The 230,686-nt window shown below is 43.2% G+C and carries 238 protein-coding genes, 1 tRNA gene and 4 pseudogenes (2 of these 243 running past the window's edge); 95 read left to right on the top strand and 148 right to left on the bottom strand.

From position 1 onward, the window contains the following. Nucleotides 1-980 carry the 5' portion of a GMC family oxidoreductase gene (locus CL55_RS01860; RefSeq protein WP_046329618.1) on the bottom strand. The gene continues 664 nt to the left of window position 1, outside the view, so only the first 980 of its 1,644 coding nucleotides appear in the window; the start codon lies at nt 978-980; the stop codon falls past the left edge of the window. Between the two features lie 113 nt (nt 981-1,093). On the opposite strand from CL55_RS01860, the gene yjgA reads away from it, so the two are divergent. Then, the gene (gene yjgA / locus CL55_RS01855; protein ID WP_046329617.1) at nt 1,094-1,621 is read left to right on the top strand and encodes a ribosome biogenesis factor YjgA; all 528 of its coding nucleotides are present in this window, start codon (nt 1,094-1,096) and stop codon (nt 1,619-1,621) included. A gap of 9 nt (nt 1,622-1,630) precedes the next feature. Here the strand turns inward: yjgA and CL55_RS01850 are convergent, their stop codons facing one another. From CL55_RS01850 to pcaD, 3 genes are read right to left on the bottom strand one after another with little or no spacing between them, the layout of a single operon-like run. Continuing rightward, nucleotides 1,631-2,707 carry an acyltransferase family protein gene (locus tag CL55_RS01850; RefSeq protein WP_046329616.1) on the bottom strand — a complete coding sequence of 359 codons (1,077 nt, stop codon included), beginning with the start codon at nt 2,705-2,707 and terminating at the stop codon, nt 1,631-1,633. 12 nt (nt 2,708-2,719) lie between these two features. Beyond that, nucleotides 2,720-2,893, bottom strand: a complete 174-nt coding sequence (locus CL55_RS10595) for a hypothetical protein (RefSeq protein ID WP_156156250.1) — start codon at nt 2,891-2,893, stop codon at nt 2,720-2,722. 31 nt (nt 2,894-2,924) lie between these two features. Continuing rightward, complete coding sequence (gene pcaD, locus CL55_RS01845; RefSeq protein WP_046329615.1) at nt 2,925-3,740, bottom strand: 3-oxoadipate enol-lactonase; 816 nt, start codon at nt 3,738-3,740, stop codon at nt 2,925-2,927. A 114-nt stretch (nt 3,741-3,854) separates the two neighbouring features. On the opposite strand from pcaD, the gene CL55_RS01840 reads away from it, so the two are divergent. From CL55_RS01840 to cobA, 7 genes are all read left to right on the top strand, one after another. Continuing rightward, nucleotides 3,855-4,865: a Bug family tripartite tricarboxylate transporter substrate binding protein gene (locus tag CL55_RS01840; RefSeq protein ID WP_082091871.1), complete on the top strand. Its 1,011-nt coding sequence runs from the start codon at nt 3,855-3,857 to the stop codon at nt 4,863-4,865. Between the two features lie 14 nt (nt 4,866-4,879). Next, the gene (locus tag CL55_RS01835) at nt 4,880-5,788 is read left to right on the top strand and encodes an amidohydrolase family protein (protein WP_052728702.1); all 909 of its coding nucleotides are present in this window, start codon (nt 4,880-4,882) and stop codon (nt 5,786-5,788) included. A gap of 38 nt (nt 5,789-5,826) precedes the next feature. Beyond that, complete coding sequence (locus CL55_RS01830; RefSeq protein WP_046329614.1) at nt 5,827-6,054, top strand: hypothetical protein; 228 nt, start codon at nt 5,827-5,829, stop codon at nt 6,052-6,054. 27 nt (nt 6,055-6,081) lie between these two features. Then, nucleotides 6,082-6,453, top strand: a complete 372-nt coding sequence (locus tag CL55_RS01825) for a hypothetical protein (RefSeq protein ID WP_046329613.1) — start codon at nt 6,082-6,084, stop codon at nt 6,451-6,453. 132 nt (nt 6,454-6,585) lie between these two features. Beyond that, complete coding sequence (locus tag CL55_RS01820) at nt 6,586-8,313, top strand: nitrite/sulfite reductase (protein WP_046329612.1); 1,728 nt, start codon at nt 6,586-6,588, stop codon at nt 8,311-8,313. A 13-nt stretch (nt 8,314-8,326) separates the two neighbouring features. Then, nucleotides 8,327-8,875: a DUF934 domain-containing protein gene (locus CL55_RS01815; RefSeq protein ID WP_052728701.1), complete on the top strand. Its 549-nt coding sequence runs from the start codon at nt 8,327-8,329 to the stop codon at nt 8,873-8,875. Further along, nucleotides 8,844-9,746: a uroporphyrinogen-III C-methyltransferase gene (cobA, locus tag CL55_RS01810; RefSeq protein ID WP_237150523.1), complete on the top strand. Its 903-nt coding sequence runs from the start codon at nt 8,844-8,846 to the stop codon at nt 9,744-9,746. Before CL55_RS01815 ends, cobA begins: the two co-directional genes overlap by 32 nt. Here cobA and CL55_RS01805 read toward each other — a convergent pair. Next, nucleotides 9,669-10,031, bottom strand: coding sequence for a sirohydrochlorin chelatase (locus CL55_RS01805; RefSeq protein ID WP_046329611.1), 363 nt, complete (start codon nt 10,029-10,031; stop codon nt 9,669-9,671). The two genes, cobA and CL55_RS01805, sit on opposite strands and share 78 nt — an antisense overlap. Before the next feature lie 133 nt (nt 10,032-10,164). On the opposite strand from CL55_RS01805, the gene CL55_RS01800 reads away from it, so the two are divergent. Next, entirely contained in the window at nt 10,165-11,193 is a 1,029-nt protein-coding gene (locus CL55_RS01800; protein WP_052728700.1) for a calcium:cation antiporter, read from the top strand. A gap of 90 nt (nt 11,194-11,283) precedes the next feature. On the opposite strand, the gene CL55_RS01795 is transcribed toward CL55_RS01800, so the two are convergent. The 11 genes from CL55_RS01795 to CL55_RS01745 all read right to left on the bottom strand — a co-directional run bounded on the left by CL55_RS01795 (nt 11,284) and on the right by CL55_RS01745 (nt 21,646). Next, nucleotides 11,284-12,051: a PIG-L deacetylase family protein gene (locus CL55_RS01795; RefSeq protein WP_046329609.1), complete on the bottom strand. Its 768-nt coding sequence runs from the start codon at nt 12,049-12,051 to the stop codon at nt 11,284-11,286. Between the two features lie 32 nt (nt 12,052-12,083). Continuing rightward, nucleotides 12,084-13,163: a hypothetical protein gene (locus tag CL55_RS01790; protein WP_046329608.1), complete on the bottom strand. Its 1,080-nt coding sequence runs from the start codon at nt 13,161-13,163 to the stop codon at nt 12,084-12,086. 19 nt (nt 13,164-13,182) lie between these two features. Then, nucleotides 13,183-14,547: an ANL family adenylate-forming protein gene (locus tag CL55_RS01785; protein ID WP_156156249.1), complete on the bottom strand. Its 1,365-nt coding sequence runs from the start codon at nt 14,545-14,547 to the stop codon at nt 13,183-13,185. Between the two features lie 22 nt (nt 14,548-14,569). Continuing rightward, nucleotides 14,570-14,812, bottom strand: a complete 243-nt coding sequence (locus CL55_RS01780; RefSeq protein WP_046329606.1) for an acyl carrier protein — start codon at nt 14,810-14,812, stop codon at nt 14,570-14,572. Nucleotides 14,813-14,820: 8 nt separating this feature from the next. After that, nucleotides 14,821-16,653 (bottom strand): HAD-IIIC family phosphatase, encoded by a 1,833-nt coding sequence (locus CL55_RS01775; RefSeq protein WP_046329605.1) that lies wholly within the window; start codon nt 16,651-16,653, stop codon nt 14,821-14,823. A gap of 7 nt (nt 16,654-16,660) precedes the next feature. Further along, entirely contained in the window at nt 16,661-17,941 is a 1,281-nt protein-coding gene (locus tag CL55_RS10525) for an SDR family oxidoreductase (protein WP_170216982.1), read from the bottom strand. Continuing rightward, nucleotides 17,938-18,939: a 3-oxoacyl-ACP synthase III family protein gene (locus CL55_RS01765; protein WP_170216981.1), complete on the bottom strand. Its 1,002-nt coding sequence runs from the start codon at nt 18,937-18,939 to the stop codon at nt 17,938-17,940. Before CL55_RS01765 ends, CL55_RS10525 begins: the two co-directional genes overlap by 4 nt. Next, the gene (locus CL55_RS01760) at nt 18,932-19,636 is read right to left on the bottom strand and encodes an MBL fold metallo-hydrolase (protein ID WP_046329603.1); all 705 of its coding nucleotides are present in this window, start codon (nt 19,634-19,636) and stop codon (nt 18,932-18,934) included. The genes CL55_RS01765 and CL55_RS01760 overlap by 8 nt, the downstream gene beginning before the upstream one ends. 6 nt (nt 19,637-19,642) lie before the next feature. Then, a complete protein-coding gene (locus tag CL55_RS01755; RefSeq protein WP_046329602.1) occupies nt 19,643-20,365 on the bottom strand; it encodes an SDR family oxidoreductase in 723 nt (240 codons plus the stop codon). Continuing rightward, entirely contained in the window at nt 20,358-20,591 is a 234-nt protein-coding gene (locus CL55_RS01750) for a hypothetical protein (RefSeq protein WP_156156248.1), read from the bottom strand. Before CL55_RS01750 ends, CL55_RS01755 begins: the two co-directional genes overlap by 8 nt. A 95-nt stretch (nt 20,592-20,686) precedes the next feature. Then, complete coding sequence (locus CL55_RS01745; protein ID WP_046329600.1) at nt 20,687-21,646, bottom strand: glycosyltransferase family 2 protein; 960 nt, start codon at nt 21,644-21,646, stop codon at nt 20,687-20,689. A gap of 28 nt (nt 21,647-21,674) precedes the next feature. Between CL55_RS01745 and CL55_RS01740 the strand changes: the two genes are divergently transcribed. Next, the gene (locus CL55_RS01740) at nt 21,675-22,025 is read left to right on the top strand and encodes an EamA family transporter (RefSeq protein ID WP_082091869.1); all 351 of its coding nucleotides are present in this window, start codon (nt 21,675-21,677) and stop codon (nt 22,023-22,025) included. A 41-nt stretch (nt 22,026-22,066) separates the two neighbouring features. Here the strand turns inward: CL55_RS01740 and CL55_RS01735 are convergent, their stop codons facing one another. Together CL55_RS01735 and CL55_RS01730 are read right to left on the bottom strand one after the other, a co-directional pair. Next, nucleotides 22,067-23,668 (bottom strand): hypothetical protein, encoded by a 1,602-nt coding sequence (locus CL55_RS01735; protein WP_170216979.1) that lies wholly within the window; start codon nt 23,666-23,668, stop codon nt 22,067-22,069. Nucleotides 23,669-23,815: 147 nt separating this feature from the next. Next, nucleotides 23,816-24,856, bottom strand: coding sequence for a glycosyltransferase family 2 protein (locus tag CL55_RS01730; RefSeq protein WP_046329597.1), 1,041 nt, complete (start codon nt 24,854-24,856; stop codon nt 23,816-23,818). A 68-nt stretch (nt 24,857-24,924) separates the two neighbouring features. On the opposite strand from CL55_RS01730, the gene CL55_RS01725 reads away from it, so the two are divergent. From CL55_RS01725 to CL55_RS01705, 5 genes are read left to right on the top strand one after another with little or no spacing between them, the layout of a single operon-like run. Next, entirely contained in the window at nt 24,925-26,175 is a 1,251-nt protein-coding gene (locus tag CL55_RS01725; protein WP_046329596.1) for a glycosyltransferase family 4 protein, read from the top strand. Nucleotides 26,176-26,178: 3 nt separating this feature from the next. Further along, nucleotides 26,179-27,045, top strand: a complete 867-nt coding sequence (locus tag CL55_RS01720; protein ID WP_082091868.1) for a sugar nucleotide-binding protein — start codon at nt 26,179-26,181, stop codon at nt 27,043-27,045. Continuing rightward, nucleotides 27,038-28,168: a non-hydrolyzing UDP-N-acetylglucosamine 2-epimerase gene (gene wecB, locus CL55_RS01715; protein ID WP_046329595.1), complete on the top strand. Its 1,131-nt coding sequence runs from the start codon at nt 27,038-27,040 to the stop codon at nt 28,166-28,168. Before CL55_RS01720 ends, wecB begins: the two co-directional genes overlap by 8 nt. Next, on the top strand, nt 28,165-29,103 hold the full coding sequence (locus tag CL55_RS01710) for an NAD-dependent epimerase/dehydratase family protein (RefSeq protein WP_052728696.1): 939 nt from the start codon (nt 28,165-28,167) through the stop codon (nt 29,101-29,103). The genes wecB and CL55_RS01710 overlap by 4 nt, the downstream gene beginning before the upstream one ends. Nucleotide 29,104: 1 nt before the next feature. Continuing rightward, the gene (locus tag CL55_RS01705; RefSeq protein ID WP_046329594.1) at nt 29,105-29,662 is read left to right on the top strand and encodes a sugar transferase; all 558 of its coding nucleotides are present in this window, start codon (nt 29,105-29,107) and stop codon (nt 29,660-29,662) included. 86 nt (nt 29,663-29,748) lie between these two features. On the opposite strand, the gene CL55_RS01700 is transcribed toward CL55_RS01705, so the two are convergent. The 17 genes from CL55_RS01700 to CL55_RS01625 all read right to left on the bottom strand — a co-directional run bounded on the left by CL55_RS01700 (nt 29,749) and on the right by CL55_RS01625 (nt 47,856). After that, entirely contained in the window at nt 29,749-30,879 is a 1,131-nt protein-coding gene (locus tag CL55_RS01700) for a glycosyltransferase (protein WP_046329593.1), read from the bottom strand. Continuing rightward, entirely contained in the window at nt 30,872-32,308 is a 1,437-nt protein-coding gene (locus CL55_RS01695) for a hypothetical protein (protein WP_046329592.1), read from the bottom strand. The genes CL55_RS01700 and CL55_RS01695 overlap by 8 nt, the downstream gene beginning before the upstream one ends. Next, nucleotides 32,292-34,100, bottom strand: a complete 1,809-nt coding sequence (locus tag CL55_RS01690; protein ID WP_082091867.1) for a polysaccharide biosynthesis protein — start codon at nt 34,098-34,100, stop codon at nt 32,292-32,294. Before CL55_RS01690 ends, CL55_RS01695 begins: the two co-directional genes overlap by 17 nt. Continuing rightward, nucleotides 34,078-34,794 (bottom strand): NAD-dependent epimerase/dehydratase family protein, encoded by a 717-nt coding sequence (locus CL55_RS01685; protein WP_046329591.1) that lies wholly within the window; start codon nt 34,792-34,794, stop codon nt 34,078-34,080. Before CL55_RS01685 ends, CL55_RS01690 begins: the two co-directional genes overlap by 23 nt. Continuing rightward, nucleotides 34,791-35,795, bottom strand: coding sequence for an SDR family NAD(P)-dependent oxidoreductase (locus tag CL55_RS01680; RefSeq protein ID WP_046329590.1), 1,005 nt, complete (start codon nt 35,793-35,795; stop codon nt 34,791-34,793). The genes CL55_RS01685 and CL55_RS01680 overlap by 4 nt, the downstream gene beginning before the upstream one ends. Then, complete coding sequence (locus CL55_RS01675) at nt 35,795-37,492, bottom strand: ATP-binding cassette domain-containing protein (protein WP_046329589.1); 1,698 nt, start codon at nt 37,490-37,492, stop codon at nt 35,795-35,797. Before CL55_RS01675 ends, CL55_RS01680 begins: the two co-directional genes overlap by 1 nt. Beyond that, nucleotides 37,483-38,436 (bottom strand): glycosyltransferase family 2 protein, encoded by a 954-nt coding sequence (locus CL55_RS01670; RefSeq protein WP_046329588.1) that lies wholly within the window; start codon nt 38,434-38,436, stop codon nt 37,483-37,485. Before CL55_RS01670 ends, CL55_RS01675 begins: the two co-directional genes overlap by 10 nt. Beyond that, entirely contained in the window at nt 38,433-39,170 is a 738-nt protein-coding gene (locus CL55_RS01665; protein WP_156156247.1) for a hypothetical protein, read from the bottom strand. The genes CL55_RS01670 and CL55_RS01665 overlap by 4 nt, the downstream gene beginning before the upstream one ends. Further along, nucleotides 39,142-40,233: a glycosyltransferase family protein gene (locus tag CL55_RS01660; RefSeq protein WP_046329586.1), complete on the bottom strand. Its 1,092-nt coding sequence runs from the start codon at nt 40,231-40,233 to the stop codon at nt 39,142-39,144. Before CL55_RS01660 ends, CL55_RS01665 begins: the two co-directional genes overlap by 29 nt. Then, nucleotides 40,203-41,165: a glycosyltransferase family 9 protein gene (locus CL55_RS01655; RefSeq protein WP_156156246.1), complete on the bottom strand. Its 963-nt coding sequence runs from the start codon at nt 41,163-41,165 to the stop codon at nt 40,203-40,205. The genes CL55_RS01660 and CL55_RS01655 overlap by 31 nt, the downstream gene beginning before the upstream one ends. Nucleotides 41,166-41,172: 7 nt before the next feature. Continuing rightward, complete coding sequence (locus CL55_RS01650) at nt 41,173-42,180, bottom strand: glycosyltransferase family 2 protein (RefSeq protein WP_046329584.1); 1,008 nt, start codon at nt 42,178-42,180, stop codon at nt 41,173-41,175. A 97-nt stretch (nt 42,181-42,277) separates the two neighbouring features. Next, nucleotides 42,278-43,213 carry a GDP-L-fucose synthase family protein gene (locus CL55_RS01645; RefSeq protein WP_335337480.1) on the bottom strand — a complete coding sequence of 312 codons (936 nt, stop codon included), beginning with the start codon at nt 43,211-43,213 and terminating at the stop codon, nt 42,278-42,280. A gap of 60 nt (nt 43,214-43,273) precedes the next feature. Next, a complete protein-coding gene (locus tag CL55_RS01640) occupies nt 43,274-44,380 on the bottom strand; it encodes a hypothetical protein (RefSeq protein ID WP_046329582.1) in 1,107 nt (368 codons plus the stop codon). A 67-nt stretch (nt 44,381-44,447) separates the two neighbouring features. Next, a complete protein-coding gene (locus CL55_RS01635) occupies nt 44,448-46,286 on the bottom strand; it encodes a carbamoyltransferase family protein (RefSeq protein ID WP_046329581.1) in 1,839 nt (612 codons plus the stop codon). Further along, entirely contained in the window at nt 46,287-46,436 is a 150-nt protein-coding gene (locus CL55_RS10755; RefSeq protein ID WP_237150522.1) for a DUF5989 family protein, read from the bottom strand. A 7-nt stretch (nt 46,437-46,443) separates the two neighbouring features. Next, a complete protein-coding gene (locus CL55_RS01630; RefSeq protein ID WP_046329580.1) occupies nt 46,444-46,848 on the bottom strand; it encodes an SxtJ family membrane protein in 405 nt (134 codons plus the stop codon). Between the two features lie 87 nt (nt 46,849-46,935). After that, nucleotides 46,936-47,856 carry an FkbM family methyltransferase gene (locus CL55_RS01625; RefSeq protein ID WP_046329579.1) on the bottom strand — a complete coding sequence of 307 codons (921 nt, stop codon included), beginning with the start codon at nt 47,854-47,856 and terminating at the stop codon, nt 46,936-46,938. 44 nt (nt 47,857-47,900) lie between these two features. Here CL55_RS01625 and CL55_RS01620 point away from each other — a divergent pair, with 44 nt between their 5' ends. Beyond that, nucleotides 47,901-49,076, top strand: a complete 1,176-nt coding sequence (locus CL55_RS01620; protein WP_046329578.1) for a hypothetical protein — start codon at nt 47,901-47,903, stop codon at nt 49,074-49,076. A gap of 130 nt (nt 49,077-49,206) precedes the next feature. Here CL55_RS01620 and CL55_RS01615 read toward each other — a convergent pair whose 3' ends face one another. The 3 genes from CL55_RS01615 to CL55_RS01605 all read right to left on the bottom strand — a co-directional run bounded on the left by CL55_RS01615 (nt 49,207) and on the right by CL55_RS01605 (nt 52,833). Continuing rightward, nucleotides 49,207-50,028 carry an FkbM family methyltransferase gene (locus tag CL55_RS01615; RefSeq protein ID WP_170216977.1) on the bottom strand — a complete coding sequence of 274 codons (822 nt, stop codon included), beginning with the start codon at nt 50,026-50,028 and terminating at the stop codon, nt 49,207-49,209. A 148-nt stretch (nt 50,029-50,176) separates the two neighbouring features. Beyond that, on the bottom strand, nt 50,177-51,349 hold the full coding sequence (gmd, locus tag CL55_RS01610) for a GDP-mannose 4,6-dehydratase (protein ID WP_237150521.1): 1,173 nt from the start codon (nt 51,347-51,349) through the stop codon (nt 50,177-50,179). 8 nt (nt 51,350-51,357) lie between these two features. Beyond that, nucleotides 51,358-52,833, bottom strand: coding sequence for a mannose-1-phosphate guanylyltransferase/mannose-6-phosphate isomerase (locus tag CL55_RS01605; RefSeq protein ID WP_046329576.1), 1,476 nt, complete (start codon nt 52,831-52,833; stop codon nt 51,358-51,360). Between the two features lie 510 nt (nt 52,834-53,343). Between CL55_RS01605 and CL55_RS01600 the strand changes: the two genes are divergently transcribed. Then, the gene (locus CL55_RS01600) at nt 53,344-54,354 is read left to right on the top strand and encodes a GDP-mannose 4,6-dehydratase (RefSeq protein ID WP_046329575.1); all 1,011 of its coding nucleotides are present in this window, start codon (nt 53,344-53,346) and stop codon (nt 54,352-54,354) included. Next, nucleotides 54,351-55,613, top strand: coding sequence for a class I SAM-dependent methyltransferase (locus tag CL55_RS01595; protein ID WP_046331063.1), 1,263 nt, complete (start codon nt 54,351-54,353; stop codon nt 55,611-55,613). The genes CL55_RS01600 and CL55_RS01595 overlap by 4 nt, the downstream gene beginning before the upstream one ends. Before the next feature lie 231 nt (nt 55,614-55,844). Here the strand turns inward: CL55_RS01595 and CL55_RS01590 are convergent. The 7 genes and pseudogenes from CL55_RS01590 to CL55_RS01560 all read right to left on the bottom strand — a co-directional run bounded on the left by CL55_RS01590 (nt 55,845) and on the right by CL55_RS01560 (nt 59,856). After that, nucleotides 55,845-56,125, bottom strand: a pseudogene (locus CL55_RS01590) (high-potential iron-sulfur protein). A 170-nt stretch (nt 56,126-56,295) separates the two neighbouring features. Continuing rightward, nucleotides 56,296-56,553 (bottom strand): hypothetical protein, encoded by a 258-nt coding sequence (locus CL55_RS01585; RefSeq protein ID WP_046331062.1) that lies wholly within the window; start codon nt 56,551-56,553, stop codon nt 56,296-56,298. A 12-nt stretch (nt 56,554-56,565) separates the two neighbouring features. Further along, nucleotides 56,566-57,345, bottom strand: a complete 780-nt coding sequence (gene folE / locus CL55_RS01580; RefSeq protein ID WP_046329574.1) for a GTP cyclohydrolase I — start codon at nt 57,343-57,345, stop codon at nt 56,566-56,568. Nucleotides 57,346-57,392: 47 nt separating this feature from the next. After that, complete coding sequence (locus tag CL55_RS01575) at nt 57,393-57,764, bottom strand: MAPEG family protein (protein WP_046329573.1); 372 nt, start codon at nt 57,762-57,764, stop codon at nt 57,393-57,395. Next, entirely contained in the window at nt 57,761-58,396 is a 636-nt protein-coding gene (gene plsY, locus CL55_RS01570; protein ID WP_046329572.1) for a glycerol-3-phosphate 1-O-acyltransferase PlsY, read from the bottom strand. Before plsY ends, CL55_RS01575 begins: the two co-directional genes overlap by 4 nt. Before the next feature lie 55 nt (nt 58,397-58,451). Next, entirely contained in the window at nt 58,452-59,378 is a 927-nt protein-coding gene (gene xerD / locus CL55_RS01565) for a site-specific tyrosine recombinase XerD (RefSeq protein WP_046329571.1), read from the bottom strand. Next, the gene (locus CL55_RS01560; protein ID WP_046329570.1) at nt 59,371-59,856 is read right to left on the bottom strand and encodes a YajQ family cyclic di-GMP-binding protein; all 486 of its coding nucleotides are present in this window, start codon (nt 59,854-59,856) and stop codon (nt 59,371-59,373) included. The genes xerD and CL55_RS01560 overlap by 8 nt, the downstream gene beginning before the upstream one ends. 117 nt (nt 59,857-59,973) lie before the next feature. On the opposite strand from CL55_RS01560, the gene murB reads away from it, so the two are divergent. Next, nucleotides 59,974-61,014, top strand: a complete 1,041-nt coding sequence (murB, locus tag CL55_RS01555; protein WP_046329569.1) for a UDP-N-acetylmuramate dehydrogenase — start codon at nt 59,974-59,976, stop codon at nt 61,012-61,014. Nucleotides 61,015-61,016: 2 nt separating this feature from the next. Here the strand turns inward: murB and xseA are convergent, their stop codons facing one another. Then, a complete protein-coding gene (xseA, locus tag CL55_RS01550; RefSeq protein WP_046329568.1) occupies nt 61,017-62,231 on the bottom strand; it encodes an exodeoxyribonuclease VII large subunit in 1,215 nt (404 codons plus the stop codon). Nucleotides 62,232-62,545: 314 nt separating this feature from the next. Here xseA and CL55_RS01545 point away from each other — a divergent pair, with 314 nt between their 5' ends. From CL55_RS01545 to CL55_RS01515, 7 genes are all read left to right on the top strand, one after another. Beyond that, on the top strand, nt 62,546-63,172 hold the full coding sequence (locus tag CL55_RS01545) for a MotA/TolQ/ExbB proton channel family protein (protein WP_046329567.1): 627 nt from the start codon (nt 62,546-62,548) through the stop codon (nt 63,170-63,172). Beyond that, on the top strand, nt 63,169-63,615 hold the full coding sequence (locus CL55_RS01540; RefSeq protein WP_082091866.1) for an ExbD/TolR family protein: 447 nt from the start codon (nt 63,169-63,171) through the stop codon (nt 63,613-63,615). The genes CL55_RS01545 and CL55_RS01540 overlap by 4 nt, the downstream gene beginning before the upstream one ends. Before the next feature lie 41 nt (nt 63,616-63,656). Beyond that, nucleotides 63,657-64,748 (top strand): tetraacyldisaccharide 4'-kinase, encoded by a 1,092-nt coding sequence (gene lpxK, locus CL55_RS01535; protein WP_046329566.1) that lies wholly within the window; start codon nt 63,657-63,659, stop codon nt 64,746-64,748. A gap of 19 nt (nt 64,749-64,767) precedes the next feature. Next, a complete protein-coding gene (locus CL55_RS01530) occupies nt 64,768-64,947 on the top strand; it encodes a Trm112 family protein (protein WP_046329565.1) in 180 nt (59 codons plus the stop codon). Nucleotides 64,948-64,978: 31 nt separating this feature from the next. After that, nucleotides 64,979-65,728: a 3-deoxy-manno-octulosonate cytidylyltransferase gene (gene kdsB, locus CL55_RS01525; protein ID WP_418054932.1), complete on the top strand. Its 750-nt coding sequence runs from the start codon at nt 64,979-64,981 to the stop codon at nt 65,726-65,728. A 103-nt stretch (nt 65,729-65,831) separates the two neighbouring features. After that, nucleotides 65,832-66,497 (top strand): adenylate kinase, encoded by a 666-nt coding sequence (gene adk / locus CL55_RS01520; protein WP_046329563.1) that lies wholly within the window; start codon nt 65,832-65,834, stop codon nt 66,495-66,497. Nucleotides 66,498-66,501: 4 nt separating this feature from the next. Then, the gene (locus tag CL55_RS01515; RefSeq protein ID WP_046329562.1) at nt 66,502-67,470 is read left to right on the top strand and encodes a GDP-mannose 4,6-dehydratase; all 969 of its coding nucleotides are present in this window, start codon (nt 66,502-66,504) and stop codon (nt 67,468-67,470) included. 3 nt (nt 67,471-67,473) lie between these two features. Here the strand turns inward: CL55_RS01515 and nrdR are convergent, their stop codons facing one another. Continuing rightward, entirely contained in the window at nt 67,474-67,920 is a 447-nt protein-coding gene (gene nrdR / locus CL55_RS01510; RefSeq protein ID WP_046329561.1) for a transcriptional regulator NrdR, read from the bottom strand. 11 nt (nt 67,921-67,931) lie between these two features. Continuing rightward, entirely contained in the window at nt 67,932-69,176 is a 1,245-nt protein-coding gene (gene glyA / locus CL55_RS01505; RefSeq protein WP_046329560.1) for a serine hydroxymethyltransferase, read from the bottom strand. Between the two features lie 77 nt (nt 69,177-69,253). Between glyA and tolQ the strand changes: the two genes are divergently transcribed. From tolQ to queC, 7 genes are all read left to right on the top strand, one after another. Further along, nucleotides 69,254-69,910: a protein TolQ gene (gene tolQ / locus CL55_RS01500; RefSeq protein ID WP_046329559.1), complete on the top strand. Its 657-nt coding sequence runs from the start codon at nt 69,254-69,256 to the stop codon at nt 69,908-69,910. Between the two features lie 2 nt (nt 69,911-69,912). Further along, nucleotides 69,913-70,332 carry a protein TolR gene (tolR, locus tag CL55_RS01495; protein WP_046329558.1) on the top strand — a complete coding sequence of 140 codons (420 nt, stop codon included), beginning with the start codon at nt 69,913-69,915 and terminating at the stop codon, nt 70,330-70,332. Nucleotides 70,333-70,351: 19 nt separating this feature from the next. Beyond that, entirely contained in the window at nt 70,352-71,167 is an 816-nt protein-coding gene (tolA, locus tag CL55_RS01490) for a cell envelope integrity protein TolA (protein ID WP_046329557.1), read from the top strand. 3 nt (nt 71,168-71,170) lie between these two features. Next, nucleotides 71,171-72,478: a Tol-Pal system beta propeller repeat protein TolB gene (gene tolB / locus CL55_RS01485; protein ID WP_046329556.1), complete on the top strand. Its 1,308-nt coding sequence runs from the start codon at nt 71,171-71,173 to the stop codon at nt 72,476-72,478. Nucleotides 72,479-72,602: 124 nt separating this feature from the next. Next, complete coding sequence (gene pal / locus CL55_RS01480; protein ID WP_046329555.1) at nt 72,603-73,106, top strand: peptidoglycan-associated lipoprotein Pal; 504 nt, start codon at nt 72,603-72,605, stop codon at nt 73,104-73,106. After that, a complete protein-coding gene (gene ybgF / locus CL55_RS01475; RefSeq protein ID WP_046329554.1) occupies nt 73,106-73,837 on the top strand; it encodes a tol-pal system protein YbgF in 732 nt (243 codons plus the stop codon). The genes pal and ybgF overlap by 1 nt, the downstream gene beginning before the upstream one ends. A 26-nt stretch (nt 73,838-73,863) precedes the next feature. Further along, nucleotides 73,864-74,604, top strand: coding sequence for a 7-cyano-7-deazaguanine synthase QueC (gene queC, locus CL55_RS01470; protein WP_046329553.1), 741 nt, complete (start codon nt 73,864-73,866; stop codon nt 74,602-74,604). A gap of 20 nt (nt 74,605-74,624) precedes the next feature. On the opposite strand, the gene CL55_RS01465 is transcribed toward queC, so the two are convergent. From CL55_RS01465 to CL55_RS01445, 5 genes are read right to left on the bottom strand one after another with little or no spacing between them, the layout of a single operon-like run. After that, nucleotides 74,625-75,242, bottom strand: coding sequence for a riboflavin synthase (locus CL55_RS01465; RefSeq protein ID WP_046329552.1), 618 nt, complete (start codon nt 75,240-75,242; stop codon nt 74,625-74,627). A gap of 41 nt (nt 75,243-75,283) precedes the next feature. Further along, on the bottom strand, nt 75,284-76,399 hold the full coding sequence (gene ribD, locus CL55_RS01460) for a bifunctional diaminohydroxyphosphoribosylaminopyrimidine deaminase/5-amino-6-(5-phosphoribosylamino)uracil reductase RibD (RefSeq protein WP_046329551.1): 1,116 nt from the start codon (nt 76,397-76,399) through the stop codon (nt 75,284-75,286). Nucleotides 76,400-76,446: 47 nt separating this feature from the next. Continuing rightward, the gene (locus tag CL55_RS01455; protein ID WP_046329550.1) at nt 76,447-77,040 is read right to left on the bottom strand and encodes a GspH/FimT family pseudopilin; all 594 of its coding nucleotides are present in this window, start codon (nt 77,038-77,040) and stop codon (nt 76,447-76,449) included. Continuing rightward, complete coding sequence (locus CL55_RS01450; protein ID WP_205621283.1) at nt 76,988-77,359, bottom strand: hypothetical protein; 372 nt, start codon at nt 77,357-77,359, stop codon at nt 76,988-76,990. Before CL55_RS01450 ends, CL55_RS01455 begins: the two co-directional genes overlap by 53 nt. After that, complete coding sequence (locus CL55_RS01445) at nt 77,325-77,951, bottom strand: hypothetical protein (RefSeq protein WP_046329548.1); 627 nt, start codon at nt 77,949-77,951, stop codon at nt 77,325-77,327. The genes CL55_RS01450 and CL55_RS01445 overlap by 35 nt, the downstream gene beginning before the upstream one ends. Nucleotides 77,952-78,361: 410 nt before the next feature. Here CL55_RS01445 and ribBA point away from each other — a divergent pair, with 410 nt between their 5' ends. The 5 genes from ribBA (at nt 78,362) to CL55_RS01420 (ending at nt 83,416) form a co-directional block, all read left to right on the top strand. Beyond that, the gene (gene ribBA / locus CL55_RS01440) at nt 78,362-79,501 is read left to right on the top strand and encodes a bifunctional 3,4-dihydroxy-2-butanone-4-phosphate synthase/GTP cyclohydrolase II (RefSeq protein WP_046329547.1); all 1,140 of its coding nucleotides are present in this window, start codon (nt 78,362-78,364) and stop codon (nt 79,499-79,501) included. An 18-nt stretch (nt 79,502-79,519) separates the two neighbouring features. Next, a complete protein-coding gene (ribH, locus tag CL55_RS01435) occupies nt 79,520-80,035 on the top strand; it encodes a 6,7-dimethyl-8-ribityllumazine synthase (RefSeq protein ID WP_082091865.1) in 516 nt (171 codons plus the stop codon). A gap of 8 nt (nt 80,036-80,043) precedes the next feature. Continuing rightward, nucleotides 80,044-80,544 (top strand): transcription antitermination factor NusB, encoded by a 501-nt coding sequence (gene nusB, locus CL55_RS01430; RefSeq protein WP_046329545.1) that lies wholly within the window; start codon nt 80,044-80,046, stop codon nt 80,542-80,544. Between the two features lie 137 nt (nt 80,545-80,681). Next, nucleotides 80,682-82,160: an NAD-dependent succinate-semialdehyde dehydrogenase gene (locus tag CL55_RS01425; RefSeq protein WP_046329544.1), complete on the top strand. Its 1,479-nt coding sequence runs from the start codon at nt 80,682-80,684 to the stop codon at nt 82,158-82,160. A gap of 56 nt (nt 82,161-82,216) precedes the next feature. Further along, on the top strand, nt 82,217-83,416 hold the full coding sequence (locus tag CL55_RS01420) for a glycosyltransferase family 9 protein (protein ID WP_046329543.1): 1,200 nt from the start codon (nt 82,217-82,219) through the stop codon (nt 83,414-83,416). 6 nt (nt 83,417-83,422) lie between these two features. On the opposite strand, the gene CL55_RS01415 is transcribed toward CL55_RS01420, so the two are convergent. The 4 genes from CL55_RS01415 to CL55_RS01400 all read right to left on the bottom strand — a co-directional run bounded on the left by CL55_RS01415 (nt 83,423) and on the right by CL55_RS01400 (nt 86,406). Continuing rightward, on the bottom strand, nt 83,423-84,166 hold the full coding sequence (locus tag CL55_RS01415) for a methyltransferase domain-containing protein (RefSeq protein WP_156156245.1): 744 nt from the start codon (nt 84,164-84,166) through the stop codon (nt 83,423-83,425). Between the two features lie 100 nt (nt 84,167-84,266). After that, a complete protein-coding gene (gene trmB / locus CL55_RS01410; RefSeq protein ID WP_237150520.1) occupies nt 84,267-85,049 on the bottom strand; it encodes a tRNA (guanosine(46)-N7)-methyltransferase TrmB in 783 nt (260 codons plus the stop codon). A gap of 13 nt (nt 85,050-85,062) precedes the next feature. Continuing rightward, nucleotides 85,063-85,521 (bottom strand): DUF2721 domain-containing protein, encoded by a 459-nt coding sequence (locus CL55_RS01405; protein ID WP_046329540.1) that lies wholly within the window; start codon nt 85,519-85,521, stop codon nt 85,063-85,065. A gap of 39 nt (nt 85,522-85,560) precedes the next feature. Then, nucleotides 85,561-86,406 carry an undecaprenyl-diphosphate phosphatase gene (locus CL55_RS01400; RefSeq protein WP_046329539.1) on the bottom strand — a complete coding sequence of 282 codons (846 nt, stop codon included), beginning with the start codon at nt 86,404-86,406 and terminating at the stop codon, nt 85,561-85,563. Nucleotides 86,407-86,511: 105 nt separating this feature from the next. On the opposite strand from CL55_RS01400, the gene CL55_RS01395 reads away from it, so the two are divergent. Beyond that, the gene (locus tag CL55_RS01395) at nt 86,512-88,140 is read left to right on the top strand and encodes a TolC family protein (RefSeq protein ID WP_237150519.1); all 1,629 of its coding nucleotides are present in this window, start codon (nt 86,512-86,514) and stop codon (nt 88,138-88,140) included. Between the two features lie 10 nt (nt 88,141-88,150). Here CL55_RS01395 and waaC read toward each other — a convergent pair whose 3' ends face one another. The 5 genes from waaC to rfbB are packed head-to-tail and all read right to left on the bottom strand — an operon-like array spanning nt 88,151 to nt 92,789. Beyond that, nucleotides 88,151-89,182: a lipopolysaccharide heptosyltransferase I gene (gene waaC / locus CL55_RS01390; protein WP_046329538.1), complete on the bottom strand. Its 1,032-nt coding sequence runs from the start codon at nt 89,180-89,182 to the stop codon at nt 88,151-88,153. Nucleotides 89,183-89,221: 39 nt separating this feature from the next. Next, nucleotides 89,222-89,791: a dTDP-4-dehydrorhamnose 3,5-epimerase gene (gene rfbC / locus CL55_RS01385; RefSeq protein WP_156156244.1), complete on the bottom strand. Its 570-nt coding sequence runs from the start codon at nt 89,789-89,791 to the stop codon at nt 89,222-89,224. Then, nucleotides 89,788-90,711: a glucose-1-phosphate thymidylyltransferase RfbA gene (gene rfbA, locus CL55_RS01380; protein WP_046331058.1), complete on the bottom strand. Its 924-nt coding sequence runs from the start codon at nt 90,709-90,711 to the stop codon at nt 89,788-89,790. Before rfbA ends, rfbC begins: the two co-directional genes overlap by 4 nt. Before the next feature lie 25 nt (nt 90,712-90,736). Next, a complete protein-coding gene (gene rfbD, locus CL55_RS01375; protein WP_046329537.1) occupies nt 90,737-91,714 on the bottom strand; it encodes a dTDP-4-dehydrorhamnose reductase in 978 nt (325 codons plus the stop codon). Nucleotides 91,715-91,730: 16 nt separating this feature from the next. Beyond that, on the bottom strand, nt 91,731-92,789 hold the full coding sequence (gene rfbB, locus CL55_RS01370; RefSeq protein WP_046329536.1) for a dTDP-glucose 4,6-dehydratase: 1,059 nt from the start codon (nt 92,787-92,789) through the stop codon (nt 91,731-91,733). A 138-nt stretch (nt 92,790-92,927) separates the two neighbouring features. On the opposite strand from rfbB, the gene CL55_RS01365 reads away from it, so the two are divergent. Further along, nucleotides 92,928-93,752, top strand: coding sequence for a glycosyltransferase family 2 protein (locus CL55_RS01365; protein ID WP_082091864.1), 825 nt, complete (start codon nt 92,928-92,930; stop codon nt 93,750-93,752). On the opposite strand, the gene CL55_RS01360 is transcribed toward CL55_RS01365, so the two are convergent. Genes CL55_RS01360 through CL55_RS01350 form a run of 3 tightly spaced genes read right to left on the bottom strand, consistent with a single transcriptional unit; the run spans nt 93,753 to nt 96,188 of the window. Next, entirely contained in the window at nt 93,753-94,856 is a 1,104-nt protein-coding gene (locus CL55_RS01360) for a glycosyltransferase family 4 protein (RefSeq protein WP_046329535.1), read from the bottom strand. Between the two features lie 17 nt (nt 94,857-94,873). Further along, nucleotides 94,874-95,449, bottom strand: coding sequence for an O-antigen ligase family protein (locus CL55_RS01355; protein ID WP_046329534.1), 576 nt, complete (start codon nt 95,447-95,449; stop codon nt 94,874-94,876). Then, the gene (locus tag CL55_RS01350) at nt 95,409-96,188 is read right to left on the bottom strand and encodes a hypothetical protein (protein ID WP_205621282.1); all 780 of its coding nucleotides are present in this window, start codon (nt 96,186-96,188) and stop codon (nt 95,409-95,411) included. The genes CL55_RS01355 and CL55_RS01350 overlap by 41 nt, the downstream gene beginning before the upstream one ends. Nucleotides 96,189-96,345: 157 nt before the next feature. Here CL55_RS01350 and galE point away from each other — a divergent pair, with 157 nt between their 5' ends. From galE to CL55_RS10400, 3 genes are all read left to right on the top strand, one after another. Next, the gene (gene galE / locus CL55_RS01345) at nt 96,346-97,359 is read left to right on the top strand and encodes a UDP-glucose 4-epimerase GalE (RefSeq protein WP_046329532.1); all 1,014 of its coding nucleotides are present in this window, start codon (nt 96,346-96,348) and stop codon (nt 97,357-97,359) included. 31 nt (nt 97,360-97,390) lie between these two features. After that, nucleotides 97,391-97,933 (top strand): hypothetical protein, encoded by a 543-nt coding sequence (locus tag CL55_RS01340; protein WP_046329531.1) that lies wholly within the window; start codon nt 97,391-97,393, stop codon nt 97,931-97,933. 167 nt (nt 97,934-98,100) lie between these two features. Then, nucleotides 98,101-98,367, top strand: a complete 267-nt coding sequence (locus CL55_RS10400; protein WP_052728694.1) for a hypothetical protein — start codon at nt 98,101-98,103, stop codon at nt 98,365-98,367. 6 nt (nt 98,368-98,373) lie between these two features. On the opposite strand, the gene CL55_RS01330 is transcribed toward CL55_RS10400, so the two are convergent. Continuing rightward, a complete protein-coding gene (locus CL55_RS01330) occupies nt 98,374-99,369 on the bottom strand; it encodes a hypothetical protein (protein ID WP_046329530.1) in 996 nt (331 codons plus the stop codon). A gap of 5 nt (nt 99,370-99,374) precedes the next feature. Then, entirely contained in the window at nt 99,375-99,923 is a 549-nt protein-coding gene (locus CL55_RS01325) for a methyltransferase domain-containing protein (protein WP_082091863.1), read from the bottom strand. 167 nt (nt 99,924-100,090) lie between these two features. Here CL55_RS01325 and CL55_RS01320 point away from each other — a divergent pair, with 167 nt between their 5' ends. Next, nucleotides 100,091-101,143, top strand: coding sequence for a glycosyltransferase family protein (locus tag CL55_RS01320; protein ID WP_082091862.1), 1,053 nt, complete (start codon nt 100,091-100,093; stop codon nt 101,141-101,143). 43 nt (nt 101,144-101,186) lie between these two features. On the opposite strand, the gene CL55_RS01315 is transcribed toward CL55_RS01320, so the two are convergent. From CL55_RS01315 to CL55_RS01295, 5 genes are all read right to left on the bottom strand, one after another. Beyond that, complete coding sequence (locus CL55_RS01315) at nt 101,187-102,167, bottom strand: aspartate carbamoyltransferase catalytic subunit (RefSeq protein WP_046329528.1); 981 nt, start codon at nt 102,165-102,167, stop codon at nt 101,187-101,189. Beyond that, the gene (gene pyrR / locus CL55_RS01310) at nt 102,164-102,670 is read right to left on the bottom strand and encodes a bifunctional pyr operon transcriptional regulator/uracil phosphoribosyltransferase PyrR (RefSeq protein ID WP_046329527.1); all 507 of its coding nucleotides are present in this window, start codon (nt 102,668-102,670) and stop codon (nt 102,164-102,166) included. The genes CL55_RS01315 and pyrR overlap by 4 nt, the downstream gene beginning before the upstream one ends. 1 nt (nt 102,671) lies before the next feature. Next, the gene (gene ruvX, locus CL55_RS01305; protein ID WP_205621281.1) at nt 102,672-103,085 is read right to left on the bottom strand and encodes a Holliday junction resolvase RuvX; all 414 of its coding nucleotides are present in this window, start codon (nt 103,083-103,085) and stop codon (nt 102,672-102,674) included. Nucleotides 103,086-103,089: 4 nt separating this feature from the next. Continuing rightward, nucleotides 103,090-103,629: a YqgE/AlgH family protein gene (locus tag CL55_RS01300; RefSeq protein ID WP_046331054.1), complete on the bottom strand. Its 540-nt coding sequence runs from the start codon at nt 103,627-103,629 to the stop codon at nt 103,090-103,092. Nucleotides 103,630-103,786: 157 nt separating this feature from the next. Further along, nucleotides 103,787-104,371, bottom strand: coding sequence for a YdcF family protein (locus CL55_RS01295; protein WP_237150517.1), 585 nt, complete (start codon nt 104,369-104,371; stop codon nt 103,787-103,789). Between the two features lie 294 nt (nt 104,372-104,665). On the opposite strand from CL55_RS01295, the gene CL55_RS01290 reads away from it, so the two are divergent. Both CL55_RS01290 and CL55_RS01285 read left to right on the top strand, forming a co-directional pair. Next, on the top strand, nt 104,666-106,156 hold the full coding sequence (locus CL55_RS01290) for a cryptochrome/photolyase family protein (RefSeq protein WP_046329524.1): 1,491 nt from the start codon (nt 104,666-104,668) through the stop codon (nt 106,154-106,156). Nucleotides 106,157-106,196: 40 nt separating this feature from the next. Beyond that, nucleotides 106,197-107,036, top strand: a complete 840-nt coding sequence (locus tag CL55_RS01285) for a symmetrical bis(5'-nucleosyl)-tetraphosphatase (RefSeq protein WP_046329523.1) — start codon at nt 106,197-106,199, stop codon at nt 107,034-107,036. A 15-nt stretch (nt 107,037-107,051) separates the two neighbouring features. Here CL55_RS01285 and hemL read toward each other — a convergent pair whose 3' ends face one another. From hemL to CL55_RS01235, 10 genes are all read right to left on the bottom strand, one after another. After that, nucleotides 107,052-108,344, bottom strand: coding sequence for a glutamate-1-semialdehyde 2,1-aminomutase (gene hemL / locus CL55_RS01280; RefSeq protein WP_046329522.1), 1,293 nt, complete (start codon nt 108,342-108,344; stop codon nt 107,052-107,054). A gap of 56 nt (nt 108,345-108,400) precedes the next feature. Then, nucleotides 108,401-108,571 carry a rubredoxin gene (locus tag CL55_RS01275; RefSeq protein WP_011902084.1) on the bottom strand — a complete coding sequence of 57 codons (171 nt, stop codon included), beginning with the start codon at nt 108,569-108,571 and terminating at the stop codon, nt 108,401-108,403. Nucleotides 108,572-108,594: 23 nt separating this feature from the next. Further along, the gene (locus CL55_RS01270; protein WP_046329521.1) at nt 108,595-110,061 is read right to left on the bottom strand and encodes a THUMP domain-containing class I SAM-dependent RNA methyltransferase; all 1,467 of its coding nucleotides are present in this window, start codon (nt 110,059-110,061) and stop codon (nt 108,595-108,597) included. A gap of 35 nt (nt 110,062-110,096) precedes the next feature. Further along, nucleotides 110,097-110,522: a CopD family protein gene (locus CL55_RS01265; RefSeq protein ID WP_046331053.1), complete on the bottom strand. Its 426-nt coding sequence runs from the start codon at nt 110,520-110,522 to the stop codon at nt 110,097-110,099. 33 nt (nt 110,523-110,555) lie between these two features. Next, on the bottom strand, nt 110,556-111,842 hold the full coding sequence (locus CL55_RS01260) for a glutamate-5-semialdehyde dehydrogenase (protein ID WP_046329520.1): 1,287 nt from the start codon (nt 111,840-111,842) through the stop codon (nt 110,556-110,558). A 33-nt stretch (nt 111,843-111,875) separates the two neighbouring features. Further along, nucleotides 111,876-112,937, bottom strand: a complete 1,062-nt coding sequence (holA, locus tag CL55_RS01255; protein ID WP_046329519.1) for a DNA polymerase III subunit delta — start codon at nt 112,935-112,937, stop codon at nt 111,876-111,878. A 19-nt stretch (nt 112,938-112,956) separates the two neighbouring features. Continuing rightward, entirely contained in the window at nt 112,957-113,484 is a 528-nt protein-coding gene (locus tag CL55_RS01250; protein WP_046329518.1) for an LPS-assembly lipoprotein LptE, read from the bottom strand. 36 nt (nt 113,485-113,520) lie between these two features. After that, the gene (leuS, locus tag CL55_RS01245; protein ID WP_046329517.1) at nt 113,521-116,193 is read right to left on the bottom strand and encodes a leucine--tRNA ligase; all 2,673 of its coding nucleotides are present in this window, start codon (nt 116,191-116,193) and stop codon (nt 113,521-113,523) included. 40 nt (nt 116,194-116,233) lie between these two features. Beyond that, the gene (gene dapB / locus CL55_RS01240) at nt 116,234-117,034 is read right to left on the bottom strand and encodes a 4-hydroxy-tetrahydrodipicolinate reductase (protein WP_046329516.1); all 801 of its coding nucleotides are present in this window, start codon (nt 117,032-117,034) and stop codon (nt 116,234-116,236) included. Between the two features lie 68 nt (nt 117,035-117,102). Then, nucleotides 117,103-117,822 carry an outer membrane protein assembly factor BamE gene (locus tag CL55_RS01235; RefSeq protein ID WP_046329515.1) on the bottom strand — a complete coding sequence of 240 codons (720 nt, stop codon included), beginning with the start codon at nt 117,820-117,822 and terminating at the stop codon, nt 117,103-117,105. 43 nt (nt 117,823-117,865) lie between these two features. On the opposite strand from CL55_RS01235, the gene fur reads away from it, so the two are divergent. Then, a complete protein-coding gene (gene fur, locus CL55_RS01230; protein WP_082091945.1) occupies nt 117,866-118,324 on the top strand; it encodes a ferric iron uptake transcriptional regulator in 459 nt (152 codons plus the stop codon). 105 nt (nt 118,325-118,429) lie between these two features. On the opposite strand, the gene gap is transcribed toward fur, so the two are convergent. Both gap and tkt read right to left on the bottom strand, forming a co-directional pair. Further along, nucleotides 118,430-119,458, bottom strand: a complete 1,029-nt coding sequence (gene gap, locus CL55_RS01225; protein ID WP_046331051.1) for a type I glyceraldehyde-3-phosphate dehydrogenase — start codon at nt 119,456-119,458, stop codon at nt 118,430-118,432. 56 nt (nt 119,459-119,514) lie between these two features. Further along, nucleotides 119,515-121,509 carry a transketolase gene (tkt, locus tag CL55_RS01220; RefSeq protein WP_237150516.1) on the bottom strand — a complete coding sequence of 665 codons (1,995 nt, stop codon included), beginning with the start codon at nt 121,507-121,509 and terminating at the stop codon, nt 119,515-119,517. Nucleotides 121,510-121,552: 43 nt separating this feature from the next. Here tkt and CL55_RS01215 point away from each other — a divergent pair, with 43 nt between their 5' ends. Further along, entirely contained in the window at nt 121,553-122,314 is a 762-nt protein-coding gene (locus CL55_RS01215; RefSeq protein WP_046329514.1) for a 16S rRNA (uracil(1498)-N(3))-methyltransferase, read from the top strand. A gap of 53 nt (nt 122,315-122,367) precedes the next feature. Here the strand turns inward: CL55_RS01215 and CL55_RS01210 are convergent, their stop codons facing one another. Together CL55_RS01210 and CL55_RS01205 are read right to left on the bottom strand one after the other, a co-directional pair. Then, a complete protein-coding gene (locus CL55_RS01210) occupies nt 122,368-122,988 on the bottom strand; it encodes a barstar family protein (RefSeq protein ID WP_015420405.1) in 621 nt (206 codons plus the stop codon). A 138-nt stretch (nt 122,989-123,126) separates the two neighbouring features. After that, complete coding sequence (locus CL55_RS01205; RefSeq protein WP_046329513.1) at nt 123,127-125,466, bottom strand: NADP-dependent malic enzyme; 2,340 nt, start codon at nt 125,464-125,466, stop codon at nt 123,127-123,129. Nucleotides 125,467-125,538: 72 nt separating this feature from the next. On the opposite strand from CL55_RS01205, the gene thiL reads away from it, so the two are divergent. From thiL to CL55_RS01190, 3 genes are read left to right on the top strand one after another with little or no spacing between them, the layout of a single operon-like run. Continuing rightward, nucleotides 125,539-126,561 carry a thiamine-phosphate kinase gene (gene thiL / locus CL55_RS01200; RefSeq protein ID WP_046329512.1) on the top strand — a complete coding sequence of 341 codons (1,023 nt, stop codon included), beginning with the start codon at nt 125,539-125,541 and terminating at the stop codon, nt 126,559-126,561. After that, nucleotides 126,558-127,139, top strand: coding sequence for a phosphatidylglycerophosphatase A family protein (locus tag CL55_RS01195; protein WP_046329511.1), 582 nt, complete (start codon nt 126,558-126,560; stop codon nt 127,137-127,139). Before thiL ends, CL55_RS01195 begins: the two co-directional genes overlap by 4 nt. Then, on the top strand, nt 127,136-127,660 hold the full coding sequence (locus CL55_RS01190; RefSeq protein ID WP_046329510.1) for a CinA family protein: 525 nt from the start codon (nt 127,136-127,138) through the stop codon (nt 127,658-127,660). The genes CL55_RS01195 and CL55_RS01190 overlap by 4 nt, the downstream gene beginning before the upstream one ends. A gap of 4 nt (nt 127,661-127,664) precedes the next feature. Here the strand turns inward: CL55_RS01190 and corA are convergent, their stop codons facing one another. Next, the gene (gene corA, locus CL55_RS01185; protein WP_046329509.1) at nt 127,665-128,636 is read right to left on the bottom strand and encodes a magnesium/cobalt transporter CorA; all 972 of its coding nucleotides are present in this window, start codon (nt 128,634-128,636) and stop codon (nt 127,665-127,667) included. 74 nt (nt 128,637-128,710) lie between these two features. On the opposite strand from corA, the gene pyrF reads away from it, so the two are divergent. Continuing rightward, on the top strand, nt 128,711-129,556 hold the full coding sequence (pyrF, locus tag CL55_RS01180; RefSeq protein ID WP_046329508.1) for an orotidine-5'-phosphate decarboxylase: 846 nt from the start codon (nt 128,711-128,713) through the stop codon (nt 129,554-129,556). A gap of 2 nt (nt 129,557-129,558) precedes the next feature. Here the strand turns inward: pyrF and mtgA are convergent, their stop codons facing one another. Genes mtgA through mpl form a run of 6 tightly spaced genes read right to left on the bottom strand, consistent with a single transcriptional unit; the run spans nt 129,559 to nt 136,245 of the window. Next, nucleotides 129,559-130,302 carry a monofunctional biosynthetic peptidoglycan transglycosylase gene (mtgA, locus tag CL55_RS01175; RefSeq protein WP_046329507.1) on the bottom strand — a complete coding sequence of 248 codons (744 nt, stop codon included), beginning with the start codon at nt 130,300-130,302 and terminating at the stop codon, nt 129,559-129,561. A gap of 17 nt (nt 130,303-130,319) precedes the next feature. Continuing rightward, nucleotides 130,320-131,228, bottom strand: coding sequence for a shikimate dehydrogenase (aroE, locus tag CL55_RS01170; protein WP_082091860.1), 909 nt, complete (start codon nt 131,226-131,228; stop codon nt 130,320-130,322). 41 nt (nt 131,229-131,269) lie between these two features. Further along, a complete protein-coding gene (locus tag CL55_RS01165) occupies nt 131,270-132,130 on the bottom strand; it encodes an energy transducer TonB family protein (RefSeq protein WP_052728693.1) in 861 nt (286 codons plus the stop codon). Then, nucleotides 132,114-134,102: a ribonuclease catalytic domain-containing protein gene (locus tag CL55_RS01160; protein ID WP_046329506.1), complete on the bottom strand. Its 1,989-nt coding sequence runs from the start codon at nt 134,100-134,102 to the stop codon at nt 132,114-132,116. Before CL55_RS01160 ends, CL55_RS01165 begins: the two co-directional genes overlap by 17 nt. Nucleotides 134,103-134,104: 2 nt before the next feature. Further along, nucleotides 134,105-134,833 carry a 3-oxoacyl-ACP reductase FabG gene (gene fabG / locus CL55_RS01155; protein ID WP_046329505.1) on the bottom strand — a complete coding sequence of 243 codons (729 nt, stop codon included), beginning with the start codon at nt 134,831-134,833 and terminating at the stop codon, nt 134,105-134,107. A 5-nt stretch (nt 134,834-134,838) separates the two neighbouring features. Then, on the bottom strand, nt 134,839-136,245 hold the full coding sequence (gene mpl / locus CL55_RS01150) for a UDP-N-acetylmuramate:L-alanyl-gamma-D-glutamyl-meso-diaminopimelate ligase (RefSeq protein WP_046329504.1): 1,407 nt from the start codon (nt 136,243-136,245) through the stop codon (nt 134,839-134,841). A 26-nt stretch (nt 136,246-136,271) separates the two neighbouring features. Here mpl and CL55_RS01145 point away from each other — a divergent pair, with 26 nt between their 5' ends. The 7 genes and pseudogenes from CL55_RS01145 to CL55_RS01120 all read left to right on the top strand — a co-directional run bounded on the left by CL55_RS01145 (nt 136,272) and on the right by CL55_RS01120 (nt 142,010). Continuing rightward, nucleotides 136,272-136,799, top strand: coding sequence for a TlpA family protein disulfide reductase (locus CL55_RS01145; RefSeq protein WP_046329503.1), 528 nt, complete (start codon nt 136,272-136,274; stop codon nt 136,797-136,799). 248 nt (nt 136,800-137,047) lie between these two features. Then, nucleotides 137,048-137,503, top strand: coding sequence for a type II 3-dehydroquinate dehydratase (gene aroQ / locus CL55_RS01140; RefSeq protein ID WP_046329502.1), 456 nt, complete (start codon nt 137,048-137,050; stop codon nt 137,501-137,503). A 29-nt stretch (nt 137,504-137,532) separates the two neighbouring features. Beyond that, nucleotides 137,533-137,994, top strand: a complete 462-nt coding sequence (gene accB / locus CL55_RS01135; RefSeq protein ID WP_046329501.1) for an acetyl-CoA carboxylase biotin carboxyl carrier protein — start codon at nt 137,533-137,535, stop codon at nt 137,992-137,994. 52 nt (nt 137,995-138,046) lie between these two features. Next, nucleotides 138,047-139,411, top strand: a complete 1,365-nt coding sequence (gene accC / locus CL55_RS01130) for an acetyl-CoA carboxylase biotin carboxylase subunit (protein ID WP_046329500.1) — start codon at nt 138,047-138,049, stop codon at nt 139,409-139,411. Nucleotides 139,412-139,445: 34 nt separating this feature from the next. After that, a pseudogene (gene prmA / locus CL55_RS10750) lies at nt 139,446-140,363 on the top strand (50S ribosomal protein L11 methyltransferase); the annotation flags it as partial. A gap of 21 nt (nt 140,364-140,384) precedes the next feature. After that, nucleotides 140,385-140,993: a DUF3426 domain-containing protein gene (locus CL55_RS10825; RefSeq protein WP_257719927.1), complete on the top strand. Its 609-nt coding sequence runs from the start codon at nt 140,385-140,387 to the stop codon at nt 140,991-140,993. A 57-nt stretch (nt 140,994-141,050) separates the two neighbouring features. After that, the gene (locus tag CL55_RS01120) at nt 141,051-142,010 is read left to right on the top strand and encodes a carbohydrate kinase family protein (RefSeq protein ID WP_046329498.1); all 960 of its coding nucleotides are present in this window, start codon (nt 141,051-141,053) and stop codon (nt 142,008-142,010) included. A 203-nt stretch (nt 142,011-142,213) separates the two neighbouring features. Here CL55_RS01120 and CL55_RS01115 read toward each other — a convergent pair whose 3' ends face one another. The 5 genes from CL55_RS01115 to CL55_RS01090 all read right to left on the bottom strand — a co-directional run bounded on the left by CL55_RS01115 (nt 142,214) and on the right by CL55_RS01090 (nt 148,960). After that, nucleotides 142,214-142,486: a hypothetical protein gene (locus CL55_RS01115; protein ID WP_046329497.1), complete on the bottom strand. Its 273-nt coding sequence runs from the start codon at nt 142,484-142,486 to the stop codon at nt 142,214-142,216. 333 nt (nt 142,487-142,819) lie between these two features. Continuing rightward, a complete protein-coding gene (locus CL55_RS01105; protein ID WP_046329495.1) occupies nt 142,820-144,007 on the bottom strand; it encodes a ribonucleotide-diphosphate reductase subunit beta in 1,188 nt (395 codons plus the stop codon). 45 nt (nt 144,008-144,052) lie between these two features. Next, entirely contained in the window at nt 144,053-146,944 is a 2,892-nt protein-coding gene (locus CL55_RS01100; RefSeq protein WP_418054931.1) for a ribonucleoside-diphosphate reductase subunit alpha, read from the bottom strand. 347 nt (nt 146,945-147,291) lie between these two features. Next, nucleotides 147,292-148,107, bottom strand: a complete 816-nt coding sequence (gene ampD, locus CL55_RS01095; protein WP_257719924.1) for a 1,6-anhydro-N-acetylmuramyl-L-alanine amidase AmpD — start codon at nt 148,105-148,107, stop codon at nt 147,292-147,294. A gap of 4 nt (nt 148,108-148,111) precedes the next feature. Further along, nucleotides 148,112-148,960, bottom strand: a complete 849-nt coding sequence (locus CL55_RS01090) for a cytochrome C assembly family protein (RefSeq protein ID WP_046329493.1) — start codon at nt 148,958-148,960, stop codon at nt 148,112-148,114. Nucleotides 148,961-148,980: 20 nt separating this feature from the next. Here CL55_RS01090 and ffh point away from each other — a divergent pair, with 20 nt between their 5' ends. Next, nucleotides 148,981-150,363, top strand: coding sequence for a signal recognition particle protein (gene ffh, locus CL55_RS01085; protein WP_046329492.1), 1,383 nt, complete (start codon nt 148,981-148,983; stop codon nt 150,361-150,363). Between the two features lie 19 nt (nt 150,364-150,382). Here ffh and CL55_RS01080 read toward each other — a convergent pair whose 3' ends face one another. Beyond that, a complete protein-coding gene (locus CL55_RS01080) occupies nt 150,383-152,125 on the bottom strand; it encodes a proline--tRNA ligase (RefSeq protein WP_046329491.1) in 1,743 nt (580 codons plus the stop codon). Nucleotides 152,126-152,175: 50 nt separating this feature from the next. Here CL55_RS01080 and CL55_RS01075 point away from each other — a divergent pair, with 50 nt between their 5' ends. Next, on the top strand, nt 152,176-152,772 hold the full coding sequence (locus CL55_RS01075; protein ID WP_046331046.1) for an RNA pyrophosphohydrolase: 597 nt from the start codon (nt 152,176-152,178) through the stop codon (nt 152,770-152,772). Further along, the gene (locus CL55_RS01070) at nt 152,769-153,338 is read left to right on the top strand and encodes a CNP1-like family protein (protein WP_046329490.1); all 570 of its coding nucleotides are present in this window, start codon (nt 152,769-152,771) and stop codon (nt 153,336-153,338) included. The genes CL55_RS01075 and CL55_RS01070 overlap by 4 nt, the downstream gene beginning before the upstream one ends. 32 nt (nt 153,339-153,370) lie before the next feature. On the opposite strand, the pseudogene proB reads toward CL55_RS01070, so the two are convergent. From proB to rplU, 4 genes and pseudogenes are all read right to left on the bottom strand, one after another. After that, a pseudogene (gene proB, locus CL55_RS01065) lies at nt 153,371-154,165 on the bottom strand (glutamate 5-kinase); the annotation flags it as partial. Between the two features lie 11 nt (nt 154,166-154,176). After that, complete coding sequence (obgE, locus tag CL55_RS01060) at nt 154,177-155,271, bottom strand: GTPase ObgE (RefSeq protein WP_046329488.1); 1,095 nt, start codon at nt 155,269-155,271, stop codon at nt 154,177-154,179. Between the two features lie 87 nt (nt 155,272-155,358). After that, a complete protein-coding gene (gene rpmA, locus CL55_RS01055) occupies nt 155,359-155,619 on the bottom strand; it encodes a 50S ribosomal protein L27 (RefSeq protein WP_015420374.1) in 261 nt (86 codons plus the stop codon). 34 nt (nt 155,620-155,653) lie between these two features. Further along, on the bottom strand, nt 155,654-155,965 hold the full coding sequence (rplU, locus tag CL55_RS01050) for a 50S ribosomal protein L21 (RefSeq protein ID WP_041484800.1): 312 nt from the start codon (nt 155,963-155,965) through the stop codon (nt 155,654-155,656). 75 nt (nt 155,966-156,040) lie between these two features. Here rplU and CL55_RS01045 point away from each other — a divergent pair, with 75 nt between their 5' ends. Further along, the gene (locus tag CL55_RS01045; RefSeq protein WP_046329487.1) at nt 156,041-157,045 is read left to right on the top strand and encodes a polyprenyl synthetase family protein; all 1,005 of its coding nucleotides are present in this window, start codon (nt 156,041-156,043) and stop codon (nt 157,043-157,045) included. On the opposite strand, the gene CL55_RS01040 is transcribed toward CL55_RS01045, so the two are convergent. Next, complete coding sequence (locus CL55_RS01040) at nt 157,042-157,977, bottom strand: glycine reductase (RefSeq protein WP_046329486.1); 936 nt, start codon at nt 157,975-157,977, stop codon at nt 157,042-157,044. The genes CL55_RS01045 and CL55_RS01040 overlap by 4 nt on opposite strands. Nucleotides 157,978-158,032: 55 nt before the next feature. On the opposite strand from CL55_RS01040, the gene CL55_RS01035 reads away from it, so the two are divergent. Beyond that, entirely contained in the window at nt 158,033-158,800 is a 768-nt protein-coding gene (locus CL55_RS01035; protein ID WP_046329485.1) for a fumarylacetoacetate hydrolase family protein, read from the top strand. Nucleotides 158,801-158,921: 121 nt separating this feature from the next. On the opposite strand, the gene CL55_RS01030 is transcribed toward CL55_RS01035, so the two are convergent. Both CL55_RS01030 and CL55_RS01025 read right to left on the bottom strand, forming a co-directional pair. Further along, entirely contained in the window at nt 158,922-159,941 is a 1,020-nt protein-coding gene (locus CL55_RS01030) for a 2-dehydropantoate 2-reductase (protein ID WP_046329484.1), read from the bottom strand. 82 nt (nt 159,942-160,023) lie between these two features. Further along, nucleotides 160,024-161,457, bottom strand: coding sequence for a high affinity choline transporter 1 (locus CL55_RS01025; RefSeq protein WP_046329483.1), 1,434 nt, complete (start codon nt 161,455-161,457; stop codon nt 160,024-160,026). A gap of 108 nt (nt 161,458-161,565) precedes the next feature. Here CL55_RS01025 and CL55_RS01020 point away from each other — a divergent pair, with 108 nt between their 5' ends. After that, nucleotides 161,566-162,555 carry a squalene/phytoene synthase family protein gene (locus CL55_RS01020; protein ID WP_205621279.1) on the top strand — a complete coding sequence of 330 codons (990 nt, stop codon included), beginning with the start codon at nt 161,566-161,568 and terminating at the stop codon, nt 162,553-162,555. Here CL55_RS01020 and CL55_RS01015 read toward each other — a convergent pair. Further along, nucleotides 162,552-162,956: a methylated-DNA--[protein]-cysteine S-methyltransferase gene (locus tag CL55_RS01015; protein WP_237150515.1), complete on the bottom strand. Its 405-nt coding sequence runs from the start codon at nt 162,954-162,956 to the stop codon at nt 162,552-162,554. The two genes, CL55_RS01020 and CL55_RS01015, sit on opposite strands and share 4 nt — an antisense overlap. 207 nt (nt 162,957-163,163) lie before the next feature. Between CL55_RS01015 and CL55_RS01010 the strand changes: the two genes are divergently transcribed. Genes CL55_RS01010 through zapD form a run of 6 tightly spaced genes read left to right on the top strand, consistent with a single transcriptional unit; the run spans nt 163,164 to nt 168,489 of the window. Further along, nucleotides 163,164-164,453, top strand: a complete 1,290-nt coding sequence (locus CL55_RS01010) for an HlyC/CorC family transporter (protein ID WP_046329481.1) — start codon at nt 163,164-163,166, stop codon at nt 164,451-164,453. Continuing rightward, entirely contained in the window at nt 164,450-165,520 is a 1,071-nt protein-coding gene (locus tag CL55_RS01005; RefSeq protein WP_046329480.1) for a GspE/PulE family protein, read from the top strand. The genes CL55_RS01010 and CL55_RS01005 overlap by 4 nt, the downstream gene beginning before the upstream one ends. A gap of 5 nt (nt 165,521-165,525) precedes the next feature. Next, nucleotides 165,526-166,584: a type II secretion system F family protein gene (locus CL55_RS01000; RefSeq protein ID WP_046329479.1), complete on the top strand. Its 1,059-nt coding sequence runs from the start codon at nt 165,526-165,528 to the stop codon at nt 166,582-166,584. Further along, on the top strand, nt 166,584-167,084 hold the full coding sequence (locus CL55_RS00995; RefSeq protein ID WP_046329478.1) for a prepilin peptidase: 501 nt from the start codon (nt 166,584-166,586) through the stop codon (nt 167,082-167,084). The genes CL55_RS01000 and CL55_RS00995 overlap by 1 nt, the downstream gene beginning before the upstream one ends. Then, nucleotides 167,039-167,725, top strand: coding sequence for a dephospho-CoA kinase (coaE, locus tag CL55_RS00990; protein ID WP_082091859.1), 687 nt, complete (start codon nt 167,039-167,041; stop codon nt 167,723-167,725). Before CL55_RS00995 ends, coaE begins: the two co-directional genes overlap by 46 nt. Before the next feature lie 11 nt (nt 167,726-167,736). Continuing rightward, a complete protein-coding gene (zapD, locus tag CL55_RS00985) occupies nt 167,737-168,489 on the top strand; it encodes a cell division protein ZapD (RefSeq protein ID WP_046329477.1) in 753 nt (250 codons plus the stop codon). Here the strand turns inward: zapD and CL55_RS00980 are convergent. The 9 genes from CL55_RS00980 to secA form a co-directional block, all read right to left on the bottom strand. Next, on the bottom strand, nt 168,486-168,902 hold the full coding sequence (locus CL55_RS00980; RefSeq protein WP_046329476.1) for an NUDIX domain-containing protein: 417 nt from the start codon (nt 168,900-168,902) through the stop codon (nt 168,486-168,488). The genes zapD and CL55_RS00980 overlap by 4 nt on opposite strands. Before the next feature lie 13 nt (nt 168,903-168,915). Next, nucleotides 168,916-169,776: an ATP-binding protein gene (locus CL55_RS00975; RefSeq protein ID WP_046329475.1), complete on the bottom strand. Its 861-nt coding sequence runs from the start codon at nt 169,774-169,776 to the stop codon at nt 168,916-168,918. A gap of 11 nt (nt 169,777-169,787) precedes the next feature. Beyond that, the gene (argJ, locus tag CL55_RS00970; RefSeq protein WP_046329474.1) at nt 169,788-171,023 is read right to left on the bottom strand and encodes a bifunctional glutamate N-acetyltransferase/amino-acid acetyltransferase ArgJ; all 1,236 of its coding nucleotides are present in this window, start codon (nt 171,021-171,023) and stop codon (nt 169,788-169,790) included. A gap of 38 nt (nt 171,024-171,061) precedes the next feature. After that, nucleotides 171,062-171,373 (bottom strand): hypothetical protein, encoded by a 312-nt coding sequence (locus CL55_RS00965; RefSeq protein ID WP_046329473.1) that lies wholly within the window; start codon nt 171,371-171,373, stop codon nt 171,062-171,064. 4 nt (nt 171,374-171,377) lie between these two features. Further along, entirely contained in the window at nt 171,378-171,632 is a 255-nt protein-coding gene (locus CL55_RS00960) for a MoaD/ThiS family protein (RefSeq protein ID WP_046329472.1), read from the bottom strand. A 9-nt stretch (nt 171,633-171,641) separates the two neighbouring features. Continuing rightward, nucleotides 171,642-172,898: an NAD(P)/FAD-dependent oxidoreductase gene (locus CL55_RS00955; protein ID WP_046329471.1), complete on the bottom strand. Its 1,257-nt coding sequence runs from the start codon at nt 172,896-172,898 to the stop codon at nt 171,642-171,644. Nucleotides 172,899-172,908: 10 nt separating this feature from the next. Beyond that, nucleotides 172,909-174,756: an aldehyde ferredoxin oxidoreductase family protein gene (locus CL55_RS00950; RefSeq protein ID WP_046329470.1), complete on the bottom strand. Its 1,848-nt coding sequence runs from the start codon at nt 174,754-174,756 to the stop codon at nt 172,909-172,911. A 20-nt stretch (nt 174,757-174,776) separates the two neighbouring features. Further along, a complete protein-coding gene (locus tag CL55_RS00945; RefSeq protein ID WP_046329469.1) occupies nt 174,777-175,253 on the bottom strand; it encodes a 4Fe-4S dicluster domain-containing protein in 477 nt (158 codons plus the stop codon). 161 nt (nt 175,254-175,414) lie between these two features. Beyond that, a complete protein-coding gene (gene secA, locus CL55_RS00940; protein WP_046329468.1) occupies nt 175,415-178,180 on the bottom strand; it encodes a preprotein translocase subunit SecA in 2,766 nt (921 codons plus the stop codon). Between the two features lie 24 nt (nt 178,181-178,204). Between secA and CL55_RS00935 the strand changes: the two genes are divergently transcribed. After that, on the top strand, nt 178,205-178,738 hold the full coding sequence (locus tag CL55_RS00935) for a hypothetical protein (protein ID WP_237150514.1): 534 nt from the start codon (nt 178,205-178,207) through the stop codon (nt 178,736-178,738). 2 nt (nt 178,739-178,740) lie between these two features. On the opposite strand, the gene lpxC is transcribed toward CL55_RS00935, so the two are convergent. The 19 genes from lpxC to bioB form a co-directional block, all read right to left on the bottom strand. Then, entirely contained in the window at nt 178,741-179,655 is a 915-nt protein-coding gene (gene lpxC / locus CL55_RS00930) for a UDP-3-O-acyl-N-acetylglucosamine deacetylase (RefSeq protein WP_046329466.1), read from the bottom strand. A gap of 27 nt (nt 179,656-179,682) precedes the next feature. Further along, nucleotides 179,683-180,183, bottom strand: a complete 501-nt coding sequence (locus tag CL55_RS00925; RefSeq protein ID WP_046329465.1) for a peroxiredoxin — start codon at nt 180,181-180,183, stop codon at nt 179,683-179,685. Between the two features lie 111 nt (nt 180,184-180,294). Continuing rightward, entirely contained in the window at nt 180,295-181,635 is a 1,341-nt protein-coding gene (gene ftsZ / locus CL55_RS00920; RefSeq protein WP_046329464.1) for a cell division protein FtsZ, read from the bottom strand. Nucleotides 181,636-181,680: 45 nt separating this feature from the next. Continuing rightward, nucleotides 181,681-182,910, bottom strand: coding sequence for a cell division protein FtsA (ftsA, locus tag CL55_RS00915; RefSeq protein WP_046329463.1), 1,230 nt, complete (start codon nt 182,908-182,910; stop codon nt 181,681-181,683). Nucleotides 182,911-182,919: 9 nt separating this feature from the next. After that, complete coding sequence (locus CL55_RS00910; protein ID WP_052728691.1) at nt 182,920-183,786, bottom strand: cell division protein FtsQ/DivIB; 867 nt, start codon at nt 183,784-183,786, stop codon at nt 182,920-182,922. Beyond that, complete coding sequence (locus CL55_RS00905; protein ID WP_046331042.1) at nt 183,783-184,775, bottom strand: D-alanine--D-alanine ligase; 993 nt, start codon at nt 184,773-184,775, stop codon at nt 183,783-183,785. The genes CL55_RS00910 and CL55_RS00905 overlap by 4 nt, the downstream gene beginning before the upstream one ends. Before the next feature lie 13 nt (nt 184,776-184,788). Then, a complete protein-coding gene (gene murC / locus CL55_RS00900) occupies nt 184,789-186,225 on the bottom strand; it encodes a UDP-N-acetylmuramate--L-alanine ligase (RefSeq protein ID WP_046329462.1) in 1,437 nt (478 codons plus the stop codon). Continuing rightward, a complete protein-coding gene (gene murG / locus CL55_RS00895; protein WP_046329461.1) occupies nt 186,222-187,295 on the bottom strand; it encodes an undecaprenyldiphospho-muramoylpentapeptide beta-N-acetylglucosaminyltransferase in 1,074 nt (357 codons plus the stop codon). Before murG ends, murC begins: the two co-directional genes overlap by 4 nt. Further along, a complete protein-coding gene (gene ftsW / locus CL55_RS00890; RefSeq protein ID WP_046329460.1) occupies nt 187,292-188,563 on the bottom strand; it encodes a putative lipid II flippase FtsW in 1,272 nt (423 codons plus the stop codon). Before ftsW ends, murG begins: the two co-directional genes overlap by 4 nt. Next, entirely contained in the window at nt 188,560-190,179 is a 1,620-nt protein-coding gene (gene murD / locus CL55_RS00885; protein WP_082091857.1) for a UDP-N-acetylmuramoyl-L-alanine--D-glutamate ligase, read from the bottom strand. The genes ftsW and murD overlap by 4 nt, the downstream gene beginning before the upstream one ends. A 10-nt stretch (nt 190,180-190,189) precedes the next feature. After that, nucleotides 190,190-191,359: a phospho-N-acetylmuramoyl-pentapeptide-transferase gene (gene mraY, locus CL55_RS00880; RefSeq protein WP_046329459.1), complete on the bottom strand. Its 1,170-nt coding sequence runs from the start codon at nt 191,357-191,359 to the stop codon at nt 190,190-190,192. Further along, a complete protein-coding gene (locus CL55_RS00875) occupies nt 191,350-192,798 on the bottom strand; it encodes a UDP-N-acetylmuramoyl-tripeptide--D-alanyl-D-alanine ligase (protein ID WP_237150513.1) in 1,449 nt (482 codons plus the stop codon). Before CL55_RS00875 ends, mraY begins: the two co-directional genes overlap by 10 nt. Beyond that, entirely contained in the window at nt 192,795-194,348 is a 1,554-nt protein-coding gene (locus CL55_RS00870) for a UDP-N-acetylmuramoyl-L-alanyl-D-glutamate--2,6-diaminopimelate ligase (RefSeq protein WP_046329458.1), read from the bottom strand. The genes CL55_RS00875 and CL55_RS00870 overlap by 4 nt, the downstream gene beginning before the upstream one ends. Further along, on the bottom strand, nt 194,345-196,117 hold the full coding sequence (locus CL55_RS00865; protein WP_046329457.1) for a peptidoglycan D,D-transpeptidase FtsI family protein: 1,773 nt from the start codon (nt 196,115-196,117) through the stop codon (nt 194,345-194,347). The genes CL55_RS00870 and CL55_RS00865 overlap by 4 nt, the downstream gene beginning before the upstream one ends. Next, nucleotides 196,114-196,380 carry a cell division protein FtsL gene (gene ftsL, locus CL55_RS00860; protein WP_046329456.1) on the bottom strand — a complete coding sequence of 89 codons (267 nt, stop codon included), beginning with the start codon at nt 196,378-196,380 and terminating at the stop codon, nt 196,114-196,116. Before ftsL ends, CL55_RS00865 begins: the two co-directional genes overlap by 4 nt. Beyond that, on the bottom strand, nt 196,377-197,327 hold the full coding sequence (rsmH, locus tag CL55_RS00855) for a 16S rRNA (cytosine(1402)-N(4))-methyltransferase RsmH (protein ID WP_046329455.1): 951 nt from the start codon (nt 197,325-197,327) through the stop codon (nt 196,377-196,379). The genes ftsL and rsmH overlap by 4 nt, the downstream gene beginning before the upstream one ends. A 12-nt stretch (nt 197,328-197,339) precedes the next feature. After that, complete coding sequence (mraZ, locus tag CL55_RS00850) at nt 197,340-197,768, bottom strand: division/cell wall cluster transcriptional repressor MraZ (protein ID WP_046331039.1); 429 nt, start codon at nt 197,766-197,768, stop codon at nt 197,340-197,342. 272 nt (nt 197,769-198,040) lie between these two features. Next, complete coding sequence (coq7, locus tag CL55_RS00845) at nt 198,041-198,670, bottom strand: 2-polyprenyl-3-methyl-6-methoxy-1,4-benzoquinone monooxygenase (RefSeq protein WP_046329454.1); 630 nt, start codon at nt 198,668-198,670, stop codon at nt 198,041-198,043. Nucleotides 198,671-198,682: 12 nt separating this feature from the next. After that, nucleotides 198,683-199,720 (bottom strand): biotin synthase BioB, encoded by a 1,038-nt coding sequence (gene bioB / locus CL55_RS00840; RefSeq protein ID WP_082091856.1) that lies wholly within the window; start codon nt 199,718-199,720, stop codon nt 198,683-198,685. An 89-nt stretch (nt 199,721-199,809) separates the two neighbouring features. Between bioB and bioA the strand changes: the two genes are divergently transcribed. The 4 genes from bioA to CL55_RS00820 are packed head-to-tail and all read left to right on the top strand — an operon-like array spanning nt 199,810 to nt 204,314. Next, complete coding sequence (bioA, locus tag CL55_RS00835; protein WP_046329453.1) at nt 199,810-201,156, top strand: adenosylmethionine--8-amino-7-oxononanoate transaminase; 1,347 nt, start codon at nt 199,810-199,812, stop codon at nt 201,154-201,156. After that, nucleotides 201,153-202,382: an aminotransferase class I/II-fold pyridoxal phosphate-dependent enzyme gene (locus CL55_RS00830; protein WP_046329452.1), complete on the top strand. Its 1,230-nt coding sequence runs from the start codon at nt 201,153-201,155 to the stop codon at nt 202,380-202,382. The genes bioA and CL55_RS00830 overlap by 4 nt, the downstream gene beginning before the upstream one ends. After that, nucleotides 202,379-203,101 (top strand): dethiobiotin synthase, encoded by a 723-nt coding sequence (gene bioD, locus CL55_RS00825; protein ID WP_046329451.1) that lies wholly within the window; start codon nt 202,379-202,381, stop codon nt 203,099-203,101. Before CL55_RS00830 ends, bioD begins: the two co-directional genes overlap by 4 nt. A gap of 19 nt (nt 203,102-203,120) precedes the next feature. Then, entirely contained in the window at nt 203,121-204,314 is a 1,194-nt protein-coding gene (locus tag CL55_RS00820; RefSeq protein ID WP_046329450.1) for a M20 aminoacylase family protein, read from the top strand. A gap of 22 nt (nt 204,315-204,336) precedes the next feature. Here the strand turns inward: CL55_RS00820 and CL55_RS00815 are convergent, their stop codons facing one another. From CL55_RS00815 to apaG, 3 genes are all read right to left on the bottom strand, one after another. Next, nucleotides 204,337-205,113: an enoyl-CoA hydratase gene (locus CL55_RS00815; protein ID WP_046329449.1), complete on the bottom strand. Its 777-nt coding sequence runs from the start codon at nt 205,111-205,113 to the stop codon at nt 204,337-204,339. Nucleotides 205,114-205,136: 23 nt separating this feature from the next. After that, nucleotides 205,137-206,291 carry a murein transglycosylase A gene (mltA, locus tag CL55_RS00810; protein ID WP_046329448.1) on the bottom strand — a complete coding sequence of 385 codons (1,155 nt, stop codon included), beginning with the start codon at nt 206,289-206,291 and terminating at the stop codon, nt 205,137-205,139. 125 nt (nt 206,292-206,416) lie between these two features. Further along, nucleotides 206,417-206,791 (bottom strand): Co2+/Mg2+ efflux protein ApaG, encoded by a 375-nt coding sequence (apaG, locus tag CL55_RS00800; protein WP_046331036.1) that lies wholly within the window; start codon nt 206,789-206,791, stop codon nt 206,417-206,419. Nucleotides 206,792-206,840: 49 nt separating this feature from the next. On the opposite strand from apaG, the gene rpe reads away from it, so the two are divergent. The 5 genes from rpe to trpC are packed head-to-tail and all read left to right on the top strand — an operon-like array spanning nt 206,841 to nt 211,481. Next, complete coding sequence (rpe, locus tag CL55_RS00795) at nt 206,841-207,566, top strand: ribulose-phosphate 3-epimerase (protein WP_046329447.1); 726 nt, start codon at nt 206,841-206,843, stop codon at nt 207,564-207,566. Then, nucleotides 207,566-209,071, top strand: a complete 1,506-nt coding sequence (gene trpE / locus CL55_RS00790; RefSeq protein ID WP_046329446.1) for an anthranilate synthase component I — start codon at nt 207,566-207,568, stop codon at nt 209,069-209,071. Before rpe ends, trpE begins: the two co-directional genes overlap by 1 nt. Further along, the gene (locus CL55_RS00785) at nt 209,055-209,621 is read left to right on the top strand and encodes an aminodeoxychorismate/anthranilate synthase component II (RefSeq protein ID WP_046329445.1); all 567 of its coding nucleotides are present in this window, start codon (nt 209,055-209,057) and stop codon (nt 209,619-209,621) included. The genes trpE and CL55_RS00785 overlap by 17 nt, the downstream gene beginning before the upstream one ends. A 22-nt stretch (nt 209,622-209,643) precedes the next feature. Then, nucleotides 209,644-210,666 carry an anthranilate phosphoribosyltransferase gene (trpD, locus tag CL55_RS00780; RefSeq protein WP_046329444.1) on the top strand — a complete coding sequence of 341 codons (1,023 nt, stop codon included), beginning with the start codon at nt 209,644-209,646 and terminating at the stop codon, nt 210,664-210,666. An 11-nt stretch (nt 210,667-210,677) separates the two neighbouring features. Next, nucleotides 210,678-211,481 carry an indole-3-glycerol phosphate synthase TrpC gene (gene trpC / locus CL55_RS00775; protein WP_046329443.1) on the top strand — a complete coding sequence of 268 codons (804 nt, stop codon included), beginning with the start codon at nt 210,678-210,680 and terminating at the stop codon, nt 211,479-211,481. On the opposite strand, the gene CL55_RS00770 is transcribed toward trpC, so the two are convergent. Then, nucleotides 211,478-212,032: a hypothetical protein gene (locus CL55_RS00770; protein WP_046331035.1), complete on the bottom strand. Its 555-nt coding sequence runs from the start codon at nt 212,030-212,032 to the stop codon at nt 211,478-211,480. The genes trpC and CL55_RS00770 overlap by 4 nt on opposite strands. Before the next feature lie 116 nt (nt 212,033-212,148). Between CL55_RS00770 and CL55_RS00765 the strand changes: the two genes are divergently transcribed. Further along, nucleotides 212,149-212,499, top strand: coding sequence for a hypothetical protein (locus CL55_RS00765; protein WP_046329442.1), 351 nt, complete (start codon nt 212,149-212,151; stop codon nt 212,497-212,499). 64 nt (nt 212,500-212,563) lie between these two features. On the opposite strand, the gene ychF is transcribed toward CL55_RS00765, so the two are convergent. Next, nucleotides 212,564-213,658 (bottom strand): redox-regulated ATPase YchF, encoded by a 1,095-nt coding sequence (gene ychF / locus CL55_RS00760; RefSeq protein WP_046329441.1) that lies wholly within the window; start codon nt 213,656-213,658, stop codon nt 212,564-212,566. A gap of 39 nt (nt 213,659-213,697) precedes the next feature. Here ychF and CL55_RS00755 point away from each other — a divergent pair, with 39 nt between their 5' ends. The 6 genes from CL55_RS00755 to CL55_RS00730 all read left to right on the top strand — a co-directional run bounded on the left by CL55_RS00755 (nt 213,698) and on the right by CL55_RS00730 (nt 218,858). Beyond that, nucleotides 213,698-214,972, top strand: coding sequence for an FAD-dependent monooxygenase (locus tag CL55_RS00755; RefSeq protein ID WP_052728690.1), 1,275 nt, complete (start codon nt 213,698-213,700; stop codon nt 214,970-214,972). After that, a complete protein-coding gene (locus CL55_RS00750) occupies nt 214,938-215,681 on the top strand; it encodes a DsbC family protein (RefSeq protein ID WP_237150512.1) in 744 nt (247 codons plus the stop codon). Before CL55_RS00755 ends, CL55_RS00750 begins: the two co-directional genes overlap by 35 nt. 12 nt (nt 215,682-215,693) lie before the next feature. Continuing rightward, nucleotides 215,694-217,478, top strand: a complete 1,785-nt coding sequence (locus CL55_RS00745; protein WP_046329440.1) for a M61 family metallopeptidase — start codon at nt 215,694-215,696, stop codon at nt 217,476-217,478. Beyond that, nucleotides 217,478-218,248 carry a uracil-DNA glycosylase gene (locus tag CL55_RS00740; RefSeq protein ID WP_046329439.1) on the top strand — a complete coding sequence of 257 codons (771 nt, stop codon included), beginning with the start codon at nt 217,478-217,480 and terminating at the stop codon, nt 218,246-218,248. Before CL55_RS00745 ends, CL55_RS00740 begins: the two co-directional genes overlap by 1 nt. A 71-nt stretch (nt 218,249-218,319) precedes the next feature. Next, nucleotides 218,320-218,535 (top strand): antitoxin MazE family protein, encoded by a 216-nt coding sequence (locus CL55_RS00735; RefSeq protein ID WP_046329438.1) that lies wholly within the window; start codon nt 218,320-218,322, stop codon nt 218,533-218,535. Further along, on the top strand, nt 218,532-218,858 hold the full coding sequence (locus CL55_RS00730) for a type II toxin-antitoxin system PemK/MazF family toxin (protein WP_046329437.1): 327 nt from the start codon (nt 218,532-218,534) through the stop codon (nt 218,856-218,858). The genes CL55_RS00735 and CL55_RS00730 overlap by 4 nt, the downstream gene beginning before the upstream one ends. Here CL55_RS00730 and CL55_RS00725 read toward each other — a convergent pair. After that, nucleotides 218,855-219,163, bottom strand: coding sequence for a hypothetical protein (locus CL55_RS00725; protein ID WP_237150511.1), 309 nt, complete (start codon nt 219,161-219,163; stop codon nt 218,855-218,857). The two genes, CL55_RS00730 and CL55_RS00725, sit on opposite strands and share 4 nt — an antisense overlap. Nucleotide 219,164: 1 nt before the next feature. On the opposite strand from CL55_RS00725, the gene hemA reads away from it, so the two are divergent. The 6 genes from hemA to CL55_RS00695 all read left to right on the top strand — a co-directional run bounded on the left by hemA (nt 219,165) and on the right by CL55_RS00695 (nt 225,459). Further along, complete coding sequence (hemA, locus tag CL55_RS00720) at nt 219,165-220,481, top strand: glutamyl-tRNA reductase (protein WP_046329436.1); 1,317 nt, start codon at nt 219,165-219,167, stop codon at nt 220,479-220,481. Then, nucleotides 220,482-221,561, top strand: a complete 1,080-nt coding sequence (gene prfA / locus CL55_RS00715) for a peptide chain release factor 1 (RefSeq protein WP_046329435.1) — start codon at nt 220,482-220,484, stop codon at nt 221,559-221,561. A gap of 12 nt (nt 221,562-221,573) precedes the next feature. Beyond that, nucleotides 221,574-222,422, top strand: a complete 849-nt coding sequence (gene prmC / locus CL55_RS00710; protein WP_046329434.1) for a peptide chain release factor N(5)-glutamine methyltransferase — start codon at nt 221,574-221,576, stop codon at nt 222,420-222,422. 102 nt (nt 222,423-222,524) lie between these two features. Further along, nucleotides 222,525-222,833, top strand: a complete 309-nt coding sequence (gene grxD, locus CL55_RS00705) for a Grx4 family monothiol glutaredoxin (protein ID WP_046329433.1) — start codon at nt 222,525-222,527, stop codon at nt 222,831-222,833. Between the two features lie 28 nt (nt 222,834-222,861). After that, nucleotides 222,862-224,136: a DNA recombination protein RmuC gene (locus CL55_RS00700; protein ID WP_052728689.1), complete on the top strand. Its 1,275-nt coding sequence runs from the start codon at nt 222,862-222,864 to the stop codon at nt 224,134-224,136. A gap of 3 nt (nt 224,137-224,139) precedes the next feature. Next, entirely contained in the window at nt 224,140-225,459 is a 1,320-nt protein-coding gene (locus tag CL55_RS00695) for an MFS transporter (RefSeq protein WP_046329432.1), read from the top strand. Between the two features lie 12 nt (nt 225,460-225,471). Here CL55_RS00695 and CL55_RS10395 read toward each other — a convergent pair whose 3' ends face one another. The 7 genes and pseudogenes from CL55_RS10395 to petA form a co-directional block, all read right to left on the bottom strand. Continuing rightward, a complete protein-coding gene (locus CL55_RS10395; RefSeq protein WP_052728688.1) occupies nt 225,472-226,143 on the bottom strand; it encodes a DUF5672 family protein in 672 nt (223 codons plus the stop codon). Nucleotides 226,144-226,151: 8 nt separating this feature from the next. Beyond that, nucleotides 226,152-226,227: transfer RNA gene (locus CL55_RS00685), tRNA-Thr, on the bottom strand. Nucleotides 226,228-226,245: 18 nt separating this feature from the next. Next, nucleotides 226,246-226,647, bottom strand: coding sequence for a ClpXP protease specificity-enhancing factor (locus tag CL55_RS00680; RefSeq protein ID WP_046329431.1), 402 nt, complete (start codon nt 226,645-226,647; stop codon nt 226,246-226,248). A 31-nt stretch (nt 226,648-226,678) separates the two neighbouring features. Then, a complete protein-coding gene (locus CL55_RS00675) occupies nt 226,679-227,290 on the bottom strand; it encodes a glutathione S-transferase N-terminal domain-containing protein (RefSeq protein WP_015420301.1) in 612 nt (203 codons plus the stop codon). 78 nt (nt 227,291-227,368) lie between these two features. Then, on the bottom strand, nt 227,369-228,142 hold the full coding sequence (locus CL55_RS00670; protein ID WP_046329430.1) for a cytochrome c1: 774 nt from the start codon (nt 228,140-228,142) through the stop codon (nt 227,369-227,371). Between the two features lie 29 nt (nt 228,143-228,171). Next, nucleotides 228,172-229,573 (bottom strand): annotated as a pseudogene (locus CL55_RS00665) (cytochrome b). A 10-nt stretch (nt 229,574-229,583) separates the two neighbouring features. After that, on the bottom strand, nt 229,584-230,186 hold the full coding sequence (petA, locus tag CL55_RS00660) for a ubiquinol-cytochrome c reductase iron-sulfur subunit (protein WP_046329429.1): 603 nt from the start codon (nt 230,184-230,186) through the stop codon (nt 229,584-229,586). A 136-nt stretch (nt 230,187-230,322) separates the two neighbouring features. On the opposite strand from petA, the gene mscL reads away from it, so the two are divergent. Continuing rightward, on the top strand, nt 230,323-230,686 hold the 5' portion of the coding sequence (mscL, locus tag CL55_RS00655) for a large conductance mechanosensitive channel protein MscL (RefSeq protein WP_046329428.1). 59 nt of this gene lie beyond the right edge of the window; the window shows 364 of its 423 coding nt (coding positions 1-364); its start codon is at nt 230,323-230,325; its stop codon lies beyond the right edge, outside the window.

Raw genomic sequence — 230,686 nt, 5'->3', positions numbered from 1 at the left:
TTGGTATTGAGAGTCTTAATGCCATTGACCTTATAGATCATGCGTAATTGCAAATGGTCTTGTAAGTTTTCTCCCACGCCTGGTAAGTCAGCAATGACAGGGGTGCCCAATTTATTCAGATGCGCAGCTGATCCAACACCCGAGCGCTCTAGAACCTGCACACTGCCAATGGCACCTGCACTTAGAATCACTTCGCCTTGATTAGCAGCGCCCGAAGCAGTGCAATGCACATCGATGGTTTTACCATCTTGAATATATTGAACGCCGTAGCAATTTTTAGAGCTTGGATCAATCAATAATTTATTGACAATCGCTTCAGTAACTACAGTGAGGTTGGATCGCTTGGCAGCGTCACGCAAAAATGCTTTGGATGTATTCAGGCGCCAACCTTTACGCTGACTCACATCAAAGTAACCCACACCAAAGTTATCGCCTTGGTTAAAGTCATCTGATGCTGGGATACCCGCTTGCACTGCAGCCTCTCTAAAAACATCCATGATGGGCCAACGCAAACGCTGCTTAGAGACTGTCCATTCTCCGCCTTTGCCATGCCACTGATTAGCAGTACCGTGGTAATCCTCAAATGATTTGTATCGACGCAATGCATTTTGCCAAGACCAAGAGTCATCACCAGTTGAACTAACCCAAGATGCGTAGTCACCCTCTTGGCCGCGCATATAGATCATGCCGTTAATTGAAGAGCAGCCGCCCAAAATCCGACCACGTGGATATAGCAGTGAGCGTCCGTTAAGGCCTTTTTCAGTAGCAGTCTTAAAACGCCAATCTGCTCTTGGGTTATCGATGCAATACAAATAACCAACTGGCACATGGATCCAGATGTAGTTATCGTTCTTGCCGGCCTCAATCAAAAGAACCCGTTTAGCTGGATTCTCAGTCAAACGCTTGGCAAGCATGCAGCCCGCGCTGCCCGCGCCGATGATGATGAAGTCGTAGGTGTTTTGATGACTTGTTGTACTCATGTCTCTACTTTTATCGATACCTATTTTTAAACTCTATTATTTACTAATTCTCCCAATACGAAGAAATTAGGTGATTCAGCTAGAAACGGCAAATACCCGTCTAAAATACGCCCATGCATGTCAATGAAAAGAACCGCACCCCCAAGAAGGAAGATCTTGATGAGGGCCCAAGCAAATCTGAGCTAAAGCGCTTGATGACCGAGCGTCAAAAGCTGGCTGAAGTTCTAGCAGCGCTTAGTAGCGATGCCTTGAAGACCATACCAATGGATGAAGCCATTAAAGCTTCCATTGCAGAAACCAACAAGATTAAGAGTTTTGAGGCAATCCGTCGACATAAACAATATCTTGGCAAGCTCATGCGCTTTTTGGATGAAGAGGAGTTAAATGCTATTCAAAAGCGTTTAGATGCTATCCAAGGCATCAGCAAAGCAGAGACCGCAAAGCTGCATCATCTAGAGTCTTATCGCGATCGCCTAATCGCAAATGATGAAACCTTTACCAAGATGATTGAGCAATATCCGGACATGGATATTCAGAATATGCGCACCCTCATCCGTAATGCGCGCAAGGAAAAAGAATCCAATAAACCCCCTAAGGCTTATCGAGAGATCTTCCGTGTTCTTAAGGATATGGGGATTTAAATTGTTGCTTTAGATCTTCAGCTTGGCTGAGGGAATTTCTACCCAGCGATACATATAGTTGGCAGCAATAGCGCTACACACCACAACCCCCAGCATTAAGCCCATTGCAATCAGCCCACTCTCGTGAGTGTGAATTCCAGAAGCAATATAAAGCGTGTTCGCAAGCAAGATAAATGCAAAGTGAATTAAGAAAGCGCAATAAGATCGCGGGCTCGCCCAAGCAATCGCTCGCAATAGCGATACTCTTAATCCGTGAGTCACAGAACCTGCACTAGGATAAGCAGTATTGCCCCATACCAGTAACGCAATAGCCACAAACCAAGCCAAGAAATTTCGTAACCACACTTGATGCCATGAAGAGATCACGATAATCACTCCGATTGCAATCAGCACAAACTTGACTAAGCCTTGGATCTTCTTATCCGCAAAGTTCTTCCCAAGATAAGCCAATACACCAAGGCTATATGAGCCAATAAAGTAAATGAAGTAGGCCTCATACTGATTCGAGCGATTGAAGTACAGCAAAGAAGCAGTCGCAATGATGCTGATGAACCAAATCAAAGCCTGATAAGAAGAAAAACTAATCAGTAGGACCGCTAGTACTGAATACAACTGCCAATCAATCGCTACATACCAAACGCCAGCAGAGATCGAATCTAAGCCTAAGATACCTTGCAAGAAGAATAAGTGCGCCAGGAACTGACCGAGCGTTTCTTGCTCGCCAACGAACTCATCATTAACCCAAAAGCGTGCAATCCAGGCACAGAGAATCGTAAAAACTAAGGCGACTATATAGGGAGCAAACAAACGCAAATAACGATTGATAATGACTCGCAATAAATTTTGGCTACTCAATTTTGCATTCGCAAATCGTGTCAGAGATTGGGTTGCGAGATAACCTGCCATGACTAAGAAAATTTGTACGGCATAGCGACCATACTCAAATAAGAAGTTCATCACACCTGGCAAGAATGCTCGGGCATCTTCTGCAATCTGACCATAGCTAGATAGGTGATGCAGGATGATAACTAGAGCAGCAAAGACCTTCAGCAGATCTATCAGAAAGAATGGGGGGTCTTGCTTCAAGAATCGTGAGCGCTATTTGGATTTAGTCTTGCCCATTAAAGAGGCCAGCATAGGATTACTACTAGCAAGCTCTTTCTTGGTTTTTGCAATACCTTCTGCCGTACCTGGCTTTGGTGTCTTTGCAGCATTTTTCATGCGCTGAGCAGTGGTCAGGGCAAGGTTTTTATAGAGGTCTGTTTTTTTCATTGACATAGCGCTTTAATGTTTAAATACATTCCTACAAAGTGTTATCGACTGAATCAATAAAGTCACGAATGCTGCGATTAAATGCTTCTGGCTGCTCAATATTAGACAAATGTGCGGCATCTTCCAATATGACAAACTTGGATCCATCAATCATACGGTTCAGCACAATAGCTTGATCCACAGTGCAGGCAGGATCCTGACGACCAGTCAAGATGAGTGTTGGGGCCTTAATTTTTAAGAGCATGGTGGTTTGTGCCATATCTCTTACCGCACTTGCACATCCCAGATAACCCTCAACTCCGGTACCTAAAATCATCTCGCGCACCTTGGCAATATCTTGAGGTGCCCGCGCAATGAATGGGGCGGTAAACCAGCGCTTAATAGTGCCATCCACCAAACCAGCAGTTCCTTCTTTTCGAGCAATCTCAAAACGCTCTTCCCACAAACTGCGTGGTGGCATTTCACTAGCTGTGTCACAAAGGGATAGAGAATAAACACGCTCCGGAAAACGGGCACCAAGTTGCTGACCAATCATGCCGCCCATTGAGAGTCCAATAAAATGCACTTTATCAATTTTCAGTGCATCTAATAAGCCAATTGCATCATCAGCCAATTGAGGGATGCTATAGGGCGCCGGGGTTGTTTCTGAGTCCCCGTGCCCACGTTTATCAAAGCGCAGTACTCGATAACGATCACTTAATGCAGGCACATTCCAATCCCACATACTGCAGTCAGACATTAAGCTGTTAGCCATTATCACCACATGACCATCGCTAGGACCATCAAAACGATAGGCAATATCAATTCCATTCACCTTAATGATCTGTTTTTCTAGTTTTTGGCTCATTTGTCTCTACTTTCTAACCGGCTCGGCAATTTTTAAATATCCCGTCTTAATCATGGAGATCTTGAAAGGAGCATGGTAGATTATCCAACGAAACAATAAAAATACTAAGGAGACATGATGCAAAAGATATTGCAATCCCCCCGTTTGCTGAAGCGTAACTTATTGGTCAGCTTACTCATTGGCTTGGGCTTGAGCCTGAACCTCGTTTCAATGACTGCCAATGCGCAAAGCTACCCCAATAGAACAGTCAAGATGATTGTGCCCCTGACCGCTGGGTCTGGCGCAGATATCGCGGGCAGAATCGTTGCCAAGAGCCTTTCTGAAACTTGGAAACAATCCGTCATCATTGAAAATCGTCCTGGTGCTGGTGGCTTAATCGGTACTGGTGCAGTAGTCGGTGCCGAGCCTGATGGATACACTCTTCTGGTGCAATCTGCCTCATACGCAGCTAATCCTGCAATCTATAAAAAACTGCCTTACGATCCATTGAAGAGTCTCGTTGATGTCGATATCCTTGGACAAACTCCTTACGTCTTAATCACGTCTGCAGAGGGTCCATACCAATCCATCAGAGATCTGGTGATCGCGGCAAAATCCAAGCCTGGTGAAATTACTTTTGCATCGGCAGGCGTTGGTAGCTCAACCCACCTTGCAGCCGAGTACTTTAATCAAATGATGGGCATTAAGCTCATTCACGTTCCTTACAAAGGGTCACCAGAAGCTATTTCAGACACGATGGCTGGGCGTACTGCTTTTTACATGGCTCCACTCGATACTGCTATCGGGCAGCTCAAAGGCGGCAAAGTAAGGGCGCTTGGGGTTACTAGCAAAGCACGTAATGCCGCCGTTCCAGATATCCCAAGCATTGCTGAGTTGGGTTACTCCAACTTTGAAATTGGTCTTTGGTTTGGTGTATGGGCACCTGCTGGTGTGCCATCAGCGATTGTGAAAAAGATTAATCAAGATATCAATTTGGCAATGCAATCCCCCGAAGTGAAAGCCGCTTATGAAGCCAAAGGAATTAAAGCAACACCAATGAGCCCACAAGAATTTGCTAAGTTTGTGCGCGAAGAAATGGCGAAGTATCAGAAGATTGCCAAAGATGCCAATATTGAACCTCAGTAAGTGGCTAAGGTAAATTGAACTCAATACACGCTGCACCACTCTGCCAGGCCCCAGATCCGGAAATTCGATCACCCAAGATTCAATTTCCTGCTGGGGCGGTAGATTGCCATGCTCATGTATGTGGGCCAGCCTTGGAGTTTCCTTATGCTGATGAGCGCATCTACACCCCACCCGATGCCACACTGACTAAATACGAGTCTCTATTGAATATGTTGGGGGTTGATCGCGCCGTCTTAGTTCAGCCCAGCGTATATGGCACTGATAATCGAGCCATGCTGGCTGCACTCTCTGCGAACCCCAACAGATTTCGTGGGGTTGCAGTCATAGACAGTGATATCAGTGATGCTGAACTTGAGAAGCTTCATCAAGCTGGCGTGCGAGGTATTCGTTGCAATGTTGTCGATGTTGCCGATAAATCGAAAGGCTTACCAATCGATGAATTAACTGTAATCGCTAGGCACATCGAACCCTTTGGTTGGCATTTGGAATTGCTCGCCCATGTCAATGAATATCCTGATCTCGCTAAAACATTTGCAAACTTTCCGGTGGACTTGGTGTTTGGTCACTTTGGCTACTCCCATACAAAGTATGGCATCAATGACAAAGGCTTTCAGGGTCTGCTAGAGCTTCTGAGAAATAACAAAGCCTGGGTCAAGATGACTGGCCCCTATCGCATTTGTGATGGGGACTTTCCCTACGCAGATATGCGAGTGTTTAATGATGCAGTGATTAAAGCCAATAGCAAAAGGCTAATTTGGGGTAGCGATTGGCCTCATGTCATGGTCAAAAAGCAAATGCCACATGATGCCGATCTCTGCGATCTGCTTGGATCTTGGGTATCCGATCCAGAGCTTAGAAAAGCCATTCTGTCCAATAATCCCTGTATGCTATATGACTTCCCTGTCTTTACTGGCAACTACTAGATACATATAAGCAATTCGCAAGAAAGAATACAAACCTCATGGACAACACGTTTACTATTATTTTCGGCATTGTTGCCATGCTACTTCCACTGGTAGTGGGTCGCCTGGTATGGAAACGCTTTGATCAATACTTTGGTCGTAATGATGAAGCTTATATGGATACCTTGGAGTATTTCCTCAAGAAGATTGGCTTCACCATTTTGGTCGCCTTCATCCTATTGTGGATTGGTATCAGCCTTGTATTTAGCGGTAGCGCCAATCCCTAAATATCTCACCAATAAAGAGTGCTTGCCGTGAATGTTCAACTTAAAACGATTTTCAATAAAGCAAAGCTGAACTTTGCAGTGCTTGCCAGCATATTGATGTTGGCAGTCCTGGGAAAGATGACCAACCCTGAGCTCACCAATCAAATTTTTCAGACTGCAGATCAATTAGTTTCAGATCTGATTTTGTTATTTGTAGCTATTACGCTTGGCGCTTTTATTCCCAACTTCAAACTAGTAGTCTTCGGAGCTATTGCAGCTTTTATTGCGGCGGCAGTAGCCATTCAGACCGGCATGTTTACATACCTCACATTGGATTACTTATTTGCTGTTCTGATTGTTGTTTTGGGATTTGCATCAATTGCCAACCTCTATAGACATTACAGAGAATTTAGCTTCTAAACACTATAGATAGAGTCCCTTTAGTAATAAACAGCAATTAACTATTAACGATCCTTATATATCAATATAGATATATAGATTCAATATTTAAGTATTTGTAGTTATGCAGATAGCCCCAGACAATACGGGTCTATGTACAAATATGATCATATTGACCAAACCCTTGTAGATCAACGGGTTATCCAATTCCGAGACCAGGTTGAAAGACGCCTCAACGGCACCTTAGCCGAAGAAGAATTCCGTCCCCTTCGTTTACAGAATGGCCTTTACCACCAGCGCCATGCTTACATGTTGCGTGTTGCGATCCCTTATGGCTTATTGAGCGCTAAACAACTTCGCACGCTAGCCTTCATAGCTGATAAATACGATCGCGGTTACGGGCACTTCACAACCCGTCAAAACATTCAGTTCAACTGGGTAGAGCTAGAACAGACTCCGGACATCTTGGCTGAATTAGCTAAAGTGGAGATGCATGCTATCCAAACTTCAGGGAACTGTATCAGAAATATCACAAGCGATGCCTTTGCTGGTGTTGCGGCCGATGAATACGTTGACCCAAGACCAGTCTGCGAGTTACTCCGCCAATGGTCAACATTGCACCCAGAATTTGCACACCTGCCACGCAAATTCAAATTTGCCATCAATGGCGCAAAAGAAGATCGTACTGTCTTACTTTGCCATGACGTAGGTATTGAGCTCAAGAAAAATCCAAACATAAACAATGGTGAGTTAACAGCAAATATCTATGCTGGTGGTGGCATGGGGCGTACTCCAATTTTTGGGTCATTAATTAAACAAGATTTGCCTTGGCAAGTTCTGCCGAGTTACTTAACTGCACTATTACGTGTATATAACCGATTTGGTAGAAGAGATAATCTATACAAGGCCCGCATCAAGATTTTAGTGAAAGCGTTGGGTCCAGAAGAGTTCGCCCGCCAAGTTGAAGGTGAATGGGTACAACTTCATAATGAAGAAATACAGAGTAAAGATAATTTCACACAGGCTGAGTGGGGGCGAGTTGCCAAGCACTTCACCAAACCTGCGTATCAGAAATTAACAGTGGTCAGTAATGAAGCTATCCTAGCAACCACACCAGAGGCCGAGAGAGCTGCTTTTGCTCGCTGGCTAGAGCGCAACGTTAAGCCCCATCAAGTACCAGGCTATGCTAGCGTGATTCTGTCACTCAAGCCGCATGGTAAGGTTGCCCCTGGTGATGCCACTAGCGCACAGATGAATGCCATTGCGGATTTAGCCGATCAATACAGCTTTGGCGAATTACGTGTTACGCATGAACAAAACTTAGTGCTGGCTGACGTAGAGCAATCCAAATTGCAAGAACTTTGGCAGGCTGCCAAGCAACAACATGTGGCAATCCCTAATATTGGATTACTCACCGACATCATTGCTTGCCCTGGTGGTGACTTCTGCTCATTGGCTAACGCCAAATCATTACCAATTGCAAAAGCGATTCAAGAACGTTTTGATGATTTGGATTACTTGTTTGATTTAGGTGATATCAGTCTAAATATCTCAGGGTGCATTAATTCTTGCGGCCATCATCATGTTGGCAATATTGGCGTCCTGGGTGTCGATAAGGATGGTGAAGAGTGGTATCAAATCACTTTGGGTGGAGACCAAGGCAACGATGCCTCTATTGGCAAAGTTATTGGACCCTCTTTCTATGCCAATGAGATTCCAGATGTGATGACTAGCATTATCAATACCTTCGTTCAGCACCGCGCAGCAGATGAACCCTTTATTGATGCTTACCGTCGTTTAGGAGTAGCCCCCTTTAAAGAGGCCGCCTACAAGAACAATGGCAAGCACTCCAAAGAATCAGGCAAGGGCGCCATAGTTTAATCATGAAAAAAGAATGAACCAGCAGATTATTTACTTCCCAAAAGATGGCAAACCCACAGTTGTGGCTAATGAATGGCAAATCTGGGATGGCGAGCATGATGAAGGCGGCATCCCTGATCTTGAGCATGGCTTTCATAAAGTCTTGGTACCGTTTCATTGGTGGATTACCCACCATAAGAATCCAGATGTACTAGACAGGGTAAGCAAAGGCGAGATTGGCATTTGGTTTGCTGCGGATGATGACATTCTGAAACATGAAGACCTCATTGAGACCGGAAAAACACTTTGGCCAGTGATTGGTGCGCACTTCCCTATCTTTAGAGATGGTAGAAGTTTTAGTACTGCGGCCCTACTCAGAGATCGCTTTGAGTGGCAAGGCGAAGTCCGTGCAATTGGTGATGTTTTGATTGATCAACTCTTGCAAGGTGCACGTGTAGGCTTTGATGCTTTTGAACTGCGCCCCGATCAAAATCTTAATGTTGCACTCAAGCAATTTGATCTTTTTAGCGTAACTACTCAAAATAGTTGGCGTGTTCAACGTAGCACTCAAGAAGTCAACTAAGGCAGATTTAGCACAAATCATGAGCAATGTAAGAAAACTCGGTAAAGTGTATTTAGTTGGTGCTGGCCCTGGCGCAACTGATCTCATTACTGTGCGCGGTGCCAATCTACTGTCAAAGGCGGATATCGTTTTTCACGATGCATTGGTAGATCCAGCGATGCTGGAGCTCTGCCCTCAAGCAATTAAAGAGCCTGTCGGCAAACGCTGCGGCAAGCTTTCTTCTGCACAACACTTTATCAATAAGCGCTTGATTGACGCGACCCAAAAATATCAAATCATCGTTCGCCTTAAGGGTGGAGACCCCATGATGTTCGGCCGTGCCGATGAGGAAATCAATGCACTTAAGAATCATCATATTGAAGTAGAAGTGGTGCCCGGCATTACAGCGGCATTAGCGGGTGCTGCCGCAATTCAACAATCGCTTACTCTGCGTGGAGTCTCTCGTAGCGTTGCTTTTATCACCTTGGCGCAAGGCACTGAAAATCTTGGCGATAACGGCGGTCAAAAATATCCAATTCAAAATCCACAAGCTGATACCTTGGTGTATTACATGGGTCGCAAAGACGCTACAAGGATTGCCAAGCAACTAATTGAAAGCAGTTCAAACCATATCGGCGAAACTCCTGTTCATATTCTGGAAGCAGTCAGCACTAAGAATGAGCGTCACTGGTCTAGCACTCTAGGGAGACTAGCCGATGGCAGAGCGAATAATTGGTTTGATAGCACTTTGCCAGCGCTAATCATGGTTGGCGAAGCCTTAAGAGAAAAACCAATAATGAAGCAAACGGAAGAATTACAGAGTTCTAGCGCTAAATTCGATGATGGCTTGCAAGACAGCCTCATCCTCACCGACTGCAGGCGTAGCGCTTAGTTGAATTTCAGGGAATTGATCTTGGCAAGCAGAAAGCAGGACTGGGAAGTCATTACGCAAATGGCCACCTTGGCCAAAAAACACCGGAACTACAACCACTTCAGTTGCTCCGATAGCTACTTGTAAAGAAATCGCCTCTTCTAAGCTAGGCTCCATTAGCTCTAAGAATGCAAGCTCCACTCGTGTATTTGGATGTTGCGCTCTCCATAAGACAGCCAAACGATCAAATGGCTCACGCCAACGGGTATCTCGAGCACCATGGCCAAAGAAAATGAGGGCTTTCATATTGATCCTTATGGGATTAAAGTTAAGGCGCTTAGAGAAATGTAATTAAATGACTTTAAAATTGGCAGATACTATTTATCGCACTCTATATTAACGAGTAATAGCATTTCTTACCAAAAAGATCCCATTATTTATGCACTCTTTAGCTCCATTACTTAATCAAACTTGGTTCATTGCTTTAATGGGTTTTACCTTGATTGGAGCGGTCCTGTCGGCAGTGCACCACGCTGAAGTCATTGCCCATAAAACTGGTGAACCTTATGGAACACTTGTACTCTCAATTAGCGTCACGATTATCGAAGTATCACTCATTATCACGATGATGTTAGCCGGTCATGAAGGCTCTGAATTTATTGCTCGAGATGCAGTTTTTGCCACAGTCATGATTGTGGTCAATGGCGTAATTGGTTTATGCATCTTCATGGGTGGCTTTAAACATCATGAGATGTCTTTTCGCAATGAAGGAACTAATTCAGCTCTAGCAGTGCTTACCGCCCTGGCGACTTTCATTTTAGTCATGCCAATAGCAACCATGAGCACTCCTGGCCCTGACTTTACTCAGAGCCAATTGGCCTTTGCTGGCATTGCTTCATTTGCCCTCTACGGTGCATTTATTTTCTTCCAAACAGTTAGCCATCGTGACTACTACCTCCCAAAAGCAGAAGATAAAAAGACTGATAGTGATATACATGCGGATAAACCCAGCAATTTAAAAACTACTGTCAGCGTCTTTCTTCTATTGTTATCACTGATGATTGTGGTCGGCTTGGCAGAGGCGCTTAACCCTGCTATTGAGGCTGGAGTAAAGTCAGCTGGCGCACCCAAAACAGTCGTTGGCATCGCTATCGCCCTTCTGGTACTACTGCCCGAAGCTTATGCAGCAGTTAGAGCAGCAAGAGCAAATCGCTTACAAAGCAGTTTGAATCTAGCTTTAGGCTCAGCCTTGGCGAGTATTGGTTTAACAATACCTACTGTAGCTGCATTTGCAATCTTCTTTGATTTACCAATCAGTCTGGGGATCAGTTCACTCAATATGACGCTTATGTATCTGAGCTTTTTTATTGGGGCGCTCACCCTTGCCATTGGCAGAACCACCCTGTTACAGGGTGTGGTTCACTTGATTATTTTCTTTGAATTCTTATTTTTGAGTTTAGTACCTTAGATAAGATAAAACATAAAGCGATAAGGAGTATTAGCACTCCTGCCCCTCTACTCACCTATTAAAATCACCTTATTCTTAAACACTTTTACCTTATAAAAATAGGTAATTTTTTTCAAAAAAAATTAATTCCGAAGAGATTTTTTCCCAAGAGGAAAATTTTCTTCTTTCGTAGTATAAAGATCCAGCATGAGGCTTCTGTCTCAGGCGATCAAGAGAAACTTTTTGAAGATCCTGAGTGCCCCAAAAAAAATAATGCAGTAAAAAAAAAGGGAATAAACCAATCCAAGTTTTAACCTGACTGGGGTACCTAAGACATAGCCCCAAGAATCTAAGTCGATTGAAAATGTGTATGTTGGTAGTGCGAACATCTCCATTCTGAATCAGCGGAAGCAGAGTTCTGAAGAATGGACCAAAACAGTGATATCCATTGTATAAGGGGTACTGAAACGTGGTGTCAATAAAGTTTGCATTATTAGCTGCCCTAACTCCAACAGCATGCAAAACATCATGGTCAGGATGTCCACCCTCCCATGCAGGTAAATATATATTTATTACATTTCCATTTGATTTCAGAAATGAAAGAATCCATTCATATGCAAAATTAACATTGGCAACTAAATTACCATCAGGTATAGACTGCAGGCCGCCGATAAAGTGCATATTTTTAGGGTCAATACCCAGACTTGCGAGCACCTTCTGCGACTCAAGATCACGGCGACTTGAATCTAAGCCGCTAGGGGTGCCACTAGTAAAGTAGCAGCAATGTACCGTACTTCCTGAGTTCAATTCAGAATCTATGGCTTGAAAAACCCCACACTCATCATCCTGATGAGCAAATAGAAAAAGTGCTGTGGCCATTAAAGTTTGTAGTTTGTATTTCTATTGATCAATCAAACATAATCATGATCAAACCAATTGATATGAAAATCAGAAAAATTAAATTCTGAGAATTTTGTATCTCCACTCTTGGGAAAATGTCCAACAATTATAAATTTTTCACGTGATTTAAAAAAACCAGCCCAGCGAAAAGAATTAGCTAACTCATCATGATCTGTAAACGCAGAAGCAACAAGATCTGCATTGCTTTGACGAGCAAAGCAAATACATCTTTTTATCAGGGCATTAAATACTTTTTTTTCATCGTTGAAAACAACAAGATCAATAATAGCAACTGATAAAAATTGTTTCATCGGCATTAATCTCACAACCAAGTAGCCGGCTGGAAGTGAATTTACATACGGAATAAAAATACGATAATTCCTATCTTTAAAAGCAGAAAATCTCCAATTTAAGGCTTCGATTGATCTTACAGCGCAAATTTTCTTTTTTTTCATCCAACAATTCAAAGGGGAAGACATTGAATCGGCAAAAGATGTCTCCTCTAAAACTTGGATATTATGATGTCTTAAATAAAAGATAGCGTCCCAAAGCTTTTGTATTAGTTGTAGTGGAAATTTAGCCAACAATGAAATTACGGGATAGTTCACCAACTTTCCAAAAATGGAAGCAAGGGAAATGGGTCTAACGTAGACATCCAAGGAGCCTAAGGACTTCCACCCCATCCTAAGGTGAGGGTTTAAAACTCCCTCTCTAGTTATAGCCCCATAAGCAAAGCTATATCCTTTTTCTTGGTATCTTTTAATGAACTCTTTCTGTAACGAAAAAAAAGGAGAGTACTTGCGAAAATTCCTATCAACTACTAGATTGGATGCCAGAGTTGCAGAGATAGCTTTCTCATGCCACTTCATCTTAAATGGGACACCGCCATAATGAGCGATAACCCCTGTGGGAATTTGAGCTAGTATTTGTATCTTTTTACCCATTTCAGATTTTGAATATAACCACCTCAACATTACAGAAAATATAGATGGTGTCAGCCCTTCCAAAAGAAGTTCATTTTCCGATGCTAAATTTGCGATAGCATTAAGATCGTCATCCACAACATCACGAATTTCATAAAGATTACTCATAGACTATATTTACATTCGCTTAGGACTTATCAAGCCCTGTCCGAATCTTTTTAAAACGTTCGTTACGTTGACTCTCGCCGTGAACAACATTAAATTTTACTGGAATCTTATATTTTGCTAGCTTTAAGATACACGACTTTCTTAGTCGTATTGTGAGATTTTCAGAGGATTCCTCCTCAAGTAGGGCTATATTGGCATGAACCACATGCCCCATCAATGGATTTTTAACCCCATAAACAGTAGCCTCTTTTACATTCTCATCTTCGAGCAAAATGGTTTCAATTTCCGCAGGGAAAACCTTTTGGCCTCCTACATTAATCATTTCAGATTTACGGCCAATAATACGCATGTAGTCGCCATTAACCTCAACTTGATCGCCCGTGCACATCCACCCTCCCTCATCAAAGGGTGATGGAGCATTGAGGTAGCCGACCATATTAGACTCAGATTTTATCCATAAAATATTGTTCTCAATTCTTACCTCAAAACCATCTCCACCAATCTTTACCCAAAGCGATGCATCATTCTCAGACTTCGAGCGCAGTACACCCACCTCAGATAGGCCATATGTTTGCTTTAATGAAGCATTTGGAAAAATTGTTTTCAATTTATTCAATGTTGCCTCTGGCATTACTTCAGTACCATATGTTATGAGCTCTATTGACGATAAATCGAATGACATAAAAGCCCGAGATGCGATCAATAAATTAATGAAGGTGGGTGTTGTTGGGAGAAGAGTTGCACGAGATGATTGAATCGCCTCGCAAATGGCGCTTGGATCGCGGTCATGTACGCAAACTGCAACACCACCATAGGCAAAAGCCGCAATAAACGTATTGAATCCGCCAAAATGATCCATCAATAAAAATAAAATTGATTTCCATCCCTTGCGTTGACTAATGAATTTACGAATTACACATTCAAAATCGTGCAAAATTCCCTTTGGCTCACCCGTTGAACCAGAAGAAAAAACTACTAATCCAGATGAATTTTTTGTGGATCGAAATTCTTTTATTAAGAAATTATCTGGATAGGAATCTTCAACTTTAGAATTGAAAGAATCATCATCAGCAAATTCAATTGATATTTGGACGCCGGCAATCCGCTTAAACTGCTCACTTTCATTGACTATTGATTTCGTAAGCGGGACAACAATTGATCCAGCCTTCATTAATGCAAAAAAAAGTGCGCAACATTTAGGAGAAAAGTCCCCTAGTACACTACAAACCGTTCCTCGAGTAACTCCGAGATTGGGAAGCTTTAACTCCCAATCATTTATCAGATCAACAAATTCAATGTAATTTAGTTGGTTATTTTTCCAAATAATTGCAGGAAGAGAGCCAAATCCCTCCATCCTCTTTAAGAGGGTATCTATTTCATTCAACTTAGCCTCTAGTAATGGAGTTTTAAAAATTAATGTTGTGCTCAGATAAAACTAACTTGATTAGTGGAAAACTTAACATCTCAAGAGATTGCTCCTCTGTCATTGAAATTCCAAATACTTCCTCGATTGCAAGCACAAGATTAAGATGCTTTACCGAATCCCATTCATGCAAGTTATCCATTGATGAGTCATCATTGATATCATCTAGATTTACGCCCAACACTTTGGCAACAGTATTTTTTAAAAGTATTTCATTATTAATCATATTTCCACCTAACTTTCATTAATTTTGATCCATGCTGGATATGATATTTCTTCGGTACGGAGATCTAGCTCCCAATTAGTGTCTTCTCCCTGCTGACTTACTTTTTCGAATCCATTTTCCTCATAAAAGTTTCTTACGAGCGATTCATTCTTTGCTGTGTGTAAGTACTTAGCAGAAAGGGAATGTGAACCGCGCTTACTCTTGGATTGGTTTGCAATATATGCGAGTAATGCGGTTTCTGCGCCTCGGCCAATTGCCCTACAACTCATCATAAAGGCTTCAATTTGAGCCTCAAGTTCACGATACCTAACTACAGCGACCCCAACTAAACCCAAGTCAGCCACCTTATCCTTCACACGCAAGTAAAATACGTCAGAGTCTTTGTCAGATATCAACTCAGCAATCTGCCCTTCACTATAACGACAAGTAGTTAAGTTGAATTGATTAGTTTTTTGCGTCAACTGCGAACATCGAGCAATATCAGAAATAGTAGGAATTCCTAAAGCAGCCTCTAGTCCAAGATTTTCAAGATATTCTTCGATCGAGCTTGATTCAGATTCCAGCTTATTGCGAATATGTGCTTCGCCATACATTTCATTTTTTCTTCTATCCTCTGCAGTAAATGTAAGGGAATCAAAATATCCAAAACTTGATAGCAGGCTTCTATAGCCGGAAGTATTACCCGTTAAATGTATCGTAGCAACTTCGGGCAACTGCTCCCTAATAAGATTAATTTCAAATTCGTTATCATCAACAAAAACAAAACTGTCTAGGCCAATATTTAATTCTTTTGCTAGTCTTCGTAAATTTGTAGCCTTGTCATCCCAATTTATCTGCCAAGTTGAGACATGCTTTTCCTTAATTAACATTTCAGGATGATTATTTAATACCTCAAGTACATCTGATTCGTTATTTTTGCTGCAGAGGGCCAAAATTACTCCTCGCTCTCTTAAGTTCAAAACCTCCTCTTGCAATGCTTTGTAACAAGAGCCGGGGAATGTGGTCCCTAGCTTGATACCCCCCATTCCATCTTCGCCTATAACACCTCCCCAAAGAGTGTTGTCACAATCAAGCACTAAACACTTCTTTGATTTTCCACGCAAAGCCTTAAACAATCTTCCAAGCTCATTACAAATAGTTAAAATAGCACGCTGAGTGAATGGGGCTCTCGCCATTTGCCAATGTCTTGAATCGAATGCGTTTAGATAACCTTCCGCTGCAAATATTTTGGCGATATCAAGAATATAGACATCAGCAAAACTTTTAGCATCAAGTAAAATTTGAAGGTTTAAATTCTGGATTGTGTGAAATTGATAGTCAGAATCCTGGCTGTCAAGGATTCCTAGGGTTGAGTCCACTGGCAGGTTAAAATTAGTAATGGCAATGGGCACAGAAAAACTCTTGCGTAGACTACCCTCAATATCTCTATAAACCTGACGCACCCTCACAACTTCTTCGTCAATCTCACCTTTCGATTTTAAGATAAATTGCGTGGTTAAGGCCGGGCTAATTGTATCCAGCCAATTAAAAATCAATATAAAATCTGGTTCAAACTCCTCCAATCCAGACGTAATTGACATTGCTTCGAACGCAATATTATCGAAGTCACCAACCCATATATTTGGTATGAATCCTGCAAGATAAATTTCTGCCTCTAGTACGGGCAATAGTGGCTCAACTGTAAAATTTCTTAGTACTGCAATTTTAAGACTTGGGAAATCTTTAGAAAATTCATTATTTTTCTTAATATCCGATAACAATTCTATGTAATCTGAATACTTACGCTCTCTAGGATTGGTGCGGCTAATTTTTTCGCCAGGTAAATCAGTGGGCTTTTTCATTCTTTCCTCACATTGTGATTCCACCACATACGCGAATGGTTTCGCCGGTAATGTGACCGCTATTATCCCCGACTAAAAATTCTACGGCATTTGCAATATCTTCAGGAGTAGCAATTTTCCTTAGGGGAGTATTCATTTTTGCTAATAATTTTGTTTTGTCAGGCACTCCAGAAATCATATCTGTTTGCGTCATCCCTGGCGCAACAATATTAGAACGAATACCCCTATTCCCATACTCGGCCGCTATAGAGCGTCCAAAGGCAGATAAGGCAGCTTTAGTTGATACATAGTGAGCCTGGAGGCCAGGAGGAGTTCCTTCAGCAAAGATAGAGCTTAAATAAGTAAACGTTCCCTTTTTTAATTCAAGCATGGAGGGCAAAAATACTTTGGTGCAATTAAAGGCACCTTTCAATTGCACGTCTATTTGTAACTGAAAATCTGACCACGAAAGTAGCTCGAATGCCGTTGGGATTGGAAGCGGGGAGGCACAGTGCACAACATCCGTAATTGAGCCAATACTCTTCTGGATGCGTATTTTTAAGTTCTCCAGGTCCTCAATCTTTGAAACATCAGCCTTACCATCTACAGCCACATATCCCATTGAGCATATTTTTTTAATAAGGTCTGATGCGCCATCGGCATCACTACTGTAATTAACTACAACCTTATACCCCCGTTCGGCAAGCTTGGACGCAATGGCCGCACCAATTCCACGACTTGCTCCAGTTATTAAGACAATTCGTCCATTGTCAGTAGATGAGGAATTTTGTATATGCGACTGCTTTAATCCAATAGGTTGACCCTGAACCCCATCACCTGAGCCGACTGTTGCATGCTCACCCTCAGATTCAAGAACCTTAACTAATGATCTGCCTGATACCAGTATTTGATTGTGCTGATTAGCTACTTTTGTATCCAATATAAGTGATCGAGTAGCAACAGATTTTTGAATAACAGTGGATTGAACTATAAGAGTATCGTCAACAAATGCTGGCCTTAAAAACTCGAGGTTTTGCGATGACCACAGCGCACCTTCCCCTGGCAAACATGTGCCGATTAGTGGAGATATAAAGGATGCAGATAGCATCCCATGAACTACTGGCTTATGAAATCGTGTAGTTTTTGCATATTCTTTATTTACATGCAGAGGATTAAAGTCACCAGTTAATGATGCAAATAAATTAACGTCATCCTGCGTGATCTTATGAGTGATCTCTGCAGTATCCCCAATTTTTATTAGATCAAAATTAAGTTTTTTAACTTTTACATCATCGATCAAGTAACTCATGGAGCCCACCATCTCATCACAGATGCACCATAGGTAAACCCAGCGCCTACTCCTGAAATAACTACAACATCCCCGCTTTTAATTTTATTCTCCTGAACGGCTTCGCACAGAGCTATAGCCATAGAAGCCTCTGCAGTATTACCTATCTCAGCAACATTAGTATGAGTTTTATCTATAGACATCTTCATTTTGCCCATTAAATAGCTTATGAGATTCATATTTGCTTGGTGAAAAATAAAAAAATCCACATCATCAATACTTAAACCCGCTTTAGCGAGTGCGCTTTTAATGATCTTAGGTTGATATTGCACAACTTGCTTCCACACTTCCATGCCGTTAATTTCATAGTAATTCAAATTACTACTTATATTTTCAGGTCGCATTGGAAAACTAGATCCGCCACCGCGTATCCTCACTGATTCGTAAACTGAAGAATTAGTTAAGGTATCGTGGGATAAAAATCCATAGCCCTCTGGTACCTCACCTAAAACTGCAGCTCCGAAACCATCACCAAAATACATACAAGAACTAGAATCGCTCCAGTTGACAAACCTTGATTGCAAGGCTGCTCCAACAACCAAACCATAAGACTGACTAACATCTGATGTTAGACGATCAGACATAAGATTGAGGCCTACCTGAAATCCAGTGCAATTGGCCATTACGTCAAATGCAGAAGCATTTTTTGCACCCAGCAACTGATGCACTTTGCATGCCAATGCTGGCATTACATAGTCTGCAGTAAAAGTGCAAGCAATTATTGAATTGACTTGCTCCGAACAAATCTTGGCTGAATTAAGGGCTGCCTCGCAAGCTATCGCAGACAATCCAGAGGCAGTTTCTGATTCGCTGGCTATATATCTTTTTTTAACGCCTGTTTTTGCCTCTATTGTCCCAATAGGAAGTCCAGCTTTTTTCTCAACCTCTTCATTTGTTAAAAGTGTTTCTGGAATACACTTTCCCACACCTAGAATTCCGATTGACCTCTTATTAGCCACCTTTATCATCTCCGAATAAATGAAATTGTGGAGGATTATTAGAAATCCCGTTCCACCATACTGTCGCATCCCCCGCCAGCCAAGACCTACCATGCCCAGGAAAAATAATGCAATCAGGTGGCAAATTAGCTAGAAGACTCTCTACTGAATTTATTAAATCATGGTAATTACTAGTAGGGTAATTTGTTGGTCCAACATAACCCCTAAATAAAGTATCACCTGTAAACACTATTTCAGATTCAAAACCATAACTTACGCAACCCGCTGTATGACCCGGGCAAGGAATTGTGGTTATGACCCCTCCAGGCCAGTATAAATCTTGGCATTCGTCAAAATATGTAACATTAACAGGTGGAATTAATCTCTCCTTATTGAATCGATAGGCATAAATCCCAGCCTGCCTTATCAATGCCTTTTCAATCTGGTGGGCATGTACTAGAACCCCATAATAATTAGCTAAATTCTCAACAGCCCCAATATGATCAAAGTGGCCGTGGGTCAGCAAAATCATGTTGATATTAACGCCCAAAGAGTCAATTTCAGTCTTTAAATAATCCTCCTCACCGCCAGGATCTATAATTACGGCATCTTCTCCATTACCGCCAACGACAACGTAACAATTTTCCTTAAAAGGCCCAGTTTGTAGGGTGTGAACACTATATCTATAAGACCCCAATTGAGGAAAACGTAGTCCCATACGAATTTAATTCACAAAACAAGTATGCAGAATTTGACCTGTCACGATAGAACTCAAGGGGGATGCAAAGAAATCTATCAAGTGGCATAACTCAGACGCTTCAATTGGGCGTTTAATTGTTTGCATGTCGAGCATAGCCTTTTCCCACTTACTCCCAAAAACTAGATTTGAGTCAGTCCTCACCATTGAAGGAGAAACAATGTTGCATGTGACGCCATAATCAGCCAATTCACGCGCAAGCACTTTTGTAAATTCAACAACGGCCAATTTTGTAGGCGCGTAAGCACAGGTCCCTGGAGCGTGCATCTCCGACATGATGGATCCAATATTAATAATTCGACCATACCTCTGAAGCATCATAACTTTAGAAAATTCACGGCAAACTAAAAAAGTGCTTACTAAATTTGAATCTAAGAACGATTTAAAGCTCTCTAAACTTGTAGCACCAGTCACGGCACCGAGCTGCACAAGGCCAACGTTACAAATCAAAATATTGATTTTTCTATATTCATTTTTTACGGTTCTTACCCATTTTTTTACTTCAAGTTCATTGCAAGCATCCACTATGTAATGTTTATAACTTGGGTGTTGAATTGTTTGCGCTCCTCTGCTGCATCCAACCACAACGAATCCTTTTTGCAAAAAACAATTTGCAATCTCGAACCCAATCCCCCGACTTGTTCCAGTCACTACCATCACTTGGGCGCCATCATTCGCCGCATTAATCATTACCAAGGCTTACCAAATAATTGGCTAACATCCCAGCTGTTAGCACGGGTGAATCAGGGTAAAGCTCCTCTATATCGGAAAGTACAACAAAGACATCCTTACCAGTTGATCTACATAAACCGTCCTCGACATCTGTTATTAAGGCCACGAAGCACATAGAATCTATATTTGATTGCCCACCAAAAAGGGGCGTGTTATCAGATATTTGAATTTTTGATTCAATCATGGATGCGCTATACAGCCCATCTAAGGAATCCTGAATAAGGGAAATTATATTGTCAAAAGTAAGCATTAAGACCTTGAAATTTGTTTTGATAGAAATTAGTAATCTAGCTTTGAAATAGGCTTTGTAGGGACGTATCCTATGTCGTAGTTAATAAATGCAAGCAGAAACTGTATGCCCGTTAAGATTGTGACCGAGGAGAGCATTATGGTTCCAACCGGTGTACTTGAACCGCTTAAGGAGCTATGCCACCAGCCAGCCAAACCATAAATAAGGCCAAAGCCGAATAAACATATTCCCAGAGGCAATTCAATGGAAGCGACAGACATATCGCGTAAATAATAATTATAAAAAATTCTTTTTAGGTAATTTCTAAAGTTTTTATATAGAAATTCAAAAAATATTTTTTTAATGCGTAAGTTGCTAACCTCATTCGAATATATTGAGGTCATTGGAATATCAACTGCAACTGCCCTTAAAAGATTTAACCTAAATAAAATATCAGTTTCAAAAAAATATCTTTTACTAATTTTTTCATAAGGAATCCGTGATGCAACCTCTCTGCTGATTGCTGTATAGCCATTAGTTGGATCAAATAAATTCCAATAGCCTGTTGAAAATTTAGCAATAAAAGATAGACCAGCATTACCCAGCAATCTTACTTTTGGCATAGAATTGAGACCCTCAAGATCATAAAATCTATTGCCCTTGCAATAATCAGCAACACCGGAAATGATTGGTGAAGCAAATCTCATAAGCAATGACGGATCCATTTGTCCATCACCATCAATTTTTACAATTACGTCAGCACCATCTTTTAACGCCCTTTTATACCCAACCATTACTGAGCCACCGACGCCTAAATTAAAATTATTTCTTAAAACAATCACTCGCCTATCTACGCAATTTATCCCTACATGATCGCCAGAAAATTCTGGGCAAAAATCATCAATTACATAAATAGTAGAAACTTCCTGACCTATTCCCTCAATAACAGCTAGAATATGATTTTTAACACGATAGCAGGGAATTACAACGGAAATTTTTTTTAAATTCATTTACCTGAAAACTCCTACTAATAAACTAATGACTCTAAAACATTTTTTAACGCTTGTTATGGTCGCAACTCTAACCTCTCTTGGTCAGATCTCCCTTAAATATGGAGCAGAAAGCCTTGCGGAAGGTTTTAATCAATTTATACCAGCAGCCCTTCAAAATATCTGGATTATTACCGGATTAGGTCTATATGCAATCGCAATGATTTTTTGGATACAGACAATTAGGGTAGTACCCTTAAATGTTGCCATACCTATATCAGGGCTAACGTTTGTGATGATACCTTTTCTTTCAAGTCTAATTTTAGGCGAAGAGGTTTCAAAATCAAACTTTATTGGATCAGGATTCATAATTATGGGCATATATCTGTCATACGCATAAGAATAACAGATGACTAAATTTTCATAGATGGTTGATTATTACTAATTATAATTTTTACCAGACGCATACCTGTATTTAAAATCACCCGAACATTTTTTAATCTCTATAACAGAAAAATTATTAGAAAAATTACTGTAATATGAAAGAGCTAAATAATCATACTGAGTGGGATTGCATACTTCAATAATGACAATATCGTCAGCTGAATTTTTAGAAACTATAGCGAATTGTTGCAAGAATAATCCGTTCTCTACAAGATATTTTGGCGGATAAAACTTGTGCCCCATAATAATAGTGGATGCGATAAAGAAAATTGGAAGAAAGTAATTAATTAAAAATAATTTATTTTGTAGAACAGTCCTCAATAAATAAGCAATAAAAATTACAGGAATCATTAATAATAAATAATTTGGTACGAAATAGCATGTATTAAAATATAATAATATGATCAATATCCACGTATAATTTTTAATTTTTTCATTAGTAAAAATATAATGCATAAAATAAAACATTATATATATATAATAACTTAAGAAATACCGGTCAAAAGATGCAAATCTTTCATTGGATGAATCTAATACTACAAAATTATATGTGATTGCCAGGTATAATAAATATATAGATAGGCTAGATAATACATATATTACATTTCTTTTATCACTATTTACAAAATAGCACCAGCAAATAAAGATTATTGAGATTAAATTAACAGATGACTTGCTTGGCTTCAATGAAAAAATAGGCCCCAAAAGTTCAACCCTAAAAAATTCAAAGAAATTATTTATAACGCTGTTTATAATATGAGTAATATTACCATTGGGAATGCCGGTTGAACCAGTATTTAAATAAGGTATATAAATTAATAAAAATAAAATATAAGGGATTAATATTGAAAAAAACATAAGCATTACTTTAAACCATTTATATTTAAATTTATTTTCAATAAGAATTAAATTAGTAAATGCAATAAACACCAAAACAATAGCTGTTGGAGGTTTTATCATAATTGCATAAGCAAAAAGTGAACCTGAAAATAAGAAATTTATATTAAGATTACTGTTTTTTATTTGACTGAGCCCCAATACGATTAAGGCGGGAATAACAATATCAGACAATAAATTATGATTTAAAGGTGTTGAACCAGAAAATAATAATAATGAAATTAGTAGAAATAATACTACTTTATTGCCTGGAACTCTAAGATAAATATATAAATCAAATATAATAATATATAAAAAAAATATTTGCAAAAAATATACATTAAAAGTATCAAAATAAGGGTATGGAAATAATATAGATGCAACATACGAATTTATTGCAGGATAATGCTGTATTATATTATTTGGAAAAGAGTTGTAAGTTAATACAAGCTCAGATACTTTTAAATGATTTAAACCATAAATAGAATATATTTTATATACTCTTAACCAATGTGAATAATCATCCCAATTATAAATTTTATTATATAAATTTTTATCAAAAATAATATACGATAAAAATATTAAAATATATATTAAAAATAAAAACTTAGAGTATACAGTAATAAGCTTAATTTTTTTTATACTATATGTTAATAATATAATTAATATTATACAAGATATATATATAAATGAATTAATACTATTTAAAAAATTATTTAACACAAATAATATTAGAAAATATAATGCCCAGACTGAAGTCAGTCCGTAATATTCGGACTGATTTCGCCCGAAATACTTCCCCCCTTGGTTTTGATATACATAAATAAGGGAAATACTAAGGATAACTGAAAATATGATCACAATACTTCCTCAAATGCCGACCGAACCACCCATCTTCCTCTTTGCAATTTTGTGCAAAAAGGGTAATATGTAATCAAATATCCTCTTTGGAATGCAAATGCTTGCAATAATACTTAAATAGTAGATAGTCCTTAGCAAGTGATATTGAAATTTATTGCCGATCATTCCGTATTTTAATTGTAGATTCTTTGGATCAAGTGATGCGCAAAATTTGAGCCAAATTTTTTTATCCACACTTCCTCTGTATCTGTAAATCCAATATGGGTATATGTAAAGATAAAGCTGTATTATTACTGACCTAAGTTCACGGTTGATTTCACCACTCTTAAGGCCAATTCCATAGGCAATTGTGTTCGGAATTTTAGACATTGGCAGCGGAAGTTGATTTTCGGCTAGATTTAATAAACCATCACCCGGATCCTTCCTTACGCTAACTAAAGATGATAATTTGCAATAAACATCATTAGATAAGAATTTGGCTGCCAAATACATTTGATACATTTCTGAGCCATCCACTTCATTACTTGAGTATTTTTTTGCAAAGGAAGCATTAAAAACAAGACCGCTCACAAAAGACAGTGACCGGAATATTTCAGAAACCTTAAATATGTTCTTATTATTCAAGGTTTCTCCAACTCGATAGTATGTGCTGCCGCTTTCTAAATCTTGAAAATTTGTTATTAAGAAACCAAAATTTGAATAGTCCAAACAATTTAAAATCTTATACAAATCTTGAAGACTATTTTCATCTTTTAATAAATCATCATTTCCCATTAGTATAAGAAATTTTCCTTTAGAAATTGCAATCGAGTTTCTAATATTTTCATCATACCGTCTTTGTTTATTTGCTCTTGATATGCTATGGTTTATATTGTGTGTAGTTAAGTAGTTTTCCGAAAGTTCCAATGAGTTATCGGTTGACTTACCATCGCTAATACATACTTCATATGATTTATAATTTTGTATTTTTATAGACTCAAGTAAGCGTAAGAGTTTTTGAGCCCTGTTGTACTGTGGTATGCAAATAGAAAAGAATGGTTCTGTTGTCATATGAAATTTTTAGTTTATTTGTTCCCATTTATATTACTCCTTTACTGAAATTTATAAGTATTTAATTGATGAAAATTTTAATAGTTACTCAATATTTTTTTCCAGAAAATTTTCGTATAAACATTGTTTCTACTTACTTAAGTCGTCAAGGACATGAAATTACTATTTTGACTGGCTTACCCAATTATCCGAATGGGAAATTTTATAAGGGTTTTGATATATGGAGCTTTAAGTTTAGGTCTACCATTAATGATATTAAAGTAATACGCGTGCCCATTATACCTAGGTTTAAATCAACCTCTACAGCACTTTTCGTTAACTATATTTCGTTTATATTTAGCGCCTGTTTCTTTGCTCCCTTTTTTCTAAGGAAGGAAAAATACGATGCAATCTTTACTTATGCCCCCTCCCCAATACTACAATCTTTAGTGGGCATCTTTTTAAAGGCCATTGGATACTCAAATACATTGGTAACATGGATACAAGATCTATGGCCAGAGGCTTTATTTCTTACCTCTCACATTAAAAATCAGTTAATAATAACAATTGCTGGAAAAGTTGTTAATTTTATTTATTCCAAGAATGATTTTTTACTAATTTCATCGCAAGATTTTCGTAGGCCTGTTCAAGATAGATGTAAGGATAAATCTATTTTTTATCTTCCAAATCCAGGTTTATTTGATCCGCATCAACCTGGATCACCGGAAGTTTCTAAGATCCCCCCTGAATTACTACAACTACTTGAGAAAGTCTGTTTCAAAGTAGTTTACACAGGGAATATTGGTGCAGCTCAATCTCTTGAAACTGTATTAGAAGCGGCTAAAATTTTAATTAATAATGAGAATATTAAATTCATCATAATAGGTGATGGAAGCAAAAAAGATGAATTGAGGAAGTTAAATGCTAAATTTAACTTAAATAATTTTTTTATCTTTGATTCACTTCCTGAGACTGACATGGAATTTATTAATAAGATGTCAAGTGCACTTTTAGTTACCCTCAATGACAACCAACTACTTAATCAAACTGTCCCAGCTAAACTTCAAGGATACCTCTCATCAAAGCGACCTATAATAGGGGCGGTCGGGGGTGTTGCATCATCAATAATTACTATGGCTAAATGTGGATTTGTGTCATCTCCTGGAGATCCAACTTTACTAGCTCATAATATTGAGAAACTTTCCAAGCTAACTCAGCTTGAACTTGATGAGTTTGGTTCTAATGGATATAAATACTATGTTGAAAATTTTAATCCAAATTTAATTGCAAAACAATTAAGTGACATATTAAAAAATAATTCCATACTTATTGGTGATTAAAAAATGAGGGTTCTTATACTTGGCACTACTGGTCTAATCGGAAGAATGCTCTTCACGTATTTATCTTTATATTCAAATAATTCTATATACGGTATTAGCCGTACTAAATATTTTCATCCCAATGAAAGTATCAACTTATCCATAACCCCCTTTGATTTTTTTACTGATACTAAAAAAATTTCTAACTTGTTAGACAGCATTAACCCTCAAGTTATTATTAACTGTGCCGGCATTACCAAACACTTATCGGAGATAAATGACACTAAAAGAGTTGAATATATGAATCGAATTCTTCCTCAAAATTTATCTCTTATTTGTAAGCAACGTAATGTTCGACTAATTCAGGTAAGTACAGACTGCGTCTTTTCGGGAGTAAAAGGTGGTTATACAGAATTAGATAAACCTGATGGGGAAGGTATTTACAGCACTTCAAAGTTTGCTGGCGAAATTGATGAACCACATTTAACAGTGCGTATTTCTACTGTAGGGCCTGAGCTGAACACTAAATATGGTTTACTGGCCTGGTTTATGTCTTGCGAAGATAAATGTTATGGATTTAGAAATGCTTTTTTTAATGGGATTACATCACTTGAATTTTCAAAAATTATGAACGATATAATATTGCCTAGTCCTCACCTTCAAGGTCTTTTCCATATATCGTCTAATAGAATATCTAAATATAACTTACTAAGATTATTTTCGATAGTTTTAGGCAAGAAAATTTTTATAGAAGCAAATAAAACATTTATTGTTGATAGGACGCTTTCAAGCACTAAATTTAGCCTTGAGACTAATTACATACCAAAGAAATTTTCTAAGCAATTAATTGAATTAAAACAATTTCTAAAGGAACATACACTTTATGACTAAAATTATGACCATTTTAGGTACTCGCCCAGAAATAATAAAGATGTCTCGAGTAATTTCCCTGATGGATGAGAGCATAAATCATGTTTTGGTCCATACTGGCCAAAATTACGATTACGAGTTGAATGAGGTTTTCTTTAAAGACTTGAGTATTAGAAAGCCTGACTATTTCTTGTCTGCGTCTGGAGAAACAGCTGCATCAACTATTGGCCAGGTAATTATTAAATCCGATGAAGTCCTCAGGAAAGAAATGCCTGATGCTGTCCTTCTATATGGAGATACAAATTCTTGTCTATCTGTTATTTCTGCGAAAAGACTGAAGATACCGGTTTTTCACATGGAAGCAGGAAATAGATCTTTTGATCAAAGAGTGCCGGAGGAATTAAATCGCAAAGTATTAGATCACCTGAGTGATATTAATCTTACACTTACTGAACACGCTCGAAGATATCTCATTAGGGAAGGGATTGCCCCAGATAGAATTTTCAAAACCGGCTCCCACATGAAAGAAGTTTTTAACCATTACATGCCTAAAATCTTAAGTTCAAACATTCTAAGTGAACTCAAGATTGAAAAAAAAGGATACTTCTTGGTAAGTTTACATAGAGAAGATAATGTTGATGATGAAAAAAACCTTTTACAAATTTTACAATCACTAAATCTAATTGCTAAAGAATATAATTTACCAATTATTATTTCGACTCACCCAAGGACACGAAAAAGAATTGAACTTCTTTCTTCGTATGTTAAGAGTGACTTAATTATCCTATCGAAGCCATTTGGGTTCTTTGATTACAATAAATTACAAATTGAATCTCTCTGTGTTATCTCAGATAGTGGGACGATTACTGAAGAGGCTTCAATACTAGGATTGTGCGCCATTACAATAAGAAAGTCGCATGAGCGCCCCGAAGGGATGGATTTTGGCACTTTAATTATGTCAAGTTTTGATCATCGCAGCTTGTTTGAAAATATTCGAATTTCCATTAATAGATGGGAAAGTTGTAAGAATTCATTCTTGAAGGTCGATGACTATGAAGCTCCCAATGTATCCCATAAGATTTTAAATATTGTACTCAGCTATATAAATCAAATTAATGACCTTGTTTGGCATAAAAATATATGATCCTCATTACAGGAGCTACGGGATTTATCGGCAGTCACCTAATGAATTCGCTCCCAAACTCATATAAAAAAAGAATTTTGACTAGAGACGCATCATTACTGCGTTCTCATTGCACAAATACAGAGATAATTTCCTATACACCCGGACTACCCTTGTCGAATGCTATTTTTAAAGATATTCATACAGTTGTCCATTGCGCTGGGATGGCTCATGCACCGATAAATAACTCAAAATCATTTCAAGATAGAGTTTTTGAAGCAAACTCAACATTAACAAAGTTACTAGCAGAAGGCGCCTTAAAAAATGGTGTAAAAAGATTCATTTACATTAGTACCTCAAAGGTACATGGCGAGATTTCTGTTGAGAAAATAAAGTTTGACGAAACAAGAGAACTGAACCCCCAAAATATATATGCTGAGTCAAAGTTTTATGGGGAGAAGCATTTAATAAATTTATGCTTAGACAAAGAAATGCAGTATTTTGTACTTAGACCACCTTTAGTTTATGGTCGTGGAGTCAAAGCTAATTTTAAACTTTTAAATTTAATAGCTAAAATTGGAATACCTCTCCCTATTGGTGATATTGACAACGCCAGAAGTTTTATAGCAATTGATAATTTAATTAGTGCAATAATGCTCTGTATTGAAACTAATTTTCAGAAAAGTAGTATTTATCTAGTATCAGATGATGACGACATTTCAATTTCAGAACTTTTTAGAAGGATTTGCACATCAATGAATAAAAAAGCTTATCTTTTTAATATAAATCAAAAAAAGCTGGAATTAATTTTTAAATTATTAAAGCAGGAAGTTTTTTTTCAAAAGGTATCTTCAAACTTCTCTCTTAATATAGAAAAAATTAAAAATGATTTAGGTTGGACACCTGTTGTAAGGATGAATCAAGTGCTATCTGAGATGAATAAAACTGAGAATTAAAATGCAGTTACTTTCACGCCTGAGTGCGCTATTAATGCTAATAACACTCTCCCCAATTTTTTTACTAATATGCATAGCTATTTTATTATCATCTGGCCGGCCAATTTTTTATATATCTCCAAGAATTGGAAGGCACTGTAAAGAATTTCGAATGTTCAAATTCAGAACAATGCATATAAAAACGCCTGAAATTGCGACTCATCTCATAATTAATCCTGATAATTACATAACTAATTTAGGTTTTTTCTTAAGAAAATCAAGCCTCGATGAAATCCCACAATTAATAAATATTTTAATTGGTGATATGTGTTTCGTTGGGCCTAGACCTGCACTTTTTAATCAATACGATTTAATTACTTATCGACAAAAATACAACGTAGATAAACTCAAACCTGGCATAACTGGCTTAGCCCAAATAAATGGTCGCGATAAAATTTCCATACGAAGAAAGGTTGCCTATGACCTCTTGTACTATAAATCACAATCAATAATCCTTGATTTACAAATAATCTTAATAACTGCCAAGAAACTTATTAATTCAACTGACATTTCACACTAGCATTATTTGATAGTATTCTTTTGTTTTATCAGCTAAGAGTAAATTTGTAACAACAATGTTAAAAACCTCAGAACTGCTAGTAAAAATTAAACATTTATAAATTTTTCAATTTCAAAATTATTATGGATACTAGCTAGATATTGATTTGAATTATTTACAAGGTCATTGTAGCGATCTTCATCCATTTCATAAAATAATTTAATTATTTCTACCCATCTCAAAGGGAAGTCTAGAGATAAAACATTTACTAAATTATTGCCATCAGAAATCCAGGGTGTCCTATCAGAGATTAAGACTGGGGTTTTAGCCAGAAGAGATTCGCTTATAACATGGCCAAAGTTTTCACCAATAGTTGGTAATATCATTAGATCATAATTTGCAAATGTTTCAATAACATTAGGCGCAAGAACTTCACCCATATACTCTATAGAGATATTTGAATGTAAGGACACTTCCTTAGCCAGTTGCATGCAAGAATTGAAGTACGCCCTTTCTTCTATAGGTCCGTAAATATGCAAAGAAATATTTCCAGTTACTTTTTCAAGCAGTTCAATTAGATATCTTAGATTTTTCTTTTTAAGAATTCTAGATAAGTAAACAATCTTAAGAACACCAGCTTTCTTATTATGTAATCTTGCGTTATTTGATTGGGAGATATTTATCCCATCAGGAATAATGATAATTTCATTGAAAGGAAATATGAGCCTAATGACATTAGCCTCAATGTCATTAGATGCAATGAAAGTAACTTTTGAATAAACATTCAGAAATTTAACGATGTTGATATAAAAATTCTTTTTTTTACCTTTGAGATCTAAAACTTCAGAGAATAATTCTCCTCTTGGGGCTAAAAAAAACTTTGATTGAGACTTTGTAACCTTGGCTATAAGCAATGGTAATAGCGTGAAATATAATGAAAAAAAACTATTCAAAATTACTTTATTAAATTTATTTTGGGAAAAAATGTGAAAAATATTTAATAAGAAAAATAAATAATTATTCACATATGTACATTCGAAATTACAGTCACACAAAAACTTTAATTTATCTTTACTGGAATATGATACGCCACCGATATCCCAATTCCATGTAAATACTTTAATACGCGCTCTATCACCAATTTTATCAATAAAATTAATTATAGATTTTGCAGGGCCAACCCCCCTTACTCCAGGATAAAAATAATCAACTAATATAAGAATATTTTTTTTAGTCATCAATTAATAGCTTTAAGGCGCTAATTGACATTGAAAAAACTAAAGGAACAAGAATTGCAACGTGTAAAGCTGCAGTTATGTTTGCATAAAGAAATATGATTATTATAAAACCAAAGATTGTCAATAAGTAATATGTCATTTTATTAATATACAACTTATACAATAAAATTAATATCGGAAATATAATAATAAAAATTAATAATAGCCCGATTATTAACCCGTATTGATTAATAATGTCTATAAAAACATTATGAGAGCCAGAGCCTGATCTATATACCCCTACTTCGGTATGTTGATCAACCCTATGTACAAAATCACCGTATGATTCGTTGCTGCCTTTAAGAAGCGGGGTATACAAATTATAGCTAAGTTCATTTGAGTTTTTCTGAGGAATATTATTTTCGAAGCGCTCAAGTGATTGATCGTATAGACTTAGTCGGACCATTACTCCTTTTGTTAGCAAAGCGCTAAAATGTTGAGTTAAAAATACATTTGGATTACAAATTTTTAAAGGTGTAATTATAAAGTATAGAGTGGTCAGTACAATTGGTATATATAGCATTGGTCTCCAGCGTCTTAAATAGATTAGCCCAATGAAAACGCATAATATATAACCTAAGAGACCACCTTTACCTCCGGTTACTAACAAAGTGATTATAAAAATGGAAAATATAAATGCAAGCAATACATTGTTCCTCAACTTCATAATCAATAATGCTGATATTCCGTAGAGTGATAATGAAAGCTTAAATGCATAGTCAGCTCTATTAATGTAAAGATTTTGTACTCCTTCACCGCCCGTACCACTACATAACAAATAAATGCCATTAAAAATATTAGCATCTAATGAAAAAAGTAATCCAATTCCTGATATGGTAATACCCATAATTAATTGGTCAAGTTGCTCAAATTCTTTGATAATAAGCGCTGTCACTACTACTATAGCGGACCAACGTATTATCATTACATAATAAAATGCATTTGTATTATCTGATAATTTTGATGTCACCGAGCTTATGAGATATTCGTAAAGCAAATAAATATCTTTAAATTGAATTTTTATCATTAGCAAAAATAAAAATGTAAATAAAGTTAAATTAAGAAATATCTTAAATTTATTTATATTTAACTGCTCTTTTTTTTGATATATACTATTTATGTAATAGATAATTCCTATAACTGTAATAATTAAGAAACATTTTGTTTGTAAATACTGTCCACTTATAATGCCAATTTTCTCAATTAAAACTGATGAGATAATTAGCCATCCAAGGCTAAATGCCGGTGAAATAATTGCCATGATTGAAAATAACAATAGAGAAGCATATCCGACATAGTGCGTATGCATCTGCAGATAATCTAAGTTTGCAATTAATCCAATAAATAATGTAAGAATTAATAATGCACCATATTTATATTGGGTATTCATAATTAGGAACAATTTTTTGAAGTATTTCATAACATTTATTTTGATCTGAATTACTATTTAACAATTGATTTTTTAAATTGTCCAAATGACAGTTAATATCCTTTACAGCATACAACTCGTCTTGTGCAATTCTAATTTTTTCATGGTTACTAGCTATAAGCCTTTGAGAAATTGATAGCTCCTCATGCAACTTCTCCCCCTTCTTAAGTCCTGTAATTTGTATCTCTATCTCATCTAGGGTATTTTTTTCTATCAATGCCCTTGCAATCTCAAGGATTTTAATAGGTTTTCCCATATCCAAAATAAAAATCCCATTATGATTCGGAATGGAACAGGACTGTATTACTAATTGAGCAGCTTCAGGTATGCTCATGAAATATCTCGTTACATCTGGATGGGTAACTGTAACGGGCCCCCCATTAGCAATCTGCTTTTTAAAAATTTCAACTGCAGAACCAGAAGAGCCTATTACATTCCCAAACCTAACAATATCGATTTTTATAGAGTCTTTAACCTGAAGTCTCTTATTATGAAGTATTAACTCTGATATTCTCTTAGTCAAACCCATTATATTTGATGGGTTAACGGCTTTATCTGTACTTATCAAGGTGAAATTCAATATGCCATATTTAATAGATAAATCAATTAGATTTGCTATACCAATCACATTGTTATATATAGAATATTTAGGATTACATTCAACTAATCCAACATGTTTATATGCCGCAGCATGAAATATAGTATCAATTTTATTTTCTTTAAATATGCGCTCTAAATCATTAGAGCAAACCGATTCAAGCACTGGTATTACTTCTACATTTAGTGTTAATGAAGTGATCTCTTGATAAATTTTAAACAATGCGTATTCTGAATTATCAAGTAATAATAATTTTGAAGGTTCCAACCTAATTACCTGCCTACAAATTTCAGATCCAATTGAACCGCCTGCGCCAGTAATTAATATACTTTTTCCTGCTACGCTTTTGTTCATTAAATGAACTTGCGGCTCTACCCAGTCTCTTTCAAGTATCTTGGAGATTAGATTCAAGTGATCTATATTATCTGAGTATATTGCATCATTTATTACTTTAATTGAAATATTGTTAGATTTGAGTGTTTTAAAAAAAATAGTATTAGAATTATTGTTTAAATCATGATCTTTAACTAATAATGTGTTTATATTAATTTTGTTATTTTCTAATAATTTAAAAATGCTTTTTTTAGATAAAATTTTAATATTGGAGACATTCAAATTTTGTTTATCTAGATCATCATCAATAAATGCAATTACCTTATACTTTGCCTTGTCTAGTCTATAATATAAATTTATACCCGCTGGATCTGCTCCATAAATTAGAATCCCACTTGGTGATTTTCCATATTTTAATTTATTAAAATGCTCATTTAATTTTATATATACTTTTCTAGATAAAATCAAAAATAAGAATAGTGTTATGCTTTGTATAAATCCAACTGACCTTGGAAGAGACAATATACCAAAAGTGATTAAAGCTGACAATATTACAGAATTTAATGAGCAAGATTTTATCCACTGCCATAATATAGAACTGTTTAAATATCTATTAATTACATTATAGTTTCCGAACAAAATCGAGCAAAATATATATGTTATTACGAAGTAAAGGACTATTACTGGATCATGTATATTTATTTCTCCAACTCGAAAATATAGGCTTAAGTAAAAAGAAATGACTGTTAATAAACAGTCATTAAGAATTAACAATCCTCTTTTTAAGTTCCTTGATAGTTTAAGATTCTCTATATATTTCATTTAATTTTTTTATTAGGCTATTTTCATTATTGTATTCTTTAGTATTTAAATTTATAATTATATTTTTAAGAGTACTTACTTTTATATAATGATATTTTTTAAAACTTATATAGTTAATGTTTCTATTATTTTTTGATTTTATTAATTTATTTATTCTAATTAAAACCTTATCAATATGAATTAATTTAATTTCTCTATCTTCAATTATATTTAATTTCTCACGATTCTTAGCGTTATGCAAAAAAGTAGCGACTACTGAATTATAGTTTGGCCTACAGCCCAACCCAAATATATTTGGCAATCTCAAAATATCCAATCTACATTTAATTTTTTTAGCTAGATTTACTAGCTCATTTTCAGCCATTTTTTTAGAAAGGCTATATACATCTTTTTTTTCCTCACTTGCTTCTATTTGTATTGAGGACAAGAAAATTATTTGCAGCTTATTATTTTTATCTTGCAGATACGAACATATTTTTTTGGTGTATTCATAGTTTCCATCCCAAAAATCTTGTATTACATCGCTTCTATTTACACCAGCACAATGTATTAAAATTTTGCAATTTTTCAGCTTCTCTCTTATGGTTTCATCATCTGAATTATGATGTAGGGAATCTACGTCACAACCACCATTAAGGAGGTCAGATAATATACTTGAGCCTATAAATCCACTTGAACCAGTAATAACGATCACGTTATTGTTAACTCCTGTTTGAAAAGGTCCACTAAATCCTGTAAATCCATTCTCTCAGCATTATTGGAATTATAGCTTTCATTTATCTCTGCTAGTCCAGCAATACCTTCTTCCATATACTGCTCATAATTCAAGCCCCTTGAGTCAATTGGCACTCTATAAAATTTTTCTAAGTCAACGGCTCTTAATAACTCTTCCTCCCCAAGCAGTGCCTCGTACTTTTTTTCACCATGACGAATTCCAATTTTTTCTACAGAATAGTCAGGAATATTTAAAGCAATTTTAAATGCATCGATGAATATTTTCATGGAAACAGACTTAGATTTTTGCACCAAAGTGTCGCCATTTATTCCACTTTCAAATGCATACAATACAAGATTTACCGCCTCTTCGAGTGTCATAATAAATCGAGTCATTTCATCATCCGTAACAGTTAGGGGCAAGCCACCCCTGACCTTTTCCAGGAAAACAGGGAATACAGACCCCCTTGATGCTAAGACATTTCCATAACGCGTAATACAGATCTGGGTCCCTTTTGAAGTTCTAGACTTAGCTAACGCTACTTTTTCCATCAATGCTTTTGACTGACCCATCGCATTAATGGGATATACAGCTTTATCCGTACTCAAACAAATAACTTTCTTGACTTTATTTGCTATGGCAACATCAAGAACATTACTCGTTCCAATTACGTTAGTTTTCATTGCCTCTAGAGGGAAAAACTCGCAAGATGGAACCTGCTTTAAAGCTGCTGCATGAAAAACATAATCCACATTATTCATCGCATCATTAATAGACTCTTTATCCCTTACATCTCCTATATAAAAAGAGATTTTTGAGTTGGAATATTTTTTCCTAAGTTCATCTTGTTTTTTTTCATCCCTACTAAAAATCCTCACCTCGTTGACACCTTGGGATAATAAAATATTGGTTACTGCTTCACCAAAGGACCCGGTACCGCCTGTAATTAAGACGGTTGATTTATTTAGATTAAATAGCATTACAGATCCATATTTATTAACTTATTACATCCACTCAACAAAGAATGATCGTGTGAAATTATTATAATTGTAGCTGACTTAGGCAAAAGGTAGATTAAATCAAAAATACTTACAGCAGTATTTTTATCTAGTGCACTTGTTGCTTCATCAAATATAAATATGTCCCCACCCCTATAAATAGCTCTAGCGATACCAATTCTTTGCTTTTGGCCTCCAGATAACGTTCCACCATTATCATGAAGATAATGATTAACACCATCTGATAAAGTTTTAATTAAAGCATCAAGGGAAGCAAGGCGAATAGATTCATTTAATTTATTGTAGTCAATTGGACCATCAAGATCTAATAATATATTATCAATAATTGTTCCATTAATTATATGAATATCCTGAGAAACAATAGAAATTCTCTTTTGCCATGAAGCCATATTAGATTTATCTAATAAAACATCATCGATTAATATCGATCCCTTGGTAGGATTTAACAACCCAATTATAATATCCACTAGGGTTGACTTACCAGAGCCAGATTTTCCAATTATTGCAACTCTATCACCCTTTGAGATAATATAATTACAATTTTTTAGTACTAATTTATTACCATTATTATATGAATATGAAACATCATTAATCTTTATATCATTAAAAAAATTAATAATAGAATTAATTGTATTACTTGGTTTCTGTATATATGAGTTTAAAATATTAGCGATTTCAGATGCAGCCGGTTCTGAAGATTTAATAACAGAATAATTAAGGTAGCATAATTGAAAACATGGCAACATTTTTTGAGCTGAAAGAGCTAGAATCGCTAGAAATGGGAGGGAGGATATTATGTTTACTTCAGCTCCACCCATATACAAGGTAATAATTCCAACTAAACATAGCCCAACAGTCTCAATAATAAATTTAGGAGATTGACTGATCATCACTATTTTAGCTTGAGATCTTTTTATTCTTCGATCAACATCAAGCAGTTCACCAATATATTTGTGATGTGTATGGGATATCATAATCTCCCTAATATTACCAATGCTATTTTGTATCACGCTAATAATATTTTTTGATTCAATATTAAGAGTTTTTCCATTAATAGAGCTAGATTTATTCGTTAATATGCTAACAACTATATAAGTTAAACTTAGGCATAAGAAAGTTATAATCGTTGCATTCGTATTTATAATTAACAGTAATGTAGTTAGTGCTATAATTGTAAAAATACTATTAATTAAAGTAAATATAGATAATACAAAATTATTAATTACTCCATTAATCTTGGTAGTAAAAATATCTACATAGTTTTCTTTACTCTTAAGTATAAATTTTTCATAATCAGAGTGTAGAAATTCAGTTAATAATATTCTATTAATGTTTGATCCAATTTCAAATGAAACATTGCAACTTTTTTTCAATACTAAAATTTTTAATAGACCAGCTAAGATGTTCGAGCCTATGAAAAAACCTCCTACAACATAAATCATTTGGAATGAATTAATTATTGGAAAATAATCCAAAATAAAACTAATCTTAGAATCATTAGTTATATATGCAATGAACGGTACTAATGATCCCACAGCAATAAACTCTGCACCAGATGAAGCTAGTGAAATAATTCCAAAATATAATATTTGTTTTTTATTATTAAGATCTAATCTTCTTAAAAGATTTTTCAAAGTTTTTAAGAAGCTTATTTGCATTTGTATGAGTTACTATAAATTGTATAAATTATCCGCATTAGAGAATTTGGAATTAAAAAAGTAAATAAAATTGGATAGGTAATTTTTTTCATCCAAAATCTTTTAATTGTTACTAATATTTTATTTCCCCTAGAGGCATAGCCGCCTTTATACCCCTTACCTCTTTCAGATAAGACAGCCTTTACAGATGCAATATATTTAATATGAATAAGTGACTCAATTAAATTTTTATTAAATTGCAGACTATAAAACTCCAGTACATTTGCGTAGTTAATGCAATGGACTAAATAAGAATCATACCATCTCACCTCACCAGGTGGTTTATAGTTCGACTTAAAAAAATATCGCTCATCAAATAGGACTGCACTGGAAGTATTAAGGACTCCTAATGATAAAAATAATGTTACCCAACACGTCCCAATAAATTTTTCTGCGTCAGGCATGCATGGCCTCAAAAGTGACGATCTCATAACTAACGCAGAGCAAAAACCCATCTGATCTTTTATTAAACCTAAGAAATAGTTTTTGTCACTACCAAAATACTTATTCGAAGAAATAGATGGTTCCATATTCTGAATGCAAAAGGAATTCAAATATATTAAATCCGGATTAAATTTATTAATATTAGTGAAAACATTTTTAATGCTATTTTTTTCAAAAATATCATCACCAAACCACCAAATATAATCACCACAAGCATTGTTAATTAACCAAATAAAAGCCTGATCAATTCCACATTTCTTCATCTTTTTATATTTAATTGAAAGTGATTGAAATTTCTTAACTACCTCTTCGCTTTCTAAATTGTCCGAATCATCTCTTATCAATATCTCTACTTGATTAAGCTCCTGATCAACTAAAGATTTGAGCGTAAGGAGTAAATCATTTGGCTGATTACATGTAGGTATACATATAGATATTAGGACCCGACTATCTTCACTCATTTTGCTGCTAGGATTCCTATAACCAAGCCATTTGCATTTATGAACGGAGAATCAAATTTTGTATTCATGCAATCTTCAAGATTAGTCTCAACCCAGACATTGTCTATACTTATTCGTTTCATAAAAAATAACTTTTTAAATAGATTTTTATTTTTTAATATATAGTTATCCAAGAAAGGGTTATAACCAACTGGAAATGTATATATAAAATATCCACCCTGAATAATAACGTTATTCATAATGTTATTAAAGGCTTGCCCAACTTTATCATAGCCTCTTTCACCTTCATCCCAACCTACATGCTCCAATGTTGATATTGAAATCATATTGGCAATTTTTTTGCTTGGCTTATATGTAGCAATATCCTCCTTTAAGACTGATGAACTAAGATCATATTTATCAATTACCATATGGCCTCTTATTCCATAATTCCAAACGACGTTCCCAAGCTCGCAATACTCAATTAAATTATATTTATTAATTAAATGAGAAATAATTGGTATCTCTATGATCCTTTCATTCTCATATGTTTTATTGTAGAGATGATAGAAATACTCAAGCCTTACGCCATCGAATGTAAAGTGCTTTTCTCTTACGAATTTATAATAATAATTTTTAAAAATGATTAAGGATTCTCTTATTATAAATTTGTTCAATTTAACAAATGTATTCTTAACACCATTATCTCGCAATGATATGAAAAATTTATTTAGATATTTTATTACGATCATCATTTATTTCTTTCAGTATGTTACTTACAATTGCTTCAATTGAGTATTTTTCATTGGTAAATTTCGCCTCTCCAGCCAATCTGATTTGCTCTCTCACCGCATGATTTATTAGATAAAAATTTATCTTCCTCAACAAATCGCTGTTATCCGCAAATAAAACTGCCTCTATTTCTGCTTCTGTTTTTGAAATAAGGGCCAAGTGCTCCTCTGTTTTTTCAGCCAACATAAACCCGCCAGATGAGGGTATTTCTATACTTCTACTTGTAATTTGATCATTATTTTTTTTTCTTAAAAAATTTAAATTGATTTTAGATGTTCTTATGACTTCTATTAGCTTTTCTTCTCTTAAATGTTTATTGTGAATTATTAGATTTTTATGTGCATTATTGAGGGCACTCCATCCGTTACCCCAAACATTCACCACTATTTCATTTTGAGCCAAGAAAATTAAAGATTCTGAGCGCTCTAATTCATAGGCACCAACAAAAGATACATCGTATAAATAGGAATGCTTTGTAAATATATGTGGTAATAATTTTTGTGCTTTATTTAAAAGATAGCGAGAATATGTGTCTGCAACCAGAATGACTCTCTTATATCTCTGGGAAAGACTAGCTAAATTCCTTTTTTTGGTTGTAACAATATAATCATACGTTTTAAGATTTTTTAAAAATCCAATTTTACTATTGTGCTTTTTTAGAAAATCATCCTCACTAAAGTACAAAATTTTTAGATTTATATTCGATTTTTTTACTTTTGCAATTGTGGCGCCACTTATATTCAATGTACTATCTACCCAAATTAGATCAAAGCTTTTTAAATTTAAGCTCAGAATCTCTCTATCTAATCCCATATTGTCATATTTAATTCTCAGTTTTGTAAATATTTTTTCTAAAAATGATAGCTTATAGATACTTCCATTTTTCTGGACTGCTGTATGGCTAATTAGCCGCAAGGTCTTGACGCAACTTTTTAGCGCCATAGCTCTCCATGCGCTTCGGGTATAGGCATTCAAGTCGCCAATAAAGATTACTCTCAGGCCATTATTTGCAATAATTTGCTCCATACACGCTCTAACTCTATTGAATTTACATTTTGACCGTCTGCAACTCTAATCACATTGTCTTCTTGGCCAAATGGATACCATTTACCTACTACAGCATGATCAGAAAAGATTGAGATTATCCTACACTTCGATGAAACTGCTAGATGCATTGGTCCACTGTCATACCCCAAGAACCTATTTACTTTTGAAAGTATCGAATAAGACTCCGAAATTGTTGTTTTGCCACATAGGTTTTTTGCATCAATATTTGATTTTTTAATTATTAACTCCGTAGAACTCCAATCTCCAGCCGATCCAATAAAGACTATCTTCACCCCGGTAGATAAATAAAGTCTACTGAGAAGTTGTACCCACTTTTCTTGATCCCATTGAGCCCAAGACTTCGTGGTTCCAACTGAAACTACCAATTTATATTCTTCATTCAATCCAAATTTTCTATAAGCCTGCTCTATTTTTGATAATGGTATATCAAGACGAAAATCTTCAAGTCGAACCTCTTGGTTTAAGTTGTTTATTGCTAATAGCCTCTGCCACTCAGGTTGACCTTCTTTTGTATATGCATTTAAACCAACAATTTTTCTCACCCCTGCAGTGTAAAAAAATAACTTATCCCTCGTTCTCTGATAGACAGTTCTTTCTGGCATTAGGTTATATACGATACCAATTGATCTATCTTTTAAAATTTTTCTTAAAAAAAACCATTTTTTAAAAAAAATTAAATCAACTTTATATTCAAAAACCTCATTTACTAATTTCAAAAGAATATATACGCCTTTACCACTTGGCACATTATTTTTAGAGGGCGAATTAGTCAGTACATAAACTAATTTATCTGGGTGTAAACTCCGAATACTCCTCATTGCCGGCACCCTGCTGAGTGAATCACCCAAAGATCCTGCAGTAAAAATTAAAATATTAGACTTCTCTTTCAATTCAAACCTAACCTAGATAATTAGTTTTTAGCACAACATATTTCATTTTTTTATAGGCACCGTAAAGTCTGTCCACTAGGCCTCTTGGTAAGCTCAGAAGTAAAATAGCTATAAACACCTCAGGAAACATCCAGTAATTTCTTAACATTTCAATCCGCTTGCCCTTGGGGGTATCAAATTCTCCGCAGTACCCCACCACCATACCCATCCATGTCTGCCGAAAATTTTTTTTCAAATAAGCACGCACTGCCCTTTTACTGAATCCATCAGAAAACATATTTAAAACCATTTTTAGGTATATTCCATACACATAAAATCCGTCATTTTTTATGATCCCATTCTTATTTGTTAACTGCTTTATTTCATCATTTAAAGTTGGATTATTTATTATTAATGGGGTTGCTATTAGGTATAAATTTTTACTAGATCTCACCACACCAAACACTGGAATTAAAATTGCAAAAGCAAATCCATAAATATTTTGCTTTGCAAGGCTCAAAAATGGGATTGCAGCACTTTTCCTTATTAAAATTGTTGTAAGCAATCCTATTGATCTACCAGTAATTTCGAGAACCTCATTATTGTCATTAAAAAATCTATCGCTTTCGACTGGAATTGCTGTCTTAGTCTCATCGTAGCGAAAATTTATCCATGCATAATCAATATTTCTTGATCCCAATGTATTTAAAATGTGAGCGATGGAGTCTGTTCTCATTTCATCATCATCAGAAAAAAACCACACATGCTCCCCTTTTGCCATCTCAAGCATAAAGAGCATAGCCTCATCTAACCCCTTTTTTTCACCCCTTATGTAATTAACAGCTCCACTACCACCCGGCTTAAAAAATTTATCTACTATTTTTTTTGTGAATTCATTAGTACTATCGTCTCTAATTACTAGCTCCACATCTTCAATGATTTGAGGCGCCAGAACCTTTATAAGTCTTTCGAATTCTTCGGGCCTGTTGTAAGTTGGAATACATATACTTAACTTATATAATTTTTCAATATTCATATATTTTTTTACTAATTAATTAACTACCTTCAGCAATTTAAGAAGTGCCTTTAACTTTACCTATACATATTTTGTTAAAGTATTTATCTCTAATAATTTAATTAGTCATTGATGCTAAAAAGTTTTCATATGTAAGTTTTAGACCTTCCTTTAGATCTACAGTCGGTCTCCAACCAAGATTATGTAACAAGGATGAATCTAGTAATTTTCTTGGTGTGCCATCAGGCTTTTTTGGATCAAATCTAATCGATCCTTTGTATCCAACCACATCTGATATTAAAGTGGCTAAGTCACTAATGGATATTTCAAATCCAGAGCCAATATTTACTCTATGTAGATCACTAAATTTTTTCAAGCGATCAACATTTGTATTCATAACAAATATACATGCTCTTGCTAAATCATCTACATACATAAACTCTCTGAAAGGTTTACCGGTTCCCCATACTGTCACTTCACTATCACCGCGATTCTTTGCCTCATAAATTTTCCTCATCAAGCCTGGTATTACGTGGCTATTATCAAGATCATAATGATCTCCAGGTCCAAATAAATTAGTGGGCATTACTGATCTGTAATCAATGGCTTCATTTTTATATTGCGTGTTGTAGGCTTGGCACATTTTTATCCCAGCAATTTTAGCTATTGCATATGCTTCATTCGTTAACTCTAAGGGCCCAGTTAACAGTTGATTCTCGCTCATTGGTTGGGGGGCCATTCTAGGATAAATACAACTAGAACCTAAAAAAAGTAGTTTTTTTACGCCTGTGCGATATGCCGAATCTATTAGATTTGTTTGAATAGCCAGATTTTCATATATAAAGCTTGCAGGAAAAGTGCTGTTTGCATAAATTCCCCCTACTCGAGCTGCAGCCATATATATTTGATCCGGCTTTTCTTCGGAAAGAAACTGCATGACAGCAGCTTTATCCAATAAGTCCAATTCTCTTCTAGTGCGAGTTAAGACAATATGTCCACTTTTAGAAAGTTCGCGAACAATACTCGAGCCGACCATTCCGGTATGTCCGGCCACATAAATTTTAAACCTACCTATATCCATAATCTAGAACCAATCCTAATATTCTGGCTAATCTCACTTTACTTCACCCCATTTCCTTTTAATTAACTTACCAACACAAGCTGAAATTTTTTGATATCCAATTTCATTGGGATGTGGATCATTCATAAAATAGTCTTCAATAGATAAACTGCACTCTTTAAAACCATCAAATAATGTTGAGCCTGCTTTAAGTATTTCATTTCGCGCTTCAATGCCAAGATTACTAATTCGGCGATTTGAAATCTCCTCCTTTTGCGGAAGATGGATATAAATGATATTTTCGCCATACGTATTTGAAAGTTTTAAGATTGCATCCCTATTATGTCTTAGGCTTTCATGGCTTTCCACATCTAAAATCATATTTTCAATATATCTTAATACTGAAAGTGTAGCCGGGAGATATTTTTCAATTGCATCAACGAACTTAAATGTTGATTTTTTCATCATTTCAATCCTAGAATCATTTAATTTACCCAGGAATTTTTTTAGATCGTTTTCATTTTTAGGCATTCCATAAAAATACTCATCTCCCTCACATTTCAAGTAATTATTAATACATTCCAAAATCTTAGGCGACATATTCCAAGTTGTTCGCTTATAGTCATCTGAAATAAAAATGACCACTAAATACTTAACTAGTATCTTATTTTTTATAAGATGCTCATGTAACAATTCCCATTGTTGAAATCCCGTACCCATTATTCCCCCATTTATATATTGAGGAATATTTGGTAGTCTTTCACTTGCAAGATTCTCAAACCATGCGAGCGCACCCTGCCCCTCAGTAAATGAATCCCCCAGCGTCAAAAGACTGGGAATCCCTGGATAAATATTTTTATTCTGAACAAGGCCAAAGTTATTTGTAAGAATTGTGTAGTCATACTCTTTAACAAAATCATTAGTTAATATGTATGCGCTACTTTTTATTTTTGCATTTTTTTCATATACAAAAAAACTGTGTATATTTCGAAATACATTGTTTTTATCTGATGAATACAGAGAAAATTTCCGAGTCTCAATATTATTTTGATTTTTAGATAGGAGTTGCCAAAAAAACTCTGTCATTAAGACACCGGCCATCACAGCCATCACCGGCAAAATTAGTACAATTAAAGTCTGGTAAAGCTTATTTTTCTTCATTTAATTAATTTAGTCGCCACAAGTAACTTTATGAAGAGAGATTTAATAAATTACAAATTTCCTACACTCAATCTAGTGAATATTTATTTTGATAGTCTTCTGCCAAATATTTCTTTTGTTTTTCTTTTTTAAGAATGCAATTTCCTACAGCCAATATATCAAGCTCTGTTCCCATTAGACATCTAAATGCATCTTCAGGCGACTCTACAATTGGCTCACCTCTAACATTAAAAGATGTGTTAACTAAAACTGAGCATCCAGTAATCTCTTTAAATTTCGAGAGTAAATCATGATAGCGAGGGTTTGTTTTTTTATAAACCGTTTGCACTCTAGCTGAATAATCAACATGAGTCACTGCTGGTATGCTCGATCTTTTGACATTTAATTTATCGATGCCAAATAATGCTTCTTGCTCAGGTGTCATTGCAATTTTTTGATTTTGATTTATGTTGGCCACTAGAAGCATATAAGGGCTATCAACGTCAATATCAAACCATTTCGAGACATCCTCCCTTAGAACGCTAGGCGCAAATGGCCTAAATGACTCTCTATACTTTACCTTCAGGTTAAGCTGTTTCTGAACCAAGGTGGACCTTGGATCGGCCAAAATAGAGCGGCAGCCAAGTGCTCTTGGCCCAAACTCCATTCTACCTTGATGCCAACCTACTGCACTTCCATGCGCTAAAGCCTGCGCGACCTCTTCAATGAGTTGATCATCATTTACCACCTCAAAAACTGCCCCTACAGAAGTAAGTCGAGCCTCAATTTCAGATTGCGAATACTGCGGCCCCAAATAGGAACCTTGCATTGCATCTAATTCTGCGTTTATGATGCGACGCTTTTTAGCGTGGAGGTAGTATGCCCCTAACGCAGCACCTATAGCCCCCCCTGCATCTCCTGCGGCAGGCTGTATCCAAATATTGTCAAATAATTTCTCTTGAATAAGCTTTCCATTGGCAACGCAATTTAAGGCCACACCACCAGCCAGGCATAAATTTTTCTGGCCGGTAGTTTTTGCAATGCTCTTTGCAAGCTTAATCACCACCTCTTCAGTAACCAACTGAATTGATGCCGCCAGGTCCATTTCCTTTTGGGTAAGCTCTGATTCTGGTTTCCTGGGCGCCCCACCAAAAAGCTTATCAAACTTTGCATTGGTCATAGTTAGACCGATGCAATAGTTAAAGTAAGACATATCTAAATGAAAGGTGCCGTCTTCCTTAATATCGATTAAATGATCCTTTATAAGCTTGGCATACTTTGGAGAGCCATATGGAGCTAGGCCCATGATCTTATACTCACCAGAATTTACCTTAAAACCAGCATAATAGGTGATTGCAGAATACAACAAACCCAGTGAGTGCGGAAAGTGAATTTCTTTGATTACCTCCAACTGGTTACCGCTACCAATTGCCAAGGAAGTGGTTGTCCATTCTCCAACTCCATCCATCGTTAAAATGGCAGCGTTATTAAATGGTGATGGAAAGAAAGCAGATGCGGCATGACTTAAATGATGCTCAGAGAAAAGCAATCTCTCACCCCAATCAATATTCCTACCCCATATACTTCTTAATGCTTTTACGATAACTGTTTTTTGGAAAAGTTTATCTTTGAGCCAAACAGGTGCTGATTTAGCAAAAGACCAAAATCCCCTCGGTGCAAATGCTAAATACGTCTCCAAAAGCCTTTCGAATTTTAAAAAAGGTTTGTCATAAAAAACAATGAAATCAATATCGGCGGGAGAAACTTTAGCCTCTCTTAAGCAATAGGCAATTGCCTGATTTGGAAAATCTGAATCATGTTTTATTCGGGTGAAGCGTTCCTCTTGAGCTGCGGCAATAATACCTCCGTCCACAACTAGACAAGCCGCAGCATCGTGATAATAGGCTGAAATACCTAATATTTTCATTTAGAACAATGTATAAATAAACGGGGCAAATACAGAGCCTTGCGCTAAGATTAGCAGGCTACCCATTAATACCATTACCAAAATGATAGGTAGTAACCAAAGTTTTTTATTTAGGCGCAAAAATAACCACAACTCTTTTAAAAAAGACATAAACATCCTAAAATTGATTTTTAAATTTATCTCGAGGTAAGATCTCAGGCTCACGCTCAATCCAATAAGATACTTTACTCAAATTACGCTTAAGACGAAGTTCATCTCTACCCAAAAGCTTGGTGATTAATGCAATGGGCGTTAATAGCCCATAAAAAATAAGTGCCAAAATAATAGGGCTTACTATTTTTCCTAAAATTTCACCCAATAAATACCAAGCCCTCGAAAGTGGAGTTAGCGATTGAGGCCATAACACCGCAGCGAGAGCAAAAGTGGTAGCGAAAAAAAAGGCGAGCAGGCATAAAAAATAGGCATTCTTTTGGTAAAAAAATACAAAGAATGCAAATGAAATCAAACCGAAAAGATAACCAAAATCTCTATTTTTTTTAAAATTGTTTTGGGTTTCTAACATTGTGCCAATTGTAAGCTCTATTGATAAACACTTCAATGATGTACTAACTAAAATTATACCTGGCGTTAAAAAATTTGTAACAGCTGCTTACATCCTAATTGCATAGATATCGCCCACAGTAAATTTTTTGAGGTGTTCGTCTACAATGTCCGTAGAATAACTAACATGAGGTTTTGTAATAATTACTCTGAATCCCGCGTACTCCAAATAAGCTTTTAGTTTATTGAAGCCGTAATGATATTCAATTACAATATATTTAAATACTCTCAGCACTTTATGATCAGTATTAAGAATAATTTGATACTCATATCCCTCAATATCCATTTTCAGGATTGCATCTTGCAAAGGGTATAGTTTAATCAGGTCTTCCAATGTGAATCTAGGGACTACAACAGCACTACTATCCACCAGATTAATTGCATTTGACAAATTAAACATACTCTCCGCCTGAGAGAAGACATGACCGCTACCGGATGAAGAGTCAACAATTCCATTTAAGAAACATGCTTTGCTACTATAGCCATTCAGGTCTGTATTCACATTCGCCAAATTAACCCAGCCGGGATTGGCCTCTACGCCATAAACATATTTCGCCCCTTCAATCAAAAAACTTAATGCTGTATCCCCAAATGCAGACCCAATGTCTAAAATTATGGCATCTTTAACATGTGCTATCTGGAAAAATTTCCGGTAAATATCACCAGCAAAGATTTCCAGCAAAGTGCTCATTGCCGTACCATCTCCAATATCAAATAGAACTCTTTTGCCTCGATAAGTAAACATGGCAATATTGTTAACTATTGATCCATCAGGAAAATAATACTTAAAATAAAGTAAATCTAAAAAATTATTCCAATTTTCCCTGTATAGATGGTAATTAAGGTCTCCTCCTAAATTAATTACAGCAGAAGACTTAATACCAAGCTTTACCATTAAGGCAGACGGCCAATTGGAAGCGGTTTTTATTAATATACTTATCCTTTCAATATATACATGTATTGAAATCATTTTATCCTTTATAAGAATTTTTTCTTTTAAATTTTTTATAAACTATGGCAAAATATATATGTATAAATATATCTAATAAATCATTATCTATGCGCCCCAATAATACCTCTTTAAAAATTCTTCTTTTCTTTTTCAGCAATGGAATTCTTTTTATTAGCTTTTACTTCTTTGCAAGCTTCTGGATTGAAAGATCAAAAAAATACTATCTGATTCCTGAATCATTTGCAAATCAAATACAAATTTACCAATCGGAAGATGCATCAAATTTTCGAAAAAAATTCAATACACAACTAGACCACATTAGATCCTATTATGTTCTGGGAGAAAATATACCGATAACTGAAATGTTATTTACAGTTATTAATCCATTTTCAAGTAAAAAACTAAACATCCTTCTTCAGGGAGACTCATGGGGGGAGCAAGCTACATCTAGCAATGAGATTAAACAAATTTTAAACTCTTTTGCCACAAAGAATAAAGTTGGATTTGTAAGTGCTGGAATAGGTAGCTACGCCCCCACCCCTGAAACTCTGCAACTTCGAGCCCTCAGAGATAACTTTAATATACACCCTAATATAGTCATTCTCATCATTGATCAAACAGATATTGGAGACGAGCTTTATCGATATAGGCACCCTGTCACAGATACATCTGGGAAAAAATTGCTAAGCACCAGAAGCGACAGTTATGCAGAGCCCCACCAAGACGCACTTCTCAGCATAGATAAATCGAACATACTAAAATCAGAAGTCAATATTTTTATGAAATTTTACCGATACAGCACTGTTGCGATAAAGGGTCTGATTGACAAAGAGGCTGGCGCAAACGTACTCGCTCCATTAGAAAAAGGGGTTAGCCCGACGGATAAAGACTTATTTATTTCAAGGGTGAGGGGTTATATTAATGAATTCTTTGTTGAAAAAAGTGGAAAGAAACTTTATATCGTTACACACCCCCATCGCAATCATCTATTACCTGCTGATGCAAAAAACGCCTACAAAGTAAACGTTGCCGATTTAGTTCAAGTGGCGATTGATGGATCAAGTCATCATGAATCAATTACTCATTTGAATATTAACAAGGTATTTAAATCTGTTTACGAAGATTTTGATGGAGATAATATTTTTGAGCCTGGAGATCCAGCCTCACATTTATCAAGAGCTGCATATCGCAATAATTTTTTACCTTACATCTTAAATCAAATTGTCCTAAAACAATAAATACTGAACTTGGTTACGAAAATTTAAACCAACTGAAAAAATGGATACGTTTTGAGAAGACTATGCAACTGTATGAGCAGCAATTTTCACAACATACCTACTTTGATTCCTCCGCTCAGTTAAAAAATAGTTATATCGGGATTGCCAAATACATATTCAGTGTGCCGCGGATTCTTTTCGTTGGCACAAGATACCCATCTAAAACTAAAAACAATTGGTAGCCCATTTCAGCCAGTTTAGTAAAACAAATTTCGTATTTATCATCAAGAAATTCTGCATTTATCAAATCTTCTTTTGAGCCCTTCCATCCCCCATTATCTTCAAAGTAAATTACAGGTCTTAACCTGCTTAACTCAATAAGTCCCGATAAAATGATGTCTGCATCAGATCCATCGGCATCTATCTTCAAAAAATCCAACCTGTTAAATCCTGCTAAAAACTTTTCAAGGGTTATGGCTTGGACCTCAATTTTCTCCTCAAGCGCAGGGTTTGAATCAGTCAAACTAGCTGATTTATTCATCATATGCTGGGGGGGCGAATACAGAATCCGCGCACCCTCTGCAGAGGATATGGCCAAGGGATGTACTTCAACATTTTTTAAATTATTTAATCGGATATTTCGATCTAAGCGCTTGCGAAAATCAGGATGCGGCTCAACAGAATGTACTTTGCTAGCAACTTCTGCCAGCATTAGTGTAAAAGATCCTATATTCGCACCGATATCAACAGCAACGCTATCAGGCGTGTGTAAAAAGCGCTTTATGATCCATGATGTCTCAGACTCGTACTTCTGATCCCAAAATATCACCCCTCCCTGATGCTCGCTTACATTAATGCCAATTAAATATTGATTGGCATATGGGACAATGCATTCCCCCAAATTTGGGTATAGCCATTTTGCCAACCTATGCTTACCCTTAAAACTATGATCTCTCAAAAATTTCATTAACATTTCTCGCCCCATCATTCTTAAATTATTCCAATAATACTAATTCAATAGTATTTCTTACCAGTGGAATTGGCTTGCCAAACTACTTTATCTTTAATAAATGGATAAGTTCACGATTATAAAAATTGCCGTCAATATAAATTTCAAATATTTAATATTCGCCGCTAACAGAAACTAAATAACCATGCTTGGTAAGCAACGCATGTTGCCTTGCTTTTTGTAAATCACTTTCAACCATCTCGGAAATCATCTCATCGAAAGAAATTTCAGGAAACCACCCGAGTCTTTCCTTAGCCTTGGCAGGATCTCCTAAAAGAGTTTCCACTTCTGCAGGCCGATAATAACGTGGATCTATTTTCACAATCACATCCCCAACCTTTACAGCAGGGACTTTTTCACCCTCAATTGCAATCACAATTGCTTTCTCATCAGCTAAGTGCCCCTCAAATTGCAAAGTTAACCCCAATTGCCTAGCACTTCGAATAATGAATTCTCGAACGGTAAATTGAACTCCTGTTGCGATTACATAATCCTCTGGCTTGTCTTGTTGCATCATTAACCACTGCATTCGCACGTAGTCTTTGGCATGCCCCCAATCTCTTAAGGCATCAATATTTCCCATATACAAGCACTTTTGTAACCCTTGGGCAATATTTGCCAATCCCCGCGTTACTTTTCGAGTAACGAAAGTTTCGCCGCGACGTTCTGACTCGTGATTAAAAAGAATGCCATTGCAAGCGTAAATACCGTATGCTTCTCGATAGTTGACAGTTATCCAATAGGCATACATTTTTGCAACAGCATATGGACTACGCGGATAAAACGGGGTAGTTTCTCTCTGAGGGGTTTCTTGAACTAGTCCATAAAGTTCTGATGTTGACGCTTGATAAAAGCGCGTCTTCTTCTCTAAACCCAATATTCTTATGGCCTCCAGAATGCGTAGGGGGCCGATTGCGTCAACATCAGCCGTATACTCAGGCGACTCAAACGACACTGCAACATGGGATTGCGCACCCAAATTATAAATTTCATCCGGCTGAGATTGTTGAATTATGCGAACTAAATTGCTAGTATCAGTTAAATCTCCATAATGCAAAATTAAATCTGGGTGATCTACATGCGGATCTTGATATAGGTGATCAATGCGCCCCGTATTAAAAGATGAGGCTCGCCGCTTAATTCCATGGACTGTGTAGCCCTTGTTCAATAAAAATTCAGCAAGATATGACCCATCTTGTCCAGTTATTCCGGTAATTAGGGCAATTTTTTTTACACCTGTCTTATCTGTCTTCATAATATTCATTATCGTTTTAAAAGATTGCATTTAGATGTCTAGCTACGGCCATAAGTATCCTTAAAACGTACGATGTCATCTTCGCCCAAATATTCTCCAGACTGAACCTCAATAATTTCTAGCAACGTATCTCCAGGGTTTGCTAGCCTGTGTTTTTGACCTCGCGGAATATATATACTTTGATTTTCCTTAAGAAAAATTACCTCTTCTCCATTGGTAACTTCTGCCGAACCCCGAACCACTATCCAGTGCTCAGCTCGGTAATGATGCATTTGCAGCGAAAGACTTGCAGCTGGCTTCACCTGAATTCGCTTCACTTTAAAACACCCATCTTCATCTATGCTGTCGTACCAACCCCAGGGGCGAACCACTTTTCGATGGAGATTCTTTTCATCCCGCTTTTGATTTGCAAGCTCATTAACAATGTGCTTAACATTTTGACTTTTTAATCTGTCTACTACCAATATAGCATCGGCAGTTTCAATGATGATAAGGTTTTCGACCCCAACAGTGCCAACCAAGCGGTGATCCGCGTAGACTAAATTATTTTTCGAATTGAGTAACAATGTATCGCCACTAGTGACATTCCCTAACTCATCTTTTTGCCCCGTCTGCCAGACCGCATCCCAAGAGCCTAGATCGTTCCAACCAGCATCTAGCTCAACCATTTGAATAACAAAGTTAGACCCTGGGCATTTTTCAATTACAGCACAGTCAATTGATTCGCAGGGAATTAGATTAAAAGCCTCTCTGTCAGGACGCATAAACTTTGCATCACCAACATTATCCTCAGCCTTACCTTCCCAGGCCTTTTTAACTGAAGATAAAATATCTGGCCGAAACTCCTTCAAAGCAGCAAGCCATACGCTAGCCCTTAGGACAAATATTCCGCTATTCCAAAAATAATTACCTTCATCTATAAATTTTTGGGCCGTGAATTTATCCGGTTTTTCAACAAAATGATCTACCCGAAGGCCAAACTTAGAATCATGGGGGGCCATTGCCTTGATGTATCCATAACCCGTTTCGGGGGACGCAGGAGGAATACCCAGAATAGCAATTGAATCCTCTTGCGCAATGCAGATACACTTTTGCAATGCTCGTATGAAGGCATCATCGTCAGATACCACCTGATCAGCTGGCAAGACTATCAAAATAGGGTCGCTCTTCGAATTTACCTCTCGTCCAATCGCAAATAACGCGGCCATCGTTAATGCAGGAGCAGTATTTCGCCCCGACGGCTCCAAAAAAAGAGTTGATTGATTATTTTTCAAATCACGCAATTGGTCTAATGCTAAAAAGCGATGCTCTTCGTTTGTAACTACCAATGGAGGTTCCACCCTAAAGCACACATTAGAAATACTTCGAACTCTTAATACCGCTTGCTGGAAGAGACTTGTTTTTTCATCGCCTCCTGGAATTACCAAAAACTGCTTAGGAAAGCCCGATCTAGATAGGGGCCATAGACGCGTTCCCGAACCTCCACAAAGAATCACCGGCAGAATCTGATCCATCAATTAAAACCCATCCTTACTTATTGGTTTACTTGCTAGTACATATTTTATGCGATTGCACTTTCTAAAGCATTATTAAAAAAACTTAAAATGCGATTCACATGGGCATTATGACCATAGAGTCTACTTGTATGGCCAAATCAAACTAAAAGGCAAAAAACGCAATTAAGCCATTTTGCCCTCTTATTCAAAAAGCTAGTGGAAGTATTAAATCTATGCTTGCTAAAAAATATCTCAACCCAGATTATTGAAATTTAAATATAGTTGCGGTTATTTTATCGATTAGCAATTAATTCATCTTAGGATTTTAATTTCAGGCCTCAGGCTAAATCTCGATTGGCAAATATGATTATGGCCAGTGTATTCCAAAGCTTACCATTTCAATATCACATGAGAATTATATAAATGCCCAGCATTCGATATTAGTTATAAAATTCTCAAAAAATTTTATTCAGAGTAAAATATTCTGATTACTCTATCGCTTAGTACAATCCTATACTAATAATTCAAATGAATACGGCAATTATTACAGGCATTTCCGGGCAAGACGGCCTTTATATGGCTGAATTATTGCTAGAAAAAGGATACCGAGTTGTTGGTACGACACGATCACCTTCTTCTGCTAAGCAACTTATCCCGAAGGCAATATCTGAGAGAATTAAATTGGTAAATTGGGATGTTGATAATTATTCACAATTATGTGAAATTATTGAAAAAAATTGCCCAAATGAAATTTATAACTTTGCCGCCCTAAGCTCAGGCGAAAAAATGTACTTAAATCCTGCGCTTATTGGTCTTATAAATGGCTTGGCAGTTACAAAAATATTGTCCGCCATAAATGATATAAACCCTGAAATTCGTTTCTGCCAAGCATCTAGCTCAGAAATGTTTGGAAAAATTTCAAAAGCCCCGCAAACAGAAGTAACCCCGTTCAATCCTCAGAGCCCTTATGCTGCCGCAAAACTATATGGTCACCAAATGGTTAACATATACAGAGAACATCATGGAATCTTTGCAGCTTCTGCTATTCTTTTCAATCATGAAAGCCCCCGCAGGGGAATAAGTTTCGTAACCCGCAAGATTACTCATGCTGCCGCACGGATTAAGCTGGGGCTTGAAAGTCAAGTAGTGCTTGGAAATTTAGAGATGAAAAGAGATTGGCTATTTGCTGGGGATGCGATACAGGCAATGTGGATGATGTTACAAACCAAAGTAGCAAGTGACTATGTTATTGCTAGCGGCATCAGCAGATCAATAAGAGAGTTTTGTCAAGTTGCATTTGAACGACTTAATTTAAACTATTTAGACCACGTTATCAGTTCAGAGGAATTTTTTAGATCGACTGATTCGACCAATCTCGAAGGAAGCACTCTGAAATTACAATCCATTGGCTGGTCAGCGTCAATAAGCTTTAAGCAACTAGTACATAAAATGGTTGATTACGACCTGGCTTTACTGCAGTCCAGCATAAACATTAATAACCCAAAAGACCTCCCCGAACAATCAAAATGGGTAATATGAATAAGTATAAAGTAGCTACAAACTGCCGCATTTGCGGTAATGCAAATTTGGTACCCATCTTAGACTTGGGCGAACAAATGCTAACCGGCGTCTTCCCAAAGAAAAATGATCCATTAGTTGCAACTGTTGGCCCCTTAAGACTTGTGAAATGTATGGGGGAGGACTCCGTTTGCGGACTAGTTCAGCTAGCCCATTCTTATAACTTAAGTGAAATGTATGGGCTGAACTACGGCTATCGGTCTGGGCTGAATAAGAGCATGGTTGCACACCTGCACGCCAAAGTTGATCGCATACTGTCATTGGTGAACTTAAGCAAAGGTGATCTAGTTATTGATATTGGCAGTAACGATGGCACAACTTTAGCAGCCTACCCAAATCACGGACTCAATCTAGTAGGGATTGATCCAACAGGCATTAAGTTTAAGCCCTACTATCAGGATCATATTCAACTTATTTCTGATTTTTTTTCCTCTGATTTAATAGAGAAATCCTTTCCGAATAAAAAAGCTAGTGTAATCACCTCATTTTCAATGTTTTATGATCTTGAGGATCCAATTGATTTTATGAAAAATATTTACAGCGTTCTCGCGGATGACGGTATTTGGATATTTGAGCAAAGCTACTTACCTACAATGATTGAGACAAATTCTTTTGACACGGTTTGTCACGAGCATTTGGAATTCTATTGCTTAAATCAAATTCAGTTTATGGCTGAAAAAGTTGGTTTCCAAATAGTTGATGTCGAGTTTAATGACATTAATGGTGGCAGTTTCTCAGTGACAGTTCAGAAGTCAAAAATATCTCAAAACATACTACCTTCAATTCAAGCAATATTAAAAAGCGAGGAAGAGCAAGGATACAATTCATTGGCACCCTTCATTGCCTTTGAGAAGCGTACTAAAGGAGCAAAACAAGCGCTTATTGATTTTTTAAACAACGCAAAAAAAGAAGGTAAAACAGTTGCAGCCTTAGGGGCATCCACAAAAGGCAATGTTCTTTTACAGTTTTGTCAAATTACACCAAATGACATTACTTGCGTTGGCGAAGTAAATGATGAAAAATTTGGATGTTTCACGCCAGGAACTTGGCTTCCAATTATCTCGGAGGATGAGATGCTTAACCAGAAACCAGACTATTTACTAGTTTTGCCTTGGCACTTTAAGAAATTTTTTATCGGTAATTCCAAATTTGCAAAATCAAAGCTGGTCTTCCCGCTACCTACCTTAGAGATAGTTGATTATATTGCAAGTTGCAAATAAATTAAACAAAAAAATGGGGCTTAGATTTGGGCAATCAAAACTAGCATACATATAAATAACAAATCGGCGGGAAAAGAAAATATTGGTTACCTTCTTCCTAATGGACCCAATCCAAATTTACCCTACATATTAAAAAATAAAACTGTTTAAACTGATATAACCATCTACTAATGCGTGAAGTCAACAACCTTTGCCCAGTAAATTTTCCTAATTTTGGGGTAGCAATATAGCTCAGGCCTTCTTAGCGTAAGCAGAGCACCAGCCTACGCCAGCCACTTGCTTACCAGCAATCAGTGAGAACCACCAGCAGCATAACCAGCTTTGCCTTGGTAAAGGGCACAGTTATCACACTTTTGACCAGCGACATACTTAGCAAAGTTTGCCTTATCTACTTTTGAGGCATCAGACTTGTAGCCCAATGCAGCAACTTGTGGATCGGTTTCAGCGACCATCACTTGAGCTTGAACTTTCACGCTCAAAACCAAGGTGCAAGCACCAGCTGACAAAATCATAAATTGGCGACGACTATTTTGCGTATGAACTTCAGTAGGTAAGAAAACCAAAGTTTGCATCTGTGTTGATCATAGAACAGATGAAATTAGTCTACTATAAGCTTTATAAGCTATTGAATTATATAGGTATTTACCTGAGAACTATTCTCATGCAGTAAATTAGGGCAAGGCTAATGCCAGCCCTTCAGATTCATACACCCTATTCGTTGCTTGATATGAATTCCGGAGCCAGATTCTGGATAGGCGCCCGCACAATCAATCGCATCACGACGGAAAGTCGCAATATTATTTTTAGCGGGGTCCTTATTGATGTCAGGATAAATAATTGAGCCACAACCAAACAAAGTCAGGATAAAACATAGACCTCCTAAAGCATTCACCCCAGCACGAGCGCAAAAAGCATCCTTCAATCTGTCAATGATTGCCATAGACATTAATTTCTAACGCTTTTCTAGAAGGGATAAAAACTCTCTACGCAAATTGGAATCCTTTAGGAAGGCGCCGCGCATCACACTATTGACCATCTTGGAGTCACGATCCTTAACGCCGCGCCATTGCATACAGAAGTGATCTGCATCCATCACGATCGCAACACCAATTGGCTTAATTTTTTTCTCAAGCATATCCGCCAACTCCACTACTGCCTCTTCTTGAATCTGTGGACGACACATAACCCATTCAGTTAAGCGTGAATACTTTGACAAACCAATCAAAGCAGATTCTTTACTTGGCAATACCCCAATCCAAATACGGCCCATGATTGGGCAAAGATGATGAGAGCAAGCACTACGAACAGTAATGGGGCCAATAATCATCAATTCATTTAAACGACTGACATTCGGGAACTTGGTTAAAGTTGGTTGCTCTATGTATCGCCCATTGAATACTTCTTTAACAAACATCTTAGCCACGCGTTGGCTAGTATTTTTAGTATTGTGATCGCTATCAGTATCAATTACCAAACTCTCTAGAACAGCCTGCATTTTTTCTGCCACTTCATCCACGAGACCTTCTAGCTCACCAGGCTGAATGAATTTAGAAATATTGTCATTGGCATGAAAGCGCGCCTTTTGCGCCTCAATTCGTCGACGAATCACAACAGATAATGGAGCACCAACATCACTCTTTTGGGCGGCCACTTTCTTAGCAGAGTTAACGGTGGAGACCTTCTTGGCAGGAGACTTAGCAACCGTCTTTGCAGGAATTTTTTTAGTAGGCATATCTATTTATTATCTCGATAAATTTAGTGAATGACTTTTACTTCTTTTTAAATCTGAAAGAAGATGGCTACGACGCAAGCTAAACCAGCCAACCACACGATGGATCGAGTGGTTGGCCAATCCGCCACATAGCAAATCAAATAAGCAGTGCGTGCTGCAACAAATCCGATTGCCAGCAGATCAACTCTGTTTTGTGGCGCATTAGCAATAGATGCAATAACAACTGCCGCAAAAAAGAATGGGAGAGATTCAAAAAGGTTGGCTTGTGCAGCATTGGCTCGCGCCCGAAACCCTGTCTGCTTAGCAAGCCATTGTCTAGGCATGCCATTGTCATAACCCTCAAATCCTTTTTTAGCAATTCCTGTTGCCACATAGGGAAAGAGTCCCATGAACAACACACACCAATAGGCAATGGTCATGACTGCCCCTTCTTCTTTGAGCCAATACGACTTTCTTTGCCATTCATTAGATTGTGAATATTGCTGCGATGACGCCAAATCAGCAAAAGACAAACCGCAAGTAGCGCAATGCCCATGGGCTGAAAGCCAAACAAAAATACAAAATAGATTGGCCCAAAGACCGCAGCTGCTAAAGCAGCTAAAGAGGAATAGCGCATGAACACCGCTACGATGATCCAAGTTCCGAGAGTAGCTAAACCCAAAATCCAATTAATACCAAATAAAATTCCGCAGGCAGTAGCAACGCCTTTACCGCCTTTGAAGCCATGAAAGATAGGAAATAAATGCCCAAAGAACACTGCAATCACAACGCCACATAGCAACCAAGAGCTGAGTGTTGAAGTCAAAGATTCATCGCCGAGCAATACTCTTGCCAACATGACTGCAAGGTAGCCCTTTAGGGCATCACCAATCAAAGTGAGTACCGCCGCTAGCTTATTACCAGTTCTAAGAACATTGGTTGCACCTGGATTACCGGAGCCATAAGAATGGGGGTCAGGCAATCGCATGCTCTTACTCACTACTACGGCAAAAGAAATTGAGCCAATCAGGTAGGCAATCGGAATAAGCAATAGCTCTAGGGTTAAATTCATATTGATATCTTAATCACTTATTACCTGATTGAAATTAGTTGCGACCAATACACTCTCAACTACCCCTAGGATGATGTTGCTGATGGATCGATTTAAGACGCTCTCTAGCCACATGGGTATAAATCTGAGTGGTCGAGATATCAGCATGACCCAAGAGGAGTTGCACCACCCTTAAATCTGCTCCGTGGTTCAGTAAGTGGGTAGCAAATGCATGCCGTAGTGTATGCGGAGATAAGGCAACAGGGATATTGGCAATTGTGGCGTAACGCTTAATTAGCACCCAGAAAGCCTGACGGGTTAATCCCGTCCCCGTGTGGCGTCCAACAAATACGGCATCAGAAGTCTTGCCTTCAAGTAATGGCGTTCTGGCATCAGCAAGATAGCGGCGTAACCACTGACCTGCCTCACCACCAAATGGCACTAATCGCTCTTTACCGCCTTTACCATTCACGACCCGAATAACACCTTCGTTTAATCCTAGGGCAACCGTCTTTAAAGAAACGATTTCAGAGACCCGTAAGCCGCTGGCATACATTAACTCCAACATAGTACGATCACGCAACCCAAGCGAAGTTTCCATATCGGGGGCATTAAGCAAGGCAGTGACCTGATCTTCACTTAATGTTTTAGGGAAACGTAATCCTTGCTTTGCAGCACGCAAACCAATGCAAGGATCACGTCTAACCAAGTTCATACGCAGGGCATGGCGATAAAAGCGCTTGAATACCGTCAACCGACGATTGGCAGTGGTCGCTTTATCTGCTCGTCGATGTGCAATATATGCAGTGAGATCTTTTTCAGTAACACTGTAGAGATCAGCACCTGAATCTTTTTGAAGCCATTGAGCCAAGAGCAATAGGTCTCGACGATAAGCAGACAAACTGTTTTGTGCCAAGCCATCCTCCAACCAACAAGCATCACAGAAGCGCTCAATGGCCTCTTGGCTTACTTGGTGGATGACTGGCACAACTATATTAGTCACGGAAGTTATTAAAGCCTAATGGAGCCTCGCTGACCTCTTTCTTGAGCATAGCCATAGTCTCTTGTAAATCATCGCGCTTAGTACCCGTTACACGCACTGCATCACCCTGAATACTGGCCTGCACTTTGATCTTGCTGTCTTTAATAATGCGAACTACTTTTTTAGCTAACTCAGAAGTAATCCCTTTTTGGATTTTCATGGTTTGCTTGCGCTTATCACTACCAATCGTCTCTTTTTTGTCGTCCTTGAGGTAGCGCACATCCACATTGCGTTTAGCCATCTTGCCGTAAAGAACATCGCGAACTTGTCCCAATTTAAAGTCATCATCACCAAACAAGATGAGAGTCTCATCCTTTTGCTCCACTCGGCTATCAGAGCCTTTAAAGTCAAAACGATTGGTAATTTCTTTATTGGATTGCTCAATTGCGTTTTTCAACTCAATCATGTCAGGCTCACACACTACGTCAAATGAGGGCATCTCAAACTCCTTAAATAATCTGGGTAATTAATTTTGCAAATTCAATCATTGCATTGTTACTTTTCAAGTTTTTCCATAAATTAAGAACAGAAACTCGAACACGAATAAGATTGTGGCATGAACTCCGCGAAAAATGCGCCCAATCCTGCAAAATTGACCCCCAATCTGGGACTCAAGCACCGGAATAGCTTTGGTCTGGATTCCATGGCGGAATTCGCATACGAGATCACATCCGCGGATCAGTTACCAGCCCTCATGAAAGAACTGAGGGATAAAAAACTTGCCTGGCGTGTATTGGGCGGTGGAAGTAATGTGATTCTTCCGGAGTCTTTGCCTGGAGCAACCATACTCATTAATATTCTCGGCCAAGATCTTGTTAAATCGGATGACACATACTCATGGCTCTCCGTGGGAGCTGGGGTCAATTGGCATGAATTGGTTTCCTGGACGCTAGAGCACAATCTCCCGGGATTTGAGAACCTCGCACTGATACCAGGCACTGTTGGCGCCGCGCCCATTCAAAACATTGGGGCGTACGGTGTTGAGATCGGCGAATATATCGACAGCATCGAGGTATTTGATTCTACGGCCCATGCCTTTGTCACTCTCCCGCAAGAGGCCTGCCAGTTTGCCTATCGCGATAGCTACTTCAAGCAAAATCCCAATCGCTTTATCGTGACAAAGGTCATTTTTAAAATTCCCAAATCTTGGCAGGCACGATTGCAGTATGCCGATCTGGCAAAGCAATTTACCGAGTCAAACTCCAAGCCAAGTGCAAAGCAAATTTTTGATGCGGTGTGCACCATCCGATCTAAGAAATTGCCAGACCCTGCAGTAATTGGTAATGCCGGAAGCTTCTTTCAGAATCCGATTGTTGGCAACCAACAATATGAGCAATTAATTAAAGAATTCCCGAATCTCGTGTCTTACCCAGATGCCACCGGAACACGAAAGCTGGCGGCTGGATGGCTAATTGATCAATGCGGCTTTAAGGGCAAGCGCATTGGTCCTGTAGGTGTTTATGAAAAACAAGCGCTAGTCCTGGTCAATCATGGTGGCGGAACATCAAAAGATATCATGGGTTTAGCAAAAAATATTCAAGAAGAGGTATTGGGTAAATTCGGGGTGCAGCTTGAGATTGAGCCAAATATTCTTTAGCTTTACTTCAGTAACCCAAGCTTGGCAAACTCCACCTCTACTTGACCTTCAGCTAAGCGCACCTCAAACGCATTTTTTGTATTAAGCTCTTTTGGATTACGAACTGCATGCATTGCATGCTCTTCCTTGCTTAATATCACCGCATAACCACGCTCTAAAGTTCTTTGCGGGTTGAGCATTTCTAATTGAGACTGAAAATAGCCTTGATCACGTTTCCAATTCTCAACTCTCACTAGCCATGCTTGGTTGAGTCGTTTTTGCCAACCGCTAATTTGCTCACGCATGCGATCAGGATCAGGTAAAGCATGATTAAGACGTAGGGCTAATTGATCCAAGGTTTGTGCTTCACGCTCGACTCGCTGACCCACTCTTTGCAGCAAAGCTTGCATGATGGCATCTAACTCTTGCAACATTTGATCGCGTCGTGGCGCCGCCAATTCTGCCGCGCCCGTAGGTGTGGGTGCACGCAAGTCAGCAACAAAGTCGGCTATCGTGACATCGGTTTCATGACCAACGCCACTCACGATTGGGATGGGCGATTGTGCGATTGTGTAAGCCAACTGCTCATCATTAAATGCCCAGAGGTCTTCAATGCTGCCACCGCCTCGCACTAGCAAAAGCACATCAACTGCATTTTCTTTTTCGGCAGCCTTTAGTGCGGAAATAATTCCAGCGGGCGCATCTGGCCCCTGCACCAATGTCGGGTAAATCACAATCGGTATATGCGGCGCTCTTCTAGCAAGCGTGCTTAAGACATCTTTTAGAGCTGCTGCCTGCGGCGAAGTAACAATACCAATTACTCTCGGATGAGTTGGAATAGGGCGCTTATTCTGAAGATCAAATAAGCCTTCTTTGGCGAGTTTGGCTTTGAGCTTTAAAAAGGCTTCATAAAGACCGCCCATGCCAGCCCGGCGCATGCTTTGCACCGTCAGCTGAATGTCCCCACGCGGAACATAAAATCCCAAATTGGCTGCAACCTCTACCAAATCTCCCGATTGAGGCATAAATCCGACTTGTCCATTACGCCCTCGGAACATCACGCAACGAATCTGACCCTCTTCATCTTTTAGGGAAAAGTACCAATGCCCGCTGTCATAGGCCTTAAAATTGGATATCTCCCCGCTCACCCAAACGGTATCGAAGCGCTCCTCCAAAGAGCTAGCAATGGCGCGGTTAAGGTCGCCAACACTCAGAATTTCCCTTGATATTTCCGACATTTTTTCTCTTTTTCTAGACAGCTACTGGGCTTAGGGGCCAATAAATATCCACAGAAGCCAATACGCCCTAGGCCTAATACTCAAAAGTAAGTAATTACTGACCCAAAACGTCTCATAAATCCAAGAAAACAAATGCAAGCTATTGATTTATATAAATAAATCTTGAGACCAATTTTAATAGATTTCTCTCAATATTTGCTACTTTGACTATTAATCAAGGACTTACAGCACATTTTCTAAAAAGTTTTGCACAGAGTTATCCACAGGCTAGCTTTATGAAAACGGGTTATTAATTCAGCTAAAGTACTGTGCTTATGTACTCAATCTTACTGTCTGCAGGCTGGCCAATCTGGCCCCTCCTCCTCATCTCTATTATCGGACTGGCTATTGTCATTGAGCGTGCCTGGTATTTGCGGCAAATTCACCTATTTCCTAAAGATAGCTTAGCAACGGTATTTGGACTGGCAAATGCCATTTTCCAGCAAAAAACAGTCTCAGGATCTGAAATTAGTGCTGTTGGTCAACTCTCCCCCGTTGGCAGCCTCTTTGCCTGCATCCTTCGGGAAAAAGCCTCAGGTAGCTCTGCAGAATCCGCTTTAGAAGAATTACAAGCCAGTGCTCAATCCACTTGGTTAAAGCTAGAGCGCTATCTTGGAGTCTTGGCCACTATTGCGACCATTGCCCCCCTCTTGGGACTCTTTGGAACCGTTGTCGGCATGATTGAAATATTTGGCAGTCAGGGCGTTGGCAGCCCCCAACAATTAGCGCACGGCATCTCCATTGCTCTGTACAACACCGCTTTTGGATTGTTAATTGCGATTCCCGCTCTAGCTGCATGGCGGGGTCTGCGTGCAATGGCAAATCAACGCCAACATGAGTGCGAAGAATTTACCCGTCAATTATTTAAAAAACTCTATCCACACTCTGCGGATACAAAATGAGTTGGTTAGAAAATAAGCATCAGCATCGAGGTCAATTTTCACTAGGGGTAAGGACAGCTCCGGTAGAGCCCGAGATTAATCTCATTCCCTTTATTGATGTGCTGTTGGTAGTGCTGATCTTTTTAATGATCTCCACTACGTTTACCCGCTACCAGGAACTAGCCATCACTCTACCGACTGCCAATGGCTCAGCCAGCCAATCGGAAGTGAAACAAATTCATATTGCAGTCAGTCGTGATGGGCGCTTTGCCATTAACGGCAAGGTGACTGACCGGAGCCAATTGAGCAATAGCCTGCATGCGCTAAATGAAGACAATGCCGTCCAAGTCAATATCGACGCCGATGCTAAAGCGCCTCACCAGGCAGTCATGAGTGCTTTAGAGGCGGCGCGTGATGCCAACCTATCCAATATCGTATTTAGCAGTCAAACTACCAAGAAATAATCCATCACATCCGAAATATTGAACTCAATAAGTCGCTTTTAATGTCATCCCCAAAAAAATCTTCTTTCTTTAATAAGGCTCCTCGGTTTTGGGAAAGACGCGGACCAATAAGTCTTATGCTTTGGCCTTTATCTAAGGTTTATGGTTGGGTAAATCAAGCCTTAGATTTGGTAAATGAGCTGAACTTAGGTAGACGCAAACCAGCGCCAGTACCAATCATTATTGTTGGTAATATCCGCGTAGGCGGCACCGGTAAAACTCCTATCGTCATTGCCTTGGCTGAGCAACTTGCAAGTATGGGTTGGAAGCCTGGAATTATTAGCAGGGGTTATGGTGCTAAGGCACCAAGCACACCTCGCCAAGTCAAGAGCGACTCCAATCCCTCTGAAGTCGGCGATGAACCCGTATTAATTGCCACGCGCACAGACAATCAATTTCCGATTTGGGTCCACCCTAAACGAACTCTCAGCATTCAGTCTTTGCTAAAACATGACCCCTCAGTGAACGTCATTATTAGCGATGATGGCTTACAGCATAGAAGCCTGCTGCGCTGGCCTGCTCGCGAAGGGGGTCGTGATATTGAATTTGTAGTACGTGATCAACGCGGCGAAGGTAATGCCTTCTTGCTGCCTGCTGGCCCTTTACGTGAGCCTGCATCACGCGAGCGAGATGCCACTCTAACGACTAGAGCTATAGCGCCCTCCAATCACATCGATGAATATTATTTGGGGCGACGCGCTTTTACGCTGAGCAGTCTGCTGGGTACACCCTATCAACTGAATAATCCAAATAACACCCGGTCACTAGCGACTATTGCCGATAAGTACCTTCCAAACAAAATCACTGCTGTTGCCGCAATTGGTAATCCACAGCGTTTTTTTGATGACTTACTGAAGCATGGTGTTGCAGGCAAGTGTATTGGTCTTACTGATCACGCTACCTTCACCCCAGAATTTTTCTCTGCCATCCATGCTGAGTGCATCCTCATAACCGAAAAGGATGCCGTAAAATGTACCTCAATACAGGATGAACGCATTTGGGTGGTTCCGATGAGTTTAGAGATTCCAAATACATTAGCAGAATGGTTGCAGTCTATTCTGCAGAGACCCGATCCAAATCAATACACTTTATAAAAGATAGCAAAGATCAAATATGGACAAGCGCTTATTAGAGATTTTGGTCTGCCCTTTGTGCAAAAGTACTTTGCATTTAGATGCAGAAAAACATGAGCTCATCTGCAAAGCGGATCGCCTGGCCTACCCGATTCGTAATGACATACCTGTCATGCTAATTGATGAGGCTCGCAGCCTTTCTGCTGATGAAATTAATTAAGCATTGATTAACCACTATCATACGAATGAGTATTAACGCCCCAGAGTTTTTAGTAGTTATTCCTGCAAGACTGGGATCCACTCGCCTACCTCGTAAACCACTCGCTGACATTGGTGGTAAGCCCATGGTGATTCGGGTGGCAGAACGTGCGCAGCAATCCAATGCCCAAAGTGTGGTGGTTGCGACTGATTCACCAGAAATTCAGGCCGTGTGTGATCAATATCGTATTGAGTGTTTGTTAACTAGTGCCGATCATCCGACAGGCACAGACCGTATTGCAGAAGTGGCGCAACTGTTAAAACTTCCAGCAGATACTTTAGTGGTCAATGTTCAGGGCGATGAACCACTGATTCCTCCAGAGCTGATCAATCAAGTTGCTCAAACTTTGGCCGACAATGTCACGTGTGCGATTTCAACTGTGGCAGTGCCCATTGTCGATGCCGCAGAAATTACCAACCCTAATGTAGTTAAAGTAGTTCTTAACCGCGCCAATGAGGCGCTCTACTTCTCTAGAGCCACTATTCCGTTTGTGCGGGATCCTGACTCGAAGCAAACCATCACCCATTTACGTCATTTGGGTATCTATGCCTACCGTGCCGACTTTTTAGAGGCTTATACCCGCCTTGATCCTGCGCCACCAGAGCAAACAGAGGCTCTAGAACAGCTTCGCGCCCTCTGGAATGGCTATCGTATTGCCGTCCATACAGCCAGTAAAGCCCCACCAGCAGGGGTTGATACAGTTGAAGATCTCGAGCGGGTACGCCGCATCTTGGCCAGCTAGCCCAGAATCTCTTAATTAGGGGGTTCTCGGGGATAATCCTAGGAATTAGTAACAAAAGATTCCGAAAAAATACGGGACAATGAGGGCTTCTAAGGGGAAAACAATGCGCTTAATTCTGCTCGGTGCACCAGGTGCTGGCAAAGGAACACAAGCCCAGTTTATTTGCGAAAAATTTGCTGTTCCACAAATTTCAACAGGCGACATGCTGCGCGCAGCCGTGAAAGCTGGAACTGAACTTGGCATTGCCGCTAAAAAAATTATGGATGCTGGCGGTCTCGTTTCTGATGACATCATCATCGGCTTAGTCAAAGATCGTTTAACTCAGCCTGATTGCAGCAAAGGTTATTTGTTCGATGGCTTTCCAAGAACCATTCCCCAAGCGCAAGCCATGAAAGATGCTGGCGTGCCAATCGATTACGTTCTAGAAATTGATGTACCGTTTGAAGCCATCATCGATCGCATGAGTGGTCGTCGAGTTCACCCTGCTTCCGGCCGTACTTATCATATTACTTTCAACCCACCAAAAGTGGAAGGTAAAGACGATGTGACTGGTGAAGCCTTGATTCAGCGTGATGACGATAAAGAAGAAACCGTCCGAAAACGCTTGCAGATATACAACGATCAGACTCGTCCGCTAGTGGATTACTACTCCACTTGGGCAACACAAAGCAATGCGGCTGACAAAGTAAAGGCTCCGGCCTATCGCAAAGTCAGTGGTACCGGTAGCGTCGATGACATCACCGCTTCTATTTTTGGCATATTGAAATAAATTTGTGTCTAAAAAAGCTTTAATCATTGGCATTACTGGTCAAGATGGTGCCTACCTAGCAAAACATCTACTATCAAAAGGTTATGAGGTTACGGGGTCATCACGTGATGTGATGGCCTCTTTATTCAACAACCTCAACACACTAGGTATCCGCGATCAAGTTAACCTCATCTCGGTATCCATAAATGATTTCCGAAGTGTTTTTAATGCGATTCAGGTATACGATCCCGATGAGATCTATAACTTAGCTGGGCAAACTTCAGTAGGACTCTCCTTTGATCAGCCAGTAGAGGCAATCGAGAGTATCGCCATTGGAACTCTGAATATTCTTGAAGTCATTCGACTCCTCAACAAGCCGGTGCGTTTTTATAACGCAGGTTCAAGCGAGTGTTTTGGCGATACAGGCAACCTCCCCGCCAATGAAAACACGCCTTTTGCACCGCGCAGCCCTTATGCCGTAGCCAAATCTACTGCCAAGTGGTTAATTAATAGCTATCGAGAGTCATATGGAATTTATGCATGCACTGGAATCCTATTTAATCATGAGTCACCACTGCGACCAGAGCGTTTTGTAACTCAAAAAATTATTGCCGGTGCTGCAAAAATTAAAGCCGGGCAACTCGAGGTGCTTCAACTTGGAAATCTAGATATTTCTAGAGATTGGGGGTGGGCTCCTGAGTATGTAGATGCCATGTGGTTAATGATGCAGCAAGATAAGTCCGATGACTTTGTGATCGCTACCGGCCGCATGGAATCTCTGAAGTATTTTGCCGCAAAGGCTTTTGAGTATTTTGATTTAGATTGGCAAGCTCATGTAGAAATTGAGTCGAGCTTTTTTAGGCCTAATGAAATTCTCTGCAGTATTGGCGACCCATCCAAAGCAATCAAAATGCTGAACTGGAAACATCCTACTGATATCGATGGCGTTATTGAGATGATGTGCGAAGCACAAGCTAAGAAATATCTGAACTAAGCGTCACTTCAGCTCTTTTAGCGCGCTCTCAAAAGATTCAATGTCAGCAAAGCTTCGGTAGACAGAAGCAAAACGAATGTAGGCTACCTTGTCCAGACGCTTCAGTTCACGCATCACCAACTCACCAACGCGCTCGCTTGGGATCTCTTTTTCACCCAGGCTGAGTAACTTCTCTTCAATTCGGGCTATAGATTCATCAACTGAGTCGGAGGAGACTGGGCGCTTACGCAATGCCAGCTTTACTGAGCTCACCAACTTCTCGTGACTATATTCAACACGGCTGCCGTTCTTCTTGACGATTGCTGGCAACACGAGCTCAACACGCTCGTAAGTCGTAAATCGTTTATCGCACTTTGCACATCGGCGGCGACGGCGAATGGTATCGCCTTCGTCCGATACCCGAGTATCTAAAACCTGGGTATCGTCGTTATGGCAGAAAGGGCAGCGCAATGGATGCTCGCTTAACCGTAAACCGGGAAACGCTTAGTCAACGCAGCAACTTGCGCACGAACCTTGGCGATATTGTCGGCATCATTGGGATTATCCAAAACATCGGCAATGAAATTACCCACTTGACGCGCTTCAGCTTCTTTGAAACCACGTGTTGTCATTGCGGGTGAACCTAAACGAATACCACTAGTCACCATTGGTTTTTCTGGATCATTCGGAATGCCGTTCTTATTGCAAGTAATGTGCGCTTCGCCCAATACACGCTCAGCTTCTTTACCAGTCATCTTCTTGGCACGTAAGTCCACCAACATCACATGAGAATCTGTACCACCAGAAACAATCCGCAGACCACGTGAAATCAAAGTCTCAGCCAATGCTTTTGCATTTGCAATCACTTGTTTTTGATACTCAATAAAGCTAGGCTCTTGCGCTTCTTTAAACGCTGTTGCCTTAGCTGCGATCACATGCATCAATGGACCACCCTGTAGACCTGGAAATACTGCAGAGTTAATTGCCTTCTCGTGCTCCGCTTTCATCAAGATGATGCCGCCGCGAGGACCGCGCAAACTCTTGTGTGTTGTGGAGGTAACGATGTCCGCATGCGGAACTGGGTTTGGATACACACCAGCAGCAATCAAACCAGAGTAATGTGCCATGTCCACCATAAAAATGGCGCCGACTTCTTTAGCCAACTTACCTATGCGCTCCCAATCGATTACAAGAGAGTAAGCAGATGCACCAGCAATAATGAGTTTCGGTTTGTGCTCACGAGCTAAACGCTCCATTTGTTCGTAATCGATCGCTTCGTTTTTATCGAGACCATAAGAAATCGGGTTAAACCACTTGCCACTCATATTCAAAGCCATACCATGAGTTAAGTGACCGCCTTCAGCCAAACTCATTCCCATAAAGGTATCGCCAGGTTTCAAGAAAGCTAAAAATACTGCTTGATTAGCAGAAGCGCCACAATGGGGCTGAACGTTAGCCGCTTCAGCACCGTATAAAGCCTTCACTCGATCAATCGCCAACTGCTCAGCCACGTCTACAAACTCACAACCGCCGTAATAACGCTTACCTGGGTAGCCTTCAGCATACTTATTAGTGAGCTGAGAACCCTGCGCCTGCATCACTGCTGGTGAGGCATAGTTCTCAGAAGCAATCAGCTCAATGTGGTCTTCCTGACGCTTATTCTCATTCTGAATCGATGCCCACAATTCCGGATCGGTTTTGGCTAAGGTATTTTGGCGGTCAAACATGGTCATAATCCTGATGAAGTTGTATTGCTGAGTGAATTAACTAAGTAAAATCAACCTACATCATACAAAAATCCACCATGACACCTACTCAAGACCTCTCATTTCTCTCTCTCGTCCTGAATGCGAGCCTATTAGTCCAGTTAGTAATGTTGTTATTACTGAGTATGTCTATAGCCTCTTGGACCATCATTTTTAAGAAAACCGCCATTCTGAGAGGGGTAAGACGCGATACCGAGCGCTTTGAGCGGGACTTTTGGTCGGGTGGCGATCTGAATACCCTTTTAGGGGCTGCTCAGCGTAATACTCGCAGCGATGCAGTTCTGGAGCACATCTTCGAAGCAGGCATGCAGGAGTTCATGAAGGTTCGTGAAATCGATGCTGCCCGCCGCGCTATGAAAGCCACCTACCAGCGCGAAATGGACATGCTAGAAGCCAATCTTCCCTTTTTAGCCTCCGTAGGCTCAGTCTCACCTTATATCGGTCTCTTTGGCACCGTTTGGGGGATCATGCACGCCTTCCGCGGTCTGGCTAACGTACAAAACGCCACCCTGGCAGCGGTCGCTCCTGGTATTGCTGAAGCCCTTGTAGCTACTGCCATCGGTCTCTTTGCTGCCATCCCTGCGGTAGTTGCCTATAACCGCACTGCAACCGATGTGGATCGCCTAGCGATTCGTTTTGAAACCTTCATTGAAGAGTTCACCAACATTTTGCAACGTCAAGCTTCAGGCAGATAAGCATGGCTGGCTCACTCAGAAAATCTTCTAAGCGTCGGGCAATGGCCGACATCAATGTGGTTCCCTACATTGATGTGATGTTGGTATTGCTGGTCATCTTTATGGTGACCGCACCCATGGTGAACCCTGGTGTTGTAGATTTGCCAACAGTTGGCGGTGCAAAAGTGCAAACCTTGCCCCCTGTCTTTTTGACGATTGATGCCAATGAGAATGTCATCGTACGCAAAGATGGTGATCCAGTTCAAACTTTAAATAAATTTGAACTTGGTGCATTTGCAAGAGCGCAAGCAGAAAAATCTGCTGAACAGCCTGTTGTTCTTGCTGCAGACAAATCCATTAAATATGAAGTCGTGATGGAAGTGATGTCCAAGCTTAAAGAGAATGGTGTGAAGCGTGTTGGCCTTGCCGTAAAGAGCCAATAAGCCTCTTTGTATTGCATACATGAATAGCGCGCAAACTTTTCACTCGAACTTTACTCGAGGACGTTCCACTAAAAACGAAAGCACTACACGTGCTTTTAGTTTTTCACTGGCTGCGCACTTAGGCTTACTTGCTTTCTTAGTCGTTGGTATTAGTTGGAATAACTCAACTCCTTCAGGAGTAGAAGTTGAGCTTTGGGATGCAAACCAACAAGTCGAAACGCCTATCGTTCCTGAAATCAAAACTGAGATGAAGGAAGAGGCTGCGGACATCGCCATTAAGAAAAAGAAGGTAGAAAAAGAGCCTCCTAAAAAAGAAGTGGTGAAAGAAACACCTAAGCCTGTTACTCCAACTAAGCCAACTCCACCCAAGGAGAAAGAAAAGGAAAAGGAGCAGCCTAAAAAGGCTGAAGCACCGAAAGCTGCTACACCTGCAGAAACCAAAGCCAATGCTGCCGCTGAAAAAGTGCGCGCAGATCAGCTGGCACGCTTACGCGCAGCGGCTGGCGCTGAAGGTGGTAGTGGCGGAACTAGCGGTAGTGGTGTTGGCGGTGGCGGCAATACACCTCCCGGCTGGACAGATAAAGTAGTCAAGAAAGTCAAACCACTCATCGTATTTAATCCAGAATCGATTAGCGGCAACCCTGCGGCAGTTGTTAAAGTGAATCTGGCACCAGATGGTGCAATATTAAGTACAGATCTCGTAAGCTCCAGCGGGAATGCAGGATGGGATCGTGCCGTTCTCCTCGCACTCACTCGCGCAGAAAGTCTGCCGAAAGATGACAATGGCAAAATTCCTCAAAGAGAAGTTAAGCTGACCTTTAAACCCAAGGACTAAAGCATGTTGCAAGTAGCTAAAAAATATTTTTCATTGACAGCATCAGTATTCGTAGTGATGTTGTCCATGACTGGCATGAGCTCTTCAGCTCAAGCGCAAATGAGTATTCAAATTACCGGCGTAGGGCAGTCTCTTTATCCCATTGCCGTGATGCGCTTTAAGGACGAGAGTAAGCTGCCAACCAGTTTGACTGAAATCATTCGCCAAGACTTAGCACGTAGCGGTTATTTTAAAAACACCGAGAATGGCAACGCTAGCGAAAGTGACGAAGGCACACCGAGCTACAAATCTTGGGCAGCTCGCGGTGCAGATGCTTTAGCTGTGGGCTCTGTGGTACAGACTGGCACGGGTCAGTTTGAGATCCGCTATAAGCTTTTTGATATTCGCAAATCCGAAAGTCTTGGTGGCTTGAATATCAATTCCAGCGCAGACAATTTACGCGCAGCAGCTCACAAGATTGCTGATGACATCATCTTCAAATTATTGGGTGAGCGTGGCATCTTCTCGACACGCCTCTCCTATGTCATTAAAGAAGGTAAACGCTATCGTTTAGTCATCTCCGATGCGGATGGTCAAAATATTCGCAATGCCATGAATAGTGGTGAACCAATCATTTCTCCATCATGGTCACCAGATGGTAAGAAAGTGGCTTACGTCTCCTTTGAGGATCGTAAGCCGGTGATTTACGTTCACGAACTCGCAACGGGTCGCCGTATCCCTCTCTCCAATCAAAAGGGCAACAACAGTGCTCCAGCTTGGTCACCAGATGGCAAAAAGCTAGCGATCTCCCTTTCAAAAGATGGCAATACCCAGATCTACAGCATTAATGCTGACGGAACAGGCTTACTCCGCCTTACTCGCGGCTCCACCATTGACACCGAACCCCAATATTCAGCTGATGGTCGTTACATCTACTTCACGAGTGATCGTGGTGGCAATCCCCAGATTTATCGCATGAGCGCTGAAGGCGAACAGGTTGAAGGCGCTAAACGTATTACCTTCAAACAGGGTTTTGTAACTTCTCCACGCATTTCACCAGATGGCAAGTTTCTTGCTTACATCGCCAATATTGGTGGGGCCTTCCGCCTGTATATTCTTAATCTGGCAACAGGCGATACGCAAGCGCTCACTGATGGAACTAGCGATGAGACCCCTTCTTTTGCGGCGAACGGTCGTTATGTTCTGTATTCCACAAAGGTGAATGGTAAGCGGGTTTTGGCTGCAGTCTCAGTTGATGGAAACTCTAAGCAGATATTAAGCATCCCTGGATCTGACGTACGTCAGCCATCTTGGGGACCATTTATGGACTAAGCCTTACTAGGCCATAGTTCGGCAGCCAGATCTTTCTGGCGAAATAGCCAATATTGAACTCTTAGGGGCATAATATTGGCTATTAGCTTATTTAGTTACTCAGTTTGTAGGAAAAGGACAGATCATGAACATCTCTATCGCACGTCGTGCAGCAACCCTCACTCTCGTTGGTGTAACAGCTTTATTTTTGGCGGCTTGCTCCAGCGTCAAATTGGATGATGTTGATGGCGCCAATAGCGGTGGTGGTAGCGGTAACTTTGGCTCACAGCCATGGAATGATCCAAGCAGCCCCCTCTTTCAGCGTAGCGTGTACTTTGATTTGAATGAGTACACCGTTCAAACTAAATACCAAAAACAACTTTCTACTCATGCCAGCTTCTTGAAAGCTAATCCTCAGCAGAAGATCATCATTCAAGGTAATACTGATGAACGTGGTACTGCAGAGTACAACTTGGCATTAGGTCAACGTCGTTCAGATGCTGTGCGTAAGTCACTCAATTTGATGGGCGTTTCTGAGAATCAAATGGAAGCAGTGAGCTTTGGTAAAGAAAAACCAAAAGCTGAAGGTGATAACGAAGCAGCTTGGGCAGAAAATCGCCGCGCGGACATTGTTTACATTACAAACTAATGACTCAACTCTCATACTCTTTTAAACAAACGCTCTCACGAGCGTTTTGTTTAAGTGCTGCCGCTCTATGCTTAAGCGCTTCTAGTAATGCATGGGCCCTCTTTGCCGATGATGACGCACGCAAAGCTATCTTAGATTTACGTAAATCTTTTGCAACTGCGCAAATGGATTTACAAAATCAGATTGAAAAACTCAAAACTGACAATGCGGAGCTGCGAGGCAAAATTGAAAGCCTTGAAAAGCAAGGCGACGATATCAACACAAGCCAGAAGACTTACTATCAAGATCTGGATACACGCCTAGGTAATTTTGAGCCCCGTACAGAAACTATTGAAGGCATTAGTGGCACCGTTCAACCTGGCGAGAAAAAAGTCTACGATGATGCTTTAAAAGCATTCCAGGCAGGCAGTCTCAAGAGGGCAGATGAGGGCTTCTCAGCCTTTGCGAATCGCTACCCTAAGAGCCCATACGTTCCGTTGGCACTCTTTTGGAGTGGTAATAGTAAATACGTAAATAAGGACTATACCGGTGCAATTGCCCAGCTACAAAGTCTTATTAAGCGCTACCCAACACATCCCCGCATTCCATCAGCCATGCTGACACTCGGTAATGCGCAACTAGAAAGTGGTAATAAGGCAGCTGCCAAGAAAACTTTTACTGAGATTATCAGCAAGCATCCTGATACTGAAGCAGCTAAAGATGCGCAAAAACTTCTCGCTGCTACAAAGTAAGTAGTCAATAAAAATATATTCGCACTATGTCTAAGTTGTCTGCTGCGTTTCAGAATATTGCTCCACGCAAACCTAATGCGCAAGCTGTTATCTTGTTTTCAGGTGGCTTAGATTCCAGCACAATTCTGGCTCTCGCAAAAGACCTTGGTTACGCGCCCTACGTTTTGTCAGTTGGTTACGGCCAACGCCACTCATCTGAATTAGCCGCAGCAAAACACATTGCCAAGAAAATGGGTGTAGTGCGTCATGAGGTGGTGAATTTAGATCTTACGCGCTTTGGTGGCTCAGCCTTGACTGACTCATCCATCGACATTCCGATTACCCCAGGCAAAGAGCTAGAAATCCCCGTTACTTATGTTCCTGCTCGGAATACGATTTTGCTATCACTTGCTTTAGGCTGGGCAGAGTCATTGGGCGGATTGGATATTTTTTATGGTGCCAATGCCGTTGATTACTCAGGCTACCCAGACTGTCGCCCAGAATATGTTGCTTCGTTTGAGACTATGGCAAACCTAGCCACTAAAGCTGGTGTGGAAGCCATCAATAATGAGAATCGCTTTCGGGTTCATGCACCGATCATTAGCATGAGCAAAGCAGAAATCATTCAACTAGGCACCACTTTAGGCGTCGACTACTCGCAAACCGTTTCTTGCTACCAAGCAAATGATTTGGGTGAAGCTTGTGGAGAGTGCGAATCTTGCCGCCTACGACAGATAGGGTTTAAGCAAGCTAATTTAAGCGATCCCACTCGATATCAAAAGAAGTAAAGCTCTGCAAGCTACCTAGCTTACTTAGCTTGTGTTTCCATCATGCGTGCCACATAACGCGCAATTAAATCTACCTCTAGATTCACCGTATCACCCTGCTTTAGCTTACCCAAAGTAGTGTTCTCAAGCGTATGAGGAATGATATTAATATCCACTATGCAGGCATCGTTACTGTCTTGTGTTTTGTTAACCGTTAAGGAAACACCATTCACAACAATCGATCCCTTGTAAGCCAAGAATGGCGCTAAAGCCTTGGGCGCTTCAATTTGCAGCAGCCAAGAACCATAAGCATCATCAACAACCGTTGCAAAGTGCGTAACCTTGCCAACCCCATCCACATGACCGCTCACCAAATGACCGCCTAATCGATCATTGAGTCGTAGGGCTTTTTCTAGGTTTACCGGTCCTACTTTATCTAGGCCAATCGTCTTATTCAAAGACTCGCGCGAGATGTCTAAGGCAAAGGTAGTTTCAGTCAATTCGGTAGCTGTCATGCAGGCACCCTGAATCGCAATGCTGTCACCCAAAGCTACATCATCAAGATATCCAGAAGGCACTTCAACCACCAAGTGCAGGCCATCGCCTTTGGCTTGAGCGCTTTTGATTTGACCAACCGCAGTAATAATTCCAGTAAACATAGTGAGATCTTAAATAGGGTTTTTGTAATTTTCTTGAAATGCTATTTCTTCTTTAGACGCAAACAAAGATCAGAGCCAAACAAAGTTTGATCGATGATTTGCCAATCTTGACGTTGGTCTAAATTTGTTAATGGGGAGATATTGGCCATTCCAATGCCCTCACCCATAAATAAGGGTGCGTAATAGAGTAATAACTCGTCAACACAATCTTCTCTCAGTAAGGATCCATTTAATTTAAATCCAGCCTCGACATGGATTTCATTCATGTGGCGCTCTTTTGCTAAATATAAAAAGAGTTTTGGTAAATCTACCTTGCCATTAGCGTTAGCCATGGCAATTACTTCAACACCGAGAGCCTTGAATGCTTTTGCCTTATCTTGGCTCTCTTGAGAATCCAAGGAAGCGCAAACTAAGATGACTCCTGATCCCTTGGAGTTACTCAATACCTTTGCGTTCAGCGGTGTCTCGAGCTTGGAGTCCACAATGATTCTCCAAGGCTGGCGCTGGGTCTCCACATCTCTGACGTTGAGACTTGGGTCATCCTCTTTAACTGTACCTACACCAGTCAATATGGCACAAGCTTGTGCACGCCAATGATGACCGTCTGCCCTAGCTAAAGAACTGGTAATCCATTGGCTTTGACCATTTGGTAAAGCTGTCTTGCCGTCTAAGCTGGCAGCAATCTTCATGCGAACCCAAGGCAAACCTCGAGTCATCCTGGAGATGAATCCCTGGTTCAATGCTTGAGCCTCAGATTCCAATAAACCACAACGCACATCAATGCCAGCAGCCTTTAGTCGCTCGAGTCCTTTGCCGCCAACCAAAGGGTTAGGATCAGACATCGCCACAATCACTAAGGCTGGCTTAGCTGCAATTAAGGCATCGACACAAGGCGGCGTTCTACCAGTGTGATTACAGGGCTCTAAGGTGACATAGATCGTTGATCCAGCAGCATCAAAACCATTCACCTTGACATCAGCCAGCGCCTGAACTTCCGCATGGGGCCCACCCACTCTTTGGGTATGACCACGCCCAATCACTACCCCGTCTTTCACAATGATGCATCCTACCCGTGGGTTGGGATTCGATAGATAAAGGGCATTTTGAGCCTGGGCTAATGCTTGGCTCATAAATTGGCGGTCAACTTCGGTGTACATGGGTCTATTAAAACCGATTGTGGGCACAAGCAGCAAATTTACCCATCCTACTTGCAAGCTTTGGAGTCCTTGTGCGGATCACAAATTCGCCAGCGTCCACCGCTGCCCAGTATGAGCTGTCGCTCGAGCTCGGAATCTCGGTCATGACCCAATATCAACCGGTTAGCCACAAATCCCCCTTGGGCTGTTTTGGCAGCACCGGCAGCATTAAACAAAATGCCTCTCTTGGATGTATGAGGATCGGTAAACTGCTTACCCCCTCCTTTGAAATACACCTGCACAAGATCACCTTGTGAAATCCAGTGCCGCTCAGTGCAACTTAACTGTGGCTGGCGCTCATCACAAACATTTTTAACCACCCAACCCTCATCCCAAAGACCCCCATTTAATGGAGTAATTCGGACAGGCGCGCCCAATAGTAATGCTTGAGCTCTTGCAAATTGAGCATGCGCAATAAAACGTCTAGCAATGATGTCGATTTCTCGAGCGGCCATTTGTTCATGCAATAGAGGTAATGTCGATATCGCAATAATGGAGATGATCAGCACAACCGCCATCAACTCCAGCAAACTATGACCTTGATCGTGCTTATTCAAAGTTCTGGCGCCAATTGACTCGTGTGGCAATATGGGTTTTGTCATCAAGGAATATGAGGGCCTCTAACCTGGGCTTTGACTTGCTAGATATCAACCAAAGATTTTTTCCAGCAGACTGCAGATGGCAAGCAGGATTTTCTAGGGCGGTGATATTAGAAAGATGTTGTTCACATTCATTGAGTGCTTTTTCTGCCGCAATAAATTCTTTTTGAGATTCTGCATAAGTATTGATGCTTATCACCTCAAGCGCAACTAAGCGCTCCAACTGCATTACCAGCACAGAGAGTAGTGTCAGTAGCGATAGAACCCAGGCAATGATCACGATAGACTCAAAGCAGATTGCGAGTGGTAAATGTTCGTTCAAACTTCTGGTGAATGGATACACCATCAGTCATCTCCAGCCTCACTCTAAAGGCCTTACTAGCATTAGCTGGAAGCGATTCAAAGGAAAGATGGTGAATGCCATTCATTAAGGTCGTATTTTGAATTCGGCCTTGTCGATCTAGTGATTGGCAGATTAATGAGCCACCGTTGACCTTTACACCTTTGGGCGCAGATGCTTGTCGATCCACTAAAAATCCTTGCTGAGCTAAATTATTTTTAGTGCGTTCTTTTGACAACGTATTGCCAATGCAATCAAAGTCCACCCCTTGAGAAATCTCCTGTTTCACCATCAGCGAATCAGATCCTCGATATCCATTGTTTTTCTGAATCTGAAGGTAATCAATCGATGAAGTATTTTTTCTTGCAGATGTAGTGGATGCATGAGTATTTTGATAACCCGCCATCCGAATAGCGCGCCCAATCAATTCCAATGCGCGATCTGCTTCTGCAGTCAAAGACTGTGATTTTTCATACTGAATTTGCTTGGCGATGAACTCACCGCTATTTTTGATGAGTGGTGCGACTAAGGCTAGGGAGATTGCGAGACCGACGAGACACTCCAATAGATTCATCTGCTAACTTTCGTGAATTTGGGTTTGAGTTTTTTAATTGTGCGGCGGCTAATATGGTCAGCTCATGTCTATTCATCTCTTTTCTAAGCTCCGCCTTTTTCTCCTGCAGTTGGCCTAAGCGCAAAATCATCCCTTGGTAAATATTGCTCAAACCTACCCAACTGCTTGCTACCAGACTCATTGCCACCAGTACCTCCAATAAGATAAATCCATTGGCCTGATCGTTAGATTTAAGAGAGGGCGGGGATTTTTGAAAGAGGCAAAGCACAGGCCATTTTCTCGAGACTAGAGTGGCAAAAACAGGCCTTTCATGGATACTCACTGTCAGAAAAACTGGATATTGCTCCAATATGGACCACAGGATCTTAGGCCAAAGCCCGAAACCCCCTCCTAGCTTAAAATAGAAGGCTATGCAAAATAACCTCGCCTCCACAGAAGAAATCGTTGCTGAGCTCAAGGCCGGCAAGATGGTCATTCTGGTTGATGAAGAAGATCGCGAGAATGAGGGCGACCTAGTGCTTGCTGCCGATTATGTCACTCCAGAGGCGGTGAATTTCATGGCTAAGCATGGTCGTGGCCTAATTTGCCTTACTTTGACACGTGAACGATGCCAACAAATTAACCTACCTCTCATGGTTCGGGACAATGGTACCTCGATGGGGACGAATTTCACTGTCTCGATTGAGGCAGCTAGTGGCGTGACTACTGGTATCTCGGCAGCAGACCGTGCTCACACCATCAAGACGGCCGTTGCTGCAAACGCAAAACCGAATGATCTAGTTCAGCCAGGCCATATTTTTCCCTTAATGGCGCAACCTGGTGGCGTACTGATCCGCTCTGGTCACACGGAGGCTGGATGTGATTTGGCCGCCATGGCTGGTTGCTCACCTACTGCCGTCATTTGCGAGATTATGAAAGACGATGGCAGCATGGCACGTTTGCCAGATTTACTCGAGTTTGCCAAAGAACATCGATTAAAGATTGGCAGTATTGCAGATCTAATTCAATATCGCAGCCAACACGAGAGTATTGTGGTGCGCGAGGGTGAACGTGAATTCAACACTCCCTGGGGTAAGTTTCACGGAATCATTTATCGAGATACGCCAAGCTCTTGTATCCACTTGGCACTGGTGCATGGCAAGCCATCGGAAGGTGAAGAAACACTAGTCCGCGTTCATGAGCCCGTCACTGTATTGGATTTCTTGGACTCAAATGTCAGCACCCACTCCTGGCCCCTAGCTCAAGCTTTGCAGAAGTTAGCTTCAGCATCCTCTGGCGTGGCAGTCCTACTCAACGCTTCGGGCGTTGCAGCCCCTAATGATGCAGATTGGCTAGCCCAGTTTCATAAATTGAATGGCACTCATGCTGAAGCAGCGGAAAAACCATTAGCTCGCAAAACTGATTTCCGTAGTTATGGCATTGGCGCGCAAATCCTCAAAGATATTGGCGTTGGCAAAATGCGTTTGCTCGCTAACCCTAACCCAGTACCTAGTCTTTCCGGATATAAGCTTGAAGTTACCGGCTACATCCCATTTGAATCTAAAAAATAAGTAATTTCAGGAAATATGATGAATACATCTAATGAAGAATCTGCTGTAGGCGTACTCGCTACTGACCTCAACGGGCAAGACCTGCGCGTCGGTATTGTGCAAGCGCGCTTCAATGAAGAGCATTGCCTTGCCTTGACGACTGCGTGTATTGAAGAGTTGATCAAACTTGGCGTATCCCAATCTGACATCAAATTAGTCACCGTGCCAGGCGCACTAGAAATTCCTTTTGCTCTACAGAAGCTTGCTGAAACAGGCGAGTTTGATGGTTTGGTTGCATTAGGCGCCATCATCCGTGGTGAGACTTATCACTTTGAACTCGTGTCCAACGAATCTGGTGCTGGCATTACCCGTGTATGCCTTGAATCTGGGTTACCAATTGCTAACGGTGTTCTCACCTGCGAGACGGATGAGCAAGCTCAGATACGTGTTCAAGTAAAGGGCGCAGACTGCGCAAGAGCGGTTGTTGAAATGGCTAATCTGGCTTTAGCCCTTACTCCCGATATTGATTTTGAAATCAATCCTTCAGAAGAGTAATTCCTAAGATGAATAAAAACGTCCCCAACCCACAGGCGGCACCTGGCACACCAAGCGCACCTAAGCGCTCACTCACACCACGTCGTCGTGCTCGTGAATATGCTTTACAAGGCGTTTATCAAAGCCTAGTCATGCGCCGCGCAGGAAGCCTTCCAAATGCTGCAGCAATCGCTAAGCAATTGGCTGAAGATCCTGGATTTCGCCGCTGCCAGCATGATTTGTTTCAGGGTATTTTTGCTGGAGTATTAGAGCGTACTGATGAGCTAGAGGGTCTCATTACCCCTGCACTTGATCGCCCTATTAACGAGCTCTCTCCTGTAGAACATGCCGCCCTTCTAATCGGCACCTATGAACTTGCTATTGATTTGGCTGTTCCCTACAAAGTAGCTATTAATGAAGCTGTGGAATTAGCCAAAACATTTGGCGGTACTGATGGCCATAAATACGTCAATGGCGTACTAGATCTTCTAGCTCAACAGTTACGTAGCACTGAGGTAAATGCGAGTTAGAAGCAAGACTCAATCAGATCTCACCCCCTGCGCCTCCAAGAGGTCCAGGGGGTTTATTTTGTCCATAGCTTTGAGTGGTAATCCAAACTACACTCAGGGATAAAATAAAAATAACTTTTTACCAAAGAGACGCCATCATGCAGAAAACAGATATTCGAAAATTACTCAAAGATCCAAGTCTATTTAAAGAAGAGGCTTTCATTAATGGCGCCTGGTTTAAAACAAATTCAGGAAAAACTTTTGCGGTTCACAATCCCGCTACTGGAGAGCTGATTGCAAATATCAGCAATCTAGAGCCAAGCGATGCTGAGCGAGCGATTGAAGCCGCTGGGCAGGCCTTTCAAAGCTGGAAGAGTAAAACTGGAAAAGAGCGCGCTCATGTGATGCGCAAATGGTTTGATCTGATTATTCAGAATACCCAAGACCTAGCGACCCTCATGACCCTAGAACAAGGCAAGCCACTCACTGAAGCAACTGGTGAAGTAGCTTATGGTGCCTCTTTTGTGGAGTGGTTTGCTGAGGAGGCCAAGCGGGTTACTGGATCCATTCCAAGTACTACTTGGGGCGATAAGCGCATGATGGTCATGAAACAGCCAATTGGTGTTTGCGTCGCCATCACACCTTGGAATTTCCCGATCGCAATGATTACGCGTAAGATTGCACCAGCAATGGCGGCTGGCTGCACTATCGTAATCAAGCCAGCTGAACTCACACCACTTAGTGCATTAGCGCTAGTAGAGCTTGCTCAGCGAGCTGGCGTGCCAGCAGGCGTTATAAACATTCTCACTGCAGACGCCAATGGATCTATTGTGATTGGTAAAATACTATGCGCATCACCTACCGTCCGCCACTTGTCATTCACAGGCTCAACCGAAGTTGGACGAATCTTAATGGCGCAATGCGCTCCCACGGTAAAAAAATTAGGCTTAGAGCTCGGTGGTCATGCCCCCTTTATTGTCTTTGAGGACGCTGATATTGATGCGGCCGTTTCAGGCGCAATGGCTTCTAAATTTCGTAACTCAGGCCAAACTTGTGTTTGCGCAAATCGATTCTATGTCCACAAGAATGTGCTCGATCAATTTGTAGAAAAGTTTGCTAAAGCCATTCGAGTGATTAAGGTGGGTAATGGAATGGAACCTGGCACAACTCAGGGACCTCTCATTGAGCAAGCTGCACTAATGAAGGTAGAAAGGCACGTCGCCGATGCGCTAAGTAAAGGCGCCAAACTCATTAGCGGTGGCAAGAGATCCTCAATGGGCGGCACCTTCTATGAGCCAACTATTTTGTCTAATATCACTAATGACATGTTCATTACCCATGAAGAAACCTTTGGGCCCGTAGCACCCATCATTACCTTTGAAAACGATGAGGAAGCAATAAGGTTGGCCAACAATAGTCAATTTGGATTGGCATCCTACTTTTATAGTCGAGATATTGGTCGCATCTGGAAAGCGGCGGAAGCTCTTGAATATGGTATTGTTGGTGTAAACTCCGGAATTATTTCAAACGAGGTAGGGCCATTTGGCGGTGTTAAGGAATCTGGCCTCGGGCGAGAGGGTAGCGCCTTCGGAATTGATGAATACCTTGAAATAAAATATATTTGCCTAGGTCTTTAGATAAATTAAAAGACGTTTTTTCAGATTTATTACATACCGATTAGACTCACAATCCAATGCGCAAAAAAATCGAAACAAACTATATAAAAATAAAATTAGCTTTGTATGCGATAGTCCATTTCGGATGGGAGTGCATTAGAAACCCAAGATCAATTCCAAGATATATAAAAGTTGCAAATCTCTCACTCCAGAAGGGGGGGGTTCAAAAACTTATTGATGATATTTTTCGTGTCTACTTGCCAAAAAAATATTTACTAAAAACAAAATTGCACATCAAGGAGCCTTCAACCTCCATCTTTTCAAAAATTCGAGTACACCAAGCAGGAATCAACACTTGTAGTGTACAAAAAAATGTTTATAAAGTTGATGCAAATGTTTCCATTTTGATTATCAGAGCTGGGGCGATGGGGGACGTTCTTTTGGCCACACCAATAGTAAAGCTACTGCATGAGAAATATGATGGATTATGTTTAATTACAGTTGCAACTAGGTATCCAGCAGTATTCACAAATAATCCTTACATTTACAAAACTCTCTCAATTAAAGAGCTTAGATATTTGGAGAATAACTACGATGTAATTCTAAACTTGGATCTCTGCTATGAAAAAAATAGGTTTTTGCACATAACATCTGCCTATAATTTCCTTGCTTTTGGTGCGCATCAAAATAATCAATTTTTGCAACCGGAGCTATTTTTAAGTAATTATGATGAAAAAATTGTTGAAAAATGGCTGAATGATATTGGCGGGCCATACATCGTGTGCCACAACAGAATCGACCCAAGTCAACAATATAGAAATGTTAAACCAAAAGACTGGGAATATTTAATTACGGAACTTAGCGTCAAAACTGGCCTAAAGATATTGCAAATAGGGGGTGAAGAATTGGATGTTGCCCTCACAAACAAAGATCTGCCATTAATTGATGCTAGGGGCAAGCTTTCGCTTCAGCAGTCAAAGGGACTAATTGAAAACGCCGCCCTTTTTATTGGAACAGATGCTGGACCACTACATATCGCAGCGTGTACTAAAACACCTATCGTTAGTTTTTTTACGATTGCCCACCACGAAGTAAGAAAACCTCTCAGGAGTCCTGATGCCATTTTTACAGCAATTACCCCAGAAGTATCATGCTACGGCTGTCAGAATTTATATCCATTTGGCAGTCAATGGGAATGTGAAAGAGGAGATTTTGCCTGTACCTCAAAATTTAATATAAAAAATGCACTCAATGCTTGTTTATCAATAATCAAGTAAAGGGGCTTAAGCCTCTTTACAAATTGCAAAGTGAATATATTTAAAATCAGGTGCCGAAAAATATCTCAGGGTTGCAGATTTATTTTGACAAATATAATCTAACATTTCCATTGTATTTTTTATATCAAACACATGAAAATGATATTCACCATCGTTAGCCAAAATCATTTTTCTTGCATGGTCTAGTAGCGCATCCCCCTCAAGATTCATACTAGGAAAATTTTCAGTTTTAAGAATGATGTCAAGTGCTTCATCAATCGTATAGTGAAAGATATTCTTTTGATACTTTTCGATCAGCAAAGATGCGGGGGTTGCCTCTCGATTCCTATCAAATGTGAAATACTTATTAGGGATAACGGTATAAACATAACCTCCAACTTTAGTTACTCTTAACTGCTCAACTATCGCAAAAATTGGGTTAGGCGTATGCTCCAAAACATTATCCGAGTAAACGAAATCGAAAAAATTGTTCCCAATAAGCTCGAATCCATATCTTGGGCCCCTTAAAATAAGATCAACCCCAACAAATCCCGACTCTTCCCGTTTTAAACCCAACCTAAATCCTTCAGCAAGAATAGATTTAATTTCGTCCGTATTTCCAATATCGGCATAACTAACCTTACAGCCACGGGCAAAAGAATATGGATTATTACGAGCACCAACCTCAAGCCCATTACCTTTGCAGAAATAATATGCGAGATCAAATGGATTTCGACCGAGAAGAGCCCGGCCAGTTTGTTTTTTAAACATTTTAAAGCGTTTACTTATAGACATTTTTAAATAGGGATGAACTTAATAGGCATGGATAAAATATTTTTGATTCAGCATCTTACACTCCGACCATAAACAGTTAGCGTTTTTTGTACAGCAAATCCCAAACTCCATGACCAAGCTTGACACCACGATTCTCAAACTTCGTAATAGGTCGGTAAGAGGGTCTATCTATGTAACCGGCGTGTTTAGTATCGAGCTGCTCCAGCGTGGGTCTAAATTCTTTTGAGTTCCAAGATTTGGCGGCATCTTCTATTAAAAAGGTTTCTATTTGCACTTGTTCATCGGATGTATTAATGAGGGTTGGCTCTGCATTTAATACCAAAAGCATTTGCTCTGCATAATTGTGCCAGTCGGTCGCTAAATGTAAATAGCCATTCGGCTTTAAACGTGAAACCAGCAATCTGCTAAATTCGGCCTGAATGAGTCGGCGTTTGTGGTGACGCTTTTTATGCCAAGGATCTGCAAAATAAATATGAATGCCGTCCAAAGAGTTTGCTGCAATCATCTTCTCCAGAACCTCAACTGCATCATGCTGAATTAAGCGCAAATTGGTTAATTGGTTTTCGCCAATCAATTTCAGCAAAGCGCCTACCCCAGGCGTATGTACTTCAATCGCCAGAAAATCATCCTCAGCTCGTAAAGCGGCAATTTTGGCAGTGGTCTCACCCATCCCAAAACCAATCTCCAGTATCTTAGGATGCAACGAGCCATCAAAGGCCCGCGGAAGATCTAACGCGGCATCGTGAAATGGCACCAAAAACTGGGGGCCCAAGTCATCAATGGCACGCTGCTGACCAGAAGTTGTTCTGCCCGCTCTCAATACAAAAGAGCGAATACGGTCTGCTCTAGGAAAAGTCACTATCGTAATACCTTTATTTTAAGAAAGGCGTATTCCAGCCAGCCGAACGATAGGCATAAACTACTTCACTTAAAACGATGGAAAGTGAAGTCATAAATGATACTAGACCAAGTACGAAAGTCCAAATGACATAGGTTGCCTGCAATGATCGCACCGCTCCAGCTTGGAAGAAGAATAACTCAAGGACTGTCAGTGAAATAAATACGCCGCTCAACACATTAAAGAAAATTGCAGCAGTACAGAGGCGACCTCGAACTTTTGCTTCTTTTGCCTCTTTTATCATATGCATCAAAATTGCTTGATCCTGAATGCCGCCCTCCTGAATCCGGTGCTGAATAGCACGCATACGATCCACAGATCGAGCCAAGCGCGCGGAGATAGCATTAATCAGAGTTGCTACCGCAGTCAACAAAAAGACTGGGGCTAATGCTAATTGAATATTATTAGTAATAGCGTCAATAGATGCATCCATTTTTATTCCAATCTGCCTCTATTAATATTCATTTTTGAATTAGTGAGACCAAGCCACAAGCCCAGTATATGCACTCACCAATACCAGCACACCAAAGACAATTCGGTACCAGGCAAACGGAATGAAGTTATGCCCAGAAACATAATGAATCAACCAGCGCACACAAATAAAAGCGGAGATAAAGGCGGCGATAAATCCCACCACAATTACCAAAGTAAATTCGCCAGATAAGGGTACAGGGTTTTTCCAAAGCTTGATAAGCTCGTATGCGGTTGCACCACCGATGACAGGGATTGCCAAAAAGAATGAGAACTCTGTAGCCACTGCACGAGGTAAACCGAAGAGCATGCCGCCAATAATAGTTGCTCCCGAACGGGATGTTCCGGGAATTAAGGCTGCACACTGTGCAAGCCCAACTTTGAGAGCGTCCATCGGAGAAAGGTCATCCACTGCTTGAATATGACTCTTTGCTGACAAAACTATTTTTTGTCTGCGCTCCGCCCAAAAAATAACTAATGCTCCCAAGATGAATGCGCTCGCCACAGGAATCGGCGCGAATAATACCGCTTTAATGTGTTTACCAAGTACAAGGGCTAACCCCATTGCTGGAATTGAGGCAATCAGTAGATTGAGAATAAAGCGACGTGAAACAGCGCTGGTTTTGATAGTAGAAACTACCTTCCAGAGCTTTGCTCTGAACTCCCAGCAGACTGCCAAAATAGCTCCAAATTGAATGATGACCTCAAAAGCCTTCCCCCGCTCGTCATTAAAATTGAGCAAGTCACCCACCAAAATGAGGTGGCCTGTACTTGAGATTGGCAAAAACTCTGTTAAACCTTCTACTACTCCGAGTATCAAGGCCTTGCCCAGTAAAATAAGATCCATGACCGCAATTTTATAGTTAGATCAAGCTCTAAAGAGGATTTGGCAAAATGGTGGTCAATTAAGGCGTTTTACCCAAATAAGCCTTAAACTTCAAGACACACAGCAATGCATCTGAATGAAATGATCCCACCCCGCTTTCGCCTACCCCAAATCAGCACCTTAGGTTTAATCCTAAGCCAAGCGCTTGGCATATCCATCATACCGCCAAGCGCTCTTGCACAAAGCACCAATGCGGCAAAACCTTCACTACCAAGCCAAATAAGCACTCAATCCTTGCTTGGCTTAGATGTACCACCACAAATTGTAATTACCCCTAAACAGGCAATTCCCACCAATAGTGCGTCTTCGAACCTAAGCGGTAACGGTTTAGTCAGTAGCAGACAAGCATCAGATCTCATTCGACTCTATCAAGAGGCTGCATTTAGTGATCCCGTCTTAAATGCGGCTCGCTTTAATTATCAAGCGAGCAAAGAACTCTATTGGCAAGGACTTTCCTTACTCCTTCCTCAGGCTAGCGCAGTTCCTGGTGGTACACGCTACTATCAACACACAGCTGGCAACGCGCCCGCGGGAGCTGTGACAGGGTCTCGTGTATACGACCAAAAAAACTACACAGTCACCCTAACGCAGCCTATATTTAATATGGCAGCCTTAGAGGCATTTAAGCAAGGTGACCTCAATACCAAAATTGCAGACATGCGCTTTTATTTAGCGCAACAGGATTTAATTCTTAGGGTATCGCAAGCGTATTTTGATGCACTCACAAGTCAAGATAATGTTGAGTTATATCGCAATAAAAAGGGTTTAATCAAACAACAGCTCGAAATCGCCCAAGCTAAATTTGATGCCGGCCTTGCTAATATTGTTGATGTCAATACAGCTCAAGCTGCCCTTGATCTAGCTAACTCTCAAGAAATTACCGCGAAGGCAGATCTTGTTGTTAAACGAGGCGTGCTAGAGCAATTAGTGGGTCACCCGGTGGGACCATTAAAACCCTTGATCAAAGAAGCGAAGATTGACGGCGTCTTAAGGGACCCCCGCTCTAAAATTAAAGGCGGTAATAGCATGCCAATTGTGGAGAGTGTAAATCCGCAATTACCAAAAGGTCAAACCTTAGACGACTGGATCTTGCAGGCAGAGACAGCCAACTTTAACGTATTGGCCGGCCAATTGTCAGTCAACTTAGCAGAGAGTTCTTACCGAGCATCACAAGCGCTGAACTATCCATCGGTGAACTTTGTTGGAACGGCCGGGTATAACACTTCAAATGGAACAGCTAATAGCTTAACGCCTGCGCAAACGAACATTTACAACAACACTATTGCGCTGCAAATGAGTATCCCGCTCGTATCAGGCGGATTCAATAACTCAGTAATTCGTCAAAATGCAGCGTTGGTTGATGTAGCTAAAGCCAATTACGATAATGCTCGACGTACTGCCGCCCAAAATACTAGGGCAGCCTTTACTGGCTTCTACGGAGGCTTAGCGAGCGTCAAGGCCTATGAAGCAGCCGAGCGCTCATCAAACTCAGCCCTCGAATCGAGTAAATTGGGATTCCAAGTAGGGACATTAATCAACATTGATGTGTTGATTGCGTTGGACACTTTGATCACTACCCGCTCGCAACTACAGCAGGCACGATATAGCACCATTCTTAATGCAATTAGACTTAAGGCTCATGCTGCTGCGCTATCAGATGAGGATCTGATAGCTATTAATACTCTACTTCGCTAAACACAAAAAGTTAAGATTGCTGCAAAAGTTTAAGAGAGGCACTTATAACTTCTTGCACGCTTGGAGGTTTTTGCATATCCCCAAGATTAAAAATCTGCTTAGACCAATACCCCTCTGTCTTCCAGCGCGGTGAATCGCAGTAGATTTCAATAGTAGGTCTATCAAGAGCTGCTGCAAGATGGGTAAGTCCAGTATCAACCCCAACCGTTAGTGCCGCACCAGAAATGACCGAGAAAGCATCCTCAATAGAAAAGGCAGGTGGTACAACTGCGCCTGGAATCTGCGCAGCAAGCAATTGGCTAACTTTCTTCTCTGAAGCATTTCCCCAGGGGAAGACCACTTGATAGCCACGAACAGATAAATCTTTACCGAGTTCAAGCCAATAGTCGTTTGACCAGCGTTTAGATTCCCTAGCAGTTGAATGAAAACAAAGTACGTAAGGATTCTTTAAACCCTCTACAGTATTTGGCCAAATATTACTAGAAAAATCTTTGGCATAAAACCGAGGCGCATCACCTCGATCCAGTAAAGGCCAATCTAAGGCTGAGGACATCACCCAGCGTGAACGATCTACGGCATGGCATTGCATGGGGACTTGCACAGATTGGCTGTAGAACAATCTAGCAAGCGGCTCGTATCCTGAAAAATCTGTTGCATTAGCCAGGCCCGCAACGATCGTATTCGAACTCTTTTTTGCAAGGGCACACACAATGGCAGACTTTAGTAAGCCCTGGGTCTCAATCAAGATATCATAAGCAGTTGACTGAAGTGACATACAAAAAGAAAAGAATTCATGCCAGGTTGATAGCTTGAATAAATTCTTCTTCCAGCGACGCAAGCCAAAGGGAATAATACGATCAATTCCCCTGAAATCCTGTCGGGATAAAAGAGGACTTAGCAAATGAACATAAGCCTCTTCGACCACCCAATCAATTTGAGCATCAGGAAGTCGTGCACGTAAATCCCACATAATCGGTAAGTTATGCAGCACATCCCCGAGAGACGATAGTTTAACCAGCAGAATTTTAGGGGGGGCGCTCATACGGACATCATCTTATCTTTTGAAAATACCTCAAGCCAATTAAAGCTTAGGGGCAGCATCCCACGATAAACCAGCAGAATCTTTGTCATTCATACTGGGTGCAATACCTTCGGGTAAGGGCCACTGAATCGCCACTACCGGGTCATTCCAAGCCAAGCAGACTTCGCTTTTAGGATGGTAATAATCCGTAGTTTTATAGAGAAACTCGGCTGTCTCAGATAAAACTAAGAAGCCATGCGCTAAGCCGGGAGGGACCCACAATTGCTTGTGATTTTCAGCGCTAAGCTCAACCCCAACCCACTTGCCGAAGCTTGGCGAATCTTTGCGGGCATCCACGGCAACATCAAAAACGCTACCCAACACAACGCGCACTAATTTACCCTGAGTCTGCTCTAGCTGATAATGTAAGCCCCGCAAAGTCCACTGCCGTGAAAAGGAGTGGTTATCCTGAACAAACTTTACAGCCAAGCCAGTAGCAAGCGCAAAGTCTTGGGTATTAAAAGACTCGGTAAACCAACCACGCTCGTCACCAAATACCTTTGGCTCAATGATTACTACATCATGAATTACTGTTGAAGTAACTAGCAGCTTAGAGATGGCGGCACTCATGCAATCATCTTCTTATGAAGTAAAGAGACGGGTTGGTCAGAAGTATTGAGCTCATTTAAAATCTTATTTAAATACTGACCATAGCTATTTTTACTCAGTTGCATAGCAACCTTTAAAACCTCTTCAGCACTAATCCATCCCTGACGATAAGCAATCTCTTCGGGACAAGCAACCATCAAACCCTGACGCTTCTGCAAAGTAGCAATAAAGCCTGCCGCATCCAATAATGAATCATGTGTGCCAGTATCCAGCCAAGCAAATCCACGACCCATGATTTCTACGCTCAACTCATTCTTCTCAAGATACACGCGGTTGATATCGGTAATCTCTAATTCACCACGAGCGCTAGGTTTGATCGAGGATGCAATGTCACATACCCGATTGTCATAGAAGTATAGACCGGTGACTGCATAACTACTTCTTGGCTTAATAGGCTTTTCTTCGATTGAGAGTGCCTTGTACTCCTTATCAAATTCAACGACACCATAACGCTCCGGATCAGTGACGTGATATGCAAAAACTGTTGCGCCGCTATTACGATGATTCGCACTATCAAGCTGGTCTACCAGCTCATGCCCGTAAAAAATATTATCACCAAGTACTAATGCACTCGGATTGTTACCAACAAATTTTTCACCCAAAATAAATGCTTGAGCCAAACCATCTGGAGACGGCTGAACGCAGTACTCAATATTTAAACCCCATTGAGAACCATTGCCAAGTAGCTCTGAGAAACGTGGTGTGTCATGCGGAGTTGAAATCAATAAAATGTCTCGAATCCCTGCGAGCATTAAGGTAGTCAAAGGGTAGTACACCATCGGCTTGTCATAGACAGGCATGAGCTGCTTCGATACCGCTTTAGTGACGGGGTATAAGCGAGTGCCTGATCCACCCGCCAAAATAATTCCCTTGCGATGTATTTGATTTACCGCCATAGCGCTCTTTCTAATTAAGTCCATCTTGAACTACATTGTGGACATAGACCCGAACCGCCTCATCCCAAGGCTTATTCAATAGACGTAATTTTGACATATCGCCTCGCCCCTCAAAGACTTGATGTAACTTATCAGTCGACATTCTTGAATTCATGGGTCTAGAAGCAGGTAATGGGTATTCGATCGCAGGAATAGGTTTAATTGCTTTAGGAGTCAATTTTAGCGCTGCGCCAGCTTCTAAAGCAGCCTGCACTGCCAGGGATGCAAGCCCATGCCAGCTAGTCTCGCCAGCAGGAACTGCGTGATAAATGCCGGATGGAAACTCTCTTAAAGCGCCATGAGAATACATTACCAAATTTAAGCTAACCTGAGCCAACCATTGTGCACTAGCTGGGACACCATACTGGTCTTCAATCACCTTTAACTCTTCGCGATCTTTCGCTAAACGCAAAATAGTGCGAATAAAATTTCCACCATCACCATATACCCAGCTAGTGCGCAAAATAGCGTACTGACTACCGACCCCTGGCAATTGGTTAGCCACCTTAGAAAAGGCTTTCGCAATTGCTTCTTCACCTGCCATTTTGCTCTTACCATAGACTCCCAGTGGATTACGAAGATCGTTCTCTAAATAAAACCCATACTTCTCGCCATCGAATACATAATCTGTTGAGAAGTGTAAAAAAGTTGCGCCATACTGAGCGGCATATCGAGCCATTAATTCTGGGGCTCTCGCATTTACCGCAAACGCCAAATCTGCCTCTGTTTCAGCTTTGTCAACGGCAGTATATGCAGACGCATTAATGATAAGTTCAGGTCCAAATTGATCCAACATATTTGCGATGGCTTGTTCGCTAGTCAGATCGCATTGAGACCGCCCAAGGTATTGAATGTTTAACTGTTTAGCTAAACCCAAATTGCAATCACTAAGAGCGGCATGGAAAGCCTTACCTAGTTGACCATCTTTACCAAATACTAAAATTTTCATGGGTGACGTATTGGAGTTATCTGTACTGCTTTTTTAGCCAATCGCGATATGAGCCACTCAATACACTCTCTACCCACGCTGGATTATCTAAATACCATTGAACTGTTTTTCGAATCCCTGTATCAAAGGTTTCCTCAGGACGCCAGGCTAACTCGCGCTCTACTTTACTAGCATCGATCGCATAACGTCGATCATGACCGGGGCGATCCTTAACAAAAGTAATTTGCTCTGCATAAGATTTACCATCTGAGCGGGGCTTTAGTTGATCCAAAATAGTGCAAATAGTTTTTACAACATCAATATTGGCTTTTTCATTCCAACCACCGATATTGTAAGTCTCACCTAATTTACCTTTAGTCAATACCTCCCGAATTGCGGAGCAATGATCTCCAACATAGAGCCAATCTCGTATCTGTTGACCATCGCCATAAATAGGTAATGGCTTACTATTGAGTGCATTGAGGATCACCAGTGGAATTAATTTCTCAGGGAAGTGATAAGGGCCGTAGTTGTTAGAGCAATTGGTTGTAACCACCGGAAAACCGTAGGTATGAAACCAGGCGCGCACTAAATGGTCCGATGCAGCCTTGGATGCAGAATATGGACTATTAGGCTCATAGGCATCCGTTTCCGTGAAGGCTGGGTCCGTCAAAGATAGGGAACCATAGACTTCATCAGTAGACACGTGATGAAAGCGAAACACTTTCTTGGCAGACTCATTTAATCCATTCCAATACTCACGGGCAGACTCAAGCAAATTGAAGGTGCCAATAATATTCGTTGCCACAAACTCAGCAGGGTCATGAATTGAGCGATCGACATGGCTTTCTGCAGCAAAATTCACAATCGCACGTGGTTGATAGTCTTTTAAGAGCTTGGGGACTAATTCTTTATCTCCAATATCGCCATGAATGAAAATATGGCGCAGATCATTATTAAGGGGCTCTAAATTGGCTAAGTTACCAGCGTAGGTCAGCTTATCGAGATTAACTACCCCCTCAGACGCAGAGTCAGCCAGCCAATTTAAGGCGAAGTTACTTCCAATAAAGCCGGCGCCACCTGTTATTAAAATCATAATTAGCCAATATATGTAATACGAAATGTAATATGACGAGAATGTGTATGAGATTTTCCCAAATCAAGGCAAAATCCCAAAAACTCTAGAATTCTTTGTCACAGTCGCATCTTAACAAAACATTACCAATATTAAATCGTGAATCCCAATAAATACAGCCTAACCTTTGCTTGCTATAACTCTGTGGAATACACAAAAATGTGTATCGATAGCATGGTTAAGCAAGGTACCCCCTTGGATCGACTCGTGGTAGTGGATAACTGCTCAACTGACGGCACACGAGATTACCTTGCCACCCTTCCTCTTGGAGGAAGAATATTTAATGCAAGCAACCTCGGCTGTGGCACCGCCTGGAATCAGGGAGCCTTAGCACTGCAAAGTGAATGGAGCATCATTATGAATAATGATGTCCTAGTATCACCATTATGGATTGAGAATCTTATTCACGCCGCAGAATCTAAAAGTCTTAGAGTAATTAGTCCCGCCTTAATTGAGGGGCCGCTAGATTATGACTTTGATGTATTCAGTCAAAAAACCACGGCTGATATAAAAGAGATACATCGCTTAGGCAGCAAGCATGCTGTGTGCTTAGCCATTCACAACTCCGTATGGATGGATGTCGGATATTTCCAACCCATACCGAAACTACTTGGGTATGAAGACACTTTGTTCTTTAATGAACTCAAAAAATCAAATATTCAAACTTCGATAACGGGGGCATCGTGGTTGCATCACTTTGGGTCGATTACCCAAACCGCTATGAAGCAAGAGAGGGGACTATCTGAGAAAGATGGATTAGCCAACCGCTATAACTACAAGTTGCTCAACCAAAGCTGGATTCAAAGAAAGCTAGTCAAGATTCAAGCAAAAAAACATCAATCTCAATCTTGCCAAGACGAAGTCAAAAAATATGGCATGTCTGTGCACGGCTTAAGAAAAAATCATACTTTTGAATGGATTTAATTAAGCCCTCTCAATAAGACTTACCAACCCTGCGCTGTTAGCATTCAGGGAAAATTTTTCAATCACAAGCTTTTTACCTTCTTGTGCCATATGCTTTGCGGCGATTGGGTTACATAGCATCCAAATAATGGCATTAGCCCACTCCCCGACATTTGCAGACTCAATCATCAAACCCGTCACTTGATTTACCATCGTCTCAGGAATACCGCCAGTATTACTAACAATCACTGGTACCTCTAAATATTGCGCCTCGATTTGGAACATGCCTAAAGGCTCAATCAAAGATGGAAGAACTGCAATGTCACTCACCCTTAAAAGGGGTGCAATTTTTTTTAAGATTCCAGTCATCAGCACATTATCGCTAAGCCCTAATCTCATAATCTCTGCCTCTAGCAGGGGCTTATCCTGACCCTCACCCGCAATGACATATCGTACATTCGGAAATACCTCCTTGACGCGTACAAGAGCCTTTAAAATGGTGCTGTGGCCTTTTTCACCCCTGAGAATAGCGCCATGAGATATGACTGGACCCCGATGAGTATCCAACCAAATTTGTACACGCTCCGGCAATACTGCATCCTGATCTTCTAATCCAGAAAAATTAATCCCAGGATAAAGTACATGCAGCTTATGAATATTGATAGCTGAATTAGCCATAAACTTAGAGCGCAAATAATAACTAGGTATTAGCGTGCCCGCAAAAAGATAGTTATAGGCAAACGATAGAGGGTAGCCATGCTGAAAAGTTTTCACTCGAAAAACGGGAATGCGCTTACGGCCAAGAAAAATTTGCGCCATTCCTACTAAAGCAGAAATTAAGGCGTCGTGACTGCCATGACAAAACATCGCTACGGGATTTTTCTCCTTTGCTAAGCGTAAAAGCCGCATTAAACTAGGAATATGAAACGCATTTCGAAACGGCATCTCAATGAAACATAGACCTTCATCCTTTGCACGAGAAGCTATTGCGCTCTTGGGCTTACATAGTAATATTGGCTGATACCCGCACTCATGAAGAGAATGCATCTGCTGAAGCGCCTGTAACTCTTGGCCTCCAATATTCATGGAGGAGTCGGAGAATAGAACTACCTTTTCATTACCCATAAAGCCACTCAAATTAATTAAAAACCACTTTGGGCCTTTGACTGTTCTGCGCTAGAAGATTTATGAAGTACTTGCGCCATTAAGGTTACGATCATCAGACCATAAAACGTGCAAAGATACTTTAAGGAGAGCTGCTCATTAGAAAATCCAGCAATAAAAACACCGACAATGTAATATAGGCCAACCCTTGATGCCATCTTTTTATCGAGATCAATGTCATTGCGATGCCTATAAAAAATAATAAGGGGGAGCAGCAAAAGTCCGAGATAAGCAACCAAACCAAATATGCCGGTTGACAACAGTTTACTCAAAATATCACTATGTGGCCCAGCTAATGCCAGTATATTAATTGCAGTCTTATTTTCCGGGATATTAAGAGCGCTATTTTGTAAGAACTGCAACATATTTTTTTCTTCGCCATAACCAAATAAGACGCTTTCATTGGCGAATTGAAGGCTAAATTTCCAGATGCTCAGTCTAGAACCGATTGAGGTATCTAATTCAACACCGTTTATCCAATTGCGTACCTCATGATATCCAGCAATACTTCGATCAATTAGCGCTAAATGATTTAAGAAAAAATACCCTAACAAAAAATAAACTGAAAATTAATAAAGTAATAGTGCATAGTTGATACCAGAGTTTTTTTCTCTGCAAATTAGTAGCATGCGCAATATCTCCGGCTTTTAAAAATATAAACAGGGCGAATATAAAGGGGGTAGCGAGCCATGCACCACGAGATCCAGATCCAAAGGCGACATAGAACCCCATTAAACAGCCCAACACCTGAACTCCCAGCAAAGAACTGGACTGATTCTGATTCCAGCCAATCATCACTATAGATAAAAGCGTAAGAATAAAAACTTGGGATCCTAATGTGTTTGGATCCACAAAATACATCGAAAATCTTCCCGACCAATACGGATCTAAAGGCTTCACTACTATTATAGAAAAAATAAGTATAAGGCCGGCTGGTATGGCGATCCTTAGAATTTTAATATACGGAATATTTAACTCTTTGAGGAAAATAAAAATAATTCCAGCAAATAAGACTCGAGATGGCCCATCCAATGCCGCAAAATGTATTGCCCCACGAAATGTTTGCGATATTAAAATTGAAATGAACAAGCCCGAAAATATAAAAAGGGTCAGTAAATCCTGCGGGTAAAGGAGCTGAATCTTTTTCAACCCAACTCGCCAGAATTGGTAAAATGTGATGAGAAGCAAAGCAAATAACGAAACATGCACACCATGACGCACTGTCAAAAAAGTGACGGGAAACATGAAGATGGCAAACATTACTAACCAGTCTAGCTTGGTGTAAGTACGCATTGAATTGTTTTTCATAGCTTTCTTGAGGGACTAATGCAATGAATTATCATCGACAGCACGTTTGACAGAGCATTATATTAATAGAGGATAAGTACCGTGTTTAAAGCAGAATACCATTACAGCATTTATCAACCCTCACCTCTACATTAAATCTACTATGAAGACGATTCTCGTCACAGGTGGTGCTGGATATATTGGCTCCCATACGGTATTGACCCTGTTAGAGAGAGGTTATAAAGTACTGATATTGGATAATCTGTGTAATAGCAAGCTCTCCGCACTTGAGGGTATCCAAAAGATTTCAGGATCCAACCCAATATTTTACGAAGGCGATATTAATAATCGAATATTGCTTGGTACGATCTTTGCTAATCACCCAATTTCAGGGGTAATTCATTTGGCTGGACTTAAAAGCGTTGACGAATCCCAAAGTGAGCCGTTAAGGTACTACAACAACAATGTCGTTGGCAGCATTAGCCTTCTAGAGGAAATGCTAAAAGCTAAGGTAGATGCTTTTGTCTTTTCTTCATCAGCTACAGTCTACGGTGAGTCTCGCACTACTGAGTATCATGAGGATATGGTCACCGCTCCCATTAATGTTTATGGGCGCACGAAATTAATGATTGAGGATATTCTTAGAGATATATCGAGAGTAAATCCACACCTCAAAATTGCCTGCTTACGCTACTTTAACCCGGTTGGTGCCCACCTCTCCGGACTCATTGGAGAAAATCCCGTTGGAACCCCAAATAATCTGATCCCTTACATTGGACAAATTGCCATGGGTCGCCTCTCAAGGCTAAAAGTGTTTGGAGGTGACTTTCCGACTCATGACGGCACAGGACTCAGGGACTATGTTCATGTTGATGATTTAGCTATGGGTCATTTCTTGGCCTTGGAATATCTAGAGTGCAATCCAGGTATGCTTGTGGTGAATCTTGGAACAGGAAAACCCAATAGCGTCCTTGAAATGGTCGCAACCTTTGAAAAAGTTAGCGGCAAAAAAATTCCATACGATATAGTTGGGCGTCGACCCGGCGACCTAGCTGAGTATTATGCAAATTGTGACTTAGCGAGAGTAGTATTAGGCTGGCAACCAAAGCATGGAATTGAAAGAATGTGTGAGGATGCCTGGCGCTTCTATAGTCAATTGGGCGCTCAGAGCTCATAGACAATATCAACTTAGAGTGGCTCATTTACAGATGCATAAATTTAAAAAAATATTAGTGGTTTGCCCGGCAGGTGCTGTATCTGGTGGGCCAGAAGCGCTTCATCAATTAACTGCGCACATGAATAGCCTAGGGCTGCCTGCATTCATGTGCTACCAGCCATTCACTGCATCAGCTAAACCACCAGCTGCATATGAATGCTACCAAACACAGTCAGCACCCTACGAGGATATGGCCGGAAACTTAATCATTTTCCCGGAAATTGACCCAATGCCAGCCCTGAAAGTAAAAAATGCCCAAGCAGCGCTTTGGTGGCTATCCTTAGAAAATTTCTTGGAGCGTCGCCATACATGGCTGCTTCATGACCGAGTTCGTTATTTTAAAAGAGTGCTTCAAGGACGCAGGCCCTGGTCTGGCGCAAAAAATTTAAAGGGACTTTTGCATTTTTCCCAAACAGAACACTCAACCCAATATCTCAAATCCTGCGGAATTGAGCCAATTCCATTAATCGACTCGATTAATGAGGATTTCCTTACGAATAAATACCTCGATCGGATTGATCACAAAAAAACATAATTTTCTACAATCCGACTAAAGGATGGACAGTTACCCAGCAGTTAATTTCCCGATACCCAGAATGGAAATTTTTTCCACTTAAAGGACTCAATCGAGATCAACTCTCTGAGGCACTTTATAGTGCGAAGTTATATATAGATTTTGGACATCACCCAGGCAGAGATCGCATGCCCCGTGAAGCTGCAATGCATGGATGCTGCTTAATTACTGGCAAATTAGGATCCGCCGGCAATGCTATAGATCTGCCCATACCACCGCTATACAAATTGGATAGCAATGCAAATGGCTTTATCGAGGATTTTGGAGTTCTTGCTAAAGATGTTATGGATAAATTTGCTGGACACCATGCAGCCTTTACTTCTTATAGAAAATGGTTACAAGATGAGCCAAAAATTTTCAAACAACAAATTGCTGATTATTTTTGTAAATACTAAAGCTTCTTACTTAAATCTATTCAGCATGGATTTAAGTAAACTTTTTTTCTGCAATCTTGAGTCCTCACGCGGCCCTAGTGAGGATGCCTGTATTTTTTGAACAAATGAGCGCATAAAATGTTGCCTCTCTAGAGCGTCATTTAGCTTTAAGTTAATTGACATTGAATGAGCTAAACGCATCAAATCTTCTTCAGAAAGTGTAGCTCTACTTGTCTTGATAAAGATTGATTCATATGGATGCACACTCCGCCCAAAGTATGAGCGCTCGAACCCACTATCACCCTCGCGTGATGAAGGGTTTATATCCAGAAGCTCCTTGCGATAATCAACCTGATTATATTCTGGCAAAATGCAGCGCAAATTTAAACCCATGTCGACTATTAACTGAGAAAGTCTAATTTCATAATGGCAAATAGTCTCGTCCTTGTTGAGATTCTCAGCACCCTCATAAAAGCCAAGCTTAACAAGCTGCTCTAGTACTGGTCGGGTTAGTGCATAACAGGTGGTCTGAACATGCCCCAAAAACTGATCATTGCGTTCACGTATTCCATATTTTCCATAGTACATCTTCGCGATTGAATGATGGGATGGAGTAATACTAATCGCTGAGCCTACAATACCAACTTCATTCGAAAATAGATCAATAAAAAGATCGGTCCAATTTTGATTGTCGTACGCAGGAATAAAAGGGCCACGCACAGAAGAATTAATAAATAGATAAAAATCATACTCCTGCCAAGCTTTTAGCTCACAAATAGCCGCACAATAGCCACCGTAATCAAAATTTTTATTCTCAGTAAAAAAGTATTTAATATTATCTGCGAGTGGAAAATCTATTGTGTACTCACCGGCAATAATAATGAGGTAGTTCAGCTCTACGCAATAACCAAATCTCAAGAAGTGGGAAAAATTATCGATGTAAGATTGATCTTTTTCATAATAATGGTAGACAACCAAAACTTTTCCACTTTGAACTCTGTTCTTTTTTTGGACGTTAGCCATCAGAATCAAACTTTTCTCAGCACACTAATTAAATGTGTGGAGTGGCGTACCTGACTCTCGACTTTGAAAGAACCTTTAAAGCCATACATTCTTCCCCACTGACGCTGATCATCAAAATATTGAGAGAAAGTTTCGCTTGTTATTGGATTGATATGAGTTGGATCTGTAAAACACGCAGAGAATGGATAAACCGGCGTTTGCGCCAAAAATAATCCACCTGGAGTTAAAACTCGGTAAACCTCATTCATCAGCTCTATAAACGAATAGCGAATTTCCGGCAAATACAAAACCCGCGGGACATGCTCTATAAAATCAAATGCAGTAATGTAGTCCATGGATGCGTCCTCATAGGGGATTCCCTCTTGAGCAAGGTCTGACCTAGCAATATTGGGGTTAGCACTATCTCGAATATCAATTCCGTAAAGCACATCTGCTTTAAATGGATTTCTAGGAATATTCCCACACCCCAAATCTAAGCTTTTGGAATTTGTATTTTTAGTTAAATCTGATCTAAACGCAGAGTAAAAAACCTCTAAATCACCAACTTCTTCCATATCAACAATACTGCTAAAAGACCGGAACATTAATTTCAGGGTTTTAAAATAATTTACGAGCCTCATATAGCCTTAAATAGTTGTCAACAATAATTTCTCACCAGCATATAAAATCATATGCTGACATTGTAAACTTTCATATTATTGCGATCAAACTATAGCCCTAAATGACACGCCTACTTATCGTATACCAATCAAAGCCATCCATAGTGCCAGGCTTAGTAAAGGGCTTTGAAAATGCCGGGTTAGAGATAATCACTTTTTTGGCCAACGAACACCATCATTGGGTTGATAAATATGTATTTCATGCTGTTAATAAGTGGGCGCACAACTTAAGAATTTTGAAAAAGAGGGAATTTCTTTTCTCCAAGCACCCATTAAATCACTGGAATTTTCTAAATACAGAGCTCATTAAGTCCTATAAAAAAAATAAACCTGATTTTGTATTATTTATTCATGGGATTCATTATTCAAAAGCAACCTTATCTCAAATTGACGCCCCTAAAATTGGCTGGCTTGTTGACCCCGTTCAAGATCCACAAAGACTTCTTCTATTCTCCCAAAACTTAGATTGGTATTTCTCATACAGCAAGATCGCAATTGCGGCCCTCAATAAGGCTGGATTTATGAATACCAATTATTTGCCTCATGCAGTTGATCATCATCAGTTCCGCTACTTACCTGAAACTAAAAAAAACATTGATATAGCCTTTGTTGGAAAGCATAGTGCTCATCGAGAAAAATTTATCCTGGCCGCTTTAGAAATAACAAACAAAGTTAGCCTTTACGGTTCAAGATGGATTTCACCTGCCCTATCCAATTTCTCACTTATAAAAGTAATTAAAGGATGGGAATGCTATGGGGAGAGCTTGAACAGACTCTACAACTCATCCAAAGTTGTTTTAAGCATCATTGCAAAGCCGGAGAGTGCGCTAGAAACTCAAAGTGGTATCAATATGAGGCCTTATGAAATCCTAGCATCTGGATCATTACTGCTCTCAGATAATTACGATGAATTACACCCTGAACTGAAAAATAATCACAATCTGATTTTATTTAATAACCTTGATGAATTTAAGGCTTCCCTGAAACGAATACTTGACGATGAATATATGTGTGAAAAGATTGCCTTAGAGGGAAGAAAATTTATTAAAGATCGATTCTCGTACGATGAGATGGCTACGATTATTTTAAGTAAATATCAAAAGCTCTTAAAATAACTCTCAAAAAATAATTACTATTCAGTAAGAAACAAGTTACTTTTTAATTTCCTGCAACTATCGACATAACAGCCATTCGAACTGCTATACCAAAGGTGACTTGATTGAGGATGACAGATTGAGTGCCATCCGCTACAGCGGAATCAATTTCTACGCCACGGTTCATGGGGCCTGGGTGCATCACGATAGCATCAGATTTCGCTAAGGCTAAGCGTGTAGGTGTTAAACCATACTGTTTAAAGAATTCATCGCCTTCGGGAACTTGACCTGCTTCCATGCGCTCTTTCTGGATGCGCAATGTCATGACTACATCAACGCCCTTTAAACCCTCTTCCATGCTGTGGAATATCTTGATCCCCAGCATATCTAAATCGCTTGGCAAAAGACTTTCAGGTCCAATCGCACGAATATCCTTACAGCCCAAAGTTCTTAATGCGCAGATATTCGATTTGGCAACACGGCTATGCAAAATGTCACCTACGATAGCAACCTTTAGACTACTAAAATCTTTCTTGAAGTGGCGCATCGTGTACATATCCAACAAGCCTTGAGTCGGATGCTGGTGGCTACCATCACCAGCATTGATTACGTGGACGTGAGCGGGAATATGTTGAGCAATCTGAATCGGCGCCCTAGAAATACTATGGCGCACCACAAAAATATCCGCCTGCATAGCCACTAAGTTATCAATCGTATCTAAAAGACTTTCGCCTTTTGCGGTAGAAGATGTAGAAATATCTAAGTTAATTACATCTGCAGATAAACGCTTAGCAGCAATCTCAAAAGTAGTACGAGTGCGAGTGGAGTTTTCAAAGAACAAGTTGAATACACTCTTGCCACGAAGAAGCGGTACTTTCTTCACTTCTCTAGCAGGATCTGTCACGCTGACAAACTGTTGTGCGGTATCGAGGATGTGGAGGATCTGCTCTTTTGGTAAACCCTCTAAAGTCAACAAATGAGTTAACTCACCAGCGGAATTAAATTGATTTACTGGGGCGTTGACTAAGTCATTCAATCCGCTCATACTGTACGCTCCTCTAATTGGAAGCTGAACTTGCCAGCACCATCTTTTTCCAAAACTAAAATTTGAGTATCTGGAACGCTTACTTGCTCCCCTACAAAATCAGCTGAGATCGGCAATTCACGGTTTTCACGATCTGCTAAAACCATCAACTTCACTTGTGCAGGTCTACCAAAATCAAATAACTCATTGAGCGCTGCGCGGACAGTACGGCCAGTAAGCAATACATCATCAATCAAGATTACATTTGCGCCATTCACCTCAAAAGGAAGATGGGTAGACATGTTGCTAGCGGTTCGAAGCGCAGTCATACCCTTCTCAGAATAGTCATCGCGATGAAAGGCTACATTGATTACTCCAAAGTGAAGAAGATTTAAATCTGTCGCTAAACGCTCTGCAATCCAAGCCCCGCCCATTGCAAGACCGGCTAACTCAAACACATCGCCAGCCTTTTTGTACTGATTCAAAGTCTCTAGTAACTTTAGATAGGACTGCTCTGCATTCATCTCAACTAATCCAATTCTTTTCAAGAAAATACTGCTCCAAAATCAAGGCCGCAGCCAGTGCATCCAAATTGTCTCGCATGTCTGGATTTCCCTCTAAAACAGCCGAGGTGTAGCGCTCGTCCACCCACTCCACTGGTAAATGAAAGCGTCCCTGCAGCTGATTGCCAAAGCGGCGGGCCTTGGCACTCATTTCATGCTCGGCACCGTCAGGGTGACAAGGTAAGCCAACCACTAGGTGATTGGGCTGCCACTCCTTCAGAAGCCCCTCAATGACTCTGAATACAGCATTACTAGATGATTCTGCGATCGTTTTAATTGGCTTCCCCAGACAAGTGAGGGTATTTCCGACGGCAACACCAATACGCCGCGTCCCAAAGTCAAAGGCCATAACCGTCAACTCTGTATCTTTCTTCATGCCCTCAGGCATGCCCTGCCTCGCCAGAAAGATGCGATGGGTCAAACCCCAAAAGACCCATCGTCCGCTCATAGCGCTGGCTAGAGGGGGTATTAAAAATAATCTCAACCATTTGTTTTTGGGACAAAGGGACATTGATCCAGCCATTGAGGGTAATTTCTTCCTCAAGCTGGCCCGCACTCCAACCTGCATAACCCAAGGTCATCAAGAACTTATTCGGCCCAGAACCTGTTGCCACAGCCTCAAGCACATCCTTTGATGTTGTCATGGTCAAGCCACCCGGAACAGCCAAGGAAGAGCTGTAAGCCAACTCTGCGGCAGGTTCGTGCAAGACAAAACCACGCTCGAATTGCACTGGACCACCAAAATAGACCGGTTGATTAGATACCGGCTCAGCCTCCAGCTTGACCTCAATTTTTTCAAATAAGGCCCCCATATCAAGCTCGGTAGGGCGATTGATCACCAAGCCCATCGCACCCCGTTCAGTATGCTCAAAAAGATAGATAACTGAACCTGCAAAATTGGGGTCGACCATCCCAGGCATGGCAACAAGGAATTGGTTTGCTAGATGATTAGCAGAATAAGCGATTGAGGGCCCAGCAGCAGAAGTCTGGGAAGGCTTAGTGGATGTTGTAGCTTGACCCACAGGGGCTTTTTTAGCCATGTTCATTTGATTTATTTTACCGAATTCTCTGCCCTAGCTAGATCTTTCCAGTGATCCAGTAGGCTAGAAGACCAACTACCTCATGGATGACATTATTCCACTGCTGCGCCCCTGCAATTAGGCTAAAGGAGCCCCAATTTAATTTACGCCCAGTTTGATAATCAACTGGAACTGGAATGACCGCGAGGCCTTGTTTTTGAAAAATTTTAAGCGATCGATACATATGACTTGCAGAAGTAATGAGTAACCAAGGTTTTTGGGCTCCACTGATATTACTTTGATTGATTGCTACCAATTCCAAAATCATAGGCTTCATATAGAGCACATTTTCATAGGTATTTCGGGACTGGCTCTCATAATGAGCATACTGATCAGACAAGCCTTGCTCAGCTATGAGTTGCTTAAAAGCATTCGCCTCTGACATCCCGGTAGGCACCAAATGACTCGAGAACCCACTAAAAATAAATGGATGTCGTGGATATTGACGTATAAGCTCAAAGGCTTTGGTAATGCGCTCTGCTGAGGAATAAATCGAAATCTCACCACGATCAACAGCAACATCACCCCCAGCTATAGCGCCACCCAAAATGATAATTCCGGCTACCTCATCTTTTGAGATCATGCTCAAATTACTTTTAGGCACTGAATCCTCTAAAGCCCTTAAAAATAGTTCGGAGCTAGGCAACCAGCCAACTAGTAATAAATCGGCTAAGGTGAGAATTAAAAAACGTTTACATAAATGGGGTTTTCTAGAACAAAGTGAAAAAAGGCTTAAGCCCACAAAGGCAATGATCCAATTTAAGGGTTCAATAAAAAACTGCACCGTCTTCGAAAAAATGAAAAAAAATGTATCCATAAGCATTAATATTACATGCAAGCTCAGCGAAATCAGTAAATCAGCTCTAACATATCAGCTATGAAAAAAGCTCTCGTTTGGTTACGCCGTGATTTACGCCTATATGACAATGCTGCGCTTCATCACGCCCTAAAAAATAATGACCAAGTTTGGCTAGCGTTTATCTTCGATACCGATATTTTAGATCCACTGAAGTCCGAAGATCTAGATACAAGTGGCCTCAAACATGATCGTCGCGTAGATTTTATTTGGCAAGGTCTTAAGCAAATTGACGAGCAATTGCGCAAACAAGGTGGCGTACTGATTGTTCAGTACGACAAGCCCACTACGTGTATTCCGAGAATTGCTGAGACTTTGGGTGTCAATACCGTTTACACCAATCATGACTATGAGCCATCGGCAATTGCACGTGATGCCTCTATTTCCGGATCACTAGAAAAACTTGGTATTGGATTAGAGACTTTCAAAGATCAAGTGATTTTTGAGAAGAAAGAAATTCTGACTAACTCGAATACGGTGTTCTCCATCTTTACGCCCTACAAGAACAACTGGCTTAAAACGCTACAAGAAAAAGATATTGCCGCTTATGACTGCGATCCTAAAAAAGGACAGTTAGCTGCCATCCCCAAATCATTAGAGGCTCCCTTCCCATCTCTAGAATCTATGGGCTTTAGCCCGACAGGTATTGAGGCTTATTTGCCTGCGGGATCTGAGGGTGGCCAGAGCTTATTGGAAGACTTCCTTCACCGCATCGATCAATACCAAATCGGTCGAGACTTCCCAGCAATCAAAGGTGTGAGCTACATATCCACCCACCTTCGCTTTGGTATGCTCTCAATTAGAGGCTTGGTGCGCGAAGCACACCGCCGAATGCTTGCTGGCAGTATGGGTGCAACGATTTGGTTAAGTGAACTGATCTGGCGTGATTTTTATTTCATGATTCTGGCCAATCACCCACGCCTTGCTGAGGGTGCCGCTTTCAAACCTGGCTATGACAATATCGAATGGGAAAGCGGTGCCACTGCTAAGAGGTTATTTAAAGCTTGGTGTGATGGCAAGACAGGCTACCCATTAGTAGATGCTGCCATGTGCCAACTCAACCAAAGTGGATATATGCACAATCGCCTGCGCATGGTGGTTGCAAGCTTTCTTACTAAAGATTTAGGCATTGATTGGCGCTGGGGTGAAATGTATTTCGCAAAACACCTCAATGACTTTGAATTGTCTTCCAACAATGGTGGATGGCAGTGGGCCTCTTCATCGGGATGTGATGCGCAGCCCTACTTCCGCATCTTCAATCCGATTACTCAGTCCCAAAAGTTCGATCCCGAAGGAAAGTTCATTCGTCGCTACTTACCTCAACTAGACAAACTCTCTAAGAAGTCAATTCATGCACCTTGGGAATCCGGCCATATTGAACTAGAGGCTGCCGGCGTTCTTCTGGGTCGTGACTATCCCCTACCAGTTGTTAATCATGATGAAGCACGCAAAAAGACCTTGGTGCGCTATAGCATTGTTAAAAAAGTCAGTCCAGAATCTACGACCGATTAAGTTAGTGAAAACTCTGGCACTTTCCGCTTTAAGATAGGGTATGAGCAAGATCTATGCTGTAGGTGATATTCAGGGCTGCGCGCCCTCTTTGAAGGCGCTCGTCAAAAAGCTCCCCGCACAGTCCAAGATGATTTTTTTAGGTGACCTGGTAAATCGGGGCCCTGACTCATTAGGCACCCTACGCTACCTCAAGAAATTACAAGAAGATAAACGCATCGAGTGTATTCTCGGAAATCACGATCTCCATTTGCTTGCGGTAGATGCTGGCATCCGAAAAACTAAAGGGCTTGATACCGTACAACCGATTCTAAATGCGCCCGATAGAGCAGAATTAATGAATTGGCTACGCCATAGGCCAATGGCTCTGAGTAACGGAAAAGTACTCACTGTTCATGCAGGAGTTCTACCACAATGGGACTTGCAGCAAACAATCGAGTGTGCACAGGAAGTAGAAAAAGCGCTACGTAAAAAATCCTACAAAGATTTCTTAATGAATATGTATGGCAACACCCCAAATAAGTGGAGCAACTCTCTTAAAGGTTATGAGCGTTTACGCGTCATCACCAATGCACTGACCCGCATTCGTTTTTGTACTCCTACCGGCACAATGGAATTCGAGAGTAAAGAAGGTTTTGAAGATGGTCCCAAAGGCTATGTCCCTTGGTTTAAAACTCCTAAACGAAAAACGCAAGATGCCCTGATTTACTTCGGTCACTGGTCAACCCTAGGACTTCTCCAGCATAGGAATGTCATTGGTCTCGATACAGGCTGCGTTTGGGGTGGAAAGCTCACCGCAATGGAAGTTCCAGAATCAGGTAAGCCAAGCAAGGATCTAAAGTTTATCCAAGTAGATGGCTATGACCATCCACTCAGAATGTAATTTTGGCTCTGCCTCTTATAGTTTTTTAAATGCAGTTTTCGCGGCAGTGATAATTTCTTCCAAAACTCCATTGTCATGAGTAATAGAAGTAAATCCAGCTTCATAAGCAGAGGGTGCTAAATACACCCCTTGATCTAACATCAAGTGGAAAAATTTCTTAAACGCCTCAATATCAGTTTTAGTGACTGCCTCAAAAGAGGTTGGGACCTCATTGGCAAAGTAAAAACCAAACATTCCACCAACACTATCTACCGCAAAAGGTACGCCTGCTTCATCTGCCGCAAGCTTGAACCCAGACATGAGCTTTTCAGTTTGCCCCGTCAGACAATCGAAGAAACCTTCTCGAGAAATAATCTCCAGCGTCTTTAATCCAGCCGCTACAGCTACTGGATTACCGGACAATGTGCCTGCCTGGTAAACATTGCCCAGCGGCGCTAACTTAGACATAATTTCTTTTTTACCGCCAAAAGCAGCCATCGGCATACCGCCGCCCATGACCTTACCAAGACAAGTCAGGTCAGGGGTAATAACTTGCAGAGATTGCGCGCCACCTAAAGCAACCCTAAAGCCGGTCATGACTTCGTCGTAAATTAATACACTGCCATGCTCGCTAGTCAGCTGGCGTAGTGTCGAGAGAAATTCCTTTGAGGGCTTAATGAGATTCATATTGCCAGCAAACGGTTCAATAATCACCGCGGCAACCTGATCACCCTGCTTTACAAACACTTCCTTCAAGGCTTGCACATCGTTATATGGCAGTACTAAGGTGTGTTTAACTAAATCTTGTGGAACGCCACCAGAAGAGGGTGCATTTTGAGTTGAATCTGCAAAGGTCAAGAGGCCAGAACCTGCCTTCACTAAAAGACTATCGGCATGGCCGTGATAACAACCTTCAAATTTAATAATGAGATCACGTCCTGTATGGCCACGTGCGAGACGCAGAGCACTCATAGTGGCTTCGGTTCCACTCGATACCATCCGCACCTGCTCAATGCTAGGAACCAACTGACAGATGCGTTCTGCTAATTCAATTTCGCCTTCGGTAGGGGCGCCGTAACTAAAGCTAGTTTCTGCAGCCTGCTTAACTGCTTCCACCACTTCTGGATTAGCATGGCCTGCAATCATAGGACCCCAGGACATAATTAAATCAATATAGCGCGTACCTTCAGCATCCCAGAAGTAAGGGCCTTTTGCTTTAGCAACAAAACGCGGTGTACCGCCTACTTGACGAAAAGCGCGTACTGGAGAATTCACACCCCCAGGAATTGTTTTTTGTGCGCGCTCAAATAAGATGTCATTTTTTCCCAAGATACTTTTCCCGATTTAGCTAATGAATTTAAACATCGTCTAATTAAATTAATCTATTAGATCGCCATCATTTCAAAGTCTTCTTTACGTGCACCACACTCAGGACAGGTCCAGTTCATGGGTACATCTTTCCAAAGGGTGCCTGGCGCAATACCCTCTTCAGGTAAACCTGCAGCCTCGTCATAAACCCAGCCACAAATTAAGCACATATATGTTTTGAATTCCATTACCGTCTTCCTTATTTATCTTTCTATTTTAAATCGGATGCAGCATCACGCTTTTGATGCATCTCGAACTTAAATAATCTGCATTCCAGGGGGCCATTAAATAAAGGGGTGCGTTTAGATTCCTTAATACGTAACTGCCCAGGTAAGGCCATATCCGCAGTCAATACAAAGACATTCCAGCCACCAAAAGTATCCTTGAGATGCTGGCCAAACTGCCTCAAGAATTCCACAAACTTAGGGTCCTGTTCTTCTTGAGCTTGTAGCTTTTTGAGAGACTCGCGGCTAGAGCGTTTAGCACTTTGACGTCCTGTTTCTAGATTAAATGCATAGCGATCTTCTGGCTCCTCAGCTTGTTCGTAAGAGTCTCGCCCCATATCGCCACTCGCAGCACGATCCTGGCCTCGTCCACCCTTGATCACTAAGCGCTCACCATAAGGCGGGTTCAATAGCATCACACCATCTTGAGCATTTGTTGGTGGCCTAGTTGCTAAGGCATCAACTTGACGTGTTACTGGCAATCCCGGCAACTGAGCCCGCTGCCAGTTACCTTTAAACATCGCTACCAAGCGCTCGTTAATATCACCACCGCTAATACCCAAAGACTCTGAATCTGGGAACTGTTTACGCCTCTCCAACATCTCAGAATGTACAGCGTCTTTCAAAGTCGCCCAACGCTTTTGCTCGGCAGCCTCATTAAATGGCTTGAGTCGCTGAAACCCAAACCCATGAGCGGAAGTTACTAATGGGCGATAGGCTAATCGACTCGGCTTCGCGTCATCACCATACATCCCCGCCCGAATAGCACCCGGCGGAATAGCTAAAGCCATTTGTGCAGCCTCAATCAAAAAGGTGCCACTACCGCACATTGGATCAAATAAAGTTTGCGAAGGCTTCCAGCCGGTAATTGACAAGATGCCTGCTGCAAGATTTTCTTTTAAGGGAGCATCGCCCTTTTCATCTCTCCAGCCACGTTTGAATAAGGCCTCACCTGAAGTGTCCAAATAGATCGTGGCATGAGTTGCCGTGAGATGAGCCTGTACCCGCACATCCGGAAATGCAGTATCAATACTGGGACGATCGCCAGTGGCATCACGGAGGCGATCAACAATCGCATCCTTAATCTTCAAAGTTGCAAAATTTAAGCTCTTCAAGGGTGAACGATGGGCCGTCACATCAACGCGTAAAGTTTGTTTAGAAGAAAACCATTCTTCCCAAGCTAAACCACTAGCCAACTTATACAAATCTTCTTCCTGACGGTATGGCGATTCCGCCATCTGTAGCAATACTCGACTCGCAATCCGTGAATGTAAGTTCAATGCCATGGCGGCAGATATTGGCGCCGCCAAACCTACTCCACCCGTAGGACTCGTAGGCGTAGGATCAATCACCCAGGCACCCAAGGCTTTACAGTCAGGGCGCTGCGCAATACTTGCTAGCTCTTGTGCAAGAGGCACTTCCAGTCCGCCTGGACAAACAACAAAAAATCTCATGAGGCTAGCAATCTAAAAGAGATGAAATAAAAAAATTAAGGCTTAATGACCACTAAAGCGGTCACGATCAGAAGAAGAAGGACTGGCGCTTCGTTAAACCAACGATACCAAACCCCTGAATGGGTATTGACACCATTACGGAACTTTTTGAGCAAACCCCAACAAGCATGGTGATAACCGATTACCAGAAGTACAAAGAACATCTTGGCATGCATCCATACCTCACCAGCACCTATTCTGAAGTGCAACCACAAAGCAAGGCCTAGCAATACGGCAGGTACTGCCAATATAGTCATAAATCGAAATAAGCGATTCGCCATTCCTAGAATACGTGCATAGACCTCAGGATTTTTTTCATCAGCCAAGTTCACAAAGATACGCGGAAGATAAAACAAGCCTGCGAACCAAGATGCAATCAAGACAATATGAAAAGTCTTGGTCCATAAATATGCATTGCCCATCATGATTAATTTCCGTTCTGTAATGAAGCTGGATTAAGTACGAATCTCGCCATGACCCATGACGATGTATTTGAGAGAAGTGAGACCATCTAAGCCCACCGGGCCACGAGCATGTAGCTTGTCATTCGAGATGCCAATCTCTGCGCCAAGACCATACTCAAAACCATCGGCAAAACGGGTGCTGGCATTGACCATCACACTGGCACTATCGACTTCACGCAAAAAGCGATTGGCTTGCGCTTGATTCTTAGTAATGATGGCATCAGTATGTTTACTGCCGTATTGTTCGATATGACCCATTGCTTCGTCGATATCCGCAACAGTCTTGATCGACAAAATTGGTGCCAAATATTCTGTTTGCCAATCTTCTTCAGTGGCATTGACTAAATCTTTAAAACCGGCTGCTTCAAGAGTGCTTCGGGTTTGATCATCAACACGCAACTCCACACCCTTATCTTGATAGATTTTGCAAAGAGCTGGCAATACTTGTGATGCAATCGATTTATTTACTAGGAGCGTTTCCATTGCGTTACATGGCGCATAGCGCTGAGTCTTGGCGTTATCGCAAACCTTGATTGCCATTGCGACATCCGCATCGGCATCAATATAAGTGTGACAGATACCATCCAAATGCTTAATCATTGGCACGCGCGCTTCTGCAATCAAACGGGCGATCAAACTCTTGCCACCACGTGGAACGATCACATCAATATATTGGGTCATGGTAATCATTTCGCCAACAGCAGCGCGATCTGTGGTGGTCACAACCTGCACCGCATCCATGGGTAAATTGGCAGCATCTAAACCTTCTTGAATCAATTGCGCCAACAAGGTATTTGAATCAATTGCCTCTGAGCCACCACGCAAAATCACTGCATTGCCAGACTTCAGGCACAGTGCAGCTGCATCAATCGTGACATTTGGACGAGATTCATAAATGATGCCAATCACACCAAGTGGCACACGCATCTGACCGAGCTCAATACCGGAAGCCTGCTTTTGTAATGGCGTTATTTTGCCAATCGGATCTTCCAAATAAACAATTTGTTCCAAACCTAATGCCATAGATTCAATCGTCTTTGGCGTCATCGTCAGGCGATCAATAAACGCTGCATCTTGACCATTGGTTTTTGCTCGAGCAACATCGAGTGCATTCACTCGGACAATTTCCTCAGACCGCTCACGAACCAACTTGGCGATATGCAATAAGGCCTTATTTTTCTGCTCGCTAGATGCCCGCGCCATTGCGCGTGATGCCTGACGAGCACGTTGGCCAATATCTTGCATCATTTGCTGAATGGTATTTGTTGAATTACTCATATATTTACTATGTCAAAATTAATATTGTTTTATCTAGCGCAATAAATTACCCACCAAACGCAAGCCATCCCAAGGATCTGCCGGTAATTCTGCTGCATGCAATCCCTTGGCTTGACGATCTAAACCTGCAGCCACCTGCATTGCCCTCCGCAATCTCAAAGGCTGCACTCGCTTTAGAGCTATAGGATATAAACGCTCCTTATTTCCCCAGATCCGGTTAGCGCGCATTAAGTTCTGTACAGACTCTCCAGCATCGCTTGCTGCTTTCAGTTTCGATAGTATCCGAAGCTCTTCAGTTACGCTCCACAGAATCAGAACTAAAGGCTCACCCTCACCCTTAAGGCCATCTAACATGCGATTAAGGCGAGGAAGATCACCAGCTAACATCGCTTCAGTTAATTCAAAGACGTTATAACGAGCTACCTTCAAAATGGCTGACCGAATCTGTTCCTCAGTAAGGACGCCGGCAGGATGTAACAAACCCAGCTTCTGAATCTCTTGATGAGCGGCAATGAGGTTTCCCTCTACCTGCTCAGCAATGAAGGCTAAAGCACGCTGCCCATCTGGACCAGACTGAACTTCTTGACCCTGCTTCTTTAGGCGCCCCGCAATCCACTGCGGTAATTGCGAGCGATCCAAGGAATCCAATTGAATCGCCATGCCAGCCTCATCTAAGGCACTAAACCAAGCAGAGGTTTTGGTCTTGCCATCCAATTTAGGCAAGATGATGCAAAAAATCGTGTCCGGGCCTTCAGAGCCTACCGACTGAGACTCAATTTGGGCAGAGAACTGCTTAAGCGCATCAGCACCATCACGACCCGGCTTTCCTGTTGGTATACGCAACTCAACCCAGCGTTTATCTCCAAATAAAGACATCGTTTGGCCAGCACTTAACAAGGCGCTCCAATCAAATCCGCGCTCTTGCAATAAGACTTCACGATCGGTATAGCCCATTTTTTTAGCAGTGGCACGTAGCTGGTCCATTGCTTCCATCATCAGGAGAGGCTCATCACCGCTAAATATATAAAGAGGCTTTAATGAAGCCGCAGAATTGAGTGACTTCAAATGAACCTGTAGAGCATCGCTCTTAACCATGCGATTTGATCGTCATTCTTTAAAATCTTCGAGCCTGTGGTGCTCGAGCAGATGCAGAAACACGACGCAGAATTTGTACCGCAAGATCTCTGCGCATCAAAGATAAAAATTGCTGCATTTGGACGTCGGTCGCCAAAACGGTAGACACCGAGAAGTCCATATCACGAGTCATGTAGATTTCAGCTTCGGGCACAACATCTGCCCCAGTGTTGTCATACGCCCTAAATCCGACCCGAATATTTAAGCGATAGGCAGAGACTTGACCATTCGAGTTATAGGCCAAGATTTCACGACCATTGAGATCACTGGTAATTTCTAAAATGAGATCGGCATCTTTAGGATTGATAGCCACCTTAGCATCTGTGCCCGTCAAAATCGCTGTCTGAAGATCCGTTCTCAGAGGTGGTGATGGGCTGCCAGTAATCGCAATGACTTTGAAGGGCAAATCGACCATGCCACGCAAACGATAGCCGCAGGCAATCAAACCACTGACTGGAGCCAAGGCTAAAAGCCCAAGCATGGTACGTCGAAGATGATTTACGCGCATGTGTCTAGTTTCTATTCAAAATAAAGCGTTAGCGATCTAAGCAACAATATTAATCAAGCGGCCCGGAACCACAATCACCTTTTTAGGTGCTGCGCCATTTAATACTTTTACAGCAGGCTCACTTTGTAATGCCAAAGCCTCAATTTGCTCTTTATTCGCATCCGCAGGAACACGTATATCGCCACGCAACTTGCCATTAATTTGCAACATGATGGTCAATTCAGTTTGAATCAGCGCCGCTTCATCAACTAGAGGCCATGGCGCATCTAAAAGAGTACCAAATGATTGATCGCATCCAATCTCATTCCAAAGAGCATGCGTCAAGTGAGGTACCACTGGGTAAAGCACTCGAATCAAAATACTCAAGCACTCACGCAACACAGCAGGTCGCACCGCAGTGTTATCGCCTAATTTCACGGGCTCCAAGACATTGAGCATTTTCATCGCCGCAGAAACTACCGTGTTGTATTGGCGGCGCTGATAGTCGAAGTTAGCCTGCTTCAGAATGGTATGCACCTCACGACGCAATTCTTTTTCAGCATCATTTAAATCGCTTGGTAATACTGGATCGGCAGCACGGATTGCATCCGCCTGACTACTGGAATACATCCAGACACGACGCAAGAAACGTGAGGCACCTTCTACACCAGCACTAGACCACTCAAGCTGCTGCTCAGGAGGAGCAGCAAACATCACAAAGAGGCGTGCAGTATCCGCGCCGTATTGATCAATCAAAGCTTGAGGATCAACGCCATTGTTTTTGCTCTTAGACATTTTCTCAACACCACCAATAATGACTGGCGTGCCAGAAGTATCGCCTTTTAACTTGGCGCTGTGAGGGCGGCCTTTGTCATCTAGCTCGAGCTCTACATCTAAAGGATTCAACCAAGTTTTTTTACCAGATGCTTCTTCAGAGTAATAAGTCTCATTAAGCACCATGCCTTGCGTTAGCAAATTCTGGAAGGGCTCATCAAAAGTAATGAGATTGAGATCACGCATGACCTTGGTCCAAAAGCGCGCATAGAGTAAATGTAAAATCGCATGCTCAATGCCGCCAATGTACTGATCCATTGGCATCCAGTATTCATTGCCGCCATCAACCATGGTCTTCGCATCTGGGCCGGTATAACGCATGAAGTACCAAGAAGAATCTACGAAGGTATCCATCGTGTCAGTCTCACGACGCGCAGGCTTGCCGCATTTTGGACATTTCACATTCAGGAAGTCGGCACGCTTATTGAGCGGGTTACCACTACCATCAGGCACGCAATCTTCAGGCAACACCACTGGTAAATCCGCCTCAGGCACTGGAACTGCGCCGCAACCAGGATTACTCTCATCACCACAATGAATAATCGGAATCGGTGTCCCCCAATAGCGCTGACGAGAGATGCCCCAATCGCGCAAACGGTAAGTAGTTTTGATTTCACCAATACCCATTTGCTCTAAATCTTGAGCTACTGCATCAACTGCCTCTTCATAGGATAGTCCATCGTACTTACCGCTATTAAGGCAAACGACATCATCCTTCTGGGCATACCAATCTTGCCAGTGGCTGATGTTGAACATATCTGATGGAGTACGCAAAGCAATCACTTGCTTAATCGGTAAGTCATATTTGAGGGCAAATGCAAAGTCGCGCTCATCGTGTGCGGGTACACCCATAACAGCGCCATCGCCATATGACATCAAGACATAATTACCAACCCAAACTGGCACAGGTTCATTAGTCAGCGGATGTGTCACATACAAGCCGGTGAACATACCTTCTTTTTCTTGAGTGGCTAGATCAGCTTCAATCACGCTACCGGTTTTACATTTCTCAATAAATGCAGCTAACTCTGGATTATTGGCAGCTGCCAATGTTGCCAATGGATGTTCAGCTGCAACAGCACAGGAAGTAACGCCCATGATGGTGTCAGCACGTGTTGTAAATACATACAACTGACCATCTTGAACAAAGTTACCATGCGCATCGGCAATCTCGTGCTTAAACGCAAACCGCACACCACGACTCTTACCAATCCAATTCTGCTGCATGGTCTTGACGCGCTCAGGCCAACCTAAATTATCTAGACCAGAAAGTAATTGCTCTGCATAGGCGGTGATATTGAAGTAGTAGCCTGGGATCTCACGCTTTTCAACTAGAGCACCAGAGCGCCAGCCGCGCCCATCAATCACCTGCTCATTTGCCAATACGGTTTGATCGATTGGATCCCAGTTAACCACTTGAGTCTTACGATAAGCAATGCCCTTTTCTAGCATCTTTAAAAAGAGCCATTGATTCCAGCGATAGTAATCGGGGCTGCAAGTAGCCACTTCGCGTGACCAATCAATTGCTAGACCCATCGCCGCCATTTGCTTTTTCATATAAGCGATGTTGTCGTAGGTCCATTTCGCTGGCGGTACTTTATTCTGAATCGCTGCATTTTCAGCGGGCATGCCAAACGCATCCCAGCCCATCGGCATGAGAACGTTATAGCCCTGCATGCGCAACTGTCTCGCCATGACATCATTGATGGTGTAGTTGCGAACGTGACCCATATGCAACTTACCGGATGGATAAGGCAACATAGAACAGGCGTAGTATTTTGGTCTTGGCTTGCCGGAAGCATCAACTGCGTTCTCGGCTACCTTATAAGCCTGCGCACTTTCCCAATCAGCGCGTGCTGCTGCTTCAATACTGCGGTGATCGTAATCCTTACTCATTCAATACAACTCTTTTCTTCTATTCTGATTTACTGAACATTCACTTACGCAGGCCAAGAACATCTTGCATGTCATAAAGACCGGAACCCTTAGCTTGTAAGAAGCGTGCGGCGCGCAACGAACCTTGTGCATAAGACTGACGGCTAGAAGACTTATGACTAATCTCAATCCGCTCACCCTCGCCTGCAAATAAGACAGTGTGATCACCCACAATATCTCCACCACGGATAGTGGCAAAACCAATCGAGCCAGCTTTGCGCTTACCGGTATGACCTTCACGTGCATATACCGCAACATCGTCCAATTTCTCACCAAGCGCATCCGCAATCACCTCGCCCATTCGAAGGGCAGTACCAGATGGAGCATCCACTTTATGACGGTGATGGGCTTCAACGATTTCAATGTCGTAACCTTCATTCAGCATCTTTGCAGCTATCTCTAATAACTTGAATGTGGCATTCACGCCAACACTCATGTTGGGCGCAAAAACGATGGCTAAATTTGCAGAAGCCTTTTTCAAGCTATCAATCTGTTCTGGACTAAGGCCAGTAGTACCGATAATCATTTTGCTGCCAGTCTTTTGCGCCACGGCTAAGTGAGCCATCGTGCCTTCTGGACGAGTGAAATCAATTAAGAACTCAGCACCAGTCAAGGCCTTTGCAATGTCCGATGTAATGGCTACGCCAGTTTTTTTACCCAAGAACGCACCGGCATCTTCGCCAAGCAAAGAGCAAGACCCATGCTCAAGCGCACCAACAAGCTCAGTATCAGTGCAGTTGAGCACAGCCTCGATCAACATTTTTCCCATGCGGCCGGTTGCACCAGCAATTGCGATTTTCATCATTTGTATCTTCGTTTCTTATTCAAGGTTGTCGAAAAACTTCACTCGACATCAACACAAATTTATCTTTACTTTGCTTCACTAGCCTGTGGAACGTTGAGAGTTCCAGGGCCTAACTGTTGAGGTACGGGCTGCGCATCTGGCGACTTTTTTGAAAAGCTAAAAAAGTCCCAAAATGAACTACTGGCAGGAGCTGCAGGCACTGTAGCCCCGACGGGCAAATTATTCGTTGGACTGGGAACCAGCAACTCAGGCTGCTGCAAAGGTGGAGTGACTGGTGGCTTATTTGATCCAGTCATAACATCCCAGAATGAACGCTTCGTTTTTGCGTAACCATCAATCTCAGCAACCAACTCGATATCGGTTGGTAATGCATCACCCTGAAACTTCACCAGCTTATCGCCTTCGAAAAATACTGTCACACGACGCTCTTTACTCATTTGTTGACCAGCGCGCTTAAATTCAAAAACGTAGTCCCAGCGATTTGCATGGAAATAACTAGCCAGTAAAGGCGTTCCCAGAATTTGACGCACTTGCTCACGACTCTGACCAACTTGTAACTTGGCGTATTGCTCGCTAGAAATAAAGTTACCCTGCACCACATCTGGAACATAAGGTCTAAAGACTTTATTCATCCAAGCGCGCTGGGTGTCATCGACAGCGCTGGTACAACCAGTAGCAATCATTGCCGAACTAATAGCGGCAATGACTAAGCCCGTGCGAGCACGGTCAAACATCTCAAAAATAGAGTTCAGTAGACGGGTAAAAAGTTGAAGGCAATTTTGCATGGCAGGCCGTATCATTAAGACATTGATTTTAGCTCCCAAACCCATGAATATGAACCAAAATCCGACTCCAGCAAATTTGCGCGACATTGGCCTGAAGGCGACCGGTCCACGCATGAAAATCTTGGACTTTTTTCATCAAAATAGTGGCACTCACTTTAGCGCTGAAGATGTCTTTATGGCTCTAGCTAAGAATGACAAAGAAATTGGTCTGGCCACGGTATATAGGGTGCTAACCCAGTTTGAGCAAGCAGGCATCTTGCTCCGCAGTCATTTTGAGTCCAGCAAAGGTGATAGTAGGGCTATTTATGAGCTGAACGAGGGTCAGCACCATGACCACTTGGTGTGCCTTGATTGCGGCCACGTTGAGGAGTTTGTAGATGAGGCAATTGAAAAAAGGCAGCGAGATATTGCCAAAAACCTCGGTTTTAAGCTCCAAGAGCACTCTTTAGCGATGTACGGACACTGCCAAAAGAAGAATTGTCGCAATAAACCAAAATCCTAATTCAGGAAGATAGAGGCAAATAATGAAAAAAGACCTCAATTGAGGTCTTTTTTACATTTAAAGCAGGATTTTAAGAACTTTTAGCCACAAATCTTACCGAACCTTTTACTTTACAGCCATTAATGCCTGAGCAGCATTAAGCATCTGGACTGAGTAACCCCACTCGTTGTCATACCAAGCTAAGACTTTGACCAACTTCCCATCGGCGGATACACGAGTCTGGGAAGCATCGTAAATACTAGGGCGAGGATCGTGGTTAAAGTCGATCGATACCAAAGGCAAGGTATTGAAACCCAAAATACCCTTCAACTCACCCTCGCTGGCTGTTTTGAGGATTGAATTGACTTCATCCACGCTAGTAGCCCGGCTGGCAGCAAAGGTTAAATCCACGACAGAAACGTTAATGACGGGCACGCGCATTGCAAAACCGTCAAAGCGCCCTGCTAATGCCGGTAAAACCAAGCCAACCGCTTTAGCAGCACCCGTCTTAGTTGGGATCATGCTGCTCACAGCAGAACGAGCACGGCGCATATCCTTGTGATACACATCAGTCAGAACTTGGTCATTTGTAAATGCATGAATCGTAGTCATCAAACCAGACTCGATCCCAATTTTTTCTAACAATGGCTTAACCAATGGGGCTAAACAGTTGGTTGTACAGCTCGCATTGGAGACTACGACATCGCTTGGCTTTAGAACTTGCTGATTTACGCCATAAACAATAGTGGCATCAACATCTTTTTCACCTGGAGCAGAGATCAATACCTTCTTCGCACCTTGAGAAATATGCACCATGGCTTTTTCTTTGGAAGTGAATTTGCCTGAACACTCAAGCACTAAATCCACACCAAACTCACCCCAAGGAGTTTCCAAAGGATTACGAGTAGAGAACATCTTGATGCGATCGCCATTGACCACCATGCAATCACCGTCTACCTTTACTTCAGCAGGAAAACGGCCGTGCGCAGAATCATATTGCGTCAGATGCGCATTGATGTCGATATCACCCATTGCGTTAATTGCGACGATTTTGATATCGCGCCTAGGCTTACCATTGACTTGATCTTCATACAAAGCACGTAAGACCATACGACCAATGCGACCATAACCGTTAATTGCGACACGAATTGTCATTCCATTTCCCTTGCTCATTTTGAATTCTTAGATAAATACTTTGTTTCTTATGCTGTCTATTTCTTTGCAATACATTGCTTCACTGTTTTAGCAATCTGATCAACCGTTAAACCAAAGTATTCATAGAGGACAGGTGCTGGCGCAGATTCTCCGAAGGTATCAACACCATGCACAGCAACACAACCATACTTCCACCAGAAATCACTCACGCCAGCTTCAACAGCAATGCGCGGAATATCCGCCGGCAAAACTTTTGCCTTGTACGCAGCGTCTTGTTGATCAAATACTGTCGTTGATGGAATCGATACCACGCGTATACCAAAACCCTCACCCTCTAGACGCTCCGCTGTTTGCAACGCCAAAGCGATTTCTGAACCAGTAGCAATGATTACTGCCTTGATCTTTAATTTCTTGGGATCATGCAAAACATATCCACCGCGGGCAATATCTTTTACTTGCTGACTATTGCGTGAAACAAATGGGCAGTTCTGACGACTGAAGATCAAAGCGCTTGGGCCATGCTTACGCTCAATCGCAGCACCCCATGCAACCGCACTCTCAGTAGTGTCACATGGACGCCACACCATTAAATTCGGAATAAGACGCAAGCTTGCTATGTGCTCAACAGACTGGTGAGTTGGACCATCTTCACCCAAGCCGATAGAGTCATGAGTAAAGACAAAGATGCTTCGTAACTTCATCAATGCAGCCATACGCAATGCATTGCGACTGTAATCAGAGAAGGTTAAGAAGGTGCCGCCAAATGGTATATATCCACCATGTAAAGCGATGCCGTTCATGATGGCACTCATACCAAATTCGCGCACACCGTAATTAATGTGATTACCCCACTGATCACCACGTACAGGTTTACATGAAGACCAGTTCGTTAAGTTAGATCCTGTTAGGTCAGCAGAGCCACCCATGAACTCGGGTAACGCTGGCGCCAAAGCCTCGATGGCATTTTGACTAGCCTTACGAGTAGCAATAGTTTCTGCTTTAACTTCACAGGTTTTTAAATAAGCATCTAAAGTCTTAGAGAAGTCTTGGGATAAATCGCCTTGCATGCGACGCTGCAATTCAGAAGCCAATTCTGGATATTTGTTTTTGTATGCCTGAAATTCTTTATTCCACTCATGCTCAGAAGCTTGGCCACGCTTCTTGAAATCCCAAGCTTCGTAAATATCATTTGGAATTTCAAAGGGTGCGTACGGCCAGTTCAATGCAACACGGGTTGCTGCAATTTCAGCTGCGCCCAATGGGGAGCCATGCACCTTATCGCTACCCGCCATGTTGGGAGAACCTTGACCAATCGCAGTCTTGCAACAAATCAATGTCGGTTTGTCACTCTTCTTCGCTTGAGCGATTGCGCTAGATACAGCCTCTGCATCATGACCATCCACAGCACGAAGGACATTCCAGCCGTAAGCCTCAAAACGCTTTGGCGTATCTTCGTTAAACCAAGAAACTACTTTGCCATCAATTGAGATGCCATTGTCATCCCATAGTGCGATGAGTTTATTCAGTTTGAGTGTGCCAGCCAATGAACATACTTCATGACTGATGCCTTCCATCAAACAACCATCACCTAAAAACACGTAGGTATAGTGATCAACAATATTATGACCAGGGCGATTAAATTCCCCTGCTAATAATTTTTCTGCCAAAGCCATACCAACCGCATTTGAAATACCCTGACCTAAAGGACCGGTAGTAGTTTCTACTCCGGGAGTAATTCCATACTCAGGATGTCCAGCAGTTTTGCTATGTAACTGACGGAAGTTTTTCAATTCGCCAATTGGTAAGTCATAGCCAGTGAGATGCAATAAGGAATACAACAACATCGAGCCATGGCCGTTAGATAAAACAAAGCGATCACGATTCATCCAATGGGGATCGGTTGGATTGTGTTGCAAATGCTCATTCCAAAGACCGACTGCAATATCAGCCATACCCATTGGCATTCCAGGATGCCCCGAATTGGCTTGTTGTACTGCATCCATGGATAAAGCGCGGATGGCATTTGCCATACGAATTTGAAGGTTTGACATCGTAAATTGGGTCTCGAGAAAATTAATTAGCTATATTTCAGTAATGCCTCAATTTTATCTTCCCGGCCCATGGGAAAACCAAAAGCCAAATCCCCTCACTCCTGAGCTCGCACATCACCTGCGCGTCCGCCGCATCCAAGTCGGTGAATTCTTCCCTATCTTTGATGGAAATGGTCAAGTTGCCCAAGCCAAACTGCTCTCGCTGGGCAATAAATCAGGGGAAGCCGAGTTGAGCGATATTCACCAAGATACCCATCGTGAGAGCCTCTATGCCATTACTTTGGCGCAAGGCCTAGCTGGAGGCGACAAGATGGATTGGGTGGTTGAAAAGGCGATTGAGACTGGGGCTCAGGTCATTGTCCCATTACAGTGTGAGCGCTCAGTTACCAAATTAACCCGTTCTAGTGACTTTGAGCGCGCTCAAAAGCGCCTTTTGCACTGGCAAGGTATTGTTCAAGCTGCTTGCGAACAATGTGATCGCACAGTCTTGGCTACTGTAGAGCCAGTACAAAGTTTTGCAAGTTACCTACAGAAGCCACAAAAAGCTAAACTTAAACTTCTTTTAAGCCCAGATACTGATAAAAGCTTGTATTCAGCATTGATTGATAGCCCGCCACAGGACATTATTCTCATGATAGGGCCCGAAGGTGGACACACCCCAGAAGAGGAAGCACAAGCTCAGGCAGCGGGTTATCAAATAGTCTCTCTGGGTGATCGAGTATTGAGAACTGAAACTGCTGGGATTGTGGCAATTACCGCTGTTCACAGCATTTGGGATCCAGAAATGCAAAATCGCCTCAAATAAAGGCGATTTTTGCTGATTTACTGCCTTACTGCTTGGTTCGCTAAAACGTGTGATTAGGCAAAAGAGTAGAACACGCGGTATGGTGTTCGGCGCTCAGACCAGAAGTCCACGGCATCACGGAATACATCTAGCAGAGTCTCACGAGCCTCTTTGTCAAACTTCTGAGTACAAGGTAAACCTTCGAGCACCACTACAAAACCTGGCTGAGGGCCAGACTTATCAACAGTTGTCGTCAAAGCATCCAATAAAGGATCAAAATTCTTCGCCTGTTGCTTGGTGAATGTGTAAGCAATCGCAATCGCCTCCAATACTTCACCTTTAGTCATCGCATTTGCACAATTAGCGTAAATGAAATGCTGGCCAAGCTCAGTAGCTGCCTCCTGAAGATCAGGAGTGCGGAAAGCACGAATAGATTGCACGATATTAGGGCGCACACTGCGCAACATTGCCGGCGGTCCGGCATCGCGAACGGCCAAAGCGGCACGCCAAGAAGCTGTCACTTTTTTCCCCGAAACTTGATTTGCTGCATAGGTTTGTAAACGAGATAAACCGCCCTCAGCATAGATATTGGCTGCGGATGACTCGGTTTCGAGTCGATCGTTACTATCCCAACTTTCAGCCCGGCTGTGTTCGTCAAAGCCTACTGTAGTGCCGTTTTCAGAGCGATTATTCATGATGGATGCTAGATTACCCTTAACACGCCATCAAATCAAGCCCAATTACAGTACATTTTATATAAACCATTGATTTATAAAGTAATAATTTATGTTAGTTAACACTAACTAGTATAAATATAAGCCCATCCCTAGGTCTTAGGCCGCCCCTCTAGCATTGCTTGCTGCTTCAACTACCGCCAAGGTGGTCACATTAACGATACGACGCACAGTAGCTGAAGGCGTCAGAATATGAATTGGCTTAGCTGCACCTAGGAGTAATGGTCCAATTGCAATACCGTTTCCAGCAGCAGTCTTTAGCAAGTTGTAAGAAATGTTTGCGGCATCAATATTTGGCAACACCAGCAAATTGGCACCACCTTTTAAAGGTGATGAAGTAACAGCGCTAGCACGAATGGTTTCATCCAAAGCGCTATCACCGTGCATTTCGCCGTCCACTTCAAGACTAGGATCTGCTTTTTGAATTAAAGCTAGTACGTCACGCATTTTGACTGCGGATGGAGCGCTACTAGAACCGAAGTTGGAGTGAGACAAGAGTGCTACCTTAGGCACTATGCCTAATTTACGCATTTCGTTTGCAGCCATCAGTGTGAGTTCAGCCAATTCTTCTGCCGTTGGATCGATATTCACATGGGTATCTACTAAGAAGACTTGGCGACCCGGCAAAATCAATCCAGACATGGCGCCATAAACATTGGCGCCCGGCTCTTGACCTACCACCTCATCGATGTATTTCAAATGAGTTGCTAAGTTACCAACGGTTCCACAGATCATGCCATCAGCCATACCTTTGCTAATCATGATGGATCCGATCAAGCTATTGCGGCGACGCATTTCTAACTTAGCAAAAGATTCGGTAACGCCTTTACGCTCAGTCAAGGCCAAATAGGTTTGCCAGAAATCACGGAAGCGTGGATCATTCTCTGGATTCACAATCTCAAAGTCTTCACCCGCTTTAATACGTAATCCGAACTTGTCAATGCGATGCTCGATTACCGCAGGACGACCGATCAGAATTGGTGTTGCTAAATGCTCATCAATAATGATTTGTACTGCGCGCAATACGCGCTCATCTTCACCTTCAGCAAACACAATACGTTTTTGAGCGGCAGGCACTCCTTTGGCAATGCTAAATAATGGCTTCATCAAAGTACCGGAGTGGTACACAAATTGTTGCAACTGATTGCGGTAAGCATCGAAGTCTTTAATTGGACGCAGCGCAACACCATCTTCCATTGCCGCTTTAGCAACAGCGGGTGCGATGACGGTAATTAAACGTGGATCAAACGGTTTTGGAATTAAATACTCCGGACCAAAAGATAGGTTCTCAATACCGTATACCGAGGTCACTATTTCGCTCTGCTCAGCTCGTGCTAACTCCGCCACAGCCTTGACTGCTGCGACTTCCATGCCACGTGTGATGGTGGTAGCACCGACGTCTAGTGCACCACGGAAGATAAATGGAAAGCACAGCACGTTATTCACTTGATTTGGATAATCAGTACGACCCGTTGCCATCACCGCGTCAGGACGAACTTCCTTTACTTCCTCAGGGAGAATCTCAGGTGTTGGATTTGCCAAGGCATAGATCAATGGCTTATCAGCCATCTTCTTCACCATGGATTGCTTAAGAACACCGCCAGCTGAGAGGCCTAGAAAAATATCAGCGCCTTCAATCACTTGATCTAGGGTACGTAAATCAGTCTCCTGACAAAACGGCTCCTTTTGCGGATCCATCAATTCTTGACGGCCTTTGTATGCAACACCAACTAAGTCAGTAACCCAAATATTCTTACGTGGGATACCAAGATCAACCAATAAATCCAAACAAGCTAATGCAGCAGCGCCAGCACCAGAGGTGACTAATTTCACATTAGTAACATCCTTACCGACTACTTTTAAGCCATTCAGAATCGCAGCAGCAACCACAATCGCAGTTCCATGTTGGTCATCATGAAAGACCGGAATCTTCATACGCGCTCGCAGCTTGCGCTCAACAATGAAACAATCTGGTGCTTTGATGTCTTCTAAATTGATACCACCAAAAGTGGGTTCGAGCGCTGCAATAATTTCAACTAATTTATCTGGATCGTTTTCGTTCACTTCAATATCAAAAACATCAATGCCAGCAAATTTCTTGAACAGAACTGCTTTACCTTCCATCACTGGCTTACTGGCCAGTGGCCCAATATTTCCCAGACCCAATACTGCCGTGCCGTTGGTGATCACACCAACTAAATTACCTCGGGCTGTGTATTTGAAGGCATTAGCAGGATCTTTAACAATTTCCTCGCAAGGTGCAGCAACGCCAGGCGTGTAAGCCAAGGCTAAGTCACGCTGGTTGGTTAGCTGCTTCGTTGGGGCGATTTCAATCTTCCCCGGAGTTGGAAACTCATGATAGTGAAGAGCGGCCGCCCTTAAATCTGCTATTTGCTGTTCTTTGCTGTTATTACTTGGTTTGCTCATCAGTTCACTCATCAATCAGAGGTATTCAAGCTTCTAATTCTATTCCTCTCAGATGAAAGACTCCCAAGAGCCATAAAATGGGGCATGCAATCTCAAATATCCTCACTTGGCGAATTTGATCTCATTCAGCGTTTCTTTAAAACGCAGTCGGAACTGATGCTTGTCAGCAATCCCGGCTCAGTAAAAATGGGAATTGGAGATGATTGCGCCCTACTAAAAACCGATCCTGCCGAGGAGATTGCCATTACCAGCGACATGTTGGTCAGTGGCAGACACTTTTTTGTAGGCGCTAATCCAGAGTGGCTGGGCTGGAAAGCCCTAGCAGTCAACCTCTCAGACCTAGCCGCTATGGGTGCTAGGCCAATGGGCTTCACACTAGCACTGGCGCTACCTGAGGCGAATTCAGCCTGGTTAGAAGCGTTTAGCAAAGGTTTATTTGCCATCGCCAATCAATTTACCTGCCCACTTATTGGCGGTGACACCACTGCCGGCCCACTCAATATTTGTATCACTGCTTTTGGCAGTATTCCAAAAGATAAAGCCATCCTTAGGTCAGGCGCATTAGTAGGTGATGACATTTGGGTTTCAGGAGCCGTTGGTGACGCCAGACTTGCACTTGCTGCACTGCGTCATGAGATTGAATTAGAAAAGGGAGATTTGGAAGTAATTGAAGCGCGTATGCATCAACCCACCCCTAGAATTAATTTAGGCATCGCCTTAAGAGGCGTGGCCAATTCTGCTTTAGATGTCTCCGATGGTCTATTGGGTGATCTGAGGCATATCCTCCAGCAATCAGGTAAAGATGCAGAAATCCATTTAGAGCAGATCCCTAAATCCAGAACACTACGCAAACAATCGCCCAATATTCAAAATCAATATGCCGCAAGTGGCGGTGATGATTACGAGTTGTGCTTTACTGCCGCAAGTAGCTTAAGAAATGCCATCACCAAAATCAGTGGAGACTTAAATCTTCCACTCACTCAAATTGGCAGCATCAAGGATATGCAAAATCACTCACCAAAGATCCAGCTCATTGACAGCAATGGGGCTAGATTAAATCCTGAAGAAGTAAATCAACTGCTCAAATCCTTTGATCACTTCGCATGAATAATCAAACCAATACGCCAACTTCGACCGTACCCACCCCCAGCTTGAGTTGGGTATTTAGCAAACCAAGCCGTGCCTTGGCGTTTGGACTGGGTAGTGGATTGGCACCATTTGCACCCGGTACTGCAGGAACACTGTGGGCTTGGGCTGCTTTCTTACTGGGCGAACTCTTTCTATCAACAGAAGCATGGTGGTGGATTATTGGCACAGGGATTCTTCTGGGTTGCTGGATCTGCGGACAAGTCAGTGAAGAGTTAGGGAAAAAAGATTTTGGTGGAATTGTGTGGGATGAATTAGTCGCCTTCTGGCTTGTATTGATATTCATCCTGCCAGCAAACTTATGGGTACAAATTTTGGCATTTGCACTATTCCGATTCTTTGATGCCGTGAAACCCGGTCCGATTGGAATGATTGATCGGTACTTTAAACATTTAGAAAATAGTGATAACTCCTCTCCATCAAGTATTGGCTTAATACTATGGCGCGGCTTCGGAATCATTGCAGATGATCTTGCTGCTGCATTTTTTACACTTCTCACAATAGCGCTTGTGCAAATTGGATTGGGCTATCTCTCATGAAAAACAATAACGATCCCCAACATGAGCTGGCGAGAGCTATTGCCTTGACTCTAGTGAGCCGGGGCTGGAAAATTGCCTTAGCAGAGTCCTGCACTGGCGGCCTTGTCTGCGCCACACTAACGGACTTAGCAGGCTCGAGTGATTGGCTTGAACGAGGCTATGTCACCTACAGCAATGCCGCAAAATCAGAATGCTTAGACGTTTCAATGGAAACGATTGACTCTTTTGGCGCAGTCAGCGAACAAGTCGCCAAAGCCATGGCCGAGGGGGCGCTACGTCATGCCAATGTCAACGCTGCTATCTCCATTACCGGTATCGCTGGTCCAACGGGTGGTTCAGCAGAAAAGCCGGTTGGCACTGTCTGCTTTGGCTTGGTGATTAAAGAAAATGTTGGGCATGATGTTATTAATACAGTCACGCTGACTAAACACTTCAACGGTGATCGCCAAGTAGTGCGAGAGCAAGCGCGTGATTTTGCACTCTCTCAATTTTTGGAATTACTTAAACCAAAAAATGCCTAATTCATTAACGTGAGCTAAGCCAACCCTTGTGGCGGAAGTAACCCAATGGAATCATCGCTGAAATCACCATTGAAATAATCGCAACTGGATAACCCCAAGTCTGTTCTAGTTCAGGCATATAGCGGAAGTTCATTCCCCACACGCTCGCTAATAAAGTTGGAGGCATTAAGGCAACAGACACCACCGAGAAGATCTTGATGATCTTACTTTGGTTCAAATTAATAAAACCGACTGTCGCATCCATCAAGAAGTTGATCTTATCGAATAAGAAGGCGGTATGGTTTTCTAATGAATCAATATCTCGCAAAATCTGACGCGCTTCTTCTTGCTGCTCATCAGACAATAATTTGCTGCGCATCAAAAAAGACAATGCGCGACGAGTATCCATTACATTGCGACGAATACGTCCGTTGGTATCCTCTTCCTTGGCAATCGTTTCGAGCACTTCCTCTGCATCATGATCGGTAATGTCATCTTGCAGAACACGCTTGCCTGCTTGCTCGAGATTTTCATAAACCTCTTCCAAGGCATCGGCAGAGTACTCAGCATCAGTGGAGTACAGGTCGAGCAAAACATCTTTCGCATTACTAACTGAACCTGGACGTAAACGGGCACGCAAACGCACCAAGCGGAACACTGGTAAATCTTCGTCATGAATCGAGAACAAAACTTGCTTGGTCATCACGAAAGCAACTCGCACGTTTCGAGAAGTTTCTTCTTCGTCCAATAAGAAATCAGTACGAATATGAAGGTGGCCATCATCCGCCTCGAAATACCGCGCAGAAGCTTCTAAGTCGCCTAAATCATCTAATTCAGGCAAGAGAACGCCAAAAGCCTCTTTGATCCACAGGAGCTCTTCTTCTTCGGGATCAACAACGTCGATCCAGATAGGATTGGAGTATTGCAACAATTCATTGCGATCTTCCACTTGCTCTTGAGAGAGGCGGCCATTTTGCAGGACGAACAAGTTGATCATGGTGAACTCCTAAGGAATGGTCGCTAGTTTATCCTATAGACCATGACAGTTTGACTAAAATAAGCCCAATCCTAATGAACTCCAGCTCAAATACCTTTATCCAACAACTCCAGTCTGCATGGGCTTCTCAAGGCAGTATGTTGTGCGTGGGCTTTGATCCAGATCCCAAGCGTTTACCTGCTGTATTTCAGGACAAGCCTGAGGGGATTTTTGAGTTCTGCCGCGAGATCGCTGATGCCACTGCGGATACCGCCTGCTCCTTTAAGCCCCAGATCGCTTACTTTGCCTCTCAAAGAGCCGAGGCTCAACTTGAAAAGCTCACTCGCTATCTTAAAGATCAATATCCGCATATCCCTGTCATATTGGACTCGAAGCGTGGTGATATCGGTAGTACGGCTGACCACTACGCCTTAGAGGCCTTTGAGCGCTATGGTGCAGATGCCGTCACCGTGAACCCTTACATGGGCTTTGACACGATCGAACCTTACCTGAAGCACGCTGGCAAGGGCGTGATTGTTTTATGTCGAACCTCAAATCTAGGGGGCTCCGACCTTCAGTTCTTGAATGTAGCCCCCAATGGGGAGCCGCTTTATCTGCATGTGGCCAAGCTTGCCGCACAGAACTGGAATGCCTCTGGACAAATTAGCCTAGTAGTTGGCGCTACCTTTCCCAAAGAAATTGCTCAAGTGCGAGCCATTGTGGGCGAGATGCCTTTACTCATTCCAGGCATTGGCGCTCAAGGTGGCGATATCGATGCCACCGTTAAAGCTGGCGGCATACCCAATCAGCTAGGCACAGGCATGATGATCAACTCCTCCAGAGCAATTTTGTATGCAAGCTCAGGAAATGATTTTGCCGAGGCGGCCAGAAAAGTAGCCATCGCAACGAGAGATGCGCTAAGAGCTGCAAGCACTAAATAACACTAGCGCGCTTTAGGCTTTTGAATGGGTGCTAAAGCAACCCTATCCATATTTTCCAAGATAAATTCCTGCCGCGTGGGGAAGTGAATATTGGCCTTACGACAGTATTGTGATTTATCGAAACATTTCGGTGCTGGCAATGCTGATGCTAAAGCTGCGGCCTGTTCGCGATTAAGTGATGCTGGCTTAATGCCATAGTAATGCTGAGAAGCAGCGTCAATACCAAAGATGCCTTCGCCCCATTCTACCGAGTTCAGATAGATTTCATAAAGACGTTGCTTAGGAAGCATTACCTCCAATAGACCCGTAATGATGAGCTCCTGAGCTTTGCGAAAATAATTCTGCTCAGAAGAAAGAAAAAGATTCTTTGCTAATTGCTGTGTAATCGTAGAGCCGCCACGCAAAGCTGTTTTAGATTTACCACTACCCTGTTGGTTAAGTTGTGAATTTTTGGCCCATGCCTTTTTCATATCCTCAACCCGCACACCCATATGCTGAAAGAAGATATCGTCTTCACTCACTAAAACAGCACGTTTGAGATTGGCCGAGATCTTGTCATACGGAACCCAAGTTGACTTAACCGGGCAAGACCAAGATAAACTGCAAAGGCGCCAACGTTCAGCTCTCTGAAATGCAGTACTGCTAGGATCAAAAACTACCCATAAGCCAATCTGAATGACAAAGTACATTTGCATGGCAATAAAACCGCCCAGCAAACATTTCAGAAAGTAATAAAGCCAACGCATTAAAGCTTAGCTATAAATTAAGAAGTGCGAAGTTCTGCCAATACAGCGCGAGAATCAATTGCATCAGAAAACTGAACACCACGCCAAATTAAGAAGGCATCGGCAGCTTGCTCAACCAACATGCCCAAGCCATCACTGACTCGTGCACCGCGATGCAATGCTTGCTGCATCAAGGTAGTGACTTTGCCGTAGACCATATCGTAGGCAAAAGACTGTGGAGTAAAGATATTGCTTGCGGCGGTATCGCTAATAGGAGATTCATTAGATAGTCCGGCGGCAGTAGCGTTAATAATGAGATCAAAAGGAGATGCGATCTTACTTGCATCTTCCAAGTCGCCCAAAGTGACGGCTTGCAACACAACATCGAGCGAAACAGCTAAATCACTAAACAATCGAACTAACTCGTCGGTCTTGGCATTGGATCGATTAGCAATAATCAACTTTTGGGGCGATTGCTCTAATAAGGGGCCAAGTACTCCGCGAGATGCGCCGCCCGCTCCCAGCAATAAAATTCGAGAGCCTTGAATTTGAAGGCCCTGAGCCAGTAGATCTCTGACTAAGCCGGCGCCATCCGTGTTGTCACCAAATATTTTTCCATCCTCAATACGCAAAGTATTTACTGCCCCGGCGAGCTGAGCGCGCGGCGTTAACACATCTGCAAGAGCCTGAGCGTCCAACTTAAATGGGACGGTAACATTCATACCCTTACCGCCAGCAGAAAAGAAAGCTTGCGCAGCGGTTTTGAATTCACCAAGCTCAGGCTGTAAACGCCCGTAATACATTTTCTGGTTTGACTGCTCAGCAAATCGCTTGTGAATAGCGGGTGATTTGCTGTGTGAGATCGGATTACCAGCAACCGCATAAACATCCATACCGGGAAATTGAGTGGGATCGGCATGCAATTGGGCAGAGGAGATTTGACTCATAGTAACTACAGGATAAGCGAAATTGAGTGATGTCTTCTGAATTAAGGGCGCAAATCTAAGCGATCAGATCCATCTCGTGTGAAATCAAAAGTAGAAACCCAATCTAGGATATCAAGCTGATTACGCATTTCTGCGGGGAAAACTCCAAAGGGGGCAGAAGCACGCACAATTGCTAAGGCCTGGCGATCCAACTCGGGATTGCCAGAGCTTCGCCCAATACTGAGACCATCTTTACCTTGAGCATTATTGGCAATACGCCCCTGAGCATCTACGCTCACCACAATCACTAAACTTCCGTACAAGGGGCGACCATTAGCCCGTGGAAAAAATGCACTTCCATAAGCCTCAATCTTTTGACGCATGGCATCGTAATACTGGGCAAAAACAACCGCTTTAGTGCTTGCTCCAGTTAAGACTTTACGACGAGGCTCACGGCCATTGGCCTGTAAACGTTTAGCCAACTCAGCTTCCAAAGAATTTAGTTGGGATGTCGCTTGTTTCTCATCTCCACTTTTGCGACCGCCCGAAAGCGCTCGATCCGCTTCAAGCTTAGCCAACATTTGCTTTTGCTGTTTTTCTAAAACCTCGAGACGGGCATCTGCACCGAGTCTTGCTTGATGGAGCGCACTAGCATCTTGACTGGAGGTATTGCCGCCTCCCTGCAAATCTGCTTGGGCTAATTTATTGGCCTGCTTGGGCGCTACTGGATTACTAGCATTTACCAAGACAACACTGAGCGGTGTATTTAGACGACGATTTTCTATTTCCCCCATACCCCAGCGGAAGGAGAACAAGATGAGGTGAGCCAAAATCGAAAGACCTAGCGCATAGCAAAATGGGTGGCGGCGCCAACCAGTATTTAAGCGTCCTACTAGCTGCGACAGCCTAGGTAAGACTTGCATCACTCTCAGGAACTTCTGGGGTTTCTATATGAAGAACCCGAACCCCGGCAGTGAGCTGCAATAGGTCTACGTCAGCCAAACTTACTTCAGCTCGAGTCATACGCGGGTGGGTCACCAACTCAGGAACTGGAAGATGCAATGGGACAGGCTCTACTCGCGACATACCTTCCTTAAGATGTCTCACAAAGACTTGCTTAGGAGTCTCATCTTGAGAAACCCAGCGCAAGCACCAATATTTCTCAAGGCGATCTTGGTATTCACCGTAGGCAGAATAGCAAGCTTCAAAGTCGGCGGCGATACCCATTAATGCTGCATCACGCGGAGGAAACGGCGCCACCATCTTGGCAGTAATACCATGTTTTGCTATTGCGATTAACTGCCACTGATTTACTAAATCTGAGTAACGGCGCAAAGGTGATGTGCACCAGGCGTAATACTCCAAACCCAATCCTTCATGTGGACCGGGAGTTATCTGCATACGCGTACGTAAGGGACCCCAACCCTTTTGAGTCCGAAACAGACCAGGTATCCCATGATCTGCCAATAAGCGTCCTGAAGCACTGTTGCAATAAATCATCCACTCAGCAACGATGGTATCAAGGATGGAGCCACGTTGACGAGGACTAATCTCCACCCTCTGTGCGCCATCCACTTCTTGAATTTGAAAATGAAAGTCTCTTGCTAAGGCATTAGGATCCAAGACCCCTAATTGCTCAGCACGCAATCCATTAGCTACACGCTGTTCCTGGCGCCCTGCGTGCAATAACTTTGCAGCGGCCCATAAAACACTCAACTCTTCACGATAAGCATAGCCAGCTGATTCATCAGCAAAACTTTCTTCCGTTACCAGATGCTCTAAATTCTCTAGGCGCAGATTTGCCCCCATCGGAACCATCTCAGCACGCAACTGTAGAGTCTCTTTATCTACAACTCCAGCTGGATCAATGTCCACATAAATTGATAAAGCTGGGCGAGCCGCGCCCTCATCCAATGAGAACTGTGCAATCACTGTGTAGGGCAACATCGTAATCTTGTCGCCAGGGAAATACACGGTAGACATCCGAGTACGTGCGACTTTATCTAAAGCATCATCCTTGGTAATCACCAAGCCAGGCGCCGCAATATGAATACCGATACGATGTCCACCACCCTCGAGCGTTGTCACTGATAAAGCATCATCAATTTCAGTAGTACCTGAGTCATCAATCGAGAATGCAGTCACTTCAGCTAGAGGTAATTCTGAAATAGCGGCATCTAGAGCAGCCTGATCAACCGCCAAACTTAAGTCATGTGCAGCACCCTGAGGGAAATGCGCTTTTAAGAACATTCCTTGGTGATATTGCAAAGGTGAGTCAATCGCACCACAGCGGATCATGAGCTGTGCAGGTGATTCTCCTGACTCAGTACACGCTGCAATCAATGCTTTATAGGCAGAGGTATTTTTGTCCGGAGAAAACAGAAGTTGATTTGCCTGGGATTGAAGCGTCTCTGGAAACACGCCAGCCACTAGTTCTTGCTGCCATGCAGTCTGCTGCTCTAATTCTTTTTGCTTGCGCTCAAGCGCAGCCAAACCAGCCTGCAGTTGTTCTAGCGGCGCCCTTTGAAAACGTCCACGCCCTTTGCGACGGAAAAATACTGGCGCACTTTGTAAAGCAATAGCTAATGCCGTCTGTTGCGGTACGGTGGCTTGAGCGCCAAAGTACTCATGAGCAACATCTAATAAGCCAAACTCTTCATCAGGTGCGCAGTCCCATAAGAATTGCAGATCAATCTCTTTTGATAGGGCATTTGCCTCATCCATCAATGCCTGTGGCTCTGGCTTCTCAAAGCGTAACCAAACCTCTTTGGCTTTTAACTTAATCTTTTTCCCAGACAAACTAGTTGCTTGCCATGATTCCGCATCTCCAGCACCCGAAGCAGACTGGACTGTGGCGACCTTGATGTCGCCACCCTCTTCATATAAAAGATGCATGCTTAGAGGGAGATCCCGCCACTGGCCTCAAGAGCAACACCGTTCACATAGCTAGCCTCATCGCTTGCCAAGAATAAATAGACATTCGCCATTTCTTCAGGAGTCCCTAAGCGACCAAGCCAACTGCGCCTCTCAATGTCAGTCAGAATATTTTCTGGCATAGCTTTGACCATTTCAGTGGCAATAAAGCCTGGGCACACTGCATTTACCCGAATACCTTTTGGACCTAATTCACGCGCCCAAGTTTTACTAAAGCCAATTACCCCAAACTTGGTTGCTGAATAATTAGTCTGTCCAAAGTTTCCATAAATACCCACAACACTAGAAGCATTGACGACAGCGCCTTTGCCAGCCTCCAACATATGCGGCACTACCAACTGCGTGCAATTAAAAACACCCTTGAGATTGACATCAATTACCGTATCAAATTGAGCCTCCGTCATTTTGACTAAGCGTGCGTCTTGAGTGATGCCAGCGTTATTAATCAAAATGTCGATGCGTCCATGGCGTTGCATGATTTGATCAACAGCTGCTTCAATGCTTGCACGATCAGTTACGTTCATAACATAAGCTTCTGAGCCAGAAATAAGATCTGCAGCAGCTTTAACCGCCTCGGGATTCACATCGGCAATCATGACCTTTGCACCTTCTTGCGCAAAACGTTTTGCAGTTGCAAAGCCAATTCCTTTTGCAGCACCAGTAATGATGGCTACCTTATCTTTTAGTCTCATGCCTATCACTTTGCTTTCTCTTGTATTGCAGTCAATATTTTTTGGTGCACTCCACCAAAGCCGCCATTACTCATCACCAAAATATGATCGCCAGGCTTCGCTTCGTTTGCAACAGCCTTAACCAAAGTAGATAGATCATCAAAGGCTTCAGCTCGATTGTGACTCTTTGCATTTAATGGGGCCAAGACTTCATCTAAATCCCAGCCTAAAGAATCTTTACCAGCGCTTGCGCCGTAAGCAAAAATCTTGTCGGCAGCTTCTAGGCTGTTCGGTAGTTGCGCTTTCATCACCCCGAGTTTCATCGTATTAGAACGAGGCTCTAATACTGCCAAAATTCGTGATTGCCCTACGCGGCGGCGTAAGCCATCTACCGTGGTAATAATTGCGGTTGGGTGATGTGCAAAGTCATCGTATAGAGTGACTCCATTTACGACACCAATCGTTTCTAAACGGCGCTTCACATTTTTGAACTCAGCTAAAGCGCGTGCGGCATCTACTGGTGCAATGCCAATATGATTTGCTGACGCAATGGCTGCCAATGCATTGAGTTGATTGTGACGGCCCATGACTCCCGAGTCTGGTGCCCAGGTCACTGTGGCGACCTCTTTACCCTCTTGCAAAACAGTAAAGCCATCTGCTGCCTGAGAAATTAATGACCAGGCATTGTGTTTGTCTTGCCCAAACTTTTCAACAGGCGCCCAAACACCTCTTGCAATGACTCTCTCAAGAGCAGGCTCTTCACCGTTAACCACAACGAGACCAGCCCCTGGGACGGTACGTACTAAATGATGAAACTGCGTTTCGATTGCAGCAAGATCAGCAAAAATATCGGCGTGGTCGAACTCGAGATTATTTAACAAAGCAGTGCGCGGGCGATAGTGAACAAACTTACTGCGCTTATCAAAAAATGCCGTGTCGTATTCATCAGCTTCGATCACGAAGTATTTACTCTCGCCTAAGCGGGCAGATACAGTGAAATTCAATGGCACCCCACCAATCAAATAACCCGGCTTGTAATTATTGAATTCTAAGATCCAGGCCAGCATGGCGGAGGTAGTGGTTTTGCCGTGCGTACCGGCAACAGCCAAAACATGCCTCTTAAAAAGAACTTGCTCACCTAGCCACTGAGGGCCAGAGGTGTAAGGAAGCCCTTGATTCAGAATGGCTTCCATCAGTGGATTGCCACGAGAAACAACATTGCCGATTACAAATAAATCCGGCATCGTCTCAAACTGTAATAATTGGTCGGGCGAGAATCCCTCGATGAGCTCAATGCCCTGCGCTTCAAGCTGCGTGCTCATCGGTGGATATACGTTGGCATCACAACCCGTAACACGATGTCCGGCCTGCCGAGCGATTGCGGCAATGCCGCCCATGAAAGTACCGCAAATGCCCAAGATATGAATATGCATTGGGCAATTTTAGCTAAGGAGTAGCAATGAACCGAAGACAGTGGATTGGCATCATTGGATTTAACCTCGTAGCCCTTGCTGCGGGAATGGCGACCTCGAAATGGATCTTCAAAACAGAGCTAGCTGACGACCCCGCTATCAAAGCCTTTTTTGCAAACTCATGGCAAACACCCGATGGAAAATCAGTTGAAACCAAAGAATGGCGTGGAAAAGTCCTCGTGGTGAACTTTTGGGCATCCTGGTGCCCTCCCTGCGTCGAAGAAATGCCAACTTTGGACAAATTACAAGCAGAGTTCAAGAGCCAAAATGTCTTATTTGTCGGCATTGGCATCGATTCACCCTCTAACATTCGCGAATTCCTAGAAAAAACCCAAGTTTCTTACCCAATTGTGATCGGTGGACTTGAGGGCAGCAATATCTCGAAACAGATGGGGAATGCCCAAGGGGCACTTCCTTACACCGTCATCATTAATGCTCAAGGCAAGGCTACTAGCAGCAAATTAGGCAAGATAAGCGAAGAAGAACTCAGAAGTGTCATTAAATCGGCTTTATAAGACCTTTTAAATGATCTTTGCAGTCATTATCAAGTTCAAAATTAGCAGCTTCTGAGCTGAAACTTGCAATATTTACACTTTAAATCATAAAAAATAGCCAGTTTATTGCATGATTTTTAGGCTTGGGACACCGCTCCGGGGGTATACTTTGTCTATAAGATGAAGAAGATTCTTCATTGAATAAGCAGTTTTCAGAGAAAAGTTTTATCTCCGCAATTAAACCTAACTGCCTCTAAAAATATCGATCTATGTCGAAAAACACTTCAATTCTCGTTATCCAAGGCCCTAACCTCAATTTGTTGGGAACCCGTGAGCCAGAGGTTTACGGTAAAACTACCCTTGAAGATATTCATACAAAGCTTGACGCGATTGCCAAGTCATACTCCGTCGATTTATCCACCTTCCAAAGCAATCATGAAGGGGAGTTGATTGACCGAGTTCAAAAGGCCAAACAAGATGGGGTGGATTTCATCATCATCAATCCAGGCGCTTTTACCCACACCAGTGTTGCCTTGCGCGATGCACTAGCTGGGGTTGCTATACCGTTTACTGAGATCCACCTGTCTAACATTCACCAGCGTGAGGAGTTCCGTAAACACTCTTACCTGTCTGATATTGCTACTGGCGTTATTTGCGGTTTGGGCGCAATTGGTTATGAATTAGCACTGCAAGCGGCCATCGCCCGTTTACAAAATAAAGATTAATTAAGAATTACCAGAGAGGAAGCCTATCCATGGACCTAAGAAAACTAAAAACCCTAATCGACCTTGTTTCTGAATCAGGAATTTCTGAATTAGAAGTCAATGAAGGCGAAGATCGTGTTCGCATTGTGAATGCCGGCTCTCAAGCTCACACAGGTCAAGTGGTTTACGCTAATCCAGCGCCTGCTCAAGTGATGCAAGCTGCTCCTGTGACTACCCCAGTTGCAGCACCAGCTATTGAAGAAGCGCCCGCTGAATCTGGCTTTGTTGCTCGCTCACCAATGGTCGGCACCTTCTATCGCGCACCAAACCCTGAGTCTCCAGATTTCGTCAAAGTGGGTGACACCGTCAAAGTGGGTCAAACGCTGTGCATTATTGAAGCGATGAAGCTCCTCAATGAGATCGAATCCGAGCAAGCTGGCGTCATTAAACAAATTCTGTGTGAAAACGGTCAAGGCGTTGAATTTGATCAACCGCTATTCATCATCGCTTAATAGATCTCTCTTAGATCTATTCCAATCCACCGTTACTTAACTCAGAGCCGACATGTTCGATAAGATTCTGATTGCCAATCGCGGAGAAATTGCTCTCCGTATCCAACGCGCATGTCGCGAGTTGGGAATTAAAACTGTGGTGGTCTACTCGACCGCAGATAAAGAAGCTAAATATGTGAAGCTTGCTGACGAAGCAGTCTGCATCGGACCCGCCCCATCACCGCTCAGCTATCTCAATATGCCTGCCATCATTTCAGCGGCGGAAGTGACGGATGCTGAAGCGATTCACCCTGGGTATGGTTTTCTTTCTGAGAATGCCGACTTTGCAGAACGTGTTGAGAAGTCCGGTTTTGCATTCATTGGCCCTACTGCAACCTCAATTCGCCTCATGGGTGACAAAGTTTCAGCCAAGCGTGCCATGATCAAAGCTGGCGTCCCTTGCGTTCCTGGATCAGAGGGTGCCTTGCCAAGCGATCCAAAAGAAATTATTGCCACTGCAAAACGCGTTGGCTACCCAGTCATCATCAAAGCTGCCGGTGGTGGTGGCGGTCGTGGAATGCGAGTCGTGCATACCGAAGCAGCCCTTCTCAATGCGGTCAACATGACTAAAGAAGAAGCTGGTCGTGCCTTTGGTAATCCCGAAGTCTACATGGAGAAGTTTTTAGAAAAGCCTCGCCACGTAGAAATTCAGATTTTGGCTGATACGCATGGCAATGCCATTTGGTTAGGTGAGCGTGATTGCTCAATGCAACGTCGCCATCAAAAAGTGATTGAAGAAGCTCCGGCACCCGGCATTGATCGCCGTGCCATCGCCAAAATTGGTGAGCGTTGCGCTGAAGCCTGTAGAAAAATTGGTTACCGAGGTGCTGGTACTTTTGAATTCTTGTACGAAGATGGCGAATTCTTCTTTATTGAGATGAATACCCGCGTTCAAGTAGAGCATCCAGTCACCGAAATGATTACAGGTGTTGATATTGTTCAAGAACAAATTCGCATCGCTGCTGGCTTAAAACTCAGCTACCGCCAAAAAGACATTGTTTTCCGTGGTCATGCTATCGAATGCCGTCTGAATGCAGAGGACCCATTCAAGTTCACACCAAGCCCAGGAAAAATTGGTTCATTCCATATGCCAGGCGGCCCCGGAATTCGCGTCGACTCGCATGCCTATAGCGGTTATGTAGTGCCGTCTAATTACGACTCCATGATTGGCAAGTTAATTGCTTATGGCAATACTCGCGAGCAAGCGATACGCCGTATGCAGATTGCCCTTTCCGAGATGGTGATCGACGGCATTACAACGAATGTGCCACTACATCGTGAACTCATGCTTGACCCGAACTTTATCGAAGGCGGCACCAGCATTCACTATCTCGAGCATCGCCTTGAAGAGCAAGCCGCTAGTCGCGGCAAGCCTTAAGCTACAGGCTAGTTGATGTCCATTTGGAGTAAGCATGTCCTATCGTGAACTTGTTTTCACGGTCCCAGCTGAGATTGCAGAACCTTTAGGTGATGCTTTACTGGAGGTGGGAGCACTCTCCGTTACCGTTGAAGATGATGCCGCAGGTGGTTACGATGAAAATCCACTCTATGGCGAGCCAGGACTCTCGCCAGAAGTTCAGGCTTGGGATCGATCTTCTGTAACTGCACTTTTTAATCCAGAGATTGATGATTCTGATACAGAAAACTTCATCCCCGAGCTTCTCGCATCCCTTCAGGAAGCAGGATTCAATCTCCCAGCCCCACAAGAAAAGATTGTTGAAGAACAAGATTGGGTTCGTTTAACCCAAAGTCAATTTACTCCGATTCAGATTGGTGAGCGTATTTGGGTAGTGCCTTCTTGGCATGAGGCGCCTACCGACCCCAATGCAATTTGTTTGGCGGTAGATCCAGGTTTAGCATTTGGTACCGGTAGCCATCCAACCACACACCTTTGCTTGCTTTGGCTTGAACAAAACACGCAACTTGCGAATCAAAGCTTGCTCGATTACGGCTGTGGGTCTGGAATTTTGGCCATTGCCGCTGCAAAATTGGGATGCAAACCCGTAGTTGGAACTGATATCGATCCACAAGCGATGGTTGCGGCTCGCAGCAATGCAGAAATCAACAAGACAGTCATTCGTTTTGTTTTGCCTAACGAAAATGCACCTGAACTTGCAGCGGAAACGAAGTACGACATCGTCATGGCCAATATTTTGGCCAATCCTCTACAAGTTTTAGCGCCGGCGCTAGTAAACAAAATGTGCCCAGGTGGAAAAATTGTTCTCTCCGGCGTGCTGGCGCGCCAAGCTGAGGAAGTGATTGCGACCTATAGCCAATGGTTAAAACTTTCCGTTTGGAAAGAAAGTGAAGGCTGGGTCTGTTTACATGGCGAATTTCCTACACAAGGTGTTCTGGCAAGTTCAGTCGATAAAAATAGAGTTACTTCAGCACCGGCTCAAAAAAAAAGTTTTAAATTCATTTTTCTTAGTCTTTTTTTCCTTCTGCTCATTGTTTGTGGCGAGCACCTTTCCAGAAATTTCCTTTTACCAACATTAGCAACACGCGTTGATGGCAGCTCTTCTGCAATTGCAAGTAGTGCATTTTCTCTTTTACAGAAGTTAGATGAACAATTGTGTCGTGCACTAGGGTGTGTAAATCGCCCTGTAAGCGATTTTGCTGCTTGGAAAATAACTTCGGTTACTCTTTTGCCTGAAAACGCGCGAGAGGGCCTTAAAAACCCCTCAAATCAATCTGTGTTGCAAGTTGGAATACAAAATCGTCTTGCCATCGCCGTTTTATTCCCGAATTTAGAAATTTCTCTCACCGATGCAGAGGAATCTGAAATCAAAAAGATTCAACTCACTCCGCAAGAATGGTTGCCGACTGCTTGGCGAGAGTCACATTCAGATTTTTTACGTCAAGGCGCCCCTGCTGGTGAAATCTTTTCATCTGCATTACCGATTTCCATCCCACAAAACGCCGCTGGATATCGCGTCAGAATTTTTTATACTGAAAAGTAGACTTCAAACTCCACTTCACACTTATCTCAATCAATTTTTGTTAGAAAGTAATTATTTATGGCTAGCTTGATCTGCGGTTCCATCGCTTACGACACCATCATGAACTTTGAAGGCAAATTTGCTGATCAAATCCTGCCAGAGCAGATTCATATCCTTAATGTTGCCTTCCTGGTTCCTACAATGCGTCGTGAATTTGGTGGTTGCGCAGGTAATATTGCCTACAACCTCAGCCTTCTGGGTGGCGATCCCATCATCATGGCAACCGTTGGTGGTGATGCAGCCCCATATCTTGATCGCCTAAAACAACTAAAGATTGATGCAACGCATATTCGCCAAATTGAGCAGGCATTTACCGCTCAAGCGATGATCACTACCGATCAAGCCAATAATCAGATTACGGCTTTTCATCCGGGCGCAATGGGCGAATCACATCTCAATCAAGTTTCCTCGGTGATTGTGGAGCGCAGTAAAAATGCTAAAGGTGCCGCTAAATTCGGAATCGTTGCCCCTGACGGTCGTCAAGGAATGTGGGAGCACTGTCATCAGTTAGCTGAAGCAGGAATTCCTTTTGTTTTTGATCCGGGCCAGGGTTTACCGATGTTTAATGGTCCAGAGCTACTAGAGCTTGTAGATATAGCAAGCTACCTCGCAGTAAATGACTATGAAGGCGAAATGCTCTCCCAAAGAACTGGTTTAAGCCTGGCAAAAGTTGCTAAAAGAGTAAAAGCATTAATCGTGACTAAGGGCGCTGAAGGTGCGGATATCTACTTTGACGGTAAATGTATTGCGATTCCGCCGGTACCAGCAGCAAAATTAGTTGATCCAACTGGTTGCGGCGATGCATTCCGAGGTGGCTTGCTGTTTGGATTAGAAAACGGTATGGATTGGGAAACTACTGGGCGATTAGCTAGCTTGATGGGTTCGATCAAAATCGCCCATCAGGGACCACAAAATCACCAAATGAGCAAAGATGATATCGCCGCTCAATTCAAATTCGCATTTGGATTTGCCCTCTAAAGCCAATAATTAACTGAAGTAGCAATAAAAAAGGGATCTCGTGAGAGATCCCTTTGAACTTCACCCGCCTATAAGCAAAGCTTATGGACGTGTGCCAGTTGGGAAGGGCCAAGCAGCGGCAGGATTCAACGTTGTTGAAGCGACAGCTTTTTTAGCCACGGGCTTTTTTACAGCTTTGCCCGCTTTCTTCGCAGCAGGCTTACTTACTTTTTTTTTGCAGCTACGCGCTTCTTAGCAGCAGGACGCTTTTTAGCGGCAGGCTTCTTAGCAGCAGCTTTTTTAGCAGCAGGCTTCTTCTTAGCAGCAGGCTTTTTCTTAGCAGCAGGCTTCTTAGCAGCAGCTTTTTTAGCAGCAGGACGCTTTTTAGCGGCAGGCTTCTTCTTAGCAGCAACTTTTTTAGCAGCAGGCTTCTTAGCAGCAACTTTTTTCTTTGCAGCTGGTTTCTTTGCAGCAACTTTCTTCTTGGCGATTGCCATAGTAATGCTCCTTCACGTGAGGATTAGTACAAACTACCGATTAAGAAGACCCGACCATTCATTTCCGCCTGGTTTTGCAACCGATTGGAGCCGACGAGCGAGCCATTCATCGGCGCGCGGCTTGATGCTAAGTGCTGCACGCTAATGAATCTTGGAAAAAAAGCCGTGACCCCAAAGGGTAACGGCTTCTTAAATTTGCTAGAAAAAATAGAGAGAGTAGACCAGGCACCCTTGAACAAGGGTTTTCGGATTTGAGTCTGGTTTTGCTGACTTTTAAAACTATCCAACCGTCTAATCTCCTATTTAGCCGGCTATGCGCTTTTAATTAACTACTTATTCCCAACTTAGCGCACCGCCAGTTTGATACTCAATAACGCGTGTCTCAAAAAAGTTTCTTTCTTTTTTCAGATCAATCATTTCTGACATCCATGGGAATGGATTCTCTTCATTTGGGAACATCGCGTCAAGTCCTATTTGCAAACATCTGCGATTACAGATGTATCTTAGGTAACCTTTGAACATCGGCGCATTCAATCCGAGCACTCCACGAGGCATCGTATCCTCTGCATAACGGTACTCTAATTCCACTGCTTTTTCGAAGATAGATTTGATCTCGTCTTTGAACGCAGAAGTCCATAACTGCGGGTTCTCCAGCTTGATTTGATTAATTAAATCAATACCAAAATTACAGTGCATAGACTCGTCGCGAAGGATGTATTGATACTGCTCAGCAGCACCCGTCATTTTGTTTTGGCGACCCATTGCAAGTATTTGCGTAAAACCAACATAAAAGAATAATCCTTCCATTACGCAGGCAAAAACGATCAATGATTTGAGCAACATTTGATCAGTTTCTAATGTCCCAGTTTTGAAATTAGGATCTGTTAACACATCAATAAACGGAATTAAGAACTGATCTTTGGCGCGAATAGACTCGATTTCGTTGTACGCATTAAAGATTTCGCTCTGGTCTAAGCCTAAAGATTCCACAATATATTGATAGGCGTGAGTATGAATTGCCTCCTCAAAAGCCTGACGCAACAGATATTGACGGCATTCTGGAGCAGTAATGTGGCGATAGGTGCCCAAAACAATATTGTTTGCCGCTAAAGAATCTGCTGTTGTGAAGAAGCCAAGATTACGCTTGATGATGCGACGCTCATCTTCAGTTAGGCCATTGGGATCCTTCCAAAGCGCGATATCGCGGTTCATATTGATCTCTTGTGGCATCCAATGGTTTGCACAACCAGCCAGATATTTCTCCCAAGCCCACTTATATTTAAATGGAACCAACTGATTCACGTCAGTCTTGGCATTAATCACGCGCTTATCAGCGGCATTAACACGCAAGGCTGCACCACCAGTCAATGCAGCAGCTTGCACAGGTGCAGACTCAATATTCTGGGGAGTAACAATCGCAACCTGGTCTGCTTGTGGAAGTTGTGGCTCCGCAAACACAGGCTGCGGTACCAAACCAACCTTGGCTATCGCAGGAGCTACTTCTTCTTCCCAATTCAACATAACTTTCTCCTAATTCTTATTTTTCTAAATCAGCTAGCAAATAGCTTACTGACATGCTTCACATTCTTCAAATCCAGCGTCACCTGGGCGCATTGTGCAAGCAGGTCCATCTAACTCTTGAGCTGATGCTGCATCCGTACCATTCACACCACCGCCGCTTGATACCGCATTTAGCTGGCCACTTGCAACCGTAGACTTCTCAACGTGCGTTGCAGCCATTGTGCGGAGGTAGTAGGTAGTCTTTAAACCACGCAACCATGCCAGCTTGTAGGTGTCATCCAATTTCTTGCCAGATGCGCCACCCATGTAAATATTGAGTGACTGCGCCTGATCAATCCACTTCTGACGACGTGAGGCAGCTTCAACCAACCAGCTTGGCTCTACTTCGAATGCGGTGGCATATAAGTCACGCAAATCTTGTGGAACACGATCAATCTTGGATAAGGTACCGTCAAAATACTTCAAATCTGCGATCATGACTTCATCCCAGAGACCGCGATCTTTCAAATCACGAACCAAGTACTCGTTTACTACGGTGAACTCACCTGAGAGGTTAGATTTCACAAACAAATTCTGGAATGTCGGCTCGATACAAGCTGATACACCAATGATATTGGAAATTGTTGCAGTCGGTGCGATCGCAACGCAGTTTGAGTTGCGCATACCGTGCTCCTTAATGCGGGCACGCAAGCTATCCCAATTCATAGTAGAAGAACTATCTACCTCAAGGTACCCACCACGCTCTGCCGCCAACAATGCCACTGAGTCTTGCGGAAGGATGCCGCGGTCCCACAATGAACCCTTATAGGTGCTGTAAACGCCACGCTCTTCAGCCAGCTCATTCGATGCTTGATAGGCGTAGTAGCATACTGCTTCCATTGAGGAGTCAGCAAACTTCACTGCCTCATCACTGGCGTAAGGAATACGTTGCATGTGCAGGCAATCTTGGAAGCCCATGATGCCCATACCCACTGGACGATGCTTCAAGTTGGAGTTACGCGCCTTAGCAACAGCGTAATAGTTGATGTCAATCACGTTATCCAACATCCGCATTGCAGTACGGATCGTTTTTTGGAGTTTCTCGTGATCCAAAATCATTTTGCCGGATGCATCAGTAGTCATGTGAGCTGTTAAGTTCACAGAACCTAGGTTACAAACCGCAATCTCGCTCTCATTTGTGTTCAGAGTGATCTCAGTACACAAGTTAGAAGAGTGAACTACGCCGATATGCTGTTGCGGGCTACGAATGTTGCAAGGATCTTTGAATGTGATCCATGGGTGACCGGTTTCAAACAACATACCCAACATCTTGCGCCACAATTGCTGCGCCGGAATGCGACGGAATGGCTTCAATTCGCCAGCGTCTGCTTTTTTCTCGTAAGCAACATAAGCTTCTTCAAAGGCCTTACCGAATTTGTCATGCAAGTCAGGTGTATTTGAAGGTGAGAATAGTGTCCACTCACCACCCTCCATCACACGCTTCATGAACAAGTCGGGAATCCAGTTTGAGGTATTCATGTCATGCGTACGACGACGATCATCACCGGTGTTCTTACGTAGCTCAAGGAACTCTTCAATATCTAAGTGCCATGTCTCTAAGTAGGCACAAACGGCACCCTTACGCTTACCACCTTGGTTCACTGCAACCGCTGTATCGTTCACCACTTTTAAGAATGGCACAACACCTTGTGACTTACCGTTAGTGCCCTTGATATGACTCCCTAAGGCGCGTACGTTTGTCCAGTCATTACCCAAACCACCAGCAAACTTTGACAAGAGTGCGTTCTCTTTCAAAGCTTCGTAAATACCATCAAGATCGTCATCCACTGTTGTTAGATAGCAGCTGGATAACTGAGGACGTGTTGTCGCTGAGTTAAATAGGGTTGGCGTGCTAGACATGAAATCAAAGGTAGAAAGGATTTCATAGAACTCGATTGCACGACGCTCGCGATCCAACTCATTCAAAGACAAGCCCATTGCAACGCGCATGAAGAATGCCTGTGGCATTTCAATGCGGCGATCTTCAATATGCAAGAAATAACGGTCATACAAAGTTTGCAAACCAAGGTAGTTGAACTGCAAGTCACGACTTGCATTTAAGGCGGCAGCCAATCTTGGTAAATCAAACTCACGCATACGTGGGTCTAAGAGCTCAGCAGAAATACCTTCATTAATGTACTTGGCAAAATAGCTGCCGTACTCAGCTTGCATATCGCCTTGCAATACTTCGCGACCCAGGATTTCCTTACGAATCACGTGCATCAAAATCCGCGCAGTGACTTGACTGTATGCAGGATCTTTTTCAATCAAAGTGCGTGATGCCAAAATTGCAGAGTCATACACTTGAGCCATTGGTACGCCATCATACAAATTCTTGATGGTTTCAGTAATGATTGGGCTGGCATCAATGTTGTTGCCAAGGCCTTCACAGGCAGCTTCGATAATGGTGCGCAAGGCCGCCATATCTAATAACTTCTCAACACCGTTATCTGATACCTTCAAACCTGGCTCAGTAGCTTGGGTTGACGCTTGAGTTTCTTGTGCATTGGTCTGCTGTGCAGCACGCTCTTGATTACGCTTTTCGCGATAAAGAACATATGCACGGGCAACGTTATGCTCACCACTGCGCATCAATGCCAATTCCACTTGATCTTGAATATCTTCAATATGGAAGGTCCCGCCATTTGGACGACTGCGCAATAAGGCACGAACTACTGCATGGGTTAGTTGCTCAACCTGCTCACGTACGCGAGCAGAAGCCGCGCCCTGACCGCCATTAACCGCTAAAAATGCTTTTGTAACTGCAATAGCGATTTTGGATGGCTCAAACGCCACCACTGAACCATTTCGGCGAATGATCTTGTAATCAGATAATTGAGTAGCTTGGCCGCCACCTACTCCGCCAGCTACAAAGCCAGCAGATGGAGCTTGATTCATCGATTCGGAAGAGCTGATTCCTGGATTATTGATGCCGATAGTCTGTCCCACTGCTTGGGGATTGGCGTATGTCATATTTTTCCTGCTTATATATAGTTATTTGGACAAAAATCTTTAAAAAACAATATGGTATTGCTATATTTAAACACTACATCTAGTGTTTCAAAGTGCATTTGACACTAAGTATAGGGAAATATTCAGAAATTAGTAAGACATTTCTGACGAATATTTATAAGTATTTTTCCCTAGATTTTCAATAAATTAGGGTTCATTTTGGTGCAGTTTTTGTAACCCTTTTAGCTAAAGGGCAGAAAAGTGAGCGTGTACTCACATACTAATTTAGAGTCCTAACGTGGATCTAAACCAAAGGGTAATTTTTCGGTAGAAATGTTGTTTTTACCCTGAAACTTTTTCCAATCAAATTGCATGCCTGGATCGACTTTTCTGCCTGGGGCAATATCACTATGCCCAGCAAATTGAAGATTGGGGTAAACAGAATGCATTTGGGCGCTTAATTTAGCCAGCGCAGAATACTGAATATCCTCAAAGGGATGGTCGCCATCTCCCTCCAACTCAATACCAATCGAAAAATCATTGCACTTATCTCGCCCCAAAAACGATGAGGCGCCGGCATGCCAGGCTTTGCTTTGAGTAGATACAAACTGAAAGATCTCGCCACGACGAGAAATCAAAAAATGGCTAGATACCTTTTGATCAGCAATTTCTTCAAAATAGGGATGCAAAGAAGAATCTAGCTTATTTTGAAAAAAATCTACGATAAATTGGGTGGAATTACGATCGACAAATCCACTAGGCGGCAGGCTGATGTGATGAATCACTGCCAAATCTGGTACAAGACCCTCCGGTCGCATATCTTGGTTAGGTGAGATACGCCAAGCAGCCGAACCAAGCCAACCTTGAGCATCCAAGCTATCGAGATGCTCTTGAGAGCAATAGAAGCGCATCTCTTGCATGACTGCTTCAGATTTTGGGAGGTGAACAGAACAATGGTGGCACTGGACAATCACCTCTGGCTCAACAACTTTGCTTCGCCCTGCCTTTATCTTGGCAGCCTCATCCGTATTGAGCTTTACTTGTTTTTTGCCTTTTATCCAAAGGTATAAAACGCCTACACCAGCAAATAAAAGAATCCACTTAATCAAAACGTCATGCTCTCTGAAGAATCACTTCCAAAACAAATCGACTGCCAACGTAGGCCAGAAGCAATGCGGTATAAGCACTCAAGACCCAACGAACAGCTACGCGCCCACGTAAACCAACACGCCAACGGGCTATTAGGAGGCCAGAAAATAAAACCCATGAGATCAAAGCAAAGATGGTTTTATGATCGAAAACAAGCGGCTTACCAAACAGCGTTTGCGAAAAAAGGAGTCCAGAAAAGACTGTCAAGCTCAGCAGCGCAACACCCACGTAGAGCAAGTTAAAAAGGAGGCTCTCCATTGCCATCAAGGGTGGCAAATCTTCCAACCAATGGGAGATGCGGCTATTAGGGGTGACGGCTAGCTGACGGTGTAATGCTCGATCTTGAATACTCATCAACATGGCATGCAACGCTGCCAAACTCAACAATCCAACTGAAATAGTGGCAACAATAAAATGCCCCTTAAACCAAGGATCGGATACCGCCTTTGGCGAAATCAAGGTACCGGAAAACATCACTGGCAATACAGAGCAAATCAGAGCAAAACATAAGACAAGCCAACGTAAACTGGAAATCGGCAGGAACCATGACTGAAACCAGTAAAACGCGAGACCCACCCAAGCTATCAGAGAAAGATCCTGAGCAAAACCAAATACGAATCCCTCAAGTGTAAAAACCGAGTCATGTAGCTCAATTCCATGTATCAGCAAAATAAATAGAATCAATGCCTGAACTAGGCCTGTAAAAGCCGGAGATTCAACCTTTCCCTTGGGCCGTGAACCCAAAAAGAACAAAAGAAGCAAATAAAGCGCAGAAGGGAGCCAATCCAAGCTTGAGTAACCTAAAATATCCATCTAGAAAGTCTAATCGATAAATGCTACAGAATCTCACCGATCGCCTATCTCGTGTTGTTAAAACAATGCGAGGACAAGCTCGCCTGACCGAAGAGAACACTGCAGAAATGCTCCGGGAGATCCGCCTGGCCTTGCTGGAGGCGGACGTTGCGCTTCCAGTCGTTAAATCCCTGCTAGAGCAAATTAAATTTAAAGCCCTTGGCGAGGAAGTGGTTGGAAGCCTCAGTCCAGGACAAGCGCTGGTTGGTGTTGTTCAGCGCGAACTGGTCCAGGTCATGCGAGGTGACGCTACCCAAAGCGGCGAGCTGAATCTAGCAACCCAACCACCAGCAGTAATCCTCATGGCTGGCTTGCAGGGCGCAGGGAAAACCACATCAGTTGGTAAATTAGCCAAGTTTCTGCAAGAAAAGAAGAAAAGGAAAGTACTGACCGTCTCTTGTGACGTCTATCGTCCTGCGGCTATTGAACAGCTAGAAACTGTCAGTAAACAAGTTGGTGCTGAATTTTTCCCAAGCAATATCAATCAAAAGCCAAGTGAAATCGCTGCTGCTGCTCTAGATTGGGCGCATCGCCATTATTTTGATGTGCTTCTAGTAGATACAGCAGGTCGTCTCGGTATTGATGAAGCGCTGATGCAAGAAATCAAAACCTTGCATGCCAATCTCAATCCAATTGAAACCCTGTTTGTGGTTGATGCCATGCTGGGTCAAGATGCCATCAACACAGCTAAAGCTTTCCATGAAGCACTCCCGCTCACTGGTGTAATCCTCACCAAGTTAGATGGCGATTCACGTGGTGGTGCAGCACTTTCAGTGCGTCAGGTTACCGGCGTGCCACTCAAGTTCATTGGTGTTGCCGAAAAAATGGATGGTCTCGAAGCATTTGATGCCGAGAGAATGGCAACTCGTATTTTGGGCATGGGCGATATTCTTGCGCTAGTTGAGCAAGCCCAGCAGAACGTCGATGTTGCCAAAGCAGAAAAGCTGGCAAGTAAGATTTCTAAAGGGGGTTTTGATTTAGGCGACTTCCGAGATCAACTTGCACAGATGCAACAGATGGGCGGTATGGCCAGCCTGATGGATAAGCTGCCAAGTCATATGGCACAAGCAGCCTCCAAAACAAATATGAGCGCTGCTGACAAACAGACAAAGCGCATGCGCGGCATTATCGATAGCATGACACCTAAAGAACGCGCAAAACCTGAATTGCTAAAAGCGACTCGCAAGCGTCGTATTGCTGCTGGTGCAGGCGTTGAGGTTCAAGAAGTGAATCGCCTGTTGGCTCAGTTTGAGCAAATGCAAACCATGATGAAGCAATTCAAGGGCGGCAAGATGGCTCGCACCATGGCCTCCATGGCAGCTAAAGGAGCCGCCAAGGGCATTGGCGGACTCTTTAAAAAATAATGGTTAAAAACTGTTTGGTTTAAGAAACGAGTTTTTTAGCTACATCAACTGCAGTAATCACTTTTGCTTTAATTTCTGCTAGTGGGATATTCTCTGATTCAGCATCAGTGCGACCTTTGAATTCCACTTGAGCATCTGCCAAACCGCGATCGCCTATCACTATACGGAAGGGCACGCCAATTAACTCCCAGTCAGCAAACATCGCGCCCGGTCTCTCGCCACGATCATCGAGCACAACATCTACTCCAGTAGCAATTAATTCATCATGTAATTGATCAGCAGCAGCTTTCACTGCCTCTGATTTATCGTAACCCATCGGACAAATCACCACTTCAAATGGTGCCATCGAAATCGGCCAAACGATTCCACGCTCATCATTACCCTGCTCGATTGCAGCACCTAGTAAGCGAGTTACACCAATGCCATAACAACCCATCACCATTGGCTGTGCTTTACCTTGCTGATCTAAGTAAGTGCAGCCCATAGCCTCAGAGTAACGCGTACCCAATTGGAATACATGACCCACTTCAATGCCGCGGCAAATATCGACAACTCCTTTACCATCAGGGGAAGGATCTCCCGCTACAGCATTACGCAAATCCATCACCAAAGGCTCTGGCAAATCACGACCCCAGTTCACACCGGTCAAATGATGTCCCGCATCATTAGCGCCGCAAACAAAATCAGACATATTAGCTACGGTGCGATCTGTGACTACGGTTACATCAGCAGCAACTCCAACCGGACCCAAATAACCCGCCGGCGCATTACATGCTTGCTTGATCTCAGCTTCAGTGGCAAAGCGTGATTCAGCCATACCAGGAATCTTGCTTGCCTTGATTTCGTTAAGTTCATGGTCACCGCGCACTAGCACCATAAATAATTTTGCTGGACCTTTTTCTTGATCGGCGGCAAACAGTAAGGACTTCACAGTGTGCTCTAGTGGCAAGTTTAAAAACTGGGCAACCTCTGTACAGTTTGTTTGATTTGGTGTCGCAACTTTAGTCAAAGTATTAGCTGCTGCAGCACGCACACCAATCAATGAGACCGACTCAGCAGCCTCAAGATTAGCGGCGTAGTCCGAATTGGGGCAATACACAATGGCGTCTTCACCAGTATCGGCAATCACATGAAATTCTTGACTGCCAGAACCACCAATAGCACCATTATCAGCCGTGACTGCACGGAACTTCAAGCCCATGCGTTTGAAAATACGAGTGTAAGCATCAAACATGATTTGATAGGATTTCTTCAGGCCCTCAGCATCACGATCAAAAGAATAGGCATCTTTCATACTGAACTCGCGTCCGCGCATAATTCCAAAACGTGGGCGGCGCTCATCGCGGAACTTAGTCTGAATTTGATAAAAATTCACTGGGAGCTGTTTGTAACTTTTAATTTCGTTACGCGCTAAATCTGTCACTACCTCTTCAGAGGTTGGCTGAATTAAAAAATCACGATCATGACGATCTTTGATGCGAAGCAATTCTGGCCCCATCTTTTCCCAGCGACCAGTCTCTTGCCATAACTCTGCAGGCTGAATCATTGGCATGAGTAACTCAATGGCGCCAGCACGATTCATTTCTTCGCGAATAATATTTTCAACCTTGCGAATCGACTTCAAACCCAAGGGTAGATAGTTATAAATACCTGCGCTGAGCTTACGTATTAAACCGGCGCGTACCATGAGTTTGTGCGATACCACCTCAGCGTCTGAAGGGGCCTCTTTTAGCGTGGCGAGAAATGATTGAGAAGCTTTCATGTATGGATATAATCAAATCATTGATTTTAAAGGATTTGAGGCACGATCTCATGCTTGACCGTGAAGGGTATAGACCCAATGTCGGCATAGTCATCCTTAACAGCCATAACGAGGTTTTCTGGGGAAAACGCGTTGGGCAGCATTCGTGGCAGTTCCCGCAGGGCGGGATTCAACATGGAGAGAGCCCAGAGCAGGCCATGTACCGCGAATTGCATGAGGAAGTTGGCTTGCTGCCGGAACATGTCCAAATTATTGGACGGACCAGGGACTGGCTTCGTTATGACGTCCCGGAGGAATTCTTACGCCGCCAGCAAACCTCAAAAAATCATCGCGCAAGCTATCGTGGCCAAAAGCAAATCTGGTTTTTACTTCGTTTAGTGGGTTCAGATAGCGATATTCACCTACGTGCTTCGGAGCATCCTGAGTTCGATGCTTGGCGCTGGGCTCCTTTTTGGATCCAACTCGATTCAGTAATTGATTTCAAGCGCGAGGTCTATCAACTAGCCCTTTCTGAGCTTGCGCGCTATTTATCCCGTGGCATGCGGATGCAACAGCTTGCTTGGGGATCCCCGCTCGACCTATTTCAATCCCTGTACGGGAGTGAGGAAGATGAGCCTTCAGAAACAAAACCTACCGATAAGCCATGATGAAACTCTCTATTTGCAATCTTCGAATTTCAATTCTTGGCTTAGTAACTAGTTTTGCTCTAGCGGGATGTGCCGGCGACCCCCTAGAAAGTGGTGTTGATCCATTTGCCCCGATGGTTTTTAAAGAGGGCGCAACAGCGATGCCGCTGAACCCCCCGAACAATGCGACTTCTCAACCTTTTTATGTCTCACAACAGACCATTTTTAAGTTTGCAGTTGATACCAATTCGATTTTGATTGGTAACGATGGCATCACCAGATACATCGTGATTCTGACAAGCCCTAATGGCAATAGCCAAGTTCAATATGAAGGTATTCGCTGTGACTCGTTCCAATGGCGCCTATATGGCACTTTTGAAAGTGGAGTTTGGAAAGAAAATCCACTATCTACTTGGCGCGCCATCCAGAGCAATGTACCCAATCGCTATCAAGCTTCATTAGCCCAAGGTGCTTTTTGTAACTTTACGTCTCAAGAAAAAAATATTAAGACTGTTATTAATGCCCTGAATCCCAATGGATTTACAGGGCAAATCAAGCCAACCAATTCATATGGTGTGATCGATTAAATGCGGAATTAAGTGATCATTTATGCTTAACCAGCAGTCAGGCAAGTACCGATTTTTTCACCACACATCAAACGAGTGAGAACCTGAGGCTCGTGCCCAGAAGCAATGACAGTATCTGCGCCTGTTAGAGCGGCGACTTTCGCAGCCAATACTTTAGTCAACATGCCGCCCTTACTTAACTGACTTGCAGCACCACCAGCCATTTTTTCTAAAGCGGGGTCACCTGAAGTAGCATCACTTAAAAGAGTGGCGGAAGCATCTTGACGAGGATCGGCAGTATATAAGCCACCCTGATCAGTCAGGATTATTAATAAATCCGCATGGATGAGATTCGTTACCAAAGCAGCTAAGCTGTCGTTATCGCCAAATTTAATTTCATCAGTAACTACAGTATCGTTTTCGTTGATGATGGGAACAACACCGAGCTTGAGCAAGGTATCTAAAGTTGCCTTGGCATTGGCATTACGCTCAGCATCTGCCAAATCAGCATTAGTTAACAAGACCTGCGCGCTACGTAAATTAAAACGTGCAAAACAACTTTCGTAAACCTGAACCAAACCCATTTGACCAACCGCAGCCGCCGCTTGTAGCTGATGAATTTCTGTTGGGCGCTTAGTCCAACCAAGACGCTGCATTCCTTCAGCAATCGCGCCAGAACTGACCATCAGCACCTCATGACCATCAGCTAATAAGGCGGCCATTTGGTCAGCCCACATAGCAATTGCAGCATGATCCAAGCCCTCACCATTATTGGTGACTAGGCTTGAGCCTACTTTCACGACGATTCTTTTAGCTTTCTGAGTGTTCATAACCAATACGGATCTCAAATGACTACTGCTTAATCTGGAGTTTTATCTTCTGGCTGAGCTTGCTCTTGATATCGCGGATCAGCAGCACGCTCATCTTCATCATCCCTATCCTTACGAATAGAGTCTAAATAATCCTGCAATGAGTAGCACAACTTATCGCAACCCAAGCCTGTCAGAGCGGAGATCTCAAATACCGGACCCTTCCACTTAAACCGTTTAATAAAATCTGTAACCACCTTTTTGCGATCTTCTTCCGGAATCATATCGACTTTGTTTAATACCAGCCAACGTGGTTTTTCAACCAGAGCTTCATCGTACTTACGCAACTCATTCACGATAGCAACAGCGTCTGCCACTGGATCAATATTGTCATCAAATGGTGCAATATCTACTAAATGCAACAGCACACCAGTACGTTGCAAGTGTCTTAAGAAACGATGTCCCAGACCAGCACCTTCAGCAGCACCTTCAATTAATCCCGGAATGTCAGCAATCACAAAACTACGCTCAGCGCCTACACGTACCACCCCTAAATTTGGGTGCAAGGTTGTAAATGGATAATCTGCAATCTTTGGACGCGCATTAGATACAGCCGTAATCAAAGTCGATTTACCAGCATTAGGCATACCTAGCAAACCTACGTCAGCCAATACCTTTAATTCCAGCTTGAGCTTACGGCGCTCGCCCTCTTTGCCATTTGTTTTCTGCCTAGGAGCACGGTTCGTACTACTCTTAAAGTGAATATTTCCCCAACCACCAACACCGCCCTGCGCCAAACAAAGACGCTCACCGTGAGTAGTTAAGTCAGCAATCGGCTCACCAGTTTCATAATCGGAAATAATCGTACCAACTGGCATACGCAGTTCAATGTCGTCGCCCGCGCGACCGTAGCAATCAGCGCCACGACCAGGCTCACCATTTTTTGCGGTGTGCGTTTTAGCGTAGCGATAGTCAATTAAGGTGTTGATGTTCCGATCCGCAGTAGCCCAAACGCTTCCGCCTTTGCCACCGTCACCACCATCAGGACCACCAAATTCAATAAACTTTTCGCGGCGCATAGAGGCACTCCCGGCGCCACCTTGGCCAGCTATGACTTCAATACGGGCTTCATCTATAAATTTCATGAATAAAAAAGGCCTCGCTTAGCGAGGCCTGTTCCTAAGAGTTAAATTCGGAATAAATCTGAATCAAACGTGTCTCAGTCAGGCGTCTTATGAACGCGGGAGAACTGAAACCTGGGCCTTCTTCAAAGCACCCTTAACGCCAAATTCCACTTGTCCGTCAACTAGGGCAAACAAAGTGTGATCTTTACCAATACCAACGTTCATACCCGGATGAACTCGTGTACCACGTTGACGAATAATGATGCTGCCAGCGTTGATTTGCTCGCCTCCAAAAACTTTAACGCCTAAGCGTTTCGATTCTGAGTCGCGGCCATTTCGTGTCGAGCCGCCGCCTTTTTTCTGTGCCATATCTTTTCTCCTGCTATTGAGCCGTTAGCCTAAATTAGGCTTTAATCGTGTTAATCAGAATTTCTGTGTAATTCTGACGATGGCCTTGGTGCTTTTGATAATGCTTGCGACGGCGCATCTTAAAGATTGTCACTTTATCGTGACGTCCCTGGGAGACGACAGTGGCCATCACAGCTGCACCATTAACCAATGGATCACCCAATTTGAGTGAAGCGCCTTCGCCTACGGCTAAGACTTGGTCAAGAGTGATTTCGCTGCCGATTTCCGCTGGTATCTGTTCTATTTTCAATTTTTCGCCTGCAGCAACTTTATACTGTTTGCCACCGGTTTTTATGACCGCGTACATGGTGTGAAACCTCAATTAATATCTACATTTAAGCTAATCCACCCTGGATGAGCTAAGCCGATTATTATATCTTGCATGAAGAGCACTGTCAAAACCAACGAATTAAGCCAAATTTTGGCCCCAATTGCCTTAGATTTCAAGGCCTTAGACGAGGTTATTCGCCTGCGTTTAGCCTCAAAAGTTGCCTTAATTGATCAAATCTCCTCCTACATCATCAAGGCGGGTGGAAAACGGGTTAGGCCTGCTCTCTTGCTCTTGGTCAGCAAGGCTTTAGCCAATGGCGCAGTAAGTCCGCATGCCTTAGAACTAGCCGCGGTAGTGGAATTTATCCACACAGCCACTCTACTGCATGATGATGTTGTCGATGAATCCACCCTGAGAAGGGGTCGAGAAACCGCCAATGCTGCTTTTGGTAATGCCGCGAGCGTGCTGGTGGGCGATTTTCTGTATTCAAGAGCCTTTCAGATGATGGTGGGCCCCAATGACCTGCGAGTCATGGAAATCCTGTCCAATGCCACTAATACGATAGCCGAAGGAGAGGTTTTGCAACTCCTCAATATGAACGACCCTGAGGTGGATGAAGAAAGCTATCTACGGGTCATTCGCTATAAAACCGCAAAATTATTTGAAGCATCCACAGAGCTTGGGGCGATTTTGTCGGGTGCTAATGACAAACAAAGAGAGCAGTCAGCTGCCTTTGGTCGCCATATTGGTACTGCTTTCCAGCTAATGGATGACTTGCTGGATTACACCGCAGACGCATCTCAAATGGGAAAAAATGCTGGTGATGATTTAAGAGAAGGCAAACCTACGTTGCCGCTCATTTATCTCCTTGAAAACGGTAGCACCGAAGAGCGCTTACTGGTTCGTGCAGCAATTGAACAAAATCAAGATTTGCCGGATGATGTTTTCCAACAGATTCTGAGTGCGGTTCAAAATTCTGGAGCCCTGGATTACACCCAAGCTGCCGCGAAGCGCGAAGTTGATCTGGCACTCGAATGCCTTAAAGAGTTTCCTCAAAATGAAGCGACAACAGCGCTACATGCCTTGAGTACATACTCCTTGTCTAGGCAGACCTAAGCGCCAACACTTTTCATTCTGATATCACGCGCTGTAATACGCGCCTTTTCCGCTTCATCACGCAAACGTGTAATTTCCTCAGCACTCAGACGCTCTAGATTGGAATAGTCTAATTTCCAAGAAGCGTCGGAATCCCAGACTAAGGGTGACTGCACCGTTGTACGTGCGCTTGGAGCGCTTTCTAGCAAACGCAGCGCTAATTCAAAATTCGAATCTTGAGATGGCTCATTATCAGGGAGCGCTGCAGCATTGCCCAGCGGAAAGTCACTAAAGAGCAAACGTGGTACACCGCAATACTCCACAATATCTTTCGCCGCGCCCATGATGACTGTGGGGATACCAGCCTCCTCCAAATAACGCGCCAATAAGCTTTGACTTTGGTGACAAATCGGGCAATTTGGAATTAATACAGCAAGGTCAACGTGATCTGCGCGCATCTTGCTCAGAATGAAGGGTGCATCAATTTCCAGAGTATGGCGCTGGCTGCGATTGGTTGGCAAACCGTAAAAATGCTGAGATAGGGATTGAATGCGCCCCTTTGCAACAGCCCGTTTCGCTGCACTAATTGGAAACCAACAATTACTGTCCTGCATATTGGCATTGAGCCTATCAACACCGACATGGGCAATACGTAAGTCTATATTCTCATCAATCGAGCATACATAGGGGTCATAAAACTTAGCGGCAGCGTTATAAGGTGCACCAGGTCCTTGTGGGCCCTTACTGGCATCAAAGGGTACGGCAGTAGTCACTAAACCGAGGGTTGATTGACTAAGAGATTTTTGCAAGGGAGTAAAAGGCACACCAAGGTAATGCGCCCAAACATAAGGTGTTTCATACCCCAAACCAAGATAGTAATTACGGGTACGTTCAATATAGCGAACTGATTGATCTAATTCAGGCGCAAAAAGTAATTCAGAATGCTTAACCATCAATCCATCCCTGTAAGATATTGCTTATAAATATTAACCGTCAGGAGGATTTATTATGGCTCAATGGCTCAGGTTTCAACATCAAGGCAAGACCGGCTTAGGACAAGTACAAGGTGATCAGGTTGCCGTGCACACCGGTGATCTATTTAATAAGCCGCAAGCTACTGGCGAGACATTAAAACTATCTGATGTCACTCTCGATATCCCCTGCACCCCATCTAAGATGGTTGCTATGGTGGATAACTTTCATGCACTAGTTACCAAGCTTGAGCATGCCGTGCCAGCAGAGCCCTTGTATTTTCTGAAAGGCAATAATTCTTTCTTGGCAGCCAATCAAGTGATTCGCACTCCCAAGTCTTACTCTGGAAAAGTGGTTTATGAGGGTGAACTGGGCATTGTCATCGGTAAAGCCTGTCATGAAGTAGATGAGGCTCAAGCAGCTCATGCTATTTTTGGTTACACCTGCATTAACGATGTCACTGCAATCGAAATTTTGAATCGCGATCCCGGCTACGCACAGTGGACACGCTCAAAGAGTTTCAATACCTTTGGGGTCTTCGGCCCATACATCACTACTGATGTAGATCCAAGTAAGTTAACAATCAAAACCATTTTGAATGATCAAGAGCGTCAGAACTACCCTATCGCAGATATGATTTTTGCGCCTGCAAAATTGGTTAGCTTGATTTCTCAAGACGTCCCACTGCAGGCTGGCGACATCATCGCCTGTGGTACCTCTGTTGGTGTTGGCTCAATGAAGCCTGGTAGCAATGTCAGCATCATTATTGATGGTGTTGGACGCCTAGATAATCGCTTCGAATAGCCTATCAAAGCTGTTGTTCTAAAACTAAAATCTCAAAACAAAAACCCTCACCATGTTTCATGGTGAGGGTTTTTTAATGTCCTACTAATTTAGAGATTAAATCTAAATACTTCTATATATTTTAGTAACCAGAGACAGATGGTAATGCCAAGCTGCCTTTAGAGGCTTGGACATTCTCATCAAGGTACTTTGTTAAAGCAAAGACTGTATTGAGGCATGGTGTTGGTATTTTGGTAATCTGGCCAAGCTCAATTACAGAACCTAACAAAGCATCAATCTCCAAACTACGGCCTGCTTCCAAGTCCTGCAACATAGAGGTCTTATGTTTGCCAACTTTTTCTGCACCAGCAATACGACGTTCAATGTCCACACGAAAAGTAACACCCAACTTCTCAGCAATAGTTTGTGCTTCAGCCATCATATTGCGAGCCAACTCTTTAGTAAGTGGATATTGGCAAATGCCTTCCAATGTTCCATGAGTCAGAGAGCTGATGGGATTAAAAGTCATGTTGCCCCACAATTTCAACCAAATCTCAGAGCGAATATCTTCCAAGATAGGTGACTTGAATCCAGCTGCCGACATCATTTCAGATACCTTCTGAATACGCTCGGTCTGATTACCGTCCAACTCGCCTAAAGGAAAGCGATTGCCTTCAACGTGACGAATCACACCTGGAGCTTGTGTAAAGGTTGCTGGATACACTACGCAACCAATGATGTTATTGGGATTGATTGCATTCTTGGCAACACCACCCGCATCAACCGTCTCAACAGAGTGATCCTGATAGTCGCCACCCAACTTCTGGAAATACCACCAAGGAATTCCGTTTTGCATCGGAATTAAGATTGTTTCTGGGCCCATGATTGCAGCAAGATCTTCAATGACTGGCTCAACCTGGTGGGCTTTCACCGCCAAAATCACCACGTCTGGTGTTTCGGCATCCCGAATTTTTTCAACTGCTTTTACCTGCGCTACTAAAGGCTCAGGTTGGTCGTCCATAATTAATGCAAGGCCGCGCTCTTTGATTGCAGCCAAGGTGGCGCCACGCGCGACTACCGTAACGTCATTACCGGCTCGTGCCAACATGACAGCAAGATAGCCGCCAATCGCACCCCCTCCACCGATCACACAGATTTTCATAGGAACTCCATAAAGATAAGAAATTTTGAATTGATCTCATATTAGAGGAGAACATTTAGGGGTGCAATAAAATAATGAGGTCCTACTTATCCAATGCTTCTGAGCTTGATATTGACCTTGGTCTTACCATTAATCCACCCAATAGCATGCCGATAATGCTGGCCAAAAGGCCAGCCAATTGAGGGGGTAGGATTGCTGTCGGAGCAATGATTTCGCAGCCAATCCACGTCACTAACCCCCCTAAAACAGCCAATAAGCCACCCAAAGAATTTGCTCTTGACCAATACACGCCAAATGCCAGTGGCACAAAAGCTGCTACTAGCGTGACCTTGTAGGCATTTTCAACCATCTTAAAAATAGACAGCTCTGAATTAATCGCAAAAAAGGTTACTGCCACCGTGAAGCATAGAACGGTGATTCGCATAATCTTCAGTAAGTCTTGATCAGATAAATGCTTAAAAAACCCTCGCACAATATTTTCAGCGAAAGTGACAGAGGGCGCTAACAAAGTGGCACTGGCACAACTCTTAATTGCCGACAGTAAGGCACCGAAAAACATCACCTGCGCAATCAATGGAGCATGATTCAAGATCAGCTTAGGCAAAATCATTTGTGGGTCAGTGTCTATGTACTGCTTTACCAAAGTAGGGCTAATGATGGTTGCTGAATAGGCCAGGTATAGCGGCACAAAAGCAAATACGAAATACAAGACTCCACCCAATAATGCTGCCTGAACTGCAATATTGACGTTCTTAGAGGAGGTAATCCGCTGAAAGACATCTTGCTGGGGAATGGAACCCAACATCATGGTGCACAAAGCCGCAGTAAAACCCAGAATGGAAGCAAGGTTCATATCAGGCCAAAAATTAGAAAATTGACCTGCTGCAAGTGCATGATCAAAAACTATACCCATCCCGCCCGCTTGGGTTGTCATCTCCCCACCAATGTAGAGCATGCCCACCACAATGATGATCATTTGAATGAAATCGGTTATGGCTACCGACCACATGCCGCCAAACAATGTATAAATCAGCACACTCCCAGCACCAATCAACATACCAGCCGTTTGCGTGATACTGCCGTCGGAAACTACATTAAAGACCAAGCCGAGGGCTTTAATTTGAGCTGAAACCCAGCCTAAATAAGAAACCACAATACAAAGGGTAACCAGCACCTCAACGGTACGACCGTATTTCTCCCTAAAGAAATCACCGATAGTGAGCATTCGACGGTTATAGAGGTGACGAGCAAAAAACAGGCCAACTAATATGAGGCATAAAGATGAGCCAAAGGGGTCAGATACGATTCCTCCTAAACCCTCCTTTAGGAAGGTTGCAGGAATACCTAAAACCGCCTCTGAGCCAAACCAAGTAGCAAATACGGTTGCAGTAACAATAGGCAAAGGAAGGCTATGACCTGCCGCAGCAAAGTCAGCAGTGTTTTTGACTCGTAGCGCAGCCCATAGGCCAATGCCTACAGAAACCACCCAATAGATGATGACAAACCAAATCAACATCGCCTAATTTCTCCTTCTGGAATTTGCACAAATTATATGGCTTTGTTACTTATGTCATTTAAGCAACTAGAGCTAAATTTGGGCATGCTGGTCTGACATAATTCAGGGGTGAATTCAGCCATCCACCTTACAGAGAACCTCAATAGCGATTTAGCCTATCAAAAGGCGATTTTAGGTTCTGTATCGCGTACTTTTGCGCTCACAATCCCTCTATTGCCACCAGCAATTGAAGTAGTGGTCGGCAACACCTATTTACTGTGTCGTATTGTCGACACCATCGAGGATGCGGCTGAACTCAATCCAGCAGAAAAGCAGCGCTTATCTAAGCTATTTTTAGAGGCAACGTTAGGAACTATTCCAGTAGCATCATTTGTAAGCCCCTGCCTAGATGCCTTAAGGGGCTATTCCAATGTTGATGAGCTTGATTTGATCGCGCATACCCCTACTGTTCTTCGCATTTTGCACACTTTCCCAGATAGGGATCAAGCTGCCATTAATCGCTGTGTTTCGATTATGTCTGATGGTATGTCCCATTTTCATAATCGACAAACGCAAGCGGGACTAAAAGATCTCGCAGAATTTGAAAAGTATTGCTATGTAGTAGCCGGCGTAGTGGGAGAGTTGCTCACAGACATCTTTAGCCATTATTCCCCTGAGTTTGCAAAACGCATTCAAGGTCATGAGCAGTTAGCCATCGCTTTTGGTCAAGCCTTACAAATGACTAATATTCTGAAAGACTCACCGGAGGACCATGCACGTGGAGTCTCCTGGAAGCCAGCGAAGATGAGCCAAGCAGAGCTTCTAAAGATTGCCCACAAAAAACTTCAAGACTCAATGAGCTACATTATTTTGCTTCCGGAAAATGAAATAGGTATGAGACGCTTCTGCTTTCTAGCCTTTGGGCTTGCCGTCATGACGCTTGAAAAAATTGCTAGTAGAGAAGAATTTAGCAATCGGTCTGAGATGAAGCTTTCTAGAAATTCCGTTTGGATTTTCTATGCCTTCACGAAGATTGCGGCCGGGAATACATTCTTGATGAAATCCTTCTTTTCTGCAGCATCTAAGCAACTCAGAAAACTCTCGGCAAGGAATTATTAGAGCGCACCCTCATGCTTTAAGAGCCAAATTTTGATCTGGCGATAAAAACCTGGGCTATCTTCCTTCATAAAACCCCCAAGACCTTGTGCAGAAACTACTCTATGGCACGGGGTCACCAACGGGTAAGGATTGGCTCCGCAAGCAGTCCCAACGGCACGAGGTCCGCTTTTAATCTTTTTTGCAATCTCACCATAGGTGATTGTCTTTCCCGCCTCAATGCCTAGAGTGGTATTCCAGACTTTTTGCTGGTGGGCTGTTCCAGCAGGCTTGAGCGGAACATCAAATGTTGATGAAGCGTCATTAAAGTATTGGGCACACTGTTTTGAGAAAGTTTTTGCTAACGCATTTCCTGGAGGAATCAAGGCAACATCTGGCGGCAGATAATCGATTTTTGAGATCATCAAACTCCCGTCCACTAGCTCTGTTTGCACGCCTAGACGCCCAAAGGGGGTGGATATCACGCAATACTCAGCTGATTTAAGAGTGGGCATGCGGAAGATTCTGACACAGATTGAGGGATAAATTCATACAGGATTCCGATAAAGCTATAGCTAGTGAAATGGCACTTTGCTATATTGATTGTTCCTTATTCTTTGCAGGTATAGCTGATGGACACTTTTTTTGATGAATGGCCTTTTATTAGCCAAGTCGCATTAGTCCTATTTTTACTCGCACTATCCGGCTTATTTTCTATGGCCGAAACCAGCATGCTTTCATCCAATCGTCATCGTCTTCGGGCGATGGCTCATGGCGGTAACGCTGGAGCTGCGCTTGCCGAACGACTATTAAAGCGGATGGATTCACTACTTTCAGTATTGCTGATATCCAATAATCTCATCAATACCATCCTACCAATCTTAGTTACCGGCATTGCTTTACATATTTTTGGCGATAGCGGCCTAGTGTTATCAATTGCTACATTGGTTGTTGCACTACTCATCATTATTTTTAGCGAGATCACCCCGAAAGTGATCGGTGCAGCCTTTCCAGAGAAAATTGCGAGCAATGTTGGCTGGTTCATTCTCCCTCTTACCTATGTACTTAAGCCGCTACTCTGGTTTATTAATAGCTTCGTATCAAGGTTGATGAAGGTCTCAGGATTACAAGCGTCGACTGATAACGGGGTGATGAGCAAAGAAGAATTGCGTAGCTTAGTTTTGGAATCTAATCGCTTTGTTTCTACGCATCATCGCAATATCTTGTTAAATCTTTTCAATCTTGAAAATATTTTGGTTGATGATGTGATGACGCCGCGCTCTAAGATCGAAGTGCTAGATCTCTCTCGGCCTATTGACGAGGTAATCGAACAATTAGAAACCTGTTATCACAATAAACTTCCAGTATGTGATGGCGACTCTGAGCGCATTGTTGGAATTCTGTCTGTGAAAAAAACACTCTCATTACTAGGCAATGCAGAGCTTCTTCATGAAGACTTCAGATCTCTACTCAATGAGCCCTACTTCATTCCTAGTGGGACACCCGTTCTTCAGCAAATGCAATTCTTTCAAGATAACCAACAGCGATTAAGCTTAGTAGTAAATGAATATGGCGAAGTCCTTGGTTTAGTCACTTTTGAAGATATCGTTGAAGAACTTATCGGCGAGTTCACCACTTCATTCTCCAATCTTTCTAACGATCCTCATTGGCTAGCTGATGGCACTTACCTTGCTAGCGGTACCGCCTCATTACGAGATTTAAATCGCCTTCTGAAATTGGATCTCCCGCTTGATGGGCCGCGCACCTTAAATGGCCTGATCCTAGAAAAGCTCGAAGCAATTCCTGATTACGATGTCAGCATTCGAATTGCTGGCGTAGTGATGGAAATCGTACAGTTTGATGAGCATGGCGTAAAAACAGTGAAGCTATATCAACCCCTTTCTCAACCGAATCAAGATTGAGTGAATTACTGCATGACTCTCACATTATTCGGACCTGGCATGATATTACTGTTGATGCATTAAATCATCGGGCTACGGATATTCATATTGAGGCGAGATCTCAAGAAACAATAATACGCACGAGAATTGATGGCCTTCTCACCTTACAAAACCAATACCCCATTGATTTTCATGAGCGTCTAATTACGCGCATCAAAGTATTGGCGCGTCTTGATATTGCAGAAAAACGTTTACCTCAAGATGGTCGCCTTGTGATTGGCTACGACTTTAGTCACCCCAACATTGATTGCCGAGTATCCATTCTTCCCACATTGCATGGTGAAAAAGCGGTAGTACGTATTTTGCCTAGCCGCCTAGAAGAGTTGGTGCTAGATCAAATTGGCCTACTACCAGAGCAACTGGAAATGGTTAAAGAAGCTATTCGTCAGACCAATGGATTAATTCTGGTAACGGGACCTACCGGGAGCGGTAAGACGCGAACCTTATACAGCTGCTTGAGCTCATTGAATCAAGTGCAACGCAATATTTGTTCAGTCGAAGATCCAATTGAAATCCGGCTGCCCGGGATAAATCAAGTGGCTTATCACCCAAAATCAGGCTTAGATTTTCCAACCATTATTCGCGCACTCTTGCGACAAGATCCGGACGTCATCATGATTGGTGAAATACGGGATTCTGCAACTGCGCAGCTGGCCATTCAAGCAGCACAAACAGGACATTTGGTTTTAAGCACCCTTCATACACGTAATGCCATTGGCGCTTTAAGCCGACTCAAAAACCTCGGGGTAGATCAAGAATCTATTGAATCTTGTCTTCGTTGCGTCAGCTCTCAAAAGTTAATTCGTAAACGCTGTAATCAATGCAATCCTATTCTAAGTAAAGGGAACTGCAAGCTTTGCAAGGGGTCAGGCTATTTCGGGCGCATTGGCGTCCATGAGGTTTTGGGAAGTAAACAGTTATTTGAATCAGCTCAAGCGTTAGATATCTACTCTGCAGGAATACATTTGCTTGATTCTGGATTAATAGATCAGATATCGCTAGATGCCGAGCTTGGCACTTGGCATTAGCCTAAATGCTTTTTAAAAGAAAGCTCAGCAAGTCTGAGCAGCTACATTTTGCGCAACAGATGCTCGTTCTTCTTCAAGCTGGCCTTCCCTTACTCAATGCTATCCAGCTATTAATTCAGTCTGCACCAAAATCCTGGCAGGCTTGGTTAGAGGATGTTCGTGAACTGCTTCAAAAAGGTAATAGTTTTTCTTTTTGTCTAAGTGCGCAAGATGGAAAATTCTCCCCAGAGTTTTCTAACCTTATTAGAGTAAGCGAGAGAACGGGCGATCTGGGCTTGGCGCTACGCACAATTTCACAACAACTGGATGCCCAGATTGAGTTACGAAGAAAAATCCAGCAGTCACTAACGTACCCCATTATTACTTTAGCGACATCTTTTTTGCTTGTCTTGGTCATGATGATCTGGGTTGTGCCCGTATTTAAGGAAGTCTTTGGACATTTTCAGGCTGAACTACCAGCGCCAACCAGAATCCTCATCTTTATTTCTACAGGCATCCAAAATTACTTTATAGGAATATTGCTTAGCATTCTCTTAGCAGCCACAGGCTTTCTCTATCTCTGGCTCAAATCAATCTCACTCCAAAAATATTGTGACGCACTCTTATTGCGCATTCCATTTTTTGGTAATCTATTTAGGCTAGCAATTTTGAGTCACTGGTGTCGTACCTTAGGTCATTTATTGGAAACAGGTTTGCCGCTCCCAGATGCTCTAAGAGTTACCGCACAATCTTCCAATCACTGGGTGAGTCATGACTTTAGTGCGGAGATATTTAAACACCTTACTCGTGGCTGGCCATTGGGAGAATCGCTTAAACGAGCAGATCCTAAATCACGACTTCTTGACGTAGAAACTTTGCTACTCCTTCACGTTGGCACTGAAAGCGGTGCATTGGCTGAAATGTTAAATAAGTGCGCCACCACTCTGGGCTCTCAACTAAGTAGCCGACTCAATACACTCAGTCAAAGTTTAGAACCAGCATTAATTCTTTTTGTTGGTGCCATTATTGGAAGCCTAGTCATAATCCTATATCTACCCATCTTTAATTTAGGACAAATCGTTTAGTGGATTCCATAGCAAGCATCTGGATAATTCAATCTCTTTTGATACTGGCTTTACTGTATTTAGCCCACATCGATTGGCGCACCATGCGCCTACCGAATGCAATCACTATCCCCTTGATCACTTTAGGTATTGCTTTTAACGCATTCTCAGACTTGCGCTTTACCAACCCAAGCTCGGCATTTATTGGAGCATTTCTAGGGTATGGTTTGCTATGGATATTGAATACCGGCTATCGTCTCCTGAAAAACCGAGATGGTATTGGTATGGGAGATGCCAAACTCTTGGCCGCACTAGGTGCCTGGTTAGGCTGGAGTACCTTGCCTAGCATCCTCCTGATAGCTTCCGTTACAGGGATGCTGGGTGGCATCATTTGGCTCAAATTGCGTAGGCATCATTTACGGGAAGCATTTCCTTTTGGCCCCTTTTTAGCTATTGCTGGCATCATTGAGTTGTTATGGCCTCAACTCATTCAAACTTTGATTCTGCCCAAACTGATCTAAAAGCCTTGAAGGGGAAAATTCCTCTTATTGGCTTAACAGGTGGCATTGGATCTGGAAAAACTGCAGTTAGTGCCCTGCTGGGCGGGTATGGGGCTGGCATTATTGATACAGATAAGATCTCACATCAAATCACTGCCCCGGGCGGAGAAGCCATTCCACTGATTACCGAGGCCTTTGGTGCTGACTTCATTGATACTCACGGCGCTCTTAATCGACCCAAAATGCGGGCTGTAGTCTTCGATGATCCTAGCGCCCGTCAGGCTTTAGAGCGCATCACACACCCCTTGATTCAAGAGGAAACTATCAAGCAAGCCCTTGAACTAGCCAAGTCTGGAGTACCTTACCTTGTTTTTGTGGTTCCCCTGCTCATTGAATCTGGGTTTTGGACCAAGCTCATTGACTATCTTGTGGTGGTGGATTGCCCAGAAGAAATCCAAATCCAACGAGTGATGCACCGCAACAATATGACACGCTCAGAGGTGGAAAAGATTCTCAACGCGCAAACTAGCCGAAATGCTCGTTTAACTCCAGCTAATGCTGTAATTGAAAATCAAGGTAGCTTGGATGAGCTCAAACCAGCGGTTTTAAAACTGCATCAACAATTACTCAAAATTTTAGAAGAACCCTTAAGTTCGTCATAGAATATAGGCTTGTGATTGTCTACGAATATCCCTTCAATGAATTAGTTCGAAGCATGCTTCGGCTGGAGTATTTGTTTGCCCGCTTTAACCACTTCCTCCGATCAGATGACCCCGAGCTACATCACAATGCGATTGCAATGTTGTTTGACTTGGGTGATATTGGTTCTAGAGGTGATATTAAATCCCTGTTACTAAAAGAATTTGAGCGCCAAAGATATGCCTTAAATGGCTTAAAGTCCTCCCAAAAGGTAGACCAAGAAGCGCTTACGCAGACGCTGTCTGAAATCGACAAAGCTGCGCAAAACATTAATCAGTCTGTCGGTAAGCCCAATGCTGCAATTACCGAGAGTGAGTGGCTTAACGCTATTCGGACTCGGCTAAATATTCCTGGTGGAACAAGTCCAATTGATTTGCCTAGCTACCATGCCTGGAAAAATACTTCTTCGACTCAACGTAGAGAGATGTTAGAAAAATATGTTGCACCCCTTTTACCCTGGCATGAAGCTTGCCAAATTTTCTTAAGGCTACTTCGTCAATCTGGTGAGGCTAAAGATGTTGTGGCACATCAAGGTGCTTACCAGCAGGCACCATCAGGCAAGGTATATCAATTAATGCGCATTGCTGTTGAAGATGACACCCTCTTCTCAGAAATCAGTGCCAATAAATATCTGCTTTCAATTCGCTTTTTGAAGATCGATCAAGATAAAAAGCCGCAGACTATAAATAAGGATGTGCCTTTTAGGCTAACTCTCTGCCAGCTCTAAATCTTTAAATGTTTAAGCTTTTCTAGCATGGGCCATGCAGCTGGTAATAAGGGCTCTACCGTCGGAAGCGCATCTCCAAGTATCTGCCAAGAGAGCGCCTGACCTTCACAACCTGTGGGTACACCAGTCCATTTTCGAATGATGCTGACATGCAAGCGTACATAAGCATGTGGGTAGTCATGCTCCAAGATAATCAGCTCTTCGCTAGACTCAATGTCTATTCCAAGCTCTTCTTGTAATTCACGTTTTAGTGCTGCGAATACGGATTCACCGGCCTCAATTTTTCCACCCGGCACTTCCCAATAGCCAGCATAAGGTTTGCCCTCTGGACGCTGACCCATAAGAAAGCGACCTTCCGCATCCAACAGAATTCCAGCGGCAACTTCCGTCACGGGGCGATTACTATTACTCATGCATCATCAGTAATTAAGCGGCATGTGAACCAGCCCAGTGCTTAGCAAACTGCCAAGCCACACGACCAGACCGCGAACCACGCTCTAAAGCCCAGACCAATGCCTCAGCTCTAGCACCCTCAATCTGCGCATCACTCAAACCAAAATGGCGTAACCAATGGGCAACAATTTCTAGATACTCATCTTGTTTTGGTGGATAGAAAGAAAGCCATAAGCCAAAACGCTCTGATAAAGAAATTTTTTCCTCTACGACTTCACCAGGGTGAATTTCTCCATCATCACCATGAACATAACCCTCGTTGTCCTTCATATATTCAGGTAAGAGATGGCGTCGGTTAGAGGTGGCATAAATCAAAATATTGTCTACCTGAGCTGATACAGAGCCATCCAAAGCCGACTTCATCGCCTTATAACCAGATTCACCATCCTCAAATGAAAGGTCATCACAAAAAATAATGAACCGCTCTGGCCGATCAGCCAATAAATCTGTGATGTCAGCCAAATCAGCCAGATGCTCTTTTTCAACTTCAACTAAGCGCAAGCCTTGGGTAGCAAACTCATGTAAGCTGGCTTTGATGAGCGACGACTTTCCAGTCCCACGTGCGCCCGTTAACAAAATATTATTAGCTGGCTTCTTCTGAATAAAATTTTTCGTGTTGTCACGAATTGCATCACGTTGACGATCGATATTTTTTAGATCTTCAAAGGAGATATCAGCAACATGCTTTACTGGCTGCAAAAATCCAATGCTTCCAAAGATGCTATCACGACGACGCCATCTAAAAGCAGTTGAAGATTTCCACTGCTCTTCAGTCAATGCTTTAGGCAGAAACGTTTCAAGATGACTTAAGAGTTGCTCTAATTTTTCATTCATGTAACGAATTCCTATGAGCGGTAATCAGCATTAATGGAAACGTAGTCATGCGATAGATCACAAGTCCACATTGTCTGCTGGGCCAATCCGCGACCTAGATTAATCTTGATAGTAATTTCTGGCGCCTGCATTACTCTCTGACCATCGACCTCTTGGTAATCAGGATTGCGGCCACCATTCTTGGCAACCCACACATCTCCAAGCCACATTTGTACTTGGTTTACATCAAGATCAGTAATGCCAGCGTAGCCAATCGCAGCAAGAATACGGCCTAAGTTAGGGTCACTCGCAAAGAAAGCTGTCTTTACTAAAGGTGAGTGGGCGATTGCCTCTGCTACTAAACGACACTCCTCTTCAGTCTTGCCGCCTTGCACATCAATCGTAATAAATTTTGTTGCTCCCTCACCATCTCGCACAATCATTTGAGCAAGCTTACGTGCGAGATCAATTAACGCAGTCCGAACTACGCCATAACTAACATCATCTGCTGATTTAATCTGCACGGCTGATTGGCCAGTTGCCATGATGATGAATGAGTCATTTGTCGAAGTATCACCATCAATCGTAATGGCGTTAAATGATTGATCGGCAACCTCTTGAGTCAAGGCATCAAGTAGGCCCTGTGCAAAACCAGCATCAGTTGTGATGAATCCCAACATGGTTGCCATATTAGGGTGAATCATTCCTGCGCCCTTACAGATACCAGTAATAGTCACGGGCCCAGCTGGAGTCTGCACTATCACTGATGTCGCCTTAGGCTGCGTATCCGTTGTCATGATAGCTTCTGCCGCATCAAGCCAATGGTCTTCGCCTAGATTGGCGACTGCCTTAGGCAATCCAGCAATCAACCTATTAATTGGCAACGGCTCAAGAATCACACCCGTTGAAAACGGAAGAATTTGCTCTGGATTAATCTTGAGCTCTTTGGCTAACTCAGTACAAGTTGCTAAAGCATCTTGCATGCCTCGCTCACCAGTACCTGCATTGGCATTACCGGTATTGACCACCAAAGCGCGAATCTCGCCTTTAGAACCATCTAAAGCCAAATGCTCTCGGCAAACCTGAACCGGCGCAGCGCAGAAACGATTTAAGGTAAAAACACCGGCAACTTGTGAGCCAGGGACTAAGGTCATCACCAATAAATCCTTGCGATTGGCTTTTTTGATTCCAGCTTCAGCGATGCCCATCTGAAAACCTTTGACAGGCTTTAGTTGGTCTTTTTGGGGGAGTGGTAAGTTAACTGTCATATAAGAATCTGAGGCAAAGGGTGTTGAAAGGAATAGCGTTATCCGCCACCTCTTCGAGTATAAAGATCAAAGCGACCCAAGATGGATTCAATCTGCCCAGCAGAAAAGGATTCATCAAAAGTTATCACGAGCTCAAGGACTGGAATCATTAAAAGAGCAATCTTGCGACTTTTTAAGTTTGTCCCATCCATCCTAATCCGAGGAGGCTCCGCGATAAGGAGTCTTTGATTATCAAGCGTGAGTGAAGTTTCTGGATATAAATCTCCCAAGGCTTCAGGAAGCCAGCGCAGCAAATCCTCTGGAGTACACCCCATTTCACGCCTTGCCTCAAAAACACCACCGCCAGACAAGGAGTTAGCCGCCTGCTACTGGAGGGCAAATTGCGAGGGCATCGTTTTCTTTGAGAACATAAGAAAAACGCTGATCTGGGTTTACATAAACCCCATTTACCATAACCAAGTGGGCAGATTTACTAGGAATTTTATAGAACTCAATCATGTCGCCGATAGTGCTGCCTTCGGGAACCACGATATCTGCCTCAATTCCATTCTTTTTGGAGGGTGGTAAATAACTTGCCAAACTGGCAAACAACTTCAAGGTAATTTGCATGGGTAAAGCTTAATTCATCCAGGTCGATTGTGCTTGCCCTTTTGCCAAGTAAGCTTCCATTGCTTGCGTTGGATCACGCAATAAATGTGACTTCCATTCACCCAGTCGGGTCTTAGATTGAATGAGACCTCGTAACACTCCTATGTGATCCGTACTCCCTACACAAGTAGCGCCAATCAAGACATCGTCTAAAAACTCTAAACGAAGATACTTGAAATGGTCGCGATCAACAATTTCTACATGATCGCCATCTTTTGCACCAGCCCATAATCCAAATGAGGATGAAATTAACCCTAGCGTATCTAGCACATTGATTTGTAAAGCTCCAAGGCTTTGGGCGCCTCCGCCAGTCATTGCAATACCTGCAATTCGCGCTTGATCTGCTGCATTAGGCTGAATTGCATTGACAATTCTATTCCCAGTAGAAAAATCAATTCCCTCAGCAACATCACCCGCGGCATAAATATCAGGATGTGATGTTTGCATATGCTCATTTACTAGAACGCCAGTATTAATCTCGAGCCCTGATTTTTTTAGGCATTCAATATTTGGCCTTACTCCCGTTGCAGAGATGACAAGATCGACCTCAAGGACTTTGCCATTCGAGAGCTTAACGCTCAGAGCAGAACCGGATGAACTGATTTCTTCAACTCGAGTCCTTGTAAACACTTCAATACCTTTAGATTGAACCCAATCTTTAATCATGCCGCCAGCAAGCTCGGTCATCATTCTGGGCGCCATTCGGTCACCCATTTCTACTACTGTCAGCTGCACCTCTCGCCTAGCTAAGGCCTCTAAAATAATACATCCAATAAAACCTGCGCCCATCTGCAGCACGCGGATTCCTGGCCTAGCGATAGATGCAATAGACCGAGCATCCTCCATCGTCCAACAGGTATGTACTCCCGGTAATTGAATTCCTGGAATAGGCGGCTGGACAGGGATAGAGCCTGTTGCAATCAGCAGCTTATCGAAAGCAATTCGAGCTCCTCCCTGAAGGAATAGCTCCTTAGCCTTGCAATCTACAGCATCAACACGACCATTTAACTGCTCAATCTTTAACTTATCAAAGTGCTGAGGATCTTTACGCAAGTAAGTTCCTGACTCTTGGATGTTTCCCATTAATAAATAGGGAATTGCCATCCGCGAATAGGGTGGCACATCTTCAGAACCAATCATGACAATTTGATCAAAGGGTGCGCGCTTACGAATAGTCTCTGCGGCAATCACCCCCGCAGGACCATTACCTAATATAAGGTGCTTCATCTAAAGATTCTTACAGACCAAGACGCTTAAGCGTTTCTGCACTTGGACGACCCTCAGGATCCCAGCCTCGGATCTTATAGTACTCAGGCAGCATCTTATCTAAACCACTCACAGTGCCCTTGCCTGGGCCAGTTTTTGCAGCCTCCGTCATTAAGCGCTTCGGCAATCTATCGTCCTTACTGGTGAAACCTGCACGGTTATTAAAGTCACGCTCCATATTCCAGATACGCTCACCAATCGTAGTCAAATTCTCTACCGTAAACTCGTCTCCACATGCAGCCTGCAATTGTGGCGCCACATCAGCAAGCGTCCAAGCAAAGCTCGTGAAAATACAAATTCCCGCCGAATCAAAGGCAGCAGTCGCATCTTGAAATGCTTTCACCAACTCTGGCTTGCCTTGCGTATCTGCTGGTTCAGTCTTTACTGGAATACCCAAAACCTCAGAAGCAATCGTGTAGCCGCGTAAGTGACATGCGCCTCGGTTTGAAGTTGCATACGCCAAGCCAATACCCTGAATCACGCGCCCATCATAAGCAGGAAACTCTTGACCTTTGACGCTCATAGAGAGGTCGGGCTGTCCGTATTTTTTGGTCAAACGTGCAGAACCAAGTCCAAGCTCTTTTCCGAAGCCAACACCATTTGCAGTAATTTCTGCGAAATAACAGAGTGCTTTAGCAGAACCAAACGGAGCTTCAATACCAAGCTGCTCTTTAGTTAAAACACCCATCTCATACATTTCCATCACAGCGCCCACAGTTGCACCAAAAGAAATAGGATCAAAGCCATCTTCATTGCACAACATGTTGGCAAACTGGAGAGCCTCTAAATCGTTGACGCCATTTGCGGCGCCTAAAGCCCATGCAGCCTCATACTCCAAACCACCCGAGGCATTCATATACTGTGGTTTATTTTCAATTGAGAAATGCGTGTCGTCAATTTTTGAGATACGACCACAAGCTATCGTGCATGCAAAACAGGCTTGATTGGTAACTAGATGGGCTTTCCCATCAGTTGCACGTGGCGTCGCCATTGCTTCTGCAGAAATATCTTTAGCTCCATCAAACTGAACATCCTGGTGATTGCGGGTGGGTAACGCACCAACCTCATTAATCACATTCATCAATACTTGAGTGCCGTAGGTTGGTAAACCTTCTCCAGTTACAGCATTTCCAGCCAATACCGCCTTACCAGCGCGGGTTGCCTCCATAAAGGCTTTAGGATTCTTAATATTGCCAACGCCTTTTGTGCCTCGAACTGCAACTGCTTTTAAGTTTTTACTTCCCATCACTGCGCCTACACCAGAGCGTCCAGCTGCACGATGTAAGTCATTCACAATTGCAGCGTAAAGAACTTCATTTTCACCAGCACGTCCAATACAAGAGACTCTAATTTGAGGGTCTTGATGTTTAGTCTTAATTGCGGGCTCTGTTTCCCAAACAGTTTTACCCCACAAATCCGAGGCATCGATCAACTCTGCTTTGTCGTTCTCAATAAAAAGATAAACCGGCTTGGGTGATTTACCTTCAACAATCACCATATCCCAGCCTGCCATTTTCAGCTCTGCACCCCAGTACCCACCAGAGTTAGAGCAGGCAATGGCGCCGGTCAACGGGCCCTTAGTCACCACGGTGTAGCGACCACCAGTCGATGCCATCGTTCCAGTCAGCGGGCCAGTTGCCCAAATCATTTTGTTTTCAGCGGATAGTGGATCAACCTTAGGATCCAACTCTTCAACCAAATACTTCGAAGCCAACCCTCGAGAGCCTAAATATTCTTTAGCCCACTTCATATTGATTGGTTCTGAGACACAAGTGCCTGCAGTTAGATTAACGCGTAGTAATTTTCCAGCCCATGACATGATCGTTTTCCTATGCTTATTTAGTTGGAGCTATTTTGATTGCCGAGCTTATCTGCCCACTCGCGCATTTTGTCTAATCCAGTCCAATCGGCATCCACATAGGTAATCGCCTGAGTTGGGCAAGCGGTTACACACGCTGGATCGCCACCGCACAAGTCGCATTTCTGAACCTTACCAGTATCTTGGACGTAATTAATTGTTCCAAATGGGCAAGAAATCGTACAAACCTTACAGCCCACGCAAGTGTCATCGGAAACGACTTTAGCTCCGGTAAGGATATCTAAACTAATCGCATCTACTGGGCAAGCCTGAAGGCACCAAGCCTCAGAACACTGGGTGCAGGTATAAGGAACTTTCTTGCCCGTGTCATGAAATTCAAATACTTTGATTCGGGACTTGGAGGTATTGAACACTCCGTAATGCTCATAACTACAAGCCATTTCACATTGAAGACAGCCTGTGCATTTATCTGCATTGATGTGCAGGGACTTTTGCATGCTCGTTCCTTTTGCTCATAACTGCAATTTCTTGCATATAAGTAAATATCTTCAGCGATCTGTGAATATCTAGATAGCTAGGGAAAGCCCTAAATAGCAGACAAAAACAAAAATGGAGGCCAAGGCCCCCATTTAAGTTCGATACTAAAGTTACTAGCTATTTATGCGAGTGCACCGCAGCAATTTTTGTACTTTTTACCGCTTCCGCAGGTGCAAGGATCATTGCGACCTATCTTAGGACCAGCACGTAATGGCGCTGGAGCAATTTCGATGGCTGCGCCACGATCGCCAGTTGATCCAGCCACCTCAAGATCTGCATCGGCATGCTGATATTGCACATCTGAGAGTTTGGCTAAATCCTCATTGATTGACTCGGAGGCCTCATCTAACTCACTGGCACTACGAATCTGCACCGTCGTGATACTTTTCACAACATCATTCTTGATGACATTGAGCAACTCACCATATAGCTCAAATGCTTCACGGCGATACTCTTGTTTTGGATCTTTTTGAGCATAGCCCCGTAAATGGATGCCTTGGCGCAAATGGTCTAAGGCGGCTAAATGTTCCCGCCAATGGGTATCTAAACTATAGAGCAAAACCGAGCGCTCAAAGCCGGCGAAAGATGTACGTCCAGAAAGCTCTACTTTTGCATCATAAGTTTCTGTTGCGGCCGCCAGCACACGATCAACAATTTGCTCATCGTCCATAGACGCAGCATTTTCAACCCAATTTTTTAGATCAACCGTTAAACCCCAATCGCTGGCCAATACCTTCTCCAGACCAAGCAAGTCCCACTGCTCTTCCATAGACTCCAAAGGAATGTATAGAGCGCATATGCCACGCAATACATCTTCACGCAAGTTAGCAATCAGATCTCCTACATCACTACTTTCTAATACTTCATTTCTGAGGCGATAAGTTTCTTTACGCTGATCATTAGCAACGTCGTCGTATTCCAATAATTGCTTACGAATGTCAAAGTTGCGACCTTCAACCTTGCGCTGAGCAGACTCGATAGAGCGGGTCACCATACCCGCTTCAATCGGCTCACCATCTGGCATTTTGAGACGATCCATGACTGCGCGTAGACGATCTCCAGCAAAAATACGCAAAAGGGAATCATCTAAAGAAAGGTAAAAGCGGGAGGAGCCTGGATCACCCTGACGACCAGCGCGACCACGAAGCTGATTATCGATACGACGACTCTCGTGGCGCTCCGTGCCAATAATGTGCAAACCACCAGCAACTAACACTTGATCATGCAGGCTTTGCCACTCATCCTGCAAAGTCTTAATCTTGCCCGCTTTTTCTGCATCTGAAAGAGCTGTGTCCGCTTCAATTAAAGAGGACTGTTTACCAACGTTACCACCCAAAACAATATCTGTTCCACGACCTGCCATATTGGTAGCAATGGTAATCATCTTTGGTCTACCAGCCTGAGCAATGATCTCGGCTTCGCGAGCATGCTGTTTCGCATTCAAGACCTGATGCGGCAATTTGCGCTGATCTAACAAGCCTGCAATCAACTCTGAGTTCTCAATCGAAGTTGTACCTACCAAGACAGGCTGACCACGCTTGTAGCAATCCTCAATATCCTTGATCACTGCATCGTAACGCTCGCGCGATGTTTTATAGATCTGATCTTGGCGATCTTTTCTTTGGCTAATACGATTTGGAGGAATGACTACAGTCTCAAGACTATAAATTTCCTTGAACTCATAAGCTTCAGTATCAGCAGTACCAGTCATACCAGCCAACTTGCCGTACATACGGAAGTAGTTCTGGAAAGTGATGGTGGCTAGCGTCTGATTCTCATTCTGAATCTGCACACCTTCTTTTGCCTCTACAGCCTGATGCAAACCATCAGACCAACGACGGCCCTGCATTAAGCGTCCCGTGAACTCATCAACAATGATGACCTCATTATTTTGAACAACATATTGCTGATCGCGGTTATAGAGTGTATGCGCACGCAGTGCTGCGTATACGTGGTGCATCAAAGTAATATTTTGTGGGGCATACAAGGAGTCGCCATCATTCAAGGCGCCAATCTCAACCAAGACTGTCTCAGCCTTGTCATGACCGCGCTCTGTTAAATAGACTTGATTGGACTTTTCGTCAACCCAGTAGTCGCCTGGTTTTTCAACACCAGTGCCATCAGCTTTCTCTTCGCCAATTTGACGCTCTAAATAGGCGGGCAGTGCATTAATCTTGATGTACAAATCAGTGTGATCTTCGGCCTGACCAGAAATAATTAATGGGGTACGTGCCTCATCAATCAAAATGGAGTCTACCTCATCAACAATCGCATAGGCTAGGCCACGCTGAACACGCTGACCCAAGTCTTGCACCATGTTGTCACGAAGGTAATCAAAACCAAATTCGTTATTAGTTCCGTAGGTAATGTCAGCTGCATAAGCCTCTTGCTTAGTGGTGTGATCCATTTGCGATAGATTCACACCAACCTTCATGCCTAGGAAGTTGTAGAGCGTTGACATCCACTCGGCATCGCGCTGAGCCAAGTAATCATTTACTGTAATAACGTGAACACCATTACCTGTGAGGGCATTTAAATAGACAGGGAGCGTAGCGGTTAAGGTCTTACCTTCACCAGTTCCCATTTCAGCAATCTTGCCTTGATGTAGTGCAAGGCCACCCATCATCTGCGCATCAAAATGGCGCATCTTCATCACTCGTGTACTTGCTTCACGAACTACAGCAAAAGCTTCTGGAGCAATATCGTCCAATGACTCACCCGCAGCTAAACGTGACTTAAACACAGCGGTTTTTGCTTGCAGTGCGGCATCATCCAAAGCTTGCATGCTAGGCTCGAAAGCGCTAACTTTGGCAACTACTTTGCGATACTGTTTTAAGAGGCGGTCGTTACGACTGCCGACCAGGGTTTTAAGAAGACCGATTACCATGGGATATTGAAGTAAATTAAGACCTTGAGTTTATCACCCGCATCCTCTTTTTATATGAACTTTGCTCCCAAACCTGTTCGTACGAAAGCCGCCCATGAGTGGTTGGAGTATTTACGCGAGTCAGAGGGCTTGGGTAGCATTCTGGCCAAAACCGAAGATCTGGTTAAACTCAAAATTGCCCTTAAAGCAGCTCTATTTGAGCTGGATTTAGAAAATTTAGCGCCCAAAATTGAGGCTGGTTGGCGTTCTGGAGCTCAAAACGAGCTCTATTTACTGGTGAACGGGGCGAGTATTGCAACCCGTCTTCAGCAAGTTTTACCTAGTTTAATCAATGAGTTAGCTAAAAAAGGAGTTGTGTGCACCAGCATTAAGGTACGCCTAAAGCCGGCGCCCTCTGCCTGGGAAATCAAGCCACGCGATGGGCGTCAAGCTAGCCAAAAGCCGACCGGTTTTAATGCTGTTGCAAGAGCCTCTTGGGAATCATTATTGGATAAATTGGCGCCTGATTCGGATCTACATCAGGCTGTTAAACGCCTACTTCAGAGTAAGCCTAAATAAACCTAGAAAAAGAGGGGTTGACTCTCTTTGGAATAGGCTGCCGGAGCCTTATTTTCCGGGAAGCTGGTAATTTCGTAAGAACTAGGATCTTCTAAAAGCTTACGCAAGAGAGCGTTATTTAAGGCATGTCCTGATTTTTCAGCAACGTAGGAACCCACAATTGGATGTCCAACTAAATACAGGTCGCCAATGGCATCTAAGATTTTATGACGCACGAACTCATCTTCATAACGTAACTCTTCGTTATTGAGAATACGATGCTCATCGAGCACAATCGCATTATCCAAACTTCCACCTCGCGCTAAACCCATCTCTCGCAAGGCCTCAACCTCGTGAGCAAAACCAAAGGTTCGGGCACGGCCAATTTCACTACGATAAGCATGCTCAGCAAAGTCCACCACAAAACGTTGGCCAGTCTTATCAACTGCCGGATGTTTAAAGTCAATCGTGAAATCTAATTTAAATCCGAAGAAAGGTTCTAGGCGTGCAAGCTTGTCACCCTCCTTCACTTCTATAGGTTTTTTAATCACCACAAACTGCCTAGAAGCTTCTTGTTCAGCTATACCGGCTGACTCCATTAGGAATAAAAATGAGGCTGCGCTGCCATCCATGATGGGCACTTCTTCACCATCGAGCTCGATGAATAAATTATCAAGCCCCAGGCCCGCACAAGCTGAAAGTAAATGCTCCACAGTGGAAACACGCACGCCATCCTTTTGTATTACAGAGGCCAGGCGGGTATCGCAAACCGCCAGAGCAGTGGCCGGTACAACCGATTGCTCTGGGGTATCTACACGTATAAATACAATTCCTGAATTTACCGGAGCAGGCTTAATAGACAAAGTCACCTTGCGCCCAGAGTGCAAACCAATTCCCACGGTTTTAATCGGGGTAGCGATTGTGCGTTGCTTCATCATGATTTATCTAAATTCAGGAATGATTTATTAAAGCTTTTTCAAAATAGAAGCGGCATCACTTACTTCAAATTTGCCAGGCGCTTCACGATCCAAGGTTGTCACAACACCATCTTCAATAATCATAGCGTAGCGATCTGAACGAATACCTAAACCGCGAGCAACTAAATCCAACTCTAGGCCAAGTTTCTTAGTAAATTCAGCACTGCCATCACCCAACATGCGAATCTTTTTGCCAACCTTTTGATCTCGGCCCCAGGCACCCATCACAAATGGGTCATTTACAGAAACACACCAAATTTCATCAACACCTTTTGCTTTGATTGCATCAAAGTTCTCAACATAGCTAGGAACATGCTTTGCTGAACAAGTTGGTGTGAATGCACCAGGTAATGCAAAGATCACTATCTTCTTACCGGCAGTGAGTTTTTCAACTTCAAAGGCGTTTGGCCCAATGGCGCAACCTTCACTCGCTTCATCTAAAAACTCATAAAGTGTGGCGTTTGGTAACTTTTGTCCGACTGCAATCATAAATTCTCCAATTAAATAGTTGTCATGAGTATGCCAACGCTAGCGCGGGATTCGTCGTCCGGAGGGGCGCCGCGCTGGCATTCTGCAGATCCTATTGTATTGAGCAGTGATTTAATCTGCTTGCTTACGTAAAAAAGCTGGTATTTCATAATAATCAGCCCCTTTGTCCAACATGGCTTTAGCCTGTGGCGAGCTATCAGCACCTAGCGTAGGGGCTGGTATAGCTTCCCGTGAACTACGGAATACACGTGGCAAATCATATTGACTGTAATCAACACTACTAGATGCGGTTTGAGCAGCTATCGAGGGTGCACTACCTGTACCCGTCATTGCTAAACCGGCGCTAGTGTTCAGAGCTGAATCTAAATTAACTCTACTGATTGCTGCTGAAGCGCTTGCTGGAGCAAAGCTATTTAAGTCAGCCATGGTTGGCATCGCATCATGTGTACCAGTAGCTTGTCTCCAAACTACCTCTGGTTGATGATTTTGACGTGATTGTGGGTTGTTCAAACCAGTAGCAACAACAGTGACACGCAGTGCATCACCTAAGCTCTCGTCATAAACAGTACCGAAAATCACCGTAGCATCATCTGCAGCATAGCCACGAATTGCCGCCATGACTTCGCGAGTTTCGGACAATTTTAATGAACGACTAGCAGTGATATTCACCAATACACCACGCGCACCAGACAAATCGACACCCTCGAGAAGTGGTGAAGCAACTGCAGCTTCAGCAGCTAAGCGTGCGCGATCCATGCCGGATACTGTTGCAGTTCCCATCATCGCCTTGCCTTGTTCGCCCATCACTGTTTTCACATCCTCAAAGTCGACGTTGATCAAACCTTGCACGTTAATGATTTCTGCAATACCTGAGACAGCGTTATGTAATACATCATCGGCACAGGCAAATGCCTTATCAAACTCTGCATCTTCACCCATGACTTCAAAGAGCTTTTCATTGAGAACGACGATCAATGAATCAACATATGCTTCGAGTTCGGTAGCGCCATTCTCTGCAACCTTTAGACGCTTAACACCCTCAAAATCAAATGGCTTACTGATAACGCCGACAGTCAAAATACCCATCTCTTTAGCAACTTGAGCAACAATTGGCGCTGCACCAGTACCTGTGCCACCACCCATACCAGCAGTGATGAATACCATGTGTGCACCTTGCAATGTATCTGCAATCCGGGCTCGCGCTTCTTCAGCGGAAGCTGCACCGATTTCAGGTTTTGCGCCAGCACCGAGTCCGCTAGAGCCTAGTTGCAAATTCACAGATGCCTCAGAACGCTGTAAAGCGCCAGCATCGGTGTTCATGCAAATAAACTCTACGCCATTAACACCGCGACGAATCATGTGCTGAACTGCATTACCACCTGCTCCACCAACTCCAACCACTTTAATAATGGTTTTTCCAGCTGTTTCTTGATCTAACATTTCAAATTCCATATACCCTCCTAGGTAATAAGTACTACATTGACGACGACGAAAAACTTAAAAATTTCCTGCGAACCATTCCTTCATGCGCGAAATCACACTTTGCAACGCGCCTGATTGCGATACTCGACGACCACGCAACAACTGCGCCTGGCCTTCCATCAATAAACCGATACTGGTAGCAAAACGGGGGCTACGTAAAACCTCATGTAGATGGCCACGGTACTCGGGGGTACCAATACGCGCTGGACGTAAGAAGACTTGCTCAGCAAGCTCAACCATCCCCGGCATTAAAGAGGTCCCACCAGTCAGGACGATTCCTGAAGACACCATATCTTCGTAACCAGAATCACGAACTACACCCCGTACCAAAGTGAACAACTCCTCAACACGTGGTTCGATCACGGCAGCTAAAGCTTGTTTTGACATCGGTCGTGGTTCTCGATCACCAACACCTGGGACATCAATCATGGTGGCTGGATCTGCCATATCTTGGCGAGCAATACCATATTGAATCTTGAGATCTTCTGCATCAATAGTCGGGGTACGCAATGCCATGGCAATATCATTAGTTATTTGATCGCCCGCAATTGGAATTACGGCAGTATGTCGAATGGATCCTTGGCAGTAAATTGCAATATCAGTTGTACCGCCGCCAATATCTACTAAGACAACACCCAACTCTTTTTCATCTTCAGTTAATACAGCCAAACTAGATGCGAGCGGCTGTAAGATAAGATCATTTACTTCTAAGCCACAACGACGTACACACTTCACAATATTTTGTGCAGCACTAACAGCGCCAGTAACGATGTGTACTTTCACTTCGAGGCGCAAGCCGCTCATACCAATAGGCTCACGCACATCTTCCTGTCCATCAATAATGAATTCCTGAACAAGAATGTGGAGAATTTGCTGATCCGTTGGAATGTTGATTGCTTTAGCAGTCTCTAAAACACGCTCAACATCGCCAGCGCTAACTTCTTTATCGCGTATGGCCACCATACCGCTGGAGTTAAAACTCACAATGTGGTTTCCAGCAATGCCGGTGAAGACCTGCACGATCTGGCGATCGGCCATAACTTCAGCCTCTTCAAGCGCTTTCTGAATAGACTGAACAGTAGCTTCAATATTGACAACTACGCCTTTCTTCAAACCTTTGGACGCAGTTTGACCAACGCCAACAACGTTAAATTGGCCATCAGCCGCTAGCTCAGCAACCAAGGCAACCACCTTGGATGTTCCAATATCTAGTCCGACCAATAAGTCGCGGTTGTCTTTACTCATTCTCATTCCTCATTGCTTCTGCTCGCTTTTTTTCCCATCTACTTCATTTTTTTTCAAACTTGTTGAAGCAAGATGTACTGCAAAACCATTTGCATATCGCAGATCGATTGCATCTACTCGATTAGCCCATTTCTCTTGAACTTGGGGCCAATACTTAAAAAGGCGTGCCACACGATCTTCAGTTAATGTTTTGTCTGAATTTTCTTCATCCCGACCAAACTCCACCTTCATGCCATTGGACAACTTCACATTCCAAGCGTAACGATCAGAGAGAGTTAAGCTTTTCACTTCCGCGCTCCAAGGCTTAAACCAAGCATTCGCTCTTTCATACAAGCGCATCACCTCTTTGCTAGCATCTTCTGGTCCTGAGAAATCAATCAAAGAAATACCATCCCCTACATCAGATACACGCCCAGCAAAAAGTTCGCCATGGGTATTCATTAAAATATGACTTTCGGCACCGCCCCATGTGCCAAATGGCTTTTGTTCTTCAATGCTCACAATCAATCCGTTGGGCCAAACTCTGCGAACGTTAGCGTGACGCACCCAAGGCATGGACTCGAACCCACGCTTCACATCCTCCAACCTCACGCTGAAAAAATTTCCTTGGACTGTTTCCAAAACCTGCTGCTTCACTACCGGTTTATTAATATGCTTAAGCGTTTGTCCAGCTACTGGCTCAATGACAACTTGACGTAAAGCAAAGACGGGGCGCTGACTCACCCATACTAAAATTCCAACGCAAACCATGACAGCGAAACAGCGCATTAAGAAACGGCTCAGCTTTTGCATCCGATCTGGATAATTCCAAATCGGGGAAGCCAGTGAAGTAAATACTTCACCACAACCGTTTAAGAAAGAGCTAATTTGGCTCATACTTGTGTAGCCCCTTTGCTATGCAAAGTTTGACTAATGACCCAAAGAACTAATTCGGAATACTCAACACCGGCTGCTTTTGCTGCCATCGGAACCAAAGAATGTGAAGTCATCCCCGGGGATGTATTCATCTCCAAGAGATAAGGTTTGCCAGTTTTTTGATCGAGCATCACGTCAGCTCGACCCCACGTCTTGCAACCAAGGGCACGATAGGCAGCTAAAGCTAATTCTTGAACTTCTTTATTAACCTCTGGCGTAAGCCCAGTCGGACATAGATATTTGGTCTCATCGGAAAAATACTTATTATGAAAATCATAGTTTGCTTCTGGTGGAATGATTTTTATTACAGGCAAGGCTTCAGCATTCGCACCAAATCCAACCAGCGGACAAGTTAACTCGTCACCGACAATACAAGTTTCTGCAATCACCTTTTTATCCATCCCGGCGGCTAACTTATAGGCAGCGGGTAATTCTTCAGCGGATTTCACTTTAGTTAAACCAAGTGATGAGCCTTCATGTGCAGGCTTCACAATTAATGGCAAGCCCAAATGCTTTACTACAGCATTCCAGTCACTGTCGACTTTAAGCTCTTCAAATTCTGGAGTGGAGAGACCGCTACTAAGCCAAACAAGCTTTGTCGCAATTTTGTCGATCGCCAATGCAGAAGCGAGCACACCGCTACCGGTATAAGGCAGACCTAATAGCTCGAGTAATCCCTGGATAGTGCCATCCTCACCATAACGTCCATGTAAGGAGATAAATACGCGATCAAATTTTTCATTCGCTATTTCGGTTGGACAACGCAAACCAGGATCAAACGGATGTGCATCAACGCCCCTAGAGAGCAAGGCTTCCAATACACCATTACCTGACATCAAAGATATCTCTCGCTCACCAGAACGACCGCCCAGCAAGACGCCTACTCGACCTAATGATTTGACATCCAAGTGAGCGAGGTCACTCTTCACACGCTCGCCCCACGAATGCATATGCATATTTTGATTAGACATGTTTCGTCTCCGCCAGTACATGAGGCAATCCAGAGATTGAGCCGGCGCCCATCGTGATTAAGACGTCACCATCACGCAATAAAGTGCTGAGTTTTTCTGGCATTTCTGCAACACTTGACGCAAATGCCACGGCAGCACTATCTAAGGAGGAAGCAATTGTCCTATCAGCAGTGAGAGCAGCTTTCATAAGACTTTGTCCATCCGCACCCCGAATCTTTGCCTCACCAGCTGGATATACCTCGGTTAATACTAGTGCATCAAAGTTTTTGAGAACCTGTACAAATTCACCGAAGCAATCACGAGTTCTTGTAAAACGATGTGGTTGAAATGCCAAAACCAAGCGACGGTCTGGGTAAGCCCCACGGGCTGCAGATAAAGTAGCCGCCATTTCAACGGGATGGTGCCCGTAATCATCTATTAATGTGAAGCTTCCGCCAGATGCCAAAGGAATTTCACCATACCTTTGGAAGCGTCGACCAACGCCACTAAATTCAGATAAAGCTTTCACAATAGCCTCATCGCTAACACCCAATTCCGTTGCAATCCCAATTGCTGCTAAGGCATTTTGAACATTGTGTAAGCCGGGCAAATTTAATTGCACCTCAAGACGACCTGGCTTATTGCCATGACGACGTACAGTTTTACGATCAACCGTAAAGTGCATACGAGTACCCTCAGGCCGCACATTACTTGCACGAATATCTGCATCATCAGATAAGCCATAGCGCAATACTGGCTGAGATACAAACGGAATAATATCGCGGACGTTGGCGTCATCAATGCACAGAACAGCAACACCGTAAAAAGGCATACGCTGAATAAACTGCACAAAAGCCTGCTTCAATCTGGCCATGTCATGCTGATAGGTATCCATATGATCAGCATCAATATTGGTAACTACCTCCATTGCTGGAAATAATTGCAAGAAAGAGGCATCAGACTCATCTGCCTCAACGACAATAAATTCACCCTGACCTAAGCGTGCATTAGCACCTGCAGAATTTAGCTTACCCCCAATAACAAAAGTGGGGTCCAAACCACCTTCAGCCAAGACTGAGGCAACTAAGCTGGTTGTCGTTGTTTTGCCATGAGTACCTGCAATCGCAATACCCTGCTTTAAACGCATCAGCTCACCGAGCATGACAGCCCGCTGAATAACGGGAACTTTAGCTGCGCGAGCAGCTAGCACTTCGGGGTTATTGCCCGCAACTGCAGTAGAAATCACTACTGCCTCTGCAGTACCAATATTTTTAGAGTCATGTCCAATATGAATAACTGCACCTAAATCTTTTAGACGCTTTGTTACAGGACCTTCAGCCAAGTCGGATCCCGATACCTGATAACCGAGGTTCAGCAAAACTTCGGCAATACCACTCATGCCTGCGCCACCGATACCAACAAAATGGATTTGCTGAACGATATGTTTCATATACCAACTCCTGCACAGTCTGCACATACTTCGGCCACACGCTGGGTTGCATGAGGCTTTGCTAAAGCATGCGCACGCTTAGCCATCACTTGTAAATCTTGGCGATTAAAGTTTTGAATCATGGATGCCAGATCCTGTGGGTTGAGATCTTGTTGTGACAATAAAATTGCCGCATCTGCATCTGATAAAAATCGTGCATTCGCAGACTGATGATCATCAATCGCATATGGAAATGGAATTAAACAGGATGCGACACCACAAGCTGCGATCTCTGAAACGGTCATTGCACCAGAGCGGCAAATCACTAGATCCGCTTGAGCATAGGCACTTGGCATATCGTCAATGAAGGGACGAACATCCGCTTGAACATCTAAGTCAGCATATCGCTTTTGAAGATCTGCGAGATGTTTATCACCTGCCTGATGAATTACATGAGGTCGCGCATTTCTATCCATCAATGCCAAAGCCGCTGGGATGACTTCATTTAAGGCGGCAGCACCCAAACTTCCGCCCACCACCAAAATCGAGAGAGGGCCAGTGCGCTCTTCATAACGTTTTGCTGGGGCGGACACAGTTTCAAATTCTTCACGGATTGGATTACCTACCCACTCAGCATGAGTCATCGTATCTGGAAATCCAGTCAAGGTACGCATAGCAATTTTGGCTAAAGCACGGTTTGCACTTCCCGCCACAGAATTAGCTTCATGCAAAACCAATGGCTTCTTTAAGAATTTTGTCATCAAGCCACCTGGAAAAGTGATGTAACCACCCATACCTAAAACTACATTTGGCTTAATGCGGCGTATGATCTTCCAACTCTGCATACAAGCTCTTGCAAGATTAAATGGCAACATCAATGTTGCTTTGATGCCCTTACCACGCAAGCCACCAAAGTTAACCGCCTCAAATGGGAAGTCGCAAGCTTTTACTAAGCGAAACTCCATCCCGCTTTGATTGCCAAGCCAAGATACATTCCAGCCACAAATTCGCAGATATTCAGCAACAGCTAGCCCCGGGAAAATATGCCCCCCAGTGCCACCGGCCATAATCAGTATGGATGGCTTGGTCATAGCTTGCCACCCCGCATTAAGATTCTGTTTTCGTAATCAATCCGAAGTAGCATTGCTATGGCAACAGCATTCATTAGTATTCCTGAGCCGCCATAACTCACCAGTGGAAGTGTTAAGCCTTTTGTAGGAAGCAAACCTAAGTTCACACCCATATTGATAAATGCTTGCCAACCAATCCATATCGCCACACCTTTAGCAGCAAGGCCCGCAAAACTGCGATCTAATTGCAAAGCAGTGCGGCCAATCAGGAATGCGCGACGCACGATCCAGTAGAACAAGAAGATCATCACCACTACACCGACAAATCCGAGCTCTTCACCAATCACTGCCATGATGAAATCGGTATGCGCCTCAGGTAGATAGTGTAATTTTTCAACGCTACCACCCAGACCAAGACCAAACCATTCGCCACGACCAAATGCCATCAGAGAGTGGGTTAACTGATAGCCTTTATTTGCGGCATTGTCGACTTGCCAAGGATCAATAAAAGCCATGATTCGCTTTTGACGGAAAGGTGAGAAGGCAATGATTGTCACGGCACTTAAAATTCCGACAGCCAATAATCCACCAAATAATTTGGCGTTGATGCCACCTAAAAATAAAATTCCAAATGCAATGAGCGATATCACTACGAGCGCACCCATATCTGGCTCAGCCATCAGTAAGCCGCCAACTAAGGCAACAGCAATACCCATTGGTAGCATGCCCTTAACAAATGAGTGGAGATATTCTTGGCGTTGAACTGTATAGCTTGCAGCAAATATCACCGCAGCAAACTTCATTAATTCAGATGGCTGGAAGTTCATGAGACCCAATGGAATCCAACGTTTGGCACCATTCACGCCTTTTCCAATACCAGGAATAAGCACGGCAATCAATAGCAAGACGGTGAATCCAAAAATGATTGGAGAATAGCGATCCCATACGTGAGTCGGGATCTTAAATACCCAAATTGCAACACTAATTGCAATTGCTAATGAAATGCAATGGCGAATTAAGAAAAAATTACTACTGTAATTTGCGTACTTAGGGCCATCTGCCAAGGTAATGGAGGCTGAGTACACCATGACTAAACCGATGAGAGCTAAAGAGAGTACCGCCCAAACCAACAGCTGGTCATAGTCCATCATGCGTGAGCGAGTTTGCTCGACACCAGAAACTGCATCTCTTAAGCCACTGCGAAAATTATCTATTCCGCCTCTAGAGAAATTCCAGAAGCGACCAAGACCCAAGCGATTCTCAGGAAAAAGTTTTTCCTTCAAACTCATGCATCAGCTCCTTCGAATTGCATTCCCAATTCCTGAACTTCAGAAACAAATGCCTCAGCACGTGCTACATAATCACTGAACTGATCAAAGCTGGCGCAAGCCGGTGACAGCAATACGATATCGCCTGACTGAGCTTGTTTTGCTGCTTGTGCTACTGCGTTTTGCAGAGTCTCGCTCATGACACACGGCACTGAATCGCCCAAAGCTTCAGCAATGATTGGGGCGTCTTTACCAATGAGGAAAACACCTTTTACAAAACGTAATGTAGGATCGCGTAGGGGGCTAAAGTCTTGGCCCTTACCTTCGCCACCAGCAATTAACCAGATCCGCTTACCAGACTCATTGGCACTTAAACCATTTAGAGCAGCTACCGTTGCTCCTACATTAGTGCCCTTACTATCGTCCACATATTCAACATTCGACACAATCGAAACACTTTGAACGCGATGAGGCTCGCCATGGTAATCCCGTAAACCGTGTAAAAGTAGATTCATCGGCAAACCAGCTGATCGTGCCAAGGCTAATGCAGCTAAGGCATTTAAAGCATTGTGGCGACCGCGAATCCGTAAAGCATCTGCAGGTATTAAACGCTTGAGCCTTAATGGTTCATCCTCTACGACAACTGCTTTACGGCGACGCTTCGGTTGTGGCTCAAGATCTTCATCCACTTCAGCCCAGACTAACCAATCAATTCCACCAGCACGCAGATCATGTTCTATACCAAAAGCACCCTGCTCGTCAGGACGGCCGGCACCAAAGGTAATCACTGATTTATTGGATTTCTGCTCGTCAGTCAGTAGATTTGCGACCAGCGCATCATCGCGATTCAAGATGCAGACAGTGTCTCGACCAAAGATATTGGCTTTTGCCTCAACATAAGCCTGCATATCTCCATGCCAATCCAAGTGATCTTGCGTAATGTTTAATACGGTTGCTGCTGTTGCATTAAAGGTACGCGTGTAAACAAGTTGGAAGCTAGATAACTCAAGTACCCATATCTCAGGCATATCGGCAACTTGATCGGACTCATCCAAACAAGACATCAACTTATCCAACGCTGCTGGGCTGATGTTGCCAGCTACAGCAACTCTCTTGCCAGCGCGTTCACACAACTGTCCTGTCAAGGCCGTTGTGGTTGTCTTTCCATTTGTTCCAGTGATGGCTAATACGGCAGGTTTGTATTGAGAGTGTTCAACCTGGGCCATGCGATCTAATGCAGCAATGGCTCTGGCAAAAAATTCTAATTCCCCCCAGATATCAATACTCAATTCCTCTGCTTTAGCCAAGAAAGAAGTTGCTGGTTCTTGAAGTGGTGATAAACCAGGACTCATTCCAATAACTTCAATACCTTTTAGATTGAAATCATCCAAAGGGCCAAAATAAGCTTCTTGGAGTCCAGCAAATTCAAGATCTGCTAACCAGGCTTTTTGTCGCTCATTCAGATTTTCACGATCCCGCGTATCGGCTAGACTGACCTTTGCAGCATTCCGCAAACACCATTTGGCCATAGCATAGCCAGATTCACCCAATCCTAGTATCAAGAAATGTTGGGGTGCTTGATAGCCCTCATCTGCGATGAGAGCTGGGTTAGCGAAGGCTTGGTCTAAGTTATGCATATTCTTTGGCTTACCTTAATTTCAGGCTGGAGAGGCCAATGAGAACTAATAAAATGGTGATGATCCAGAAGCGAACTACAACTTGCGTTTCGCGCCAGCCACCCAATTCGAAATGGTGATGCAGTGGGGCCATCCTAAAAATACGACGACCTTCACCAAAACGCTTCTTAGTAAATTTGAACCAGAAAACTTGTAGCACCACTGACAGTGTCTCTGCAACGAATATCCCGCCCATGACAAAGAGTACGATTTCCTGACGGACAATCACAGCAATAGTGCCGAGTGCACCACCTAGTGCAAGTGCACCAACGTCACCCATAAATACTTGAGCAGGATGTGTGTTGTACCAAAGGAATGCTAATCCCGCACCGCCCATGGCCCCACAGAAAATCATGAGTTCACCTGCGCCAGGAATATAAGGAAACAATAAATACTTTGCGTAAATCGCATTACCCATCACATAAGCAAATGCGCCTAAAGCAGCACCTACTAATATGACTGGCATGATCACTAGACCATCTAGTCCATCCGTCAGGTTAACGGCGTTACTACTTCCCACAATTACCAAGTAACTCAGAATGATGAAACCCATAACACCCAGTGGGTAACTTACCTCTTTCATGAAAGGAATAAGTAAATTTGATTTAGCTGGCAAGTCCAAAGCGAAGCCACTCTTAAGCCAATCAAAGAACAGTTGCAAAACTTTGAGGTTATTTACTTCGGATACAGAGAAAGCTAAATAAATAGCAGCAAATAAGCCAATCAAAGTTTGCCAAAAGAATTTTTCTCTTGAGGCCATTCCCCTAGGATCTTTCCGCGCTACTTTGCGGTAATCATCAACCCAACCAACTAAGCCAAACCCAAAGGTGACAATCATCACAATCCAGATAAAACGATTACTCAAATCAGCCCACAGCATGCAGGAAATAAAAATACCCAACAGAATTAATACACCACCCATCGTAGGTGTGCCTGATTTCACTAAGTGGGTCTGTGGACCGTCTGTACGGACCGCTTGACCCATCTTCAATGCGGTTAACTTCCGAATGACCCACGGACCGGCTGCTAAACCGATTAGCAAAGCAGTCACTGTTGCCATCACTGCTCTAAACGTGATGTAGCTAAAGACTCGGAAAAATCCAAAATCATCTTGCAACCATTGCGCTAACATTAAGAGCATGTTTTAGCCTCCTCTAATAGGGCATGCACTACACGCTCCATACGCATAAAACGAGATCCCTTAACCAAAATATCTAAATGCAGCTGCTTGCTTGAATCGTGATCTACTAGTGCCAGATTAAGCTCTTCAATCAACCGATCCAATGTAGCGAAATGACTAGCGCTACTACTAGGCGAAAACTTCTCTGACTCATTAAATCCCTGCACCGCAAATTTGCACTGCTCTCCGAATGCAAATAACTTGCTAACGCCCTGCTCTGCAGCATAGGCGCCAACCTCCTCATGGAAACCAGGGCCTTGATCGCCGACTTCACCCATGTCACCCAATACCAACCAAGAAGTATTTCCAGACTGTTTAAGTGCATCGATAGCAGCTCTCACAGAATCGGGGTTAGCGTTATAGCTATCGTCAATCAAAGTACGGTCTGCATTTAAAGGCTTGGATTGCATACGTCCATTTACTGGGACAAAAGATTCCAGACCTACTTGAATTTGCTCCAAACTTAAACCAGCACCTAAAGCAACTGCGCTAGCTGCTAATGCATTACGCACATTGTGATTTCCTAAGGTGTTGAGCTGAACCTCAATCTTGTCGAGTTCCGTTGCAATCTCAATTTTTCCGCTAGCTAATAACTTGCCCGTAACAGAGGCCTTAGCTGATACAGAGTCAGCAGATAAAGCAAAATCAATTACCTTGCGATCTGCAGCAGCTTGATACCAAACATCAGAAAATTGAGAATCCGCAGGAAATACTGCGACACCGTCTGCAGGGAGCGAACTTAATGCGCTTGCATGTTCTTTTGCAACAGCCTCTACAGTCGCCATAAATTCTTGATGCTCTCGCTGTGCATTGTTAATCAGAGCAATATTAGCTTGGGCAATAACTGCTAACTCCGCCGTTTCACCAGGATGATTCATACCCAACTCAATTACCGCTAAGCGGTCAGTTGGTCGCATGCGCAGTAAGGTTAAGGGCAGGCCAATATCATTATTGAAGTTGCCCTTAGTAACCAATGTGCGTTCTTCACCAACAGCAGCCCTAAATATGGAAGCAATCATCTCTTTTACGGTGGTCTTACCATTTGATCCAGTTACCAAAGCTACGGGAAGAGTAAATTGTGCACGCCATGCCTTTGCCAGATCGCCTAAACCTTGCTTAACATCCTGGACACATACTGCAGCTAGACTTGTAGGGCACTTTTCTTTTTGACTAACGAGTGCTGCACTTGCACCAGCTTTAGCGACATCGCTCAAAAAATCGTGTGCATCAAAACGTTCGCCCGCTAATGCAATAAATAATTCACCAGACTGAATCTGACGACTATCGCTATCAATGCGAGAAATGGTGATCTCTTGCGCAGATTTGTTATCAGCATGAATCAGCTGGCTGCCTGGCAACATGGCATGAACTTGGGCAAGAGTGGTCATAGGCGTACTCATACGCTACCCCCCGCTGCCAATCGAATGTGCTCTTGATCGGAAAAATCAAATTTCTTGCCATTGATTTCTTGAGTAGACTCATGGCCTTTACCAGCAACCAAAACAATATCTTTGACATCAGCATGTCGTACCGCAGCCATAATGGCGGCTGCCCTATCAGGCAGCGCTTGAACATTTCCCAAATCACCTGACATACCAGATTGAATCATGGCAATAATGGATGCTGAATCTTCAGATCTAGGGTTATCACTTGTAATCACGATGTGATCAGCAAGCTCTTGAGCTACACGACCCATTTGGGGACGCTTACCTGAGTCTCGATCACCGCCGCAACCAAAGACACACCATACTTTTCCATTACGTTGATTTGCAATTGGGCGTAATGCGTTCAATGCTTTAGTAAGGGCATCTGGTGTATGTGCATAGTCCACCACAATCAGTGGGCCTTCAGTTCTCTGAGTTTTATTCAGGTGAATCACTTCCATACGCCCTGGAACGGCACTTAGCTTATTCATGCGTTTAGAAGCATCACCTGGACTCATACCTTGAGCTAGTAGAACGGTCCAAACAGCAAGGCAATTGCTGAGATTGAATTCACCTAAAACCGCAAGCTGAATGGCGCTTGAGCCTATAGCATCGCAATTAAATTGAGATTCATAACCAGCATTTGTAAATACAGTGTTTTCCCCATGGCTACGCTTTAGGCGATCACCAAATTTTTCAAATCCAGTAAATGCATTACTGCTTAAGGCATAGCCCCATACTTGAGGACCGTCGCCAGCAAGGAGCTTCATCGCTAATTCTCGTCCGAACACATCATCAAAATTAATGACAGCATTTTTAAGTTGAGGCAATGTAAATAGCTTTGCTTTTGCTTCAGCGTACTCCCCCATAGTGCCGTGATAATCCAAATGATCTTGAGTCAAATTGGTAAATACAGCACTACGAACATCCAATCCAGCAACACGATCTTGATCTAATGCATGAGAAGAAATCTCTATAGCAAGATTCTGAGCTCCTGTATCAAGCAATTCTTTTAATTGAGTCTGCAATTGCGGTGCATCTGGCGTGGTGTAACCAGTCTGAACGAGTGCACCCGGAAACCCAGTACCCAATGTACCCAATACTGCAGTGCGATGATTAGGTTCATCCATAGCCTGTGCCAGCCACTGAGTAATACTGGTTTTTCCATTGGTACCTGTGACACCAATGACATTGAGATTTTTGCTTGGGTAGTCATACCACTCTGCGCAGAGTTGTCCAGCTAAGACTGTTAAATTCTCGATAGCAAAACATCCTGGATGATCTAAGTATTCATTCGCAATACCATCAGCAGGATCGAACACTACTGCCGCTGCACCATTTGCTAGGGCAGCTGCAATGTAATCACGACCATCTCGCAGGGCATTACCATGACCAACAGCGTATGCAAAGAAGATATCACCAGAACGAATTTGACGGCTATCCGCAGTCACTTTTGCATTCGCTGAAGTGAGATCACGTAGATGTGAAATTAAGAGATGGGGTTCAATATAGACCATTGCCATCATCTTTTTAAAACCGCTACATTTGTTTTAACTGTAGCAATCTGAATTTCTGTAGGATTTTTATCCTGCAGTGTCATCTGCTTCATATTACTATCTGGCAATACATTTAATGTACGCAGGGTCTCACTCACAATAGTGGAAAAGACTGGTGCAGCAACATCGCCACCATAATGACTGCCAGCAGTCGGCTCATCAATCATCACAGCAACCACAATGCGAGGGGCACTTATTGGTGCTAGACCTGCAAAGTAAGCGCGGTATTTATTGCCATAGCCCTTACCTACTAATTTATGCGCTGTACCTGTTTTTCCACCAACTCGATAACCTTCAGCTTGCGCTTTAATGGCAGTTCCACCAGGCTCTGTTACTGACTCCATCATGTTGCGCATTTCGATCGCAGTTTTAGCAGAAATAATATGTGTTCCAGGCTTAAACTGCGGACTGCGTTCAATCGTGAGTGGGACCAATTCGCCATCACGAGCAAAGATGGTGTATGCGCGAGCAACCTGAAAGAGAGAGCCTGAAATACCATAGCCAAACGAAATCCGCGCCTGATCAGTTGGCATCCATTTTTTATAGGGATGGACCGTACCAGCTACGGCACCAGGGAAGCCAATCTTCGGCGCCTGACCTAAACCAACGGATGTATAAAAATTCCACATCTCTTCCGCAGATAAATTATTCATCGCAATTTTGGCCGTACCAATATTGCTAGATTTCTGAATGATTTGTGAAATAGTTAAGTTGCTGTAAGGGTGGGTATCTGTAATCGGTTTTGGACCCACCAAGTACTTAGCACCAATCGCCATATTGGTATTAGGTGTGATGGCACCCTTCTCCAAAGCAATTGCTACGGTTAACGGTTTTATGGTTGAGCCAGGCTCAAAGGTGTCGGTCAAAATGCGATTACGTAACTGCTCACCCGTTAACTTCTTACGATCGTTTGGGTTGTAGCTTGGGTAATTTGCTAAAGCCAAGATCTCCCCAGTCTGCGTATCCAAAACGACTGCGCCACCAGCACTTGCACGGTGCTGCTCAACTGCATTTTTAACAGCGTTATAGGCCAGAAACTGAATCTTACTGTCTATTGAAAGTTGTAAATCCTTACCGTTTTGCGGGAGCTGCAAAATAGCAACCTCTTCAACAACGCGACCTAGGCGATCTACAACTACTCGACGAGCGCCTGGGTGCCCAGCCAACTCTTTTTCTCTTGAGAGTTCCATGCCCTCTTGGCCACGATCTTCCACGCTTGTAAAGCCAACAACGTGTGCCATCGCTTCACCTTCTGGATAAAAGCGACGGTATTCGTTATTTAAGCCAATCCCCGGAATTTCCAATTGCTTAATCTGTTGCGCTACTGCTGGATCTACTTGGCGCTTCAAAAAAATCTGCTTGCGATCCTCTTTTAACTTTTTACGTAATTCAGATTCACTTAGCTGCAATAGTTTGGCCAACTTCTGAACCTTATCTACAGCTAAATCATCGGGGACAGTATCGTTATAAGCGATCACCGACTTTGCCTCTAAGCTCGTAGCAATCACTTGGCCATTACGATCTAATATCTTTCCACGGGAAGCAGGTAACTCCAATTCACGCTGTGTACCACGTACACCTTTGGCTTCATAAAAAGCATTACCCGGACCCTGAATCCAAAAAGCGCGGATTAACAGCAGCATGAACACGAAGAACAACATGAATAGCATTAGGCGTGACCGCCACATTGGCAGACGCAATACTAGATTGGGCGTAGTTGAAAAACCTACAGTCCTCATCTAGCCTCCTTTAAGTACAAAGTACGCTCTGGAGATATGGGGGCCATGTGCAACTGATTGCGAGCAACATCGCGAATTCGTGCAGACTTTGATAGATTGCGCTGCTCATACTCCAAGCGTAGCCAGTCTTGGTTGAGTTTGCGCTCCTCGATTTGTGCGCGATCTAAGGAAATAAATAATTTACGTGCACGCTGTTGTGCTGCTACCAAAGAAAGTGCGCAAACTAATAGCAACACTAATAAGGTCAGCGTAGCGCGATTCAAGCTGATACCCCTGTACGTTTTTCAGCAACACGCATGATGGCGGAACGAGCACGGGGGTTTTCTCGAACCTCTTCATCACTTGGCTTGACACGCCCAATAATTTCTAGAGCACTTTGAGGTAAATCTCGATCGCGGACAGGTAGTCCACGTGGCACTTCAACTTTGGCATGCGACTGCAAAAACTGTTTCACAATCCGATCTTCGAGAGAGTGAAAACTAATCACTGCCAAGCGTGCGCCTGGCTTTAATAAATTGAGCGCTGCTTTTAATCCAAGCTCCAAATCTTCTAACTCACGATTAATATAAATACGGAGTGCTTGAAAAGTTCGAGTCGCAGGATCTTGACCAACTTCTCTTGTGCGTACCACGCCAGCTACTAGGCCTGCTAATTGCAAGGTTGTTTTTGGAGATAAGCCTTCCTCTCGCTTTGCCACAATAGCTTTAGCAATCTGAAATGCAAAACGCTCCTCACCATAAGTCTTAATCACGTGGGTGATGTCCTCTTGCGATGCTTGCTCCAACCATTCCGCTGCTGTCAAGCCCAGATCCGTATTCATGCGCATATCGAGCGGACCATCCTTGCGAAAAGAAAATCCACGATGTGCTTCGTCCACTTGTGGAGAGCTGATGCCGAGATCTAGCAAAATTCCATCGACTGATTCTAGGCCTGCGTACTGATCCATCTGCGCAAAACTGTCGTGAACAATGCGTAAACGAGAGTCCTTGATTTTTTCTGCTACTGCGATCGCATCCAAATCCTTGTCGAAAGAAATCATTCGCGCATTTGCAGGTAGTCGCGCTAACAGGGCTTGAGTATGGCCACCGCGCCCAAAGGTTCCATCGATCAAAAGTAGATTTTTTGAAGCTGCGGGGGAGGTGATCAGCGGTCCACTGACCAGCGCTGTCACCGCCTCGGCCAGTAATACTGGGCGATGAGTTATGTTCATGGCGCCCTGTCATCAAAAATTAAATTGCTTCAGGGCTTCAGGCATACCTTGTGCGATGGCAGCCTGTTCTTTTGCAGCGTAAGTAGCGGCGTCCCACAACTCTAGATGACTGCCCATGCCGAGCAGCATCACTTCTTTTTCAATGCCGGCGGCTGATCGCAACTCTGGGCTCACCAAAATTCTTCCAGCGCCATCCAAATCGACTTCTGCAGCGTTGCCAAGAAAGATGCGACGCCACCAATGGGCATCCATTGGCAATTGCGCAACACGTGAGCGGAAGGTTTCCCACTCAGGTCGAGGGAATAGCAGCAGGCATCCGTCAGGGTGTTTTGTGAGCGTAATTCGGCCCTCACCTTGAACTAACAAGGCGTCACGATGCTTTGCCGGCACGGACATGCGGCCTTTTGCATCTAAATTGAGAGCTGAAGCACCTTGAAACACCATTTACCCCACTTTTTCACACTTCCTCCCACTTTAGAGGATCGTAATAAGAGGGTCAAGTCTTTTTGGCTTATTTTTTAGGAAATTTCCTAGTGATTACAAACACTTAGCGTCATATGTTGATAAAATGGTGCTTATAAAAATGCTACTTGAAACAATGGCTTGGAAAATATACTTAAGAATAGGTCTTAGCTATTTAGCCTAATAATAGGTAAATATACTGTATTAATACACAGTATATTAAATAAAAATATTCGAAAAATTAGTAATGGCTAAATTTTATAAGCAGTGCTTGTCATCACTTTAGACATGACCTGCATCAGACTCTGAATGGGCTTCGGTAAGTCCGCCCCACCAGCCAAAATGGCGGCCTGTCCATGCTCAATTTCATCGATGCGCATTTGATCAACAATTGCACGAGAACGTTCATCTTCTAAAGGCAATGTTTCGAGATGACTCTCGAGGTGATTCTCTACCTGTTTTTCTGTTTCAGCAACAAATCCAAGACTCCACTTATCGCCCGCTAAGCCAGCAACCAAGCCGATTGCAAAGGATCCTGCATACCAAATTGGGTTGAGATAACTAGTGTGTGAGCCCAACTCTTGGAGGCGTGTTTCGCACCAAGCTAAATGATCCATCTCTTCTTGGCCAGAGTCATCTAACATCTGCCGAATTTCAGGGTTGCGTGCTACTAATTTTTGAGCTTGATAAAGAGCTTGAGCGCAGACCTCGCCCACATGATTCACGCGCATTAACCCAGCTGCATGTTCTCTCTCTTTGGTATCCAATAATCCACTAGATGGCGTATTTGAACCCGGCATTGGGCGATGAGCATGAGCGCCCCCGACTACCGAACGTAGGGCTGTATCAAACTCAGTAATGAAGCGATCAATTAGTGCCATAAGCCTGAGAAACTAGACTAAAACCTCTGTTTTGCTACTTTGCTTAGTCTTCAAACCTAGTTCAGCCAATAGCTCGCGGTCTTGTTCTGCCTCAGGATTACCGGTAGTGAGTAGTTGCTCACCATAGAAAATCGAATTAGCCCCAGCCTGGAAGCACATGGCCTGAACTGCCCTACCCAACTCCTGACGTCCAGCCGAGAGGCGCACACGCGCACGCGGCATAGTGATACGAGCTACAGCAATGGTTCTCACAAATTCAAGCGGATCCAAGGGTTTCTGATCTGCCAAAGGGGTTCCTGCCACTGGGACCAAATGGTTAATTGGCACCGACTCTGGATACGGACTTAAATTAGCCAAACGCGCCAAGAAGGATGCACGTTGCTCACGAGACTCACCCATGCCCACAATCCCCCCGCAGCACACTAACATGCCTACAGCACGCACATTAGAGATCGTGTCCAAACGGTCTTGATAGCCCCGAGTAGAGATCACTGAGCGGTAGAAGTCCTCACTGGTATCCAGGTTGTGGTTGTAGAAGTCTAAGCCAGCCTCTTGGAGGGCTTGAGCCTGATTGGGCTCCAGCATCCCCAGAGTCGCACAGGTTTCAAGACCCAAAGCCTTCACACCCTTGATCATGGCAGTGACTTTTTCAATATCACGATCTTTGGGCTCCCGCCAAGCAGCACCCATGCAAAAACGGTTTGATCCGGCAGCTTTGGCAGCTTTGGCAGCCTCAAGCACCTCATCTAAATCCATCAACTTGTTCGCCTTGACATCAGTGTCATAACGAGCCGCCTGAGGACAATATCCACAATCCTCGGGACAACCGCCGGTCTTGATTGACAAAAGCGTAGCCAATTCCACATCACCATCAGGGAAGTTGGCACGATGGGTCTCTTGTGCCTTAAACATCAAATCACTAAATGGCAGAGCAAATAGAGCCTCAACCTGGGCTACTGACCAAGCACCCAAAGCGTCAACCTCTTTATGTAAATCCTTTTGAGATTTGACTTGGGTGAGGGGTTTTTCAATAGTTTGGGTGGCCTGCATGGTCGAATTCCAGAAAATAGATCAATTCAAGGCATAAACATAACAGATAGAAGCCTAAATTAGGAAAAACTAGTGGTCAAATACCAAACATGAAGCTTATTTCTGATCCAAATCAAACCTCTCTGGTTGATCGCAGCCTAGATGCTGTTTGGCATCCCTGCACTCAGATGAAGCATCACGAGTCATTACCATTAATTGCCATTACTAAAGGTAAGGGTGCTTGGCTCTTTGATGACCAGGGCAATGCCCTCCTCGATTGCATTAGCTCCTGGTGGACTAATCTATTTGGCCACTCCAATCCGCGCATCAATCAGGCCATTACAAGTCAACTTGAAAAAATTGAGCATGTCATGCTCGCTGGATTTACCCATCCTCCTGTAGTAGAGCTATCCGAAAAACTATCTGCTTTAACTCAAGGCCAATTGGGTCACGTATTTTTTGCATCCGATGGTGCGTCTGCAGTAGAGATTGCTTTGAAGATGAGCCACCACTTCTGGCGACTAAATAATCATCCCCAAAAGAAAAAATTTGTCTGCCTAGAAAATGGCTATCACGGTGAAACTTTAGGCGCATTAGCAGTCACTGATGTTGCGATATTTCGAGAAGCATATGGATCGCTATTGCAAGATGTCTTTACCGTGCCTTCACCTGATTCACGAAAAGCGCAGCCTGGTGAAAGTGCTGACGATGTCGCCATGCGAGCAGCAGAAAAATTAGAAGAGTTACTGAAGGCAGAGCATCATCATATCGCCGCAATCATTATTGAGCCGCTCGTTCAATGCGCTGGTCAAATGGCAATGTACTCTCCTGAATATTTACGCCTTGTAAGGGCACTCTGTGACCGTTACAACATTCATCTCATCGCCGATGAGATCGCAGTAGGCTGTGGTCGATCGGGAAAGTTTTTTGCTTGTGAACATGCGGGAATTTGGCCAGACTTCCTGACACTCTCTAAAGGTATTAGTGGCGGGTATCTTCCGCTCTCGCTCTCGATGACGACTGACAAAATTTATCAGGCCTTCTATGGCGATCAACTGCAACAAGGTTTCTTGCACTCGCATTCCTATACAGGTAACCCAATGGCATGTGCTGCTGCACTTGCCTGCTTAGACATTTTCGAAACTGAATCTGTTCTTGAAAAAAATATTGAACGCAGCAAAGATCTCGCTAATGCATTTGCTTGGGCAAAAGTAGATCCTCGCATCGAACATTGGCGTCAGCAAGGCATGATCCTGGCATTTGATGTCAAACCTGAATCACTCCAGCGTAAAACTATTTTTTCAAGAGAGGTGTTTTCTGCAGGAATGGCAGAAGGTATTCTCATCAGACCCATTGGTAATACGATTTACGTCATGCCGCCGTATATTCTCTCCTCAGAAGAAACGATGCGAATGGGTATCTCTGTACAGCGCGCTCTCAATCAGGTGTTGGTATGAGTACAAACTTTAAAGCTCGAGCTATGGCAGAGCACCAGATTGACGACCTAGATGCGCAATTACTTAGACGTAAATTGCGTAGCACCGCGTCACCCTGTGATACCAAGGCTCGGGTTGACCAACGAGAACTCAAAGCGTTTTGTAGTAACGACTACTTGGGCCTAGCAAATCATCCTGAATTAGTTGCTGCGCTTGCCGAAGGTGCAAAACGATATGGGGTTGGTAGCGGTGCGTCACACTTAATCAGTGGCCACAGCATTGCGCATGATCTACTTGAAAAAAAATTAGCGGCTTGTGAGAGTAAATATATTCCCAATGCAAGAGCACTATTTTTTAGTACTGGCTATCTTGCCAACATCAATGCGATTACCGGTCTAAGTAAACTTGCTAATCAAGGTGAAGTCAGTATTTATTCAGCCAAACTCAATCATGCCTCTTTGATTGATGGTGTACGTCTAGCAAGTTCACAAACTAAAGCTAAAGTGACTTTGTTTGATCACCAAAATCTCGATTTTCTAGAAGAAGTATTACAGCAAGATGCGCACCCACTTAAATTGATTGTGGTCGATGGAGTCTTCAGTATGGATGGGGATATTGCGCCCGTTAAAAATCTACTTCGTATTGCTGAACAATATGATGCGCTGCTGATGGTAGATGATGCGCATGGCTTTGGCGTACTTGGCGAACAGGGCCATGGCATTCTGGAGCAATCGGCCGTGCATTCAGAAAGGATTATTTATGTTGGCACGCTTGGAAAAGCAGCTGGTGTCAGCGGCGCATTTATTTGTGCAACTGCGCCTTTTATTGAATGGCTTATCCAAAAAGGGCGCCCTTATATTTACAGTACCGCTACACCACCTGCGATTGCACACACCCTAATTACTAGCTTGGAACTCATCGAGGGTAAGGAAGGTATTACGCGTCGTAAACAATTAAATCAATTGATTCAAATTTGGCGCGATGAAATGACTTTCCAGCACTGGGAAAAAACACCCTCATCAACCCCAATTCAGCCTGTGATCTTAGGAAGCAATGCCAGTGCATTGGCAGCCGCCAAGCTCTTGGATGAGGCAGGTTATTGGATTCCAGCAATTCGACCGCCTACCGTACCCGTCGGTAGCTCGCGTCTACGCATCACTTTTTCTGCAAATCATAGTGTTGATGATTTACGAGAGCTGATCAAGACATTGCAAGTAATTGAGCAAGAAGTAAAAAGTAATTTATGACACTAAGAACATCTGCCGGTTTTTTTATTACTGGTACTGATACTGAAGTTGGCAAAACTTTGGTCAGCGGTGCACTCATTCTAAAACTTAGAGAGGATGGTATTCGCACCATAGGCTTCAAACCGGTGGTTGCAGGGACTTATGTTGATGCTAGCGGCCAAAAACTCAATGAAGACTTGGAGACATTGCGCATTGCTTCAGGATTAAATACTCGCGAGCAAAGTCTTTGTCCATTTGTTCTAGATGTGGCGGCAGCTCCACATATCGTTGCCCAGCAAAATAAGGTGCATTTAGATGCCACCCGAATCTTAGATGAATTCAATACATTGACCTCGGTATTTGATTCGGTAGTGGTTGAAGGTGTAGGTGGGTTTTTAGTCCCACTGAACGAGCAGGAAGATTTGGGGGATGTAGCGCAGGCAATGGATTTACCAGTCATTCTCGTAGTAGGTATGCGCTTGGGCTGTATAAATCACGCCCTACTCACTTGTGAAGCAATGGTGTCGCGCCAGTTGACAATTGCGGGCTGGGTAGCCAACACGCTGTCAGAGGAAATGCCTTCATTAGCAGAAAATATTCAAACCTTAAAGGATCGAATTTTTGCGCCTTTTTTGGGCATTATTCCTAACCTGCCTCCGCATCTTCAGAAATCAGAGAATGCCCCCTATTCCATTGAGGCCTTACGATTTGCTGCGGGACACATAAAACTGCCTGAATAAATTCAGATAAGATGAAACTATGCGATTACTTCCAGAAATCATAGACTCCGCATCAGCTATTCAAGAGATTCGCCGTAACATCCATGCGCATCCAGAATTGCGTTTTGAAGAAAATCGCACTTCTGATCTTGTGGCTGAAGCGCTTTCGAGCTGGGGAATAACGGTTTATCGCGGCCTTGGAAAAACTGGAGTTGTCGGAAAGCTGGATGGGGACTTAGGTCCAGGCAAGATGGTTGGATTACGTGCCGATATGGATGCACTGCCATTACAAGAACACAATAACTTTGAACATACTTCAAAGAATCCCGGCAAGATGCATGCCTGTGGCCATGATGGTCATACTGCCATGCTCCTCGGTGCTGCTCAATACTTATCTAATCATCGAGACTTTACCGGTGCGGTAATTTTCATTTTTCAGCCTGCCGAAGAAGGTGGTGCTGGCGCGCAAGAAATGATTAACGATGGACTCTTTAAGCAATTTCCTTGCGATGCTGTCTTTGGTCTGCACAACTGGCCAGGACTTGCCGAAGGGCATTTTGGCGTGACATCTGGCCCAATGATGGCATCAAGCAATACTTTTGAAATCACTATTCGAGGTAAAGGTGGACATGCCGCTTTGCCACATAATAGTGCTGACCCCGTACTTGCGGGCGCTCAAGTTGTCCAAGCTCTGCAAAGCATCATTACTCGCAATAAACGCCCTGTGGATGCAGCAGTCTTATCCGTCACACAGTTTCATGCGGGCGAAACAAGCAACGTGATTCCAGATAGCGCCTTTATCGGCGGAACCGTTCGCACATTCACCTTAGAAGTTTTGGATTTGATTGAACAACGCTTACGAGAAATCTCCCATAACGTATCTAGCGCATTTGACTGTAAAGCTGAAGTCAGCTTTGCTCGCAACTATCCTCCACTCATCAATCATGACAAGGAAGTAAGTTTTGCAAGCGAGGTCATGAGTGAGCTGGTTGGAGCGCAAAGCGTCAATACTTCTATCGACCCAACAATGGGCGCAGAAGACTTTGCATTCATGCTTTTAGAGAAACCTGGTTGTTATGTATTTCTAGGCAATGGTGATGGCGATCACCGCTCGGTAGGTCATGGCATGGGCCCATGCCATCTTCACAATCCTTCTTATGACTTTAATGACGCGCTGATCCCAGTAGGCGTTAGCTACTGGGTCAAGTTAGCTCAACGCTACTTAGAAAAATAATTCAGCCTAAGTAGTAAATTGTTTACGAGTTCGTAAATTGAGCTGGGCGCTTTTCCATAAAAGCTGCCATACCTTCTTTTTGATCATGAGTCGCAAAGCACGAATGGAATAAACGACGCTCAAAATGAATGCCTTCTGAGAGCGTAGTTTCATAAGCAGTATTGATCGCTTCTTTCACCATCATTGCAGTTAGCAGCGGCATATCCGCAATTGTCTTAGCAATTGCTTTCACTTCCTTTAGTAAATCTGCTTGCGGGAAAATACGAGAAACAAGTCCAGAACGCTCTGCCTCAGCTGCATCCATCATGCGACCTGTTAACGCTAAATCCATTGCTTTTGCTTTTGAGACTGCGCGCGGTAAACGCTGCGTACCACCAGCCCCAGGAATGATCCCTAGCTTCACTTCCGGTTGCGCAAACTTAGCACTGTCTGCTGCCATGATGGTGTCACACATCATCGCTAACTCACATCCGCCGCCAAGAGCGTATCCAGATACTGCAGCAATCACTGGCTTGCGTACTTTTTTTATCTCCTCCCAGTTGCGCGAGATAAAGTCACCGCGATAGACGTCGGCAAAACCATACTTGGCCATTGTTGCAATATCTGCACCAGCTGCAAATGCTTTTTCACTGCCGGTAATAATGACGCAGCCAATATTGTCATCAGCATCAAAACCCAACAGCGCCTTTCCTAATTCATTCATTAACTCATCATTGAGGGCGTTTAATACTTGAGGACGATTGAGAATAATGACGGCAACTTTGCCATCTACTTCGGTCAGTATGTTGTTGTAAGTCATCAATCTCTTTCAAAAATATTTGTTTAGCGTGGCAACAATAGCCACATCTTGCCATCTTGCTTCATGCGTCCCGCCAACTCACCTGCAGAATCGCCTGATCCCCAATAGTAATCCGCTCGCACCCCACCCACAATGGCTTTACCTGTATCTTGAGCCATCACTAACTTTTGCAAGGTTTGGCTACTTAGTGGCTTAGTGGTACTTAAAAATACTGGGGCACCTAAAGGCATCGCTTTCAAATCAATCGCAATGCTGCGCTCAGCAGTTAGAGGCACGCCCAATGCGCCATTAGGCCCCAGATCGGCACTGACGTTACTTGGCAACTCTTTGAAGAACACAAATCGAGGATTGGCATTGAGCATCTCCTCTACTCGACCTGGGTTGCGCTTGGCCCATGCAGAGATACCCTGCATTGTTGCCTCACCGCGCGTAATCTCCTTGCGATCGAGCAACCACTGGGCAAAAGACTTGAACGGCTGATCATTGGTGCCGGCATAACCAAGTCGTAATACGCGCCCATCTTCCAAACGAATTTTTCCAGATCCTTGAATTTGCATAAAAGCGGCAGCTACAGGATCTTGCACCCAAGCGATTTCTGAGCCTCGGAGCACACCGGAGCTCATGAGCTCAGCACGTGCTGGCGCAGGGCTTGGTTTTGAGCCTTTCCAGGCATTTGGCAGGCCGTATAAGGGAATAGAGTAAGTAGCTGTGCGAGTCTGGGAGCCATTCATGACGGGCTCGTAATAACCGGTGATTAGCCCAGATTCGTTACCTGTAGCGCTGTTACGCACTTCATATACCTGAAAGTTGCCCTCAAAATATTGGCGTATCGCACGTCCATCACGACCTGAAATTACTGAGGTCAGGGAGCACACCTGGCGCCAATTAATTTCGCTATTGCGTTTACGCAGAGCATCACAACTCTTGAGCCAAGCTGGCCAAGCCTGGCTTAAATCATCCTCTTGCCAGCCAGGCAAGTCCTGCCACGAGACGGATCGAAAGCTAGCGATAGAGGAGCTGTAGCTAGTTGGGGCAGCGCCACTTGATCGATAAGCAGATCCACGGGTAGAAGGCGTAGAGCAAGCAGCCAATAAGCTGGCAATGCTGACAGCGAATACACTGCAGGCAAAGACTCGCGAAGTATTTTTGCGACTTATCAATTTGGATATAGAAATCATGATTGCCAATTTACTCGATGAATACCCCATGATCTTGTTTGCCTTGGAGGGTGGCTTAGCCTTAGCCCTGCTGCTTTTTATCGTCCTGTGGACCGGTAAGGGCAAAAAATAGAGCTTTTAAGACCCTAGTGCAAGGTTCTGGGCATCACTAAAGCAAATTCAGGGATTGGGGTCTGGAAAAACTGAGCTTCTTCAGTGACACAGAAATACTCTCCACGCATTGTTCCCGCCGGCGTTGGTAAGGTGGCCCAACTGGTGTACTCAAACTGCTCCCCCGCCCGCAGCAGCGGTTGTTGACCTACCACTCCCAAGCCACGCACTTCCTGGACATCATTTTCCCCATCGGTAATAAACCAATGGCGAGCGATTAGCTGGATACTGGCCGTACCGGTGTTTTTAATAGCGACCGTGTAGGCAAAGGCAAACTGACGATTATCGGGGTCAGACTGGTCGGCCAAATACTGGGTTTTGACTGTAATGCTGATTTCATGAGGATTCATGCTCGAATTCTGCTCCATCCTGAGTCCAACTGCAAGCTAGAATCTAGGGATGGACAGTCAGAAATCACCCTCAAATAGCCAGTTTGTCATTGCCCCCTCGATTTTGTCGGCCGACTTTGCCTGCCTAGGCAAGGAAGTCCAGGATGTTCTCTTGGCGGGTGCAGACTGGATTCACTTTGATGTGATGGACAACCACTACGTCCCCAACCTGACTATTGGCCCCTTGGTTTGCGAGGCAATTCGTCCACACGCAACAAAAGATGGCAAGCCAGTGATGATTGATGTGCACCTCATGGTGGAACCAGTAGATCGCATCATTCCAGATTTTGCAAAAGCAGGTGCAAACCTGATTAGCTTTCATCCAGAGGCCAGTCCTCATGTAAACCGCACGATTAATTTGATTCGCGACCAAGGTTGTCAGGCTGGCTTGGTTTTAAATCCTGCGACACCACTACATCACTTAGATCACACACTTGAGTTGCTTGATCTGGTTTTATTGATGTCGGTTAATCCAGGGTTTGGTGGTCAGTCATTTATTCCGAGTACGCTTGATAAGATCGCTCAAGTACGTGCGCATCTAGATCGCCATCAACAAGAAACTGGTCGCCATATTCGTCTTGAAGTGGATGGCGGAATTAAGGTCGACAATATTGCAGAAGTAGCCAAAGCTGGTGCAGATACTTTTGTTGCTGGCTCAGCAATCTTTGGCAAAGAAAATTATGCCGACGTGGTTAAAGCGATGCGCGCAGAACTAGCGACGTCAGGAAAAGCGTAATGCAGCACGATGAATTTCTTGCCCTCGCAAAACAGGGTTTCAATCGCATTCCATTGGTGAAAGAAGTTTTAGCTGACTTAGAGACGCCGCTCTCGCTATACGTCAAGCTCACTCAAGCCTTTGGTCAAAAGAATACCTATCTACTTGAATCTGTTCTGGGTGGTGAGCGCTTTGGTCGATTCTCATTTATTGGCTTACCTGCAAAAACTGTTTTGAGAACAGTGGGTACGCCTGATGCACCACTCACCGAAGTGCTCTTCAACGACAAGGTAGTTGAAAGTAATCATGACAACCCATTAGATTTTGTAGACGCGTATTTCAAGCGCTTTAAAGTTGCAGTCCAGCCCGGCCTACCACGCTTCTGTGGCGGTCTTGCAGGATACTTTGGGTATGACACAGTTCGCTATATTGAGTCGCGTTTAGCAAAACACCATCTGCCAGATGAATTGGGTGTGCCCGATATTCAGTTGATGCTCACTGAAGAGTTGGCGGTTATTGATAATGTTGCAGGTCGCATTTATTTAATTGTTTACGCAGACCCCAGCGTGACAGATAGCTTTGATAAGGGCCAAGCTCGATTAAAAGAATTGCTTGCTTGCTTAAGCAAACCTGTGATCATGCCAGCCTCATTACCAAGCACTAAAACAGAATTAATCCGCAAGTTCAAAGCGGCAGATTTTGAAAATGCCGTCCTCAAAACCAAAGAATATATTTTGGCTGGCGATTGCATGCAGGTAGTGATTAGCCAGCGCATTAGCAAACCATTTACAGATTCACCACTCAGCCTATACCGTGCATTGCGCTCTTTAAATCCATCCCCTTATATGTACTTCTATGACTTTGGTGATCTGCAAGTAGTCGGTTCATCACCAGAGATCTTGGTGCGCCAAGAGCAACGTGAGAGTCAGAAGATTGTGACGATTCGTCCATTAGCTGGCACACGCCCTCGTGGTGCGACACCCGAAGAAGATGAACGCCTTGCTACAGAATTGCTTGCCGATCCAAAAGAGATCGCAGAGCATGTGATGTTAATTGACTTAGCACGCAATGATGTAGGTCGTATCGCAAAGACTGGGACCGTCAAAGTGACAGACTCTATGTCGATTGAAAAATATTCTCATGTTCAGCACATTGTGAGCTCTGTTGAAGGTGAGCTATTAGACAATATGAGTAATATGGATGTTCTGCGAGCAACCTTCCCTGCCGGTACTTTATCGGGCGCCCCAAAAATTCGGGCAATGGAAATTATTGATGAGATGGAAATTGTGAAACGCGGCGTTTATGGTGGCGCAGTAGGCTACCTCTCCTTCTCCGGAGATATGGATGTGGCCATTGCCATTCGTACCGGCGTGATTCGCGAAGGTGTATTGCATTCTCAAGCGGGTGCTGGTGTGGTGGCAGACTCTGACCCAACTGCCGAATGGAAAGAAACCGAAGTGAAAGCTCGAGCAGTTTTAATGGCAGCGGATTTAGTGCAAGGAGGACTCGATGCTCCTCATGATTGATAACTACGATTCATTTACCTACAACCTCGTTCAGTATTTCGCAGAACTTGGTGAGGAGGTAAAGGTCTTCCGCAATGATGAAATCTCCGTTGAAGAGATTGCCAAGATCAACCCTGCTCGTATTTGCATTTCACCAGGGCCCTGCAGTCCAGCGGAGGCAGGAATTTCTGTGGCTGCGATTCAACGCTATGCTGGACAAATTCCTATCCTCGGTGTCTGCCTTGGACATCAAGCAATTGGTGAGGCTTTTGGCGGCAAAATTGTTCGCGCCCAGAAAGTCATGCATGGTAAGACTGATGACATTCACCATACTGGTGTTGGCGTTTTCAAAGATTTACCCAACCCATTCAAAGTGACGCGTTATCACTCCCTTGCGATTGAAAAAAGTTCATTACCGACAATGCTCGAAATAACCGCCACCTCTTCTGATGGTGAAATTATGGGTGTACGCCATAAAGAACTCGCGGTAGAAGGCGTGCAGTTCCATCCAGAATCGATTCTCTCTGAGCATGGCCATGCGCTGCTGAAGAATTTCCTGCAAGCCAAATAACACAGGTATTAAGTCGATCTCTATGTCCCTTACTCCACAGCAAGCGTTACAACAATGTATTGAACTTCGCGAACTTTCTCATGATGAGATGACAGCCATGATGCGCCTCATCATGAGTGGTGAGATGCCACCAACTTTAGTTGCTGGCCTACTCGTTGCCCTGCGCACTAAAAAGGAGACGGTTGGTGAAATCGCCGCAGCTGCGCAAGTCATGCGTGAATTTGCGACACCAGTACATGTAGAGGATAGAAAAAATTTAGTTGACGTAGTGGGCACAGGTGGAGACGGCGCTCACACTTTCAATATTTCTACTGCTGCCATGTTTGTCGCCGCAGCGGCTGGTGCAAAAATTGCTAAGCATGGCAATCGCAGTGTGAGTAGCAAGTCAGGTAGCGCAGATATTCTAGAGTCCTTAGGCGTGAAGCTGTCGCTTTCACCAGAGCAAGTTGCGAAGTGTATCTCTGAGGTAGGTGCGGGCTTTATGTTTGCTCCAAACCATCACCCTGCAATGAAGAATGTTGTGCCAATTCGCAAAGATTTGGGTGTGCGTACAATTTTTAATATCCTAGGACCTCTTACAAACCCAGCAGATGCCAAGCGCATCCTAATGGGCGTATTCCATGCAGACTTAGTCGGTATTCAGGCGCGGGTATTGCAAGCGATGGGAATGGATCATGCGTTAGTGGTTTATGGCCGTGATGGCTTAGATGAGATCTCTCTTGAGGGCCCCACCCTCGTTGGTGAATTAAAGGATGGCCAAGTTCGTGAATATGAGATTCATCCAAAAGACTTTGGTTTAAGTACAGCACTTACCAGCAGCTTTAAGGTGGCCGACGCCGAAGAATCTAAGGCGATTGTTTTAGGTGTGCTCAATAAAAAATCCGGCCCAGCAAGTGACATTGTTAGCCTCAACGCTGGTGCAGTACTTTATGTAGCTGATGTGGCACCAAGTATTGCTAGCGGTATTCAGATGGCGCAAGCAGCCATTGCATCTGGTGCCGCTCGTCAAAAACTAGACCAATTTGTAGCGGCAACCCAAAACTAATTAAGATCTTCATGAGCGATATCCTCGACAAAATTGTTGCTACCAAAAAAATAGAGATCGCTGCCGATTTGAAAAAGATCTCTTTAGCTAATCAACGCGATCAGGCCGAAGAAAATAATCGTAATGCACTCTTAAAACCGCGAGGCTTTATTCAATCTATCGAGCGAAAGATCGCGGCGGGCAAAGCCGGCGTAATTACCGAGATTAAGAAAGCTAGTCCCAGCAAAGGAATCTTACGAGAGAATTTTCAGCCTGCTGAAATCGCTCAGTCTTACGAAAAAAATGGAGCAGCCTGTTTATCTGTACTCACAGATAAAGATTATTTTCAGGGGGCTAATGCTTATCTTCAGGCCGCAAGAGCTGCATGCAATATTCCAGTCTTACGCAAAGACTTTACGATCGATCCCTATCAAGTCTACGAAGCAAGGGCAATCGGTGCTGATGCTGTTTTGCTTATTGTGGCCTGCTTAGAACTCAATCAAATGAAGGAGTTAGAAGCTTGTGCTCATGAACTCGGTCTCGATGTCCTCGTTGAAGTTCATAGCGCTCCCGAGCTAGAGCAAGCCCTTGAATTAAAAACGTCATTGCTTGGAATCAATAATCGCAACCTGAAGACTTTTGAAGTTACCCTTCAAACAACCCTGTCCTTGCTATCAATGGTTCCTACTGGAATAACTCTGGTTACTGAATCTGGAATCATGAATCGTGCAGATGTGCAATTGATGCGTGATCATCAGATCAATGCATTCTTAGTGGGCGAAGCATTCATGCGGGCTAACGATCCTGGAGCAGCTCTGAGCGAATTATTTAATTAGGTAAGCTTTGAGGGTCTCAATAAATCTAGCCCGACTTTAATCAGCCCAACGAATACTATTGTTCCAAGCACATCACCAATTAGCATTACCAAGAAGTGATTGAAGCTTCCGGTCTCATCAAGACTTCGGACCGAAAACCACCATTGATGCAAGCCTGCGCTCAAGGCTGCATAAATCAAAGTGCAAATTACCAACTTCGGTAAAGTCAAATTACTCAGATCAGATGAGATATCTATATTCCTCAATACAAAGACTCTAGCTAAATAGGGTGCAAAGCCGGAAATCAAACCAATGCCCATGCAGGTTGTGAGTTCTCGAGGGAAAGGTCCTAAATAACTAATAAAAAATGATGCGATGGCTATTCCCAATGCGCCCGGCAAGCCAAATATCAGAGTAAGAAATAAACGAAGGCCTGCAGGTAGATAGATCCAATTCACCCCTAAGCCAAAAGTGAGGTGAGTGGTGAGCCAATCATTGACATAAAACAAAATTGTGTACGCTAGCGAACTAATTAAAAACCCTAAAGGCCACTCTAAAACTATTTTTTTCATGATTGCCGACATGTTAATTAAATTAATACTATGTCATCCTAGCCATCAAACTTATGCAGGTATATACTCTCATCGTTAACCCTTAGGCGAATAGCCCTCTAAATCTTTAATCGTTTATGTCGACCACTAAATCCTCTTGCTATATTCGTTTTCTGAATTTGATTGATGTTCTTGATCGAATTAACCCCGGCAAAAAACTCGACTCCATTGAAGAGAGTCTTCTGGACAAAATTATTTTGAGTTTTCATGCTGAGCAGCCCCTATTGGTAGGCGATTTAATTTCAATGTCTGAGTTTGGCTCTCAAGCTACTCTGCACGGACGCCTCAAGAATCTCAGCGCCATGGGCTACATCAAGATGGCAGCGAATGAAGACGGGCGCAAAAAAGAAGTGGTGCCCACCAAGGTTGCCATCAAGCGCTATGAAGAAATTTCTAAGTGCCTAGAAAAGGCTGTCAAAGCGGGTTAATAACTTCCCGCAAGAAAGTAAAAAAGCCCTTAGTAATAAGGGCTTTTTCTTTAAGGATGATGCTTTAAACGTTAAAGAGGAAATTTAATACATCACCATCTTTAACAACATACTCCTTACCTTCGGCACGCATCTTGCCAGCCTCTTTGGCACCAGACTCGCCCTTGAATTGCACAAAGTCTTCATATGCAATAGTTTGCGCACGAATAAAGCCACGTTCAAAGTCCGTATGAATTACCCCAGCAGCCTGGGGAGCAGTATCACCTTGATGAATAGTCCAGGCGCGCACCTCTTTAACACCAGCGGTAAAGTAGGTCTGTAGCCCTAATAACTTATAACCCGCCCGAATCACCCGATCCAAGCCAGACTCCTCCATACCGAGATCGGCAAGAAACTCCGCTTTATCAGCATCATCCAAATCAGCAATCTCAGCCTCGATTGCGGCGCATACCGCCACTACTGGAGCACCCTCTTTGGCTGCATGCTGAATAACCGCCTCTAAATGAGGATTATTTTCAAAACCGTCTTCTTTAACGTTAGCGATATACATTGCCGGCTTTGCTGTGATTAAGCAGAGCGGCTTTAAGAGCAAGTTTTCTTCTTCAGTCAGCTTCATGCTGCGTACCGGCTGCGCTTGATCTAAGTGAGCCTGCACTTTGGTCAGCACAGCCACTAAGGCTGTAGCCTCTTTGTCATTACCTGACTTTGCCGCCTTACTTGAGCGCTGTAGCGTTTTTTCAACTGTAGTTAAATCTGACAGAGCCAATTCGGTGTCGATCACGGCGATATCGGAGATTGGGTCAATCTTTCCGGCTACGTGGATCACATTGGCATCCTCAAAACAGCGCACCACATGGGTAATAGCGTCAGTTTCACGAATATTGGCTAAAAATTGATTCCCTAGACCTTCGCCTTTGGAGGCACCAGCCACTAATCCCGCAATATCGACAAATTCGACAGCTGCAGGCAGGATGCGCTCGGGCTTGACGATCTCAGCCAAAGCGGCAAGACGGGGATCAGGAACCTCGACCACACCTACATTAGGCTCGATCGTGCAGAAAGGATAGTTTTCTGCCGCGATTCCAGCCTTGGTAAGCGCGTTAAAAAGGGTAGATTTGCCGACGTTAGGCAGGCCGACGATGCCACATTTCAAAGACATGGCTGTATTGTAAAGGGCTAGTTTCGATATCATCGAGATATGTCAGAAGTTCACCCAAATACCTCGATTAAATTACCTAAAAATACCTCTCAGATACGGACTGTAGATATTGCCGTAGTCGGCGGAGGCATAGTGGGCAAGGCTTGTGCCTTAGGTCTAGCGCAACTTGGGCTGCAAACGGTTCAAATTGCCCCCGATTTAGGTCAAGTGGTTGCTGCCCCCGAGGGCAGTCAATGGGGCCAACGTATCTATGCTTTTTCTCCCGGCACCCAAAAACTATTAGCCCATCTACAAGTTTGGGATGCCGTTGATCACAGTCGTATGCAAGCTGTTCGAGATATGCGGATTTTTGGTGATCGCGGTGAAAGTCAGGATCAGCTGCATCTATCTGCTTTTGAAGCTGGTACTCCCCAGCTAGCCTGGATTGGCGAATCGAATCTGATCGAGCACACCCTGGATCAAGCCTCACGCTTCCAAAATAAATTAGAGCGTATGAATGGCGCAGTCGAAAAAATTCAAACCATTGATGATGGGGTTCTACTCCACCTAAAAGATGGTTCAAGCTTAAGAGCCCAACTCCTGATTGCTGCTGATGGTGCTAATTCACCCATCCGCTCGGAGTTAGGGATTTCTGCAAAAGAGGAAAGCTACTCGCAAAATGCCGCGGTAGCCAATTGGATTTGTAGTAGCGCCCATTTAGAAACTGCTTATCAATGGTTTTTACCCGGCGGCGATATTGTGGCGATGTTACCGCTACCAAATAAACAGGTATCGATGGTATGGTCAACCTCGCCAGAAAATGCTGCGGATCTTTTAAAACTGGATTTTGCAGACTGGGCTGAAAAGTTTTCCTCGATTGCTAATGGAGCAATAGCTGCTCAACTTGGGGAGCTCAAGCTCAATTCGATACCAGCCACTTTTCCTCTTAGAAGAATTCAGGCGAGTCGCTTCATTGGCCCAGCTGAAAATCCCAAGGTAGTGCTGATTGGAGATGCGGCTCATGTCATTCATCCATTAGCAGGACAAGGCTTAAATTTAGGTCTCAGAGATGTTGCATCACTACTTCACGTGCTGAGTAAACGAGAATCTTTTCGGCTACTCAATGACATAGTGCTACTGCGTCGCTATGAAAGACAACGTCAAGGCGACACCAGTGCATTACTTTGGGTAACAGATAAACTTAAAAAACTTTTTTCAGCAAGTAGTAGTACTGAAAGGCAATTACGTAATTGGGGATTGGGTATGGTCAATCGTAGTCACTTCATTAAACGGCGCCTCATTGAGCGCGCTCTCGGAGATGCTGATTTTGAATAAATTACTTTCTACTCTCGCTTTAGCGTGCTCTCTAGTATTTTTAGTAGGAACAGTCAACGCGCAATCGGAACAGCAAGTTCGATCTGAGCTTCAAAAGAAGATTGGCCAAAACACCAAAATCAAAAGTGTCTCTCAATCACCCATTTCCGGCATATATGAAGTGTTAGTTGGAAATGAGATTTTTTATACCGATGCGAATAGTAAATATTTAATCCAAGGCGAAATCATTGAGATCGCTACTGGAAAAAATATTACGGAGCAAAAACAGGTAGACCTTAATCGCATTAAATGGTCTGAACTCAATTCATCAAATGCTTTAAAAGTAGTACGAGGTAATGGCAGTCGACAGTTAGCTGTTTTTTCCGACCCGAATTGCGGCTACTGTAAGCGTTTAGATAAATCCTTGCAGCAATTAGATAACGTTACGGTCTATACCTACCTTATTCCGATTCTCTCAGCTGACTCCGCGCAAAAGTCGAAACAGATTTGGTGCTCTGCAGATCCCCAAAAAGCCTATGTTGATTGGATGATCAATGGCATTACACCTACCGGCAAGGGCGACTGCAGCACACCTTTAGATAAAAATATGACCTTTGCCAAAACCTATGGCATTACGGGTACGCCTACTATTTTCTTTACTGATGGCAGTCGCTTTCCAGGTGCAGTTCAAATCACCGATATTGAAAAGAAATTTAGCAGCCTGAAGTGAGAGGTAACCCTAATGAATAAATTAAATACCTCTGATCTACCAGCAATCCAGTACACCATTTGGTCGGCGGATTTACACGGTCACCGCTTTCATGTGAAGCTACACATTCAGAATCCCTCGCCCAACGGACAGATTTTGCAGATGCCCGCTTGGATTCCGGGAAGCTATTTAATACGTGATTTCAGCAAACAAATTGAAACGATCGAGGCGTTTGCACTAAATAAGCCAAATCAAGCGCTGGTCTTAGAGCGAATTGATAATGATCAATGGTGCTTACCCAAGGTAGCTGGTGCAGTAGAAATCCTCACAACGGTATATGCATTTGATTCTTCAGTACGAGCCGCCTATCTAGATACTGAGCGTGCTTTTATCAACCCAAGCAGTTTATGTTTAGCAGTCAAGGGGCAGGAGTCTTTACCCTGTGCTGTAGTCTTAGTTCCTCCTCAAGATACTTGCGCGAACTCCTGGACTGTTCAAACGGGCTTGCAACAAGCCAAAGTAGATGATCAAGGTTACGGCTTTTATCTCGCCAAAAATTATGACGATCTCTTAGATCATCCGATTGCGATGGGTGAGTTTCAGATTGCACATTGGCAATCAAGTGGCGCGTCACACGCCATGGCTATTCAAGGTTGCATCCATGAAATTGATCTTGAGCGCTTAGCAAAAGATCTTCAGGCTATCTGTACCAGCACAATTAATCTCTTTGAGCCTAAGACTAAGAAAGCACCTTTCCAGAATTATTTATTTTTGGTGAATGCGGTTCTCTCTGGATATGGCGGACTCGAACATCGCAATAGCACCGCCCTGCTATGCCGTCGTGATCAGATTCCCCAAATAAATTCCCCGGTTGATGAGGTATCTTATCGTGAGTTTTTAGGCCTCTGTAGTCATGAATACTTCCATGCTTGGTTAGTTAAACGCATTCAGCCAAAAGCATTTCAACCCTATCAACTTGATCGCAGAAACCATACTCGTTTACTGTGGTTATTTGAAGGCTTTACGAGTTACTACGATGACTTGCAATTATTCCGTAGCAAACGCATTGATCTCAAAACCTACCTCAAGCTAGTGACTAATAATTGGAATGGTATTTTGCGTGGGCCTGGTAGATTGAAGCAAAGCCTAGCGGACAGCTCTTTTGATGCTTGGACTAAGTATTACCAAGCCGATGAGAACACGCCGAATTCAGTCGTGAGTTATTACGGCAAGGGCGCCTTGCTCGCTTTAGGTTTAGATCTCAAGATTCGTGCATTTACAAGCAACCGCCAATCCTTAGATGATTTGATGCGTCTCATTTGGCAAACTCATGGGGTAACGCTGGATGGCATTGCTGAAGATGGCCTGGACGAGTTGATACTCAAACTACTTGGCAGAGGGTTCTCAAAAACCTGGAATGAGTTTCAATCTCGCTACATTTTTGGTACTGAAGATATTCCAATTCAGAAATGGATTAACTCCCAAACTATTGCAGTAAAACAAAAAACCCATTCCAAGCTTGAGCAAATTAAATTGCAACTTGGGTTGCGTCACACTGAAGTAGGTGGCTGGCTAAAGGTAACCCACGTACTCGACGGTGGTGCTGCGCAATTGGCTGGTCTAGCTACAGGAGATCTTCTGGCTAGCATCAATGGTGAGCGTGTTATTGCTGCTCGCTGGGATGAAATTTTATCTTACTTGATCACAGGGCAAATCATTCAGATTTGCTTTTACCGAGATGACTTAGAGCATGAGTGTATGACCGTTCTTGAGGATGATCAAATTCCAGCCCAGTACATACTCACTCCGACTGAGTAATGCATTCATTTTCTGCAGCTGATATTCCAGAAGATTGGCGCACTCTACTCGGAGACTATTTTGAATCCCCTGAGTGGCAACAACTCCAGGCTAATCTCAGGGCTGAGCTCAATAAAGAGTTCGAGAAGATTGGTCCAGAGCCTCAGAATTTCTTCAAAGCACTCTCGCTGACTCCGCTTAATCAAGTTAAGGTAGTCATCTTGGGGCAAGATCCGTATCACTCTCCTGGGCTAGCTCAGGGTTTGGCTTTTTCCATACCGAGCAATATTCCGATAAATTCTCGCCAATTTCCGAGCTCCTTACGTAATATCAGCAAGGCGCTAGCACTGGAAGGTTTTGGCGCTCTTAAGAATGGGGATCTTCATTCTTGGGCTGAGCAAGGCGTTTTACTTCTCAATACCGCTCTCAGTGTCAAATTGGGTGAAGCAGGCAGTCACGCCAATCTGGGTTGGAAATCCCTCATCGATCGACTGATAAGTGCCTTAGCGCAGCAAAAGCCCAATCTGGTTTGGATGCTGTGGGGAGGTCATGCCCAATCCAAGTTATCCCTTATTGAAGCAGCACCAGATCAATTGATTCTCCAATCCTCACACCCTTCTGGGCTAGGGGTCTATAAAACAGATCGACCCTTCCTAGAGCTTGGTGCTAAGGCAAGTTGTGGGCACTTCACTAAGGCTAATGAGTGGTTACTGAAGCTGGGTCTAAAGCCGATCATCTGGGTAGATAGAAACAATCCAAACTGGTTGGACTTGTTTTCTGCAGGGAATTGACCTTTACATTACATGTAACAAATAAGTAAGTTAAAATGTTACATGTAACTTAAATAAAGAGTCTAAAAAAAATGCCTTCAAATGCCGCGCTTAGAGTCCAAAAACACCGGCTAGCCCTCAGAGATGCTGGATTACGGCCTATTCAAATATGGGTTCCAGATACTCAAGCCCCTGGCTTTTTTGAAGAATGTCGTCGCCAATCAGCTCTAGTAGCCGCTGCCGATCGAGCAGACAATGAGCTGATGTCCTTTCTCGATGACTCATTAGCAGATTTGGATGAAGCGTGAAGCGTGGCAACGTGGTAACGGTTGCTATGCAGGGTGACTTTGGAAAGCCGAGACCAGCCTTAGTACTTCAATCGGACGTTTTCAGTGATATTCATGCAACGGTAACGGTTGCCTTGATATCCAGTGAAATTAAACAAGCTCCAATCTTCCGACTTGATATTGAACCCAATGAAGCCAATGGGCTAACCCGAGCATCACAAGTTCAGATTGATAAGATCATGTCAATTCGAAGTGAAAAAATTGGATCTGTAATTGGCGAGCTCAATGACGTCATGATGGTACGAGTCAACAGAGCCCTAGCGCTTTGGTTAGGCTTAGCCTAAGGTGCATTTCTAGAAAGTACTGCGTAGAGGTAACCAGCCAAACATGCTGCCACTATGGCGCTGAGCCACTCTAGCATCTGACCTGACTGAAATAAACCTGTAGATTGACCTGTATAGGAACTAGCTAGAGCAGCAACACTGCCAACCAAGACCGCCATAAGGAATTTCTTAGCCCTTGGCTTAGATTGACGTTTTCCTGGGTAAAAAACCAAGGCAAATACGCCAGTTAGACCACCAATCACCAGAAAAGCTAAAAACCCCATTGCCACCCCCATTGTTTCTGCCATCAAATCTATAATCACCATTATGAAGTTGTTGACACTCGGCATCAATCATCACACAGCGCCGGTCGCTATTCGGGAAAAGGTCGCCTTTGACCCTGAATTTCTTCAAGAAGCGTTGCACGATCTTCGCCAACATCTCGTTGGCGCGAATCAGGCCGGCCTGCCTGAGGCCACAATCCTGTCTACCTGCAATCGAACTGAACTCTACTGCGCCGCTAACGATGCAGATGCAGCCAGCCTATTACATGAAGCGACGTTTGACTGGTTAGCCAAAACCCAACAACTTGCTCCAAGCAGTTTGGAGCCGCATATTTATTCGCTACCGCAATCTGATGCAGTTCGGCATGCCTTTAGAGTTGCTTGTGGGTTGGACTCTATGGTGATTGGTGAAACCCAAATCTTGGGTCAGATGAAAGATGCTGTGCGTACTGCAAATGATGCGGGCGTCCTTGGTACCTATCTTAATCAACTCTTTCAGAAAACCTTTGCAGTCGCAAAAGAAGTCCGTGGCTCGACAGAGATTGGCGCCCACTCGATTTCAATGGCAGCAGCATCCGTTCGATTAGCCGAACGTATTTTTGAAAGTATTGCTGATCAACGTGTTCTGTTTATCGGCGCTGGTGACATGATCACTTTGTGCGCTACCCATTTCGTGGCACGCAAGCCTAAAGCAGTAGCAATTGCCAATCGCACGATTGAACGCGGACAAGAATTAGCAGACTCGATTTCCATTCAAGATGTTGAGGCAGAATCATTTAAGCTCTCAGATCTGCCGAGTCGACTGCATGAATTTGACATCATCATTTCTAGTACGGCATCGTCGCTGCCGATTATCGGATTAGGAATGGTAGAGAGTGCTCTTAAGCAACGTCGCCGTAAACCCATGGTCATGATTGATCTAGCGGTTCCCCGTGACTTTGAGCCAGAGATTAGCCGCTTAAATGACATCTACCTTTATACAGTCGATGATCTAGGCGTGATGATTCAGACTGGCGCCTCTTTACGCCAAGCAGCAGTGAGTCAGGCTGAAGCGATCATTGAAGATCGTGTTGGTAATTTCATGCACTGGATGCAAGGTCGTAAGACTGTGCCACTCATTCAGGACATTCAGCAACAAGGCGAGCACCTCAGGCAACTTGAACTCGATCGTGCGATGAAACGATTAATGCGTGGTGAGGATCCCCAAGAAGTTCTTAATGCGATGGCTCAAGGCTTAACAAATAAGTTCTTACATGGCTCATTACATGCTTTGCAACACTCCAACGGCGCTGAGCGTGAAGCACTGATTAAGTTACTTCCCAAATTATTCGCCTCACACTCCAAGCCAGAAGACCATTAGATGAAGCCCAGCATGCGGGCTAAGCTAGACCACCTAGATACGCGCTTAGCCGAACTTAATTCTTTATTAACTACCGAAGAGTCCACCAAGGATATGGACAACTATCGGAAGCTCACACGTGAGCATTCTGATATTGCGATGGTAGTGGAGCAATTTGGCTTATATAAACAAGCCGAGGCTGATGCACAAGCTGCAGAAGAGATGCGCAAGGATCCTGATATGAGAGACTTTGCTGATGAAGAGCAGAAACAAGCTCAAGCCACCATGGAAGAGCTTGAGGGCACTCTTCAAAAACTACTCCTACCCAAAGATGTCAACGACGAACGCAATGTCTTCTTAGAAATTCGGGCAGGTACAGGCGGTGATGAGAGTGCACTTTTTGCCAGCGACCTACTCCGAATGTATACGCGATTTGCAGAACGTCAGGGCTGGAAAGTAGAAGTGGTCAATGCTGCCGAATCTGATCTTGGTGGCTATAAAGAAGTTGTTTTGCGCTTAGTAGGTCAGTCTGTCTATTCACGCCTCAAATTTGAGTCTGGTGGCCATCGCGTGCAACGTGTTCCCCAAACAGAAACTCAGGGACGTATTCATACTTCAGCTTGTACAGTAGCTGTGATGCCCGAGGCTGATGAATTAGAAGCGGTCAAAATTAATCCCGCTGAATTACGCATTGATACTTTTAGAGCTTCAGGGGCTGGTGGTCAGCATATTAATAAAACGGACTCTGCTGTTCGTATTACCCACTTACCAACTGGCACCGTAGTTGAGTGCCAAGATGATCGTAGTCAGCACCGCAATCGTGAACAAGCAATGAAGGTTCTTGTCTCTCGCATTATGGATGCTCGTGAACGTGAAAAACATCAGCTAGAAGCACAGACCAGAAAGTCTTTAGTTGGCACTGGTGATCGTAGTGATCGCATTCGGACTTACAACTTTCCACAAGGTCGTATTACCGATCACCGCATCAATCTCACACTGTACAAAATTGATGCCATGATGGATGGTGATATAGACGATCTATGCAATGCCCTTGCGTCTGAACATCAGGCGGAGCTTCTTGCAGCACTTGGTGATAATTAATTCCACCACAGGATGAGCGCCAGCCCGCCATTACGCGAATTAATTAGCAACTGTGCATTGCCAGCAAATGAGGTGCGGATATTACTTGCCCTCATCCTAGAGAAGCACTACCAACTCCCGCGCTCTGCCCTGCTATCTCGTGATGATATGAGTTTGAATGAGCAAGCTTTTCTGGAATGGGAAAGACTAGTTTCTAGAAGAGTTTTAGGAGAACCTATTGCGTATATCTTAGGCAAGAAGGGCTTTCATAATATTGAGTTAGAGGTTGGCCCTGGGGTACTTATTCCTCGCCCAGAAACTGAGCTCCTCGTAGAGATTGCCCTTACTGAGATTGCCAAACTCAACAAACGCACAAGGGTACTAGATCTGGGTACTGGCTCTGGTGCTATTGCACTCTCTATTGCAAACGCTGCGCCACTGGCATCAGTGACTGCAACAGATCAATCGACCGAGGCTTTAGCGATTTCAAAGCAAAATGCGCAATCCTTAAACCTATCAGATCAAGTCCAGTTTTTACTCGGTAGTTGGTATGCAGCATTGACTGAACCAAGCCAATTTGATGTGATTGTGAGTAATCCGCCCTACATCGCCCATCAAGACCCCCACCTCACTCAAGGGGATCTCCGTTTTGAGCCTGTATCCGCTCTGACCGATTACGCTAACGGGCTGAGCTGCTTAGAAAGTATTATTGCCGGGACAAGTGAATACCTTAAATCTGGCGGCTTGATTGCCGTTGAGCATGGCTTTGATCAATCCGAAGCGGTGATGGAGCTAATGAAAGGGGCGGGTCTAATAGATGTCCAGGCTCACCTCGATTTGGCAGGCCACTGCCGAGTAGTTTCTGGACGAAAAAGGCTCTAAAACCGATACAGGGAATTAACCCTTTTCTTCAGATAGCCTTAAAATTACCTCATTATTAGTAGTAAATCATCATCTTCAATTAGCATAAATTCAGGAAAAAATATGGATACCCAAGCAAAAATTCAAGAAATCGTTACTAGCCACCCCGTTGTATTGTTTATGAAGGGCAATGCCCAGTTTCCGCAATGCGGCTTTTCCGGAAACGCGATCAATATTTTGCGCGCAAGTGGTGTGGAGACTCTTCATACCGTTAACGTTTTGGAAGATGAAGCCATTCGTCAGGGTATTAAGGAATTTGCTAACTGGCCAACCATTCCTCAGCTCTATATCAATGGTGAATTCATTGGTGGTTCAGACATCATGACTGAAATGTTCGAAAGTGGTGAGTTGAAAAAACTTGTACAAGGTTAATTGCACAAAATCTGCATAACTCATATTTGTGACTTTTGACTTAAGCTCTCTTTTACTATTTGGCCTGCCATTCGGTTTATGTGCAGGCCTTCTAGTCTATGCGCTCAATTTACGCTCAGCCCTCGCTAGAGTTGAGCAACAAAATCAAAATGATGCTGCGCTTTCTGCCAGCTTAAGAGCTGAGCGTGATCAGGCATTACAGAATGCCATTCGACTTGAGGCAGCACTGGACTCCGAGCGTAAACAAGGTTTAGGAAGAATTGAATCCCTCAATGAGGCTAAAGAGGCGCTCACTAGCCAATTCAAAAATCTCGCTAATGAAATTTTGGAGGATAAGTCCAAGCGCTTTACTGAGCAAAACGTTGCTAGTTTAGATGCTCTTCTGAAGCCACTACAAACTAAGCTTTCAGAATTTAAAGAGCAGGTAAATACCTCTTACGGTAACGAAGCACGTGAGCGTTTTGCTCTCAAGAGTGAGATCGAGCGTCTAGCCAACCTGAATTTACGCATGTCTGATGAGACACGTTCGCTGACCCAGGCACTGAAGGGCGACTCGAAAGTACAAGGCAATTGGGGTGAGTTGGTTTTAGAGTCCATTCTTGAATCTTCAGGCCTTCGAAAGGGTGAAGAGTACCTAGTTCAAGATAGCCATACCCTGACTGATGGCTCACGCCTCCAGCCTGACGTCGTAGTGAAGCTGCCAGAGGGTAGAAGCTTAGTGGTTGATAGCAAGGTTTCTATTACCGCGTATTCACGCCATGCCGAGGCAACCGATCCAACTACTTTAGAGCAAGAATTAGCGGCACATATTCAGTCTCTTCGACAACACATTCAAGGACTCTCAAGCAAGAACTACAGCTCCCTATACGGCATTGGCTCGGTAGATTTTGTGTTGATGTTTGTGCCTATTGAACCTGCATTCCTACTAGCCTTGAAGACAGCGCCTAATTTGTATCAAGAGGCACTAGCCAAAAATATTGTGCTCGTGTGCCCAAGTACATTGATGGCTACGCTGAGAACTGTTGCACATCTCTGGCGTCAGGATCACCAAAACCGCAACGCTCTAGAAATTGCAAAACAATGTGGCACGCTATATGACAAGTTTGTTGGCTTTGTTGATGATCTTGAAAAACTGGGTCAGCGTTTAGATCAAGCCCAAACGAGTTACCACGATGCCTTTAGTAAACTCAAATCCGGTAAAGGCAATCTGATTCGTACTGCAGAAAAGGTGCGTGAGCTCGGTGTTAAGCCTAGTAAAAATTTATCTCCCCCCCTAATTGAATCGTCAACTGACTCTGAATAAAAATTGACTGCTACGCACGCATCAGAAATACAGACCTCACCACCTTCTTATAGAAAAGTAGCTATTGCTGCTTGCTTTGGAACCTTTCTAGAGTGGTATGACTTTCTCACCTTTGCCACTCTGGCTGTAGTTTTTGGCCCCCTCTTTTTTCCCTCAAGCGATCCCAGTACAGCCCTATTAGCTAGCCTTGCGACTTTCGGTGTAGGTATGGTGGTGAGACCCATAGGAGCAGCTATTTTTGGAAGCATTGGCGATCGTATTGGGCGACGCCCCGTGTTTATGATCACCATCACTCTCATGGGAATTGCTACGGTATGCGTTGGCTTTTTGCCGACCTATGCTCAGGTTGGGATCTGGGCACCTATTCTGTTAGTGACCCTTAGACTACTTCAAGGCCTCTCGGCAGGAGGAGAAATTGGGGGTAGCGCCGTCTACCTGACCGAGCATGCAGGTGACTCTAATCGTGGCTTTAAGACTAGCTTCTTGCAGCTCATGGGGCCACTTGGCATCTTAGTATCCACACTCCAAATTGCCTTGTTACAAACCTATCTTAGCCAAGAAGAATTTCTATCTTGGGGCTGGCGTATACCATTTTGGATCTCACTAATTCTGCTGTTGATTGCATTTAAAGCGCGCACGGCCTTGGACGAAACGCCGATCTATCTGCAACTCAGTAAAACAGAAACCCAGTCTAAAAGCCCCTTGCGTGATAATCTTAAAGATCCAGAAACTAGAAAGAGAATGTTTCTACTTTTCTTTTGCATCTCTGCTGGTGGTGCAGTATTGTTTTTCTGTGTACAGGTCTACACTTCCGTCTTTCTGAAGACCACCGTAAAGCTTGCACCACAACTTGTTGACCAGTTAAGCGTCTATGCGACTGCCTCACTATTGCCGTTGACTGTATTCGCAGGATGGCTCTCAGATAAGATTGGAAGGAAGCCTGTGGTTGTGAGTGGGCTTGTCTTGGGTGCCACACTTATACTTCCCGCATTTCATTTCTTACAAAGTAATGGTGAATCTACATTTTTTATAGGGGCGATCTTAATTGGCCTATCAGCAATACTTGCTCTTGTAGTAGGCCCACAAACAGCCCTCCTTGCAGAACTTTTTCCTGCAAATACCAGAAATAGTGCAGCCACTCTTCCACATAACCTAGCCGCTGGTTGGATAGGTGGTCTTCTGCCTTTAATTGTGACATGGCTCAATCAACACTGGGAAAGTAGCATTGCGGGATTATGGTACCCGACCATCTTCTTATCTTGTGGTGCTGTTGTAGCGCTAATTTACCTACCAGAAACAAAGTTAATAAAACTCGAGGATTAATTTAAACTCAATCTACAGTTGAGCATTAGCAAAGATTAAATCTCTCAACTCTTTTCCATGAAATCCAAAGCAGGTAGATGGATTTTGCCCATAAGCAGCAGTTGGAGACTCAATTGAAAACTGAGCAGCTAATTCTGGCCCTGGAAATTTGATCCCAGCATTTGATATTTCTTGAAAAAGAAAGTGGCACAAAATCAAATCCTCGGATTTTGTAGGGAAGGTTAAGTCATGAAAAGAGATTTTGGATGTAGCTTCTAAAAGTCGCTTACTTCTCAATGAAAAACCCCCGTTGCCCACATTATTCCTACTTAAATCTAAGGCAATGTTACCGGGTTGCAACTTCAAGTCCATTGGCCATGGAGCTCCAATGTAATCAAATTCAAGAAATTTAGGATTCCACTTATTCGCATTAAGGACAAAGCCATCAGATTGAACAACAAGGCAGTATTCAGTTTCTACATGCTCATGAAGATCACCAAGAATAAACTTGCTATAACCTACAATATCAAGCTTCGGAATCTTGGTCATCTGTATTTTGGCGTTAGAGGGCTGCCATTCCTCTGAAGATAAAAACTTGATTGCACCAAATTCAATATCGTGGGAAGAGATCTGCAAAGCAAGATCAGTACCGGCCAACTCAACAGAGCTAACGGCTATTAAAGTAACTTGGGGGAGATGTAGCATGAAATTGATGGTGCCCCTTGTCCGACTCGAACAGACCACCTACTGATTACAAATCAGTTGCTCTACCAGATGAGCTAAAGGGGCAACGGATAGTATTCTAACCTATTTCACAATCGTCAAGGAAGGTCTGTTAGCTTTTGGCTTTTCAGCATTCTCAGGACTTGCATCTTTGAGCTTGCTGACCTGACTGGCATCAAATGGAAAGGACATTCCCTGGCCATTTTCTCGTGCATAGATCGCTAAAACATGACTTACAGGAACCATAATTTTCCTTGGAACTCCACCAAATCTTGCCTGAAAACTGATCCAATCATTATCCAAATTTAGTTGATGGCAAGCCTCCAGAGAGAGATTTAAAACAATTTCATCCTTCTTCACAAACTCCATAGGCACTTCAACAGTAGAGTCCACAAAGACTGCCATGAAGGGCGTAAAGCCAAAATCCGTGCACCACTGATGTAGGGCACGGATTAGATAGGGTTTATTGCTTGGAATATCAGACATGCTTATTTTGCCAGCCTGAGAAATGAGCCGCTTAGCGACGCATGACCTTTTCTGATGGAGTCAATGCCTCTATGTAAGCAGGCCTACTGAAAATACGCTCAGCGTACTTCAAAAGGGGAGCTGCATTGCGAGAGAGGTCAATACCGTAATGCTCTAAACGCCACAATAAAGGGGCGATTGCTACATCAAGCATTGAAAACTCTTCGCCCAACATATACTTATTCTTTACAAAAATAGGTGCAAGCTGAGTTAGGCGATCACGAATAGCTAAACGTGCTTTTTCATGAGACTTCTCAGCAGCTTTGCCTTTTTCATTTTCTAATGCAGCTACATGCACAAATAACTCTTTTTCAAAATTGAAAAGGAAGAGGCGTGCGCGTGCGCGTGCAACAGGATCGGGCGGCATCAATTGCGGATGAGGAAAACGCTCATCAATATACTCATTGATGATGTTTGACTCATACAAAATCAAGTCGCGCTCAACCAAGATTGGAACTTGGCCATAAGGGTTCATCACCGAGATGTCTTCTGGCTTGTTAAACAAGTCCACATCACGGATTTCAAAGTCCATGCCTTTTTCAAAAAGCACCAGACGGCAGCGTTGCGAGAATGGGCAATTTGTGCCCGAGTACAACACCATCATAAATTTATTTCCTTAAATATCTACTTCAATACAACAAACGCACAAACAACTGCGACTTTAAATCTCAAAAACTGTGGCTTAGTGAATGTCTTTCCAGTAAGCCTTATTCAAACGTGAAGCTACCAGAGTGAAGATTGCCAAGAAGATCAACACAATCACACCCAAACGCTTACGCTCAAGTTGCACTGGCTCGGCCATCCATGACATGAAAGCAACTAAGTCAGCAATGTTGTCGTCATACTCTTGTGACTTCATGGTTCCTGGAGTTAACTGCTCAAATCCAACAAATTTTTTCTCTACACGACTTGCATCGTGTGGATCTGGACGCTCTTCAAACTTTGCAGCACGCTCACCCTGCAACTGCCACAGAACATGAGGCATACCAACGTTCGGATACACCAAGTTATTCCAACCAGTTTGGGTAGTATCGTCTTTGTAGAAAGTACGGAAGTAGGTATAGAGCCAGTCAGTACCGCGTGCACGTGCCTCAACAGATAAGTCGGGAGGGGTCTTGCCAAAAAAGGCCTTGCCATCTTTAGGTGACATTGAAATAGTCATCAAGTCGCCAACTTTAGCGTCGGTCAAAATCAAGTTATCTTTGATTTGTTGATCTGTCAGACCAATATCACGCATGCGGTTGTAACGCATACTTGTTGCAGAGTGGCAGTTCAAGCAATAGTTGACAAATATCTTGGCGCCATTTTGCAAAGATGCATTATTACTAACGCGATTTGGCGCAGTCTCCAACGGGAAACCGCCCTCGCTTGCATTTGCAGCTAAACCAAAACCAAGGGCAGCAACCAGGGCTGCTGCCTGACAGACGCCCATCACAGTGTGCAAAATTCGTTTCATACTAGTTCCTAATTTCTCGGGTATCTGAATCAATGGGACTTAAAAGTAACGCGAGTTGGAACTGGCTTGAACGTACCAAGCGTGCTCCAGAACGGCATTGCCAAGAAAAAGCCCAGATAATAAATGGTGCAAATCTGAGAAATCTTTTCGTAAAGAGGTGATGGCGGCTCGATTCCTAAGTAGCCCAAAACCACAAAGGTCAAGATAAAGGTTCCATAAATGTACTTATGAAACTGAGGGCGGTAACGAATCGACTTCACTGGAGAATGATCTAGCCATGGCAAGAAGAAGAGAATCACAACTGATCCGCCCATAATCACAACACCCCAGAACTTTGCATCAAACGCATAGAAACCGGCTGCCAGTACTAATGCGATTGCTGCACATGCACCTTTGACTTTGACATCCTTAGACTTCAGGGCGAACATCGACAAAATCACTGCCAAGAAAATCCATAATGGCAATAAGAAGTTGGATGTTGTTGCGCGCAGCATTGAATAGAACGGTGTGAAATACCAAACAGGTGCAATATGCGTCGGAGTAACAAATGGATTTGCTGGAATGAAGTTATTCGCTTCCAAGAAATATCCGCCCATTTCTGGAGCAAAGAAAACAATCGAGGCAAAAATGAATCAAAAAACCACCTAAGTACATGACGTCATGAACGCTGTAGTAGGGGTGGAATGGAATGCCATCAACCGGATGACCATTTGCATCCAGTGTATTTTTAATTTCTACGCCGTCTGGATTGTTAGAACCCACTTCATGCAATGCAAGAATGTGAGCAGCAACCAATCCAATCAATACCAAAGGAATAGCAATGACGTGGAATGCAAAGAAGCGATTGAGTGTTGCATCGCCTACAACGTAATCACCACGCAACCACAAAGATAGATCTGGACCAATCAATGGGATAGCAGAGAACAAGTTCACGATCACTTGAGCGCCCCAATAGGACATTTGACCCCATGGGAGCAAGTAACCAAAGAATGCCTCACCCATCAAGCACAAGAAGATCGCGCAGCCGAAAATCCAAATTAACTCACGTGGCTTGCGATATGAACCATAAATCAAACCACGGAACATGTGCATGTAAACCACTACAAAGAACATTGAAGCGCCAGTCGAATGCATGTAGCGGATTAACCAGCCAAACGGGACCTCTCGCATGATGTATTCAACAGACTCAAATGCCTTAGCGGCATCTGGCTTGTAGTTCATCACTAAGAAAATGCCGGTAATGATTTGGATAGCTAAAACCACAATAGCCAACGCGCCAAAGATATAGAAGAAATTCAGATTCTTAGGAGCGTAATACTCGCTCATATGACGCTTAAATGCATCCGTCACTGGTAAACGCGAATCCACCCAAGCCATCATCTTCACTGCGAGGGATGCGTTTGCTGGGACTTCTTTTTCGTGAAATGCCATTTATTTCTCCTTAGGCCTTCTTATCTTCGCCAACCAGAATTTTGGTGTCGCTCAAATACATATGCGGCGGCACTTCCATATTGTCTGGAGCTGGTTTGTTCTTAAACACACGGCCGGCCATATCAAATGTGGAGCCATGACATGGGCAAAGAAAACCGCCCTGCCAAGTGTTTGGCAAAGAGGGTTGAGCGCCTGCCTCAAACTTAGGCGTAGGCGAGCACCCTAAATGGGTACAAATACCAACTACAACCATATATTCCGGCTTGATTGAGCGCCATTGATTTTGTGCATATGGCGGGGTAAATTGGGCTGGATCCCTTAAAGAATCAGGGTCTGCGAGCTCTGCATCTATCTTAGAAAGCTCGGCAACCTGTTCAGGAGTACGGCGCACCACCCATACTGGCTTACCGCGCCATTCAACCATACGCATTTCGTCTGGCTGCATGCCAGAGATATCGATCTCAACAGCAGCTCCGGCGGCCTTGGCGCGCTCAGAAGGTTGAAAACTATCCACAAAAGGGTAAAGGGCTGCGGCTGCGCCAACACCGCCGACTGCTGAAGTGGCGATCAACCAATTACGGCGATCCTTATCCATACTGGGCTTGTCACTCATTTACAAAATTCCTCGAAAAGAGCATTTATAGGTAAAAATACTTAAAGATAAGATTTTAAAGTAAAAATGGGGTATGCATCAAAGTTATGGGGTTAATTTTGAGTTAGCCTCAATCTATGTGAATTGAAAGGTATTTATGGCTGTTTTAAAGGAATTTCGTGACTTTGCGGTCAGGGGAAATGTTATTGATTTGGCGGTTGGTGTGATCATTGGCGGGGCTTTTGGGAAGATTGTAGATTCCCTCGTAAATGACATCGTGATGCCGGTGATTTCCACTCTTTTAGGGGGTCATATTGACTTTACCAACCTCTTCTTGGTGCTAGGCAAGATCCCAGAGGGGGTGCCCAGAACTTTTGATGCCCTTAAAAAGGCTGGGGTACCAATTTTTGCCTATGGAAACTTCATCACTATTTCCATTAACTTTATTTTGCTGGCGTTTGTCATTTTTCAAATGGTCAAAGTAGTTAATAAGGTGCGACTTGTCGACGCACAACCAGCGC

The organism is Polynucleobacter duraquae (assembly GCF_000973625.1).
In the GTDB taxonomy this organism is placed as follows: domain Bacteria; phylum Pseudomonadota; class Gammaproteobacteria; order Burkholderiales; family Burkholderiaceae; genus Polynucleobacter; species Polynucleobacter duraquae.
The sequence above is the reverse complement of the archived record's forward strand: the minus strand, read 5'-3'. Positions and strand labels throughout refer to the sequence as shown.

What these genes read in the sequence shown, in the direction of transcription:
- yjgA (WP_046329617.1), top strand. Translation starts at nt 1,094, where the DNA reads ATGCATGTCAATGAAAAGAACCGCACCCCCAAGAAGGAAGATCTTGAT.
- CL55_RS10595 (WP_156156250.1), bottom strand. Translation starts at nt 2,893, where the DNA reads ATGAAAAAAACAGACCTCTATAAAAACCTTGCCCTGACCACTGCTCAG.
- pcaD (WP_046329615.1), bottom strand. Translation starts at nt 3,740, where the DNA reads ATGAGCCAAAAACTAGAAAAACAGATCATTAAGGTGAATGGAATTGAT.
- CL55_RS01840 (WP_082091871.1), top strand. Translation starts at nt 3,855, where the DNA reads ATGATGCAAAAGATATTGCAATCCCCCCGTTTGCTGAAGCGTAACTTA.
- CL55_RS01830 (WP_046329614.1), top strand. Translation starts at nt 5,827, where the DNA reads ATGGACAACACGTTTACTATTATTTTCGGCATTGTTGCCATGCTACTT.
- CL55_RS01820 (WP_046329612.1), top strand. Translation starts at nt 6,586, where the DNA reads ATGTACAAATATGATCATATTGACCAAACCCTTGTAGATCAACGGGTT.
- CL55_RS01815 (WP_052728701.1), top strand. Translation starts at nt 8,327, where the DNA reads ATGAACCAGCAGATTATTTACTTCCCAAAAGATGGCAAACCCACAGTT.
- CL55_RS01805 (WP_046329611.1), bottom strand. Translation starts at nt 10,031, where the DNA reads ATGAAAGCCCTCATTTTCTTTGGCCATGGTGCTCGAGATACCCGTTGG.
- CL55_RS01800 (WP_052728700.1), top strand. Translation starts at nt 10,165, where the DNA reads ATGCACTCTTTAGCTCCATTACTTAATCAAACTTGGTTCATTGCTTTA.
- CL55_RS01795 (WP_046329609.1), bottom strand. Translation starts at nt 12,051, where the DNA reads ATGGCCACAGCACTTTTTCTATTTGCTCATCAGGATGATGAGTGTGGG.
- CL55_RS01790 (WP_046329608.1), bottom strand. Translation starts at nt 13,163, where the DNA reads ATGAGTAATCTTTATGAAATTCGTGATGTTGTGGATGACGATCTTAAT.
- CL55_RS01780 (WP_046329606.1), bottom strand. Translation starts at nt 14,812, where the DNA reads ATGATTAATAATGAAATACTTTTAAAAAATACTGTTGCCAAAGTGTTG.
- CL55_RS01775 (WP_046329605.1), bottom strand. Translation starts at nt 16,653, where the DNA reads ATGAAAAAGCCCACTGATTTACCTGGCGAAAAAATTAGCCGCACCAAT.
- CL55_RS10525 (WP_170216982.1), bottom strand. Translation starts at nt 17,941, where the DNA reads ATGAGTTACTTGATCGATGATGTAAAAGTTAAAAAACTTAATTTTGAT.
- CL55_RS01760 (WP_046329603.1), bottom strand. Translation starts at nt 19,636, where the DNA reads ATGGGACTACGTTTTCCTCAATTGGGGTCTTATAGATATAGTGTTCAC.
- CL55_RS01755 (WP_046329602.1), bottom strand. Translation starts at nt 20,365, where the DNA reads ATGATTAATGCGGCGAATGATGGCGCCCAAGTGATGGTAGTGACTGGA.
- CL55_RS01750 (WP_156156248.1), bottom strand. Translation starts at nt 20,591, where the DNA reads ATGATTGAATCAAAAATTCAAATATCTGATAACACGCCCCTTTTTGGT.
- CL55_RS01745 (WP_046329600.1), bottom strand. Translation starts at nt 21,646, where the DNA reads ATGAATTTAAAAAAAATTTCCGTTGTAATTCCCTGCTATCGTGTTAAA.
- CL55_RS01740 (WP_082091869.1), top strand. Translation starts at nt 21,675, where the DNA reads ATGACTCTAAAACATTTTTTAACGCTTGTTATGGTCGCAACTCTAACC.
- CL55_RS01730 (WP_046329597.1), bottom strand. Translation starts at nt 24,856, where the DNA reads ATGACAACAGAACCATTCTTTTCTATTTGCATACCACAGTACAACAGG.
- CL55_RS01725 (WP_046329596.1), top strand. Translation starts at nt 24,925, where the DNA reads ATGAAAATTTTAATAGTTACTCAATATTTTTTTCCAGAAAATTTTCGT.
- CL55_RS01720 (WP_082091868.1), top strand. Translation starts at nt 26,179, where the DNA reads ATGAGGGTTCTTATACTTGGCACTACTGGTCTAATCGGAAGAATGCTC.
- wecB (WP_046329595.1), top strand. Translation starts at nt 27,038, where the DNA reads ATGACTAAAATTATGACCATTTTAGGTACTCGCCCAGAAATAATAAAG.
- CL55_RS01710 (WP_052728696.1), top strand. Translation starts at nt 28,165, where the DNA reads ATGATCCTCATTACAGGAGCTACGGGATTTATCGGCAGTCACCTAATG.
- CL55_RS01705 (WP_046329594.1), top strand. Translation starts at nt 29,105, where the DNA reads ATGCAGTTACTTTCACGCCTGAGTGCGCTATTAATGCTAATAACACTC.
- CL55_RS01700 (WP_046329593.1), bottom strand. Translation starts at nt 30,879, where the DNA reads ATGACTAAAAAAAATATTCTTATATTAGTTGATTATTTTTATCCTGGA.
- CL55_RS01695 (WP_046329592.1), bottom strand. Translation starts at nt 32,308, where the DNA reads ATGAATACCCAATATAAATATGGTGCATTATTAATTCTTACATTATTT.
- CL55_RS01690 (WP_082091867.1), bottom strand. Translation starts at nt 34,100, where the DNA reads ATGAAATATATAGAGAATCTTAAACTATCAAGGAACTTAAAAAGAGGA.
- CL55_RS01680 (WP_046329590.1), bottom strand. Translation starts at nt 35,795, where the DNA reads ATGCTATTTAATCTAAATAAATCAACCGTCTTAATTACAGGCGGTACC.
- CL55_RS01675 (WP_046329589.1), bottom strand. Translation starts at nt 37,492, where the DNA reads ATGCAAATAAGCTTCTTAAAAACTTTGAAAAATCTTTTAAGAAGATTA.
- CL55_RS01670 (WP_046329588.1), bottom strand. Translation starts at nt 38,436, where the DNA reads ATGAGTGAAGATAGTCGGGTCCTAATATCTATATGTATACCTACATGT.
- CL55_RS01665 (WP_156156247.1), bottom strand. Translation starts at nt 39,170, where the DNA reads ATGATGATCGTAATAAAATATCTAAATAAATTTTTCATATCATTGCGA.
- CL55_RS01660 (WP_046329586.1), bottom strand. Translation starts at nt 40,233, where the DNA reads ATGGAGCAAATTATTGCAAATAATGGCCTGAGAGTAATCTTTATTGGC.
- CL55_RS01650 (WP_046329584.1), bottom strand. Translation starts at nt 42,180, where the DNA reads ATGAATATTGAAAAATTATATAAGTTAAGTATATGTATTCCAACTTAC.
- CL55_RS01640 (WP_046329582.1), bottom strand. Translation starts at nt 44,380, where the DNA reads ATGAAGAAAAATAAGCTTTACCAGACTTTAATTGTACTAATTTTGCCG.
- CL55_RS01635 (WP_046329581.1), bottom strand. Translation starts at nt 46,286, where the DNA reads ATGAAAATATTAGGTATTTCAGCCTATTATCACGATGCTGCGGCTTGT.
- CL55_RS10755 (WP_237150522.1), bottom strand. Translation starts at nt 46,436, where the DNA reads ATGTCTTTTTTAAAAGAGTTGTGGTTATTTTTGCGCCTAAATAAAAAA.
- CL55_RS01630 (WP_046329580.1), bottom strand. Translation starts at nt 46,848, where the DNA reads ATGTTAGAAACCCAAAACAATTTTAAAAAAAATAGAGATTTTGGTTAT.
- CL55_RS01625 (WP_046329579.1), bottom strand. Translation starts at nt 47,856, where the DNA reads ATGATTTCAATACATGTATATATTGAAAGGATAAGTATATTAATAAAA.
- CL55_RS01620 (WP_046329578.1), top strand. Translation starts at nt 47,901, where the DNA reads ATGGCAAAATATATATGTATAAATATATCTAATAAATCATTATCTATG.
- CL55_RS01615 (WP_170216977.1), bottom strand. Translation starts at nt 50,028, where the DNA reads ATGTTAATGAAATTTTTGAGAGATCATAGTTTTAAGGGTAAGCATAGG.
- gmd (WP_237150521.1), bottom strand. Translation starts at nt 51,349, where the DNA reads ATGCAATCTTTTAAAACGATAATGAATATTATGAAGACAGATAAGACA.
- CL55_RS01605 (WP_046329576.1), bottom strand. Translation starts at nt 52,833, where the DNA reads ATGGATCAGATTCTGCCGGTGATTCTTTGTGGAGGTTCGGGAACGCGT.
- CL55_RS01600 (WP_046329575.1), top strand. Translation starts at nt 53,344, where the DNA reads ATGAATACGGCAATTATTACAGGCATTTCCGGGCAAGACGGCCTTTAT.
- CL55_RS01595 (WP_046331063.1), top strand. Translation starts at nt 54,351, where the DNA reads ATGAATAAGTATAAAGTAGCTACAAACTGCCGCATTTGCGGTAATGCA.
- CL55_RS01585 (WP_046331062.1), bottom strand. Translation starts at nt 56,553, where the DNA reads ATGGCAATCATTGACAGATTGAAGGATGCTTTTTGCGCTCGTGCTGGG.
- folE (WP_046329574.1), bottom strand. Translation starts at nt 57,345, where the DNA reads ATGCCTACTAAAAAAATTCCTGCAAAGACGGTTGCTAAGTCTCCTGCC.
- CL55_RS01575 (WP_046329573.1), bottom strand. Translation starts at nt 57,764, where the DNA reads ATGACCATTGCCTATTGGTGTGTGTTGTTCATGGGACTCTTTCCCTAT.
- plsY (WP_046329572.1), bottom strand. Translation starts at nt 58,396, where the DNA reads ATGAATTTAACCCTAGAGCTATTGCTTATTCCGATTGCCTACCTGATT.
- CL55_RS01560 (WP_046329570.1), bottom strand. Translation starts at nt 59,856, where the DNA reads ATGCCCTCATTTGACGTAGTGTGTGAGCCTGACATGATTGAGTTGAAA.
- murB (WP_046329569.1), top strand. Translation starts at nt 59,974, where the DNA reads ATGAACTCCGCGAAAAATGCGCCCAATCCTGCAAAATTGACCCCCAAT.
- xseA (WP_046329568.1), bottom strand. Translation starts at nt 62,231, where the DNA reads ATGTCGGAAATATCAAGGGAAATTCTGAGTGTTGGCGACCTTAACCGC.
- CL55_RS01545 (WP_046329567.1), top strand. Translation starts at nt 62,546, where the DNA reads ATGTACTCAATCTTACTGTCTGCAGGCTGGCCAATCTGGCCCCTCCTC.
- CL55_RS01540 (WP_082091866.1), top strand. Translation starts at nt 63,169, where the DNA reads ATGAGTTGGTTAGAAAATAAGCATCAGCATCGAGGTCAATTTTCACTA.
- lpxK (WP_046329566.1), top strand. Translation starts at nt 63,657, where the DNA reads ATGTCATCCCCAAAAAAATCTTCTTTCTTTAATAAGGCTCCTCGGTTT.
- CL55_RS01530 (WP_046329565.1), top strand. Translation starts at nt 64,768, where the DNA reads ATGGACAAGCGCTTATTAGAGATTTTGGTCTGCCCTTTGTGCAAAAGT.
- adk (WP_046329563.1), top strand. Translation starts at nt 65,832, where the DNA reads ATGCGCTTAATTCTGCTCGGTGCACCAGGTGCTGGCAAAGGAACACAA.
- glyA (WP_046329560.1), bottom strand. Translation starts at nt 69,176, where the DNA reads ATGTTTGACCGCCAAAATACCTTAGCCAAAACCGATCCGGAATTGTGG.
- tolQ (WP_046329559.1), top strand. Translation starts at nt 69,254, where the DNA reads ATGACACCTACTCAAGACCTCTCATTTCTCTCTCTCGTCCTGAATGCG.
- tolR (WP_046329558.1), top strand. Translation starts at nt 69,913, where the DNA reads ATGGCTGGCTCACTCAGAAAATCTTCTAAGCGTCGGGCAATGGCCGAC.
- tolA (WP_046329557.1), top strand. Translation starts at nt 70,352, where the DNA reads ATGAATAGCGCGCAAACTTTTCACTCGAACTTTACTCGAGGACGTTCC.
- tolB (WP_046329556.1), top strand. Translation starts at nt 71,171, where the DNA reads ATGTTGCAAGTAGCTAAAAAATATTTTTCATTGACAGCATCAGTATTC.
- pal (WP_046329555.1), top strand. Translation starts at nt 72,603, where the DNA reads ATGAACATCTCTATCGCACGTCGTGCAGCAACCCTCACTCTCGTTGGT.
- ybgF (WP_046329554.1), top strand. Translation starts at nt 73,106, where the DNA reads ATGACTCAACTCTCATACTCTTTTAAACAAACGCTCTCACGAGCGTTT.
- queC (WP_046329553.1), top strand. Translation starts at nt 73,864, where the DNA reads ATGTCTAAGTTGTCTGCTGCGTTTCAGAATATTGCTCCACGCAAACCT.
- CL55_RS01465 (WP_046329552.1), bottom strand. Translation starts at nt 75,242, where the DNA reads ATGTTTACTGGAATTATTACTGCGGTTGGTCAAATCAAAAGCGCTCAA.
- ribD (WP_046329551.1), bottom strand. Translation starts at nt 76,399, where the DNA reads ATGTACACCGAAGTTGACCGCCAATTTATGAGCCAAGCATTAGCCCAG.
- CL55_RS01455 (WP_046329550.1), bottom strand. Translation starts at nt 77,040, where the DNA reads ATGACAAAACCCATATTGCCACACGAGTCAATTGGCGCCAGAACTTTG.
- CL55_RS01445 (WP_046329548.1), bottom strand. Translation starts at nt 77,951, where the DNA reads ATGAATCTATTGGAGTGTCTCGTCGGTCTCGCAATCTCCCTAGCCTTA.
- ribBA (WP_046329547.1), top strand. Translation starts at nt 78,362, where the DNA reads ATGCAAAATAACCTCGCCTCCACAGAAGAAATCGTTGCTGAGCTCAAG.
- ribH (WP_082091865.1), top strand. Translation starts at nt 79,520, where the DNA reads ATGAATACATCTAATGAAGAATCTGCTGTAGGCGTACTCGCTACTGAC.
- nusB (WP_046329545.1), top strand. Translation starts at nt 80,044, where the DNA reads ATGAATAAAAACGTCCCCAACCCACAGGCGGCACCTGGCACACCAAGC.
- CL55_RS01425 (WP_046329544.1), top strand. Translation starts at nt 80,682, where the DNA reads ATGCAGAAAACAGATATTCGAAAATTACTCAAAGATCCAAGTCTATTT.
- CL55_RS01420 (WP_046329543.1), top strand. Translation starts at nt 82,217, where the DNA reads ATGCGCAAAAAAATCGAAACAAACTATATAAAAATAAAATTAGCTTTG.
- CL55_RS01415 (WP_156156245.1), bottom strand. Translation starts at nt 84,166, where the DNA reads ATGTTTAAAAAACAAACTGGCCGGGCTCTTCTCGGTCGAAATCCATTT.
- CL55_RS01405 (WP_046329540.1), bottom strand. Translation starts at nt 85,521, where the DNA reads ATGGATGCATCTATTGACGCTATTACTAATAATATTCAATTAGCATTA.
- CL55_RS01400 (WP_046329539.1), bottom strand. Translation starts at nt 86,406, where the DNA reads ATGGATCTTATTTTACTGGGCAAGGCCTTGATACTCGGAGTAGTAGAA.
- CL55_RS01395 (WP_237150519.1), top strand. Translation starts at nt 86,512, where the DNA reads ATGCATCTGAATGAAATGATCCCACCCCGCTTTCGCCTACCCCAAATC.
- waaC (WP_046329538.1), bottom strand. Translation starts at nt 89,182, where the DNA reads ATGAGCGCCCCCCCTAAAATTCTGCTGGTTAAACTATCGTCTCTCGGG.
- rfbC (WP_156156244.1), bottom strand. Translation starts at nt 89,791, where the DNA reads ATGAGTGCCGCCATCTCTAAGCTGCTAGTTACTTCAACAGTAATTCAT.
- rfbD (WP_046329537.1), bottom strand. Translation starts at nt 91,714, where the DNA reads ATGAAAATTTTAGTATTTGGTAAAGATGGTCAACTAGGTAAGGCTTTC.
- rfbB (WP_046329536.1), bottom strand. Translation starts at nt 92,789, where the DNA reads ATGATTTTAATAACAGGTGGCGCCGGCTTTATTGGAAGTAACTTCGCC.
- CL55_RS01360 (WP_046329535.1), bottom strand. Translation starts at nt 94,856, where the DNA reads ATGGGTAATGAAAAGGTAGTTCTATTCTCCGACTCCTCCATGAATATT.
- CL55_RS01350 (WP_205621282.1), bottom strand. Translation starts at nt 96,188, where the DNA reads ATGCGTACTTACACCAAGCTAGACTGGTTAGTAATGTTTGCCATCTTC.
- galE (WP_046329532.1), top strand. Translation starts at nt 96,346, where the DNA reads ATGAAGACGATTCTCGTCACAGGTGGTGCTGGATATATTGGCTCCCAT.
- CL55_RS01340 (WP_046329531.1), top strand. Translation starts at nt 97,391, where the DNA reads ATGCATAAATTTAAAAAAATATTAGTGGTTTGCCCGGCAGGTGCTGTA.
- CL55_RS10400 (WP_052728694.1), top strand. Translation starts at nt 98,101, where the DNA reads ATGCCCCGTGAAGCTGCAATGCATGGATGCTGCTTAATTACTGGCAAA.
- CL55_RS01330 (WP_046329530.1), bottom strand. Translation starts at nt 99,369, where the DNA reads ATGGCTAACGTCCAAAAAAAGAACAGAGTTCAAAGTGGAAAAGTTTTG.
- CL55_RS01325 (WP_082091863.1), bottom strand. Translation starts at nt 99,923, where the DNA reads ATGGAAGAAGTTGGTGATTTAGAGGTTTTTTACTCTGCGTTTAGATCA.
- CL55_RS01320 (WP_082091862.1), top strand. Translation starts at nt 100,091, where the DNA reads ATGACACGCCTACTTATCGTATACCAATCAAAGCCATCCATAGTGCCA.
- CL55_RS01315 (WP_046329528.1), bottom strand. Translation starts at nt 102,167, where the DNA reads ATGAGCGGATTGAATGACTTAGTCAACGCCCCAGTAAATCAATTTAAT.
- pyrR (WP_046329527.1), bottom strand. Translation starts at nt 102,670, where the DNA reads ATGAATGCAGAGCAGTCCTATCTAAAGTTACTAGAGACTTTGAATCAG.
- ruvX (WP_205621281.1), bottom strand. Translation starts at nt 103,085, where the DNA reads ATGAAGAAAGATACAGAGTTGACGGTTATGGCCTTTGACTTTGGGACG.
- CL55_RS01300 (WP_046331054.1), bottom strand. Translation starts at nt 103,629, where the DNA reads ATGCCTGGGATGGTCGACCCCAATTTTGCAGGTTCAGTTATCTATCTT.
- CL55_RS01295 (WP_237150517.1), bottom strand. Translation starts at nt 104,371, where the DNA reads ATGATCTCAAAAGATGAGGTAGCCGGAATTATCATTTTGGGTGGCGCT.
- CL55_RS01290 (WP_046329524.1), top strand. Translation starts at nt 104,666, where the DNA reads ATGAAAAAAGCTCTCGTTTGGTTACGCCGTGATTTACGCCTATATGAC.
- CL55_RS01285 (WP_046329523.1), top strand. Translation starts at nt 106,197, where the DNA reads ATGAGCAAGATCTATGCTGTAGGTGATATTCAGGGCTGCGCGCCCTCT.
- CL55_RS01275 (WP_011902084.1), bottom strand. Translation starts at nt 108,571, where the DNA reads ATGGAATTCAAAACATATATGTGCTTAATTTGTGGCTGGGTTTATGAC.
- CL55_RS01270 (WP_046329521.1), bottom strand. Translation starts at nt 110,061, where the DNA reads ATGAGATTTTTTGTTGTTTGTCCAGGCGGACTGGAAGTGCCTCTTGCA.
- CL55_RS01265 (WP_046331053.1), bottom strand. Translation starts at nt 110,522, where the DNA reads ATGGGCAATGCATATTTATGGACCAAGACTTTTCATATTGTCTTGATT.
- CL55_RS01260 (WP_046329520.1), bottom strand. Translation starts at nt 111,842, where the DNA reads ATGAGTAATTCAACAAATACCATTCAGCAAATGATGCAAGATATTGGC.
- holA (WP_046329519.1), bottom strand. Translation starts at nt 112,937, where the DNA reads ATGGTTAAGAGCGATGCTCTACAGGTTCATTTGAAGTCACTCAATTCT.
- CL55_RS01250 (WP_046329518.1), bottom strand. Translation starts at nt 113,484, where the DNA reads ATGCGCGTAAATCATCTTCGACGTACCATGCTTGGGCTTTTAGCCTTG.
- leuS (WP_046329517.1), bottom strand. Translation starts at nt 116,193, where the DNA reads ATGAGTAAGGATTACGATCACCGCAGTATTGAAGCAGCAGCACGCGCT.
- dapB (WP_046329516.1), bottom strand. Translation starts at nt 117,034, where the DNA reads ATGAAAATCGCAATTGCTGGTGCAACCGGCCGCATGGGAAAAATGTTG.
- CL55_RS01235 (WP_046329515.1), bottom strand. Translation starts at nt 117,822, where the DNA reads ATGCAAAATTGCCTTCAACTTTTTACCCGTCTACTGAACTCTATTTTT.
- fur (WP_082091945.1), top strand. Translation starts at nt 117,866, where the DNA reads ATGAATATGAACCAAAATCCGACTCCAGCAAATTTGCGCGACATTGGC.
- gap (WP_046331051.1), bottom strand. Translation starts at nt 119,458, where the DNA reads ATGACAATTCGTGTCGCAATTAACGGTTATGGTCGCATTGGTCGTATG.
- tkt (WP_237150516.1), bottom strand. Translation starts at nt 121,509, where the DNA reads ATGTCAAACCTTCAAATTCGTATGGCAAATGCCATCCGCGCTTTATCC.
- CL55_RS01215 (WP_046329514.1), top strand. Translation starts at nt 121,553, where the DNA reads ATGCCTCAATTTTATCTTCCCGGCCCATGGGAAAACCAAAAGCCAAAT.
- CL55_RS01210 (WP_015420405.1), bottom strand. Translation starts at nt 122,988, where the DNA reads ATGAATAATCGCTCTGAAAACGGCACTACAGTAGGCTTTGACGAACAC.
- CL55_RS01205 (WP_046329513.1), bottom strand. Translation starts at nt 125,466, where the DNA reads ATGAGTGAACTGATGAGCAAACCAAGTAATAACAGCAAAGAACAGCAA.
- thiL (WP_046329512.1), top strand. Translation starts at nt 125,539, where the DNA reads ATGCAATCTCAAATATCCTCACTTGGCGAATTTGATCTCATTCAGCGT.
- CL55_RS01195 (WP_046329511.1), top strand. Translation starts at nt 126,558, where the DNA reads ATGAATAATCAAACCAATACGCCAACTTCGACCGTACCCACCCCCAGC.
- CL55_RS01190 (WP_046329510.1), top strand. Translation starts at nt 127,136, where the DNA reads ATGAAAAACAATAACGATCCCCAACATGAGCTGGCGAGAGCTATTGCC.
- corA (WP_046329509.1), bottom strand. Translation starts at nt 128,636, where the DNA reads ATGATCAACTTGTTCGTCCTGCAAAATGGCCGCCTCTCTCAAGAGCAA.
- pyrF (WP_046329508.1), top strand. Translation starts at nt 128,711, where the DNA reads ATGAACTCCAGCTCAAATACCTTTATCCAACAACTCCAGTCTGCATGG.
- mtgA (WP_046329507.1), bottom strand. Translation starts at nt 130,302, where the DNA reads ATGCGTTGGCTTTATTACTTTCTGAAATGTTTGCTGGGCGGTTTTATT.
- aroE (WP_082091860.1), bottom strand. Translation starts at nt 131,228, where the DNA reads ATGAGTCAAATCTCCTCTGCCCAATTGCATGCCGATCCCACTCAATTT.
- CL55_RS01165 (WP_052728693.1), bottom strand. Translation starts at nt 132,130, where the DNA reads ATGCAAGTCTTACCTAGGCTGTCGCAGCTAGTAGGACGCTTAAATACT.
- CL55_RS01160 (WP_046329506.1), bottom strand. Translation starts at nt 134,102, where the DNA reads ATGCATCTTTTATATGAAGAGGGTGGCGACATCAAGGTCGCCACAGTC.
- fabG (WP_046329505.1), bottom strand. Translation starts at nt 134,833, where the DNA reads ATGAGACTAAAAGATAAGGTAGCCATCATTACTGGTGCTGCAAAAGGA.
- mpl (WP_046329504.1), bottom strand. Translation starts at nt 136,245, where the DNA reads ATGCATATTCATATCTTGGGCATTTGCGGTACTTTCATGGGCGGCATT.
- CL55_RS01145 (WP_046329503.1), top strand. Translation starts at nt 136,272, where the DNA reads ATGAACCGAAGACAGTGGATTGGCATCATTGGATTTAACCTCGTAGCC.
- aroQ (WP_046329502.1), top strand. Translation starts at nt 137,048, where the DNA reads ATGTCGAAAAACACTTCAATTCTCGTTATCCAAGGCCCTAACCTCAAT.
- accB (WP_046329501.1), top strand. Translation starts at nt 137,533, where the DNA reads ATGGACCTAAGAAAACTAAAAACCCTAATCGACCTTGTTTCTGAATCA.
- accC (WP_046329500.1), top strand. Translation starts at nt 138,047, where the DNA reads ATGTTCGATAAGATTCTGATTGCCAATCGCGGAGAAATTGCTCTCCGT.
- CL55_RS01120 (WP_046329498.1), top strand. Translation starts at nt 141,051, where the DNA reads ATGGCTAGCTTGATCTGCGGTTCCATCGCTTACGACACCATCATGAAC.
- CL55_RS01115 (WP_046329497.1), bottom strand. Translation starts at nt 142,486, where the DNA reads ATGGCAATCGCCAAGAAGAAAGTTGCTGCAAAGAAACCAGCTGCAAAG.
- CL55_RS01105 (WP_046329495.1), bottom strand. Translation starts at nt 144,007, where the DNA reads ATGTTGAATTGGGAAGAAGAAGTAGCTCCTGCGATAGCCAAGGTTGGT.
- CL55_RS01100 (WP_418054931.1), bottom strand. Translation starts at nt 146,944, where the DNA reads ATGAATCAAGCTCCATCTGCTGGCTTTGTAGCTGGCGGAGTAGGTGGC.
- CL55_RS01090 (WP_046329493.1), bottom strand. Translation starts at nt 148,960, where the DNA reads ATGGATATTTTAGGTTACTCAAGCTTGGATTGGCTCCCTTCTGCGCTT.
- ffh (WP_046329492.1), top strand. Translation starts at nt 148,981, where the DNA reads ATGCTACAGAATCTCACCGATCGCCTATCTCGTGTTGTTAAAACAATG.
- CL55_RS01080 (WP_046329491.1), bottom strand. Translation starts at nt 152,125, where the DNA reads ATGAAAGCTTCTCAATCATTTCTCGCCACGCTAAAAGAGGCCCCTTCA.
- CL55_RS01075 (WP_046331046.1), top strand. Translation starts at nt 152,176, where the DNA reads ATGCTTGACCGTGAAGGGTATAGACCCAATGTCGGCATAGTCATCCTT.
- CL55_RS01070 (WP_046329490.1), top strand. Translation starts at nt 152,769, where the DNA reads ATGATGAAACTCTCTATTTGCAATCTTCGAATTTCAATTCTTGGCTTA.
- obgE (WP_046329488.1), bottom strand. Translation starts at nt 155,271, where the DNA reads ATGAAATTTATAGATGAAGCCCGTATTGAAGTCATAGCTGGCCAAGGT.
- rpmA (WP_015420374.1), bottom strand. Translation starts at nt 155,619, where the DNA reads ATGGCACAGAAAAAAGGCGGCGGCTCGACACGAAATGGCCGCGACTCA.
- rplU (WP_041484800.1), bottom strand. Translation starts at nt 155,965, where the DNA reads ATGTACGCGGTCATAAAAACCGGTGGCAAACAGTATAAAGTTGCTGCA.
- CL55_RS01045 (WP_046329487.1), top strand. Translation starts at nt 156,041, where the DNA reads ATGAAGAGCACTGTCAAAACCAACGAATTAAGCCAAATTTTGGCCCCA.
- CL55_RS01040 (WP_046329486.1), bottom strand. Translation starts at nt 157,977, where the DNA reads ATGGTTAAGCATTCTGAATTACTTTTTGCGCCTGAATTAGATCAATCA.
- CL55_RS01035 (WP_046329485.1), top strand. Translation starts at nt 158,033, where the DNA reads ATGGCTCAATGGCTCAGGTTTCAACATCAAGGCAAGACCGGCTTAGGA.
- CL55_RS01030 (WP_046329484.1), bottom strand. Translation starts at nt 159,941, where the DNA reads ATGAAAATCTGTGTGATCGGTGGAGGGGGTGCGATTGGCGGCTATCTT.
- CL55_RS01025 (WP_046329483.1), bottom strand. Translation starts at nt 161,457, where the DNA reads ATGTTGATTTGGTTTGTCATCATCTATTGGGTGGTTTCTGTAGGCATT.
- CL55_RS01015 (WP_237150515.1), bottom strand. Translation starts at nt 162,956, where the DNA reads ATGATCTCAAAAATCGATTATCTGCCGCCAGATGTTGCCTTGATTCCT.
- CL55_RS01010 (WP_046329481.1), top strand. Translation starts at nt 163,164, where the DNA reads ATGGACACTTTTTTTGATGAATGGCCTTTTATTAGCCAAGTCGCATTA.
- CL55_RS01000 (WP_046329479.1), top strand. Translation starts at nt 165,526, where the DNA reads ATGCTTTTTAAAAGAAAGCTCAGCAAGTCTGAGCAGCTACATTTTGCG.
- coaE (WP_082091859.1), top strand. Translation starts at nt 167,039, where the DNA reads ATGGCCTCAACTCATTCAAACTTTGATTCTGCCCAAACTGATCTAAAA.
- CL55_RS00980 (WP_046329476.1), bottom strand. Translation starts at nt 168,902, where the DNA reads ATGAGTAATAGTAATCGCCCCGTGACGGAAGTTGCCGCTGGAATTCTG.
- CL55_RS00975 (WP_046329475.1), bottom strand. Translation starts at nt 169,776, where the DNA reads ATGAATGAAAAATTAGAGCAACTCTTAAGTCATCTTGAAACGTTTCTG.
- argJ (WP_046329474.1), bottom strand. Translation starts at nt 171,023, where the DNA reads ATGACAGTTAACTTACCACTCCCCCAAAAAGACCAACTAAAGCCTGTC.
- CL55_RS00960 (WP_046329472.1), bottom strand. Translation starts at nt 171,632, where the DNA reads ATGCAAATTACCTTGAAGTTGTTTGCCAGTTTGGCAAGTTATTTACCA.
- CL55_RS00955 (WP_046329471.1), bottom strand. Translation starts at nt 172,898, where the DNA reads ATGAAGCACCTTATATTAGGTAATGGTCCTGCGGGGGTGATTGCCGCA.
- CL55_RS00950 (WP_046329470.1), bottom strand. Translation starts at nt 174,756, where the DNA reads ATGTCATGGGCTGGAAAATTACTACGCGTTAATCTAACTGCAGGCACT.
- CL55_RS00945 (WP_046329469.1), bottom strand. Translation starts at nt 175,253, where the DNA reads ATGCAAAAGTCCCTGCACATCAATGCAGATAAATGCACAGGCTGTCTT.
- secA (WP_046329468.1), bottom strand. Translation starts at nt 178,180, where the DNA reads ATGGTAATCGGTCTTCTTAAAACCCTGGTCGGCAGTCGTAACGACCGC.
- lpxC (WP_046329466.1), bottom strand. Translation starts at nt 179,655, where the DNA reads ATGATGAAGCAACGCACAATCGCTACCCCGATTAAAACCGTGGGAATT.
- CL55_RS00925 (WP_046329465.1), bottom strand. Translation starts at nt 180,183, where the DNA reads ATGATTGCAGTCGGACAAAAGTTACCAAACGCCACACTTTATGAGTTT.
- ftsZ (WP_046329464.1), bottom strand. Translation starts at nt 181,635, where the DNA reads ATGGAATTTGAAATGTTAGATCAAGAAACAGCTGGAAAAACCATTATT.
- ftsA (WP_046329463.1), bottom strand. Translation starts at nt 182,910, where the DNA reads ATGAGTAAAGACAACCGCGACTTATTGGTCGGACTAGATATTGGAACA.
- CL55_RS00910 (WP_052728691.1), bottom strand. Translation starts at nt 183,786, where the DNA reads ATGAGCCAAATTAGCTCTTTCTTAAACGGTTGTGGTGAAGTATTTACT.
- CL55_RS00905 (WP_046331042.1), bottom strand. Translation starts at nt 184,775, where the DNA reads ATGCATTCGTGGGGCGAGCGTGTGAAGAGTGACCTCGCTCACTTGGAT.
- murC (WP_046329462.1), bottom strand. Translation starts at nt 186,225, where the DNA reads ATGAAACATATCGTTCAGCAAATCCATTTTGTTGGTATCGGTGGCGCA.
- murG (WP_046329461.1), bottom strand. Translation starts at nt 187,295, where the DNA reads ATGACCAAGCCATCCATACTGATTATGGCCGGTGGCACTGGGGGGCAT.
- ftsW (WP_046329460.1), bottom strand. Translation starts at nt 188,563, where the DNA reads ATGAGTTTGAAGGAAAAACTTTTTCCTGAGAATCGCTTGGGTCTTGGT.
- murD (WP_082091857.1), bottom strand. Translation starts at nt 190,179, where the DNA reads ATGCATAACTTAGACCAAGCCTTCGCTAACCCAGCTCTCATCGCAGAT.
- mraY (WP_046329459.1), bottom strand. Translation starts at nt 191,359, where the DNA reads ATGCTCTTAATGTTAGCGCAATGGTTGCAAGATGATTTTGGATTTTTC.
- CL55_RS00875 (WP_237150513.1), bottom strand. Translation starts at nt 192,798, where the DNA reads ATGAGTACGCCTATGACCACTCTTGCCCAAGTTCATGCCATGTTGCCA.
- CL55_RS00870 (WP_046329458.1), bottom strand. Translation starts at nt 194,348, where the DNA reads ATGATGGCAATGGTCTATATTGAACCCCATCTCTTAATTTCACATCTA.
- CL55_RS00865 (WP_046329457.1), bottom strand. Translation starts at nt 196,117, where the DNA reads ATGAGGACTGTAGGTTTTTCAACTACGCCCAATCTAGTATTGCGTCTG.
- rsmH (WP_046329455.1), bottom strand. Translation starts at nt 197,327, where the DNA reads ATGAACATAACTCATCGCCCAGTATTACTGGCCGAGGCGGTGACAGCG.
- coq7 (WP_046329454.1), bottom strand. Translation starts at nt 198,670, where the DNA reads ATGGCACTAATTGATCGCTTCATTACTGAGTTTGATACAGCCCTACGT.
- bioB (WP_082091856.1), bottom strand. Translation starts at nt 199,720, where the DNA reads ATGCAGGCCACCCAAACTATTGAAAAACCCCTCACCCAAGTCAAATCT.
- bioA (WP_046329453.1), top strand. Translation starts at nt 199,810, where the DNA reads ATGAAGCTTATTTCTGATCCAAATCAAACCTCTCTGGTTGATCGCAGC.
- CL55_RS00830 (WP_046329452.1), top strand. Translation starts at nt 201,153, where the DNA reads ATGAGTACAAACTTTAAAGCTCGAGCTATGGCAGAGCACCAGATTGAC.
- bioD (WP_046329451.1), top strand. Translation starts at nt 202,379, where the DNA reads ATGACACTAAGAACATCTGCCGGTTTTTTTATTACTGGTACTGATACT.
- CL55_RS00820 (WP_046329450.1), top strand. Translation starts at nt 203,121, where the DNA reads ATGCGATTACTTCCAGAAATCATAGACTCCGCATCAGCTATTCAAGAG.
- CL55_RS00815 (WP_046329449.1), bottom strand. Translation starts at nt 205,113, where the DNA reads ATGACTTACAACAACATACTGACCGAAGTAGATGGCAAAGTTGCCGTC.
- mltA (WP_046329448.1), bottom strand. Translation starts at nt 206,291, where the DNA reads ATGATTTCTATATCCAAATTGATAAGTCGCAAAAATACTTCGCGAGTC.
- apaG (WP_046331036.1), bottom strand. Translation starts at nt 206,791, where the DNA reads ATGAATCCTCATGAAATCAGCATTACAGTCAAAACCCAGTATTTGGCC.
- rpe (WP_046329447.1), top strand. Translation starts at nt 206,841, where the DNA reads ATGGACAGTCAGAAATCACCCTCAAATAGCCAGTTTGTCATTGCCCCC.
- trpE (WP_046329446.1), top strand. Translation starts at nt 207,566, where the DNA reads ATGCAGCACGATGAATTTCTTGCCCTCGCAAAACAGGGTTTCAATCGC.
- CL55_RS00785 (WP_046329445.1), top strand. Translation starts at nt 209,055, where the DNA reads ATGCTCCTCATGATTGATAACTACGATTCATTTACCTACAACCTCGTT.
- trpD (WP_046329444.1), top strand. Translation starts at nt 209,644, where the DNA reads ATGTCCCTTACTCCACAGCAAGCGTTACAACAATGTATTGAACTTCGC.
- trpC (WP_046329443.1), top strand. Translation starts at nt 210,678, where the DNA reads ATGAGCGATATCCTCGACAAAATTGTTGCTACCAAAAAAATAGAGATC.
- CL55_RS00770 (WP_046331035.1), bottom strand. Translation starts at nt 212,032, where the DNA reads ATGAAAAAAATAGTTTTAGAGTGGCCTTTAGGGTTTTTAATTAGTTCG.
- CL55_RS00765 (WP_046329442.1), top strand. Translation starts at nt 212,149, where the DNA reads ATGTCGACCACTAAATCCTCTTGCTATATTCGTTTTCTGAATTTGATT.
- ychF (WP_046329441.1), bottom strand. Translation starts at nt 213,658, where the DNA reads ATGTCTTTGAAATGTGGCATCGTCGGCCTGCCTAACGTCGGCAAATCT.
- CL55_RS00755 (WP_052728690.1), top strand. Translation starts at nt 213,698, where the DNA reads ATGTCAGAAGTTCACCCAAATACCTCGATTAAATTACCTAAAAATACC.
- CL55_RS00745 (WP_046329440.1), top strand. Translation starts at nt 215,694, where the DNA reads ATGAATAAATTAAATACCTCTGATCTACCAGCAATCCAGTACACCATT.
- CL55_RS00740 (WP_046329439.1), top strand. Translation starts at nt 217,478, where the DNA reads ATGCATTCATTTTCTGCAGCTGATATTCCAGAAGATTGGCGCACTCTA.
- CL55_RS00735 (WP_046329438.1), top strand. Translation starts at nt 218,320, where the DNA reads ATGCCTTCAAATGCCGCGCTTAGAGTCCAAAAACACCGGCTAGCCCTC.
- CL55_RS00725 (WP_237150511.1), bottom strand. Translation starts at nt 219,163, where the DNA reads ATGGTGATTATAGATTTGATGGCAGAAACAATGGGGGTGGCAATGGGG.
- hemA (WP_046329436.1), top strand. Translation starts at nt 219,165, where the DNA reads ATGAAGTTGTTGACACTCGGCATCAATCATCACACAGCGCCGGTCGCT.
- prfA (WP_046329435.1), top strand. Translation starts at nt 220,482, where the DNA reads ATGAAGCCCAGCATGCGGGCTAAGCTAGACCACCTAGATACGCGCTTA.
- prmC (WP_046329434.1), top strand. Translation starts at nt 221,574, where the DNA reads ATGAGCGCCAGCCCGCCATTACGCGAATTAATTAGCAACTGTGCATTG.
- grxD (WP_046329433.1), top strand. Translation starts at nt 222,525, where the DNA reads ATGGATACCCAAGCAAAAATTCAAGAAATCGTTACTAGCCACCCCGTT.
- CL55_RS10395 (WP_052728688.1), bottom strand. Translation starts at nt 226,143, where the DNA reads ATGCTACATCTCCCCCAAGTTACTTTAATAGCCGTTAGCTCTGTTGAG.
- CL55_RS00680 (WP_046329431.1), bottom strand. Translation starts at nt 226,647, where the DNA reads ATGTCTGATATTCCAAGCAATAAACCCTATCTAATCCGTGCCCTACAT.
- CL55_RS00675 (WP_015420301.1), bottom strand. Translation starts at nt 227,290, where the DNA reads ATGATGGTGTTGTACTCGGGCACAAATTGCCCATTCTCGCAACGCTGC.
- CL55_RS00670 (WP_046329430.1), bottom strand. Translation starts at nt 228,142, where the DNA reads ATGAAACGAATTTTGCACACTGTGATGGGCGTCTGTCAGGCAGCAGCC.
- petA (WP_046329429.1), bottom strand. Translation starts at nt 230,186, where the DNA reads ATGAGTGACAAGCCCAGTATGGATAAGGATCGCCGTAATTGGTTGATC.